Here is a 207,001-nt window from a genome sequence, read left to right as displayed (position 1 = left end):
TCCACATTCTTTTTTATTTTGAATGTCCGCAAAATCCGTCCTACATCTGACGGACGCCACGGAACATCCAAATGATGCAGGGCAACCAGACGGTCCTGCACATTGGTTCCGGCTCCCATCTTCTGCGTGGAACCAATCAAAAAACGAACCTGTCCGCTTCTTACCTTGCCAAACAGCTCCGTCTTTCTTAACTCCGTATTCGCTTCATGAATAAAGGCAATCTCTTCTTCCGGTACACCCCGGTTCACGAGTTTTCGCTTGATGTCATGGTAGACATCGTCAAACACCTCTGCTTCTAACATATCATTTCCATCACCTGCAGTCGTTTTCCCAACGATCTTCGGTGTCGAAAGGTCACAAAAGATAAGCTGTGCGGATTTGTCTGCCTTTGTCCTGTCCCATATTTCATACGCCTTTTGCACAAGGGCGTTGACTTTGGAATGTTCTTCATCTGGCAGTAACCGATTGATCAGTCTCTGATCCAGCGCCAGCTTCCTTCCATCATTTGTTATCTTTAACATGTTATCTTCATGCGGTTCCACTCTCCGGTCACGGACTGCCTCCGCCCGCTCCGCTAACGATGCGACCATCTCCTTTTGATGTTCGCTCGGCTGTAATACTACATTTTCATACTTTGCTTTCGGAATCGGTAAGTTTAACATATCCGGTGTTTGTATATCCGCACACTCCTTAAACAGGGCGATTAACTCCGGCAGATTGTAAAACTTGGCAAATCTCGTCTTTGCACGGTATCCGGTTCCCTCCGGTGCAAGTTCGATCGCTGTCTGCGTCTCTCCAAAGGAAGATGCCCAGGAATCAAAATGCCCCAGTCCCATCCGCTGCAGCGTATCATACTGCAGATAACGCATGTTGGTGTATAATTCCGTCATACTGTTGGAAATCGGGGTTCCCGTTGCAAAGGTAATGCCCTTTCCGCCGGTCAGCTCGTCCAGATACTGGCATTTGGCAAACATATCGGAAGATTTCTGTGCTTCCGACTGCGCAATACCCGCTACATTACGCATTTTTGTATGTAAGAAAAGATTTTTGTAATAATGGCTTTCATCTACAAAGAGCCTGTCCACGCCTAACTGTTCAAAGGTCACAACATCATCTTTTCTGGAAGTATCATTGAGTTTGTCCAATCGTGTCTGAAGGGTTTTCCTCATTTTCTCCATCTGCTTAATGGTATAGCGTTCTCCCTGCTCCGCTTTAATTTCTTCAATCGACTGCGTGATCTCAGCAATCTGCCGCTCAATAATGGCAGTCTGTCGTTCAGCAGATAGCGGTATTTTTTCAAATTGACTATGCCCGATGATCACCGCATCATAATCGCCGGTAGCAATCCGTGAGCAGAACTTTTTACGATTTGCCGGCTGAAAATCTTTCTTGGTAGCCGCTAAAATATTGGCTCCCGGATACAATCGTAAAAAGTCACTGGCCCACTGCTCCGTCAAATGATTTGGTACGACAAACAAACTTTTCTGACATAAGCCAAGACGCTTGCTTTCCATTGCAGCCGCAACCATTTCAAATGTTTTTCCGGCACCGACACAGTGTGCAAGCAATGTATTATTTCCATACAAAACATGAGCCACAGCATTTTTCTGATAACCCTTTAACTCAATATCCGGTGTCATTCCCGGAAACTTCAAATGAGAACCGTCATACTCTCGTGGTCTGGTGGAATTAAACAATACATTATACTTACTCACGAGTTCATTACGCCTGTCCATGTCACGGAATACCCAGTCCCGGAAAGCTTCCCTCATGGCATCCTGCTTCTGTGCGGCAATCGTTGTTTCTTTTTTATTGAGAACTCGCTTTTCTTTGCCATCCTCGATCACTGTGTCATACACACGGCTGTCCTTCAGATTCAGAGAGTCTTCCAAAATCTGATACGCATTTCTCCGGCTGGTTCCGTATGTCATGTTTACAAGTGCGTTTCCTAAGTCTGCATTTTTTCCCTTCACATTCCACTGCCCGGTCACATCGGAATACTGAATCTTTATTACATCACGATTTAATAAATGCTCCGGTGTCTCAAACACTTCCCGCATAAAATCCTCGATAAATCTCGGTTCAATCCATGTTGCTCCAATCCTGACTTCAATCTCACTGGCATCCAGTTCTCTCGGCTGTACCCGTTTCAATGCTTCCACATTGACCGCATACATGGGTTCATTCTTTGCAAAAGTTTCGGCTACTTCCAGTTTGTTTCGCACATTTCCGCTTAAATAAGCATCTGCCGTTTCCCATTCCTCGCTAAGCGGATTTTTGAAGATAATGCCGATCAACTCGTCGGTCAGCGTATTTTCATCTTTTCCACTCAGTTCCGACATGTATTCAAAATCAATCGCTGCTTTTTCTGCCAATGAAACCGCCAATGCTTCACTTGCCGTATCCACACTGGTCACAACTTCTGCTTTTTTTATGGTGCGCTTCGTAAACATATCCGCTTTTCCAAGAAAGTTGCCTTCCTCGTCCTGTTTCTCCAGCGAACAGAGCAGACAATAGCTGCTGTCCTGATGAAACGCCCGCTTATTGGTTTGGGAATAAATTCTTCCATAGTCTTTTACAAAGGAATCATACAAATCATTTAACTGTTTCTGCCGGAAATGAATCTGCTCATCCGGATAATCTTCTAACTGTAACCGGATCAACTCCCGTGTGCAGTCCCTTATGGCAACCATGCCCTTGATCCTCTCAAGCATTCCCTCAGAGGCTTCTACCGGACGCATCAAAGAGTTTTCCCGATAATACAGCCGTTCATCAATCAGCGCATAGCTAAAGTTCTTTACTTCCGGCACGGCAGGGATAACCTCTGCCGTCAACTCCTCATTCAGTTCTTCCAGTTCAATTTCCTCATAAGAACCCTCGATAAAAGACAGACTCTTTTGTAACTGCTCCTCGAAAGGAAGTGAATCATCCGGCACACAGGTACTTTCCATTCCATACGGTCCGCTGACCATTTCCATCGAACCAACAACCATCTCCGGATGTTCCACAAAATAGCTGTTCATGGCAATGCCATTCTCATCCTGTGACAAATGCACCCAGTCCGGTTCTATGTCTACAATGCGGTCACGCTTCTGTAAGAAAAGGATATCCGATGTCACTTCCGTTCCAGCATTGGCTTTGAATGCGGTATTGGGAAGTCGTACCGCCCCCAATAGTTCTGCTCTCTGTGCAATGTACTTTCGCACCTTTGGATTTTCCTTATCCATCGTTCCCTTACTGGTGACAAAAGCAATTACACCGCCCGGACGCACCTGATCTAACGTTTTTCCAAAGAAGTAATCATGGATCAGGAAATTGAATTTATCGTATTTCTTATCTGCCACCTTGTACTGACCAAATGGAACATTACCAACAGCGGCATCAAAGAAGTCATTCGGAAATGTCGTTTTCTCATATCCATCCACGGTAATATTGGCTTTCGGATATAGCAGTCTGGCTATCCTTCCTGTCAGACTATCCAGCTCAACACCATACAGATGACTCTCCCGCATCGTCTCCGGCAGCATACCAAAGAAGTTGCCGATTCCCATCGAAGGCTCTAAAAGATTTCCTTTTGTAAATCCCATTCTTTGCAATGTCCGGTAAATCCCCTGGATAATCACAGGACTGGTGTAATGAGCGTTTAAGGTACTTTCCCTTGCAGAAATATACTCTTCCTCTGACAACAGGGTTTTCAGTTCAGCGTACTCCTTTGCCCAGGCACCCTTGGTTTCATCAAAAGCATCCGCAAGACCGCCCCAGCCGACATACTTTGATAAGACCTCCTGCTCCTCATTCGTTGCCGGTCTTTTCTCCGATTCAATCGTTTCCAGTGTACGAATGGCTTCCACATTTCGCTGAAACTTTTCTTTCGCTGTACCGACACCTAATTCCATATCGGAGATTACATAGTTTTGTGCTGAAATGTCCGACGGACTTTGTATTGGTGACTGGCTTTCTATTTCCTGTAAAATATCGTTCTCTCTGACCGGAACAGATTCTTCCAGTGGTGAAATATCTTTCTCTGACAGAGTCTCCATCTCTTCTGAAACGATTTCTGTTTCATCATCTACAGTTCCCAGTTCTTCCTTTGCCTGCTGCAGTGCTTTTTCTTCCTGCTTCTGCTTATACGTAGCATACTTTACCTTGTCTTCTGCCGAAAGATAACGATCCTCTTTCATCAGCTTTTCAATCCGTTTTGCCACGATATTCCATGAAAGAAGAACTTCCGCATCCGGTGTCATAATGCTGCCCTTGCGTAATTTAATTCCTTTCGCATCATAATCCTTAAAGCTGCGATCTGAACCTGCCAGTGCATGACTGGTACCTCCGGTTCCATACTCGTTTTTCAGAAAATCAGCAGCTTCTTTTAATGTATGCTCCTGATGATAGAAGTCATAAATGCGAAAACTGCCATGCTCAAAGCCGGAACCTCTCGTAAGAGTGTAGTCAATCTCATCCGCTGTGATAAAATCTTCAACAGCCACTTTTACTTCTTCCAGCAGTGGATAAGAAACCTTTTCTTTTAAAAGATCAGCAAGGTCATCCCGCAGCTCTTTTGGATCTTTGATCAGACGAAAACGGTACTGTATTTCTCCGGCATCTACCTGTTGCAGTGTCTGGTCCATCTGCTCTACAATCCTTTGAACATCCTCCCCATTGGACAACATATCCGTAATGCGTTCATGCTGTACCGGATAATCATATCCATCGAACCCCAGTTTCTCTGGAAACGCTCCAACAGAGTCCCGGTAATAAAAGAAAAGCATATCGGCAAACTCTTTTCTTACAAACTGTTCAGCCAGATATGCTTCGTTGCTGTCAATGTAACTACCTGCTTCGATCTGTCCACGGATTACAGACTCCACAGCACTCCAGGAAAGATGTAACTCCGTGTGCTCAAAAGCAGAAGTGCCATGTGCCGCATACATTCCATCCTCATTAAACCAGACCGAGATCTGTTCCCCTCCAAGTTGAAATCCTTTGCCGGTTTCTCCGTATTCTTTCTGAAGAAAAGCCGCCATTTCTTCCGGTGTTTTTCCGGTCTGATACTTATGATAAATTCGTTTCCGGCTGTTTTCCTTTCCTCCGCCGGTGCGAAGAATTTCCTCGATCTGCCCCGCAGTTATCGTGCCGAAAAGGAATCTGGCCGATGGCATTTCTGCCTGTGCCATCGCAATATTTCCCACCTGCTCCGACATAAGAGAAAATAAATCCATCTGTCGATAGGGACTGTCTGCAGGCGGTTCATACTGCTCTAACTCTGCTACTGATAAACCAGTTCCTTCAGAACGATCTCCTCCGCCTGCTGATAGATCCGGTTCATCTCTTTCGTCCACTGCAGCGGATCGTTCTGTTTCAGTTCCTCCGTCATGGTCTGGTTCTTCGACAACTTCTGTGTCAGCACCTCGAACCTCTCCTCCGCCTGTTCCTGTATCTCCAGGCAGTGTGTCAGCAGTTCTCCGCTCAGAAGAAGTCCCGTGTAAATCCCCTTCCTGTGGTTTTTCAGATAATTCTTCCGCAACACTCCGTATTTCGTCAGCATCGTTCCTTCCTGCTCCGAAGGTATCAGATTCGGAATCCGATAGTCTCCGTTCCTTTCGTATGTCAGATTCATGCCCTGCCACCGCCCTTTCTGTATGATTATGATTTCCTATATATCTTCTATTTTGCAATAACGCCCTGTCATACCTTGCAATCGTTCTTCCAATCCGGATCAGCACCGGTTCACATAACTCCGAAGTGGTACTGCCAAGCACCGATAAGGTTCTGAGTGTATTAAACTCATGGATGTAATCAAAGGTGAAATCATCGGCAAACTCCGTCATATCACATCCACATCGCTTCAAGATGGTATAGCTTACACTTTGCACCAGCATTTCCCGAAACCGGACAGCAACTGCATCCCCATCCAGATCTTCCAGGAAACTGTTTGCCGCTTCCTCAATCACCTCATCGACCGCTTCCTCATAAAAATCTTCCGCTATTCTTTCGGCAATCTCATAAATGCGGTTTTCAAAAGGAAGGGCATCATTGGTACTGCCATAAATGTGCTCCAGTTCGGCAAGAACCACTTCTTTATGTTCTTCCCTCAAATGCCAGATAAACGGATCTTTACCAATCCGTCTTGCCTTATGAACATCGGACACATCAAAGACATAGCGAAGTTTTGGTCTTTCACTTTCCCCATCAATAAGGGCAATTCCTTTTGCTCCACGGTTTACCCAGCAAAACATCCTCTCATTCCACATTTCAAGCGAGGCACAGGCAGTTGCGTCCGGTCGCTGTGCATAGATGAGTAGCTGGTCCTCAAAGGGATATTTATATAACCTTGACGCAACATCAAGGTATCGAATCCACTGCTCTCTGCCACGACAGACTTTCTTTGCGGTCTCTCGTGCTAATACAGAGATTTTTACATATTTCGTCATTCCTTTTTCCTCCTGCACCTGCTTTGGTTTGGACATAATGTCCAAACGCTGCTGTTACTGATCCCGGCTTTCTGCAATGGCGGTTATGTACCCCATCAGCCTTTTTTCACTGTCTGTATTCCTTTCAATATCAATCCTCATCTTCTCATCATTTCTTTCTTCGTTTTTTTCTGCTTCCATTTGTCTGTACCTCCAATTCCTTTCACTGATTTCTTGTTTCATAGACATAGGGCTTTTGGAACATGAGCTTTATACTCCTTCTCACAAGCTGAGCCAATGTCAATCCGTTTTTATGATAAAATCCACAAAGTCCGATGATACCGATCACCGGCATACACAATGTAATAGCTGTATTGAGCCCTGCACCAAAGTAAAAATGCAGAAGCAGGATTCCTCCCACTCCTGTAAGCAGTGCACTTGCTCCGAATACGCACTCCCTGAAAGATAATCCCTTGAAGAAATCATCCTTAAAGGCAGCCACATCCGGATTGATTGTTTTAGTCATTGATTTCCTCCATTTCTATAGATTAAATGCTTTCTGCATGACACTGTCCGACATCTTTACCGAGGATGAAATGACACCCATCTTCAAGCAATACTCCAACAGCCGTATGATTGCATTATCCGTGTCGATTGCAACGGTATTGATAAAACTGGCACTGATAACAATCACTACCGCAATGAGCAGCGCAGAAAACACATATCCGAAAAAGGTGCGTATATAGGAATAACCCACATTTGCCGTCTGACCGCCGGCTGCAAGGGTAGACAATGCCACACCTGCAAACGGAGCGATCATGTAAATCTTCAGAATACGATTTAACACCGTCAGCACCACGATAAATCCACACACCACGGTAAATAAAAAAAACAGGATACTCGTCAAAAAAGCGGTCATCGTTCCAAAGTCGGCACTGGATATATTTTCATACACCTTTACACCATCAAAGTCATAAATCATTGACAGTTTGTTTTCTCCCAAAATTGCGGAGGTCAGGTTCTTGCCCCATGCAAAAAACTTCGGCATATAACTTAACGCCATGCTCATCACATTTGAGGTTATGATCAACCGAATGAACATTTTTATTGTTCGTTCAAATGTCAGATCTGCATGTAAATCACAGCTGTCCCTGCAAAATCCATACAAGAAAAAAATGCAGAGCAAGGAAACTGCAACTACATTTAAGGTGGTATAGATCGTTGATATATTTTCCCAGACATCTTTATAGGTGCCGGAAGATGGATTTTTCGTCAAAACATCGGCTGCCAGTTTCATCATGTCATTCCATGCGTACCCAGCAGCTTCAAAAAAGTCTTTACCGCTAAAGAAGTCTCCTAAATCGGAAAAAAATCCTGTTACAGAATCCCACAATCCCACCGTCATCACCTCCTTTCAGGATTCCAAGTCTTCATTACGATACGCCCAGTAGTTTTAGAATTGCCGGAACTGCAATCATAACCAGACCACCAATTACTTTTTTGATTGCCTGACTCTGCTGTGTTGTATCATGTGCCGAATACCCGGTACCAAAGTCTAATAAACCCCAGGCAAGAAAAATCACACCAACTCCACCAACACAGCCAAGAACCAAGTCCTTGATTACATTGATGCCGTCCGTAACTTCCGTCACTCCGGTATCTGTTGCATCACTTTTTCCTTTTTCACTTTTCGCCAGTGCTGCAACCGGCACATTTGTCAGTATCCAAAAATAGATCAATGCTACCGTTCCTGCACCCCGTTTCCATAATCCATTGCAGCGTGGTTTCATAACCTCTAATTCCTTATGCATTGTTATCCTCCTTGCTTTCTGTTATCGTTTCCTGCAGCCGATTACCATAAGCCGCTTATCTTTCCCATCTATCGTTCGGCAAGTAGAAAGCGTTACAAACTTATATTTCCGAAAGAATGCCTCCGCATCACTTTCATCCATTTCTTTTTTCATCTTCTTTGCCGCTTCACTCTGAAACTTGCTGTAACATAGGATTTTCTCTACCATCCCGTAATAGTCCTTCTCATTTCCGTAATCCGTAAAAGAATAGTAATCTGCATATTTGTCCGTTTCCAATACCGAAACGATATGATAGTCCTGCTCCTTTCCCTCTACCGGAGTAAACGAAAACACGGGATGTTCCTTAAAAAATGTTTCCTCTCGGAAATTTTGCAGATAGCCAAAGTACCGTCTCCCATTGATGTTGTGACCGTAAATGATAAGATTGTCACTGTCTGTCTTACAGCGGACATCTAAAAACGGTGTCCCATAAAAGTTGTAATCACCATGCACATCCCGGTGAAGATAATACTGCCAATCACCTTCGTGATGACCTTTGATGCCTGTCTGCATAACCGGATAAGAAAAGCCGGTGCCTTTGATTTCTAGCCACCCGATCATATCTTTGTACTTTTTGTGGAGGTTCCGTACACCGCCTTTTTCTTTCTCCGTGGTAATCTCTTTTTCTATGTTGTCCTGCTTAATCTCCTGATCCATGGTCCTTTTTAACCAAAGTCCAAGAGCCAAAGCAATGACTGCTAAAATAAAAAAAGGGAAGAAAAGTATTCTTCTTGAAAATACCTTTCTTCCCTTTGGGGTTGAAATGTTATTTAGTTGGTTCATAATTGCGCCTTTTACTCTACCTTTGATTCTATGAATCGGACCTTATTATTTCTATTTTATAATTTTTGTTCCAAAATTTTTCTTCATTCTCCCCAACACCTTCAGGCATTTGTTCCAAACACTGTCCCTTTTTTTGGTACTTAACTATTTCACTAATTTCTGCTAGGGCAAGTCTATGAGCTGCCCTTGAGAAAGAGGTGTCTGTATAGTCGACTGGAGTAATCTTTATTTCGATTTTATATCCAGCTTTTATATATTTATTAATTATGCGGGGAACTAATTTTGAGAGATTATTATTTAAATACATATAAATATGACCTCGTCCTGAACCTAGCAATCTATTTGCAATATTAGTTGATTTCCCGATATACAGACATTTGCGTCTTCCATTCTTTTTTCCAAAAATTTTATATATTCCAACAATATTTTGATTATCAGCCAAATCAGATGGAATAAAAATATTATTTTTTTTCGCTACAATAATTTTTTCTTTAAATGTCATAACACGTCACCTCCACAGTTTTCGATTCATCTAAATTTTTTCTCGTACACTTTTACATATAACATAATAATATATTTTAATAATCTATTTCTACGATTATTCCAAACACTTTGAACTATGTCATTAAGAAGCACTTCCACTTTTTCTCTCAAATTAATACCTACTTTTTCTTTTCTGCATTTATCAATTTCCACCAAGCACATAAACAGTTTACAAGTCGTTACTCCACTATTCATACTCGCAGAATCATATTGATATGACGCTTCTTTTAAGTGAGTCATTGCCACTTCATATTGATTATCAAATAACATGCCTAAAATTCCCAAGTAGCGCATTGCAGTATATTGCTGTCTTACATCTTTGACAACATCATTTCCCATGTTTATAATAATGTCATTACAATTCATAATCGTTTTAGCATCCTCCATATGTTTTTCTAAGTAATATTTGTATCGCAATGGAAAACAAAACAGAGACATTATAAACCAATCCGCATATCTATTTAGAGGTGTTGATATATCCCAATCAATTATATTTTTCTCCGTTTGTTTGTTTAATTTTATATATTCTAATTCATCTAATATAGTTTGGGGAGATTTTCTCATTGCTTTCGCAGCAAAATTCCAAAGCCCAAATTTAGACAAAATATCCGATAATGCCAATAAATCTTTGTTAGGCTTCATTCTGGAAATATACTTTATTACATTTATCCCATCAGCATTTCGGAACAAATGATAATTAATATACCAGTTACGCTTAAAAAATTGATTATCAGATTTTTTAAAATGTTCCTTATTTACAATTGTACCATCAGCAATATCTAAGACCTGACATATTCCAATTGCAAGATATTTTTGAGATTTTTCACTATTTCCCTTTAAAGCATATTTGAAAAATTCATTTTTCCAATCATATGTATTAAAATTTTTATGCTTTAGCTTATTTGTAATAGCAATATCACAAAACACTTGATCAGTAACCGCATGCAATACATAATTTTTTTCAAATGGTGCAAATATTTCATTGAATTCTCTTCTATTAAAATCAGTTTGTTGAACTTTCTCTTGTGAAACTTCATTGACATGATTTAATATAATAGCGCTTGAATTACTTCCCTTATCAATTTTTCTAAATACAGGATTCACATCAAAATTATCAGAACAACTATATCCTGCAAATATAAAGCAATAACCTTCGTATATCCATTCTGCAATTTCATTACAAAATTCATCAGAAAGTGAATTTTTTATCTCATTGAGAGATATTCCTATGTTATCTAAATGATAGGCATCGCCATGAGGGTAATAAATGTTTCCCTCTGACTGCTTGTTCGACCAAATATACATATTGAATTTCTCACTAAACTCAGGCATATCACTTAATTGTGTACTATATAAAGAATTATATGCTTTTTGAATTTGGTTTCCATAGTTCATGGAAACAATATTAGCTCCACTTCTTAAATATTCAGCCAACACAAAATGACAATAGTTAGGTGGTGCGTCTAAAAACGCCGAAAATCCTTGCAGTATATTTGTCGGTCGTTTTAATTCGCCTTCAAACAACTTGATTTCAGAAATAATTGTTTCCATCCTTGGGATTCCATTTTGAAAATTTCTTTCAATATGCTGTTTTAAATCCTCATAATAACTTCCACAAGAATACTGCAAAAGGCTTTCCATTAAAGATTTAGCTAATGGTAATCCTGTTGGATAATTGTAATCTACACCTGCTCCTAACCAAAACACTATTTTCTGTGGATCCATTGTTTTAATTGTTTTTATCAAACTGTCTTTTGTCTGTAGCACATATATCCTCCCCTTTGTTACCACCCGAATACTATTACAAAATCTACATAAATAATAACACTGGCATCTTTAATTGTTACCTTCACAAATCTTATATCACTACCCTTATTTTTTTAATTAAAATAGGATTTAATAATTTATTAACCTCTATGGACAATAATATCTTTTTGTAAGCGACCAATTACATCATCAAGGTACTCTACCAGTGCCTTTCTTGCCAGTTCTTTATTTATTCCATCATAAGACGCTTTACTTACTCGGTCCTTAAAATCTTCTATTTTTTCTAAATCGTTCGCAAAAAACTCATTTATATTAGATATATGATATACACCATCAAACATATCTCTAATCGACCATAATTCCTTGACCGTAGCGTCTTCCATTTTTTTATATAACTTATCCAAATCCAGCAAATCAATAAAACTGTATCTAAGGAAAAATTCATTGTAATGTTTATCACAATATTTTAATAACTTATCACTCCAATCATTCCCCTCTAAACACTGTGTCAATTCACCTAATTGAATACTATTATTTTTATTATCAACTTTCAATTTTAGTTTATTGACATACTTATCATATTCTTGTTGCGATTCCGTTCCTCGCTCAAACGAAAAACTCTGGCGATCAATATCCACTGGCTCATCAGATTTGCTTATATTCTGATTCATCGTTTCAACTAACTTATCCATATCTCCCACATTATACCCGTAGTTTTTCAATTGGATCAATCGACCAATAATTCCCTGATAACTTTCATACGAATATTTATCTTCGCCAATTTCTCTTCTAAGAAGATGTATTAACTCTTTAACTTCTTCATCCTCCTTTTCCCACCAGGCACTTAACTTTTCATATGCCTCCGCCATACCTAATCTAGCTTTTTTCCTTCTTTTCTCTTCCTCATCGTATTCTTTACGCAACGACACAACAGTTCGAGTGAATTCATCCTTTGAAAAATTTAATGAAACGCAATACTTCTCTAAAAATTTAAACGCTCTTGTCTGACTATAAATACTTTGTCCTAATGGTACATAACCAATTTCTGTAGTCAGACACAGATCTTTTATATTTCCACCCCTTTTATAATATATAGTAAATAATGCAATATATTTAACAAACTCGTTCATTATCCGCTCAAAGTACGAATCTGTATTATAACTATTTTTAATCATTTCTTCATAAACTTTTCTTATACTCCTTAATACACTAATAAGAGTTCGCAAATTATTGCAATTTTCATCCTTAAAATAATCCAAGATTTTCGATTTATTTTTCTTTAAATATTCGTTAAAATTATGGGGATTCTTAAAATCTAAAATGATAGAATCATAAACTTCTCCCATCTGTGGCTCATAATTAATCTTTATTCCAATCACCTTTTCTTTTATTGAGCCATACAATATATCTTCATTAAAAAGATTTTCCGTTTCCTTTTTTAATTTTTTTATATCAATTCCTTCATTTTGATCATCTGTTTTTTTACAATCTTTTTTTCCAAAATTGTATTTTCTACCAGACAATATAACCTGATATTTATTTTCTAAATTACTGCTTAATGTTATTTTTCCAATCTCATTTTCATTAGCTAACACAATAACTTTGCACTTGTTATGTTCGACCAATCGATTCATGTATCCAAGCATTTCATTTATCGAAAAACAACACCTTTCTAAATCATCAAAGCAAATTATCCAATTACTTATATTTATTTGTGGTAAAATTTTCTTCATCTTAGATAAATCAATATTAACTGCCCCTAATGATGCAGTAAGAATATTACTTGCCGTTCCAATTACAGCGTTAGCAGCTTTAAGTTTACCGGAATGCTTATTTCCTAGACATTGAAACATTATTTCCTTAGATACCTCGCTAATAGATTTCACCCCATATAAAGAAACATATGCATACTTTCTTGGTTTACTTTTTCCATTATCAATATTTTGAATTATATCCATCAAAGAATGTGTCAAAAAGTATGTTTTTCCTGAACCCCAGTCTCCATCTATCATCACCGCATATTCTGCCCTAGAATCCCTCAAATACTCTTCAATTACACCTTTTAATTCCTCTCCATACATTTTATCTACACTCCTCTCTTGCCATATCAACAAAAACATCTATTTCTATTTTTGTATCTATTTTTATTTCTGTAAACAACTGATTGTATAATGCAGGGAACAAATTCTCGTTCCCTACATTAAAATTATACCAAATCAACTGCCACACTTCTACAAAAATCTTATTTCTTTACCACTGCTCTTTTCTTCCAGATTATCACCACTGCACCAACTACCGTAAGCAATCCTGCAGCAATCGGAATAACCGGCATGTTTCCACCCGTCTGTGGGGTATCCGGCACTTCCGGAATCGGTGCATCCTTAACCGTCACTGTCTGCACTTTCCCAGTGTCTTTGATCGTCAACTGCACCGGCTTTGCCAACTGATAACCAGATGGAGCGGAAACCTCTGTAAAAGTGTAAGTCTCTCCAACAACCAGTTTGCCGGTGATGTCGTAAGCATCATCTTTTGTAACGAATTTCATTACTTTGTTTCCTTTGGAATCTGTTACAACAAACTTTGCACCGCCAAGAGCCTGTCCTGTCTCCTTGTCCAGTTTCAAAAGCTGGATATGCGTCTGCTCATCCACCATAATGATCTTATCATCGGTATGATCAGCAAAAGTTCCGTCTTTCTGTTTCATGGCAACTACAGATGTATAAGAAATTCCAGTTTCGCCGGATACTGCACTTCCACTGACTGGTTTTACCGTAACTGCACTTCCACTTGCCACTGTATCTGTTGGATTTTCTGCCACAGAAGATGCCATCACAGACTTTATCTGATAGGTGATCGCATCTGCAGTAACATATCCGTCTGCAGGTCTTGTTTCTGTCAATGTATACTCTTTATCGTGGAACAGTCCTCCTACAAGAAGATTTCCCTTATTATCAAAAGAATACTTAAAATTCTGGTAGCCATCCTTCTCTGTTACATATACTTTGACTGAATCCTTATCCCCGGATGTCCAACTGATAACCTTTTTGCCGGATGCATCTGTGATCTCCAGTTTACAGCCATCAACCTCTTTCGAGCCTGTTACATCAACCTTGCTGACCACATTGGTTGTCTGTGTGTTTTCTTTTACTGCTTTTGCTGTGATCATCCTTGTCTCTGCATCCTGATACTCCAAATGAATGTTGATCGGCGTTGTATCCATATAGTAACTATCAGACACGGACAGTTCCTGCAGATAATAATCTCCGGAATTTAACTTCAGACCAGCAACATCGTTTGTTGGCATCGGAGAAGCTGTTTCTGCAGAAGCAGTCTTTGTATAAAGCTCACTCATAAGCGGCAGTTTCTTATCTGATACAACACTTCCATCCGCACCTGTAGTTAATGTTGCAAGCTGCGTTCCTGCATCTACGATCTTTTCTCCGGCATAGTTGTAAATATCATGCTTGGAATACAAGCCAAACTGTGCTCCTTCAATGGATTCCTTCGTCTTTGCGTCCTGCTTAATCAATTCCAGCTTCGTGCCGGCGAAGTCGTTTTTGATATGGAGCAGACCCTTGTCATCGGTTGCATCGGTACTGTTAAGGACATATTCGTCCTCCCCATCCTGCCACTTAAATTCCAAAGACCACTCTTTGGCCTCCGGATACACATATCCGTATGGTGTATTTGTCTCTTTCATCTTATATTTTCCTAATGGCAGCAACACATGAATGGTTCCGTCTTCATCCATTGTATAACCGGTAATGCCACCGCATTCCGATGTAAATTCCACACCTTTTCCGGTTGTAAGAACAGCCACCTTATCGCCATCTTTGAACCATGTGTCACGGGCATCGTCGGTACTCTGTCCGTCCTGTGTCACAATGTCTCCATCCGCATAAAGGGTAAATTCTACACCATCCAGTTTCACATCCTCAAAAATAAACTCCTGTTTCTCTTTATCCCAGCCTTTTAATACCTCACCTGTTTTTAAGAGATTCAGGCGTCCTTTGGTTTCCTCATTCAGATACTCCAGCGTGATCGTTACATGATGATATCCATCCTCGTCAATGTAACTTTCATAATTATCTGCCTTGCTGTTTACCACAACCTCCACATACTGATGGTTAATGTGCATGCCATCTGCAGCAGCCACTTCATAAATATGATAGGTTCCGGAACGAAGAGAATCCACAGTTACTACTTCACCGGATTCATCACAGATAAAGGTGTCTACCGTCTTTTTCTCGCCATCCTCCATGTATTCCTGTGTTACCAGTTCTTCTTTTCCATCTACTACCTGATAGATCTGATAACTGGTTCCCGGCTTCAGTACCGTTTTCTCCGTGTTCTTGTCTTTCTTGATTATCTTGAAATACGCCTTAAATAACTCATTGACCTTTTCAAACTCATACACCTTACCATTTTCTGTCACGTTTGCTTCAAAGTCATCGACATAATAGGCATCCACATCACCGGAATCCACCTGATGCACTACATAAGTTCCATAGACCAGATCGCCGGTTACAGCATAACCGTCTGCATCTGTTTTGATCGTTGCTCTCTCGTCATCGGCACAATTATCATAACTGCCCTTCGACTTCAAATACACCTGAAAAGTTGTGTTATTCTCCGGGTAATACTCTTTCTTCGTCGGATCATAAGACTTCTTTTTCACAGCAATCTTTCCTTTGATCGGTGTATCTGCGAAATTAGTCTGAAACAGAATCGGTGTAAATTCATCTGTTTTAGCGGAAGCATCAATCTTTAACTCTTTGACTTCATCACTAAGTAAAAAACCTGTCGGGGCTTGTATCTCTTTCAGGTAATACGTATTACCACTTCTGAGATAATCGGTTGTTAATTTTCCTCCACTAATTCGATAGACACCTGCGGTTTTGGCATTGCCTGCAGCATCAAATACCTTTGCTTTCTGTGTGCATGCCTTATCGGAATACAACTGAAATACCGCACCATCCAGTGTTGCATCTCCATGAGCCGAACCGTCAGCAGAGCCGCCAGACTTCTTCGTCACCTCGATTGTTGCCTTTTTATACTTATTGGTGATCGTTGTCATATATGCCTTGCTGTACTGCGTTGGATGTTCCACCAACTTGTCCGGCCAGTCTCCATTACTGTTTTTCTGCCAGCTATTTGCTTCTTTCAGGGTAATCTTTACCCCTTTGACCATTGCCGGATCTAAGAAAATGTTCTTATTGTTTCCAATACTGTCCTCTGTCAAAGTATAAGTATTGGAAATATCTTTTATCTGCGAATTCAGGTCTTTTTTGATCAGATCCTCTGCTTCTGCTTTGGTCATGTTCTTTCCGAAGTGAATCCCCTGCTTGTATCCATCATCTTCCAGAACTTCTTTGGCAGCTTTCTTCTGGTCAGCATTCATATTAGCCAATGCAGCATCCGTATAATACGCCATTTCGTCTGCTTCCAGACGATAAGTCATTCTCCAGGCAACGGTCCCACCGTCTGTCGTAAGTCCGCTTACCTCAAACTCCGTATTATCATCTTCATCTGCATTGCTTGTTGTATCTCCATTGCGGTCAAACACATTAAACGAATACAGGTCATCCAGGTTATCTGCAGATAAGGTAAACTTAATACCGCCTAATCCTTTCCCATCTTCGTCCTGCTTATGCAACGTGATTCTCTGACGGTAATAGGTATGATCTGTTATCGTTTTATAATTTGGATTCTGTAAAATATCTGCATCAACCGTGATCAATTTCTGATAGCCTTTGGTTGCTCCGGTCTTTTCCCACATGGTTGCTTTCGCCTCCCATGTACCACTCGGCTGAAAGATCTGCTTATACAGATCTGCCACGGTTTTATTCGGAAAATAGCCGGTATTTGCTTTTACCTGCTTGATCACATTTTTAAGATTGGCTTCTGAAGTATTCCCCTCCGAAACCGCCCATATGAGTGCCTGTCCTAGTACAAAGGCTTTCTTTGCACGGTTGCAGTCATTCACATAAAAACGGATGATCTTTGCATAATAACCGTGTTTTTCTCCACCGGTATTCTGATTCCATGTATGGGTATCCGTCACCTGATAGGTATTTCCGGTATGACAGGTCTTACCCAGACTGAGGCAGAATGCCGTCTTGCTGCCGACATTGATCTTCCACCATGTCCCGGATTTCGTTTTGGAACCGACATCCACCGTTCCTAATCTTCCATAAGAAGATACCGTTGTTTTTGCTGTTGTTGCAGCACTGACATTCACTGTATTCTGCGGCAACAAGCCACACAGCATAGATAATGCCAGCAATCCCGTAAGCATCTGCTTACATCTTTTCTTCACTTTTGATTTCATGATAAACCTCATTTCTACGCATATTTCTTTTTTTCCGCATCCACTGCGTCAGAATGCAGACTGATTCGCTTATTTGTCCGGACTTTCTTTCTGCACTGTCCGGTGGTGGGCGGATGAGAAATGGCATCTTTTTTCCTCCAATCAAAAAAAGCAGGAAATGTATTGTCTTTCTTACATACATTTCCTGCTTCGTTATCAGTTACTCTATGAAATTTTAATTATCTGAGAGAATGATTTCCCTTGGCATATCTTTTGTTACTGTTATAGTTACTTTTTTCGCTTTATCATATCCATCCGGTGTTGTCTTTTCATAAAACACATAGGTTTTACCAATTTCTAGGACAATCCGTCTTCCAGACTCTCCTACCGTGATCCGTTTGCTTGTGTTCCATCGGTCATTTTCCTCATAATAACCGATGGTGGCACCACCAATATACTTTCCACTTGCCTTGTCCCGACGCTTAATAGTAACAACTATGTCTGCGACATCCTGCTTCTTTTTGGAAAGATTCTCCGGAGAACCATCATAAAAGACCGCACACCAGGTATCCTTGTAGCGGGCAATCGCACCACATTGATAGTCTTTATTCAACAGATTCCGGTAATGCCCAGGACTATGCTTCCACGAAAGCATTACTTCTTTAGCACTTGTCTGTCCGCTTGCCATATTTTCTCCAAAAGATATGTTATTGATCACCAGTATATCACCAAAAAAGTTCTCCATGTCAGTCGGAAGATTTTTATGCCCATCATAACCACTGTGTTTTAAGCGGTACAGAGCAAACCGATATAACTTATCCGACCATGTCAATGCCTTTGCACCTTTCTCTGCCCGGTACCTGTTCTGGATGGTAAATGCTTTCTTTGCCTGTGCCTTATAACCATCCTGTCCTTTTCCGATCACCTTGATGCTGTAATGGTACACTTGCACCTTTTTATGACCTTTATATAATCGGATCATCATAGTGGTTCTTCCGCCGGCTTTGCCTTTCAGGTAAATATACTTTCTTCCGTTTGCCTTCGCCTTCAACACCTTTTTGTTTTTCACACGGACTTTCACTTTGGAATACTTCTTCAGCTTTGTCGGTGCAAAACGGATTCCTGCCGAATCCTTGTTTAAGTCGATGGTCATCGTCTTGTTCAACACTTTTTCTTTTGCATCTGCCGTAACATGCTGCGTCAAAAGCACCATCATCGCCATAAAAAATACCATGCCTGTTTTCATCATCTTTCTCATATCGTTCACGCTCCTTGCTGTACGCTGGTCATTCCCAGCAATGTAAATTATACTGTATTTTTCTGTCGATTAAAATATATTTTTCAGTTTGTCATAGTCAATCAAATCTTTACTTCCGATCCTCTTGTCGAGCTCGGCTAAAAGCTGTTGATTGCATTCCTGTACCACCAACCGGATGTGATCCATAACATCATCTTCCTCCGGGGATATGCCTTTATTCCTGTGATAATAGATCACCGCTTCCCGGATGTAAGCACTTTTATTGTCTGCGCTTTCCAGAATGTTATAGACCAGTCTGTGCTTTGGATTATCCAGCCGGAGTAGCACCGGAATTCTGGCAGACTTGTCCTTATTATCCACTGCCACCACCTCCTGTATCACCGGCTTTACTGCCTGCTCCATAAAAATCATACATGACCTGATTGCTGATATCCAGTTCTCCCTGCGACTTCGCTTGGTAAAGTACCGTGAGCATATAGGCTTTGTGATTATGTACCTTTGTCACCTGCTTTTGATACTGCTCGATCGCATAATCAATATCCAATCGGTCCAGTTTCAAAAGCCTTGATTTTACAACAGCCGCCGGTTTGTCCTCTCCCATAACCCGGATAATCGGCTTCCTGGTGTTTAAAACATCATAAAGTACATCCTTTACCGTATTGAACTGCTTCTCCTTTCCGTGAGGAATATACCTTGCTTCCAGCTCATAGTGCTGCACAATGAACTGCATCGAATAATCTTCTCGGATCACCTCCTGATCCTGATATGGATTAAGATTAGGATTTAATATACCAGTCTTTATATCAGGATTTATATTATAGTCTTTATTATTGTTACCCCCATTTGCGTTGCTACCGTAAGCGTTATTACCGTTTGCGTTGTTACCGTTTGCGTTGTTACCGTTACCGTTGCTACCGAAAAGGGGGTAACGGTCATCTTTACCGTTAGTACCAAAAGGGGGGTAACGGTCATTTGTCTCTTTTTCTGCAGCCGGATCACTGTTATTTTCAGAAGAAGCCTGTTCATTCTCTTCTGCACATAAATCTGCCTGCTGTTTCCTTTCTGCCCGTGTCAGATTGTTACTGGAAATTTCTCCATTGCTGTTATGATATAGTGTATGCGGTCCCAGATCCGGCTCATCGAGCAGCTCATACTCCGCCTGCCACTTACCGTTATCCGGCATAAAGTGTACCTTTAAATATCCAAAATCTTTTAACTCCTTCCATGCACTGTCAAATGCTTTTTTTCCTTCTTTGGTCAGATTCCGGAAATCTTCTTTTGTCCATTTCTTATCCGGCATGGAGATATATGCCTGTATGACAAGATACAATCCTTTTGCTTTCAAAGAAATATTCACATCTCTGGTTATCTCATTTTGAACGACTGTAAATCCTTTTTTGCTTCGGAAGAAACCTTCTGCCATGTTATCACCTACCTGCCATCGACCGGTTGCTCCTCATCCGAAACGGATGAAAAATCACTGTCTTTATTTGCCGGTTTCTCCGCACTTTTCTTCTGTGCAAATTCAACCTCTTCTGTAATGATGCTGAAACCATAGACCTTGCTTCCCTCTTTGGTCGTATAGTTGTTATTCTGCACCCGTCCAATGACTAATACACGGGAGCCGCTGTGAAAATATCGCTCGACAAATTCCGCCTGCCTTCCAAAGGAAGTGCAGTGAAAGAAATCGGCATCGGCTTCTCCGTCACGCTTTGCCCGCCGATTTACCGCAAGGTCAAATTTGGTAATGACAACTTCACTTCCATCCTCTGCTGTCTTTCTCGTTGTTTTGGGATTTCTTGTCATATTTCCAAGTAAAATAATCTTATTCATTCTGTGCACTTCCTTTCTTTCGTTTCCATGTTTCTAACAGTTCAAAAATGATATTCATCATTTCCTCTTCTGTGGTTTCTTCCTCAAAATACTCTGACAGCCGTTCATTTTTCAGAGTAATTTCCTTTTTTCTCTTCTGCTTCTGTGCAGAAATAAGATAGCGTTCCAGCATCTCTGCATCCAATTTTCCATCCACACTGAGCTGCTTGATCGTATTTGCCTGTACCGCCGACAGTTTCTTTGGATACCGGCAGAGTGCTTCATAAACCATTCGCTGCTCTTCAGCCGTCAAAACTGATAAACTGACGCCCTGACCAAGTCCAAGCCGCTTATGATCGACTAATGCCAAAAGATCATCATTCAGCCTGGCAAGCCAGATGTATCTTTGAATCGACTTGTAATTCTCACCGCTTTCCTCCGACATCATCTTCAGGCTGTTTCCTGCTTTCCCCTGATTCTTCATGGCATCATACTTGATCTTATACGCCTTTGCTTTTTCACTTGGTCGGATATTTTCCCGCTGAATGTTAGAATCCACCATCACCATACTGGCTTCATCGTCGTTCAGCTCCTTTACAAAGACCGGCATGGTTTCCAAGCCAAGCACTTCACACACATGCTTCCTTGTATGTCCTGCAATGATCTCGTAACCGCCCTGTTCCCGTTTCCGTACAATTCCCGGCACCAGCACTCCATGCTCTCTGACACTCTCAATCATCTCTTCCAATTCTTCATCTGAACGGATCTGAAACGGGTGGTTATGAAACTCATGCAGCTCAGAAAGCGGTATCTCTTTCACATCGCCCGTTTCTGCAGTTTCCTCCACAACCTTGCCTCCAAAGAGGTCATCAAAACTCGTCAATTTCACATTTTTTAAAGCCTTTGTTCTACTCATGAGCGATTACCTCCTTCGTCAGTTCTTCATAAGCTTTTGCTACCGGATGCTTTTTATCCAGCGAAAAAATACTTACTCCAGCCGCTGATGTTTCAGAGGCTTTTACGGAAAACGGGATTTTGCTCTCGAAGATAGGAATGGAATCTCCGTAATACTCGTTTATCAGTTCCATAATGTCCTTCGCATAATTGGTCCTTGCATTCAGCATGGAGATCAATATCCCCTCAAACCGAATCGACGGATTCAGATGTTTCTTCACCCTGCAGATCGTTGTGATCAACTGCTCCAATCCTTTTACCGGCAGATAGGCTGCCTGTACCGGGATCAACACACTGTCCGCTGCAGTAAGGGAATTTACAGTTATCATTCCAAGACTCGGCATACAGTCGATAAGAATGTAGTCATAGAACTCCCTCATACTTTCCACATAAGTTTTCAAAACAAACTCCCTACTCATGGCATTCACAAGCGATACATCCACACCGGACAGATTGATGTTGCATGGCATAAGGTCAAGTCCCTCTTCGTGTTGAACAATCCCCTCTATCACATCCACATCCTTATCCATAATGATCTGCTCCATAATGTCAGGCAGTGCCACGTCCAGCTCATCCGGATTCATAATGCCAAGACTCTGTGACAGATTTCCCTGTGGATCTGCATCGATCACAAGCACCTTCTTTCCTTCTCTGACTAAACCTGCTCCAAGATTCACTGTTGTGGTGGTTTTGGACACGCCACCTTTTTGATTGCATATAGCGATTACTTTACACATAATTCTGACCCTCCGTATTTTTTTAATTTGTTACTACTGTTTTTTAACGATCCGCCGATACTGAACACACGCATGACAGTACTTTGGATTTTTTTGATTCGACTTAATATCAGACACCTCAATAATCTCATATTGCTTGTCCTTTTCTAATCTCTTGATCATGTGTCGAACTTCTTTTCTCGTATCTGAGATATTCAAAAATCCTATCTTCATCACCTCCAGATTTGCATATTGTATAAAATAAAAAATGGGAACAAATCCTAACCGTTTTTAACAATTAAGACTTATTCCCAAATTTTGCTTTCTCTTATTGCAAAACAAGGGAAAGCATTTCATAATACTTTCCCTTGCTGATAGTATGCATATTAGATATATACTTTAATGGTAATATCTTTAAATCTGTTGGCTTTCGTGTACTCATCACGCTGTGCCATAAAGGCTTTCACATCGTCACGAGTAACCGTTATATCACAACAGTGAACATACTGCTTATTATTTACTCTTTTCGGCGATTGCTGCCTGAGCTGCTGCCAAACGAGCGATCGGTACACGGAATGGTGAGCAAGATACATAGTCCAAACCAATCTTATGGCAGAACTCTACGGATGAAGGATCTCCACCGTGCTCTCCACAGATACCAACATGAAGCTTGTTGTTTACCGGCTTACCTAACTTGATAGCTGTCTCCATCAACTTACCAACACCAGTCTGGTCAAGCTTAGCAAATGGATCGTTCTCGAAGATCTTAGCATCATAGTAAGCATCTAAGAACTTACCAGCATCATCACGAGAGAATCCGTATGTCATCTGTGTCAAATCGTTAGTACCGAAGCAGAAGAAGTCTGCCTCTGCAGCGATCTCATCTGCAGTAAGTGCTGCACGAGGGATCTCGATCATTGTACCAACTTCATAGTCAAGCTTAACGCCTGCAGCAGCGATCTCAGCATCAGCTGTCTCTACTACTACCTTCTTAACATATTTCAACTCTTTTACTTCACATACAAGAGGAATCATGATCTCCGGCTTAACTGCCCAGTCAGCATGTGCTTTCTGAACTTCGATTGCTGCACGGATAACAGCCTTTGTCTGCATCTTAGCAATCTCAGGATATGTGACTGCAAGACGGCATCCACGATGACCCATCATTGGGTTGAACTCATGCAGGCTGTCGATGATAGCCTTGATCTCTTCTACGCTCTTGCCCTGTGCATCAGCAAGTTTCTTGATGTCAGCTTCCTCTGTAGGAACGAACTCATGCAAAGGTGGATCCAAGAAACGGATTGTTACAGGGTTACCCTCAAGTGCCTCATAAAGAGCCTTGAAGTCAGACTGCTGATATGGAAGAATCTTCTCCAATGCAGCTTCTCTCTCTTCTACAGTATCAGAGCAGATCATCTCACGGAATGCAGCAATTCTGTCTTCCTCGAAGAACATATGCTCTGTACGGCAAAGACCAATACCCTCAGCACCAAGCTCACGAGCTTTCTTAGCATCTGCAGGTGTATCAGCGTTTGTACGAACCTTCAATGTTCTGAACTTGTCAGCCCACTCCATAACGCGGCCAAACTCACCAGCGATCTGAGCATCTACAGTAGGAATCAAGCCTGCATAGATGTTACCTGTTGTACCATCGATAGAGATTTCAGATCCCTCTGTGAATGTCTGTCCAGCCAATGTGAACTTCTTGTTCTCCTCATCCATGTTGATATCGCCACAACCGGATACACAGCATGTACCCATACCACGAGCAACTACAGCTGCATGAGATGTCATACCACCACGAACTGTCAGGATACCCTGGGATGCCTTCATACCTGTAATATCTTCTGGAGAAGTCTCAAGACGAACTAATACGACTTTCTCTCCACGAGCGTTCCACTCTTCAGCATCTTCTGCTGTAAATACAACCTTACCGCAAGCAGCTCCAGGAGAAGCTCCTAAACCTTTTCCGATTGGTGTAGCAGACTTAAGTGCTGCAGCATCGAACTGTGGATGAAGCAGTGTATCCAAGTTACGAGGATCGATCATTGCTACTGCCTCTTCCTCTGTCTTATGTCCTTCATCTACTAAATCGCAAGCGATCTTCAAAGCAGCTGGAGCTGTTCTCTTACCATTACGGCACTGAAGCATGTAAAGCTTCTTGTTCTCGATCGTAAACTCCATATCCTGCATATCATGGTAGTGATTCTCAAGTGTCTCACATACCTCTAAGAATTTCTTATAAGCCTCTGGGAACTCCTGCTCCATCTGAGCGATTGGCATTGGAGTACGAACACCGGCTACTACATCTTCACCCTGTGCGTTCTTCAAGAACTCACCCATCAACTTGTTCTCACCTGTTGCAGGGTCACGAGTAAATGCAACACCTGTACCAGACTCATCGTTCAAGTTACCGAATACCATAGGCATTACGTTAACTGCTGTACCCCAAGAATAAGGGATATCGTTATCACGACGATATACATTTGCACGAGGGTTGTCCCATGAACGGAATACTGCCTCTACTGCTAATTTCATCTGCTCTACCGGATCAGATGGGAAATCTGTTCCTAACTGGTTCTTGTACTCAGCTTTGAACTGCTCAGCCAGCGTCTTAAGATCTGCTGCTGTCAACTCAACGTCGTACTGAACACCTTTCTCTTCTTTCATCTTGTCAATGAGCTGCTCGAAATATTTCTTACCAACTTCCATTACGACATCAGAGAACATCTGGATGAAACGTCTGTATGAATCATATACAAAACGCTCGAATGTTGGATCTGGGTTACCAGCGATCATGGATGCTACTACATCATCATTCAAACCAAGGTTAAGGATTGTATCCATCATACCAGGCATAGAAGCACGAGCACCGGAACGAACCGATACTAACAACGGATTCTGAGCGTCACCGAATTTCTTTCCGTTGATCTCTTCCATCTTCTTAACACCGTCCATGATCTGTGCCATGATCTCATCGTTGATCTTACGGCCATCCTCATAGTACTGTGTACATGCCTCAGTTGTAACAGTGAATCCCTGAGGGATTACGTCTGCACCAAGAATGCTTGTCATCTCAGCAAGGTTAGCACCCTTACCACCAAGCAAGTTACGCATAGTCATGTCGCCTTCGCTAAACATATAGACCCATTTGTTTGCCATTGTCAAGTTACCTCCTAATATAATATTTGTTGCGAATGGGCAGAATTTGCCCATAGTTCACTTTATCGCTACTGCTTAGTATAACATACTTGCTGTCATTATGAAAAGACCTTTTTTGATAAAATCCGTCTTTTTTTGTCTTTTTTCATAAAATTCTTATGATCTGTTGTTGTTTCACGTTTGCTCCCGTCTAATTTACGTTGGCTCCCGTCTAATTTATGTTTGCTCCCGTCTAATTCACGTTGGCTTCCGTCTAATTTATGTTTGCTCCCGTCTAATTCACGTTGGCTTCCGATTATTGCTCATCATCGTCTTCGAGATCGTCATGCATATATTCACGGTTCGTAACACGTTTTTTGTCACGGTTTTCTTCGATCAATTTAGAAAGCTGTTCCTTAACCTGTACCGGATTTTTGACGTTGACCAGATTAAAATTACCCATAGTCTTATCCGCTGATGATATTGCAATCGTTCCCATCCCAAAAATTTTCTGCAGCAGCGTGCGAGATAACGATATATCCAAAATACGATATAAACGCACCTCGTCCTCCACTGTTTTCAATAATCCTGTTGTCACAAACAAACGATCTTCTGTAAATGCATACTTTGTGAATGTCCAAGGCAGACCTAATGCATTGCGCTTACGCGCACTCCATAAATAGTTCATTCCTGTTTCTTCCATATTTTTTTTACTCCTCCTACTACTTAAAATAGTCATTCCCTTTTATGGTTTCCGGCTGTAAAACCACGCTGCGAATTGCGACGTCACCGGATACCTGCAACGTTAATTCGCATGTTTTATGCAGATCAACAGGAAGCTTCACTCCCTTGGTATACGCAGTATAAGGAACACATTTTCCATTTAAGTGTCTTGCCATTTCTGCTGCCTGCTCCGCTGAAGCACACTCTTCGCCAAGCTTTCCTGCTGCCTGCTCCGCTGAAACACACTCTTCGCCAAGCTTTCCTGCTGCCTGCTCCGCTGAAACACACTCTTCGCCAAGCTTTCCTGCTGCCTGCTCCGCTGAAACACACTCTTCGCCAAGCTTTCCTGCTGCCTGCTCCGCTGTTCCGAGTTCTTCCCCGGTATTTCGCCGCGTCAAGTGCGTTCCACTTTGGAATACTGCTATTTCCTGTCCATCAACTAATGCACGAACCACCCAAGGTGCTTTACGTTCCGGCCATTCCTGCACCGTCACACAAATTTCATTATTTTTTCCCGTTGGCAGCTCTGTGTCAGCAAACGTCAATGTCATTTCGCGATCTCGGCGATCCGGTGTGGCAAGGCTGACATCTCCTGCCGGAATCCATACATCTGTCCTTGACGCAATCGGATTTCCTTCAATCAGTTCCACATTTGACGATGTGTCGAAATACTCTGCATAAATCGGTTCTCCAGCGTGGCGAACACCACGGGTGACTCCCCGCAAAGAAATCTCCTGCCGCAGCGGCAGATTTGCGCTGGATGCCCCGGCATAGATTTCGTACATTCCGTCTTCCAATACCATTTCACGGCTGATGACATCGAAATATTTCATGCGATCCTGTGGGATATGGAACGTTACTGTACGCTTTTCTCCCGGTCTGATCTGCTTAACGCGCCTAAAATCAATAAGTTGTCTGTGCGGACGTTTGACAGCCGACTGCACTTTGTGTCCGTAAATCTGTACAACTTCGTCCGTAGTATGTCTTCCATTATTACTAATTGTTACATTGACAAACAATTCTGCCATGTCACGACTGACAGTCATCTTTTCATAGCGGATCTCTCCGTATGTTAAACCGTGCCCAAATGCGTAAACCGGCTTGCCGTTGTAGTACTGATAGGTACGTTCCCCTTGTATAATGTCATAATCATCAATATCCGGCAATTCTGCTTTTTCAGAATACCACGTCATTGGCAGACGTCCTGCCGGGCTTTCTTGACCAAACAATATATCTGCAAGTGCGTTGCCAATCTCCATGCTTCCGGTTGCACTGATCAGAATAGCCGGAACATTCTTTGCTGCCCAGTCCAAGGCAAATGGCACACTGCTTATCAGCACCAGCACAACATTTGGATTGACATCCGTGATCTCTTTGAGAAGGCGGCTCTGATATGGCGGTAAATTAAGATCTTTACGGTCAATCTCCTCTTTCCCGTTGATCATTGGATTTGCTCCCAGAACCAATACCACCTTGCCGGAACATGCCGCAAGCTTTTTGGCTTCCTGAAGCCCACTGCGTACCCGTTCGATCACGATCGGCAGTCCGGCGGTCTGCTCCACACTATGCTGATCCGTTGTACCGGCTACGCCGATGCGGTCATCTAGCACTTGATCCTTTCTCTTTGCTACGCTCAAACGCCCAAGTTCATCAAAGCAAAGTGCCGCTCCATTCCATGCACTAATGCTGACATCCGCACAAATACCATGCTGTTCTGTAATAGCAGCTTCTGCCGTCTGGACATTCGTAAGATGGAAAATTTCTTTAACAAACCACCCAAACGGCTCATCTTTGCTGGCTGTGACAAGTCCTTCCTGTCCTTTTGCAAAATCATCTTCCACAGTAAGCAACTTACCGTTCTCCACAAAACGGATCGTCACCTGCTCATCGTCCCAGCATTCCAATTCAAAGAGTGCCGCATGCTCGAAATCTGCACGACAAACTACACCGCCATTGTCTACGCCAAGATAGCTGCCATCTGCCATACCAATATGTGCCTGTAATGCCGCACGTTCAAATGCCACATTGCTCTGACTTCTTATTCCATCTAGCGGTGTGACGAAATACGGCGGTATTCCGGAATACCAGTCTTTGTACCATACGTCTGCCAATGGTCCGATCACTGCGATATCTTCTTCCGGGTCGAGTGGCAGCATTTGTTTATTTTGAAGAAGCACCATTCCCTCTGTCGCCATCTTTCGGCTGACTGCCTGATTTGCTTTGGTGCCAACATCTTTCATCCCTACGGATGCATAAGGATTCTCCCCTTTGGCATCAAAAAATCCCAAGCGGATCAGCGTTCCATAATGGCAGCGAAGTGCCGGCGTCAGATCATCTGGCGTGATCTTGCCATCTTCCAATGCCTCACGCACTGCATTCCAAACCATTTCTTCGCTGTCTGTGAAACAATCAATACCGGCAGCTAAGCCTCCTACGATCGTATCTGCATGTGTTGCATAGTAGTGATGGAAATCCACCGTCTGTGAAACATCTGCACCATCACATACGACATGATGCAGTCCCCACTGATCTTTTAGGATTCTTTGCACTTCCGGATTGAGCATTCCCGGCACGCCGTTAATCTCATTATATGCAGTCATCAACGCCTCTGCCCCATGCTCTTTGATCACCTGACGAAACGGTTCCAAATAATACTCCCATTTATTTCTTGGAGAAACGGTCGAAGACTTCCAAACACGCCCTTCCTCCACATTATTGGCATAAAAATGTTTCAAGGTTGCCGCCGTAAGCAGATATTGATCATCCTCTCCCTGCAACCCCTCGACATAGGCTCCTGCCATTTTTCCGGTCAGCAACGGATCCTCTCCATATGCTTCTTCCGTACGACCCCAACGTGGGTCGCGCTCCATATCGATCGTAGGTGCCCACACACTAAGAATGCCTTCGTGTTCTCTGGAATACAGTCCTCTCACCTCTGTTCCGACAACTTTTCCTGCTTTCCGGATCAACTCTTCATCAAACGAAGCACTCATGCCAATAGGATTTTGAAAAATCGTTGTGAGATCCGGCTCATGAACATCAAATTCTTGATCATGACGCGCCTGCACGCCATGTGCAGCTTCTCCACCTACTTGAAAGGCCGGAATGCCCAGCCGTTCGATCTCGGGATTGCCGGTTCCCATACTCTGTATCTTTTCCTCCAAGGTCATCTCTGACAACAAATAATCCAAGCGCTCCTCTATGGACAGTGAACTGTCCCACAGCGGCGTATCATAATACGTTTTACTCATAGCAAACCTCCGTTTCTTCTGTATCATACTTCGATATTTTCAAAAAAGGGCAGCGATACTTACGCTGCCCTTATATTTATCAGGACTTCGATCCATTCACCAAAACATCTTTAACGATAGTAGTCCTTAAAACTCAAATTTGTCTGCAAAATATGCCGGAAGATCTGCAATCTTCACGCGCTCCTGCTCCATCGTGTCACGGTCACGAACAGTAACTGCTCCATCTTCCTCTGAATCAAAATCATAAGTAATGCAGAATGGTGTTCCGATCTCATCCTGACGGCGATATCTCTTACCAATGTTTCCACGATCATCAAATTCGCAGTTATAAGTCTTAGAAAGCTCTTCATAAATCTTTGTCGCAGACTCGCTAAGCTTCTTAGAAAGCGGAAGTACACCGATCTTAACCGGTGCCAAAGCCGGATGGAAATGAAGTACTGTACGCACATCCGGTTTCTCCTCTGTACCGATATTTTCTTCATCGTATGCACCACACAAGAATGCCAGTACCACACGATCAGCACCCAATGATGGCTCAATAACATATGGAATATATTTCTCGCCCTTCGCATCATCAAAGTAAGACATATCCTCTTTGGATACATTCTGATGCTGTGTCAAGTCGTAATCCGTACGATCTGCGATACCCCAAAGCTCGCCCCATCCAAATGGGAACAGGAACTCAATATCGGTCGTTGCCTTACTATAGAAAGAAAGCTCCTCTTTCTCGTGATCTCTTACACGCATCTCTTCTTCTTTCATGCCAAGAGATTTCAGCCAGTTAATACAGAACTCTTTCCAATATGCAAACCACTCCAGATCCGTATCCGGCTCACAGAAGAACTCAAGCTCCATCTGCTCAAACTCACGTGTACGGAATGTAAAGTTACCCGGTGTGATCTCGTTACGGAAAGACTTTCCGATCTGTCCGATACCAAATGGGATCTTCTTGCGAGATGTACGCTGTACATTCTTAAAGTTTACGAAAATACCCTGTGCTGTCTCCGGGCGAAGATATACGGTATTCTTCGCATCCTCAGTAACGCCCTGGAATGTCTTAAACATCAAGTTGAACTGACGGATCTCCGTAAAGTTCTTCTTGCCACAGCTTGGGCAGCAAATTTCTTTCTCTTTGATGTAATTTTCCATCTGCTCATTGGACCATGCATCTACACTGCCTTCGATTGCAATGCCGTTATCTGCCATATAGTCCTCGATAACCTTATCTGCACGGAAACGCTCATGACACTCTTTACAATCCATCAACGGATCGGAGAAGCTTCCCAAATGACCGGATGCTACCCATGTCTGAGGATTCATCAGAATCGCGCAGTCAATACCTACATTGTAAGGATTTTCACGAATAAATTTCTTCCACCAAGCCTGCTTTACATTATTCTTAAGCTCAACGCCTAAGTTACCGTAATCCCATGTATTCGCAAGTCCGCCGTATATTTCTGAACCCGGATAAATAAATCCTCTTGCTTTTGCCAATGCCACAATCTTGTCCATAGTCTTTTCCATAATGAAACCTCTTTCCTGTATATTGCGTCATGCTCCCTCATGAATTCTGCCATCCGGCTTAATACACGGCAAGCACATTCTAATACAAAAATATACCATCTCAAGACAATTATTGCAAGTAAGAATCCATAGATCCTGCCCTCCTCCATCGTCAGATTGGCGTCTGACAGGATCATTTTCCCCTTAATCTGTAACGTCACATTCTGTTTAAGATTTATTTAAGAAATGCTTCTGATTTGAATTGATGTGGCAGATATCTGCCAAGATAACGTTTCATAAAATGTGTGAGTTCGCGCAAAACCTCCTCGGACACACCGAACGCATAAAGTTTGCTCCATTCACTGGTCAATATGTATTGCAGAGTATAGAGTGCATCGGAGCTTAACTGTATCGGATAGGCATCTTTTGTCGTCTTATCCTTGGCAGCGCATGCCGGACAAAGCAATCCCCCCGCTTGCAAATAAACGGTGTTGACTTCTTTCGTGCCGCAATGCAGACATTGAAATAATTCCACCATCTCGCCCTCGATCATCATAAGACGCAGCTCGTAGATAACGCGAACGAGTGGAAGTGTCATTTTGCCATGCATGACAGCGCGCAGTGTAACGTATAATAACATAAGCTCCCTAGAAGCTTCCACACCTTCTCTGGTGAAATATCGCGCCATTTCTCCAAAATAGGAACAATAACATAATGCATCGTAATCCTGTGCCAATTCTCCAAACTGCGTCTGAATGGAGCCACTCTGCAGGCGGTAAGAATCTCTGCCGGGATAGAGCGTAAAGGTACCAAAGGTAAAAAGAATCGTACAGGCAGACAGGGCGCTGTTTGGTCTTCTCGCGCCCTGTGCAAATGCCGATATTCTTCCTCGTTCTCTGGTGAGTATCTCTACCCGCCTATCGTACTCTTTCAGCGGTGATGTCTGTAAGATCATCCCCGTCACCGTTATCGTCTCCCGCATGTTTTGCTACCTCCTGTGGTGTCCCATTGTCGCCACGATCCCAGTCTCCTTCACCGGCGTTTCTCACACTGCCACTCCACATGACATTTTCGGCCACTGCCATCCCTAATGCACTGCCATCCATTATATTTCCGGCACTCATCTGTCCTGCTTGTCTGCAATATGCCAAATAATCTGCTACTTTTCCTGTTTCTTCAAATTGCTCCCATTGATCTTGGTACTTCATCTTCTCACCATGCCTTTCTTAAGTCTTTCTATTAGCATGGTGATTTCATGGGCTCTCTATTCTGGAAACTATTGCCGTCCCAAGAGATTTCGACTTGCTAATAAGTCGAAAAAAATCTCGTAATCACTCTTACATCGATCGAACTTTCTGCCTAAAGATCTTCGTAATCTGTCTTTCGATAGCCAAAATTTTTAATCAGGAAATCACTGTCTCGCCAATCTTTTTTGACTTTAACCCACAATTTTAGGTTCACTTTGCAGTCCAGCAAAGCTTCCATATCGGCACGCGCCTGTGATCCAATCTTTTTGAGCATGGCACCCTGTTTACCAATAATGATTCCCTTATGTGAATTGCGCTCGCATACGATCGTCGCATCGATATCAATAATACTGCCATTCGGACGCTCGTGCATCCGATCTATTGCAACGGCAATGCCATGTGGAATCTCATCGCTCAAATTGCGCAGTGCTTTCTCTCGGATCATTTCCGCAACAATCTGTCGCTCCGGCTGATCCGTAATCGTGTCCTCATCATAATATTGCGGCCCTGTGGGCAGATATTTCATCATTGCCTGCAACAGATCATCCGTATTTTCTCCTTTGAGCGCGGATACCGGAATAATTTCCGCAAAATCCACAATATCTTTGTATGCCGCAATGAATTTAAGAATTTCCGCTTTCTCAACGGTATCGATCTTATTAATGACCAAAAATACCGGCGTCTTTACGCTGCGCAACTGCTCGGCAATATGCTGCTCACCGGCACCAATAAACGTACTCGGCTCAACCAGCCACAGAATCACATCTACTTCTTTCAAAGTGCGTTCGGCAACGGACACCATGTATTCGCCCAGTTTATTTTTTGCCTTATGAATACCCGGTGTGTCCAAAAATATGATCTGCCCCTCATCGCACGTATAGACAGTCTGGATCCGATTGCGCGTTGTCTGTGGTTTGTTGGAGGTGATCGCGATTTTCTGTCCGATCAACCGATTCATCAATGTTGATTTTCCAACATTTGGTCTTCCGATCAAAGTAACAAACCCTGATTTATAATTGTTCATCTTGTCCTCTCTTTCTATGGTATGTACTTTCGGCAGCCTCTCAAAACGAGTCATTTCGGCTGTATTTCCGAACAGTTTCGCCTTTCAGCACACTGCTCCTGCTCTCTTAAGTTTCCCACTGCAACGACTCTATGCTCTCAAGCAAAGTTCTCTTATGCAATGGCTCTATGCTCTCAAGCAAAGCTCTCTTACTGCAATGGCTCTATGCTCTCAAACAGCTTCTCTTCCTCGGCAATTTTCTTCTCATTACCGATTACACAGATCACGCCATCACGGATCACTTCTCGCACAACGTCTGCTGTCTGTCGAATATCCTCTATATCGCAGTTAAGCACCTGATCGCGCTGTTTCTGCATCATTTCTTCGGTCACATTGGTCAAATATGCAGACAAAGAACGTTTTCCCTTCATATATGGTGTGAGCGGTGTATCAATACCACTGATCGTACCGATGATCGTTTTGGTTACTTCACGCTCTTTCGCATCATACTGTTCCAAATACTCTGCTGCATGGCGATACACCTCTAACGTTGCTGACAGATTTGGATCGCGGTATGATGTGAAATATCCCTCCCGCTCCCTGTTAAAGCGGCATCCTACACCGTAAGCGCCACCTTTCACCCGGACTTGATTCCAGAGATAATCGTAATTTAGCAAGTGACGCACTACCTGTAAAGCGCCGTTATTGACTTCTTTGACATTATCAAACTTGCCGGCGATCGCAACATACTGAATCTCTGCCGGTGTGGAAAACGCCTCCGAAACACGTTTTCGCTCACCACCAAATACAGACAAGACAGCGTTAGATGCTTTGCTATCCGCAGCTTGGAACGCATCAATGCGCTCTAAGAATGAACCGATCTCTTGCTCCAAAGCACGATACTCTTCTTCTCCACCCGTGATGGAGATCAACATATTATCTTTGCGAAGAAGCATATGCAGCAACTGTCTGCAGCCTGTGATCAATCGCTCCTTTTCTTCTTCAAAATGCTCATCTAACTGTACCAGATATTGATAATATCCCATACCAACCGCACGGTCGTTGACATAAGAACTCTCAGACACTGCTGCCATCGCTCTTCCCGCTGCCGCCTGATGTCCGCTCGCCATCAACTGCACTTTCAAACGGGAGCGGCTTTCTGCAACTACCTCACGAAGATGCTTTTCATCATCAAAAGAGGTATCAAATAACATCTCTTCGATCAGCCGCAGTGCATTCGCTAACTTGTCAGTAAGCACTTTTGTCGTTACTGAGAACTTCACACTATATACGTCACTCTTACCTGCCTCGCAGTATACTCCCACATCCGTGGAAATACCACCGGTATAAAAGTTGGTTTCCGTATCAAACTCGCGGTAATTGTGCTCTTTCGTATCCATATAACCTAACAATGTTGTCAAAAAGCTCATCTGCGGCATATAATCTTTGCACGCATCTGCATCAAACAACATTTGCAGATATACAATATTGTTGGTATGGATCTCATGATGCAAGGTCTGCACATCATGCAATTCTTTCATCGTATTATGCAGTGGCTGAATCGTCTTTTTGATGTCCTCTCTGGACAACATTGGGATCATTTCAAGCACTTCCTTTGGAGATGGCTCTTCCTGATAACGTTTCAGCGCTTTCGTCTGCTCGATCAACTGTGTGATCTGCTCCTCATTTAGAGAATCTTTATATTCCTGCAGTTTTTGAGCTGTTTCCTGCTCTAAGCGAATGGAAAGTCCCGGTTCCGGAATCATCTCCACCCACACTGCATGCTCATTGTCTAACAGATACTTCTGGATCAGTTGCTCATAATATCCGGTTCCGATCTGCTCTCTCAAAAAGGTATAGCAGCCCTCATACTGCAAAGCATCATACGGCATCTCATCGTCATAGAGCCATGTACGAAGCAGCTTCATTCCATACAGCAATCCCTTTGGATAAGAACCAAAATCCGCTTCTTTGTCTTTAAACTCCATACCGTTGATCGCCGCTTCCAAATCTTTGCGGTTGATCCCCTGATCTACCTGCTGCTGCAATGTTGCCCGTAGCACCTCTGCAAATTTATCACGCAGACCCGGTTTTGCGTTTTTGGTATAAACCGAAAAGGTACTTTGACGCATAATGTCGCAGAAATCCACGTCTACGTCTGTACCGATACCTGCATCCAATAATGCCTGCTTGAGCGGTGCGCCCGGCTGTTGTGCTAACACATAAGACAATACGTCGAACGCTTTGCACGTATTGACATCCAATGTAATGTCAAGCGCCGCACCATAAGCATAATAATGTTTCTCACTGCGATCTGCGTCCTGAGCCACTGCATATTTCTTTTCTAACACTTTGTGCTCAGCAAATGGCTTTTGCAGCGGGATCTGCGAATCGATCGTGATCGCCGGGAAATTGCTTAAGTAATTAGCGTCCATCCACTCTAAGTGCTCTGTGACATCCATATCTCCATAGAGATAGATATAGCTGTTGACCGGATGATAATACTGTCTATGAAAGTCCAGATAATCTTCATACGTCAGATTCGGAATGTCGCGCGGATCACCACCGGACTCATTGCCATACGTATTATCCGGGAATAAACTATTCATTACATAACGCTCTAACACGCTTTCTTCCGATGAAAATGCACCTTTCATCTCATTATATACAACACCATTATACGTAATGTCATCCTCCGGAGACTCTAATTCATAATGCCAGCCTTCCTGCTTAAAAATTTCCTCATGCTCGTATATATTTGGATAAAATACGGCGTCCATATATACATGCATCAGATTCTGAAAATCTTTGTCGTTGCAGCTTGCAATCGGATATAATGTCTTGTCCGGATAGGTCACGGCATTTAGGAATGTATTGAGCGAGCCCTTTACCAACTCTACAAAAGGGTCTTTGGCCGGGAAATGCTTGGATCCGCACAATACCGTATGCTCAATGATATGTGGAACGCCGGTCGAATCCTTTGGCGGTGTACGAAAACCAATACTGAATACTTTATTGTCATCCTCATTGCTGAATACCAAAATTCGCGCGCCACTCAAATTATGTTTTAACACCAACGCAAAACTGTCAAGCTCTTTCACATACTCTGCCTTCTGTAAAGTATACGCTTTCGGAATCTTAAAATCTTCTACTGTCTTTAATCTTGTCTCCATTCTAGTCCTCCATTAATTGTTCAAATTTGCCATATGCTTCCTGCCAAGCTTCCTGCTCCTGTGGCAAATACGTTTTCGTATCAAACGACGCTGCCAGTATATCACATTTTTGCTGTGCCGTGTCATAACAGCCGAGTGCCTTAAACTGTGCCATGACATTGCCAACGGCTGTGGCTTCGCTCGCCCCGGTAATTACCGGAATGCCAAGTGCATTTGCTGTATATTGATTTAACAACTCGTTCTGCACGCCACCGCCTACAATATATAACTTTTCTTCCCACGTAATATATGGTTTCAGGGACAAATACGTCTGCTTGTATTTAAGTGCCAGGCTCTCCAAAATGCAGCGAACCAAGGCACCATCTGTCTGCGGTACCGGCTGTCCGGTCTGCTTACAGTATTCCCGAATCTTAGTCGGATAGTCTCCCGGCTGCATAAAATCATCCGGTCTTATAAAGCTTTGCAACGGCTTCTCCTTGGCCGCAAGTTCTGCCAGCTGCGGAAATGTATACTCTCTGCCTTCTGCCGCGAAATTACGTCTGATCTCCTGCTGCATCCACAAGCCGATAATATTTACCGTTGGACGATAACCGCCATCGCTCGTTCCCTCATTGGAGATCTTGTCGCGTATAATGTTATCCCCTGTAAGCATCGTCTTCGAGGAAATACCCATCAAAGACCATGTGCCGCTGGACAAAAATGTATACTGTTCTTCCTCTGCCGGAACCGCCGCCACCGCACACGCAGTATCGTGTCCCGGTGCGGATATAATGTGCAGATCCTGCTGTTTTGTCTCTTTCGCAACATCTGTACGCAGAGTTCCCAGATCCCGCCCTGCAAGATCCACCTCTGTAAACCAGCCCGGATCAAACTGCAGTTTGTCGAGCAATGGCTTTGCCCAGCATTTTTGCTCCATATTATAGAGCTGTGATGTCGAGGCAATTGAATATTCCGTATGTTTCACACCGGAAAATAAATATTCGATCAGGTTCGGCATCATTAGGATCGTGTCCGTCTGTTCTAAGATGGAAGGCATGTGCTTCTTCATATAATATAATTTATAAATCGTATTATATGCCAAACTGGCAATTCCGGTCTGTCCAAATGCATATTTTTCGCCATCCAAAACAGCCGCTTCCAGTGCACCGATCGTTGACTCTCCGGTCTGTCCATTTGGATGCAGTGCGATCAGTGCCTCCCTCATATTGGCGTCATCCAGTCCCGGATCGCGGTAACTGCCCGGCATAGCAAGCAGATCTCCTTCCCGCGACAAAAAGCCACAATCCACGCCCCAAGTGTCAAAGCCGACACCGGACAGATCTTTGCCGCTTTTACGCAGTCCATTCTTCATCTCATCCATTAAATGCAGTAAATTCCAGTAGGCATGACCGTTTAACATGCTGAAATTATGCGGAAAACGGTGGACCTCCTCCAAGGTGATCTTCTCACCGTCAAACCGTGCCAGCATACCACGCCCGCTACTTGCCCCAAGATCAAACGCCAATACATTTTTTGTCATATTTTCTGTCCTCCATGATCATAACTCTTCATCCATAGGATAACACTATCAAAGTTCTATCTGCATCAACCGTCTATACATGATTAAACTCACGTACATACTTTACAAATTCATGCTCCGGTAACGGTTTTGAATAATAATATCCCTGTAGATAATCCCCCTGCAGCCGCCTAAATATTTCAATATGTTCTTCCGTCTCAATTCCCTCTGCAATAACTTTCTTACCCTCATTTTTGATAACCGGCATCAGATCATCCAAAAACTGATTGCCGCCTTCGCCATAAGACCATACCAGACTTTTATCAATCTTTACATAGTCGATTGGCAGCTCCAAAATACTCAAAAGAGTAGAACAGCCTGTTCCGAAATCGTCTAATGCCACCTGCATGCCAAACTTTCGAAGCCTGTCTAACGTACGCTCTACCGCCTGAGGAGCCTGAAATTCACTCTCTGTAATCTCCAAATGGATCCGTTCCACCGGAATATCGTATTCCGCGGCAATCTTAACAAAATCCTCTGTCAACCGCTCGTACTGACATTGTCCCGGTGAAATATTAACATTCATATATTCGATCCCATAATCAAAAATATGATTTTGACTGGCAAAAATACAGGCACGTCGGAAGATCAGCTCACCCAATTTCAAAATACAGTGATTCTCTTCCGCAACATGAATGAAATATTCCGGATTGATAAAGTTGCCTTCCTGATCTTTCATTCTGCTAAGCACCTCTAGCGAAGTGATCTTATCCTGTTCCAATGAATATACCGGCTGCATATGAATTTCCATTCTTTGATCTAAGATAGCTTCTTCAATATAACGCAGCACTTCTCTCTGTCGTTCGGTTTCTGTCATAATATCATAACGCAGAGTGATCAACTCTCCCTGTTTATGATGCGACTTGTGATCAGACCTTGCATAGTGGATCCATTGCACTAATTTTTCAAAAGACGTATCATCGCCTTCATATGCCAACAAATAGTAGCAATAGTTCGTTTTGATCACTTCATCCTCAATCTCCCACCGTTTTGGCAGATAGGATAAAAAGAGTTCATGCAGACGCTTGATCTGCTCTTTGTCTCGACAATGGACTGCAAAGGTCGAGGCACCAATGCGATACACCGTTGCCTCCCGCTTTGTCCCTGTATCACGCAGTATTTCAGATATATTACTTCTTACCTGAGCCAGATTCTCATACTGATGTATACGCAGCAAAGAATTGTATTCGTTAATACGAACCAGCAAAAAATTGGCCGGCTCCCGGTATTGTACGCATTCCCGCAATATGTCAAAAAAGGCTGTCTGGTTAAATGCCCAAGTTAAACGATCCATGTAGTAATCCGGACTCTGGAACAACAAAAAATACGCGAAGATGATAGCTGCCAAGATGGGATACACAAAGCGACAGCTAAAGATTCCCATGTGCTGTACCCCAATTGCTCCAACAAACACTATATTACAGAGCAAAAAGAAACCTTTCTTCTGCTTGCCCATCTTTTTTTCATGCAAGAGCAGATAGATCATGGCACTCACCACATACACTACCGTGATTCCTTCGGTGATACCGGAAACCGAAATCCCATGAAAAACATACTTTCCATTGCTCCAAGAATTATTCTGTAAAAATGGAAGTACAAAGCAAACCGCAGCAAGCACCACCATCAAAATGCTCATTGAAAATATTTGCTTATTATGATAGTTCGTCAGATACGCCAAACTCAAGAAATACAGTACGTATACTGCGATCAACAGATAATAAATACTGCCATCTAACGCATTGCATAAACGTTGTGTATGTACACTGCATGTTATCATTCCGCTATTGATCATACCACAGAGCCCATCAATAAGATTTCCGACGATCAACAGACATACATTACATAAAAACAGATTGTTGGAACGCGTGCGCAGTCTCTTTTTGCCGACAATACAGCACAAAAGCAAGATCATTAACAACGAAGCTCCGATCTCATAATGCACATTATAAGGTATCATTTTCATAATGTACATCCCCTCCTCTCCGTCTGAGCCAGTCAATCAACTCATCTTCTTGCATATACGGAGTCATCGACTCACCCTGCACGCCTGTCACGCCCATCTCCCGAAACGTACCAAGCGGCATACTGTAATCTACGCCATCCAGAAAAATCTGCCAATTCTGTCTACGCAGCATATGTACCAGATGCTTTAGCTCCATCTGACGATCCTGCATAAAACGTTTTGTCATGTTTTGATGAAACTTTGCCATGTCAAACGGCAGCGCTAACATATCTTTAAGGTTGCACACATTCATACCGAATTGATCCAACAATACAACAAATCCCTTATCGCGCAAATACTGAATATTTTCCTTCAGAATATTTTCCGGCAACGCCTGATCGACATTAATCTCAATAACTAACTGCTCCGGACGTATCTGATGAAACAGCAATATATCGCAATACTGTTCGATCATTTCCTGTGAACTGATCTGCATCGTTGTCATACTAATATGAAGATGCCTGATACCCTGTTCAAAAATATAATGTTTCACAGCAAATCCTATCACCCGCTCCAAGCAGTACAATGTAATTCGATTGCCATTGCCATTTTTCTCGGCAAGTCTCCATATATCACTTTCTTCCAAATAGACTCCGTCCGGCATAGCAAGCATAACCTTGATTGCCAGTCCGGCAACTTCTCCTGCCTCCGTGTCATAGATCGGCTGAAAGCGGAATAAAAACTCATCTCCGTTTGTCATCTCGTTCAATCTGCTGACAGCTGACAATTCTCTCTGTAATAAAATCTTAATATCACCCTCGTAACAAAGTACCTCCTCTGAAATAGACCGTTCTAATATCACACGCCGCAGTCCTTCCATGATCCGGTAAAAATCACCGGCATTATACTCCGCATCGATGAACTGTATCATATAAAGCCCGTAGCTGACAGGAATATTTTGTCCGTTGATCCGAAGTACCTTCGGCATACTCTGCAGCAAAGAACGACCTGCTTCCCACGCCTTACTATACGTTTTGAATACTACAACATACTCGGAATTATGGAATTTATACACACCACGTGCTTTCGTTGTGCTTTGCAAATAGGAAGCAATACGATTATGAACTATCGACAACTCTTGCTCTGAACACATATTCATCATACTGGACAGATTACGGATATTAACCGATACACAAGCAAAATTATCCTGATATCTTTCGTACTCTTCAACAACTTTCCGAAAGCCGATACGGGAAAAACAGCGCATATTCTGTTCCAAATGCTGATCCGACATATGCATTGTAACATAGTACACAATAACGAGCAGTGACAAAATAAAGTAAGTAAGTCTCCAGCGCGTAGGTGTCATATATTGAAAATACATCGTTACCATAATGATCGGAACAGTCCATGTAAGAATAAGAAACTGATCTTTTGCAATCTTATGACGATATCGATAGAGGAAATATGCATCAGCCAGCATAAGTATTTCTGCACAGATCAATAACACTACCATGCCATAATGAATCTGGTATTGTCCTTTATGTAGCCCATTATATTCAAAAAAGAAATGTGTCCATGGATTAGACAATAACGCAATATCAACCAACAGGTCAAGCACTAAAAACACTACACTGATGCCTTGATAAAATACATTGGCACATCCGAGCGTATTTAGTGTGTATTTATAAAACACCAGGCAAACCTGATATAGGCTGAGATTTACCACAGTGGCAACTACAGTTGCCATAAATAGAGCATTGCTGCCTACAACATATACACACGAACGTCCTATAAGATCCACGATCACCGTACAGATCGTCATGATCACCAGTAAATTAAACGTTCGGTTTCTCTTGATATCCAGCCATTTGTGACACGTATAGGACACCAAAATAAGTGCCAGTATCACGATCGACATCACCTCATAAGAAATTACATAATCCATCTTATTCTCCCATGCCCCTCATCGTCCGGAAACTCCGGACAATGAGTCGCTACATTTCCATCATCTCTATCCTCGTATATTAATTATCATCCTTCGGCGAATAGATATGATACTGATCTTTTCCGTTCGCTTTGGAATAATACAGAGCACAATCGGCTTGTGTATATAACTCCGTAAAGCTATCTCCCATATCCGGTGCGTACGCTACTCCAATACTGCTCGTGATCGATACACTGGATGCATTGTCCGTATAAGTACGACGGTTGCCGGCACAAATTTCCTGTGCTTTCTTGCCGATAAACTCTAATAGTCCCTGCTCATCAAATGCCTGATAGGATACGCATACTGCAAACTCATCGCCGCCGAGTCTGCCAATGCAATCCTGATTCGCAAATACTTTATTAAGACATTGCGCTGTCTCTACGATTGCCTGATCTCCATAAATATGACCAAGCGTATCGTTAACATTCTTGAAATTATCCAAGTCGACCATATAGAAAATAACGTATTTATCGCCACGGTTTTTGAGCATCAAAGAAACACGTTTTTCCATTGTCTTCTTGTTGAGAACACCTGTCAACATGTCATTCTCAGCCCGCTGAACAAGTTCTTTCTCTTCGCTTAATTCCTCATCAACATTGACGATTTTACCGACGAACGATTCATTAGCGCCAAACTCATTACGTTCCAGTATACCGACAATACGATACCATCTGTAATTTCCTTTGATGTTACGGATACGTACTTCTGTATTAAATTTCGTATCCTCTCCCTCCCAAAAGCTGCTCATGCGACCTCTCAGAGAATAATCATCCTCATGGATCCAATCATATATATCATACACGGCTTCTCCGGAAAGTTTGCCGATCTCTGTTCCAATGATGCTCTTAACATCACCATAAAACTCCATTTTGTGTGGACGAAATGTCACCTGGAACGATACACTCTGATCACACTGCTCTAAAATGTTATGTCGCTCGTTTTCTGTGCGAAGCTTAATATTGCGTACCATTATGTATGCAGACATAGCAAGAAATATCAAGATAAAGATCACAGATACGACGGTTAACACTATTGTACCCGTGCTAACCACATCGACCGTTGAGCCAAAGCTTTTCGTCGGCATCGTCGTAACAGCGTACCAATTGTTAACACTAAGCGGTACGTACTGCGCCGAATATTTGACTCCGGCATGCTGATAGTCTACTGATGCGATCAACTGATTTCCCATACGTTCCTCTAGTTCATCCACTGAACTGACACCATCCAACATCTGACAGCTGTTCAAGTATGAGAAATGATTGCCGCCACGATTTTTCAACATGGATTCATAGTCGTTATCTCCAAGCACATAATCGCCTAATTCGTTGACAATACAGAGTGCACCGTCTCCTTTGTAATCTGCTTCATTCAAGACAGTCTTAATTTCCTGTGTCAAAATTCCTGCTGCGATCGTCATAATTGTCTTACCGTTCTTTTGAACCGGTGCATAAAAGCGCAATACTTCCTTATCGTCCGTATCGATCTCTATCGACGGCGCTACGACATTTTTTCCTTGCATCAGCGTATCATAAAAAGGCTTGTCCTTAAGATTGTCTACCTCATAATTTGCTCCACAGATTTTCTTTCCTTCGTTGTTTAACAGGCATATTCTGCTAAATTCATTCTGTCCTACCAGAACCGTATGCAGATCATCCGGATCTGTGCTGCCAAGTTCTGCGATACAGTCTGCCATTGTATTGAGCAGTTCCACTCTATTCGTTAAATAAGAGTCAATATATTTGCCATAGACAAATGCGTTCATGCCCATGTTCTGCTCTGATAAGTTATGTCGCACATTAACCACTTCACCGGCGATCTGAACGCCTGTAACAATTGACAAAATTAATGAGATAACCAGCACAGCAATGTAAACCCATTCCAATTTAATATGCTTTTTCATATGCTATCATATAGCTCCTCTCGTGTTTTGCCACCCAAGTATATACATCCCCACATATATACACATTCTTTGTTACAGCTTCGACTTTACAAAGCTGCACATAATTACTTATAGTATACTCTTTTTCTGCGGTTTTGCCAATATGCATTGCGAGCCCCGCCAAAGGAAAAGGTTTCACGACACCCGCCACATTGCAAATCCACTCAAAAAAAGGTTTCACAACGCTTACCGCATCGTGAAACCTTTGTATCACACTATATGTAGTTATGTCTCGCATCTCAGTCATTGTCTGCCCCCGACCTTTTCCATTCATCATAATAAATATCTATATACGGACTATGGTTTGGTTTATCTTCATTCCACAATTCCTGAAATATCTGCACCCTGTCGTTTTTCCAGGAAACTTCGTAATCCGCTGGTCCAAATTTGTATTTCCTGACCTGCTTCAAAGTATTGTATCCTGTTTGGACATAAATAATGTTATGTTGCTTGCTTTCCTCTGGATTTGAACCAGAAACATACACTTCCTGTATACATAATACCCAATTCCCACCGGGCTCTTGCTGTTCATAACGGTAGAAATCACCAAAGCCATCATATGTTCCATCATTGTCCATGCTTTCCAGCCAGATTACAAAAGAAGTCCCTACAGCCACATGCAGGACAAACAACAATGAAAATAAAACAACGGTTCGTATTTTCTTTTTCCAAAAAATAAAGAAAACAACAGGCATAAGGATAAAAAATATATACGCCCATAAATATACGCCAGACAAGTAGGTAACATGTTTGCCATAAAAACACTCTGTAAGTTTATTATAATGAACAACCTGCCGTTTCTGACTGACCCAAAAATAAAGACAGTCAAAAGCAAATAGAAACAGGACAAAACTATATGCACCCAAACAGCCTATTTTCTTAATCTTTCCATTTTTTTCCAAATCTTTTTATCCTCCTTACCGCGCATATCAATGACATATTCCACAAAAAAATCCCTGGCTGCTTTGGATTCCTTTTTTGAATATGTATGACCCTTAAATAAAGGCCATTTAATTACATTCAAATACTTTAACCTCGTATATTTATAGGTCAAATCATGTATCTGATTTTCAGACCAGGAATTCGTAAGCTATCGTAACTCGATCAGACACGATTACTCTGCCAGACCTCCGACCATTTCCGATACATATTCGTAAATCTTTGGTCCTGCCTGCTCTCCGTATTGTGCCACAATGCGAACAATCGCACTGCCGACAATGGCTCCATCTGCAATCTGTGTATACTGATGAACCTGCTCCGGCTTATTAATGCCAAAACCTACTGCTGTCGGCACATCGGTTACCTGACGGATCATATCAACGATCTGTCCTACATCGGTCGTGATCGTGTCACGCACACCGGTTACTCCGAGCGAAGAGACGACATAGATGAATCCTTCTGCCTCTTTGGCGATCATCTGAATACGCTCCTGTGAAGTCGGTGCGATCAGAGAGATCAACTTCAAGTCATATTTTTCGGTAAATTCCTGCAGTTCGCCTTTTTCTTCAAAAGGCATATCCGGAATGATCAAGCCATCGATTCCTACTTCTGCACATCTCTTGCAAAAACGGTCATATCCATATTTATACAGCGAATTTGCATATGCCATAAATGCTAACGGGATCTGTGTCTTTTTCCGAAGTTTTGCTACCATATCAAAGATCTTATCTGTCGTGCATCCTGCGCTCAACGCGCGAAGATTGGCTTCCTGTATAACCGGGCCCTCTGCGATCGGGTCCGAAAATGGAATTCCGATCTCTACAAGTGCTGCACCCGCTTTTTCCATTTCCAAAATAAACTCCTCGGTCTTGTCCAGACTGGGATCTCCTGCTGTAATAAATCCAATAAATGCTTTTTTGTTATCAAATACGTTTTGTATTCTATTCATGTAAATCAATCCCCCTATATCTGGCAATTGCTGCTACGTCTTTGTCTCCGCGGCCGGACAGGCAGCAGATAATGATCTGATCTTTGCTCATCGTCGGTGCGATCTTCATCAGGTGTGCTACCGCATGCGAACTCTCGATTGCTGCGATAATGCCCTCTTCTTTGGCAATGTACTCAAAGGCATTCACGGCTTCTTCATCAGTTACCGGAACATATTCCGCTCTTCCAATGTCTTTGAGATATGCATGTTCCGGCCCCACACCCGGATAATCAAGACCGGCTGAGATTGAATATACCGGCGCGATCTGTCCAAATTCATCCTGGCAGAAGTAGGATTTCATACCATGGAAGATTCCCTCGGTTCCGGTTGCCATCGTCGCAGCGGTCCGATCCGTATCAACACCGAGCCCGGCAGCTTCACAACCGATCAAACGTACCGATTCATCACCGATAAATTCATAGAACATACCCATGGAATTACTTCCACCACCAACGCATGCCATAACGACATCCGGCAGTTTTCCTTCTTTTTCCAATATCTGCGCTCTCGCTTCCTTACTGATCACGCTCTGGAAATCACGCACGATCGTTGGAAACGGATGCGGTCCCATAACCGAGCCAAGCACATACAGGGTATCATCCACACGGCTGACCCACTCTCTCATACATTCATTAACGGCATCCTTAAGCGTCATCGTGCCACTCTCTACCGGATGCACTTTGGCACCCAACAGTTCCATACGATATACATTCAATGCCTGACGGATCGTATCTTCTTTACCCATAAAGATCTCACAATCCAGATCTAACAGTGCTGCCGCCGTTGCTGTTGCCACGCCATGCTGCCCGGCCCCCGTCTCTGCAATAATACGTGTCTTGCCCATCTTCTTAGCAAGCAGCGCCTGGCCGAGCACGTTGTTGATCTTATGAGATCCTGTATGATTCAAATCTTCACGCTTAAAATATATTTTGGCACCGCCCAGATCTCTCGTCATCTTTTCTGCATAATAAAGAAGTGACGGTCTGCCTGCATATTCCCGAAGGAGCGTATCCAACTCTTCGACAAACTCCGGATCGTTTTTGTAATGCTCATATGCCTCTTCCAAATGGTGAATCTCATTCATCAGCGTCTCGGGAATATACTGCCCGCCATGCTGTCCAAATCTTCCTTTACTCATTGTAATCCTCCTAAATCGTAACTAATTATGCGTTTCGGTCACTCGTACTGCCTAAATCGTAACTAATTGTTCGTTTCGGTCACTCGTACCGCCTGCGCAAATGCTTTCATTTTATTAAGGTCTTTGCAGTCCTCTGTCTCCATGCAGCTGCTGGCATCAATACCATACGGCGAAGTCATTCTGACCGCCTGCTGCACATTATCCACTGTGAGCCCCCCTGCCAAGAAAAATGGTTTCTCAAGCGCTTTGATCAGCGACCAGTCAAACGTGCGTCCATTGCCGCCCGCTGCTTCGCCTTCCTTAGACCACGCATCTAACAACAAATACTCACAGTCTATCTCGGAGATATTCTCCAAATCTGCAGTGGATCCAACTTTCACCGTCTTTATGATCCTTGCCGTTTTGCCAAGCAGCGCAGTGCGTTTTCTAAGTGCTTCAATATACGCCGCATCTTCGCTGCCATGCAGCTGTGCATATTCGATCACCCCTGCCGCCAAAAGCTCTGCAATAAAGTCCACCGGCTGATCGACGAACACGCCTACTGTATGAATGCGTGGATCCAGTTGTTCGACAAGCTCTGCCGCTTCCTCTCGGGTCACCTGCCGTTTACTCGATGCAAACACAAACCCGGCAAAATCCGGCTGCACTTCATTGGCATAAGCAACATCTTCCGGTCTGCGCAGACCGCATATTTTCAAGTGAATCTTGAGCTGCTGCAATGCCTGAACACGGTCTTTAGCACGCATCAGCGTCTCTCCGATCAGCACACCATCTACCGCGTTGCGCTCCAATTTTTTAATATCCTGTGCCGTCTTGATACCACTTTCTGAAATAAATATAATATCCTTCGGCACCTGTGCGCGAAGCCGCACGCTGTTATTAATATCAACTGTGAAATTGCGAAGATCGCGGTTATTTACTCCGATCACACGTGCCCCCGCCTTGATCGCACGATGAACTTCTTCCTCATCATGCGCTTCCACGATAGATGTCAGCCCTAGCAAATCCGCAACCTCCCGAAAATGTAAGAGTTCTTCATCCGAAAGGATCGCACAGATCAAAAGCACCGCATCGGCACCGATCACCTTAGCCTCATAGATCATATACTCATCAACCGTGAAATCCTTGCGCAGTATCGGAATACTGACAGTTTGACGCACCGCCTTCAAATACTCATTGCTCCCCTGAAAATAATAGGGTTCGGTCAGCACGGAAATCGCTGCTGCACCACCTTCTTCATAATCTGCCGCAATCTCCCGGTACGGAAAATCTTCTGCGATAAGACCCTTGGATGGGGATGCTTTCTTCACCTCACAGATAAAGGATATCCCCTCAGCCTTAAGTGCCTGTTCCATCGGAAATCCGGTATCAGCGTTAAGTGCCTGCGCCTGCTCTTTCATCTGCGCAAGCGTTATTTTCTGTTGATTTTCTGCCACTCTTACTCTTGTCTTAGCAGCAATCTCTTCTAATATATTCACGCAAGTCCTCCTATTTCTGTCCGCTCACGATTTTACACGCAGTATCGTATCTATGCAACTCCTATCGCAACATTTCACACAAAAAACATTGTCGACAGATTATTTGGCGGTAAGTTTCTGTAACCGCTCTAATGCTGCGCCGCTCTCAAGCACCTCTTTGGCTTTGGCAATGCCCTCTTCAAAGGTGATTCCCGCCGTTGCTGTATAAATCGCTGCACCTGCATTTAACAATACAACATCTGTCTTCGGCCCTTTGGCTCCGCCAAGAATATCACGCACGATCTGTGCATTTTCCTGTGGTTCTCCACCAACGAGATCGCTCTTTTCGCAACGTGTGAAGCCAAACTGCTCCGGCGTGATCTCATAAGTTTTGTACTCGCCATCTCGATATTCGCACACTTTCGTCGGTGCACTAAGGGATATCTCATCAATACAATCCGTTCCATAGACAACCATCGTACGTTTCACACCGAGATTAACTAATACATGCGCCAATGGTTCTACCAAGTTCTCATCGTATACACCCATCAGCTGCATATTGGCTTTTGCCGGATTTGCAAGCGGTCCCAAAATATTAAACATTGTGCGGATACCGATCTCGCGGCGAACTGCACCAACAAAACGCATTGCCGGATGATATTTCTGCGCAAATAAGAAACAGAAATTGTTGTCACGAAGAGACTGTAAGCTCTCCTCTGCTTCTCCATCAATCTTTACGCCAAGCGCCTCGAGGCAATCTGCTGTTCCACATTTGCCGGAGGCTGCACGGTTACCATGTTTGGTTGTCTTGATGCCTGCTGCGCTCGTGATCAATGCTGCCAGTGTAGAAATATTGATCGTGTTGGATCTGTCTCCACCGGTACCAACAATTTCTAACGTATCTATATCATTGTCAAACGGAGCACAATGACTTCTCATAACTTTGGCTGCCTCTGTAATCTCTTCAATTGTCTCACCCTTGATGGCGAGTGCTGTTAGGAATGATGCTTTCTGTGCATCGGTTGCTTCACCTGTCATGATCTCTTCCATTACCTGCTTCATTGTCTCCGGTGTAAGATCCTCACCTGCTACTAATGTGCTAATTGCCTCTTTAATCATAGTGATCACTCATTCCTTTCTCGTTATTTACAAACTTTGCTGTATTGTTTCCTGTTACTGTTTCAAAAAATTCTTTAACATATCAATTCCTTTGGGTGTCAAGATCGACTCCGGATGAAACTGCAGTCCGTACGTTGGTGCCTCTTTATGTTTCACGCCCATGACTTCTCCATCGTCCGTCGTAGCAATGACCTGCAAGCATTCCGGTATCGTCTCTTTCTGAGCGATCAGCGAATGATATCTTGCGACCTCTGCCGTCTCTCCAATCCCCGCAAAAACCGGGCATTCGGTGTCAAGCGCTGCCACCGACATTTTGCCATGCATCAATTTCTTGGCATATGTTATGGTCGCTCCGTACACCTCACAGATTGCCTGATGTCCCAGACATACGCCAAGGATCGGTACTTTGCCGTTAAAATATTTGATAACCTCTTCACAGACACCTGCCTTAAAAGGACGTCCCGGTCCCGGCGACACTATGATGTGTGTCGGTGCCAATTGTTCGATCTGCTCTACCGTCATCTCATCGTTACGGATCACACGGATATCCGGGGCGATCGTTCCAACCAGCTGCACAAGGTTATAAGAAAAACTATCGTAATTATCAATCAATAAAATCATATGGCTCCTCCTTACTGCACTGCCATTATGCTAAGCCCTGTGCTTTATCTACTGCATCCATTACTGCTTTCGCTTTGTTGATGCACTCATGATACTCATTTTCCGGTACACTGTCTGCCACGATACCGGCTCCGGATCTGACAAAGATCTTGTCGTTTTTCTTAAACACGGTACGGATTGCAATACAAGTGTCAAGATTGCCGGTAAAATCAACATAACCAATGGCTCCGCCATAAATGCCACGCTTATTGTTCTCTAATTCATTAATGATCTCCATCGCACGGATCTTTGGTGCACCCGATAAGGTTCCTGCCGGTAACACTGCATCCACTGCATCTAAGCTGTCTTTGTCATCTCTGATCTCACCCCGCACGGTCGATCCTATATGCATAACATGTGAATATTGCAGCACCGCCATATAATCTTCCACTTCTACGCTGCCATACTTACTTACTTTGCCAAGATCATTTCTGCCAAGATCTACCAGCATATTGTGCTCTGCGCGCTCTTTTTCATCACCAAGCAGCTCTGTTTTAAGTCGCTCATCTTCTGCGGCATCTTTGCCGCGGGGTCTTGTTCCGGCAAGCGGAAATGTATGCAGCACGCCATCTTCCAGTTTCACTAACGTCTCTGGCGAAGCACCCGCCACTTCAATGTCATCGCTGCTAAAATAAAACATATATGGGGATGGATTGATCGTGCGCAGCATACGATACGCATTGAACAAACTTCCCTCATAATCAGCTTCCAAACGATTGGAAAGCACTACCTGAAAAATATCTCCCTCGTAAATATAATGCTTCGCTTTCTCAACCATCGCGCAATATTCCTGCTCCGAAAAGAGCGGGCGAAACTCTGATGTGATCTTACCCGGCGTGATCTGTGCCGGTGTGCCATGCTCTATAAGATCCACGATCTCTTCAATTTCTGCGAGACATCTGTCATATTCCTGTTCCAGATTCTCTGTCCTTGCATTGGCGATGATGTATATCTTTTGACGAAGATTATCAAAAGCGATCACCTTGTCAAACAACATAAGGTCGACATCCTTAAACCCTTCCTGATCGTCGGCGTCCAAATTAAGCTTTGGTTCGCTGTACTTAACATAATCATAAGAAAAGTATCCGACCAATCCTCCGGTAAAGCTTGGAAGATCTTTTACTTTTGGACTGGTGTATTCTTTCAAGATCTCTTTGATCTTTGCTCCCGGATGAGCTACCGGCTCTTTTGCTCCTTCTTCGCTCCCACTTTCACGTATACACATTTCACTGTTCATACAGGTGATCTCTAATTTCGGATCATATCCCAAAAATGTGTATCTTCCCCATACTTCCTGATTTTCTACGCTTTCTAACATGTAGCAATGTTTGCTCACGCCTTTTAGGATGCGTAACACTTCCATCGGTGTCACGGTATCCGAAAGGATCTCCCGGCTGATCGGCACAACTTTGTAGCCGTCTGCCATCTGTTTTGCCTGTTCCAGTGTTGTCATGAAACCCTCCATTCCGCAGACGCTTTGGCGTCGAAGGAACCGCGAGCCAAATGTCAGATTTGGCTCTGCGAACAGGGCTACTTTGTGACGCCTGCGGCACAAATAGCCGTGTGATAAAATACTGCATCAGCAGTATTTTTCACACTAACCTCCTTCGTTTCAAGCAAAGAGTTTCTTAATAGCGGAGCATTTTTTGCATATATAAAACAAAAAAAGTCCTTGTTTAGCATATAAATGCTAAACAAGGACGGTTAATCTTTTACCCGCGGTGCCACCTTGTTTCGTGAAACCTCACGCTCTTTGCGAAATACCAACATATTCCCGGCAACTGACGCATGCCTTACGTCATGGAATACTCAGCCGGATCACCAGCTTTTGACCATGCCCTCTGCGGTCCATTTAATGAACAGCTCTCTGTGGTTTCTCAGCATCCCCACTCTCTGTAAGCGCCTCTTTCATTTTTATCTCCGCTTCAACGGTTTATTATTATGAAATTAACAATAGTATACTCCTTGTGTAGGATTTGTCAACTATCTTCTTTTCTGATTGATAAAATTTCTTTTTCAGAAGATCAAACTCCTTCTTCATCAAAAAACAGAATTACAGATTGTCGTACAGATCCTCTGTGAATGTCAGGCTGCCCCGATAACCTGCATACGTACGATTAAACACCAAACGTTCATTCATCGGAAAGGCTGCCAGAATAAACTGAATATCCTTTTCCAATGCCACCTCGCGTTCATTGCTGCTGCCGATCAACAGCGTGATCTCTTCTTCCTCTTCCCGCAGTGCCTGATTGATCTCATACTGATCGGATGCAAAGATCACCTTTGGCGGTTTCGCATATTCCAAATCCTCAATCTGTGCCACAATGCGATCCTTATCCTCTTGACGGAACAGTGGTTCTGACACGATGACAAGCACCGGCGTAAAACTAAAATCATTTGCCAGATATCTGGTGATACCCACAGCGTTGTTAGCATCTGCCACAACCGCAAAACGCTTCCAGCTAACCACTCCGACAGACTGCGCTAAATAATCATAAACATATTCTTCTTCCGCAGCGATCACTTTATCCACGATCTCTTGATCCAAGTGCATTGCCTCTGCTACCTGTCTGACAAATTTTGTCGTGTCGGTTGCCCCGACAAATAAGCCCGGAACGCGGATGCTTGGAATACCAAATTTTTGTTCCATCTTTTTGGCCGGGCCCTTAAACAGCCATGGATTGATGATGATATTCAGTGCTGCACCGGAACATTTGCGGATCGTTTCAATACCCTGATGCTTTGTAAAGAACGTATTTACCTTAAGACCTAGCGCAGATAAAATACGATCGATCTCCTCAAGCGCACCGCTCCAAAACGGATCATGATACGGGATGATCCCGAAAATATTAACCAATTTATCATCTTTCGGCACATCTTCTTCTATCACCTGATTGATCATCGTCGTCCAAACCGTTTCATAGCCGAGATTGCTGTCTCCGACAAAGCCCGGCGTCTCGATCGGATATACGGAATACCCCTTGTCCTGAAATTCTTCTGTAACGCTGACAATGTCATCACCGATAATTCCTGCGGTACATCCCGTCAATACAAAATATGCATCCGCATCAATAATATCAATAGCCCCCTGAACAGTTGTGCGCAGTTTTTCAGTACCGCCAAAAACAACTTCTTTTTCCAACATATTGGTAGAAGGCAGTGATACAAATGACACAAAACGAGAAGATTTGTGTCCGGACTGCCCTTGATCTGCTGCTGTAGTCTGCATACAGCAGCCCGGTCCTGAATGATAGATCGGACACACACGGTCGATCGCTCCTAATACAGAATTAATGCCTGCTAAAACACAGCCGCCCTTTGGATTTTCTGTAACCTGTGACATATCTTTTCCTGCCTTTCTTTATTTCTTGATATACTTAAATGCATCCTGCTCATACCACGAATCCTTATATGGTAATTTACTATGTTGTGCTAACTTTACATTAAATCCCGGATTTTGCAGCTGATCTGCAATTTTGTTGCCAAGATAGATCAGACCGTCATATCCCATCGTCGGACGCTTACCGTCCAATACATGTGTAGTCGGAATGCCAAGCTTAGCCGCCCAGTCCGGAACACCAATAAAAGCATCCGGTTTTAATTTATTCACAAGATTGACCTGCTCGAATGGCTGCATATTGGCAATATCAACGACGAAGTCTTTATGAATGCCATTGAGATATTCGATATCTGTCTGTGCATCTTCATCATAGGTTGGTGTCTCTAATCCCACCAATTCCATGCCAAAATCATCGATCAAAGCTGCTGCCGCAAAAGATCGCCCGGTACCGCCACAGATAAATACCCGCTTACCGTGCAGTCTGTCACGAAGTTTCTGAACAAGCGGCATGATACGCTCTCGCTCTTTCGCAATGATCTCTTCGACTTCCTCTTCCTTGCCCAGCACTTTTGCAATACCGCGGTACCATTTTTCGGTATTACGGATACCGATCGGCATCACCGTATGCGAATATGGGATCTCATAATCTTCCCATAATGTTTTCATAAATTCATCTGCAAATACTTTACAGATCGAAGTAGATGCCTCGGCTGCCGGAATGCGCTTGATCTTCTCCAGAGAACTATAAAATGGTATGTAATTTACCTCCACACCAATATTGTGCAGCATACGCTCCATCTCTTTCTGATCAGCGTAACTAACCGTTGTCGGTGCAAATAGATTTACCAGTCCTTTTTCTTTCGGTACACTCTCTTTCTTGAGGATATACTTATTGATCGCTAAAAATGCTGCGTCAAAACCGGAAGCACAGATTTTGGACTTAAAGCCCTCACAATGGATCGGCACCAAAACGGTGTCCGGATACTCTTCCTGCAAATCATATGCGATCGCATCGATATCATCTCCAATAATACCGGAGGCACAGGAAGCATAGATAAAGGCAAGCTTCGGATGATAACGTTCCACTGCCTTTTTCACTGCCTCGCGAAGTTTCTGTTCGCCGCCAAACACGACGCTTTTCTGATCCACATTTGATACGATAATGCGTGGATTGCGGATATTTTTAATGCCGCGGTGCGCCTGACCGACACGGAACATATCCACTGCCATGATCGAACAGCCAACACATCCCTGCGGGGAGTGCGAAATAAATACAGAGTCTTCCAAAGACATCAATGCCGCCATACTGTTGATCTGCTGGCACTGCAATCCCTGTGCAAACGTTCGGTCTGCTTTTTTCAAACAGCCTTTTCGAAACTGCTCCTCGACTTCTTTTCCCGTCGTTCCTAAATCATTAATTCTGCCCGGTTTACTTTCTCTCACACCGGAATACTGCTTTTTCGCCATAACAATCTTTCATTCCTTTCTCGCAATGCGTCAATGATTTACAATTTTGCTGCTAGATCACATATTGATCTGTCCATAGATTTTGCTGCCATTCCACCAAATCTTCCAGAGTCATACCCTCTAACACACCATTGATCGCCTCGTCTAATTTCTGCCAAATGATCAAGCTGACACAGGTTGCCTTATTTTCACAAGGCCAACCATTGGCACCAACACAGTCTGTCGGGGATAGATTTCCCTCCATAGTACGCAGAATGCGTCCCACAGTATAATTTCTCGGCGGCTCACTCAACATATACCCACCGTGAGAACCGCGAATGCTTTTCACAAGGGCAGCTTTATTGAGCGTCGCCACGATCTGCTCCAGATATTTTTCGGAAATCCCCTGTCTTTTTGCGATTTCCTTGATCTTTACCGGCTGCCCCTTGCTGTAAAGCGCCAGATCGAGCATTAGCTTGATCGCATATCGTCCTTTTGTGGATATTTTCATATTCGTCACCAAGCCTTTCTTTGTCTTGCTAAATAACACCCTATTTTGTGAAGAGCTTCATCAATAGTGCACTCCACGTCAAACGCAGTTACAGCATGCTTTGCAAGCAGCTTCTGCATATGAAAACCAATCTTGCTGCATACGACAAAGGTACAGTCCGTGACACACTCTACACGGTCATTACTGCCTTCACAGAAATGACCACCGGCATCACATCCGCAATGCTCTGTGTCATTGGCCTGTGATCGCAGATCTGCGTCCTGTCCGTCTTTTAGGACACCTTCATCATGCTGCACTACCGTTCTCTCTTCCAGTTTGCAATATGCATCCTTTGTAATTTCATATACTTCAAAACGCTCTGCTTCTCCAAAAGGTGTGTCGACATGCACCCCATCTGAAGTAGCAACTGCGATCAAATATTTTCCCATGCTGTTCCTCCAGCCTTATGATCTGCCAATTTGCGTTGTTGCTTGGTTTCCTGTCTATACCTCAAAATCCTCATTAAACAAATTCGTAGACAGATAACGAAGTCCTGTATCCGGCAGGATAACGACAATATTTTTGCCGGCATTTTCCGGTCGTTTGGCTATCTCCGTTGCCGCAAAGATTGCTGCACCGGATGATGTTCCAACCAGAATTCCATCTGTTTTGGCAACTTCGCGTGTCACACGGTACGCATCCGGCGTCTCCACATCATAGCGTTCATCATAAATGTCCATATCCATGATCTCCGGTACCATTTCTCTCGGCACTCCGGCAAATGGGTGCACACCCATAATCTCTTCCGGCGCCGGGTTTTCAGGGCTTGGCAATGAATTTTTACCTGGCTGCAATGCCACTACATACAAGTCCGGATTTTTAGACTTCAGATACTTACCGGTTCCTGAAACGGTTCCGCCGGTACCTACACTTGCCACCAGAATATCAACGTTACCATTGGTATCTTCCCAGATTTCCGGACCGGTCGTTGATTCATGGACTGCCGGATTGGCCGGGTTAGAAAGCTGATCAACGAAAAAGATGCCTTCCTCTTTCGCCAATACTTGATCTCTCAGTGCCGCTACAGCAGCAATAAAATCCCCACCCGTCTTTTCCATTGTTTCCACGATAACCGGTTCTTCCGACAATTTGATAACTTCCGCGCCAAACGCCTTGATCACCTGAAAACGTTCCGCACTAACCTGATCCTGTATGTATACACGGAATTTATATCCTTTGGTTGCTGCGATCGCTGCCAGACCGATTCCGGTATTTCCACTCGTTGTCTCTACCAAAGTATCTCCCGGCTTGATCAAGCCTTTTTTCTCCGCTTCCTCGATCATGTTTAATGCAGTGCGGTCCTTAATGCTCTGATTCGGGTTGAAATACTCCAATTTTACAAGAAGCTTTGCCGGAAGATCATGTTTCTTTTCATAATTTGCCAGCTCCAACAACGGTGTTTTTCCAACTAATTCTGTAATTGATCTATAAATCTTTCCCATGCAATGTCCATCCTTTCTCTATTGCTCTGATCAAATATGATAATCGTCCGCAGAATCCATCAAACCAAATTCCAGTAGAATTTCCTCTAAGCGTTCCTGCGTCATCGGCGTTGGAATGTCAAATTTTGTATTATTAATGACAGCTTCTGCTAAATTGCGGTACTCCTGCGCCTGATTGGAATCCGGCTTATATTCGATCACCGTCTTTTTGTTGATCTCAGCTCGCTGTACGATATTGTCACGTGGCACGAAATACAACAACTGCGTTCCCAATTCCTTTGCAAAAGCACGTAAAAGATCCAGCTCGCGATCTACATTTCTGCTGTTGCAGATAATACCGCCCAGTCTGACGCCACCGGTACGCGCATAACGTTTGATACCCTTGGCAATGTTGTTAGCTGCATACAGCGCCATCATCTCGCCACTTGCCACAATATATATTTCCTTTGCTTTGCCCTCGCGGATCGGCATTGCAAATCCACCGCAGACAACGTCTCCCAAAACATCATAAAATACATAATCCAGATCATCCGTATAGGCTCCGAGATTTTCCAACATGTTGATCGACGTGATAATACCTCGTCCTGCACAGCCTACACCCGGTTCCGGTCCACCGGACTCAACGCATCGCGTGCCGCCGTAGCCCTCACGCACGATCTTATCTAATTCGACATCTTCTCCCTCATCACGGATCGTATCCAAAACCGTCTTTTGCGCCAGACCGCCCAGTAGTAATCTTGTAGAATCAGCCTTCGGATCACAGCCAACAACCATTACTTTCTTACCGTGTTCTACAAGTCCTGCAGTCAGGTTCTGTGTTGTTGTAGACTTTCCAATTCCACCTTTGCCATAAATTGCAATCTGTCTCAATTCTGCCATTGTCTCCTCCATTCCTATCCTATCCAGGATCCTACCTTGTTGTCATTAATCCTTGTATTTGGTCATATACCACAATGCGATGCAGGGAATCTTCAATCTCCCCCGGCAATTCCATTGCAGCTATTCCATACTCATTCATAACCCGCAGTGCACCCATACCAATACGGCTCACTGCTACATAATCACAGTCCGATAAACGTTTTACATTATCCTGTAATCTTCCCTCATCATGATTACCGGCCTCACAGATCGGTACGAGCTCACGCTTTTCCAAAAGTACGGTGTCCTCATTTTCGGACACCTCGTAGATATAAAAATCACGTGCTCTTCCAAAATGACTGTTAACCACAATGCCATCCGAAGATGCCACTGCCACGCGGATCTTCCTATCATTTTGCATCGACATCATCCTTTCCTAACCATGTGAAAATGTTTCCCGCACACGCAGTTTTCTTTGATAAATCTGATCTCCATATTCTGATCTGCCCGGAACTCCAACTGCATCCGCCCGGCAGTGCTGGCAATGTCTAAATACGTCAATATATTGGGAAGCCGTTGTTCTCGCCCCATCGATCTGACTACAGGTCGGTGCTGTCTGATCCACCAATTCATACTGTGGAATCAACGGTATGATATTATATATTTTTGCGCCGGCCTCTTTTACTGTCTTAGCGATCTTTGCAATATGATCTCCGTTGATGTCCGGCACCAACACCGTATTGACCTTTATGGTAATCCCGGCAGACGCAACTTTTCGTATGCCCGCCAACTGATTTTTAATGAGGATTTCTGCGCCCTCTACACCATCATAACGTTTACCATGATAAATAATGTATTTATTCAGCTTAGCTTCGATCTCCGGATCCACTGCATTAACAGTTACTGTCAGGGAATCAATTCCTATTTCGATCACTTCTTCTGCTTTCTCTTCCAAAAGCAATCCATTGGTGCTCATACATTTAATAAGCTGTGGGAATCGTTCTTTGACACCGCGAAACGTCTTCAGCGCATAGTCAGAGGCTAATGTATCTCCCGGTCCCGCAATACCAGCCACGGTAATCTCCGGACAAAGCCTCAATGCCTTATCCAGGATCTCTAAACTTTCTGTCGGCGTGATCACTTTCGATGTGACACCAGGTCTTTCCTCTACATCGTTTATAACACGATCACAGAAACGACAAGCAATGTTACACCCCGGACTCACCGGCAAATGAATGCGTCCCACATTATTTTTATGCCCCCCAAAGCAGGGATGGGATTGTTGCAGATCATGATATGTATTACTCACGTTGCTCCCCCTTTCCATTGCGCTCTTTGTATTCCTAGTTTTTCGATAGGTTTTATCAATTTATGATATTTGTAATTATATTCACCTTTTCCTATATTGTCAATAGGAATTATCAACAATTTATCAAAATTTTGTCAGTGACATTCTGTATCGTCATATTTCACAGAATATGTCACGCAGCTTTTTTCATTTTCGTGAGGAATTAGGAATAAACATTTCTTATTTTCGTGAATATTCAAAGCAAAACATTTCTCATTTTCGTGAATATTCATACAAAAACTTTTCTTATTTTCGTGAATACAGGTTGTTATTTGTGGAAAACTATATTACAATAAAGCTTATAAAACGGTGATTTAAGCGACTAATGCACTGTAGAAAGGAACCCATCATGTTATTTAAACGAAAATTATACCAAAAGCTTTTAAAATGGAAAGAAATATCGGCCGGTTCATCCGCTCTGTTGATCGAAGGTGCAAGACGAATCGGAAAAAGTACCATTGTAGAAGAATTTGCGAAAGCAGAATATGATGATTATATGTTATTGGACTTTGCACGCGAAAGTACAGACATAAAAGACAACTTTATAAATAATATCAATGACCTTGATACCTTTTTCCGCAATTTATTTCTGCTTAAAGGGCGATCACTCCATGGCAAAAACTGCGTCATTATCTTTGACGAAGTGCAGTTGTTTCCATGGGCAAGACAGGCCATAAAATATTTAGTACAGGATGGAAGGTATGAATATATCGAAACCGGCTCTTTGATCTCTATTCATAAAAATGTCCAAAACATTCTGATTCCATCCGAAGAATACAAACTTAAAATGTATCCTATGGATTTCGAAGAATTTTTGTGGGCAACCGATGATACCGTTTCCTATGAAGCAATCAAGGACGCTTTCATAAAACGCAAACCACTCGGTGACAGCATCCATCGACAGCTCATGAACAAATTCCGCACTTATATGGTAGTTGGCGGAATGCCTCAGGCTGTAGATGCCTATATTGCCGGCAAAGATTTCACACAGATTGATTTCGTAAAACGTAATATTTTGAGTTTGTACGAAGAGGATCTATACAAATACGATTCCGAAAACAATCAGCGAGCTTCCATCATTTTTCGTACGATTCCAGAGCAACTGGAAAACAAAAATTCGCATTTTAAATTTTCATTGATTGACAAAAATGCGCGTTATCAGAATTATATCAATGCTGTAAATTTTGTGGCAGAATCCATGATCGGCAATGAATGTATCCATGTTACAAAACCCGAAATCGCCTTGGAACTCTTTGCTGATCGAAGCAATTTTAAGCTTTATATGGGCGATACCGGACTGTTAGTAACGCAGATTATGAAAAGCCAGGATAACGTAGATGAAAATATCTACAAATCTCTGATTTTTGGGAAACTTGGTATCAATCAGGGAATGATCATTGAAAATATGGTAGCACAAATGCTGAAAGCATCTGGACACGACCTATATTTTCATGAATATCGCTATACACCTTCTGATGAGAGTAATGAGAAAAAATACGAGATCGATTTTTTGACCGTTAAGAATAAAAAAATCTGTCCCATCGAGGTGAAGTCTTCCTCCTACACCTCGCACAAATCATTTGATTACTTCGTAAAAAAGTATCAATTGAAAATGCAGGACAGATATATTATTTATACGAAAGATCTTATGCAAAAAGATAACATATTGTATATTCCTATATACATGACAATGCTTGTGTAAGATACCAATTTAATAGGGATCATCTATGAGACGCAGTGCTTGATACAAGCCATTACTGCGCCTCACTCTCCTGCAGTGCCGTCTTAATACGGTCAAGTGCCTCTTGTAACGTTGCACGTGGACATGCCACATTGATACGCTGGAACCCTTTGCCGCAATCGCCAAAGATGCTGCCACTGTCGAGCCATAATTTTGCCCGGTGTACGATCAGATCCTCCAGCTCATCCACACTCAATCCGGTTTCGCGGAAATCCAGCCAGACCAGATAAGTACCCTCATGGTCTACCATAGACACGCCCGGAAGCTGCGTTTCAACATATTCCTTTGTAAAGGCAATATTGTCGGCAACATATGAGTGCATTGCCTCATACCACTCTTCTCCGTGTGCATATGCCGCCTCGCACGCAACCAACCCCAGTACATTAAGCTGACTAATTCCTGCCGCATCAAGCTGCGCCCGGAACTTTGCCTTTAACTCTCTATTTGGGATAAAGATATTCGAAATCATCATGCTGGCAATATTAAACGTTTTGCTCGGCGCCGTGCAGGTCACGCTGATCTGCGCAAATTCTTCCTTGATCGCCGCAAACACCTGATGCTTTCCTCGAAATACAAAGTCCTCATGAATCTCATCACTCACAACCGTAACATGATGTTTTACCAAAATATCCCCCATCGCAGTGAGCTCTTCTTTCGTCCACACACGCCCAACCGGATTATGCGGATTGCAAAGCAGGAACAGCTTAACGTCGTTATCTACAATCTTACGTTCAAAATCCTCCAGATCTATGTGATAACGGTTGTCATCACCTTTGTACAGGTCGTTGCTGACCACCTTTCTACCATTGTCGGCGATCACCTCCGAAAACGGATAATACACCGGCTGCTGCAGCATCACGGCATCTCCCGGCTCAGAATACGCCTTTACCGCCATTGCCAGCGCAAAAACAACGCCCGGCGTTTTGATAAGCCATTTTTCCTGAACGTCCCAGTCGTGATGTTTTTTCATCCAAGCCTGCACCGTCTCAAAATAAGGGGTCTGCACTTCACTGTAGCCAAATATACCATGCTTCGTACGTTCTATCACAGCGTCCTCAATATAAGAAGACGTCTTGAAATCCATGTCTGCCACCCACAACGGGAGCACATCTTCCGGCATACCTCTTCGTTTTGCAAAATCATATTTTAAGCAATCGGTATTTTTACGATTGACTATCGCGTCAAAATCCAAATTTCTTTCTGCCATTGCTATCAATCCTTTCTATCACCATGCTGCATTTGCTAGCAATCTATTCTATGATCATCCTGCATTTTCAGCCGAATATACCACCAGTAAATAAACACGCTATTTTATAAAGAAGCAAACACGCTTTCCAGTTCTGCCAACAGGTCTTTGACATTCTCAATCCCCACCGACAGGCGAAGTGTCGCATCTGTAATTCCATTCTTTTCTCGAATTTCCTGTGGAACATCTGCATGCGTTTGTGTCGCCGGATAGGTGATCAACGTCTCCACTCCACCAAGGCTCTCTGCAAAACGGATCATGCGAACCTTTTCTAATACAGACAGCGCACTTTCTTTATCCTTCAATTGAAATGTCAACATTGCACCAAAACCACGCGCCTGTTTTTTCATGATCTCATAGCCCGGGTGATCCGGCAGTCCCGGATAAATCACTTTCGTAACAACATCCTGCGCCGTCAGCCATTTGGCAATTTCCAAAGCATTATCAGCGGCACGGTCCATGCGAATCCCCAATGTTTTAATACCTCGCAGGATCAACCAGCTATCAAAAGGTGCTAGTCCCGCTCCCGTTGTCTTGATCAAAAAGCGAAGTTTTTCGCTGATGTCCTCTCGACCGGTTACCAAAAATCCCGCAAGCGTGTCATTGTGTCCTCCCAAATACTTCGTACCACTATGTACTACAACATCTGCACCAAGTTTCAGCGGATTCTGGAAATATGGCGATAAAAATGTATTATCCACAATCAACAACAAACCGTGCTTGTGTGCGATTTCTGCTGTTTCCGCTATATCCGTTACATTCATCATTGGGTTAGTCGGTGTTTCAATATAGATTGCTTTCGTCTGTTCTGTAATATACGATTCAATATCTTCTCTGCAGCAATCAATATTTGAAAATTGTATGCCGTTCTTATCCGAGACGTTTTGAAACAAACGAATGCATCCTCCATACAGATCCGAATCAGCGATAATATGATCTCCCGGCTTGAACAGCTCCATCAGTAATGATATTGCCGCCATTCCACTCGAAAGTGCCAGCGCATCAATTCCACCTTCCAAAGAAGCCACCATTTTCTCTAAATGTTCTCTGGTTGGATTCTGCAAACGACTGTAATCGTACCCGGTGCTTTGTCCTACTCCCGGATGTGCATACGTCGCTGTCTGATAAATAGGGTAACTGATCGCACCAAAATGATCTGTTTTACCTTCATCTTCCTCTAAATGCAAACATTTTGTCTCAATTTCTCTTTCCATATAGCATAATCCTTTCTCCACACAAAGTCTTGGCTGTCAGGCGCCGTTTAATTCCTAGTAAACCTGTAGGCATTATTATAAGGATTCCCTCTTACACTGTCAATTGCTATTTCCTATTTTACCTATTGGAATTATTTTTTATGTGTTATAGTTTTTTCCTATTGCTAAAATAGGGGTTGACTTGGAGTCTACTCCAAGTGTTACACTAAGAAGCAGGAGGTGACTACCGTGACCATCAAAGAAGTGAGTCAAAAATACAACATTTCACAGGATACTCTGCGTTACTATGAACGTGTCGGCATGATTCCGAAAGTAACGCGAACAGCAAGTGGCATCCGCGATTATCAGGAATCTGATCTAAGCTGGGTCGAACTTGTCATCTGTATGCGCAGCGCCGGGCTGCCGGTAGAAGCATTGATTGAATACGTTGAACTGTACCAACAGGGCGACCAGACTTTCGGTGCGCGTCTCGAACTGCTGCAGGAACAGAGACGCAATTTAGAAGAACAACAGAAACAATTACAAGCTGCAATAAGTAAACTGGATTATAAAATTTCCCGCTACGAAGTTGCAGTCAAAACAGGAAAATTATCATGGGAGGAAAATTCATGTACTTAGAACAGATTAATGGACCACAAGATGTAAAGAAATTATCCGTAGAACAGTTACATACTTTGGCAGACGAAATGCGTGCTGCATTATTAAACCGTTTGAGCAAACACGGCGGTCATTTCGGGCCGAACTTCGGTATGGTGGAGGCAACGATCGCACTCCATTACGTTTTCGAATCACCAAAAGATAAGATCGTATACGATGTATCACATCAGTCTTATCCGCACAAAATGTTGACGGGACGTAAAGATGCTTATTTATACGAAGAACATTTTGAGGACGTGTCCGGATACAGCAATCCAAACGAAAGTGAACACGACTTCTTTACCGTCGGTCACACGTCTACCTCTGTCAGCCTCGCCTGTGGACTTGCCAAAGCAAGAGATCTAAGTGGCGAAGACGGCAACGTGATCGCTGTCATCGGTGATGGTTCTTTGAGCGGTGGCGAAGCTTTAGAGGGATTAGATTATGCTGCAGAATTAGACGGCAACTTCATTATTGTCGTAAACGATAACGATATGTCCATCGCCGAGAATCATGGCGGTCTTTACGGCAATCTCAAGCTGCTTCGCGACACGAAAGGTCAGGCTGAATGCAACTTATTCCGTGCAATGGGATTAGACTATGTTTATGTTGATCAGGGCAATGACACAGCCTCTTTGATCGATGCCTTCTCCCAAGTAAAAGACAGCAATAAACCGGTTGTTGTCCATATCAACACACTGAAAGGTAAAGGATACGCACCAGCCGAGGAGCATAAAGAGAACTGGCATTACTGCGCGCCGTTTGATATCAAAACCGGTGAGGCACTGTTCCAAGATGCGGAAGAAGATTATTCTTCTGTTACAGCAGAATACCTGTTAGACAAGATGAAAAAAGATCCTGCCGTTGTAGCGATCACTTCCGGAACTCCTACTATTCTTGGTTTTACAGAAGATAAACGAAAAGAAGCCGGAAAGCAATTCGTCGATGTCGGCATTGCCGAAGAAACCGCAGTAGCTCTTGCCTCCGGTATTGCTGCAAATGGCGGCAAACCTGTCTATGGTGTTTACAGCACCTTTGTACAGAGAACCTACGACCAGATTTCTCAGGATTTATGTATCAATAACAGTCCTGCAACGATCGTTACTTTCTGCGGTACGGTTTATGGCATGAATGACGTTACACATTTAGGTTTGTATGACATTCCAATGATGGCAAACATTCCAAACCTTGTTTATTTGGCAGCAACCTCCAAAGAGGATTATATTGCCATGCTGGATTGGAGCCTAGAACAGACCGAACTTCCTGTTGCTATCAAGCTTCCGGGCGGTGCTATGGTATCCACCGGCACACCGGTTACCAAAGATTTTAGTAAGCTCAACAAATATGAGGTAACCAAAAAAGGGTCCAAAATTGCCATTCTTGGTCTTGGTACCTTTTACGGACTTGCCTGCGAAGCTGCTTCTCAGTTAGAAGCAGAAACCGGCATTCAGGCAACCGTGATCAATCCATACTACATCACCGGACTCGATACCGAATTGTTGGATAAGCTCAAAGAAGATCATGATCTCGTTCTGACCATCGAAGATGGCATTTTGGATGGCGGTTTTGGCGAGAAAATTGCCAGATACTACGGTACTTCGAACATCAAAGTACGGAACTATGGACTGAAAAAGGAATTTTTGGATCGCTACGACCCTAACGAGGTTGTCAAAGAGAATCATTTGACCGTAGAACAAATTGTTGCAGATATCAAAGCACTTGAAGCATAAAAAAGCAAAGCCTGCGCTTTGCTTTGCAAGAATTGCTAAAGCAATTCTTGGTGGCATAACGTAACATTACGAGCAATTTCCTATTAAATAAAAGGAACTGCAGAACGGAGAAAGAGCAGATGTCCGAAGATATGGACACCTGCTCTTTTGAAACATGTAAGATTTTTTATTAGAATCTCTACTACAACAACGTAAGCTCGATAGCATTTCCAGATATTCCCCTCAAATCCATCTCAGAAATCTACATGCCACTTACAAGATTAAGGATACCGATTTTTTCATTAAGATTCAAGGTGGTTTTTCATTAAGATTTGTTTAAGATTTGTCGTTTCCGCATCCATACACCAAACAAAATCCAACCGATCACACCAAATATTGAAACTATCATCCCCGGCCAAAAATATGGATACTTCAACGTAATCTTTGTTTCTCCACTGTTTACTTCCAACAAATTATGAACCGAGTGAATCTTTTCGCTGCTATCAAAAATATCTTGATACGCAATTGTCGTATTAACCTGATCCTGCGGACTAATGATGATAATTTGATCTCCGGCATGCGCAATATCTAATGGAACCAATGCCCGATCCGGAAGTTCAGCCAAGGCATCATCCATTAAGCTGCCTAAAAACTTCCCAACTGACTCATCTCTAGTCAGGAAATAATGATACGTTAAGTTAATTCCCAAGAATACAATATTATCATTCTCGACGTTTCCCGCAAAATCAATTTTTACTCCCGTATCATATAAATATCCCATTGTATTATCCAGACCATTCAAATAAACTGTTTTCCAATTTCTTTTATCTACGTCAAATAATGACGTATCCAGTTCCCCCTCCTTTGTATAAAGCACAGGGTATCCATTCTGAAAATAAATATCCTGACATTCCACACCCATAAATTCTTTGATGTTAGTTTGTGGATTATCAGGTATTCCATCTCCATTTACAATAATCCTAACCCCCGCCTCACTTAGCTTCAAAAGCATCTTTTCAGCCTTATCTTTATCATCATACGTAAAACCTGACAAGTAAATCACTTTATATTTTGATAATTTATCATACGAATAATCATTTACATTATTCGAGTCCCCCGGTTCTATATTCGGATAACCATATGCTAAGAAATCGGAAGACGAACCGATAGCTAACCCCTCATATTGACAAGTCGTACCAAACTGCTCATAAGTTTTTATATGGTAAAGCAAATAACTATCATTCGATGCCGCCAGTATGTATCCTAATTTTTGGGCACATTCGGTCACTTCAATCAGATCTTTATCCGGATCTCGAAGCTCACTTTTCTTGATCAACACAGTATCATCACCTAATTCGAGGCATCGATCAAATAAAAACAAATAAAATCCTTCCTCAACAGCATCATTCAAACGAGCAATATTGTTCGATGTTGTTGCTGCCCGCCATCCGGTTCCAAATGATTCCGGAACTTTCGCTCCATTATAGTCTGTCAACAAATATGGTGCCATCGCTCCAAGCGTACTTCCGTCAATCAATGCTGCGCGCTGCTTGGTGATTTTACGAGCCTTTGCAATCAATGTTCCCTGTGCACTCTGCTCCATATTTTCGCTTGCCGTTAGTGTTCCTTTTCCGTGATAGATCAACGTATAAGACGGAACAATGTCGACAACTAATATAATGCAGCAAATAACAACAAATCCACGTTTCAACGTATCCCAGGTCACAAAACTATATAATATAAAACACAGGGCAATCGAAATAAACTGCAGCATCCATATATAACGTCCTCCCGGTATTTTTGCAAGAATAGCACACATAGACGTTGTCGTGCATGCAAAAAAGATCAATCCTGCCCAGAAACCGTGCAATGACCTTTTCTTGCCACAAACTGCGCCGAAAACAGCCAGCAAAAACACAGACAGGCCAAAATAATAATCAACATTGCCTCGCGTAAGTCTTCTTACCGGATCCAGAGAAATAACTGCGTCTTGAAAATATCCTTTCATCATACGCAACGCATCGTCCGCTAATTTCCCACCACGCAGCGATGGCACAAGCCATATTCCTATCAACGCAAAGCCCAAGAGCATTGCACACATAATTGGAATACAACGACCTTTTTGATGGTTGATGATACGATAGATCAAAAGATAACTCAACATGATCATCGCAAACACAGCCGCATATTCTAAATCACACAACAACATGCACGCATAAACCGGAACTATTTTACATACCGTCTGCCATCTTCCCTTTATTAAACTGATTTCTATGAAGTACAATATTAATGGCAGAAAAACCATTAGCAAAGCACGACCTAAATGTCCTACTACAAACAACGTATAAAGATTATTTGGCAGGAAAAACCATAAAACACCCACAAAAGTGCCTAGCATAATTCGTTGTTGGCGAATCCCTATATATAGCCAGACCAATGCCCCACCATAAAACACTAAGGATATATATATCAAATATCCGTTAATATCACTTCCACCTGCTAGGAATTGACAAAACGCTGAAAAATACACCGGAAGTGGTGCCCAGTAACGCAACATCTGAACTCCGTTGTACCACAAATTATCATAAAGCGGATACCAATTTCCCCGGCTGATATTATGATATAATACATTTCCCTTATATACATGGCTCATCGCATCTGCTCCCACCGGATACGTCCCACCTATATATATTACAAACACAATCCCTATTGCCAGAAATGCATATAATATCATAGCCAATACAATGCCTGCATTTTTCTTCACTGCACTCTCTCCTCGCTACTCAATCACTCGATCCAACACCTCATCAATAATCTCACTCATCTGATGATCGGAATGCCTGCGCACACTTTCCAAATAATCCTCATTGTGTTCAAAATTGATCACATAACTTCTCGTCGGTGTCTCACTACTCTCCATTCGGACAAGTTCTCCATCCAGATTTTGTACGATCTTTTTGATCGCACGCACAAAATAATCAGACATATTTTCCAATGTTGGAATAATATGGTCAAACGGCTCAATCTCATTGATCAAATGATTCTGATATTGATTGAAATACTCATCAATGGCTTTTTCATATGCATCAAACTGCACAAATTTCTGACCGTTCATTCGAATGTGAACCATAAATTCCCACGTATGCGGATGCTGTTCTCCCTCTTTACCATCAATAATAATATAATGATTGGCATTCAGGTAAAACTTAAATTTATATTCTCGATTGATCGCTCCACTATGCATGTTTCTTCTCCTTTCGTTCGCGCAATGCCTTCTGAAACTGAACATACACGGCCTGCAGCGATAGTTCCTCATCTTCTTTCGCCATCGTCTCCTCGACGTTAAACATCTCCTCACTTCCCGGAAGTCTGTGCAGTGCCTGTACCGCTTCCTCCATACGATATTGGATAAAGATCAATACAACGCCTAAATCTTCTGCATCAAAACGGATGATCTTTTCATCCAACAGCACCTGTGCCCGTTCTAAAAACTGTTTTTTCGCAGCTTCCGAAGCAAATGAAAGCCGTACAAGTGTAATTGGCGTCACTTTTCTCTGTCCTAATTTTTGGACAAACACATCCATCAGCCGGATATGGTACACATTCCACCGGGTATGATAATAATCCATCGCCTTGATCGTTTCGGTTTGCCGTTCAACAATACGGTTAAGCTCCTCTGTATGTGCTTTCATCTTAGCGAGCTTATTTTTGCGAATATCTGATAAAATACTAAACACCATTGTAGAAAGCAGCAATATGATCAAAATTCCATTAATGAATACCGACAACCCGATCTTGGAGGCCATAAAGGAATTATTATCCAAAATAACCGTGTCATTCGTCAATAAGCATATTGTATAACGTGCTCCGTTATAGCCAAAGATCACACCGGATGCCACATAACGGTCATCCCCCATCTGAATGATCTTATGAGATACTTTATTCACCGCCAGACTTTGTAAAAATTTGGTCGCACTGTCTCCGGAAAAAAAAGTATTAGATGTAAGTCCCTTATATCGGTTGGTCTCTGTGACATCTTTTACAAACAAAAGGGCTTTATTCTTCGTCAATGTCCAATATTTACGACTGGATGCATCCAACGAGCCTAATATCTTCGTCACAATCTCTTCATCACTGCGGTCGTCCAACACATTGATCTGGTCAAGAACAAGCTGAACATACGCATCCTGCTGCTCTGCATAGATTGACAAAATGCTGTCCTCATAAGACTTCATCTGCTGATTGCCCACCCATGCCAGCACACCTACAATAATAATGATCGTGAATGAAATCGTCTTGCTGTTGATCAATAGCTCTTTCAGTTTATTACTTTTCACTTCAGCCCCTCGCCTTTCTATACGTGTTCCTCTGGTTTATTGACAATTGCCCTGATCTTGCGGATAAAACGCATTACAACCGCAAAATCATCGGTTATTGTTTTGCACAGACTATCCTTTTCCTGCGTAAAATTCTTTGTTTTCCACGCGCTATTGGTATTAATACTATTTACCACGCCTGCAAAGCGAATAAAGAACACTGCCAGATTGAATAGTGGCAGCAATGGCAATACATACCACTGCTTTGCATAATATTTCCGAATCTCCTTAAAGTTCTTTAAGAAGCCAACCGTCGATATATAGTAAAAAAAACCAATCAACACGTATAATAAATACAAAAATAACGTGGAATATCCCACCTGCGCAAAGGAATAATTCAAGCACATCAAGCAGAGCAGCGCTAAATACCAGATCAAGCGTGGAAACGCAAAGGTGTGGTCATACACTAATGTCCTAACGCCTACATTCGTAAACATATTTCTGATTTTTAACTTGTTTTTCAAAAACAAATGTGATACTTCCAAACTTCCGCGCTGCCAACGCTGTCTCTGTGTATACAATTTATTGAGATCCTCGATCGGGTCTACAAAGAAAATCGCATCTTCGCAGATCCCAACTTTCGTCTTTAATAAATATTTCATCTGGAACGTAATCTGCGTATCTTCGCAAATAGTATCCGTATTATACAACTGTGACTTCAGCACAACTGATTTGCGAAACGCCGAAAACGCACCCGATAACGTATACACCGCATTGATCTCTGCCGAATAGTTACGTCCTGCCAAAAACGCCTGCGCATATTCCATAAATTCCATCTTACGCAAAATTCGTGGGAAGACTAACGGATACGCCTGTACCTGCTTCGGCTCTGTCAAAATAACCCCGGTCATGCACTCGATCGACTGATCATTTTCAAAACGGTACACCATATTGCGCAAGGCGGATCGTTCCAATAAACCATCGCTGTCAATATGGATGATGTACTTTCCCTCACTATTAAATAAGGCAAGATTCAATGCTTTCGATTTGCCTTGTTTTGCATTGAGCCACTGCATATGCAGCCCCGGAAACTTCCGCTGGCACTCGCAAAATACTTGAAAGCTGTTATCCTGCCCTTGATTATTAACAAGGAAAATCCGGATCTTGGAATCCGGATAATCACTGTCTTCAATCGATTGAATACACTGTTCCAATGTGTCCATTGAATTGTAGATTGGAATTATTAAAGAAATCTCCGGATCAATTGCCGGCTTTAATATTTTTTCCTTAAATAGATGCTTTTTAAGCAATACAAGCACACTTCCAACCGATGGTACAATCTCCATCATAACCGGTATTATGATCCATGCAGCCCAAAATAAAAATGAGTTGCAAAATTTATTTATTAGTTCCATACGTAAATCCGCCCACTTTCTGTCGAACAATCTGTGCTTTTGTAAATACAATAAAGTACAGCATGATCGACAAGCCATAAAATACGATTCTTCCAACAAAAGTATGTGCCATATAATAAGCTGACATTCCCTTGTAATAAATGATGACTCCGATCACTGTGATGCGTATCGCATTGGCAAGAATAATATAAACTGTTCCAATAACTCCTACCGCAATACGTTCATAGCGACTATACGCTTGAAAAAAGGCAAGTAATGACAAATATGCCATAATTTCCAAAATGCCGGAACACTCGAAATCGATCAACAACGAAATCGCACCTGCACGAGAATCTACAAACACTACACCATACTTAAAGTAAGCACTAAACATTCCCGTGATCTTGCCAAAAGCTCCTGCGATCGCTGCAACGACTTGTGCGAGCGGTTGTGTGCAATAGGGTCTGACAAATATCATCATCAAAACAAACAGTCCGCAACTTCCCCATATAAAGCGCCACGCCGGAAGATCACTCCGTCGCAGCGCCCATAATATATACAACCATACGATCAGAAATATGATTCCTGCAATTATCGTCATTCCTTCACCTTGCCTTATATCTGCACCACCGTCTGCCTGTCACAAATCATTCCAAATCGCTGAGCCGGTACACCCTCTCTGTTTATGCCGTCTTCGCCTTGGATCTGCGCTTGCGATAGAGCATCACTGCTCCTACAGATAATACGCAAAGCGAAATTCCCATTGCAGCACCTGTCGAAGTACCTGCGATCGTAACCCACTCCTGTCCGATATTAATATACTGTGCCTGTATCATCTTCATATCAGAAGCATCCATATCAAAATGCTCAGCCAACTTCTCCAGATTCACTTTGTATTCCATCTCGTCAGAAATCGAAACTCCATCTGCAGTCTGGCGTACGGTCAATTTCATCTGTCCATAAATCGGTGCATCCTTGTCATTGATACTAGATGCTGTCGATCCGGAATCCCGATCCCACAGATAGAACTCATAGGTTCCTGCATCCAGCCCCTCTAACTTAGGATTCATATTGATCTTACCATCTTTATCAACTGCAACCAAGCGGAAGTTAATGGAAGTCTTCTCTTTCTCATTAACGCGGATCGTAAACGGCTGGAACTCGCGCTCATTTTTATGTAAAGTAGAGAGTACATGTCCATACAATGTTGTACCGTCTAAATACAACGCTGCCTCTGCATCCTCGCCAACACCGCCACTCGTAGAATACTGTACTAACTGATGCGGATAATAATCCCAGTCTGTATAATTCCCGTCATATTTAATGCCATGAAAAGACTTATCCTTACTGTCATTCTCTTTGAGGTTAGCGATATCTTTGACAAACATATCCTCTGACATATAATAGCCAAACGAGATTGTATCCTTATACTGCTTGATGGCTGATGCCGGGATTGCAATCTCGTACTGTTTGTTCGAGTAAGAAACCTTGGCACCTTCAATACCATCAATAGAATTTTTATTCAATTTAAATGTTGTATTACGACCTAAATCTGTATAGATCGTATATTTACCATTACGCTTATCACCGGCTGATGTAGCTGAACCAACGCTTTTCTCCTTGATGTAGATATAGAAATAATCTCCATCAAATACGGTCGCCACCTCTTCCAAAGAAGCATCATTTACATCTGTACGTGCAACCGCATCCCAGTCAGTAAACGTTCCATCGATCGTAATACCCTGATACACTGCTTCCGTCGGCTCCGGCGTTGCGACTTCCTTAAGATTCTTAATATCACTGCTCTTTACCGTTGCCCCGCAATATTTGATCGTATAATCATCATCTACGAAAAATGTCTGCGGAATTGCAAATTCAATCTCATATTTATTCGCTTCCTTGCTTGGCTCATAAGCTCCTATCGCTCCGTCAATATCACCATACCAGGCATCCTTAAATTCCTTCAACATATTAACAAAGCGAATCTGGGTATTACGCCCTCCTTGACCGCTTGCATAGGAAATGTCTACGTAAGTATTTGTGATCGGAAGCCCCCATTCGTTGCCTCCGTTCTGCTGTACATAAAAATATACATACTTATCATCCTGCATTACTGCCCATTTTTCAATATTAGTGTTGGTCGATGTCTGCATTTCAACACCTTTCCACTCTGACACCTTGCCATCGATGGTAACTTCTGCTGCTGATGCGATCTGAAATGACGTCAATGCACTTACCGCCAATGCCATCGCACTGATCACTGCCAAAATCTTCTTCATCGTTACCACATCCTCTCTATCATTTTTATCTTAAAAGTTAATATTTCAGGGAAAAAGACAGGAAAATACCATCATCTTCCTGTCTCCCTGTTCCCTACTACTTAATATATCGACTTTTTTCGTAGTATCATTATAACAATTTGTCAAAATTCGTCAACCCCTTATTTTTAGGCATTTTATATACTTTTTTAAGTAGTTTTATACACTTTTTAAGCAGTTGACATTTCGAAAACATTTGCGTATTATTTTGTTCCAAAAATACGATCTCCGGCATCGCCAAGACCCGGACAAATATATGCATTTTCATTGAGCTGTCTGTCTACATGACCTACATAGATCTGAATATCCGGATGCTCTTTGTGCAATCGCTCCAGTCCCTCCGGGGCAGCAATAATGCACATAAACTTGATGTTCTTGCCACCATGTTTCTTGATCTGATTGATCGCATCCACTGCAGAACCACCTGTTGCCAGCATCGGGTCACAGACCACAATAGTACGCTCCTCGATCGGATTCGGCAGTTTGCAATAATATTCCTGTGGCTCATGTGTTTCCTCATCACGATACATTCCAATATGACCTACTTTCGCAGATGGCACCAATGCCAGAATGCCGGATACCATGCCAAGACCGGCACGAAGGATCGGAACAACGGCAAGTTTACGGCCTGCGATCATTGGTGTCATACACTTCTCGATCGGAGTCTCGATCTCAACATCTTCCACCGGAAGATCTGACAGCGCTTCAAATCCTTCCAACATTGCGATCTCGTCAACCAACTGACGAAACTCATTGGTTCCTGTGTTTTTATCGCGCAGCAAGGATATCTTGTGCTGAATCAACGGGTGCTCAAATACTACTACATTATCCATAATATACCTCCAAAATCAGTTGGAATTAACAACTTTATATTTCTTAAATCTTCGATACCATAACTATCATTTTCTATTTGTCATCGTGGTTCATAACATAACCCCCACGGCTCTGATTCTATTTGTCATCGTGGTTCATAACATATACCCCGCGGCTCTGATCTCCATCCGGATTCTTGCCAAACGTATAATCATTGCCCGGTAAAATGGCATTCAACAGGATTCCGGCGATCGCGGCTACTGCCAATGCAGTCAACGTGATCGTCGCACCACCGATTTTGAATGTCAGACCATCCGAAAAACCTAATCCACATACAAAAATGACACCGGCAATGATCAGATTTCTGGACTTTGTAAGATCCACTCTGTTCTCAACCACATTACGAACACCGATTGCAGAAATCATACCATATAGCATAAATGATACTCCACCGATAATGGATGCCGGCATTGTTGAGATCACTGCTGAGAACTTTGGTACAAAGGATAGTAACGCTGCGAATACCGCTGCAATACGAATTACTCTCGGATCATACACTCGAGACAGTTCCAATACACCGGTATTTTCGCCGTATGTTGTGTTCGCCGGTCCTCCGATAAATCCTGCGAAAGCGGTTGCAAGACCATCGCCTAACAGAGTTCGATGCAACCCCGGATCTTCGATATAGTTTTTACCAACTGTTGCAGAAATTGCTGACATATCACCAACATGTTCCATCATTGTTGCAATAGCAATTGGTGCCATAACAAGGATGGATGTAATATCAAATTTGCACATCTGGAACGGTGGAAGTCCGATCCACTTAGCTCCGGAAATAGAAGTGAAGTCAAGAATCGCCTTACCATTTGGATTCGTAATACCACAGGCTGTCAAAATCAGCGCAAAAGCATATGCAATTACAACACCCATAAGGATCGGAATGATCTTAAACATTCCCTTTCCCCAAATATTAAAGATGATGATCACCGCCAATGCTACAAAGGCGATCAGCCAATTGGTCGATGCATTTTGGATCGCCGATGGTGCAAGAGATAAACCAATGCAGATGATGATCGGTCCTGTTACTACCGGCGGCAGAAAACGCATGACGCGGTTTACACCGACCATCTTAAAGATCAATGCAACGACCAGATATAACAGGCCTGCTACTACAATACCGCCGCATGCATATGCTACTTTATCATTAGCACTCATTGTTGCGTACATCCCGTGTTTCAAATTGGCCACGGTATAAAATCCACCTAAAAATGCAAAGGAAGATCCTAAAAACGCCGGAACCTTAAATTTGGAACACACATGAAATATCAGTGTACCAACACCTGCACAAAACAACGTAACCGCAACCGTAAGCCCCTGTGTGAGCGGTTCGCCGCATGCCTCCTTAAAGTAGCCGCCTACCAATATCGGCACCAAAATAGTCGCACCAAACATTGCAAACATATGCTGTATTCCAAGGATCAGCATTTTTGCTTTGCCAAGCTGACGTGCATCATAAATACCTTCTTTTGTCTCTTTCATTTTTTCCTCCAATATAATAATATTTTCAACTAAGGCCGTAAAATTTTGCAGCCCAAATCTACCAAATATCATAGCACGGAATGAAGATTGTAGCAATATTGTACTGTTATTTATAAAGCAAGATCCAACTGTGCTGCCACTTTTGACAATTGCTCTGCAGAAGCACTTAATGCACTTTCCTCCTGTTCGTTAAGCTGGATCGGCACACGAGTTTCCACTCCTTCTCTACCAACAACCGTAGGCATACTCAAGCAAATATCACTGATCCCATACTCTCCATGCATCATAGAGGAGATTGGCAGGATTGACTTTTCGTCACGCATAATGCACTCACAGATACGCTTAACCGACATTGCGATGCCATAATACGTCGCACCCTTCTTTTCGATAATATCATACGCACTGTTCTTAACATCATCTGCGATCCTGTGCATTGCTTCTTCATGGTTAAAATGTCCACGTAATTCGCAAAAATCATTGACCGGGATTCCCGATACGTTAGTACTGCTCCAAGCAACGATCTCGCTGTCCCCATGCTCTCCAATAATAAAGGAATGAACGCTTCGGGAATCAACTTCCAAATGTTCTCCTAACGCATATTTTAATCTTGCAGTATCAAGTACTGTTCCGGATCCTATGACACGATTTTCCGGAAGACCGCTCAGCTTAACTGCAGTATATGTTAAAATATCAACCGGATTTGCCACGATCAGAAGGATTCCTTTATAGTTTCTCTTCGCAATCTCAGGGATAATGCTTTTGAAAATATTAACATTTTTGTTGACTAGATCGAGTCTTGTCTCTCCTGGTTTCTGGGCTGCACCGGCTGTCACTATGATCACTGCTGCATCCACAATATCATCATAATCGCCAGCGTATATTTTCATCTGTCCCGCAAATGGCAGACCATGCGCAATGTCCATCGCTTCGCCCTCTGCCTTATCGTGATTTGCATCAATCAATACTAATTCCGAAAATAATCCGCTCTGCATTAATGCAAATGCCGATGCTGAACCAACAAATCCACATCCTATCATCGCCGCTTTTCTTGTGTCTACCTGTTTGCTCATAGACTACCTCCATTTCACTTCTGTCAATTGTTACCTACTCAAGCTTCGCACATCCGGAGCCGCCATCGGGTCACATATTGCTTATTATGTCTGCAATAAATGTGATATTTTGCAGACGACAAGTTAACTTGCTCTGTCGGCAGCGAGCTAAGATAATTGCCGCAGAACGCAGAGTTTTTGCGTGATTTCTTATTTTGTTAAGTCTCTGATGAATACATGCCCGAAGGATTGTCTGAGATGTCCCGGTTTAGCAAGGTATCATCCATTTTTGGACGGGACGCTTTCGCTACGATGCGCTACGTCACGTTACTTAATGTCTCTGAAATACGAGACATAAGTAACGACGAGCGCAAAGTCCCTTCAAAAATGATGAATACCTTGCTTCCGGGACTTCGAGTTTCCAAAGGGCATGTAAATCATACATCAGAGACAACAAAATCTAGAAATCACCAAAAGCGAAAATGCGGCAAGGCAATTACTATAGTTCTCTGCCGACAGAAATCGCTACGTTATGGCTGCAAAATGCTTCATATTCTTTGACATAATAAGCAATATGTGACGACATGGTGATTTCGGATGTGCGAAGTTTGAGTTATCTATATTATGTACGACCTTATTATAATATATGTGTCAAATTTTTGAAGCCATTCATTATATCTTTTTACACATTTATTATCGATTAGTGTTATTTTTTGAGAGATATTCATGTGATTTTTACACGAATCATATTTATAAAATATAATGGCTCAGTTGTCTATTAATTCTTTTAATCCACGCTCTACGCTTATCATTTTTTGAACATCTCTAATGTCAGATGGATTTCCTTCAGCCTGTGGGGTAGATACACCGTTTTTCGTTTTTCTAAGCAATTCGTATGCTTCTTCAATTAGATGCATAGGCTATTTTATATTTTTTTCTTCTTCCAGCTCCCGGACAAGATATTCGTCACTCATACAATGCATATCGGATACACCCTCGCTCATGAGCTTATACAATTCGGAATGATAAAAAATATCTAAAGCTTTCTCCAGCGAGATATTATTCTCTTTTGCAAAAAGTTCTACCACTCGTGCATACTTCTTCTGTAAGAGAATTGGATTGGCATTCATAGCTTTTCACTCCCTTCAAACAACAAATAAGACAGTGCCTTTTCCGTTCGAAAAGCCATTTGCAGGTTCGGCTTTTCATATTGCAATCTGCGAATGGCTTCTGCCTTATCAATTAATCCATCAAAGAACAGTTCTACTGTATTGAACACCTTATCATTTGCTACACCGCCAACCACAAGATCATAGTCTGTACCATCCTGCTCTCTTCTGCAGTTCAGGATGAAATCCAGCCAATCCTCTGAATAGGTATCAAATGTCAGCACCTTTAAATCTCTATACACACCTTCGTCAAACACATACCGTGATACAATACCATCCTTACCACGACGCTTAAATCTGTTGCACCATTTCTCAGCCTGCTCATAAATGGGTGTGACATAAAAGCCTTTTCCAAAATCAACATTCGGTCTGGAGTGCAACAAATCCGGCTGAGCAACCACTACAAATGAACCATGATATAAGATCATAATTTCACGCCTCTTTCTTTCATAATATCAATAATATCATTCACGATATACTCCTTGCTTTGCGTGTGCAGAACCTCATATTCCGGAATGATATATTCATTCAAAATATCTGTCTGTTCTGTCAAGGCGGCATAGACCTTGGTAGCATCCACATTTAACTTTGATGCAACATTTTCAATACAGAAAATTGCAAATTCTAATTCTCTGCTTCCATGCATAGTCTTATCTATTTCCATAACTTGCATGACCTCCTGTTCATAGTTGATTCATCTATCGTTATAACAAATTATTCAGATATGTCCGTATTCTAGGCCTCATTCTTCCGCTTTGAGCCTAATTATATCAAAATTCACAAAGCATGTACAGTAGTCTATTTCGGATATCTTTTTACACATTTATTATCGTTTAGTGTTATTTTTTGAGAGATATTCATGTGATTTAGTGTTGTTTTTTTCTCTTTTTTCACTGATTTTTACACGAATCACATAATGTGTTCCTTCTGTTATCGGTACCTGGCAAAAGGTCTGACAGGAATCATTTTACCATTTTCAACTTGATAATAATGGTCAGTTTCTTCATCATATACCAGTAACAATAATTTTCCACCCTTATAGACCGATCCGTCAATATAGTAATCACAAATCGCAAACACCTTATCTGCCAAGGTTCTGTCGATGTCCTGAACTTTCATAGTAAATGGGTGCAAATCATACTCATCTACAATATCTTCATTCTCTTTCATCAAATACTGATACTCATAACTCTCAACAGATAGTTCCACTGTAGGAAAAGACAATGAGGCAAGTGACACCTCCATCTTAACGCCATGAATGAGCCTTCCTTCCGACACATACCCCTCTATCGGGTCATAAGAGAAAGTATATGCATTATAATCTCTTCTGCTTCTTGCGTTCTCCCAATCAATAATCGGCAGCAGAAACAATTACTTCCTGAAATAATTCCTTGTCATTATGCAAAAACATTATACAACCTCATTTCATAAATATATTTATAAACCCGATCTGGAAACAATGTAATATACTTATCTACATCTGAGCGTTTCATTCCGATTTTTTTGATATATGAACTAATAATATATGTTGCTGCAACCATATCCTCATCCACATACTGCTCAAAATCTTTCAATAAATCTAACAGTTGTAAGACATCGACATTTTCTTTATTTATTTGTGTCCGAGGTCTTCTAAGCATTATTTTTTGGTTCTTTACACTAACCTCTCTGCATTTCGCACTTGCACCATTGCAGAAATCTTAGATGCCGCACTTCTGTATTTTTCAATTGCCTTAAACTCACTGATAAGTTTCCAGAGATAACTAAAAAAGACCAAAGGCAACATCCGAAAATGCGACCATTGGTCTGCAAAGCCTTTATTTATGGCATTTCTACTATTTTTCTATTTAGTTTTTGACATCAACACGACCGTCTCCACATGATAGCTGTGACCGAACATATCACACGGGCAGATTCGTTTCAGGGCATACCCATTCTCTCCAAAATACTTCAAGTCTCTTGCCAGCGTTGCCGGATCGCAACTGACATACACAATGCGTTTTGGCTCCATCTGAATGACCGTTTGTAATAATTTTTCGTCACATCCCTTTCGCGGTGGATCGAGCACGACCACATCACTGCGTAATGTCCCTCCGCTCTCACGATATTTCGCCGGTACGACCTCTTCTGCTGCCCCGGCAAAAAACTCTACGTTGGATATCTCATTCAATGCTGCATTTTCACGTGCATTTTTTACAGCCTGTTCTACGATTTCAACACCATATACCTTGTCCGCCTTTTGGGACAAGAACAAGGAGATTGTTCCAATGCCGCAGTACAGATCCCAAACCGTTTCATCCCCATGCAGATCAGCATACTCTAATGCCTTATCATAAAGTTTTTTCGTCTGAATAGGATTTACCTGATAAAACGACTGCGCAGAAATACGATAGCGTAAGCTGCCGATACAATCTTCTATATAATCCTGTCCATAAATCGCTTTCGTTTCCCGGCCGAGAATAACATTTGTATTTTTATCGTTGATATTTATGCAAATGCTGACAATCTGTGGATTCGCTTCTCGCAGTACTTCGATCAATTCTTCCTTATGCGGAAGTCTGGTTCCATTAATAACCAGACAAACCATGATCTGCCCGGTGCTTTTGCCGGAACGGATCAATATATGCCGCACAATTCCCTTCCCGGTCGTTTCATCATAAGCACGAATGCCATATTGCTTCATAAAGTCAAGCACGGTGTCTATGATCAGTTGGCTTGCCGGATCAGCAATCGCACAATTGCGGCAGGAAATGATCTGATGCGTACGACCGGCATAAAAACCTGCGACGAGATTTCCGTCTTTGTCATAACCAACCGGGTATTGCGATTTGTTGCGATAATAGTATGGGACTTCCATTCCCATGATCGGTTCCATAACAACCTCATTTTTGTCTATATCAATCCCGCCGATGCGCCGGAGACAATTCGCCACTTTTTCCTGCTTCCACTGCAACTGCTTTTCATAGCTGCAATGCTGCAACTGACATCCACCGCACGGTCTTGCCACCGGACATTTCGGTTCCACGCGGAACGGCGACGGCTGTATAATTTCTAACAAACGCGCATATCCAAAATGCTTTCTCGTTTTCATTACCCGTACTCGGGCAATATCTCCAACCAATGCGTCCTTGACAAAAAGGGCGTACCCATTTGCACGCCCAATTCCTTCACCTTCTGTTCCCATATCAATTATTTCCAGGGTCAGCTCGTCATTTTTGTGACAAACCGCCTCTGAAAATTCTTTTTTTGTTTTTTTTCCCATGCTACTATCTATTCCTTCCTCAGCCCATATCTTCTTAAGACCTTTCACAACTTTCTCTATTTGCGTTTCTGCAAATATCCCGAGCTCTGACGTACATTGGAATCTACAATTCGATTAAATCCAAGCCATTCCATCGTTGGATCTGCTTTATCAAATAATTCCGTCATTGTCTCCATGCGCGCATCAATGTTGTCCGCAAAATTAAGTGCCATCGCCTCTGCCAACGCCGGTTTTTTAGGAGATCCATATTCTAACTCACCATGGTGTGCCAAAATGCAATGACGAAGCTCCGTTGCCAATACCGGTGGGAATCCCGGAATCTGGCTGCTCCATTTGCCGATCAGCTCAGCACCCAAGAAAATGTGTCCCAAAAGCTGACCTTCATCTGTGTATTCATTCGTCGGAAAGTCAGACAATTCATATAACTTTCCAATATCATGAAACATCGCTGCAGTGATCAGAAGATCGTGGTCTAAGATTTCATAATTCTGCGCAAAATACTCGCACATTTTTGTTACACCGAGCGTATGCTGTAACAGTCCGCCAATAAAACCGTGATGCACCGATTTGGCAGCAGAATGCTGCTGAAACTCCTTAGCGATCTCTGTATCATCCACGAACACCATCTCTGCAAGTCTATGTAAATGTGGCTCTTTAATCCCTTCAATATGCTGTTTCAGCTGCTCATACATCTGAGGAATGTCGTATTTCGATGCCGGAATATACTCTTTCGGATCATATTCTCCCTCCTGCGCTTGGCGAATACGATTAATGTTTACCTGTCTGCTCCCCTGAAAAGTCGTAACCATACCATCTACCATAATAAAATCCATGCTGTCAAAATCGTTGATCGCATTGGTGAGTTCCCAAACTTTTCCGTCAATAATCCCCGTTTTATCTTGCAAGAGCAAAGAATAATAAGTCTTACCAGCCTTTGTTTTTAATACCTGCTTGGATTTGCACAAATAAATGCCAAAAAACTTATTTCCCTCTTGATATTCTTTGATGTATGTCATATCTTTTTCATTTCCTTTCTGTCCTTGATCTTATCATATAGAGAAAATGTTAGCATATTTGACCGTCCGCGTCCAGTCCAAATCTATCAAAAAGAGGCTGTATATGAACCATCTGCAATTCATATAACAGCCCCTTTTGGCTTTTTTATTCGTCTTCGTAACGATCTCTCAATTTCTTTAGTGCCTTTTTTTCAATACGTGATACATAAGATCTGGAAATTTGATAAATTTCTGCGATCTCCCTCTGCGTTTTCTGCTCCTTTGCCTGTATGCCGTAACGCAGGCAAAGTATCTCTTTTTCTCGTGGTGTCAGGGTTTGTTCCATATATTGTTCCAACTTACCAATATGCTCTTTTCTCGTCAAACGATCTGCAATATCCTCTTCCTCATATTCCAATACATCAAACAGATTGATTTCATTTCCTTCCTTATCCGAACCTATGGTATCAAACAAATATACATCACGCGCTGTCTTTTTTACGGAACGAAGATACATCAGTATTTCATTTTCTACACATCTCGCACAATACGTTGCAAGCCGAATCTTTTTGTCTTCCCTAAAACTGTCCACTCCCTTGATCAGTCCAATCGTTCCAATCGAAATAAGATCCTCCATTTCTACCCCTGACTGCTGGTACTTCTTGGCAATATAGGCAACCAGGCGCATATTCCGCTCAATCAATTGATTACGCGCCTGCCAGTCGCCTTCCTTGCATTTTTTCAGGTACTCTTTTTCTTCTTTGGCGCTGGGAGGTTGTGGAAATGATTGCATTGTCGCACTTCCCCTTTCACGCTATCCATATATCTTATGCAGCGCACCAAAAGGAAGTGCCTTTCCACATTTTACAAAAATGCTATTTACCTAAACTTCGCACATCCAAAGCTACTGTCAGGTCACATATTACTTATTATGTAATAACACGATAATCTTGGATGTGCGAAGTTTGAGTTATCTATTCAAAATAAATGTCGTTTGGATACAAAAATTTGTTCATTTTCTGCCAGAATTTGCGTTTTTTCTCCGGATCCGGCACTTCAACGATATACCGGTCATACGCATTAATGATCGTTGTATCTAAGTAGCTGCTGACACGTGGCTGATTACGGTTATAGTTCATGTGAACATGTCCATGAAAAAAATACTCCGGTTTGTAATGTTTCATGATCCAACGAAAGCACCGAAATCCTCTGTGTGGCTGATCTTCGGCATCTCCCAGATCCTTAGCCGGCGCATGTGTCACTAAAATATCTAACCCGCCCCGAATACGGATACGCCACTTTAAGCGAGCCAGTCGTTTATACATCTGCTTCTCGGTGTACTGGTATTTCTTCATGGAGTAGCACATCGAACCACCAAGTCCCGCAATACGCAGCCCATTGTGCACAAAGACACGGTCATCAATACATACACATCCATCCGGAGCTTTATAATCATATTTCACGTCATGATTACCATGTACATAAAGCACAGGAGCTGTCGTAAATGTTGCCAAAAAAGACAAATACTCCGCTTTCAGATCTCCGCAGGAAATGATCAGATCAATGCCATCAAGCTTTTCTTTTTCAAAATAGTCCCATAAATATTTTGATTCTACATCCGCTAATAACAATATCTTCATCCGTTCTCACCATGCCTTTCCTACAAAATCTTGCCTTCTCCCTCCGGAAGTACCTGCTTCAATCCACGGAGACTGACAAGCTCTTTCGCATGGTCTATCAACTGATGGATCGTAGGAATATCACCTACAATACCATCGATCAGCCAATCCATCATCATTATATCTTCAGACTGCAGCGCCTCGTCTGCATTGCAGCGCTTATTATGATCTTTATCATATAATTCTCCGGAAAACATCCAGTAATTTCCCTCAGCGATCGCATTTTTCATAAAATCAACCAGTTTGCGCGTGCTGGTCGGAACACTGCTACCCAAAATAACATCCAGCACATTTGCGGACAATCCCCACCAGTAATTCAGCGCCTTTGGCTCCTTGGTCGTGTCTGTTTTCCAAGATCCGCGCATGATACTGTTGATCAATTCCTCATAAAAAGCACCCCACTGGTACACCGTAGTAGCTATATTTTTGGCACCATTCTCGGTCAAATGATACAATCCCAAGGCACGGTCCTCTTTCGTCGGCGAGATCATATTCTGCGAAGAAATATATGAAATGCCATGGCTTAAAAAGTACTCATCCGTATGCGCATCTTTCATCGTCGACCACTGCAAATGAATACGGGCACGTGGGTTGATCGCGCGCGCTCCCAGCGTAAATGCATTGATTCCCGGAATCACACCGTAAATCGGATAATCCGCCAGATATCCAATGTCATCCTGCTCACTCATCGCTGCTGCCACCATCCCCAGCAAAAACTTGCCTTCATAAATACGAATACCATAGGTTCGAATGGATGCATGCGGTGAATTTAACGAGCAATTCAATATTTTTGTATTTGGATACAACGGTGCCACTTTGATGCAGGCTCGAATAAACATTGGTGCGATTGCAAAAATAATATCATATCCCTCTTCGCAAAGCTCCGTAAATAACTCCTCATCTTCCTCATAAGGCTTGGCGATAAACTTCTCCGCCTCAATCTCCCCGTGAAATACATCCAGAATATGCTCGCGCCCTAATTCCTGTGCATAGATCCAATCCGATTTTGATGGTGGTACATCATAAACAAATGCCACCTTGTGCACTTTTTTGGACTGGATCTTCTTGATCATAGACGTTTCCGTCGTTGGTGTGATCAATAATTCTACCGGTTCCTCTACGGTCAGCGTTTTGATTTCCGGCCAGATCTTTTCCAAATCTTTTTTTATCTCACCGGTTAATTTCTCCATGGACTCATTGTACGGATACAGGGACAGATACAATAACAGCGCATCATCCTCTGTAATATCCTTTAACTCCAGTCCCCCCAATGCTTTGTATGCATTATAAAATGCCAAATGGAACGATGAAAAGTTCATGCGGTCATCATCCGTCCACTCTTCATTGTTCCCTCGTCCCACATATTCGCATAACTTCTGATATCCTCCGGTTTTGGTAAAGATGACATAACTAATCTTTGTTTTACGATAAAAATCCATATATTCATAATAGACTTGAATCTCCGGATCATCCGTTAAACGAGGCACCTTACGAATCACTTCCGCAGCGATAGTTGGAGAATCTACATATTTGAGTACACTGGTTCTCTTATTTCCTTCGATCACATAATATTTATTTAAAAATTCATAGGCCTTGATCGGAGTATGAATCCCCTCTTCAATCTGCGCATCATAGAGTGTTGACCACTTTGTAGCAAACTCACTGCCATAATCCAACAAAGGCATAAAATTAGATGCAAATGCCTGCGTACGCCCTGCAGAGGATGTTCCCACCACTTGTTTTAATGGAATATTTACCGTCCCCAGAATTTCCTCTCTCTCAATCCGGACATGAGAAAGAATCTCATCCAATACCGGAAGATACGGATATGCACCTCTCACTGTTTTATTTTTATATGCTTTTAAAGCTAATTTTTGTGCCTTCAAATAATCGTCGTATGCCATAGCTCCTCCAATCTATTGCCTATCAATACTCATTACCGCTCATTGTCACGTTGCATCGAACACAACATGCCCGGAACGGTTTCTACTATATTAGTATAGCAACCAATTGGGGCGAATGCAATCATTTAGGCGTCAATTTGCCATGCTCCATTTCATACACACGGTCACACAAAACTGCAATATCCTCCGATGAATGTGAGCAAACCATAATCGCCTTTCCCGCATCTTTTAATTGCAACAGATATTGCCGCATCTCCACAACCCCCTCCTTATCCAACCCATTAAAGGGCTCGTCAAGAACTAATACACTTGGATCTTCCATAATTGCCTGTGCTAACCCCAATCTTTGACGCATTCCTAAGGAATATTTTTTTACACTACGTTTCATATCCGGATCCAATCCTACCATCTGCATAACTTCACGAATCCTTGTCTTATCAATTCTATTTTGAATAGATGCTAACAACTGCAGATTTTTATAGCCTGAATAATTAGGAATAAACCCCGGTGTTTCAATAATGATTCCAGCATTCGGAATAAAATCTATATCTTTTCCAATCACTTGACCATCTACCTGTATTTCTCCAGAAGTCGGTTTCACAAAACCGCAGATACACTTCATCAACATCGTCTTACCGCTTCCATTTCTACCCACGACACCACAAATCTGCCCCTTTTGACAGGTGAAATCAACATTCTCTAATATCTTTGCTTTTTTTATCTGCAATGATACCTTTTGAACTTCTATCATGCTCTAGTCCTCCCTTACAATCTAATACATCAGCGCATTCCAACTTCGCATCTCCAAAATCATCACATCGTCACATATTGCTTATTATTTCAAAGATTACTATGTATTTTGCAGCTACAACATGACGATTTCTGCTGGCAGAGAACTATAGTAATTGCCTTGCCGCATTTACGTTTTAGGTGATTTCTAAATTTTGTTGTCTCTGATGATTGATTTACATGCCCTTCGGAGAACTCGAAATCCCGGAAGCAAGGTAATCATCATTTTTGAAAGGGACTTTGCGCTCGTCGTTACTTATGTCTCGTATTTCAGAGACATTAAGTAACGTGACGTAGCGCATCGTAGCGAAAGCGTCCCGTCCAAAAATGGATGATACCTTGCTAGACCGGGATATCTCAGACAATCCCTCGGGCATGTATTCATCAGAGACTTAACAAAATAAGAAATCACACAAAAGCTCTGCGTTCTGCGGCAATTATCTTAGTTCGCTGCCGGCAGAACAAGTTAGTTTGCCGGCTGCAAAATATCATATTTTTTACTGACATAATAAGCAATATGTGACCCGACAGCATCTTTTGATGTGCGAAGTTTAAATCAGTGTACTAATAAAACATCTTTTTCTTCAACTGCTTTATAGATAATCCAATCATTATTATTTCCAACAGCACCAAATATGCATAGGAATACCCAAGCGATACAGAAAACTCTGTATAAACATACCTATTATGAAGTGCGAGCACGGCGTGACAAAACGGAGACAACCACATAGCCCCTATGCGATAATTATTAAAAATAAGTACAAATAAAATCGAAATCACATTCAACAGAATTGCCACTAATTTTTTATTCATAATCGAAAAATAGAGCGTCACCGTTCCCATTAACACCATGCAAAGCAAAAGTAATACTACGCCATGAATTACCGCTTGGTAAGGGGAATAATACTTAAAAACCTGTTGGTCAATAAATCGATTATTATCAGACAGCAATTTTTCATAACTGCTCTTATAATAGATGGTAAAATTACTCCATATATTTCCTATATAACTATACTTTGCAGCACAAACCATGCAGCCAGCCATAAGTAACAAAATATATGCCAAAGAATACAGGGTGATCTGCAAAAGTTCTCCAAAAAACCACCCTTTTTTACCGGCACGGTATATCAATAACAACTGATCACTATCCAACCTTGGAATCGTAGTGAGGATCAACACATAGCCCACCAAAAAAACAACCAGATAATACCAGTGGTTTAAGCACATAATAAATGTTTCAAATACTCCAAGCGGCTGTCCAACTTGTTTTGCATGATCAACCATCACTCTGACACCGTTATCCAAAATAAAACCAATGATCAACAACAAAATAATATTCTTTTTATCTGCAAATGATTCTTGCAAACCGGGTCGAAGTATCAATAAAACTTTTTTCATCGTAGCCCTCCGTTTCTATGATCTTTTGTTTTCCTTAGCGTTCCGTAATATCAAACTGCCTTTGCGACACATAAACCATCAACCAATAATTAAACGCTATGATAATCACCGCAATAAGCAAAGCCAGCCATGTTCTATTTTGATAAAACCCCTCTACCGAGGAACCTGCATAATGCAAAAAACATGGATTGATCAGATCTGCCACTCTGCCTGCGAGAATTTTTCCATCTCTAAGATATTTGGTGGATAATTCTCCATATATTCTACACTGCAAATAAATTACTGCAATCGTGCTGCCTAATACCAAATATTTATCCTGTAGCAATACTCCCATCAAAAAACAGAAAGAACTATTTATCACGGAATACAGACAAAAGAATAATATTCCTTTCATCAGTTGCATATAAATCAGAGTCATCGAAATCTTTTGTGCACTATCAGCTCCCTCTATCATCTTACCGGAAAACGTAAAGTATATAACTGAAAACGATTCATCAGACACTGGAATATAATCATATCCCACCAAAAGTGTAGCATAAAATAATACGATCGCCGTGATAGAAACACCTACTGCAGTAATCGCATTTGCAATGATTTTAGCAGTATAATATTCCTTAAAACTGCATCTTGTAATTATCATCCTCTTATTTTTCGTTGAAATTTCCTCTAAGTAATTAATCACACTTGGGAAACCACAAATTACAGGCATCACAACCGGCAAATATGCATTATCCTGCCACATATTGTTCATAGGGGTCAAATAGGATGAACTAAACCCTTTGGTCCAATTTCCATGAAATTTGTTCCAAATTGCCTGAAGGATTGTTGTTGATGTTTCATCTCCTAATACCTGTCCACTGTCCCCAAGCATAAACATAATATAAAGAAGTGCAACTGCAATCAAAAAATATCTGCTTTTTATGCTCTTTTTGATCTCTAACCTTATCATAGGATCAGTACCCCCCTGTTTCCTCATAATAATATAATGTCCCATCCAGTGCATCAACAATAACGCTAGCGCCATGTATATCATCTGTGCTTGTATTAAATGCAGATCCTGAAGCTCCTGTCATAAACACCCATACCGGACGCAAACAAGTCGTATCGTCTACGCACTGATACACCCCCTGAACATTATCCTTTGCCTCATGGTTCTTTTGTACAAGCAGATATACCAATCCACAATTTTGAAACGACATACCTCCAATATGAGCAATCTCTTTCTTAATTTTACGTACCGCCCAAAGTGGCGAGATGATTTTTTTATGCGCTTTCGTGCTTGCAATATCAAAGCATTCGAAACCTGTATTAACATAATCTAATGTCTTCTTATGACACATAGTCGCCATAATGTGATTTCCGCAATGCGTATATGGATAACTTTTTCCATCAGCTAATAAAAAATCGGAGCTTGTATCCACTACCATTCCATTATATAGCCGTCCGATCACCATGCTGTAGCTATAATACTCTTGATCAGGTACTTTCATGACATACAAATGTTGTACTTTATAAGTAAACTTTTCCTTCTCAAACGACCGCATATGTTTATTAAAGAGACCTTCTGTATATGTAACTGCATCTAATACCGAAAGTTCACCGTCTTGTAGAGCATATTTGTCCTGCTTTGATGCGACCTCTCCCCATTCAAAATTATATTTTTTCACACAGTTATCAATTGATGGCTCAGGTTCATCTCCCAATGAATTTCCACAGAAAAATCCCATAGAACTATAAGAATATGTTTTTCCGGTTTTCTTATCACTTTTTTCCTTCCCATAATAATTCGGAATATTGTCGTTTGGAAAATCCTGTTCTTGAATTTTCTCCCAATCCACAGTATCATAATCACTCCATAACGACTGGATCACTTTTTTTAGATCATTATCATTTTGGGTATACCAAGGGGTGAGTTTTATCTCCGAGATCTCTTGCACGTCTGGAAACATAATCATTTTAGGAAATTGCAGCCCATCCATATTAATCCCCTGCAACTTCAAAGTCTGTCGCTTTGCTTCTTGTACAGGCACTAACTTGTCCGAAGATAAATCAACTTTATCCGTTGTATCTTTGTCTCGCTTCGGCGCTTTTTGACATCCTGTAATGCATAATGTAAGAATTAATAATATACAATATAGTAAATAGTTTTTGTGAAATACTCTCATAATCTTTATTATCCTTTCACCTGTGCTTTAATTGTAAAAGCAGTGTAGTTTGATACAGTTCCTCTAAATTTCAATTTCTGACCTGAAAGTGGTATGGCATTTTTATATTTCATTGCCTTTCCATTTGAAGTCCCTGTAAATGACACTGATGTAGTCGGAAACGAATTGGTCACCGATTTCACAGTTAAAACTGCATTGATATGCTAAACAAGCTCACCCTCATGGCATCTGTCTTTATTTTACATACTCTGAGGAATATATCTATAACTATTGCAGAATTCAAAAATAAAATGCAGAATTTAAAAGTCACAATAATAATTTATCCTCTGTGCTATATATCGTAATATTTCGCATACTCCTCTTGTACCTTATTATATTTACTTTGTGAAACACTGAGTTCTTCTTGAATGCTAATTTCATCCGTCAATCTCGCCGAATATCGCTGAATACTCTCGACATATCTCATGTTGACAAGAAAACTTTTATGAATGCGACAAAATCCATACATGCACAATATTTCTTCAATTCTATCTAATTTCTGATACATAGAGTATGTTTTCGATACATTTTTAATGTGAAATATCACTCTATGTAAACAACTCTCAATATATACTATATCGCTAGGATATATCTTCTTATTTCCTTCCACAAAAGCAAATTGTAATTTTGAAGTTTTCTCAATAAATCTCTGCATAAAATCGTCCATACATCTAACTATCCGCTTATCCCACATAGCATCACCTTTTATGATATTCTGCATCGCGTTTATTTTAGTTTCATCAACATGCACTCCCTGACATGCTGTCACGAAAATAATGCGGTAAGCATCTCCGATAATCATTAAATCCACCTCAGATGCAGGAGATTCTATACAGTATTGATAACCATGTACCCGCATATATTGATCTACAAGTCTTTTCTCCTTTCTTAAATAATTTTCATCAGTATCACACACTGCAACCTTCACCATTTCTATACCCCCTCGTATTATTCGACAAATGATTTGAACCCTGCCAAAATATTCCCTTTTATATATTAGACTATTTAAAAGCCCAAAAGGTTCATTTTATTTTAATAAATTAAAATGATTTGAAAAAAATTCTAAAAATACTTTACTGTCTCATCTCCACTAATGATACTCTTATTCTTTGACAGCATAGCACTTTTCGAGTAATCAATTCAACTGCTTCAATAATATATAACGAATCGCGCGGCAAAATCCTGACAAAATAATTTATTTTTTTACGTCATTATCCCTCACTTCTTTTGTCCTCAAATCTTACATGATATTCCCATTACATTATGATCCAGTTCCAGATTGTCTTCACCCAATAACTCAAATCCGTTGTAGCATTCACATATAAGAGTTCTTGATATAATTTTGTTATTGCATTCATATCTATCGCATATCCGTTTGTTGCATCAACATCCTGAAATGCACTTTTCTCGTACTTTTTCACCCCTCCATGACATCGCCATTCGGAAATAGCACTCTGATAAAAGCTTCCGCGATCCAAATAGTTTACCCCACCTTTCACATAAAAACTACCGACATCAGCGCAAGCAAAGGCCGAGATTCCAATTCTCTCAAGACTCCCCTTCACTTCAATCGCCCCAAACTCACTATTACGATAAAAGGCACCATCCGCAATCTCCGTCACACAGGATGGAATTGTCAATTGAGAATCTGCATTGTCATTTTTGAGTGCTTGGCAAAGAATGTGACCATCCCTCGTATATAAAATTTCGTTTTGCAACTGATATGACGTATTCTCCTTATCAATCTGGATCAATCTGATCGGTGCATAATACAAAAACAGCGTATCCGGATCTCCTTCTTCGCCATAATTGATCTTTCCGCGAAATGCTTTGCCAATGTAAAATGTTTTCAACTGCTCACAATTTCTAAATGTCTCCGGTGCAATATATTGTAAGTTTGACGGCATACGAAAACTCGTAATTCCTGTCCCTGCAAAAGTTCCATATCTCTTCAAATAGCCATCGAATTGTCCCTCATCATGATCTAACGCAAAATAGTCCACGCCATTCACATAGCGATCATATGGGTCTTCATTCTCCGAATCATAATAATGTATCACTCGCACATCAGACTTGTTGTAATAATCTGAAATTCGCTCCAGATGATTAAGTGTCTCCAAATTCACATCCTTAAGTAAAATACAATCAAAGAAACTTCCCTCTCCTAATTTGTGTAAGTTCTTCGGTAAGACAATTTTTTTCAAATAATAATTTCCCTTAAATGATAGTGGTGCTGTCTGACGAACAGTATCAGGAACAACGAAGGTTCGACCTTCCTTTCCCATCGGATAACAGATAAGTGTTGTCATTTTCTTATTATATAAAACACCATTTTGCGATCTGTACTTTGAGTTGTTAAAAGAGACTCGAATACTTGTAAGATAAATCTGTGCCCCAAATGCCCCTTCTTCAATTTTTGTCACACTTGCCGGAATATAGATTTCCCTTACCTGTATATCACCAAACATGTTGGCTGTAATCGTGGTGAATCCTTCCGGTAATTCCACATATAATTTTTCAGTTGCATCACCCAGACCTCTCCACACATCAAAACCCCAGCCGGGCTCATAATCATCCGATATTCCTCTTTCTTCTTCGGACGCATATTGAAGAACCGAAGAATCTTTGATTGCTGTAATCCCCTGTCGTATCACTAATTTTTTCACCTGAAAGTATCTGTTTTTACGGCTAAGTTGTTCATCTACACGAATGGTTTGCGACACAACTCCCCGTCCATAAAGTTCCAGCTTCTTCGACTTGCTGTCATAGCGGTATTTTGTCTCACCACCACAGCTTCCAGAGACTACTTTTGCCTGTACACTTTGTGCAAAAAACAATCCCCCTGCTACCATCCAAAATGCGATCATTAGTGTAATAATATAACCTGCTCTTTTCATAATCCCCCCTCCTTGCAATCACTATTTTAACTGTACTTGATAAATTGCTGCTTTGTAATCTGAAACTTTGCTCTCCCTTTTATCTACTGCTACATATAGACCTGTGCTTGTAACCAATATGCCTTATATTTTAATATATCACCTTGTATACTGTCTGTCAAATAATCTGCATCCAATGATAGCCGCACCGCCGCAAATAAGAAACAAAATAACAAATCCCATATATTTTGAAGATTTTTGTCTATAGGGTAATGCATTCCCGGAAGTATCGGGATCTGCATTCATCAACAATTGTTCATCAAACATGGTGTTCATAAGACTCATAAATTCTTTTGTTGTATATACTTTTCCATTAACAAGCCCCTTTTTCCCAGCTTTAGCATTAAACACATCCGGTGCATCTGCAAAAGGTATCATATAACTTTCTTTTGCACATTTTACATATATCATATTTAAATAATACAAATCATTTCTTAACAAACGAATATCTTTTATCGTATTCTTTGCGCTGATTACTTTAGTAGCCACCGAAGCAACTTTGTCTTTATCTAAAACGGTTTGACCAATCTCCCCATCGTCTGACTCTGACATCCATTGATATTTGCCGTTCACTTTCTGCAACATTGTAATTCCTGCACGCCCTGATTTCGTTGTGTAGGGAACATACCATTCGTAAGTATCACCAAATAGTTTGTCGATATTTTTCCCCTTTTTCTTATATGCTGTAATCATCAGATCATCTACTAACTGTACCCGAAACGCTTTACTGTAATCGTACTGTTCTTTTCCCAAAGCACTTTCTTGTTCTTCAACCGTCTCTCCTTCTGTATCATTTTTCTGATACGATTTTGAGTGATTCGTAAGTTCTTTTTTTATTTGTTGTAACTCCTGTTTTTGTTCCTTTTCCTGCTTTGTCAATATATGCACTGTCTTTTGTTGCAAGTTGCTGTCCGCTTTTACTCCTGCAGCTGCCACCAAAAGAATACACATGGAAAATATTGCTGTCATTGTATCTTTTATATTTTTACTCATAATAATCCCCTTTTCTGTACGCAAATCCTTCATATATTGACCACCACGAATGCCACGGATCTCTCCGTTGCCATCATCTCTTGCATTATAATACGTTATTACCACCAAACAATAAAAAACCGCCTGTTAGAGAAATTTAGTTCTTTTGCTCCATTTTAGAAATTATAGGAAACGAGAAGTTTTATTAATTTATTGCCTTTAACCATGTGTCTACTTTATAGGATTTGATTCCTTTTTCACATGTCCACTTAATCGGGTACATTATAGTTCTTATACCTTACAGTTTCAATTTAGATATTACACGCTTAACCTCTTCTTCATTCAACTCTACAATGTCCGCAATAGATGCAATACTTTCGCCCCGTTCATGTAGCTTTTGAATCGTTCTTTCTCGGCCTTCCGCACGACCTTCTTCTCGCCCTTCTTCCTTTCCCTCTAGGTAGCGCTGACGGTATTCATATTCTAATGTCATATAATCCAACCTCCATCTCTCATTTTGGCGGGCCGAACGCACTGCTTCTTCCAACTCCTCTGTAAATTTGTCCGACGCACCTTTTCCATCAATATAATCCAAAATCCGTTTCATTGCGGGACTCACATCGTCCATTGTTCCCTTTGTACTTAAGATTATCTTAACTGCGTCATCGTCTAATGTCAATGCTATATTTTCATTGCCATATAGTAATCTACTCTTCCCTAAAATATGCTGTGTTTATCATTTCGTATGTGGCATTATATCATTTTCAATCAAAAATTACTATTGGCACATTTCATATTTTTGTACGTCGAAATTGTACACATCTCACAATATTTGTTCGTTTTTATTTACTATATTTTGATCAATCAGTTCAAAAAAAAGCAAAGCCAGCGCTTTGCTTTGCAAGAATTGCTAAAGCAATTCTTGGTGATGTCGCGCTACACAACAGCAGTTTCCTATTAATTAAAAAAGAGTTTGTTACATTGTCTTTCCAGCGACATATAACAAACTCTCTTTCATTAACCTATTTAAGCTTCCCATACCTCATTATCTCACACAACCACATATTGCTTATTATGTCAGTAAAACAATAGCTATTTTGCAACCGATAAAGTAAATTATCCTGTCATCAAAAAAACTAAGACAATTGCCGAAGAACGCAGAGTTTTTACGTGATTTCTTATTTTGTTAAGTCTCTGATGAATACATGCCTGAAGGAATGTCTGAGATGTCCCGGTCTAGCAAGGTATCATCCATTTTTGGACGGGAGGCTTTCGCTACGATGCACTACGTTACTTAATGTCTCTGAGATACGAGACATAAGTAACGACGAGCGCAAAGTCCCTTTCAAAAATGATGATTACCTTGCTTCCGGGACTTCGAGTTTCCGAAAGGCATGTAAACCATACATCAGAGACAACAAAATTTAGAAATCACTGTGAAAACTAATTGCGGCAAAGCAATTGCTATTGTTTTTTGATGGCAGTATTCACTATATATCAGTTGCAAAATATAATTAAACCATCGACATAATAAGCAATATGTGGTTTGGACAATAACTTCCGGTATGGGAAGTTTTAGTAACCTATAAGTTTTCCATCACGTAATCCAAAGTCTCTAGTAATCGCTTGGCTAACTCCTTACGCCTCTGCTGATTTCTTAGCAGTGAAGAGCTTCTTCAAGCAGCTAAATGCTACTAATACACCAAGTACCATCAACAGGATCGCTACGATCAACTGCAAACCATCTACTAAGAATGTAGCCTGACCAGCAGATACATTCTGTACTAATGCGATAAACTTCTGAACCAATGCAGTAAATGTTACTGCTAACATAGCAAACATTGGGATATACAAAGTCCATCCGGTACGACCTGTTGTTTTTAAGAATACTGCAAGTGCGATCAATACCAAGGCAGCAAGCAACTGGTTTGCTGAACCAAAGAGTGGCCATACATTGTTGTATCCACCAAGTGTTAATAAGTAACCAAAGAACAATGTAATTACTGTTGCAAAATATTTATTTGTAAGTACACGCTGTACCGGTGTCATCTTCTCCGGATCTGTCGTATCTCCTAAGAATAATTCTTGGAAAGACATTCTACCGATTCGAGCAACGGAATCCAATGAAGTCAATGCCAATGCAGATACACACATTGTCATAAATACTGTTGCGATCTGTACCGGAATACCAAATTTCTCAAGGAATCCTGCAACACCGGTTGAGAAGATTGCAAACGGGGTACCTTCCGGCTTCATTCCGTTAACTGCTACCGCACCAACGACAACCAAAGCAACAACACCGAGTAATGATTCTACTACCATGGCGCCATAACCGATCATCGGCATATCTTTTTCATTACTTACTGTCTTAGAAGATGTTTCGGACGATACCAAACTATGGAATCCGGATACCGCTCCACAGGCAATCGTAACAAACAAAGTTGGGAATAAATAGCTCTTTGCCGGTCCCTGTCCTACAACAAAGCCGTTATACGCATTTAATTTCATGGCAGGATGTGCTACAACGACACCAACAACTGCGCCAATGATCATGCCAAGCAGCATAAATGTTGTCATATAATCTCTAGGCTGCATCAAAAGCCACATTGGCATGATGGAAGCTAAGAACAAATATGCCATGATGATGTAGATCCAAGTGGATTTAGTTGCATACATTGGAAGTTTCATACCAATCGCAAACATTACTACGAGCATTGCAATTGCTACCACTGCTCTTGACCACTCCGGCATATCTCCTACTTTTTTCTGAAGCAGACCAAATAAAATTGCCGCTAAAATGAATAGCATGGAAATGGATGCTGCGGAAGAATGTGCGTAAGCAGATGCTTTCGTAAGATCTGCTGCTCCTTTTCCAACAAATGTGCCGGCAACCATGTCTGTAAATGCTGCAATAACCAACAAGGTGAACAGCCAGCAAAACAACATAAATAATTTTCTTCCTGCTTTACCGATGTATTTCTCGATGATCATACCCATCGATTTACCTTCATTCTTAACAGATGCATACAAAGCACCGAAATCCTGTACTGCGCCGAAAAAGAGACCGCCGACGATCAGCCACAAGAGCACCGGAACCCATCCGAATACAGATGCTAAGATTGGTCCTGTTACAGGGCCGGCACCTGCGATAGATGAAAACTGATGCGAAAATACAGTAAACTTTGAAGATGGGACAAAGTCCTGACCATCCTCAAACTTTTTAGCGGGTGTCTGTGCATTCTCATCAATTCCCCATTTGCGTGCAAGCCATCTTCCGTACAGCAGATAACCGGCGCCTAATGCAACAATGCTGATTAAAACAATAACTAATCCATTCATTTCTTTCCTCCATTTCTAAAGCGTAAAACAAAGTATTACAGATCCATGACGCTTTCACATGGATTTGACGATGTAACCCATAAAGTGAAAAAAAGCTTTCGTCTTCATATAAAGATCTCTATGTATCTTTACACAAAGACGAAAGCTTATATACTTCCGCGGTACCACTTCATTTGTCACATCAAAATGACCTCTTACTCTTATCACGATATGTGTCCCATAAATCGACCACATATTTTCAATAAGCTTCTCTATAACGGGAGAACCCGGTGACACTTACCGTATCTGACTAAGCCAGAAATTTCAGTGCACATCTCGCAGAGGATAGCTTTCCGTTCGGTATACTGTCTCGCACCAACCGACAGCTCTCTGCAATACGAGGGATCCGAAAAACCTTGTTCTGTTCAACGATTTTGTTTTTGTTGAAACAAAGATTAGCACTTTAAAATCGATTTGTCAACACTTAAAATTAATTTTTTTCATATATGACATTAATTTTATTCACTTACCATTTGAAACGTCTGTTGTTCATAGTGGATCACCCTATTCTGCGCTTACCGGTGCTTCCACTGTCGCAGATGCTGCACCCTCCCCTGTACTTGTCGTTGTCGCTGCTGCAGTAGTAGAGTACGTTATCGTTCCCGTCTGCTCATCTGCAAACATCAGATCAGAAGTGGCATTAATCGTTCCAAATCCTTCGTTTTTCAGTAAACGTATCATTTTCTGCAAATATTCCATGTCGGCACTCATTAAATTCTGTCCCTCGTGCCTTCGATGTGAATATTTTTCCTGCTCCCTGCGCGTTTTCATCTGCTTTTTCAGAAGTTGTAATTCCTGCAGTGCATCTTCTTTTTCATCTGCCTTTTTGCGACGTCGCACTATCTTCTGTCCGGTTTCGTTTTGCTTCCGATGCACTGTTCCTTTATCATCACTTTCCATCTGCGATTCACGCCGTATATTCTGCACTTTTTTGCGGGCAACGCGTACCATCTTTTTGGCATGGTTTATGGCAATCTGCAATTCGTCGTCATTATATTGACCGGAAGCAGATTTGCGTCGCAATGCGGATAGCGCAGAATTGGCAGAGGTAAGCGCATTGCTCGCCTGATTCACGTTTTTGGCTCGTGCAATCGCTGCTGACACTTTGCGAAAGCTATAATTAACCGGCTGCTTTGTTGTTTTTGTATTTGTAGACTTACTGTTTTGACGGCTCTCTTTCAAGCGTTCTAACAATTGCATGGAATACTCAATCGCACTTTGATTATAATCTTCCATCGCATTCCATCCCTCTTCTGAAATTTCCACACTTGCCGCCTGTTTCTCTGTCGATGTCCTCTTTGCCGTAGCAGACATCTGTCCCGCATCTTGTGCATAACCCATCTCCGCAGCACTCTGCGTCATCGTATCAGATGCTGCGACTGCTTCTGACGATTCACCATCTGTACTCTGCGCACCTACAGAATGCACTGCCACCTGTGTCCTTGTTGGAACTCCGTTTCTAAAACTAACTTGATTCATTGCACTCCCTCCTTGATCTGCAATCTAATCAGCACTACAAATCAGAACTGATGATTCACTATATTGGTTATATCGGCTCAATGTGGCAATTAGCATAGTGCAAGAGGCCGGAGTAGATTCCCCAGCCTCTCATCTTGCTTATAAAGATATGATACAGTGCCCTGCAGCGTTTCTCTTCTCTTATTCGTAACGCAGTGCTTCGATCGGATCCAGCTTTGCTGCTTTCCCTGCCGGATAATAGCCGAAGAAAATACCGATCACCATCGAAAAAGCAACAGATATGATCATTGCCGCTACCGGCGCTGTGGCAGAATATCCTAAAATAGCTGCCGCTGCCGCACCGAGTATCAGACCGACGACAATTCCCAAGATTCCTCCAACCAAGCACAAGAGCACAGATTCAATGATAAACTGCAATCGAATGGAGCTGTTTTTGGCCCCCAATGCTTTTCGTGTGCCGATTTCTCTGGTTCGTTCCGTGACAGACACGAGCATAATATTCATCACTCCAATTCCTCCAACCAAAAGAGAAATTCCGGCAATAAATGCAATTGCGATCGATACTGTCTGCACCATTTCTGTCATTGACTCTGTCATAGACTCCATCGTCGAAGTCGACACTTCGTAGTCTTCATTTGCTGCATAATATGGCTTAAAATACTGTTCGATCTGCTCTGCAAAAGCAGACACACTATCCACTTTGGTCGATGTAACCACTGTAAACTGCGAATATCCTTCATCCGCATGTGTCTGTTCCTTTGCCGTCGTTAGCGGAATGTACGCTGCCGTTGTCACATCCTCATCCGAAGATTCACTGACATTGCTGCCACTCTCATATTTATACACACCGACAATATAATATTTTTCATAACTGCCATCAAGATTTAGGCTTATGCTCTGTGCCAGTGCTGCAGAATTATCTCCATCAAACAGATTTTCCACTACTTTATCGGTGACCATGATCACCTTTTTCTTACCGGTCAGATCTTTTTTCTTAATCTTGCGGCCGGCTAATAATGTAATTTTACTGCTGGCAAAGTATTGCTCATTTATTCCTGTAATAGTGATGTTCGCAGATTCACTCTCCCGCTCTGCTGTGCCACTTCCAACCGATTCACTTAGTGCAATCGCATCAATTTGATCGGAATACTGCTTCTGCAAACCTTCGATCATTTCATCCGTAATACGATCGTCCTCTTCCAGATCCGCACTTTTGCCAGAAGTGCCAAATCGCATTCCATTCGCAGAAACCTGCTCCTGTTCACTGGACTGCTTTACACCAACAGTAATATTATTGGCTCCCATTTCCTGAAAAGAATCCGCAATGGATGTCGTCAATGAAGAGCTGACTGTCATGATCGCTATAACAGAACCAATACCAATAATGATTCCAAGCATTGTTAAAAGTGCGCGCATTTTGCCGGCTCGAAGTGACCCCACTGCCATCCGAATATTCTCTATGATCAGCATACGCCACCTCTCTTTCCGGTCTCATCCACAGCTTTTCCACCATGTCCGACTGCTCTGGTTTTTCCGGTATCATCCACAATTACGCCATCACGCAATGTAATAATTCTCTCCGTTTCTTCTGCCAATTCTCTGGAATGTGTGATCAGGACGATCGTTTTTCCCTGCTCGCGGTGTAATTTGTGAAATAAATCCATGATATGATGACCCGTCGCCGAATCCAGTGCTCCCGTCGGCTCATCCGCCAGAATTAACGCCGGATCATTTGCCATAGCACGCGCGATTGCGGTTCGCTGCTTTTGTCCACCGGATAATTCATCCGGCTTATGATGCATACGATCTTTCATACCAACCAGCTCCAAAAGTTCCTTTGCACGCTCTGTCCGTTCCTTGCGAGTCACCCCTGCATAAAGCATTGGCAGCTCTACATTGGCAAGTGCAGATGTCCGCGGAATCAGATTATACGTTTGAAATACAAACCCAATCTTTTGGTTGCGAATCTCAGACAACTGTTTATCTTTCAAATTGCCAACACATTCGCCATCAAGCAGGTATTGACCACCTGTCGGCTGATCCAAAGCACCAATAATATTCATTAATGTCGATTTGCCGGAACCGGACTCTCCGACAATAGATACGAACTGTCCTTCCTGTACCTGAAGATCAATACCATGTAATATTTCAAGTTCATTTGGTTTACCAATATAAAAACGTTTTACGATTTCCTGCAGATCAATAATGGCTGGACTTGCTGTCAACTGCTGCTTTGCTTTCTTTGTTATCTCCATAGCTAATCCTCCATTCTATTTGGATGGTGCCTGACCGCCTCCCGGTCCACCCATTCCGCCGGATCCACCCTTGGATCCATTCATGCCACCACGGTCGCCTTTGTTCCCTGTACTGCCGTCAGGTGTGCCTCCCATTCCGCCGAAACCACCAAAGGTGCTATTCTGCTTATTAGAATCCGAAGAGGAATCTGTTTTATCTGTTGGAATAACTACTTGCAATCCTTCCTGCAGATCATCGCCCTGCACTTCAATATAATAATCTGTCTCCATTCCGGTTGTTACGGTCACTTTTGAGGTGGAATCCCCATCTTTGACCAAAATATAACTTTCTCCATTTTCCTTGTGTACCGCATCGTATGGTACTGCGTAAACATCCGACGCTTCTTTTTTGACAATACTGCATTTAGCTGTCATTCCAAGCTTAATACGGTCGTCACTTGATGTCACCTTGATTTTTACTTCGTATCCGTCACTAGAACTGGCAGTTGTACCTGATGACTGACCCTGTGCTTCTGTTGACGTACTGCCACTGCTATCTGTAGATGGTGCCACAAATGTCACTTTACCCTCCAGTTCGTCATTATCTGTCGCATCTGTCAAAATAACTACTCGTTGCCCCACCTTAACATCGCTGATGTCATATTCATCTACACTTGTCGTAATAACAAAGGATTGTGTATCCTGAATCTGTAATAAAGTTCCTCCCGAATACGTATCGCCTTCCTCTACCGAAAGTGAGGTTACGGTACCGGACACGGGTGCCGTAACAGCACAATTGTCCAAATTCTCTTTTGCTTCCTTTACCTGCTTCTGTGCTTCTTTGATCTGCTTGGTTCGATTTGTCTCAGCCTGTTCTACTGCAGTCTTGGCAGAATCCACAGAAGACTGATTTTGACGATTACCGGAGGTCTGGTTGCTGACAGCCTGTTCATATTTTTCCTGTGCCTGCGTCAACTGCTCCCGCGCCTGTGACAATTCCTGCTGTAGCGCTGTTTTGCTACCTTGATTTTATCTTTCAACGAACGTATTGTCTTTTTGAGCGTTTGCAGGGATGCCTTCGTTTTCTTTACTGACGCTGCACTTGATGTCTTACTGTCTGAATAAGTTGTCTGTGCATTACTGAGCTGTTTCTTTGCATTTGTCACCTCGGCATTCGCACTGGTTGTCGTGTTGGACAAGTTGTCTTTTGCATCTGCATAAGCATCTTCCAGATCGCTTTGATCAAATTTAACGAGAGAATCTCCCTTTTGTACTGTATCTCCTACTGCCACAAGAACTTTTTTAACTGTTAGATTGGTTGCTGTCGACGTTACACTCTTGTTCGTTGCGCTCTCAAAAGCTCCGGTTGCGCTGATAGACTCTACCAAATCCTGCTTTAAGAGTTGAACTGTCGATTGCTGTCCAGAGCCTGCATTTACGGTGTCTTTGCTTCCTTTCGCTTTCACAAAAAGTGCGATTCCAACGGCTGCTGCCACGATCACAATTCCCCCTGCAATCCACCTCTTTTTGATTCGTTTTGCTGTAATTTTCATAGTAACCTCCAGTCTACAAATGATGTCGTCTCAAATTTCATTCGCTAATTTTAAGACTTCATCAACTTGCTTAAGTTATGTTGTAACCTAAAAATTTGATGTTTGGTTGGAAATTACTTTATTAAAAAATCATGAAAATTACGTGTGCAATCATTGAAGAAGATGTGAAACATCTCGACAGCCGTTTCTTAAATCTTGGCTGTCAACATTTCACTTCCTATTGCACACCATATTGAATATGCAGATAATGCTTCTTGATCGCATAAACATTGTCTGCGTAATCTCTGCTATCTTCTCCCACAGATGCAGACAAGATTCCTTCTAATATCACTTTGGTGATATCCTGTTCGCTCTGCTGATAGACTGACTGGTAATAATCATCTTTTTTCTCGCATATGCCCTCCAATGATTCACCCCGACAAAGCACGCTCTGCCGGGGCTGATACTATTATGACTATTTTCCGGTACACACATTAAGCAGCTTTGACAGCTTTTGCTTTTAATCCGCTCTTCTTCAACTGCTTACGCATTTTCTTTAATGCGCTCTTTGGCACCTTCACAACCAGTTTCTTGGATGTTTTCTTCCAGATGCTCTTGCCGCTGAATGTGCATTTCTTTGTCTGGATCTTGACAGTCTTTAACTTCTTACATCCGTAGAATGCCTTTGCTCCAATGTTTCTTACATTCTTTCCGATCGTAACCGTGGTGAGTTTCTTTAATCCCTTGAATGCATTTTTGTTTACTCCAACAACACGGTATGTCTTTCCTGCCAAAGCTACCGTATTCGGGATCACTACCTTTTTGACTTTATTTTTGTCGCTGTTCTTGGCATAACTTAAATTCATTGCGACAACTTCGCGCTCCGTATCCGTTTTCTTGACAACCTTATAACGGATGTTATTGGCAGACCAGTATCTTCCCACCTGCGGATAGTTGATCCTGTATGGATTGATCACAAGCTTCTCACCGGCCTTATACGTAGGACCGACACGGAACTGAAGTTCCTGCTGATACATCTCATCAACCACGCTCTGTGCAATGCCGGATTCCATCAACACCAGAAGATTTGGACAGCGGTTAAATGCTTTCTTACCCACTTTGGTTACTGACTTTGGAATAAATACCAATCCCAAGTTGGTGCATCCATCAAATGCATTTGCTCCAATCTCTGTTACGCCACTCTCGATCACGACAACACGAAGATCTTTTCTTCCTGCATATGCCTTATCTGCCACCTTTGTCGTTCCCTTAATGATCAACGGCTCCTGTGTACTGTTTGGTGATGCCGTCTGCGTTGGCGAAGCCGACGGCTGTGCTGACTGCACAGGCTGTGATACATCCGCATCCGCTGCGCTCCCTACTGCTGCTCCCATTGCTAACAGGGTCACCCCTGCTAACAGTCCAATAATTTGTTTTCTCATGATAGTCCTCCTTCTGCACCTTTGGTGCGTTATATTTTTATTGATTGATGCAGTTAAAAATTTTAATCTGCAGTCCATCCTTTTTTCTCATTGTTTTCTTGTCTGCGATCTCCTTATCCAAGGTTTTCTCAAAATCGGAAGTGATCCAAAGGCTTTCTACTCTGTCTTTATCTATGTTATAGCCAAACACATAGACTTGAGTTGACTTAGTCTGCACAAAATATTTAAGTGAGGCACCCATTTGAGGCACATCCTTATCATATACATATATAGCCTTACATTTTATAATGTCAGCTTCTTGTTCCAAACCAGTTAACATATTCTGAATCATCTCAATATGCTTAGTTTGCATTTGCTGCAAACGACTTAACTGCTTGACCGGATTCATATAGCAATCACTATCTTCATCTATTTGGCGTAATTCTCCAGTTTGAGCATCTATCAATAATTGATATCCACTTTGCCAAGATTCGTCAGATAGAGATACGCAATATTCGTCATCCTCGCTGTCTTCATAGGTCGTCACATCTACAGCAGTCCTCGCCCGATTTGTATCAATTCCATATATTTTGCTGACATACTGCTTGGCAGCCTCAATTGCCTGATCCTCTGTCAGCTTATTTGACGTTTCGTCGACCGGCCTTTGTGCAGCCCTCGCTCTGTCTGCCTGATTCTGCTTTGCCAGCGCATAATCACGCCGCTCATTAAAATCAATGATCTGTAATAACTGCTCATCGGTCAATTCGCCCTTCGGCAGATAAAAGGTACTATTTGCACGACAGTATACGACTTCTTTCCCGCCATTCGCTTTCACTTCTTTCTGAGAATCTACTTCCTTCAGCTTCGTCTCCGGCAATGTTCCCTTTTTATATTCCTTCTGCAGCAGTTCCTTGCGCTTCTGCTCCTGAGAAGATAACTTGCGTGAATAGTGATCTGCATCTTCGCGTTGTGCCTGTGTCATATGGTTTAACTGCTTCTGTTCCTCTTGAGACATTGATTGTAAATGTTCATGATATTTATCCACAGCAGCATATGTACCCGTCGTCAACATAATGGCTGCGCCAACCGCTGCGACTGCCGTTCGATATGAGAATGCACGCACCACTTTGCCGTCATCCTGCACATCCTCCGCACGCACCCGGCATAACAGTTGATCTATTCTACTGTTTTTCACCGTTGGTTCAGTTGGAACTTCCTGCAGCAGTCGTCGGCTGATTTCTCGATCCAATCTACTTCTCATTGTATTTACTTCCTTCCATAGTCCATTATTTACCTGCAATTTTTTAATTTTTGTCGCACTGTATAGAGTCTTGATTTTACCGTACCTGTTGGTATGTTTAAGATTGCGCTTATCTCTTTTTGCGAAAAGCCATATATGTAATACAAATATACCAATGTACGATCCTGCTCTGCAAGACTTTCTATCTCATGCCAAATTCCGCTATGCGGATAACCAGGCTCCGCTGTCGTCGGATAGTCGTCCATAGATTCCACCAATTCTACCCGTTTTCTTTTTTGAATCATAGATAACGCTGTATTGACTGTAATCTTTGCTACCCACGACCGCATTTTATCCGGTGATCGAAGCTGTTCCCTGCGTTCCCACGCTTTGCATAACGCTTCTGCCACCGCATCATCTGCATCCTCCGGATGATGCAGTATATTCATTGCGAGCCGTACCAGCATGCCTCTTTCTGTTGCAACAAATTGTTCAAATTGCCTAGAAGTCAAACTACGCCTCAATTTTTTCCTTCCTTTCTGCGCACACTTCCAGTGCATTACCTCCCTGTGCCAGAGGTGCACCATAGGCACAAGGTTTCACCATCTCCAGTGGCCACCTTTTGATCGGTTCTACTTATATGACTATTTAGAAGCCCAAAAGGTTCATTTTATTTTGCAATATTTTATTTTTTAATATTATTAAGTTTTTCCATGTATCCTCCTAATAATATTAATAGCTTGTGGAGTTTATTTTGATTTTGTAAAGTATTTAGATCCAAAAACGCAAACTTCGCACATCAAACTTGAACTTACCATACCAAAAATTAATATCAGAACATATCTGTGAATGATTCTCCCACCCGGCATCATACACTGTCACTATTGCAACGCCTGCTTAATACTTTGATAATGTAAAAAAATCCCCTGCTTATCGTATTCTGATAACTGTGCTGCATCCGCTATCTGAAATGCATTCGTCTCTTCCGTCTGCAATTTGATATCTTCCTCTGTAAAATCCATATGATATTTATAGACATCTACAAAATAGTTATCACCTTCTCCCGGATTCTCACGGTGATACGAAAACAGGAAGCCGCCTTCTGCATTCGTTACATCCAGTCCGGTTTCTTCTAAGATTTCACGTTTCACGGCCTCTTCCGATGTCTCCCCGGCAATAGCCGCTCCACCGGATACTTCCCACCAGCCGGGTGCCCAAGCTTTGTCAGCCGCACGCTTTGTGATCAAATATTTTCCATCCGGTCTCTGAATAACACCAAGTACCGACAAATGATACTCCCCTTCTTTCAAGCACCAATCATTTCTTTTCATGGTTCGCCCGGTTGGCTTCTTGTCCTTATCGTAAATATCCCATAATTCCATCGTAATCTGTCATTCCTTTCTCTGACGGTAGTTTTAATAAACAACTTCAAAATGTATGAAGTGAGTATGTTTGATTTAATCGTTATCTCTTCTTCCAAACAGTAACACCAGTCGAAGCAGCTGTAATAAGGTGGATACCGTTGCCGTTATATAGGTCATTGCTGCCGCTGAAAGTACACGTCTCGCCCCTCTCACCTCATCTTCATATAACATTCCGCTATCATTTAAAATACGAAGTGCTCTGCCCGACGCATTAAACTCTACCGGAAGGGTGACAATCTGAAACAACAATGTCAACGCAAACAATATAATACCAAGATAGATCAAATTGGTATGCCCGATCAGCAATCCAACAATGATCACCGGCCACGACAATTTAGAACCAATATTGACCACCGGAACAATGGCACTGCGTATCTGTATCGGAACATAACCAACATGATGTTGAATGACATGTCCACATTCGTGCGCTGCCACTCCAACGGCGGCAATCGATGATGCACCATATACACTATCTGACAATCGCACCACCTTCGCACGTGGATCATAATGATCAGTCAACTGTCCGCTGATATGTTCGATTCGTACATCGGTAATCCCTGCACTTCGCAGGATCATTTCTGCTGTCTGCGCCCCTGTCAGACCGCGTTTGCTATGATATCGACTGTACTTATTAAATGTCCGGCTGACGTTGGCAGATGCCAGCATACATATTACCGCACCAATAATAACAAGAACATATGTCGGATCCATATAGTAATACATCCCCGGAAAATAACTTAAAAGTGCTGTCTGCATACACTAATCCTCCTTACTCCAATTGTTTTTACATTAATCCTAACTATAGCATTTCCCATCTCGTTTATCAACTATACCTTACTTTAACTTCCCATATTGGTTGTGGAGAAATATGCATCGATTTCCTATAGATCAATGATATAAAAATGATTGCTTTTCATAGAAACACGCTATATAATTATATTTGGCTTTACGCGGATTTTACGTAAAATGCTACTGTTTATCTCATTATTTGCCTAGATTTTACAAAGCTTTTCGTCGATATGTGCTGTGATTTTTATGCAAATAACACCATTTAGTGACTGATAAGGAGAAAACGAATGACTTCAGAACACGTGATCAATCTTCTTGGAGGGCTTGCGCTCTTCATCTTTGGAATGACTTTCATGAGCGACGGTTTGAAGAAACTTGCCGGCGATTATATGAAAACTATTTTGGAAAAATTAACGGAAAAACGTATTATGGCTGTGTTGCTGGGTGCCGGTCTGACCGCACTGATCCAAAGCTCCAATGCCATGTGTGTCATGACTGTCGGATTTGTAAATGCCGGAATGATGCAGTTAGAGCGCTCTGTTGGGATCATCATGGGTGCTAAGCTAGGTACAACGATCACCGGACAGCTTCTTGCAACCAATTATATTTCAAAATATGCTCCGGTTATTGCCTTTGTGGGTGTTGCTTTCTTGATGTTTGCTAAATCCAACAACATCAAAAGCTTCGGACAGGTTGTCGCAAGTCTTGGTATCCTCTTTGTCGGATTGTCCACCATGAGCACCGCAATGAGACCAATGGCACAGGAAGAATGGTTTATTAATATTGTGGCAAATCTTTCCAATCCTCTGCTCGGTGTACTGGTCGGCGTGATTTTCACCGTAATTATCCAAAGTGCCTCTGCCTCCGTCGGTGTGCTGCAGATCATGGCGGTAAGCGGTGTCATTGGATTCCGCCCGGCCTTTTATGTAATGCTTGGTATGAATATCGGTGCAAGTATCGCTCCGATCTTAGCTTCTATTGGTGGCAAAAAGGATGCCAAACGCGTTGCTGCCATCGTTGCTATTTTTGAGACCTGTGGTATGCTGATCTTTATGTTAGCCACTACATTCCTTCCGGTTCTCGACTGGTTGTCGATGACTTCCGGAGATCCGAGCCGCCGTATTGCAAATGCGAACACGATCTTTAACTTAGTATCACTGATCGTGTTGTTCCCATTCTCAAATCTCATCGCCGCTTTGTCTAAGAAGATCATTCGCGGCTCCGACGAAGAGCCAAATATGGCAAAATTAGAGTTTATCAGCGAAACAACGCATACGACTTCTACTGCAATGATCGGTCAGATCGATGCGGAGACCAATCGTATGGAAGAACTGGTACAAACCAACCTTCGTCTCGCTACCGAGAATTATTTTGATAATCGTTTGAAAGACGAGGAGGATTTCAACCAGACGGAAGAAACGATCGATTTCTTAAATAAGAAAATTACCGATGCACTGATCCGCATGAGTTCTTTTGCAGATCTGACACCAGAGCAGGCTAAGCACGTTGGTAATCTATTCCATGTGATCAATGATTTAGAGCGAATCGGTGACCATGCAGAAAATATGGCACAATATAGTATTCGTATGCACAAGAATAAGGAGCGTTTCAGTAAAACCGCCATGGAAGAACTCCGTGGGTTGGTGGATATTATTGAACGTATTTACAAAGAAGCTTACGCCCAAATGGTATCACCGGATCAGGATAAATACGCACATGTATATGCCTTGAAACGAGATGTAAACCGCATGATCGAGGACATGAAGGAAAAGCATATTGTCCGTATGAATAAGGGAAAATGTAATTCACAACAGGGTATGATGTTCGTAGAACTTTTGATGGATCTGGAACGTGTTGCAGCGCACGCTATGAATATTGCACAGGCAGCAAATTAAAAGCAATTCTTGCTTGGCGATGTCACGCTACATAGCAGCAATTTCCTATTCAAAATAATGGATCAACACAAATTAAATCCCCCTTGAGCAGACTTTTGGTTATCTACCTTATCTGCCTAAGGGGGATTCATTACTTCTTACAACATTTTTTTGTGTTTGAAATAGATAAATTCAAGAAGAATGATGATACCACACACGATTGCCACAACAGGATAACCGTAATGACTTTTAAGCTCCGGCATTCCAACAAAATTCATACCATACCACCCTGCCACAAGTGTCAACGGCGAAAAAATAGCCGTGACGATCGTCAGGATACGCATGATCCTATTTTGTTCTTCATCCAAGCGCTGCTGCTGTAATTCTCGTATTTGCAGCATATATTCCCGAAGCATTTTAGAGCGATTGTATAACCGCTCTACCTTTTGTCCATATGTCTGAAAACAGATCACCTCTTTCTCATCAAAGAAATCATTGACATTTTCGACAAGTGTATCGCTCATATCCATCATCTGTTGATATTGAAAGCTCTTGTTGAGTAATATTTTGCGATATTTGGCCATTAATCCGGTCGGATCCGTCTTCTCCCCGGACTGGATCTCCTCTTCCATCTGGAAGCAGCCTGCTTCGATCCTCTGCAAATGTTTGATATCATCTTTTAATAATTCATCCAAAAGGCGGATAAAAAAACGTACAGGCGACAGATCATCTTCATCACTGATCAGCGAGCGAAGCTGTTTTTCCCAGTGATCATGTCTCGTCTTTTGTCCGATCAAAACCAGTTCGCTGCGGTCAAGATAGTAAATAATACTGACCGCTCTGCCGTCATATGCTTCTTCCGGATGCCACATAATTTCGCCCACCACAGCGTCCGCAAGAACTACAGCTTTCGAAAAATGCATACGGTTAGACTGCAGCATATATTCCATTTCATTCCAAAAGCTGGCACTCTCCCAGCGTTCCTTCGCTTCCGCTGCATCAAGCACCAGCACTCGCCCCTGTTTCAATGCAAATTCCACAGCGATCCCCCCTCACATCATACTATTGACCATAGTATGCATTTTCTCCATGTTTTCTAAAAAAATGCTTGTCACGAATACTATCCGGTGCCGGCTGTACCTGAGGGTTGAGTAATTCTGTTCGGATCGCCATGCGCGCAACCTCCTCCAGCACAACCGCATTATGCACTGCTTCAGCAGCATCCTTGCCCCAGGTAAACGGTCCGTGGTTTGTGCAGAGTACGCCCGGCGTATGCATTGGATTCAGTCCTCTCTGCTCAAATGTCTCAATAATAACAAGTCCGGTATTACGCTCATACTCTCCACCAATCTCTTCCGGTGTCAGACTTCGCGCACAAGGAATCGGACCATAAAAATAGTCGGCATGTGTTGTTCCATATAATGGAATGTCACGTCCTGCCTGCGCCCACGAAGTTGCCTCCGGCGAATGTGTATGCACAACGCCTCCGATTTCCGGATATTTTTTGTACAATTCCAAATGTGTTGGCGTGTCCGATGATGGGTTAAGCGTTCCCTCGATACGGTTTCCTTCCAGATCCATGACCACCATATCTTCCGGACGCAGCTTATCATAATCTACGCCACTGGGTTTGATCACAAAATATCCGGTATCTCTATCAATCCCGCTTACATTTCCCCAAGTATACGTGATCAATCCTCTGCGCGGCAGTTCCATATTTGCTTCATATACCTTTTTCTTTAACTCTTCTAACATAGTGTCCTCCATTCGAAAATATCTGCTTACCAATGTAACGAAGTTTCTTCAATCTGCAAGCCCCCACGATATGATTCCATAAATTGTTCAAATCCCTGCACGATCTCCGGATCAGGGGCTATTGTTGTCCCTTCATTGCCGGCAAATACATGATCTTCCAAATACTGTGCCAGCGACTGTCCCTCCTGCTTATGAACCATAAAATCTGCAAGCAGCGCAATACCCCAGGCACCGCCCTCACCGGCTGTCTCCATCACAGAAACCGGTGCATTCATTGCTGCCGCAGTAATCCGCTGTCCGACGCCCTTGGTCGTAAAGAAGCCGCCATGTCCATACATTTTGTCAACTTGCACCTGCTCCTGCTGCAAAATATCCAATCCGATCTTCAAGGTTGCCAGCGCACTATATAAATGTGTACGCATAAAATTAGCAAGGTTAAATGCCGCATCCGGCTTACGCACAAAGAGTGGTCTTCCGGCATCTAATGCAGTCACACCTTCTCCGGAAAAATAATTATACGAAAGAAGACCGCCGCAATCGGCCGCTCCCTCCTCTGCTTTTTGGAACAATTTTGTAAACAGTGTTCCTGTGTCTACCGAAAAGCCCATGTAATCCGCAAATTCACCGAACAAGTTGACCCATGCATTGATGTCCGAGGTGCAATTGTTACAATGTACCATCGCCACCGGCTCACCGGAAGGTGTTGTAACCATATCAATTTCCGTATGCACCTGTTTTAATGCCTGTTCAAGTACAACCATCGCAAAAATTGATGTTCCGGCAGATACATTTCCGGTGCGGACACCTACACTATCTGTTGCGACCATCCCGGTTCCGGCATCTCCTTCCGGCGGGCATAACGGAATCCCCGCCTGTAAAGAACCGGTTGGATCCAATAACGCTGCTCCCCTCTCGGTCAGCACTCCGGCTCCCTCTCCTGCCGACAAGACCTTTGGCAAAATATCCTTTATATTCCACGAGTATCCACGATCGGCAATCATCTCATCAAACTGTGCCAGCATCTTGCTATCGTAGTCTCCCGTCTCGCTGTCGATTGGGAACATTCCCGATGCATCGCCCACGCCGAGTACTTTTTCGTCTGTGAGCTTCCAATGTACATAGCCCGCCAATGTCGTAAAATAAGAAAGCTTCGATAAATGTGGTTCCTCGTTCAAAATTGCCTGATATAAATGCGCAATACTCCATCTCTGCGGAATATTAAACGCAAACCGTTCCGTCAACTGCTCTGCCGCCTCTTCTGTCATTGTATTGCGCCAAGTACGGAATGGAACCAAGAAGTCTCCTTTCGCATCGAACGCCAAATATCCATGCATCATCGCCGAAAAACCAATTGCTGCAAGCTTGGTGATTGTTACCTGATATTTTTGCTGCACCTGTTCTGCCAAGGAACGATAACAGTCTGCCAAACCATTCCAGATATCCTCCTCGTGGTATGTCCACACACCATCCTCTAAGCGATTCTCCCAGTTGTGGCTGCCGGAAGCAAGTGGTTCTCCTTGTTCTCCGATCAGCACAGCCTTGATACGCGTCGAACCAAACTCAATGCCAAGTACTGCTTTTCCTTCTTGTATATATTGTGCGATCTCCATATTTTCTTCCTTTCTCTTAATCTTCTAGTGAATCATTTTCTCTACATCTCATGCGCTAAACGCCTGCCCGTCTTGCTGTGCCATTATACGGACACCTATTTATACTGCATCACAATAACCGTATCTTTTTTATTAGGTACTTTCTTCGTCACCTTTAAGGTCACCTTCGTCTTTCCTTTTTTATTGCCTTTGCAGGATATCTTTTTACCGGATTCCAGCAAATAGACTTTTTTGAGCTTTTTATTTTTGTACTTGCGTACTGTCAGCTTTTTATTTTTAGGCCATTTCGTCACATGTACATAGACATTTTTACCTTTCTTGGTATATGTTCCCCAAGATGGGACCTTACCAAACGGATTACCGGAGGTAGCATAAATACTGCTGCCGTTTTTCTTCATCCAGTTACCAATGCCACGCAGTGCTTTCTTACTTCCCGCTGTCATAGTACCGTCACCCTTCGGTCCGATATTTAACAGATAATTACCACTCTTAGAAGCAACATCGACCAATTCCCGGATTAAATATTTATAGCTTCGATAGGAATTCTCCAAATCCTTTTTATAGCCCCACGCATCGTTCATGGACTGACAAGTCTCCCATGGTCTTGATGGTGCTTTCTCCGGAATACTTCTCTCCGGGCACTCAAAATCACCCAGCTTAAATCCACGGCAGACACGCTCGTTTACTAATATAGAAGATTTCAAAGATTTTACATATTTATACAGATCTTTTCCATCTGCTTTCGTCCACCATTTTGCCAGTGTCGGCGCCTTTCTGCTATAAGTCCAGTCTCCGTCAAACCACATAATTGCCGGATCATAACGGTCTACTAACTCTTTTAACTGAGCCTTCATGTCGCGGATGTATGCTGTGCGCGCAGCCATTGACTTCATCTTCGTAAAATCACCGTTGATCGTCTGCGACGAATGGTTCCAATCTATGATCGAGTAATACAAGCCAAACTTGATCCCTGCCTTATCACAGGCTGTTTTTAACTCCATCAGCACATCACGGCCGGTTTTGCCAAATGGTGTATACTGCTGCAGACTAAACATCGTCTTACCGGTATAATCCTTAAAGCTGGCAACATTCGTATCCCACATTGCCATTCCCTCATGATGTTTGGCTGTGATCACGATGTATTTCATACCGGCAAGCTTTGCATATTTCACAATTTCATTGGCATTAAACTTGGTTGGATTGAACTTTGCGGCTACCGTCTGCTGGTATTTCTGCTTCGAAATCCCCTCGATCTGCATCGCCCATTCCCCGTGTCCATAATAGGAATACGCTCCAAAGTGAATAAACATACCGAAACGATCTTTCGTCCACCACTTCATGTTCGATGGAACGCTATATGCCTGCGATTGCACACCTCCTGCCACCATGCCAATCACCAGACTCAATACCAGTAACAAGCTCCATACTTTTTTGCTTTTTTTCATTGTCATTACCTTTCCCTTTCTGTTTTGTCAGTGCGTGTATCTTTCGTTGCCAGTCCACTTCCGCTGATCGGAATCTTATCTCCTAAATAAGTCGGCTTTGGCTGTATCCACAGATTGACCACTTCCTTATCTCTCGCAGCCACTTCGCGCAATTTGCAGATCCAGATATTACGGTATTTCATCCGTTTATTCGGTGCGGCATAAGCATCCAGTCCCAATTTACGTGCAGCGTACACCGCGCGATATGCGTGATACTTTTGCGTGACAACAACCGGATTATGTACCTCAAAAATATCTCTGGCACGATACATGGATTCATACGTTGAAAAGCCTGCATGATCCATAAAGATCTTATCCTCCGGGACATCCAGATTCGCCATAATATAGTCTTTCATTCCCTGTACTTCATTATAGCCTTTCCTGCCATGATCCCCGGTCAACAGGAAACGATCCGATACCCCCGCACGGTATAATTCGATCGCACGATTTAAACGATCACGAAGCATTAAGCTTGGCTCCCCATTGGGCTTCATGCCTGCCCCTAATACCAATATGCAGTCGGCTTTCGGCATACTGTTTTCCTGCCCCGTCTCATATACATAACCTTTGGCGTAATGCACCACATACGCATCCATGCCAAATATAACGGTTGCTCCTAGCGCAGCAACAATTCCACATCCGATCAACATTCGTTTGATCCCTTTCTTATGTTTTGTAATAAAAGTTTTCATGTCCCCTCCGATCAAAACAAAAAATGTACGTATTTTCCTGATAAACAAAGAAAAATCCCGGAGAATGCTTTCCTGTCCACAAAAACGTACACTCCGGGATCCGTATCAACATTGGGTTATGCTCTATTACTCAATGGATGTCACTTCGTAATCTTTCGCTTCTACTGTCTGCTTCAATACATCATCTGCGATGTCTGCAGATAACGTAACAACTGCTGTCCCTGCCTCGTGGCTTACCACAGCCTCTGTTACCTGATCCAAACTCTCCAATGCTTTCTTCACTGTTGCCTCGCAGTGTCCACACATCATTCCGTTAATTTTCATTGTTTTCGTCATCGTTGTTTCCTCCTCATTATATACTATTTTGGGCTGAATTTGTGAATTTCCAGCTCTTTTTTTATCTTTATGGGCATCATATATTTTGCAGAGATTCAATCTCAATGCATTGGATACCACGCAAAAACTGGACAGACTCATTGCTGCAGCACCAAACATAGGATTTAACTCCCAGCCAAACAACGGGATCCATACTCCCGCCGCCAGCGGAATACCGATCACATTATAGAAAAATGCCCAAAACAGATTTTCGTGAATATTGCGCAGCGTTGCTCTACTCAAGCGAATTGCCGCAGGCACATCGCGAAGTCTGCTCTGCATCAAAACCACATCTGCTGCATCAATGGCAACGTCTGTTCCGGCGCCGATCGCAATACCCATATCAGCTCTGGTCAGAGCCGGTGCATCGTTAATGCCATCTCCAACCATGGCAACCTTACCATATTGCTGCAGGCGTCTGACAACCGCTTCTTTGCCATCCGGAAGCACTCCGGCGATCACCTCATCTACGCCGACCTGATCACCAATTGCTTTCGCAGTGCGTTCATTATCACCGGTCAACATAACGACCCGCAGTCCCATACCCTGCATCTCTTTAATAGCAGAAAGACTGTCTTCCTTGATCACATCTGCAACTGCGATAATACCAAGCAATTTGCCATCTTTTGCAAAAAAGAGTGGTGTCTTACCCTGACCCGCCAAGCGGTCAGATACCAGTGTGATCAGTTCTTTCTGCTCTGTCGAACGACCAGAGGCTGGCGCAATTGACTTTTCCTGCTCTGTCGAACGACCAGAAGCTGGCACAATTGACTTTTCCTGCTCTGTCGGCCGATCGAATTTCTTATTCTGTGAATCGATTCGATCGCTATACACTTTCTCGAGTGAAATCGTCTGCTCAATAAACTTTCGACTGCCTCCCATTATCTTTGCGCCATCGCACATTGCTGACAATCCATTTCCCGGCAATACCATGAATTCTTTTGGTTCTATCGCATTTACCGCATGCTCCTGTCCGTATTTTAGGACTGCCTTAGCAAGCGGATGCTCACTCTTCTGCTCCAGAGAATATGCATACAACAACAGTTCTTCTGCTGTAACACCATCCACCGGAATCATATCTGTAACCTGCGGTTCGCCTTTCGTGATCGTACCTGTCTTATCCAGACATACAACATCCATCTTACCGGTCTCTTCCAGCGAAACGGCTGTCTTAAACAATATTCCATGCTTCGCACCGACACCGTTTCCCACCATGATTGCGACCGGCGTAGCCAGTCCCAACGCACACGGGCAGCTGATAACCAGTACGGAAATGCCTCTGGCTAATGCAAAGCCGATGCTCGCGCCGGTAAGCAGCCAAACAACCATCGTCACTGCTGCAATAACGATCACGGTTGGCACAAATACTCCGGATACTTTATCAGCGACCTTGGCAATCGGCGCTTTCGTTGCTGCTGCATCGCTAACCATTTGAATGATCTGTGACAACGTCGTATCCTCGCCGACACGTGTTGCCCTGCATTTCAAGAAACCAGACTGGTTGATGGTTGCTGCTGATACCGGGTCATCCTTTTGCTTGTCCACCGGAACGCTCTCTCCTGTAAGTGCCGATTCATCCACCGCACTATTGCCATTCAGCACGATGCCATCCACCGGTATCGTTTCTCCGGGTCTGACCACAAAGATATCGTCTTTTTGTACACTGGCAATATCCACTGTCACTTCGGCGCCATCTCGTACAACGACGGCAGTCTTTGGTGCAAGTCCAAGCAAACCCTTGAGCGCATCCGTTGTCTTTCCCTTCGAGCGCGCCTCTAACATTTTGCCGACTGTGATCAATGTCAAGATCATCGCCGCAGACTCAAAATAAAAGTCGTGCATATACGCCATAACCTGCTTGTCCGCGCCACGCATCACAGCATCCGTCATGGCAAACAATGCATATGTGCTATATCCAAATGCCGCTGTCGCACCTAATGCTACGAGCGTATCCATATTAGGTGCCCGATGCCACAAACTCTTAAACCCACTAATGAAGAAATGCTGATTGATCACCATAATAATGATCGTGAGAAGCATTTGTGTCAATCCCATCGCCACATGATTCCCTGCCATCCATTTCGGCACCGGCCAATTCCACATCATATGCCCCATAGAAAAATACATAAGTACTAGCAAAAAGCAGACCGACCACAGCAAGCGCTTTCGCAAAAGCGGCGTGGTGTGATCGACAAGTTCCTCTTCGAGTGCTCCCTGATTCTGCGCATTCCCGGATTGCACGTCTGCACCCTTTATTTTGGCTCCATATCCTGCATTTTGTACCGCCTCAATGATGGCATCACCAGATGCACTTCCTTCTACCCCCATCGAATTGGTAAGCAGACTAACGGAGCACGAGGTAACACCCGGAACTGCGTTGACTGCTTTTTCCACCCTGGCACTACACGCCGCACAGCTCATTCCTGTTACAATATACTGCTGCATTTGAACCTTCCTTTCTGTGAATTTTATAACTCAGCTTTCGTTGACGGTTACCTGTCATAAATAGATCAGCTTTCGTTGACAGTTACCTGTCATGAATAAATCAGCTTTCGTTGACAGTTACCTGTCATGAATAGATTGTCCTGCGGCTACTTCATTAATTTTTGCAGGACTTTTACTAATTCATCCACCGTTTCCTCTTTCCCATCCTTAATATCCGTTGTAACACAGGTTTTTATGTGATTTGCCAATAAAACTTTATTAAAACTATTTAATGCGGCATTTGCTGCAGCTACCTGTATCAATATATCCGGGCAATACGCATCCCGTTCTACCATGCCTTTAATGCCGCGAATCTGTCCTTCGATACGATTCAAACGATTGAGCAGATCTTTATACTCCTTATCATCTCGCACCTTCGTCTTGTGACATGGACAAAGTTTTTCTTCTGCCATATTATTTATTCTCCATTCCGCAAACGCTTTCGTGTCAGAGAAATCGCAAGCTACCTGTCTATGCGGATTTTATTCGCATATGTTCGTCTCTGCGATCAAGGCTGCTTTGTGACGTCTGCAGCACAAATAGCCGATATCAAGCTACACTATAGGAAACCAAAAATTTCCCGCAAAAGAAATACCCTACAGGGGTATCTCCGCTCAGGATATACCCCTGTAGGGTATTTGTCAAGAATTAAATTTCTCATTTAGACAGCATGCCGCTGCATGTAACGGTGCAGGACTTAGCTTATTTTTTCTCAACAACTTTTATTTTCCATTTCTTCGCCAGTTTCTTGATCCATTTCTTGTCTGCTTTGCGAAGTTTTTTGTTAATCACAAGCTTTTTAGGTACACCATTTCCCTTATGTATGTTTTAATCTTTTTCTCTTAGGTTTTTTATTTACAATTATTCATCTTTAGGTTTTATTATTAATTGTCTGCTATCTTTTATTAAGGTCGGCAAAGCAACCGGCGTAACCTACATCTCATTGCCAACACTTTGCCGCCTCTCATTCAAAATTATATTAAAAATTACCAACTGTAAGAAGTTTAACTTGCTTCAAATCTCTGATTAGTCTGCAAAAAGTGCAGTTGACAAATATCTGTCACCTGTATCCGGTAATAATACGACAATGTTCTTGCCTGCATTTTCCGGACGATTGGCTAAAATAGTTGCTGCATGCAATGCTGCACCGGAAGAAATTCCTACCAATACACCTTCCGCCTTAGCAAATGCTCTTCCTGCTGCAAATGCATCTTCATTCTCAATCGGAAGCACTTCATCGTAAATCTTAGTATTCAATGTATCCGGCACGAAACCTGCACCGATTCCCTGAATCTTATGAGGTCCTGCTTCTCCCTTAGAAAGAACCGGAGACGTTGCCGGCTCTACTGCTACAACCTTGATATCCGGATTCTGCTCTTTTAAGTACTCGCCGATACCTGTAACTGTTCCACCGGTACCTACACCGGCAACGAAGATATCAACTTTTCCGTCAGTGTCTTTCCAAATCTCCGGTCCTGTTGTTGCACGATGTGCAGCCGGATTAGCTGGATTTTCAAACTGACTTGGGATGAATGCGCCTTCGATTTCTTTTGCCAGCTCTTCTGCTTTGGCAATAGCACCCTTCATACCCTTAGCGCCTTCTGTTAAGACAAGCTCAGCACCATATGCTTTTAACAAATTACGACGCTCTACACTCATTGTCTCAGGCATTGTCAAAATAATACGGTAGCCTTTCGCTGCTGCTATAGATGCCAAACCGATTCCTGTATTTCCGCTGGTTGGCTCGATAATAACAGAACCTTCTTTTAATTTGCCGCTTTTCTCTGCTTCATCGATCATCGCTTTAGCGATACGATCCTTAACACTTCCTGCCGGATTAAAATACTCTAATTTTGCCAAAAGAGTTGCATTAGCTCCTGCCTGTTTTGCAAAATTCTTTGCATTCAAGATCGGTGTTCCTCCGATCAATTCTGTAACGCTTTCATAAATCTTTGCCATGTTAGTGTCCTCCTTATATTAAAAATGTTATTAGTGATCATTATTTTTTAATTGCTTACTCAAACTTCCCATACCCATTTATGTTACGATGTCCCATAATACTTATTATGCGGTATATTTACTATCATTTTACAGCCTTAAACGCCTCATCCAAATCCTGAATGATATCATCAATATGCTCGGTACCGATAGAAAGACGAATCGTATTTTTATAAATACCTACTTCCTCCAACTCCTCTACCGTCATCTGTGAATGTGTAGTACTTGCCGGATGAATTACTAAGGACTTCACGTCTGCTACATTTGCCAGCAAAGAGAAAATCTCCAAGTTATCAATAAAGTCTTTCGCTGTGCGATCATCACCCTTAATCTCGAAGGTGAAAATGGAACCGCCACCATTCGGGAAGTACTTCTTGTATAATCTCTGCTGCTCCGGATCATCCGTTACAGATGGATGATGTACGCGCTCTACCTGTGGATGATTGTTCAAATATTCCACAACTTTCAATGCATTTTCCACGTGACGCTCAACACGAAGAGATAATGTCTCTAATCCCTGTAGGAAAATGAATGCATGAAATGGGGAAAGTGTTGCGCCTGTATCACGAAGCAAGATAGCACGGATTTTTGTAACAAATGCTGCCGAGCCAACTGCTTTTGTAAAGCTGATTCCATGGTAACTTGGGTTTGGCTCTGTCAAAGATGCAAATTTGCCGGATGCTTCCCAGTCAAACTTACCGCTATCAACAATGACACCACCAATCGTAGTTCCATGTCCACCAATAAATTTTGTTGCAGAATGTACAACAATGTCTGCACCATACTCAATCGGACGGATCAGATATGGTGTTCCAAATGTATTATCAATGACAAGTGGAATCTTGTGTGCATGTGCAATCTTTGCAATGCCCTCAATATCAACAACATCTGAATTTGGATTTCCTAATGTCTCAATGAAAACCGCTTTGGTGTTGTCCTGAATTGCTGCCTCAACCTCATCAAAATTTGCAATATCTACAAATGTAGTCTGCACGCCATCCTGAGGAAGTGTATGTTCCAGATAATTGTATGTACCACCATAAATATTACTTGCTGATACAATGTGGTCACCATTCTGCGCCAATGTCTTCAATGTATAAGAAATTGCTGCTGCACCGGATGCTACTGCAAGTGCTGCGACACCACCTTCCAGTGCTGCAATTCTCTGCTCAAAAATATCTGCTGTCGGATTTGTTAAACGTCCATAAATGTTACCTGCATCACTCAGGCCAAAACGAGCCTCTGCATGATCACTATTGTGAAATACATAGGAAGATGTCTGATAAATCGGTACGGCTCTTGCATCCGTAACCGGGTCAGCCTGCTCCTGACCAACATGCAACTGTAATGTCTCAAACTTCAAATTTCTGTCTTCTCTCTTTAACTTTGCCATATTTCAAACTCCTTTTCTGTACTAATTTCACATGTTCTCTGACACCGCATAATATGAGGCGTCTTGCACTGTCTGTTTCAAGTGATGAACTGAGTATACTACTATATTCCTAGTATGTCAATAGGGTTTATATACTTTTTTTATTTTTTCAAAGATTAGGGCGCAATATCTCCATACTGCTACCGCAGTTATCATCCATTTATTCTCCCACTCGCAAACTTTGTGCCTACGGCACAAAGTTGCCATATCTCCATACTGCTACCGCAGTTATCATTCATTTATTCTCCCACTCGCAAACTTTGTGCCTACGGCACAAAGTTGCCATATCTCCATACTGCTACCGCAGTATGGAGATATTATCGCCCCGCGCAACGACTGTATGATACCCAACGCTTTCTACACGCCGCTCCAAACAATTACGGCATTCGGCTGCCTCGTCTCCGGTGCATACTTTTCCATCATATAAGGAATACTTTGCACGCACTGCCACCGGAGACAAATTTGGCATAAGAACATTAGCTCCTGCCAAAATACCAAGTTCACGTCCCCGTGGATGAATGGTCGCCAACGCTGTTGTCGCTGGAAGCAATACATCTGGCTGCATAATACGCAGCAAACTGAGCAAATATAATGTCTGTTCCAAAGTTCCCTGTGTTTCATTCGCAAACGGCGTGTCTTGATGCGGTATAAACGGGCCGATCCCTATCATCTCCGGATGTAGTTCATGGATAAACAAGAAATCTTCTGCCAGATCTGCCGCTGTCTGTCCGGGACTGCCTACCATAAATCCGCACCCCGTCTGATAGCCAATTTCCTTTAGATCACGAAGACACTGTTTTCGATGCGATAACGACATGCTCTCCGGATGCAATTTACGATAATGCGTATCATTGGCAGTTTCATGACGCAATAGATAACGGTCTGCTCCCGCCGCAAAAAAACGCTCATAGCTTTCCCGTTCCCGCTCTCCAATCGACAAAGTGACCGCATGCTCCGGGTAGCGCCGTTTAATTTCCCGGACAATATCCACAATCTTGTCATCTGTGTAATATGGATCTTCTCCGCCTTGCAGCACAAACGTCCGAAAGCCCAGGCGATCTCCCTCTGCGCAGCACGCTAAAATATCTTCCTCAGATAAACGATAGCGATTCGCCTTTTTGTTGCTGCATCGAATGCCGCAATAATAACAATCGTTTTTACAATAATTTGTAAATTCGATCAAACCACGTACAAATATTTCTTTCCCATAATATCGGTCTGCGAGTGTCCGCGCCTTATGCGCCGCATATTCACGGTTTTCTTCACTTGCACTCTCAACCAGAGTGATCCACTCCTCTTTTTGCAAGGACTTTTCCTGCTCCAAACGATCGATCAATTCTATTGTATTCATATGAATCCTTTCTTCTATATAAATAACCCAAACTTTGCACATCAAAAATTGTCATGCTGTCACATATTGCTTATTATGTCAAAGAATACTAAGTATTTTGCAGCCACTACATAGTGATTTCTGCCGTCAGAGAACTATAGTAATTGCCTTGCCGCATTTTCGTTTTTAGTGATTTCTAGATTTTGTTGTCTCTGATGATTGATTTACATGCCTTACGTAAACTTAACCGTCCCGGAAGCAAGGTATTCATCATTTTTGAAAGGGACTTTGCGCTCGTCGTTACTTATGTCTCGTACTTCAGAGACATTAAGTAACGTGACGTAGCGCATCGTAGCGAAAGCGTCCCGTCAAAAATGGATGATACCTTGCTAAACCGGGACATCTCAGACACTCCTTCAGGCATGTATTCATCAGAGACTTAACAAAATAAGAAATCACGTAAAAACTCAGCGTTCTGCGGCAATTATCTTAGTTCTCTGACGGCAGAATAAGTTAGTTTGTCGGCTGCAAAATATCATAGTTATTGCTGACATAATAAGCAATATGTGACCCGACAGCAGCTTTTGATGTGCAAAGTTTGAATATATAATTATAAAGCAAACATGGAACACTGCAGCCCCGCCGCACTGTTCCATCCTATCACAAAGTTCTATTCTGCTTTTATTCTGCAGATCACATCACTGCGTACTGCAATGCTCACTCTGTCTCCGGTCTGCAGATCGTACCGCCACCGGCTACAATACCATCCCGATAAAGGACAAGTGCCTGTCCCGGCGTTACTCCACGCTGCGGCTCCTCAAAAATACATTCGTAAAGATCATCAGCCCTACGCACAATATGGCATGCTGCTCCGGCATGGTTATAGCGAATCTTTCCCTGATACACTGCATTTTCGTCAAACATTTCCTCGCCCATAAAATTCATTTCACGTGCGTATACGTGATGCGACAAATTATGTTCCAAGCTGCCGATCACAACTTCATTTGTCTCTGGACGAATCTGCACTACAAAGGCAGGATATCCGAGTGCGAGTCCCAACCCCTTGCGTTGTCCTACTGTATAATGAATAATTCCTTTATGCTGTCCCAAAATATGTCCACCTACATCCACAAAGTTACCGGGAACCGATGGTTTCCCTGTTGCCTGCTCGATATAGGAAGCATAATCACCATCCGGTACAAAACATATTTCCATGCTATCCGGCTTGTGAGCTACTGGCAGCCCCACTTCCTCTGCGATCTGACGCACCCGTTCTTTTTCATATTCACCGACCGGCATCAGTGTTCTGCGAAGCTGTTCCTGCGTCAGGTTGTATAACGCATAGGTCTGATCTTTGCGCGCTGTCACCGAATTAGCGATCGCATAGCGTCCATTCGGTAACTGCTTGATACGTGCGTAATGTCCTGTCGCGATATAATCTGCTCCGATCTCTATACTTCGCTGCAATAACGACTCCCACTTCACATAGCGGTTACATGCAATACAGGGGTTCGGTGTACGTCCTGCCTGATATTCACGCACAAAATAATCGATCACGTTGGTTTGAAATTCCTGCTTAAAGTTCATGACATAATAAGGAATCTCCAGCACATCTGCAACGCGTCTGGCATCATCAACCGCACTCAATCCGCAGCATCCGCCCTCATGTTCTAATGTACAGACATCCTCATCCTGCCATATCTGCATTGTCACACCAATCACGTTGTAACCCTGTTCTTTTAATAAATAGGCGGCTACCGACGAATCGACCCCGCCTGACATTCCTACTACAACTGTCTCTTTCAACTTAATTCCTCACTTAACGCTTATTCCTGCTGCGTTATACTATTTAGCAAGTTCCAACATTTTGACAAGTGGTGCATTCGCTTTTACACGAAGTTCCTCATCCATAGTCACTTCCGGTTCCATCTCTTCCATTGCACGAACCACTTTCTCTAATGTGATTTTCTTCATATTTGGACAAAACTGGCGATGTCCGACAGAATAAAAACGTTTATCCGGGTTTTTCTGCTCTAACTCAAAGAAAATTCCCATCTCCGTACAAATAATAAATTCTTTGGCATCTGATTTCGTCGCATAGTCTAATATCTCAGAGGTACTACCGATAAAGTCTGAGATTTCCAGCACATCTGCCGTACACTCCGGATGTGTCAGAACCGGTGCATTTGGATGCAGTTTTTTGGCTTCTTCCACATTTTCACGATGGATACTCGTATGCACATGGCAAAAACCATCGTTAAAAATAAATTCTTTTTCCGGCACTAATGTCGAAATGTAACGGCCCAAATTGTTATCCGGGATAAAGAATATATGTTTATTAGGAAGAGACTGCACTACGCGAAGTGCATTAGAGGATGTTACACATACGTCCGAATATGCCTTGATCTCTGCCGTCGAATTGACATAACAGACAACTGCCACATCCGGATACTGTTCACGCACCTGCTGGATTTTGGCAATGTCCACCATATGCGCCATTGGACAATCTGCAAACTCATCCGCCATAATGACACGCTTACCCGGATTTAAGATCTTAGCACTCTCTCCCATAAAAGAGACACCGCAAAATAAAATGTTTTGCTGGCTCACTTCTGTGGCTTTCTTAGCTAGAAAGTAGGAATCACCGACTAAGTCTGCAATCTCCTGAACCTCTCCATCTACATAATAATGTGCCAAAATCACAATATCTTTTTCTTTCTTCAGTTGCTCAATGCGTTCTCTCATCGTAATTACCATACCTTCCTTTCAAATGTACAATATACGCTGATTAGTCTAGCATACTTGCGAAATATTCTCAATGTGTTTTTATGAAATTGCCATCAGTTCTTAATGGCATACTCGCTGCCGTAAAGTGCTCGCAGCTCTTCCTTCGTATTATACTGCTCGCCTAAGCAAAATTCTTTGGACCAAGTCATATAATACGCCCACGGTACATGTGATCTTGCCAGCAAAGCAACATCCGGATCGTATCCCACTTCTGTCAGCGCGGCCACTTTATGTGTTGTCGTGTTCGCGCGAAGTTCTTCATAATAAGAGGAGTAATCCGTTGCTTTTTTCTCCGGCAGATAAATATCCCATCCTATCACATCTACATACTCATCTCCCGGATACGCCTCTTTCGTCGGTGCACTCCACACCCACAAAAGGTTGTTCAAAGCGAGTTCATCCACAAAATAATGATACATTTTGCGATATAACTTTGCTGCTACTTCGCCGCCTTTGGATCCCCACCAGAACCAAGTGCCTTCTACTTCATGAAACGGACGCCACAAGATCGGGATTCCTGCCTCCGCAAACTTCCGCAGTTCTTCACCAATGCTCTTTAGGTCACGATAAAACGCTGCCTCCTCGGCAGAGCCTTCCTGCAAAATCTTCGTCGGATCAAAGTCCGTATGCTCTGTATAAAACGCTTTGTCTCTGCCTCCCATCGGTGAAAACCAGTGAAAGCAGATCGTGAGGATCACGTCTTTTTGTGTGGCAAGCGCAAGTGCCGTCTCCATCGTATGCTGATTCTCCCGAACCTCCGTCAGGCATGCTTCCGAAGCATCTTCCCAATTAATATTTCCCGAATACGACAACATCTCAAACCCAACGACTTTAGGATAATGCCCTGTAACCTCATGGATATACTGATATTCCTCCATCGGATTGGTTTGTGTATGCTGCCCGGTCAAAATGCTTGTCCCACTGCAGCGAGCAAGATATTGTAATAATTCACGTGCCTCCGGTGTTGCATTCGAATTCACCGGAATGGTATCTAATAATGCTGTTTCCATAGTTCACACCGACCTTTCTTACATTTGCTTGCGGACAACTTGATATTCATCTCCATTGCGGTAATAGGGGCATTTCGCACGCTTGTCCGACAAAAAACGTACCAGATCATCTTCATCCATATTAACATCGCATATATATTCTTCCAACTCCTCGTCGTACATAAAGTTAGCGCAAGTATCACATTCCATGTTCTACGTCCCTTCTTTCTATTTGCGCATAAGTATAACATAAAATCGGCATTAGGACAAAAAGAACAATTCTTGGTGATGTCACGCTACACAACAGCAATTTTCTGTTATCCAAAAAGTGCAAAACCAGCATTTTGCTCTGCAAGAATTGCTACAGCAAAATGCGAGTAAGTACGATACTTGCTGCCATCCCGGCAACCGTGCAAAGCAGTGCTCCTGCCAATGTCCACCGCATTCCGGTGACCGGTTTATGGTCTTTATCCCCGGTTGCCATAAAATATACCGATATTGTATAAAAAATCGTTTCCGAGCAGCACATAAATAATGATGCCATAAAACCCTCGGTCGAGTCCGTTCCAAATTCTTTATAAATGTCTAGCAAAAGTCCGGTTGCTGCGGAGGACGAGATCATTTTGATCAGCGAAAGCGGCAATAATGCTGCCGGTAAAAACACTTTTTCCGTCCATGGTGCTGCAACCGATGCAATCCCCTCTAAGATTCCCGATGCGCGCAGTATTCCAATAGCGATCATCAACCCGATCAACGTAGGCAGTACCCCGGCCACAACACGGAAACCATCTTTGACACCATCGACAAAGGCATCGAAAATATCCACCTTGCAAAACAACCCATATCCCAATACATAAAATAGTAATAGCGGTATCGTCAAATTGGAAATATATTGAATGATCACTCTTCTCCTCCATCTGAATTTGCCAATCAACACAAAATTCAGTATAATACAAGAGATCCTGTTTTCATTTTATATTATGAAAACACTTATATAGATAGAACAGCAGTTAGAAATAGCTGCCTATAGTATACGGAAATGGGGATTTGTGAAGTATGTATACCACTTTTATTGCAGATGACGAATTAATTATCCGTCAAGGTTTACGTTGTATATTGGATTGGGAAGAACTAGGATTTCAAATTATTGGCGAAGCCGCAAATGGCGCCGATGCTTTGGATTTTATTATAAAAAATAATCCGGATTTGGTCTTGTTAGACATTCGAATGCCACAGATTCTTGGCACTGAAATCGTGCGGCGTGCGAAAGAACAGGGTTTTACCGGTAAATTCATCATTTTAAGCGGATTTACGGATTTTGAATATACGCAGGCAGCTATTCACTATGGCGTAGATTATTATTTAACAAAACCGATTGATGAAGATGCTTTATTGGAAACCGTCAAAAATATTGCACTGCAGCTTGATACAAGTAAACATCAGCAAGAAATGTTCTTGGAATACAAACGCAAGGCACACGATATGATCTTGCATGATATTTTGACCGGTCAGGATATCCCGACTGCACCTGATGACTTTGATTACTATCCAAAAGCAGATTGCTATCAGGTGATCATATATGAAAAATACAGCCACAATGCAGAGCGGATCACCTATCGTTTTTCAGATCTGCTTATGGTTACGAATGAAGATAACAATTCCTATGAAGCGATCACGATTGATGGCAATGAAGTCCTGTTATTAAAGGGAACTTTCATATTACAAAAGTTCCAAGATTTTTTGGAGCGTTATGAACGCGAGCAGAAGCCACAGACTAACTCGCCACTCGACTCCCTTTTTATCACCTATGGACGCACTGTCACTTCTCCAAAGGACATTCACACTTCCTATGAAGAAGCACTTCGATTACTACAGCGCCGCTTTTTCTGCGAACATAAGCAGCACACGATCGGCTACAAACAATTGCCACAGTTGGAATCTCGTAAACCTTTTGAGATCAACCAAGATGTTTTGCAAAATTACTGTAAGCAATTGATCGGATATATTCAGGCCGCAAAGCGTAATCAGGTTGCTGAAACGCTGCACGATCTCGAAAATAATTTATACAACTCTGCTGAAGATATTCAAGAGATTAAATTATTTTTGACCGATCTGTATCTGACGATCAAGGAAAAGCTGTCGCATCTCTATCACAATGCAGATATTCCATTTCCTGGCAATGGCGACATTATCGCCTTTGTCGGAAGTCGGTATTATTTGTATGAGATTATTTTGTATTTTACGGAACAATTTGAATTGATCATGCGTGCTATTGGCAATCCGTCAAGTGATAGTGTAATGGATGATATTATTCATTACATCGAGCATAATTATATGGACAATATTAAACTGGAAAATATCGCTCCATTGTTTGGGTACAATAGTTCTTATCTCGGCAAGATTTTCAACAAAAAGGTCGGCGAAGGGTTTAATGTATTTATCGACAAAGTACGCATAAATCATTCCAAAGATCTCTTGATCAACACCGAACTTAAAGTGTATGAGATTGCTGAGAAAGTCGGATATCGCAACGTGGATTATTTCCATACAAAATTTAAGAAGTATGTAAAAGAAAGTCCGGCAGAATTCCGCAAGAAGAATAAATAAACAAAAGCAAAGCCAGCACTTTGCGATGATATCACACTACATAACAGCAATTTCCTATCAACAAAAAAAGCAAAGCCAGCACTTTGCGATGATGTTACACTACATAACAACAATTTCCTATCAACCAAAAAAGCAAAGCCAGCGCTTTGCGATGATGTCACACTACATAACAGCAATTTCCCATTCCATAAACAAAGAACGCCTGAACCAGCATTGCCGGAACAGGCGTTTCTTCTGTTTATTCTTCTTATCCTCGAAAACTCAAGTGTTCTGGTTATTTTGAACGAAGTAGTTTGGCTTCCTCTAATACCAAACGATAATTTCTTCGCCAAACAGAAGGGAACTGACTGCTTGGTAACGGACAGCCACGCACTCCAATTTCTAATGTAATCGAAGGTATTTTCTTCTTATACACCACATATTCCCGAAAGTTTCCTATACTCGGCTTGCCGGTATTATATCCTGCTGAAGAACCGTATCGCGTCAATGCGACAGCGCGACGATACATCGCAGTGGTCACCTTTCTGACGTTCCCCCGTTTTGAACAGCCGCCAAATGCGATCGAACCCATTGCATGATAATTTACCACACCCTTTAACTTCGATGTCTTCCTGATTTTACGAAGCAAAGATAGGATTGCCTTTGTCTCTGGTTCACTTGCTGCATGAGTGCCGGTGTATCCCTCACTTCCACGTTTCTGATATCTTGCACGATAGGATACCGGATAGTTACGATTCAAATCAACGCCTCTGGCATTTGCTTTCCATAACCGATGACGGTTTGCCCCCGGCATTTTTCGCAGGGTTTTACGCAAGGATGCCTTATGTATCGCTCTAATTCCATATTGTGATATCGTTACACCATCTGGATTTGCCATTGGTACATAATGAACGGCAATTTTTTCAAAAACATTGACGGGTACTGTTCCCGAAATAGAACGGTAATAATTTTTAAGATAATATTCAATCTGTGCCATGCAAAGCTGTGCCGTCATATATTCTCGTGCATGAAGATTCGATACAACAAGCAAGGTTTTCTTGGCATTCGGATTGCCGATGATCACATCATATAAATTCCTTCCGTCGACCGATTTTCCAATCACTTGATAATGTACACGATCACCATAGGCGGCTTTGAGCTGATGAATATCCCGACTCATCTCGCTATAGCTGTAGCGCTGATGTTTTGTGTTGACAATCGTTTTGGTAGAAAACCACCTGCTGAGCTTACTATTTTCTTTATTGATCGCTTCTGACTGATAAGAAACAATTTTATATCTGTATTTCTTATTTGCTTTAATTCGCTTGTCGTCAAAACGGCAATTCTTCGTCGTACCTACATACCGGAACGCCTTGTTGTTCATCTGACGATATATCAAATACTTTTCTACATTTTTCGCTTCATTCCAAGTGATCACGAGACGGCTATTGTTTTTCCCGTAACAGATCTTAATGTTGCTGACCTTTCCCGGCCGTTCTATCGGAACTGCAGGAGTTTCTGTCGGTTCTGGCTCCAGTGTTGGTATTGGCGTCTCTGTTGGTTCCGGCTCCACGGTTGGTATTGGCGTCTCTATCGGCTCCACGGTTGGTATTGACGTCTCTACCGGCTCCGAAGATGGCTCTCTTGTTGCCGCCGGTGTCTCTGTCGAATCAGCAGATGGTTCTTCGGTGTCCGCTGATGCCTTGACAAATGCTTTCGTTGGCACTGTACATTGTGAGTTTTTACTCACCGCCGCCTGTCCGGTAACCCCCTCACTACATACCAATGTGGCACACAGGAGTATACATAGTGCTTTATTCCATCTGATTCTTTTTATTGTTGCGTTCCTTTCCTCATATGCTGTCTTTTCTTTCCTAATTGTTGCTCAGATTATATTGTAGCACAAATGTATTAAAATGTAATGACCGACTAACACTTAATTTCTCTATCCTGATGCGATTTTTCTAGCTGGCAGGGTAGAGATTTCGGCTGGCCAGATCCTGATTTCTCTGCCCCGGCTCTACGTTTTTGGCTGGCAGGGTAGAGATTTCGGCTGGCCAGATCCTGATTTCTCTGCTCTGGCTTCACGTTTTCGGCTGGCAGGGTAGAGATTTAACTACTCCCAGCCTGATCAACATCCACTTTAGTTTAATTCTCTCACCTGTCCGTACATTTTCCCTTCGGATTTCTTGATTTCCACAAGAACTGTGAAATTCATTGTTCCACGTCCACCAAGAGCATTTTCACATTCTACAGAAGATTGCACTTTATAGCACTCATCAAATTCATCATCCCCGTCCATCTTCGTTACATACGAACTCTCAAATGTTGGGAAAATTGCCGTAGATGGTGCATCCAATTGTTCCTTTACCAACTTGGTCGCAAAATTGTATACTTCTCCCTGTGTTGACGTATACGAAGCCGCCCCATTGATCGCATTATTCACATCCGGATTGCTACATCCTGTCCCAAATAATGCACGCATGCAAATTGATAATGCTACTCCCATTGACATAATTTTTCTTTTCATTGTTATCCTCCATTTCTAAACAAAAATTATAAGTACAGTTCTAGTGTAACAAGCCCCTGTCATTCTTCTTTTCAAAATCTGCTGTTATAGTAACAAATATCAACCATGGATCACTCAGCGTATAAATTGCTAAAACTTCCCATATCGGAAGTTACTGTAAGAACCACATATTGCTTATTATGTCGATGGTCTAATTATATTTTGCAGCCGCTATATAGTGAATCCTGCCATCAAGAAACTATAGCAATTGCTTTGCCGCAATTAGTTTTCAGTTGATAGGAAATTGCTGTTATGTAGCGTGACATCGCCAAGAATTGCTTTAGCAATTCTTGTAGAGCAAAACGCTGGTTTTGCTCTTTTTCACGGTGATTTCTAAATTTTGTTGTCTCTGATCGTTGATTTACATGCCTTTCGGAAACTCGAAGTCCCGGAAGCAAGGTATTCATCATTTTTGAAAGGGACTTTGCGCTCGTCGTTACTTATGTCTCGTATTTCAGAGACATTAAGTAACGTGACGTAGCGCATCGTAGCGAAAGCGTCCCGTCCAAAAATGGATGATACCTTGCTAAACCGGGACATCTCAGACAATCCTTCAGGCATGTATTCATCAGAGACTTAACAAAATAGGAAATCACATGAAAACTCTGCGTTCTGCAGTAATTGCTTTAGTTTTTTTGATGGCAGGATAATTTACCTTGTTGGCTGCAAAATAGCTATTAGTTTTTTGACATAATAAGCAATATGTGGTCGTGTGAGATAATGAGGTATGGGAGGTTTGAATAAATTAATTTTGATTTGAAATACTATTCTTGAGATTATGGGAATCTTGAAAAATACCGGTTTTGGAAATTCCGTTTTGTTTGCGCTATTCTTATGCAAAATAAAGAAGCTCATAATTTCGACAAAACATTGATTATGTAAGGAGTTTATTATTGTTTGTAACTTAATTAACCATTGTACAGATGGCTAAAATAAAGGCTTTTTTGTGCAAAATATATAAGAAAGTGATAGAGAGGCAAATTATGTTAGATATAGTAATTATTGGCAGTGGTCCGGCGGGGCTATCTGCAGCCATATACGGTTCGCGGTCCGGTTTAGACATTCTTGTTATCGAAAAAATTTCTCACGGAGTTGGACAGATTGCAGAAGCTGACTGCATTAATAATTATTTAGGATTTTCGTCCATACGCGGTTTCGAACTGGGAATGCAATTTCGTACACACGCAGAAGCATGCGGCGTAAGATTTCAGGAAAGCGAAGCAATAAAGTTAGAACGAACTGATGCATGCTGGAAAATATATTCCAAAGATGGATCCTGCATCCAAAGTAAAACCGTGATCTATGCGGCAGGTGCCTCCCATCGCCATTTAAATGTTTTTGGCGAGGAAGCTCTTATCGGAAAAGGCGTTTCGTACTGTGCCACCTGTGATGGCACTTTTTATAAAGGAAAAGATGTGGCGGTAATTGGTGGTGGCAACACAGCAGTCGGCGACGCATTATATTTATCCGATCTCTGTCACAAAGTCTATTTAATTCATCGCCAAAACTCATTCCGTGCAAATACAGAATCGCTGACCAACTTGAAAAGCAAAAAAAATGTCCACATTATCACCCCTGCAAAAGTAACAAAGATCATCGGTGAAGAGGCAATGGGGGTATTCGCTGTGCAGGTCGAAACAAATAATTCTATTATTCCAAACGAGACACTTCACAAAACATCTGATATTCCGAACGAGACACTTTCTAAAACATCTGATATTCCGGTATCTGGCGTTTTTGTTGCCGTTGGCAGACAGCCCGCAACAGATATACTGCAAGGCATTGTACCATTAAACGAACAGGGATATATTGTTGCTGACGAAAACGGACGCACATCCCTGGACAATTTTTTTGCAGCAGGCGATGTACGCAGCAAAGAAAATCGACAGATTATAACAGCCGCGGCAGATGGCGCCAATGCAGCAATCAGTGCCGAAAAATATCTTACTGCAAGGATCTAAAATGTTATACATCTACCCTGCTCCGACATTTCGGGCCCGCAGGGTAGATTTCTCAACTATCTTTGTCTTGATTTCTCTACCCTGCCCCAGCGTTTCGGGCTCGCAGGGTAGATTTTTATATCAAATGAGGTAAACAGTCTTCTAGAATATAAAAAACAAGTCTCATGGAATCATTCTTCCATGAAACTTGTTTTAGTAATGCGGATAACAGGGTGCTAGACGTCCTGCGGACGTCTGTTAAGCACCGACCGGAGCGGAGCGGAGATGGAACCTCTGGTTCCACTCTCCGTCTGCGCGACGAAAAAGAGCCCTTGGGACTGTATGTCCCAAGAGCTCTTTTTATATCGTGCGGATAACAGGAGTTGAACCTGCACGTCTGTTGACACTAGAACCTAAATCTAGCGCGTCTGCCAATTCCGCCATATCCGCATATTAATTTTGCTCTGTTTCCTAACAATAACACATTGCAAAACAGACCTGCGCCCGCTTTTTCACAGCGCAAGTCTGATAATATCACATTTGAAATAAAATTGCAACTGGTACAGTCCCACAATTCACATTTCCATCTACGACTCATCGAATCACGACGAATCATAATTCAATTGGTGACTCGTCTTGTCCCAATCTATCACGGCGTATCTAATCCAACAACTCGCATCTGTTATACAATTACAGCATTTTCGCACGTAATTCTTCCCCACTCATACTGCTTAAGTATGCCGGTGGAATATCAAATACTGTCTTGCAGCCAAACTGTCCCTGCTCTGCCATGCGATAAGCAGCTCTAGCATAAGCAACAAGTACACTAGATGTAAATTCCGGATTGGAATCTAATTTTAAGCTATACTCAATGAGATGCTTATTTTCTTTATTCCAGCCGGTCACACCACTGCGCAATACAAAACCGCCATGAGGAATACCACTATGATTTTTCTTTAATTCTTCCTCGCTAATAAAGTGCACTGTTGTATCATAATCTGCGAAATAGTTCGGCATTGTCTTAATCTCCTGCTCAACTTTCGCAGCATCTGCACCATCTTCTAATACTACAAAACACTCTCGGGTATGTTTCTGTCTCGTTGTAAGCTCAGGATTTTCCCCGGCACGAACTGCCTCTAATGCACTTTCTACCGGGATCGTATACTGCTTTGCATCTTTAACGCCATCAATACGGCGAATCGCATCAGAATGTCCCTGGCTGACACCCTTGCCCCAAAACGTATAGTCTTTACCCTCTGTAAGAATTGCATTTCCATACAAGCGATTCAGCGAAAACATTCCCGGATCCCAGCCAACTGAAATCACAGCAACATGTTTGCTATCCGCTGCTGTCTTGTCCACGTCAGCGAAATGCTCTGGAATACGCGCATGTGTATCAAAGCTGTCAATCACATTAAAATACTGTGCATACTTCGGCGTCTGCTCCGGCAGATCAGTAGCACTTCCACCACACAAAATCATCACGTCAATTTTGTCTTTCCAATCCGTTATCTCATCAACCTTACAAACAGTTGCGCTATCGGTCAAAATAGATACCTGCGATGGGTCTCTTCGTGTAAAAACAGCAACCAGCTCCATGTCATCATTCTGACGGATTGCACACTCTACACCACGTCCCAGATTACCATAGCCTAAAATTCCAATTCGAATACTCATATTAATCTCCATTTCTATATAATTTTATGTTGCGAAGTATGCACTATCGCACACATTTCCAGTGTAATACATCTCTCCCAAATTTTCAACGTATCTCCTCTGCGGAATCTCCCACGTCTGCTGAAAACCGAGCAGAAATCCGATCATCACAGCTGCCATGCCTGAATCATTTCAGCCTGTCCCAAAAATCGTACCGTTGCATCTTTCTCCGGAAAAAAGATACGGCTGGTCATCACAATCTCACCATCATTGATATAAATCTCTAAAATAGAAACATCCATTAAAATCTGGATTTTATGAACTGCCTCGCACCTCGCCACGCGTTTACCACGCCCGGCACCACTATCATCAGTAAACTGTAATGTAACAAGCCCTTTCTCATAGGATAACGAGCATCCGGTGCCGATCTGCACACAAATAGCAGCCGATGATGAAGCGGCGATTCCGTCAAAGATCAGCTCTCCGCAACCATTATCCAGTACATATGATTCCTTTTCCGGCAAAATTTCTTTTTTCCTTAGCTGTCCCAATTCACGGATAGGTAATTGATAAATTTTCCCATTATGATAGCGAAGCTCGCGCGGCACTGTCAGACTATGCTGCCACCCTTCATTCGTAGGATTGCTGCTATATTCTGCATCTGGGACGCCCGCCCAGCCAATCAATATTCTTCTTCCAGCTGGTGTTTCGAATGTCTGTGGCGCATAAAAATCAAATCCCATGTCCCACTCTATAAATGACGCGTCCACAGTCCGGGTCTCTTTTGTTCCCTTAAATGACGCGTCCACAGTCCGGGTCTCTTCTGTTTCGATAAAATACCCGGACTGATAAATATTCTGATATTGCTCCGCCTCGGAAGGAACCCCCTGTGGGCACACTGCAAGAATGCGATGCCCATCCAACGCAAAGATATCCGGGCACTCCCACATATATCCGAAAGCTTTTTCTGTTGTGTAGAGCTGCTCAAAGTTAAAATGCTCCAAATCTGTTGACGAATAAAGCAACACCGCTCCCTTATCATCCTGCAGCCATGCCCCTAACACCATTCGAAATGTACCGTCAGTCATCTGAAACAACTTTGGATCGCGAACCTGATTCGTACATTCTGCCGGATAATCCGCATTCGTCAAAATACATTGTTTGGCAGAGAAGTGTTCCCCATCCTCAGATATCACGCGGATCACATTCGCTCCACGGCCGGAATGGATATAATCATGATCTCCCTCTTCCTCCACATTTCCGGTATAAAACAAATACATCTTGTCCTTCCATACAATGGCTGAACCGGAAAATACACCATCTTTATCATAGGTTTCATCCGGCAAAAATGGTGCTCCCTCATATTTATACTGCACTAAATCCTTGCTTGTATAATGTCCCCACAGTTTCATTCCGCCATTCACGGCAAACGGAGAATATTGAAAAAACACATGATACCTGTCCCCAAAATAGGACAGACCATTAGGATCGTTTAACCATCCTACCGGTGCCATAAGATGGAAATGGCAGCGATACTTCTCTGCTGCCACTTTCTGCATATTTTCCTGTTCAAAACGTCGCAATATCTCCGGCAAATCGTCTTTTCTCTGCTGTAATGACATTCCCTGTGCTCTTTTTTCCATAGTCAACCTCTTTATATTCTAATAATTGCGCACTGAGGCTCATTATATCATTTCGGTCGTGTACACATATGATACATTGCCAATATCTTTTAACTTCTTCAGTTCCTTACCGATATCTTCCACGTAATATCCATAAATATGCAAACCATCTTTCTGAATACTATCAATCACTGAAGCATAATCCGTTTTCCCAGTGCCCTGATCGTTCTCGATCATTTTCACAATGTCATCGTTATCTTGCAAATATTGTAACATACTTGTCATGTGTTTGGTAACATCTTTTTCCTCCAAAACATTTTTCTTGGCGGATTCCTGCTCAGCAAGTGAAAATGCCGTCAGCAGCGGATATTTTTTTTGGTCAAAAGCAAGACTGCTGCAACTGGTGTACATACGAAATCCTATATTCCCTATATTGTACGTTGTATATTTGCTTTCCGTTTGGTCTTTATTTTTTACACTGATCGCGCACCAGGTCGGCTCAAGATCATTCTTTTCCGCCAATGCTTTGAATTCAGAAAATGAATATACTTTATCCAAGCTGACATAGGCATGGTACATTTTTTCATCCTCCAACTTAGACAGCTCATCAAATACTTCTTTCTTCGTTCCGGCAATCCCTTCCGGCGTCGCCGCACTGGCTGTCGTCATCTCGCTTGGTGGATAAAAAACATTTGAGAATGGTTTTTGTACAATATTGGGATTATACAAAACCATATCATTTTTCGTGATCCTTCCTCCCACGTACTCAAAAATACCATTGTGAGAACTCGTCTGGTTGATCACGATGTCATAATTGCCATAGCCGCTTCCTGTTGCGGCCGCAGAATCGCGATAGTTCTCCGGCAAAAACAACTCTGAATACACGGATATGTCCAAGGACAATTGATTGGTTTTATTTCCCTCTTCTGTGCCGACAATTTTATTTGGATCATAATACATGGCATCCTGGATCTTTGGAAGTGCAAACACCAAGAAACATACAATTCCTATAACGATCACTCCGGTAATAACACCATACTTAATAAATGTACGGCGTATTGCCCGCCTGATCAACTTCGTAAACTCTGCCTCCTGTCCGCCTTTTGGCACTGCAGCACCCACAATATTGACGTTTTGTCCGTCTTTCGGCACACTTCCATCTGTACTTTCGGTAGTTTGACCCCCGTCCTGTTCTACCTGTTCCTCAAACTCCATCTCCTCATTATCAAACAAATACTCGCTGATCGCATCCTGTTTCTCAATGTCTTGGCGTACCTGTTTGCGCTGTTCTTCCGGCAATTCCCCTGCCTTATATTTTTGCAATAATTCCCTATAGTTCATAACCCTGTCCCTCCATATAATTTTTCATCTGCTTCTTAGCACGATGTGCCGACACCCTTACATTTTCCGGTGTCATGTGAAGCACCTTAGCAATTTCTTTTTGTCCCAAGCCTCCAAAATACTGCATCATAACAATCTCTCGCTGCCGCTCCGGCAAATGCTCAATCGCATGATACAACAAGCGATTTCTTTCTTTCGACAGAATATTTTCTAATGGTATATTTGCCCTATCTTCCGTTTCGTTCTCATACTCGTCCACATACATGACTCGTCTGTTTTTGGACACCTCATTATAATACAGGTTGCGCGCCACCGTATATAACCATGCCCGCATGTTGGTATGACTTTGATCCAGCGAAAGCAGTGCTTTCAGAAATGTTTCCTGCGTCAGATCCGCTGCCCACTCATGATTTTTGCACAATGCATATACATACAAATATATTTCCTGATAATATGCATCGTACAACTTTTCTAAAAGCTGTTTATCCACTTTGTCAAGCTCCCCCTCCTTTCCTCATCTCGCACGTTGCTGCAGATGGCGATTTTTCGTGCTATCTACCAATATAACAGATGAGTCATCGAAATGTTACACCATTTTCTAATTTTATTTTTAAAAGATTAGGGTGTTCATCATTTATGAAAGGGACTTTGCCATCTTTCCTTTTGACAGTATAATCCTATAGAGGTTATACTGCTATCTAGATGCTAATACAACAAATAAGAAATCACCGGTCATATGACTTGTCAGATTTATGATACATTTTAGATACATATGGTCGGTATAGTAAACGTGTGTTGAAGTTATGAGAATTTTCACACACAACTGTGTAAACACGAGAGGACTTCCGGTCATAATACGCCTGATAGGGGACAGGCCGTATATAATAACCGTGACAGATATTGGACAAAGCTATGAGTAAAATATTGATTGTAGAAGATGAAGAGGCTATTTCGAATCTGATTCGTATGAGTCTCTGCAAAACCGGTTACATATGTGAACAGGCATTTGATGGCGAAACTGCTGCAGACCTGATTGCAGAAAACAGTTACGACCTCATTTTGCTGGATATCATGCTGCCGGGCATTGACGGCTATGAATTGCTTGACTATATCAAGACGGCAGAAATGCCGGTCATTTTTATTACGGCGATGGGCACGTTAGATGACAAAGTGAAAGGTTTGAGGGCAGGAGCGGATGACTACATTACAAAACCATTTGAAATGATGGAATTGTTAGCACGTGTAGAAACCGTTCTGAGACGTTATCACAAAAGTGAGGAGAGGATCACGATTTTTGATACTGTCATCGACGTTCCATCACGTACCGTAACCAAACAAGGGAAGCAGATCATGCTGACACTCAAGGAGTTTGAGCTGCTTCTCTTCTTAGTGCGCAATAAAAATATCGCATTATATCGTGAAACTATTTATGAGAACATTTGGCAGAATGAATATATGGGTGACGGTCGCACTGTAGATCTCCATATACAGCGGCTGCGCAAAAAACTACACTGGGAAGATAAAATAAAAACCGTATATAAAGTAGGGTATCGACTTGAAGTTGACATTGCGGAAGTGTAAAACGATCATCAAAATGACAGATAGCGGTTTAATGTCAACATGGAGGGAGCATAAAACAATATGAAATTTTATTGGAAAATTTTTATCAGTTTTTTTATCTTGATCGCAACTGCTTTTAGTATTTGCGGAACCTGGATGATTTCTGCGTCCTTTCGAGCTTCCTATCATCGAGAGATTGAGTCCGGCAACAGCAAAAACGAAATGGTCCGCATGTCTCTAGGCAATATTGTCGGCTCTATGCCTGCGGATTATTTTACTAAACACAAAAATGCCATGAAAGAGATCTGTTCATCCTTTGCGGTAAGTTTTGGAGGGGATTCCGATTTTTTCACAATATATGATGACCGGCGAAACGTTGTTTACTCCTCCGGAAAACCGCAGAACAACGATGTTCTCTTTACTAAAGCAGGGAAAAACAAGTCCGCACGCAAAATATATAAAAGTAAAGATACGTATTATTTACGTATCGTAAGCTATACGATATTACCAAGCGATCTGAAAGGTTATTACGTAGAAACTGTTACAAATATCAATAACATTTATTTGCAGCGTCAGGAAATGACTCGCATGTACCACTATATCATGTTTATCATATTGGTGTCCTGCATGATCCTTTCTCTGGCTTTGTCATATTTTTTGACATATCGCGTGCGTGTCCTTTCGGCTTCCACGCGCAGTTTCGCAGATGGCGATCTGAATAGTCGTGTCCAAGTTCATGGACAGGATGAAATTGCTACTCTGGCGGCTGATTTTAATCGCATGGCTGATAGTCTGCAGGAAAAAATTGATGAGATATCCATGCACGCCAAAAATCAAGAAGCATTTACGGCAGCGTTTGCACACGAATTAAAAACGCCGCTCACTTCCATTATCGGCTATGCCGAGTTATTACGCACGATGGATCTGTCGCAGGAAGAAAAGTGGCAGGCGGCAGACTATATCTTTTCACAGGGAAAACGCTTGGAATCCTTGTCATACAAACTGTTAGATCTATTTGTTTTGCAACAGCAGGAGCTTACCTTTGCACCGGTTTCATCGTCAGAACTTACCGATGCAATCGTTCCAATGATGAAACAAAATCTTGCAGCCAAAGACGTGATGTTATCAATGCATCTCGCTCCTGCAACGCTATATGGCGACAAAGATCTACTCTTATCACTGCTTATCAATCTGATCGACAACGCCAGAAAGGCTTCCTCGTCTGGCGATACGATCACTGTGCTTGGTTATTCCGACAATGACTATTACTGCATCAGCGTACAGGATACCGGCAAGGGAATTCCCGCAGATGAAATCGACAATATTACAAAACCTTTTTATATGGTAGATAAATCCCGCTCCCGCAAAGAGGGTGGAGCCGGGCTTGGTATGTCGCTTTGTTATGAGATTCTGCGCCTTCATCATGCGCAGTGGCATATCGAAAGTGAACTTCATATCGGTACAACGATCACTATTACCATCCCGCAAACCGGAAAGGAGTAGCATATGAAAAAACAGTTACGAATTGTATTAACCTTTTTACTGGTGGCTGCATTTTTTATTACTGCAGAAATCATTCCTGAGATCACGAATCACCTGACTGACCAAAAAACGACCAATGCCATTACGGTTTCACACGATTCCACTCAGACTACACCCACTAAAGTCAATCTGTCTTACAAAGAGCGTCTCGCTATTTTTTCATCCGAAACGATCGCTGCCTCGGAAATTTTGACAACGGCAAAGGCAGAAACTTTGACAGAATATGATGAGTCATTTTTTGAGAAACTGCAAAAACAACTTCATAAACTTTACTCCTTTCACCTTATTCCCGACGATCTAACGGTGAAAGATCTGGAAAATATGTTTCAATCCGCCACTTATTTATCCATCCGTAATTATTTAGAAACGGACAGTTTCTGTGTTTGGGAACTTTCTTTCTTGAAAGAATCTAACAAGCAATCTTATTCTTTGCGTTTTGATGTAGAGCAGGAAAAAATCTACTATGTATCAATGGGAAACATACCTATAAAAGAGATTTTGACAAAGTCCGATTCGACACAGTATAATGCAGTCCCATTAACGGGACACGTGACCGCCTCCCACATTTTGCAAGGAAACGACAGTCCAATGCGGTATCAAGCAACACCTATGGGAGAAAGCAAAAAATCTCTTTTGTCCGAAAAAATTGACCGCTACGCTAAGCGTCTTCTAAAATACTATGGTGCTTCGATAAATCGTGATGTTTCCGCACAGTATTCCAGTGAAGATGACTATAAGGAAGCCCACTACTATTTTACAATAAAATCTTACAAATACAATATCCCGGTTACCATCATAACCTCTCAAAACTATGCGGGTATTGAGAATTATCTCACATTCTCTTTCGGTAACTTTTATTCTGATTTTATGACTTCTAATGGTACATCACAGATGGTCGATGGTTAATGGGATGGGATGATAACTCCCTTGCGTTGCGAATTTGTGATGATACAACTTAGATACCTTTTCTTGCAAAATCGGATGCAATCTTTTGTTTTAATAAGAATATAAAACAGGATCAGGCAAGGAGGAATTTATAAGATGAGGTATAAAAGAAGTCATTTGATCGGATTATTTGCAGCACTATTAGTGCTGGTTACTATTTTAGGGGGAGGAATATTGTTGGTGATCAAGGAAGATCACGCATCTGCCGGATCTACGGAAGGCGCTGCTTATCATTTTCAGGGAACAGATCAACCGCAGGCCACGCGCAGCCATAAATACCACACAAATCTCAACCACAAGCAAACTCTGATCTTAGTGAACAAAGATCATGCATTATCAAAGGACTACTCGGTCCAACTCAAAACATTAAAAAATGGCATTCAGGTTGCCAAAGTGATATATCCGCATCTTCGTGATATGTGGTTTGACTGTGAAGCCGCTAATCCTAATTATTCTATCAATGTAGTAAGCGGTTATCGTACCCGTCAAAAACAAACAATACTCCTTTCCGAGGAAATCCGCAAAAATGAGCGTGCCGGAATGAGTTATCGTTCCGCTAAAAAAGATGCTTTGCGAAGTGTTGCACCTGCCGATTATAGCGAACACGAAACCGGACTGTGCGTGGATATCACCGCTTCCGATCATCTGCAGCTTGACAATGGGCAGGCACAAACCCCGGAAAATCAATGGCTGCGCAAACACTGTGCCGATTACGGCTTTATTCTCCGTTATCCAAAGCATAAAGAAAAAGTTACCGGCTATATGTACGAGTCTTGGCATTTTCGCTATGTTGGCAAAAAAGCCGCCAAAAAGATCATGCGTGAAAAAATTACGTTAGAAGAATATCTTCAGGAATAGACAAAATGCTCCCATCTTTTGGGAGCATTTTGTCTAAATCTTTGCCATCCTCTTGAGACAATACTAAAATACCACTACTAACAACATCTTAAACTGCTCTTTGCCGTATACCGCATGTGGATGTTTTGCGGGCATTACGATCGACTCTCCTTCGTGCAGCTCATATTCCACACCATCAATCGTAATTTCTCCAACTCCATCCAAACAGGTTACAAACGCATCTCCACCGGATTCATGGGTACTAATCTCTTCGTCCTTATCAAAGGCAAACAATGTTACACTAAGCGCATCGTTCTGTGCAAGCGTCTTGCTGACTACCTGTCCTGTCTGATAGGACACCTGTTCTTTCAGTACCATTACCTGTGCCTTGTCCATGTTTTTGATCATACTCATCGCTTTTTCCTCCATTCTTTTTTCTTTATTACGTTATTATAACCACATTTTTAATAAAACACTACTTGGAGGCATCTACAATTTTTTACACCTCCTCTTCTGAAATAACTAATTTCTCCGCGATCTCCGCTACAGTCATATGAAGTTCCTCATATAAAATCTCAACTTTTCCTTCAATCTTTCCTTCCCGGAAGGGAAGCCATACAAATATGCTTATTCGGTGCATATACCATATGTTCATACACTTCATCCGTCACAACAAATGATTGTCATCATGGCACACATCATAGCTTCCGTTCCATAAAATGTGTTCCTTCCGTTATGCACCGTACTTTTTCTTGTGCACTTTTTCTCTCTAATAAATATCCTTCGTCTCAACAGAAGCTTTTAATTCATTGGCAAGCTCATATATATTGTTGAGTATTATTTTACAATCATTCATGCCCTCTACCGTGGAATCTGATACCTTGATGCCCTCCGCAGATGCAGCCGCAACCTCTTCTCCTGTTGCCGACAGATGTGATATATTATCCGATATCACTGACGTTGAATCAAGTATTTTATTGATGCTCTGCTCTGCAACATGTATGCTTGACATCAGCACATCCATTGTATTGCCTACTTCAACAAATGTTTTTTCTGTTTCATCAATAAGTGCGTTCTGTTTATCAACGGATAACACAGATTCATTGATACTCTCGTTCGCTTTTTGGGTATCTTCGTTCAGCTTCTGTATGATATTTGTAATACTTTCAGAAGCCTTCTTGGTCTGTTCCGAAAGCTGACGGATTTCCTCCGCAACGACCGCAAACCCCTTTCCCGCTTCTCCTGCGCGGGCTGCCTCAATCGACGCATTCAGTGCAAGAAGATTTGTCCTTGCGGATATATTAACGATATCACCAACAAAATTCTGTACATCATTAACCTTCTCTGTAAGACCACTTATTACATCAACAATGATATTACTTGCGTCCTGTACATTCTGTGCCTGTTCTTTTAATTGACCAACAACCACCTTGCTGTTATTTACCGATTCATCTGTCTTGTCAGATGCACTTATCATCTGATTAATTTCTTTTTCCGCCATATCCGTGTTTTCCTGAATCTCAGAACACATAACCGCCTGTCTCTGGATTGCCTCTGCCGTACTTTCCGTGCTGTCTGCGATATCCCCCATAGAGCTGTGGCTGATATCTATACTTTTCTCAAGTTCATTCAGCATAGTCATCGCTTTTTCAAACTCGTCAGAAATATTATCCGCAATAGCAACCATTTTCGTATTGCTTTCATTCTGTTTTGCAGCCGCCTCCTCAATCTGGGATACCTTCTCGCCAAAATACTGAATCAATAGATTCGCTATATTGATCGATATGATCGTCACAAGAATGATTACAAGGATAGCTAATATCCTGCTTGATAACAGTTCCGAATTGCTACTGTCAAAATCCCTTATTAATCGCACAACATTTGCTAATATAACTAAACCATTGGCACAATACATCAATCTTTTATTAAGATAAACCATAACGGAAATAATCATCGGAATTCCATATGTCCACACGGTATCCGTAGAATTCAGTAATACAACAACAACATATCCAATCGCTATATTTACTGATAATAGAACCTCACATATATGTGTTTTCTTTTTCATTATGTATGCTGCGATTGATGCAGTCATAACAACCAACGCTGTGATAAACTGTATTATAATCCTGCCTGCCCGTTCTCCCTTTGAAACTCCTAATGCCGCTAAGACTGTTACTGCAATAAACCCAAATACTATCAGAATCGTGATCAGTACCATCCTGTTTGCTCTCTGATATTGATTTTCTGTCATATTTTTCCTCCTCGTTCTCCTTATAAATTTTCCTATACCTTCATAACCTTGCATACAACAAATAATTATTTCTGTTTACAGTACCATACCAGTTTTATTATATCGCAGATTATGTTGATTTCAAGATTTTTTTATCGGCACCGGTCACTTTTTCTATGTGAAGACAAGAGAATACCCCATTTATATGCAATCCATTTGACGCACTTTTCATTTTGTAAACCCATTTTTAGTCCTATTTCTTTCCGGCTTATACTCCGACAGAAATAATCCTATCAAAGTAAGTACCGTTCCTATTTCGGCTAATAAGGTCAGTTTCTCATGTAAAATTAGTACAGAAGTAATGACCGTTATCACCGGAACCATATAGATATAAACGTATCTCCTTTAGAATATCTTTTCTCAGTTTTTAAACAATGAGAATAGCAGTTAACATGCCACTATTCCCATTTTATCTAGTGTTTTTTATCATTTACGATAAAAAGTATAACGGATCTTTTTTCTTTATTACGTTATTATAACCACATTTTATTAGATATGTTATAATCTGTTACGGAATAATGGCCACACATATTTAGATCCCAGCATTGCAATTGTCCCGCCGATCAACACACCCAACGTATTTAGTATGACATCGTCGATATCCGTTCCTCTTTGTATAAAGATTTGTTCCATCTCTATAATTATAGAAAGCAAAACGCCACTACCGGTAATACGTTTGAGTGATTTCTGATACCAAGGAAAAAACCACGCTATTACTCCATATGGGACAAATAATCCGATATTGGCAAGCAGATTTAAGTCTGAAACATCCTTCCAATGAGATACATTGGCATTTTCTGATTGAAACAAAAATGTACCTATTGTTTTGAAGGGTATGAAATTGATCCTTCCATTTCCCCACCTATCACAAATAAAATAAAATTTCCCACTGGATTCTATTCCCATATGTATGTTTGGCAGCATAGTATAGCCCAACAAAGTAACCATATAAGTCAATGTAACACAATACAATATTTCTTTGCCGACATACACTTCCTTTTTCATCATTGCCAAATAAATTCCTTTTAATACGATATAAACAACCGCAACAAGAAACGCTCTTTGAACAGCCTCCTGTAAATATAATTTAATCAGCATAACCTTCTCTCCTCCCCTTAATACACCTGTCATTGACACATTCTTCTCTCATCCAGATGCAGCAGATCATCCGTCTACTTCTTATGATATAAGCAGATCATTGATATTTTTTCTTAGCTCTTCTATATAATACAAAAAATACCGGAATAAGGAAAGCATCTGCAAAAATCCATGCGAGATCATTTGCCAGACAAACACCCATAAACCCGATCATACTTACTACAAGCGTACCTGCCAAGGTTCTTGCCGCCATTTCAAACACCCCGGCCAATATAGCGATCGCCGAATACCCCATTCCCTGTATCGTAAAACGAACTGTATTCACTAAAGTAAGCAAAGAATATCCGGCTGTTGTTACGATCATATACTGATACGCATATTTTACGGCTTTCACTTCCTTTGCACTAAGAAATAATAACGTCATCGGCTTGCCAAACAATAAAACAATGACAAGCAGCACTGCAGACACGCCAAAACCCATGAGAGACGCTGCCAAAAGTCCCTTGCCAATACGCTTCGGTTTGCCGGCTCCCATATTTTGTCCAACGTATGGTGCCATTGTCTGTCCCAGTGCCTCGATCGGACAGGATACAAAATTACCAAGCTTATTCGCTGCCGTCACTCCGGCTACCACTGTAGATCCAAAACCGTTCACTGCTGCCTGGATCACAAGTGTTCCTATCGCTGTGATCGAATACTGCATTCCCATCGGGATTCCAACCGCACATAAACGCATCATATACTTTGACAACGGTTTCCACTCTTCTTTCGTTCCCCGCAGGATTGGAAAATGCTTTCCAATATACCACAGACAACACAACCCGGAGATTCCCTGTGCCAGCACAGTCGCCAGTGCAGCTCCTTTGACGCCCATACGAAATACAATGATAAATACGAGATCCAGTCCAATATTGAGGACAGATGCCAATGCCAAAAAGATCACCGGCGTTTTGCTGTCTCCCAAAGAGCGGATCAGTGCCGCCAATATATTATACAGAAAAGTGCATGGTATTCCTAAAAAAATGATCAACATATACCAATATGTATAGGAAAAAATATCCTCCGGCGTTTTCATAAAGCGCAAGATATCTCCGCACAAAATTGACACGATCACTGTCATAACAACAGAAAATGCAAGACAAAGCCATGTAGCATTCGCCACAAAACGACGAAGTGCAGAATAATCCTTGGCACCAAGTTTCTGTGCTACCGGAATGGCAAATCCATTGCATACACCAATACAAAATCCAATCACCATAAAGTTTAACGACCCTGTCGCACCAACTCCGGCCAATGGTTTCATTCCTAAAAATTTACCAACGATCATTGTGTCTACCATGCTGTAAAACTGCTGAAACAATAATCCTAAAAACATTGGAACCGCAAATTCCAAGATCAATCTTGCCGGTGATCCTTCGGTCAGATTTTTTGTCTGTTTCTGTGTCCTTTCCATCATTTCAATTCCTCCCAATGAAATAATTGTATATGTCAATAATGATCCACTCAAATTTCCCCATTCCACAGTGGGCAAAAAAAAAGGACTGCAGCGTACACAGTCCTTAAAGGAGAAGGTATGAAAAAAAAATCTAAGCTACCAGTGAGTCGACATTTACTCTCTGATATGGTTATTATTATAGGGTGGAATTATGAACGTGAAATGTTATAGTTATTAATATTTTGTAAACATTATTTTTTGTATGAAATCATTGCTTTTGTACACACTAAATAGAGCACTTCCGCCGTCTAAAATTGCGTTTGCAGAAAGGAGGATCCGTTATGAATGCACATCCTTTGCTTCGACAACTGCTTATTATTACATTTATATCGGGTGCTGTTCTTTTGTCCTTCAAATACGTTTTACCCCTTATTTTCCCGTTTTTATTCGCATATACACTGATGCGGAGCTTAATGCCGATCGTCCTATTTTTACAAAAAAAATGTCATCTTCCAAAGTGGCTGGCGGCAAATGGCACCTTACTCTTGATCTCTCTTGCCTTTTTGGGTGTTTTTTTGCTGATCGGATGGCTTTTATTTCAGCAATGTAAACTACTTCTCACAAATTTGTCCATTTATCATCAAATTTATACAAAATCCATAGAATCCTATTGTCATAATATTTTGCGACATTTGGATTATTATTTAGGTCTGCAAAAAGGTAGTTGCCTAATATTTGCTAAGGAACAGTTTCACAATCTGGATCCGTCATCATTTACAAACCTCTATCAAAATATTGGCAGGATAGCGCTGCAATGTATGGGAAGCTCGATGCGAGTATGCGCATTTTTGCTGATCGTTATCGTCAGTTTCATCGTTTTGTGCAAAGACTATGATCATTTGCATACCATGATCCACAAAAATCGTTATTTTTCGGTTTTGTCAGAGCTTGGGCATACCATGTGGAATACCGGATTTGCCTATATGCGAAGTCAGCTCATCATTATTGGCTGTAATTGGGCTATTTGCACAATTGCTTTTCTGCTCATCCGCAATCCATATTGTATCGTGATCGGTCTGTTTATTTCCATTTTTGATGCATTTCCTATTTTGGGGAGTGGGATGATATTGATTCCATGGGGACTTGTAAAATTATTTCATGGTTCTTTTTTCGCGGCCGCAGTTCTGCTTACTGCATATTTATTAACAGTATTTACGCGTGAATTATTAGAAGCAAGGTTAATTGGAAGTAACTTAAATACACTTCCTTTTTTTACCCTTGCTTCCATTTACATCGGTATTTCATTGTACGGTGTGTGCGGCATCTTTCTCGGCCCATTTGCGGTCGTGTTGATCCGCTCCATCTATCAGATCTGGATGCGCAGTGCCTAAGAGTTTTCGACATATTCGAGCTGTTAAGCTACAACTTGCGTATATGCAGATCCTCTATAAACTGCTGCCTCACTTAATTGAAATAAACAAGCTCCTCTTTTGGCTTTTCTGCCGCTTCCACCTGCTCTGCATAAAAGACAGGACCTTCCTCGCCATATTCCTTCATGAATTTGTATTCAAATCGGGCCGTCACGGTAACATACTGCTTTGTCTTAAACTCTGACCAATCATCTGCTTTGCACAGAAATCCCATATACTGTACATCGTCTGCACAGCAGGTCATCGCAAAACGTCCAAATACTGCAAAGCCTGCCGGGATTCCCTTTGGCTTCTGGATCAAACCTGTTACCTTCAACGTCTTATTCTGATATGTTTCCGGATGGTCGATCATGTCAATATACCAAAGTCCAAAATCATCGTCACTAATTTCAATGACATCTGCATTGACATCAAACGGCATCTGATCTTTCATCTCATAAAACTCATCCTGTGCGGATTCATAGACGATCTGTGCCCGCGGATTGACCGCTTTTATGCTTCCACGGATCGAGTTCTTATTTGTTTTCTCAACAGTACAGCGGTTAATGATGATCATTTCTGCCACGCGGAACTGATCTACCATCATAGATGGCATATTTTTCATATATAAAGCAAATGTTTCATCATTAACTACATCTATCGTCTGAAAGATCACTTCACGATCAAAACAAATTTCTTCCATATCATCATACAATTCCGGAATATGCTTTGTCGGCCACATACCGTTGTATTCAATGATGATGCGGTCCGGACGGTGTTTTTTCAAAAATTTCTGAATGATCTTTCCATTAAATGCTTCTTCGTCTTCGATGTATTCCACAACGCAGTTGGCCTTCTCTAACACGTCCGGTTCATATTCTAACTCGCCCTCTTCGCATGCCAAAATCATCGTTTTGATCTTGTCATCAAACATATCATCCACGACAAGGTCACGGATCAGATTCGTCTTACCGGCTTCCAAAAAGCCCATAATGACGTATACCATCATCTCCTCTTTCTTCTTACCAAACATTCAAAACCTCCATCAACTCTATGTTTAGCTTCCATTTAAAATGGAAGCCGTAAATCGTAGTCCTCTTTACGCAACGTGGAATAATTCTTTGATCGCATCTTCCTTCAAGTCAGCACCGATAACACAAATACGTCCTGTAAAGTCGGCTGCTCCGCGGCGAACTTCCGTCTCTTCCGGTACCAGATCAAAGTGGAACCACTCTCCTTCTGCTGCCGCTACAATACCCTTTGCACGTAAAACGTCACCATAGTCTTTCGTCTCAGCTAACTTGTGCAAAATCTCGGTAAGTTCTTCCTCCGTAAACTTGTGCGCTGTCTCAACGCCCCAGCTTGTAAATACATCATCTGCATGATGATGGTGATGGTCATGATGATGTCCGCATCCACACTCACCGTCGTGATCATGCTCGTGATCATGATGGTCGTGATCATGATGATGTCCGCATCCACACTCGCCGTCGTGATCATGCTCGTGGTCGTGATGGTCGTGATCATGATGATGTCCGCATCCACACTCACCGTCGTGATCATGCTCGTGGTCGTGATGGTCGTGATCATGATGATGTCCACATCCACACTCGCCATCGTGATGATGATGTTCATGCTCCTCTAACAGCTCTTTTTCCAAGGAATTAACTTTTTCCATAGCCTCTACGATATTTTTACCCTGAATATCATCCCATGGTGTTGTAATAATAGATGCTTCCTCGTTTTTCTCACGAATCATCTTCAGACAAGCATCCAGCTTGTCGGCTGACACATTCTGTGTACGGCTCAAGATTACTGTTCCTGCGTATTCGATCTGGTTGTTGTAGAACTCACCATAATTCTTCATATACATCTTGCATTTCGATGCATCTACAACCGTTGCCGTACTGTTGATCTGTACTTCATCACCAATATTTTTTACTGCTTTGATCACATCAGACAACTTGCCAACTCCGGATGGTTCAATAATAACACGATCCGGACTATATTTTGTAAGCACCTCTTTGAGTGCCTCTCCAAAGTCACCAACCAAAGAACAACAAATGCAACCGGAATTCATCTCTGTAATCTGGATTCCTGCCTCTTTCAAAAATCCACCATCGATACCGATCTCACCGAACTCGTTCTCGATCAAGACTAACTTCTCACCTTCAAATGCTTCTGCGATCAGCTTTTTGATCAACGTCGTTTTACCTGCTCCTAAAAATCCTGAAATAATATCAATCTTTGCCATTGTCTCATCAATCCTTTCTATCGTCATTTGCATTTGCCTCTAACTATCATTATAACAAACCTGTCAACTCTCAAATTGCTGTTTCGTTGTCTCATACATCGCAATACTCGCCGCGATCGGCAGATTCAGACTGTCGATGCGATTGGAATGCGGAATGATCACACTTGTCCCGATCTGTGCAAAGCGATCCGGCAGTCCGGTCGCTTCGTTGCCAAAAAGCAAAGAAAACGTCCCCTGTGGTCTGATCTCATGCAGACTTTTCTTGGCGTCCAACATAAATGGATATAATTCCCGTTCACCAAACTGTGCCTGATATTCATCAAAATCCTCAAAGTAAACAAAGTTTGTCGAAAAAATCGCCCCCATGGACGCTCTTACCACTTTGGGGTCAAAGGCATCCACTGCCGGACGTATGATCGCCATCTGATTCAAACCAAATCCTAAGGCGCTCCGCATGATCGTTCCCATATTGCCGGCATTAGAAGGATTTACCAAAACTATGTGGGATGTTGTTTTCTCCAGCTGCCCTTCATATTTCGTAAATTCTCCGATCACGTAACAATTTTCTTTTTGAGACAATACATGAAATATTTTGTCTGTCTGAACCATTTCTATACCGGCATCCCTGCACAAACTACGCAGTTTGTCTAATGTTTCCCCCTCTTTCATGCCGGAGTGAATATATACCCTCGTCACCTTGTCCGGCTGAAAGCGTAACAGTTCAAATGTCAGCGTTATACCTAATGCATAGGAAACCGGGGAATCCTTGCGGTATCTCTTATATCCTGCCATCTTTTATCCTTCCTGTTCAATGCGCACATCGATCGTCATATCTCCAATTTCTGTTGAAAAAGGAATTGTAAACATTTCCGTTGCCGCACCATCATAACTTGCACCAACACAATAATCCGGTGGTGTAATATCAATCATAATATTATTATTTGCAAATACCGTCGCCGCATTGCCCGCCACCATATTTCCTAATTCCGAAATTGCACTCTGTCCGATCGCATCAATGGCATTGACCGGCATCATCATCATTTTAGATACGACCCCAAGTGCTGTCTGTGGTTCAAAATTAAGCAATACTTCTCCCGAAAGCTGACCTACCAGCCCGAGACGGATCAAAGAATTTTCTTCCGGGAAACTCTGTTGTCTAAGAGATGGTGTCCCTATTTTTAAATCCAACATACACATATCTTTCATCACTTTGCACACAGATATGATAAATGGATTGACATGCTCTGCTTTCAAACTTTCTCCCTCCCCCTACAACTGGAAATAATCCCAAAAATCTTCACTGATATTAACATCGCACTTATTGAGCCAGATGTTATATTTCTTTTGGAACAGGCGATTCTGGCGTTTTGCAATGATAACTTCCTTGCGAGCCTGTGTCGCATCCTCTTCCTTGTCATTGACGCAATATATAATATAATATCCCTGCGTTCCCTCTACAACACTGCTGACTTCACCCTTTTCGAGGGCTAACGCCGCATCCAATGCCGCTTTCTCCAATTTGGTGGAACTTTTGCCAACCACCAGTTCCTGCGTTGTTGCATCGGTATTATCTTTGGCCAATGTCAAAAAGTCTTTCGTCTTAACTGCACGAAGCTGCAGCTGTTCTGCCCACTTAAGAGCCTGTGCCTTGGCTTTCTCATCCATATCGATCTTCTGTCCGGAACTTCCGATCCCTTTCGTCATGATCTCAATATACTGGATCGCAGCCTGCCTTGCTTCCTCATCTGACACATCGGTGTTTGCCTTGTCAGTAGCCACATAAAACATTTTATTGGCAAGCACGTTTTCTTCATACAATTTACTAAGTCCCTGAACGGATAAATAATATTTCTTTTTATCACTGTCAGACACCTTTTCCATGATCTTTTCTGCCTTTTGCATTGCCTCGTCTTTCTCATCATTGGTAAGTGAAACTTCATTACGATCCGCTGCCTGCGCAATCACTTTAAGCTGTGTTACCATATTGACGATTTCCTGCTTTGCCTGAGCACCCACTGTTTTATTGCCGCCCAGCGAATAGTTCCATAGCTCACTTCCAAAATTGCCCTCATACTGTCTTTTTAATAGGTAGGCATAGTTCATCATCTCGCTATATTCTACACCGTCACTGCCCACTGACATAACGATCGAATCCTTATTCGGTGTTCCTGCCGCAAGCTTTACCTTTTTTGTGCCGATCTTGGAATTGCCACAGCCCGTGCATACTCCTGCCACGGCAATGCATATACTTAAACCAACTGCCATCCATTTACTTTTCTTTATCATAGTCACCATGCCTTTCCGTTACTCCACGACTTTTCCGATCTCACGGATCAACTGATTCACTGTCTGGAATAATTTTTCTGCTGTCTCCTGCTTACTTACTGTTTTGGAAACAGACGGTACCTTCACCGCAGCAGGGATCCTTCCGTATCCGCTGCGATAACTTTTGCCTGCCGGCTGTGGTTGTGGTTTCATCGTGTAAATAAAAAAGGATTGTTCTTCCTTTTTGGCCGCCTGTACCACCTTAAAAGCGCCCTCATACGATTCTACCATTTTTACAAGGTTTACGGAAGAGATTTTTGCATTTGGTTTCAGATAAAATCGAATTTGGTTCGTTTTTTGCACAATTTGTGTGATTCCGGCACGGTGTGCTTCCGCTTTAAGCAGTGCCACACGCAATAAATTCTCAGCCGCATTAGGCAATTCTCCAAATCGATCGATCATTTCTTCCTGCATATCTGCATATTCTTCCGCATTTTCAATCCCGGCGATACGTTTGTACATATCCAGCTTTTGAAATTCACTACGAATATAAGTTGCCGGAATAAACGCATCCACTTGCAGCTCCAAACTGGTCTCAAACGGTTCCTCTTCCGGCTGTTCGCCTTTCAGTGTAAGTACCGCCTCATTGAGCATTTTACAGTACAGATCATATCCAACCGCTTCCATATGCCCGGACTGCGCTTCACCAAGCAGATTCCCGGCTCCGCGGATCTCCAGATCCCGCATCGCCACTTTGATCCCGGAACCCAGTTCCGTGTATTCACGGATAGCGGCCAATCTCTTCTCCGCTACCTCTTTGAGCATACGTCCCCGCTGATACATCAAAAACGCGTATGCTGTACGATTTGATCTTCCGACACGACCGCGAAGCTGATAAAGCTGTGACAGCCCCATCTTATCGGCATGATCAATGATGATCGTATTTACATTCGAAATGTCTAATCCGGTCTCAATAATCGTCGTTGCTACCAAAACATCTATTTCGCCGTTGATAAATGCCATCATGATCTTTTCAAGTTCTCGCTCACTCATCTGCCCATGCGCAAAAACAACATTGGCATCCGGCACCATTTTTGCTACTTCTGCCGCCACCTCTGCAATACGGGCAACGCGGTTATACACATAATACACCTGTCCGCCTCTTCCCAATTCGCGATTGATCGCCTCACGAATGATCTCATCATTATGCTCCATCACAAATGTCTGTATTGGCAGACGGTCTACCGGTGGCTCCTCTAACACGCTCATGTCCCGAATGCCGGTCAAACTCATATGCAGCGTTCGTGGGATCGGTGTTGCACTAAGCGTAAGGACATCAACATTTCCTTTCATCTGCTTGATCTTTTCCTTGTGTGTCACACCAAATCGCTGTTCCTCATCAACGATCAATAACCCCAAATTCTTAAATTCCACGTCCTTAGACAGCAGACGGTGTGTGCCGACAATAATATCAACCTGTCCCTTTCGCAGTAGATCTATCGACTTTTTTTGCTGTGCCGGAGTACGAAAACGTGATAACATCTCAACTTTGACCGGAAAGTCTCCGAGTCGTTCGCACAATGTGTTGTAATGCTGCTGCGCTAAGATCGTAGTTGGAACAAGCATCGCTACCTGCTTTCCATCATTTACCGCCTTAAATGCCGCACGCAATGCGATCTCTGTTTTGCCATAGCCAACATCCCCGCAGATCAGCCGATCCATGATCTTGTCACTTTCCATGTCCTTTTTAACGGCGGCAATGGCTGTCAACTGATCTTTGGTCTCCTCAAATGGGAAAACCTCCTCAAATTCCTGCTGCCACACAGTATCCGGACTATAAGCATATCCTTTTTGTTCTTGTCGCTTGGCATATAACAAAACCAATTCTTTTGCCACTTCCTGCACAGCCTTGCGCACGCGTGTCTTGGTCTTTTTCCATTCCGGTGATGACAAGCGGTTTAGTTTCGGCTGCTTCGCCTCACGCCCGGCGTATTTCTGCAACAGATCCAGTCCCGATGCAGGAACATATAGATTTCCGCCGTCTCCATACTCAATCTTAATATAGTCCTTCGACACATGGTCGACTGTAATCTTTTCGATACCTTTGTAAATACCAACTCCATGATTCTCATGGATCACATAATCGCCAACGCTTAATTCATTAAAGCTCTGTATCGCTTTTCCATCGTATTTTTTCTTCTTGACATTACGCCGTTTCTGCTTTGTGCCAAAAATATCACCTTCCGTCACAACAGCAAACTTCGTCATCGAATAAACAAATCCATGACGCATAAACCCATACGATACCATAACCTGTCCGGCTTCCAACGGCATATCCGGCTTCTCATGATAAAATGCCGGAATTTCATATTCTCCCAAGTCTTTACTTAATCGCTGCGCACGCGTCCGAGATCCACAAAGGAGCAGTACACGGTATCCATTCTTTCTCCAGCGAAGCATATCGTCTACAAGTAGTTCAAAATGCTTATTATAGGACCCCACCGGCTGTACCTGTACATTCACCTGCGCCCTGCTCGCAAGCTGCTTTGGCAGTCCATCCAGCAAAGACAAAATAACAAGCTGCTTGTTCTGCAGCAATCCAAATAAAGGATCCATTCCCTGCAAGATCTCCGGCTGCTTTGGCAAAAGATAGCCTTTCTCCAATCTGCTTTCCATACTGTCACGAAACTCTGTTTCCACCGCCTGAGCTTTCTCATAACAGCGGGATGGCTCATCTAAGAAAAAGATTGTCTCCTCCTCTGGCATAATATCAAAAAAGGACAATGTTTCCACCGGAAAATAGGGCAGGTAGGCTTCCAACCCAATACGGCTCTGATATTGTTCGTAATCATTTTTTATTTCCTGTAAATGATCATTTAACCGATTCACTTCTTCGAATTTCTTCGCCTTTTTTAATTTTGTGCTGATCTTTGCTGCGTCTTTCGCCATTTTTGTAAAACCATCGGCAATTTGCTCAGTAGTCAAAATTAATTCCGATGCCGGAAAGATGGTAAACTCTGCAATGCGTTCAATTGAGCGCTGACTCTCCACGTCAAACGAACGGATCGTGTCAATCTCATCATCCCAAAACTCAATACGATATGGGCAGTCCTCCGTTACCGGAAATACATCCAAAATTCCTCCGCGCACAGAAAAATCTCCAGGCATCTCAACCTGTGCCTGTCTCACATAACCCATATTGACTAGATTTTTGCAAAGAGTCTCAAGATCATATGTCTCCCCTTCCGCTACCTGCTGCTTCGCCTGCTCATAGATCTTTTGCGATAGTACGAACTCCATGCCGGCATCGATCGAGGTGACAATGGTTCCCCCTTTGCGATCCAGTAATGCCTCTCTGACTTTAAGTCTCTGTGTGCTAAGTGCATTACCATGTACATCAGCACTAAAAAAAATCACATCTTTCGCCGGATAATACATAACTTCCCGGTCAAACATGCGATAGTCTTCTGCGATTTCCCGTGCCCTCAACTCATTCGCCGCAATGATCACTTTCCATTTCAGAGACTCACCGGTAAGTCCATAGATCCATTGGCACTTTTGTGATTCGATGCATCCCGATATCTGCAATGGGAATTGCTGCTTTTGTATTGCCTCTTCGGCATTGCGGTACGCCGTAATCTCCGCCAAAGGCGCCAATAATGTTTCCATCACTGCCCCAACCTCTTACTTTCCGTTAAATTGATTCATCGCCGCTTCAACGCTGTCTGTCAAAATAGTCTCACATGCCTTTACCGTCTGCTCCAGCGCAGTACGGATCGTCGGCTCTTCCTCTGCCGGGAATCTCCCCAACACATAGTCCGCCAGATCCCAGCCTGCCGGTTTCTCTCCCACGCCGATCCGGATCCGCGAAAACTGCTGCGACCCCAAATGCGCAATGATATTCTTGATTCCATTATGTCCACCGGCACTTCCTTTGGCACGTACCCGAAGCTTTCCCGGAGCCAATGCGATATCATCATAAATGATGATCAATTCCTCCTCGGGATCGATCTTATAAAAATCCACCAGTTCGCGTACACTCTCACCGCTAAGATTCATATATGTCTGCGGCATCGCCAACAGCACTTTATTCCCTGCGATCATTCCCTTACCGCATACCGCCTTGTGTTTCTTGATGTCCATCGAAATGCTGTAGGCATCGCTGATCGCCGTAATCGCCGAAAATCCAATATTGTGTCGTGTTCCGGCATATTTACGCTCCGGATTTCCTAATCCTACTATAATATACATTGTTAACCTCGTTTCTATGCTGTCTGTTATTACAATCGCACAATCTCCTAAGCCGGGTTCAGCGATACTGCCTTTTTCTCGCTGCCCCCGGCTCTTATATTGCTATTTGTTTGTTGTGTCGGCTATTGCTAGTACGTCTTATTATCACGGTACTCCCCAATATGTACCGCCTCACCACTGTACTGCTTTAACATATCCATTCCCATTACATGACGATTATCCATCGTGCGCATAATGTCTTTGATCTGCAATTGTGCAGCGACATGCGGTGTACTCAGATTATAAACCTGATTATCCCTGAATGAAAGTACATATGGCTGCAGCACATTGTACATGCCAGGAATAATGACTAATCCCTTATCACCGTTAGTCAGCTCGACACATACACCCGGTTCCAAAATATTAATACTGTGAATCAGCGCCTGTACCGCAACACGATCGTATCCATTTCCGGCATCTAATAGAAAGCGAATCGCCTGCACATCTGATGTTGGCTCTTCTTGTATGTTCATTGCCGTCAACTGGTCATAAATATACGCTGTACGCAATATTTCAACCTCCGGGATCTTCTTCTTTTCCATTTCATCATCTTTGCCGCCGACATGAAAGATTCTTCGCAATGCTACTGACAATATCATCTTGACACCGGCATCAAGCGAATAATCTCTGCTAAACATCTGATAAGCCGCCACATAATACGTATTGATCTTTTTGAGATCTTCTTCTGTCAATTCCAACTGCGATTTGCGTCGCAATCCGATCGGGATCAATAAGGTACCTATATCATGCAGTACTGCTGCTGTCACCAGATCTGTCTGGTTTTTCTCGGACAAATTCATCCGCTTTGCCATCATCGCACAGAGCAGCGCTGTGTTCAGTGAATGTTTATACACATAATCTTCCACGCTGCGAAGATTTTGGATGAAATTTATCTTGTGGTCCAAAGAACCATACTTCTGAACAAGCTGCGTCACAAACGTATTCAACTTCGCAGACGGTTTCTGTTTGCTGACTGCATCCAAGATCTCTTTGATTGCAAATACTGCCATCGTCTGATAGCGTTCAAACTCAATATCTTCTGCTGACATAGGTGGTACCGGCTCCGCCGGCTCTAATACATAAATACCGATCAGTCCAAAGTTCTGAATACTAATGATTCCCTGCTCTGTCAGTCTGGAATCTCTTTCGTACAACATAACTCCATTTTTGTTGTATATTGGTTTTGCCAAACGCATCCCTTTTTTTAATTCATCTGCTTTTACAAAAATCATGACAGCCCTCCTATCTACGCATTAGATCTGCGCTTTATTTATTTTTTTCTGCTAGATTGTTCGTTACTCGGTTATACAGCTCCCAAGCTGCGTTATAACCCATCTTTTTCTGTCTGTGGTTAACTGCTGCCGACTCACAGATGATCGCAATATTACGACCGGGGCGGATCGGAATAGAGTGGCACACAACCTTGTTGCCAAGAAATTCCGTATACTGCTCCTCCAGGCCAAGACGATCATAATCCTGTTCTTTATTAAATTCCTCAAGCTTAATGACCAGATCAATATTCTGATCATCCTTAACGCTCTCTACACCAAACAGTGATTTTGCGTCAATAATACCGATACCACGCAATTCGATAAAATGTCTCGTAATGTCCGGTGCGCTGCCGAGCAATGTGCTCTCATTGATTCGTTTGATCTCTACCACATCATCCGAAACAAGACGGTGTCCTCTATGAATCAACTCCAATGCGACTTCCGACTTACCGATACCGCTTTCTCCCATGATCAAAATGCCTTCTCCGTAAATATCTACCAGCACGCCGTGAACCGTACAGCGCGGTGCCATATTATAGTTAAGGCACTGGATCAGATCCGCCATAAATTCATTCGTAGCACGCTTGGTACGTAAGATCGGCACCTGATATTTCGTTGCCAATTCGATCAGACGGTCATCCACCGGAAGGTTACGGCAAAAAACGATACATGGTGGTTTGGGTGACTTCTCATTGCCACACAAAATCTCTTCTAACATTTGGACACTGTATTCTACACCTTTTTGCTCCATATAAGTATATTCCACCTGCCCAATGATCTGAATCCGGTTAGAATCAAAATAGTCAAAGAACCCTGCCAATTGCAAAGCCGGTCGATTAACATCCGATTGCGTCACTTTCACGTCCTCAATAGGTACATTCGGTGTACAGTTTTCTAATTTTAATTTGTCTACTAAATGTGTCAATGCGACACTGTACTCTGCATTCTGCATATTCTACCAACCTTTCTAACCATAGTGCATATTCCCTGCATCCCGCAAATTCCTGCCACCCTGCTGCAAATTTCTATACAGCTTGCTGGCAATCCCTATACAGATTGCTGCAAATTCCTATACAGCTTGCTGACAATCCCTGTCAACTGACAGAAAATCATCTATTTTGTTATGAGTCTTTCTTATGAAAAAACTCATATACATTTTGTGCTGCCTGTTCATTCATGGACTCAACTTCAGCCAATTGCTCTACGGAAGCTGCCTTGATCGCATCAAGTGAAACAAACCGCTTCATCAACTGTTTGCGACGCTTCGCCCCAATCCCCGCAATGTCATCCAATATGGATCTGACTTGCACTTTACTACGTAAAGAGCGGTGATACTCAATGGCAAAACGATGCACTTCATCTTGAATGCGTGTCATTAAATGAAATCCTTCACTGCATGTATTGACCGGTATCTCACTCCCCTGAAAATACAATCCACGGGTGCGATGCCTGTCATCTTTCACCATGCCGCAGACCGGTATCACTATTCCTAGCTCCCTCAAAACAGACTCTGCAACATTCACTTGGCCTTTCCCGCCATCCATCATGATCAAATCCGGGAACACCGTAAAGCCTCCCGTTACTTTTTCCCCTTGATCTATCTGTTGTCGTTCCTCCAGACCGTGACGAAATCTTCTTCCAAGCACCTCTTCCATGCTGGCATAATCATCCGGGCCTTGCACCGTCTTAATGCGGAACTTACGGTAATCGCTGCGCTTCGGCTTTCCGTTTTCAAAAACAACCATAGAGCCAACCGACTGAAATCCACTGATATTCGATATATCATATGATTCCACCCGCTTTACTTCAGACATGCCTAACAGATCTGCGATCTCCTGCATTGCCCCTAATGTACGTTCTTCTTCTCTCCGCAGCTTTTCTGCATCTTGCGTCAAAACCAGCGCTGCATTCTTATGCGCCAGCTCGACTAAACGCTCTTTCTGTCCCTTTTTGGGTGCAAGAATAGATACCTTTCCACCACGACGTTCCGACAGCCAATCCGAGATCAGGTCTTTTTCTTCTAATTCATATTCTACCATGAGTTCTCGCGGAATAAAAGGTGTTCCTGCATAAAACTGTTTGATAAACGACTGCACTAACTCTTCCGGTGCATCACCGTCTATCCCTTTTAAATGATAATGATCCCGACCGATCAATTTGCCCTCGCGAATAAAAAACACTTGAATGACCGCTTCCAGATCAGTCTGCGCCATAGCGATCACATCGCGGTCAACCCCGCCAAAATCTGTAACTTTCTGATGCACTGCAACTTTTTTGACACTGGCGATCAGATCGCGGCAGGAAGCCGCTTCTTCAAAGGCGAGTTCCTCGACTGCTTTCGCCATCTTTGCTTCCAGCATTTCTAAAACCTCTGAGAAATCTCCTTCCAAAAGTTTCAGTGCCTTGCTGAAATTTTGCTGATACTGTTCCGGAGTCACATATCCCTGACATGGTGCCTGGCACTGCTTAATATGATAATTCAAGCACGGTCGTTCTTTACCGGTATCTCTTGGCAGCACACGATTGCATGTTCGTATCTGATAGATTTTATGAACCAGATCCAACATATCTCTTGCAGACCCTGCACTGGTAAACGGGCCAAAATATTTACATTTATCCCGCCTCTGCTCCCGCGAATAAATCAACCGCGGATACTCTTCATATACGGTTGCTTTGATAAACGGATATGTTTTATCATCTTTTAACATCGTATTATACTTTGGACGATGCTCCTTGATCAGGTTGTTTTCGAGTACCAGCGCCTCCACCTCGGAATCCGTAATGATATACTCAAAATGATCAATCTGCGAAATCATTTTTTCAATCTTGGGCGATACTTTTCTGCTCGCCTGAAAATACTGTCGCACACGATTTTTCAAACTAACCGCTTTGCCCACATAAATAATAGCATCTTTTTTGTCGTGCATTAAATAGACGCCCGGTTTGGCGGGCAGTTTTTTTAACTCTTCCTGCAAATCAAACATGGGCGTCTCCTTAAAATTCTAATTCAAATTACAATTTAATCTTCTTTACACTCTGGTCTAACTGATAAGCGATCTCCTTCAAACCTGCTGCACTATCAGATATGTTCGCCAATGTGTTGCTGACTTCCACAACTGATGCAGATGTCTCCTGACTGCTGGCTGCATTCTGCTCAGCAATGGCAGAAAGATTCTGCACGACATCAACGACCTTACTTCTGGAATCATCCAAGCTTTCTGTTCGTCCGGAAATCGTAACAACACCTCCGATCGCCTTCTCAACACCTTCGTAGACATCCGCAAAGCGTTTCTCTGTCTGCTGCATCTTATCGCTCTGAACAGCCATGATCTGTTGTACTCCCTGCATAGTATCCACGGCATGCGTCGAGTCTTGTATCAAAACATTTGTAATATCATCAATCTGTTTGGCTGAATCATTTGACTGCTCTGCCAGCTTCTGAATCTGAGAAGCAACCACAGCGAAACCACGTCCCTGCTCGCCGGCACGTGCTGCTTCAATAGATGCATTCAGTGACAACAAATTGGTCTCTTCTGCAATTGATGCGATAATATCTGTCGCTGCCTTGATCTTCTGCGCGGAAGCATTCGTAATATTGGTCTGCTCATAAATCTCATCGATGGAAAGCTTGGTCTGGTCATTCACTTCCATCAACTCTTTCAAAATGGACATTGCCTGATTACTGGACTCTTGCATCTGCTTTGAATTCTTATGTAATGCTTCTGCAACGGAATTCGTTTCTTCGATCATATTGCCCATCGTAATGACATTTTCTGTCGCACTCTGTGTCTCATCAGCCTGATTTGTCGCACCACTGGCGATATCACCCACAGCACTTTCTACCTGCTCGATCGCACGTGCTGTATGGGCGGCATCTTTATCCAAGCTTTCAGACGCATTGAACAGACTATTACTTTGTGCCTGAATGTCCTGTATCATCAGAACCATTTCTTTACGAAGCGATGCAACTGAACGGCTCATCATGCCGGTTTCATCCTTTCGCTTTAGCAAACGTTCTGCAGCCTTGTTTTCTGTAAAGTCCATTCTGGACATCTTTTCCACAATTTTTGAGATCATGATCAGCGGTCTTGTCATTCTGCCCGTGATAAATGCTGCCAAAAATGCGAATATAACAACAACAATAACAAATGCTACCGTTCCGGTCTTTATCATATGGTTGATCGGTGCTAAAATGTCATCCTTATCCGCTGTAATGACAAGAACCGTCGGCTCTTTTTTGGTGACATAATATGCTGCCATCTTTGCTGTTCCTTTATATTTATACTCAACAACACTTGTCTCAGGTCTGGATCCCATCTGAATATCTTCTACGACCTTTTTGATCACTGCATTCTCTACCGGTTGTCCAACCTTTTCCCCTTCCGGGTGGCAAAGCATCATGCCGTCGCTTCCGGATACAATATATGCATAACTGGAATCAACGCCCTGCAAAGCTACATTACCAAATGTATTCTTCATAGAAATTTTATTGTTCAGGTTACCTGCCGCAATAAATTGATCCAAAGAAATACCGTTCGCAGTTACCATATCGTGCATGTAATGCTCCGTCTCGACTTGAATTGCCGATTCTGCTTCAGGCACTACGATCAACAGCATGATCGCACCGGTCAGCACAACTGCCAGAATTACAAGTATAGACACTCTAAACTTCAATGAAGATACAAAGCCAACCTGCTGCGCTCTCGTCTTCTCCTGCTCAGCGACTTCCTTTGCTCTTTCTCCGAGCTCCTTTGCCTTTTCTGCAGATTTCTCCGCAGACTTCTTCACCTTCTCCGCAGACTCTTCCGCTGTTGCTTTCACCTTGTCTGCAGCTTTCTTAGCTTTCTCTATCTTAGCGGCTTCTTTCGCCTGCCTCTTCTCATTCTTCTTGCGCTGTTTTGCTAAACGCTTCTCTTCTTTTCTTTTCTGTTTATCAGTCTTCACTTCATCTATCGCTGGTTCATCCACCGCATCTGTAGTCTCCACTTCATCTATTGCCGGTTCATCCACCGCATCTGTAGTCTCCACTTCATCTGCTGCCGGTTCTTCCACCGCATCTGTAGTCTCCACTTCATCTGCCGCCGGTTCTTCCACCGCATCTGTAGTCTCCACTTCATCTGCTACCGGTTCTTCCACCGCATCTGTAGTCTCCACTTCATCTGCTACCGGTTCTTCCACCGCATCTGTAGCCTTCGCTTCATCTGCCGCAGGTTCTTCCACCGCATCTGTAATCTTCTCTTTGTCTACCATTGGTTCTTCCACCTCGTCTGTAGTATTCACTTCGTCTACCATTGGTTCTTCCACCACATCTGTAGTCTTCACTTCATCTACCGTTTTTTTATCTGCACGATCCATACGCTTCCTCCTTATTTCGGAATGTATTTCCCTCTGAAAAAAAATTCCTCACCAAAACACATGATATGCTCTGATGAGGAGAGGGGTTTGAGGGGTATATCTAGTCGCTATCTTAACGACTGACTATAGTATATCAGCATTCCTTACAAATTGCAACTAAAATTGTAAGAAAATTGTAAAAAATTTCATTCAAACTTCAAGCAACGAAAATTGTCACTTCATCACATATTGCTTATTCTGTCTGCAATAAACAGATATTTTGCAGTTTTAAATAAACGTTCCGTGTTGCAATATCGTCTTATACCGAATATTCTGCTATTTACGCACTACCATATACTTTTCCAATAAAATATCAGGAACATAAGACATTTTTGCTTTGCGCAGCCCTTCTGCTCCGGCATCATCTTCTCGATTAATATAGCGGTACTGCTGGCATTCATGCTTTACAAACTGCTGGTTGATCATCGGATATGCTCCTTGGATCTCCGGAAATGCTTTTTCAAAATGGACCGCCAACGTATCTCCACCAAGCGATTCTCCCATCGTAAAGGCCACAACTTCTCTATCTGCCCAAAGCACACCTCCAACCATTCCCAATTTGTCATAATGCTGCAATGCCTGATTCACAACTTGAAATTCTTCTTCCATATCAGGATCCCATTTATCAGCACGCTTGCGCTTCCAAATTTGATTCATCTGCAGACAAGCCTGCCAATTATCCGGTCCCAACGACTCATATCGCCAGTCATGATTTTCCTCAAAACGGTGAATGTGGCCACGCTTTCCATGCAGTTTTTTACCTGCTAACGTCGTCAAACGTTCTGTCTCATAAATATAATCGTAAATATCCCGTTCCGGCGTAATGATAAATTCCCCCGGATGCCATTTTTCTAACAATTCAACCTCATCCCGCAACAAACCGTAAAACCGCAATGCATCCTGTCTTTTAGTCCATTCCAAAATACGTTCCAAAGCCTGTTTCTTATCTCCCGGTCCGGACGGAAAATCATAATACAGATCGGCGCCATCATAAAACCGCACACTGATGCAGCCATCAAATTCTGCCATTTCTGCCGGATATACACTTTGCCACAAATAATTATTAGCAAAACAATGTTCACAAGTTCTTCGTGGATCCTGTGCATACATGGTCATCATAAGCTCTCTATCTTCCAAATTAATTTTATGATATCGTATTCTTTCCTGCATAACTCATAACGGTTTCCCGTTGTTTCACCTCGTTTTCTACTCTTATCTTACTCTTAATTCTCCTCATGTTACCATGAAAAATTCAAAACATCAACAATACTTATGTTTTCTGTCTCCCTTGCCGATATAATATACAAAGTCCCAAAGAAAAACAAGCAGCTGCGAAGCAGACATTTGTTTTTCCGGGCTCATTAACGAACACACAGTCTGGCAGCAAAGAGCTGCGGACTCGGAAAGGAATGTAGATATTATGGTCGCTACAACTTATTCGTATGACTTTTATTTGCGGGGGATATACTCCTCAAACCGTGGTGCACGCAAAGCAGAGCGTCGTTCATCCATGCAGAATAGTGAACTTACCAAGGCGGATTCCTCAGCTATGAAAAAGATCATTGAGCAATTGCGTCAGTTGGAGTGGAGTGAACCAACCGTAATGGAAGATAAAGATTCCAATTCGATGAATACGGTCAGCGATTCCACCAATTATAAATTTACAAAACTATTTGCAGATACTTATAATAATTTACTGGAAAGTGCAGGCAACTCGACTTCCGGCCAGGCAAAACGTCTTATCTCACGGATGAAGCACTTGACCAGAGAGCAAAAAGACGCTTTAGAAAGCGTTGGCATCTCGATCAGTTCCAACGGCAAACTCAGTGTTAAGAAAGGCACTGTAAATCAGGCCGCAACTTATAAGTTCAAGCAATTATTCGGCAGTGACAGTGATTACCTGACAGAAATGTCTTCCATTGCAAAAAAGATAAAAAGACATGCAAGTCAGATCGTGATCCCGCCTAAAAAAGCCAAAGCGAGCACAAAACAGGATAGTACCAGTAATGCTGCTGATACTTCCTCTGTAGCGGCCATTGCAGAAATCGCGGGCAGTGTTCACACTGCAGATCTCGCCGGCATTACTACAGATACCGCAAATACTTCCGGCTCTGCATCCAATTCTCTCATTGGCAATACCGTGGATGTGATTCTTTAATCGCTGCATATTGGCATTACCGTGGATGTGATTCTTTAATCGCTGCATATTGGCATTACCGTGGATGTGATTCTTTCATTCCATGTGATACCACAAAAGGCACCGCATAAACTTCCATTTATGCAGTGCCTTTTTATTGGTTAAAACCGTATTACAATCCGTTAAAAATTATACGTATTTAGCAGTGTTAAGCTTTACTCCTGGTCCCATTGTTGCGGACAAGGATACGCTTCTATAATACTGACCCTTAGCTGCTGCCGGTTTAGCCTTTGTGATAGCACCCATCAATGTCTCGACGTTCTCTACCAACTGCTCCTCAGAGAAGGAAACTTTTCCTACCGGTACATGTACGATATTAGCTTTATCCAAACGATACTCAATCTTACCAGCCTTGATATCCTGAACAGCCTTAGTCACGTCCATCGTTACAGTTCCAGCCTTAGGGTTTGGCATCAGACCCTTAGGTCCGAGTACACGACCCAAACGACCAACAACGCCCATCATGTCCGGTGTAGCTACAACTACATCAAACTCGAACCATCCATCGTTCTGGATCTTAGGGATCAACTCCTCGCCACCAGCGTAATCAGCGCCAGCTGCAAGAGCCTCATCTACCTTGTCACCCTTAGCAAATACCAGCACGCGAACAGTCTTACCTGTTCCGTGAGGAAGTACAACAGCACCACGGATCTGCTGATCTGCGTGACGTCCGTCTACACCCAATCTGATATGTGCTTCTACAGTCTCATCAAACTTTGCAACAGCTGTCTCTTTGATCAACTTTACAGCATCAGCAACTTCGTACTGTGCAGCTCTGTCAATCTTCTTAGCAGCCTCAACGTATTTCTTTCCTCTTTTCATATTATATAACCTCCTAGTGGTAGTAACGGCGGGTCCATGACACATCCCTTGTGTCGCCTCCCACATCGTTCAATCAACAACAATCTTTTTTATGCGATAATTCCGGCGTTCACTTAATTATTCCTCTACAGTAACACCCATGCTGCGAGCTGTTCCTGCGATCATGCTCATTGCTGCCTCAAGAGAAGCTGCGTTCAGATCCGGCATCTTTGTCTCGGCAATCTCCTGAATTTTTGCTTTAGAGATTGTAGCAACTTTATTCTTGTTTGGCTCACCTGATGCATGCTCAATACCACATGCCTTCTTGATCAGCACTGCTGCTGGAGGAGTCTTTGTGATAAAGCTGAAGCTCTTATCCTGATATACAGTGATAACTACAGGAATCAACATACCTTCCTGTCCAGCTGTTCTTGCATTAAACTCCTTTGTAAATGCTACAATGTTTACTCCGTGCTGACCAAGTGCAGGACCAACCGGTGGTGCCGGTGTTGCCTTTGCAGCAGGAATCTGTAATTTAATATATCCTTCGACTTTCTTAGCCATTGTCTCTTACCTCCTGTGAAAATACCGCTTACGCGGTTACTATCTAACATTGCGGATGCCACATCTATATGGCGTCCAGCTCGGAATGACTTCTTCATCCCTTCAAAACGAAATCATTATAAAACCTCAACATCGTTAAAGCTGATTTCAACCGGTGTTTCACGTCCGAACATATCGATATTGATCGTAACCATACGGTTCTGATGATCGATCTGACGAACAATTCCGGTGGTGTCTTCCCAGACACCAGACTTAACAATCACAGAATCGCCAATGCTGAATGGTGCATTCGGTGCATCCACCTTCAATCCCATGCTTGCCATCTCTTCATCTGTTAATGGTACCGGCTTGGATCCCGGTCCTACGAACCCTGTCACACCACGTGTATTGCGTACCACGTACCATGTGTCATCGTTCATAATCATCTTGATCAAGACGTATGCAGGGAACATCTTCTGCTGAGTAATCTTCTCTTCGTCATCCTTTTCCTTTACTACATTGAGCATCGGAACGGAAACTTCCAAAATCTGATCCTGCAAACCACGATTTTCAATGGTCTTCTCGATATCCATTTTTACCTTGTTCTCATAGCCTGAATAGGTATGAGCCACATACCAACGCGCTTCTGCATCTGCCATAGTCAATCACCTTATCCTATCTGAAAAACCTTGTCAAGGCCTGTCTTGATCAGCAAATCAAGCAGGGCAATGATAATACCCAAAATAACCGTACTAACTACAACTGCTGTAGTCTCTTTCGTGATCGTTTCCTTATCCGGCCAGATAATTCTGCGAAACTCTGCTTTCAGTCCTTGCAGACGGCTCTTTTTCTTAGAAGCCGTGGCGGTCTTTGCGGTCTTTTTTGGTTCGTCCTGCATTACTTCTTCTTTATTCTCAGAATTTGCCATCGTTCAACCTCATTCCTTTCCATTCACGCGGGAAACGATTATTTCGTCTCTTTGTGTAATGTGTGTCTTCTACAGAATCTGCAATACTTCTTCGTTTCCATACGATCCGGATGATTTCTCTTCTCCTTCGTCGTATCGTAATTACGCTGTTTGCACTCTGTGCATTCCAAAGTAATCTTTACTCTCACGGCTTTCACCTCCATTAAATTATTGGCGCCCGAATTTTGGGCATAAAAAAAAGACTGTTACATCGCCCATCTACTATAGCACAGAACAGGTTGTCCGTCAAGAAAAATTCTACATAAATTCAGAAATTTAGGGAGGATACGGGATTTTTCTTTCTCGTATCCTCCTATTCTGTCTATATACACGCATGCTCCCCGACGCTTATGCTTTTATACTGCCTCTTCAAACTGTGAGTTATACAGATTTGCATAAAAACCATTCGCCGCTAACAAGGTATCATGGTCACCCTGCTCAATAATATCGCCATCTTTCATCACTAAGATAAGATCTGCATTGCGAATTGTTGATAAACGATGCGCGATCACAAAACTTGTGCGCCCCTTCATCAGATTGTCCATCGCCTTTTGGATCTCGATCTCCGTACGCGTATCAACCGAAGAGGTTGCCTCATCCAAAATAAGGATCTTATTATCCGCCAAGATTGCACGTGCAATCGTGAGAAGCTGCTTTTGTCCTTGTGACACATTGCTTGCATCTTCGTTGAGCTCCATCTGATATCCGCCCGGCAGTGTCTGAATGAAGTGATGTGCCCGCGCCGCTTTTGCCGCTGCAATGACCTCTTCATCAGTAGCATCCAAACGGCCATAGCGAATATTTTCCATGATCGTACCCTTAAACAGCCATGTATCCTGCAGCACCATTCCGAACGCATCTCGCAGATCACGACGATTGAAATCGCGGATATCTCGGTCATTCAGCCGTATACTTCCCCGATCTACATCATAAAATCGCATTAGTAATTTCACCATCGTCGTCTTACCGGCTCCGGTCGGACCAACGATCGCAATCTTCTGTCCCGGTTCTACATGTGCACTAAAATCATGAATGATCGGCTGCTCCGGCTGATACCCGAATCCTACGTGGTCAAAGGTAACCTCACCGGTTACTTTAGAAATATCTGCCGGCTGTTCTGCAAGCTGTATCTCCTCTTCTTCCTCCAAAAATTCAAATACACGTTCCGATGCCGCAGACATCGACTGCACCATATTGATAACCTGTGCAATCTGCTGAATCGGCTGCGTAAAGTTCTTGACATATTGGATAAATGCCTGAATATCGCCAATGGTGATCACGTTTTTGATGGCAAGCAGTCCACCGGTCAATGCAACGCACGCATAGCCCAGATTGCCGACAAACATCATGATCGGCTGCATCATACCTGACAAAAACTGTGATTTCCATGCCGAATTATACAAAATACGGTTTGTGCGTTCAAATTCCTCTATTGTTTCTTTTTCGTGGTTAAATGCTTTGACAACCAAATGCCCACCATATACTTCTTCTACCTGACCATTAATATGTCCCAGATATTCCTGCTGTGCGTGGAAATATTTTTGAGATTTTCTGGTTACCAATGCGATCAATCCCATCGAGATCGGCAGTATGATCAAGGCGATCAATGTCATCAACGGTGAAATGCTCAACATCATGACCAGCACACCTATCAGCGTTGCAACGGACGTAATGATCGTTGTAATACTTTGATTTAATCCCTGTCCAAGTGTATCCACATCATTTGTAATGCGCGACAGCACCTCGCCGTAAGTACGACTCTCAAAATACTTCATTGGCATACGATTAATCTTTTCGGAAATTTCCCGGCGCAGTCTGTAACAGACTTTCTGGGTGATCCCGGTCATGATCCATCCCTGCACAAAACTAAACAATGCACTTGCCAAATACAGTGCCAACACGATGAGCAGGATCAATCCGATTTTATGAAAATCTATGCTTCCGGTGCCTTGGATCTTTTTCATCAGCCCTTCCGAAAGTGCTGTCGTTGCTTTACCAAGTATTTTAGGACCTGCCACATTGAATATAGTAGAAAACGCTGCAAAGAGCATCACTATAAAAATGCCGATCTTATATTTTGCAATGTACTGCATCAACTTTTTGACGGATTTCTTCAGATCTTTTGGCTTTTCGCCCGGCTGCATACCGCGTCCCATCGGGCCTCTCCGCTGTGGTCTTTGTGTTAATTTTCGATTCTCACTCATTCATTGTCACCTCGCTTTCTTCCATTCCAAGTTCGCTGGCAGACAACTGAGATTCTGCAATCTGTCGATACACCTCACAGTGTTCCAGCAATTCTTCATGTGTTCCCTTCCCTACAATTCGTCCTTCATCCAATACCAAAATCTGCTCTGCATGCAGAATCGTACTGATTCTCTGTGCTACAATAATTATGGTACTGTCTGTTACATTCTCGCTAAGTGCCCCACGAAGCGCAGCATCCGTCTTGAGATCCAATGCCGAAAAACTATCATCAAAAATACAGATCTTCGGATTCTTGGCGATTGCTCTTGCAATTGCCAATCTCTGTTTTTGTCCACCGGAAACATTCGAACCGCCCTGTGCGATCGCACTGTCATAGCGTTCTTCCTTGACATCAATAAACTCTGTTGCCTGCGCTATATCCGCTGCACGTTCGATTTCTTCCTCGGTGGCATCACCTTTACCAAAGCGCAAATTGGAGGCAATGGTTCCCGAAAATAAAATTCCTTTCTGTGGCACATAACCAATCTCCTCACGCAGATCCGACATCGCGATTCGACGGATATCTTTGCCATCCAACGTGATCTTTCCATCGGTAACATCATACAAACGTGGGATCAGATTCACTAATGTCGATTTTCCACAACCGGTGCTTCCGATAATTGCGGTTGTTTTGCCCGGTTCTGCGACAAAATCTATGTCATGAAGTACATCCTCTGTTGCGCCCGGATAACGGAAACATACGTGTTCAAAAGCAATGCGTCCGTTATGCGTTGTAAGTGTTTCCGGCTCATCGATATCAACAATTGAAGATTCTGTCTGAATGACCTCATCAATACGCTCTGCTGCAACGGCGGCACGCGGCAGCATGATCGACATCATTGTCAGCATCAGGAATGACATCACGATCATCATCGCATACGTGATGAAAGCAGTCATTGCTCCTACCTGCATACTTCCCGCATCAATCTTTTTGGCACCAAACCAAACAATGCCAACCGTCAAAACGTTCATGATCATCATCATACCCGGCATCATAAACGTCATCACACGATTCGTAAACAACGTCGTTTTGGTGAGGTCTTTGTTAGCTGCATCGAAACGCTCTTCCTCTGTGTCCTCCCGACCAAATGCACGAATAACGGAAAGTCCTGTAAGGATCTCTCGAGAGACCAGATTGATTCGATCCACTAATTTTTGCATCAACTTAAATTTTGGCATGGCCGACGACATGAGTAACAGCACATAGCTGATAATAACGATAATCGCAAGAACAATGATCCATCCCATTCCGGCACCTGTCTGTACCACTTTCAGAACACCGCCAATGCCTAGTATCGGCGCATACGCAACCATCCTAAGAAGCATTACCGATACCATTTGAATCTGTTGAATATCATTCGTACTTCTCGTAATAAGGGAAGCCGTTGAGAAACGATCCATTTCTGCATTGGAAAATCCAACGACTTTTTTGAACACATTTTCTCGCAGCGTCATACCAATTCCGGCAGCTACTTTGGAGGCAAAGAAACCAACTAGTACGGTAACAACTCCCATCAGCAATGCCATTCCAACCATTTTCAGGCCGGCATATACTAAGTATGTTTTTTGTATTTTATCCACATCGACGCCTGCCGCTTTGTCACAGGCAATCGCATAGGCAATGCCTGTTGTCTTGACCAACGAACTGCCCATTGTGTCGATCGTGTTTTTCATGCTGTCTCTCGTAGAAAACAGCGTCTTTTCGTCGAGCATTCCGTTTTTTTGCATAGCGATAAATACCGGACGCACATCGACACATTGTACCATTTTGGAATTTCCATCAGAGTCTTCTTTCTTTTGGCGGAAACGATGCAGTTTCACACCCATAAATTTCTCGATCTGATCTACGCTAAGTCCGGACTGATTCTTTGATGATCGTCCTACTTTTGCACTATTGCCATTCTGGCTGCCGACATCTTTGCCGCCTTGACTCGCTGCGTCATTCTGGCTGCCGTTATTTTTGCTTCCGGATGCCATCTGGCTCGCCACCATTTTTTCGAAGGTTTTCTCCTCCATGGCACTCATTTGATAATTCATGATCAGCGGCAGCGCAAGCTGTTCGTCTAACTCCTCTAATCTGTCCTGCGACAAATTTTTCAACACCTTTGTGTCGCCTTTCTTCACATAAATATCATTCCAAATGCGCTTTTCCTGATCCGTCATGATAAACTGCGCAGTTTGAAATTCCTCTTCCTGAATCTTCTCCGGCATCACATGCTCGACGCCATGATTTTGGATTCCCACATCGATAATGTCCGACGTGTACGATGGAAGAGATAGGTCGCACCATGCCTGCACAACCAACAGACCAATGATTGCGATCACGATCTTCCAATACGGAATCATGTTTTTAAATATTTTACTCATCGTCGTTTTCCTTTCTGTTCTTCCATTTTCTACAGGAAATTTCTTCCTGTGCTGCAATATAAACATCATTCAGATAGCAAAGAAGACGTTCTCCTTCTTCTTGGTCAACCCGTTTGCCAACAGCATCCGAAAAATCCTTCATGATCTTTTCCGCCTGCTGCATTATCGCAATGCCCTCCTCTGTCATGACAACATAGGTATTGCGACGATCCTCCGGATTCACAACACGTTCCACATATCCTTTCTGCTCCAGTCCCCGCAGCGTCCGCGATATCGCCGAGGGCTTCACGCACGCTCTCTTGATCAATTCCGACACGGAAATCCGACGATCATCTTCTGCTTTCATTGCAATCAGCATCGTAAGATACTCCATTCGGCTGATTCCAGGCAGCATATCACTAATATTCAGCTTACGAAACTGATTCATAATGCGGAACATTTTCTCATGATACTTTGTCATATGCTCCAGTCTCCTCCAATTCATTAACATTGTTAATTATTATGCGCGTTAAATAATAACACCCCATTCTTTCACTGTCAACCAAATGTTCTTCAACTTTAGAAAGATTTTAGAAACCAAACTTCCCATACCGCCTTATCTCAGACAACCACATACTACTTATTATGTCACAAAACTAATAGCTATTTTGCAGCCAACAAAGTAAATTATCCTGTCATCAAAAAAACAATAGCAATTGCTGCAGAGCGCGGAGTTTTCGCGTGATTTCTTATTTTGTCAAGTCTCTGATGAATACATGCCCAGAGGATTGTCTGAGATGTCCCGGTTTAGCAAGGTATCATCAATTTTTGGACGGGACGCTTTCGCTACGATGCTCTACGTCACGTTACTTAATGTCTCTGAAATACGAGACATAAGTAACGACGAGCGCAAAGTCCCTTTCAAAAATGATGAATACCTTGCTTCCGGGACTTCGAGTTTCCGAAGGGCATGTAAATCAATCATCAGAGACAACAAAATCTAGAAATCACTGTGAAAACTAATTGCGGCAAAGCAATTGCTATCGTTTCTTGATGGCAGGACTCACTATCTAGCGGCTGCAAAATACTTAGTATTCTTTGACATAATAAGTAATATGTGGTTTGATAATAACCTCCGGTATGGGAAGTTAGAGTTAGAAACAAAAAGGACTTCGCAAAATTGCGAAGTCCTTGTAAGTGCTATTGGGCAACACCATCCAGATCTCCTGTTTCGGAAGATTGAATTGTTACTATTAGTTTATGCGGCAGACAAATAATCGTTTCTCCATTGCTCCGGATCCCTTTATGATGTACACAGATCTTGTCCGGACAATCTGCCTTTTTCATGAAAACTTTCCCATCTTTTATCTGCACTGTATTCGTGTGGCCCCCATCCGACGGCACATCCACCGTCGCATCTTCCTTCAGCGAAAGTGTCTTATATACATTACCATCAACGGTAATCTCCACAATCGCTGCTCTTCCTGTCGATGCAAAATAGAGCCGATACACGCCAAAACTCACCAACGCAAGCATTAGCGCAATACCTACTATCATATAATCTGCTTTCTTCACACTACTTCTCCATGAGCTCGCCATACTAGCAATAATAGTTAAACAGCATACCGCTGTAGAGGGATGTTGTATAGGCATATCCCACTGCCGGCTTGCTCGTATTAGGATAGCTCACTAATGTTTTGTCAACATATTCCATAGGATCCAGCTTAACATAATTCATCTTTGCAAGCATTCTGCTGCTCAATCGGGATCCTGCTCCAAACAATTCTTGAAAGGAATCGTCCATAGCCGACTGTTCTGCCAGATAATCATCCATTTCCAAATATCCCTGATCATTAAAGGTCAGACCACAGGATTCCAAGTCTGACTGGAAAGGCATCAATACACTTTGCATTTCACGCACAAGTTTCGGTGTATGTCCGCTCTTCTCTGCATAATTCCAAGAGCTGTCAATCATCTGGTTATAATGATCCAAAACGTTTCTCACACCATTGATAATCTTATCACTATCCGGTGTGTATGTGATCTGTGCCGGTTGTTCCGAAATACGTTTCATCTGTATCTGTAAACTTCCCGCAAGCTTAAATTGATTGGACATGGAATGTTTCTCCACACCATTGATCTCAAATGATGCATTTTCCGGATTCTGAACAATCCGATTTAACCCATAGTATGAAGTAATTCCCTCGGAATGCTGTCCGTCAGGTCGATCTTCAAACGATAATATCGGCTTCCCATCCGGGCTTCCTGTCATATCCGTTGAAATCCTCATTGCGATCTTACCGGCTTCTCTCGAAACCGGCTGTGCCTGAATGCCTATTCTCGCTTTCGTAATGAAATCCGCCAGTCCACCGATCACCTCTCCGTGTCTGGCATCTTTCTTAATATTATATTGAAAATCATAGGAATCATCATTCACTCGGATCCGAAAGCGGTACAATCCCTCTTCCAGGCTCCTGCTGGAATCATAAAACTCTTTGCTCACATTGACCTGCTGCTTCGCTAAACCGTGCACTTCCATCGAAAACGGTGACGGCAGCTTCTCATAATCTTCCGTATCAATATTCACCGATACATCCCCAGCCTGCGAAGAGACTGCCTTCCGTCCACCAAAGACTGAACTTTCATCTTCTGTCATCAAATCCTCAAATGCATCATGCAAAGCAATGGAGGACTCTTTCACATTCAAGGCATATGCCTGTTTGTCATCAGAAAGTTTTACGAGATAGATTGGTGAGGACTTTGTACGTTTCGCAATGTCGCGCACAATGGAACGAAGTTCTGATGTCTTATGCGCACCATACTTCGAAGCTGCCGGTTTCGTGTTATATCCGGTCATGAGATAATTATATACATTTAAATCCATCGCCATACCGCATCTCTCCTTTCCCTGGAATCTTACAATGAGACATCCTTGCCTCTGCATCGGTCAAACATCTTACTCCGCAGTACTCCTGAAAGTCTGCCACTATTTATTTTATTATACGTAGCAACCCAAAGGACTGTCAATTGGTAAACCTGCACAAATAAATACTACAATTGGATCCGCTTAATTTTCATATGCAATCTTTTCCTGATGCTGCATCGGATAACGAATCAGTTGATCCCGTTCTAACATATCCGGTCTCATACGAACTGCTGTAATCTGCCGATTTTCATATGTTGTGTAATAAAAGATTCCCTGAGATGCATTACAGCAGGACGTATAGATGGTATACTCATATTCACCATCCCTCACCTCACAGCATCCTTTTTGCTGCGAAATTGTTTCCATTATGTGAAAATATTGACCCACCTGTGATTCCTCTGTCTCACCACTGATCGCATTTAATTTTGTAAATGCTACTCTGACAAAACGGGATGTCGACGATAGATCTCCCGGCAGACCGAGTGCTCCCATTCCTCGGCTGTAGGTGTCAAGAACGCCGGGTGCCAAATGATTTTCAGGCTGTTTTGGGGATAATTGCATATAATTGTTCAGGAAAAACATCTGCTTGTCAAAAGGCGGATTGTTGGTAAGTACCCCAACCGGGTTGTCATAAATACGCAGACCTTCTTCCACCATCTCCACGGTGATCGACTGCTTTTCATCCGCAATAAGCCAATGCAGGGAGGATGCGGGATATTTGCCGGCAAATGTCTCCCCAATCAGATTAAGACCGATCAGATAGTCTCTCACCTGTTCCACACTCTCACAAGCCCCCAATACCCACGGAATAAACTCATATGTCGCGACATTTTTGGCATTTTCCTCATATTCTCCATAGCAGGCATTCCCAACAAAATTCAATCCTGCCATTCCCAGACCTTTTTCATTTACTGCTTCATAATATAATGGATATTCCTCTGCGACGTGTGCCATTCCTATCATGGCATAATGCGTTGTGCATTCTCCCATATATGCATACGAAAACTGATAATGCCGCGGTGTGATAACCACCTCTTCACCATATGAACTCTCATAATCTAATGTTCTTCCAAAATAGAAATCCTTTGCTTTATACGATATTGCAGTACACATACAACCACTCCTCTCTATGACATATAATTTACTGAAACTTCCCACACCTCATTATCTCACACAACCACATATTGCTTATTATGTCAAAGCATGCTAAGTGTTTTGCAGCCACAATATAGCGGCTTCTGCCGACAGAATGCATTTCCAACCGGATACTGCCCCCGGCACAAAACGTTATCGTTGTATAATGATACTTCTTCTGCGCAAAAGTTTTAGTTATATGATACGTGGGATTGGCACATTTTGCAAGATTATTCATACAGTAAGGTAAGACACATGAAACCATCTTTTTACAATTATCGATTATGCCGCTGCAACAAGCGGCAGAACGGAGGTTACTATGGCACGTTTTACAAATCAGGCACAGCTACGCTACGGTAATGCTGTGACCAATTCCAACGTTGCAGTTGGTGAAATTTTGGAAGTTTTATCTGCTACCAAGACCGCTGTAAAAACCACTTACGGACAAAATGACACTGTCACCTATATTATCAGCATTGTCAATTCCGGTGCAACAGCATTCAACGGACTTACTTTAACGGATGATCTTGGTGCTTACACATTTGGTACCGGTACAGTTACACCTCTTACCTATATTCCGGGAACCATAAATTATTATATCAATGGAACGCTTCAGACTGCTCCTACAGTTGAAGCCGGGCCGCCACTGACTGTATCCGGTATTAGCGTCCCTGCAAACGGCAATGCAACGATTATTTACGAAACAGCCGTAAATGAATTTGCGCCGTTTGCAACCGGTTCGGATGTTGTAAACACCGCAAGAATTACCGGTGGCGGCATTACGCCGATCACAATCTCCGAAACAATCGCTGCGGAAAGCACGCCTATCCTTAACATTACCAAATCTGTCAGCCCGGTCCCTGTTACCGAAAACGGCATTTTAACTTACACTTTCCTGATTCAGAATATGGGAAGTGCACCTGGTACCGTCACAACAGGTGCCACGATCACGGATACGTTCAATCCGATCTTATCCGGTCTGACCGTAACCTTCAACGGAACCGCATGGACTGCGCCGACTAATTACACGTACAACGAAACAACCGGTTTGTTTGCCACTGCCGCTGGTCAGATCACGGTGCCTGCTGCCACCTTTACGCAGGATCCGGAAACGGGGGCTTGGATTACAACACCCGGTGTTAGCACATTAGTTGTCACAGGCACGATCTAGCGATAGCCTTCAAGCTTTTGATGTGCTTCCGGCACGATCTAACAATAGTATTCAAACCCTTGATGTGCTTCCTTCTTTCGAACACTACTTTCACTAAAAAGAGCAAAACCAGCGTTTTGCTTTTATCACGCTACATAACACCCTAATCCTATCAATTAAAAAGGGGCTGCGCACTAATTGCTTAGTGCGACAGCCCCTTTGTCTTATCCTATATTACCGTTTGCAATACTTACGTATTGCGATCATTGCCGGCAAACTATTATTTTGCACGGCCACAGCAATATTTGTATTTCTTCCCGGATCCGCATGGACATGGCTCATTACGCCCAACCTTGCGCTCCTTAACAATTGTACCGGACTTTTTCTGCTCACGATAAAGCTCCTTGCGTCGCTCCGGTGTCAACAGCTCATCCCACTCCGGCAGTTCATATAACCAATCAGCACCCGCTTCTACCATATGATAATATAAGCTTTCCAAATCAATCGGCAATTTTACAACCGTGTCAGCTTCCATTTCCTCGATTGGGTTCGGTTCTTTCAAGCTTTCATTGATTCCATCTAAGAAACCTACCATATAATTCAATTCCATGCCGTATTTATCTGCTAATTCCTGAACAGTACCGGATACCACTTCCTCCGGAGCCGCAAGTAACTGCTGATAAATGGCTTTTTCCTGCTCGAAATACTTATCCCAAATTGCTTTTCCCTCTTTGGAGTTCAATTCTACGCCATATGCGTACTCTCTCCATTCCTGTAATAATCCCATAATTTCCTCCGATTTCTACTGCTGCCTGCTCTGGTTTCCACCGAAAAGACAGCGAATTTTCTTCTTGTGCGATTACTCGTCCACGCAGCTACACGCCTGACAACGTTTCATCCCTGTAGCATTATACCTGTTTTCTCGGCAGAAGTCCACACTTTTTGATATTCCACTGCATAGACTGCATAGATACTCGCAAACCATGACATCGCGCTCATTGACGAACAAATCCTAAAACAGCTCTCTACTTCTGTTCCGGCCGTATCCAAGTCCCGCTCGCTTTCTTATGTTTCCACGAGTCTTTGGATGCCTGATATCCTGTCACCGTCATTACCTGATAATCACTCTCCGTCTTCAGCGAGCGATAAATCTTTTTGAGTGCAACCCACTGGCGATTATGCTTAGGATCACCGGAATCTCCCAAAAATACTGCATCTTTCTGTTTGTCATATAAAAAGACGGTAACATAATGCCCCGGTGTATTTTTCCAATAGCAAGCTGAGTTACTGCTGCTGACAAGTACAATCGCTGAGTCATTGGACGCGATCATCTTTTGAAATTGGCGATACGATGTCGGTTTGCGTCGCAGGGATACCTCAAAGCCAAGACTCTGCATAGCACTTTCCATATACTCCCAGGCAACTGCACCGCCACCACCGTAAATCGTATTCCTCTTGGTATACTTATAAATATCTACTGGAGAAGCCTCATAGGTTGTCTGCGTTGAATAGATATTGGCCATACAACAAAATCCACAGCCGAACGCACCAAATTTGCCACCGTCATAATAAGTCTCTGCCCATTTCCCGGACCAAGTCAAACGTTTACCCCAAGACTTCGGCCCCTGCAAAAACGTATACACTGCATCCTCCGGTTTTACCACGTTGTTCTGTCCTGCTGTTTGGATAGATTTTCCTGCTGTTTGCGGCATATCTCCCGTGCTGTTTTTATCCCCGACATTTTTAACAGCCCCGGTCTGCTTCCCGCCACTTGCCGTTATTTTCTGTGCGGACTTTCCTTTATCTGTCTGAGAAGCTGTCACACGCAGAGCAAGTCCCACGACCACAACTACCGCCAGCAATACAACGAAGACACTTTCTTTCCAATAGTTCATACGTCCGCATTTCAGTTCATCCCACTTGTTTCTTAATAACCTCATCTTTCACCTTCCTACCGTTATCTGCTTCCGGATTTTTCACTTTCTAACTGTCACTTACCGTGCAAAGCTCCTGCTTTATCACCGTCTACTCGTTACTCGGCTTTTCACTTTCTAACTGTCACTTACCGTGCAAAGCTCTTACCTTATCACCGTCTACTCGCTACTCGGCTTTTCACTTTCCAACTGTGACTTACCGTGCAAAGCTCCTGCCTTATCACCGTCTACTCGTCACTCAAATATCTCGTCTTTCACCTTCCATACAGATACATCATCTTTTTGCCAGACTACATCTGCCACTTCATACAATCCATTCACGTCAACATTATACGTGCCATACTCTTGATTGCTCAAATAAATATAATTGACATCATACTTACGGAACAACTCCTTAGCACTCGCCGGACTCGTATACATCGTTTCGACGTCCTGTTCATTTTGCTGATAGTTCAAACCATGATAATACAAAAACGAAGAGGAACCACACACGATACTGCGTCCTGTCAACGCCGGGACCGGACTGTTATGAGCCGTTGATGTCAAGATCACATCCCACGGCGTAGTTTCGTCCTCAATATATCGACACGCTTTTACCGCTGGTGCGGTATATAATTCATAATCAGATACCCATTCCCGGCCCATCGTCAAAAAGCCGGATATTGCACTAACAAATAACAGGCAGGCACCCAAAAGCACTACACCAGCCTTTCCGATAGCACTGCACCAATACACAGCGCCGTACCGTTCATAAATCTGAACTAACGCATCTGCCGCGATTCCGCATATAAAGACCGCTCCAACAAACAACAATTTATTGTTATCATAGTCATTCGGCTGGAAAGCCGCAAGCTCAGCCACAAACCAAATCAACAAGTATGGTGCACCTATCTTTAGGTTTCTCGCACTGACCACAAAGGAGGACAGCAAAAGCAGCACAAATGGCAATCCAAGATTTTTAAGATAAAATACGATATACTGATCACCATTATTGGACCAATTGAAATGACTGCGCACAAAATTATCGCCGGAGGCCTGTGAAAATGTCCACATAAATAACTGTGGAAGTGCAAATATCAATACTAAGATCAAAAAAATGCCCCACGTAAATGCCAAACGTTTCCACAATCTATTTTGCAGATAACGCACCAACTTGTATCCCAAAAACAGGACAAACAGTGCAACCCCAATGATCATTATCGCTAATCCATGTTTGTCTGCAAACTCATTCGAGCGGTTGATCATCTGCATCACGCTAAAGAACGCCAGTCCAATATAAAGAGCATATCGAATCCAGCTGTCTGATACCGTTGCCGCTGCATCAGCACTTGAGCTTCCCATGCGATTTCTGGTTGACGCAGACACGTTTGCACTTCTTCGACCAGAAGATGTTACTTTGCCATTTCTGCGTCCAGAAGATGTCGCTTTGCTATTTCTACGTCCAGAAGATGTCGCTTTGCCATTTCTTCGGCCAGATTCCCTGCTCGCTGACGCTTTTCGCCCAAGTGCAATTCTTTCTGATTCAAAAAGACTATTTTCTGTCAAATCCAACAGCAGCCATACCGCACATATCATCCCCAGCGCCAAAAACGAATGTGTATGGATCATTGGAAGCGCACCAGCCGCCACGCCCGCCATAACAAACAATTTCTTTTTGCGCTCCGCTATCGCCCGGAACAAAAACGCCAACAGTGGAAACAATATAGACCAGCCAAATAATGTCGCACGCTGCGGGATCAGCATGTCAACCATAACCTGTACCCAGCGCAGATTTTTATCCAAATAATTCGTTGGTGTCATATAAAATTCCGTAAAGATTTTATGTATCTTTTCTGCATTGTCAAAATACACAAAGCCTAGTCCACCATTCCAAAAGAATAGTATCCAAGCGATCAACGCTGTCGCTGATCTGCCAAGCCAATATTTGATCAAGCAGTAAAATCCCACAAACACCTGCAAAATTGCTCCGAGCATCGGCAAAACGTACGCCAGCCGTAGACTTGCGCCCATCAGATACAAACTGGAACTAACACTGTCGCACAGAAACGGATAGGATAATTTATGCCCCGGCAGCAAAGAATACTCCGGCGGAAACGTCTGCTGATTTGCAATACTGGTAATAAAGCTAAAATGCATATTCATATCGCCGTAGGTGGACTGCCCCGTGTGCATACTGCCATCAGCATTTCCTACGATTGTATGTGTATACAGACAATAGCAAAAAAAGACAAATGTAACTGCCATCAGGATCCAAACCGGATTTTCCCGGAACAAACGTTTCCATTCGTTCACCTTCCGATATGGATGCTGCTGTAGTGAAGATTCTGAACAATGGCATCTCCAACCAACCAGCACACATAGAACTATCTGTAATAGCAGAGCCAATACATGTGCTGTCATCGAAAAATCAAACGCAAAGGCAAAAAGCAAAGGAAACCATTGTAATGCCAAGACACCGGCGACACTTCCCACCAGATACTGCATCACAATACTATATCGTTCTTTGCACAAAAGTTTTCTGCCAATATACATTCCACTGCCCAGAAACAACGCATAATAACCTACCGCTAAAACTGCCCCTGTCACTCCATTTCCATCAAACATACTTTATACTCATCCTCACTTTAATCACTATTCATCACTCTGCGCCAAGACAGCCAAAAAGCAAGGCAATCCCGTTATCTCCATGCACAGAGAGAAACTCCGTTTCATATAAACATCAGAATACCGTAGTTTCATTTCTTTGTCAAACAGCTTGCCAGACCGGCTCTTTCCATTCTTTGGCACACAGCTTGCCAGACCGGCTCTTTCCATTCTTTGGCACAGAGCTTGCCAGACCGGCTCTTTCCATTCTTTGGCATAATAAAAAACCCTTAAGCGAGACCGGGATATTTGCCCTGTCCGCTTAAGGGGAAACACTTTAATATGCTCTTTTGTTATTACAGAGTAATGTCAACACTTGTTGTACCTGCTGCTGCCTCAACAGTCTTGCCTGCTACAGTAATCTTAAAGCTCTTGTCTGTTGCAGTGTAAGAAACAGTAACCTTATCACCATATCTTGTTGCTGCGATATCAGTAAGCTTGTTGGATTCCTGATCGTAAATAGTTGCTGTTGCAGTCTTACCATCTTCTAATCCATATACTACTGCCTCTGCATCCTGCAGATAATCATACAATACATTCATTTTGCCCTCTGCATCGAAATTACCATAAGTAACAATGCTGTTTGGACGAGCAAGAATTGGTGTCTGGAAGTAATCACATTTTCTTGTGTAATACTTACCACCTTCATATGTCTCTCCACTCTGGATGTCTGTCCATGTTCCGCAATCCGGTACATAGAACTCTGCAACGCCTTCTTCGTTCATAACCGGAACGATGCACAAGTTGTCGCCGAGCATGTACTGCTGATCCAGATACTTACAAGCAGTATCGTCAGAGAATGCGATGATCATAGAACGCATCATTGGAACACCAACCTGATGAGTCTTGTTAGCCTGTGCCCAAAGATAAGGCATCATCTTACCCTTTAATACAGTGTAGTGACGAAGTACATCACATGCCTCTGTATCGCCATCCTTATCATAAGCCCAAGGCACACGGTAAGAAGTAGATCCATGCAGACGGCTGTGTGTAGACAACAGTCCGAATGCACACCATCTCTTATATACATCAGCAGGAGCTGTAGCCTCGAATCCGCCCATATCATGGGAGAAGAAACCGAAACCGGATGAGCAGAGAGAAAGTCCACCACGAAGTGTCTCTGACATTGCAGAATACTCTGCGTAGCAGTCACCACCCCAGTGTACCGGGAACTTCTGTCCACCAACAGTCGCACTACGAGCAAAGAGACAAGCCTTGTCCTTACCATAATACTCCTCTAATGCTTCAAATACACACTTGTTATAAAGGTATGTGTAGTAGTTGTGCATCTTGATCGGATCAGATCCATCGTAATATTTTACCTTAGTAGGGATTCTCTCACCAAAGTCTGTCTTGATGTTATTAACACCCATGTCAAACAGCTTCTTCAAAAGACCCTTGAACCAAGCACAAGCCTCTGGGTTTGTGAAATCGACAATTGCCATACCAGGCTGCCACATATCACACTGGAATACGCTTCCGTCCAGATTCTTGATGAAATAGCCTTTTTCTTTACCAATATCAAACAACTTGGACTGCTGTGCAATGTATGAGTTGATCCATACACAGATCTCTAAGCCCTTGTCGTGTAGTCTCTTTAACATTCCCTCAGGATCCGGGAACATCTCATCATCCCACTCAAAGTTACACCACTCGTAACCCTTCATCCAGAAACAGTCAAAGTGGAATACCTGCAATGGGATCTTGCGCTCTGCCATACCATCGATAAAGCTGTTTACTGTCTTCTCATCATAGCTTGTTGTGAAAGAAGTAGACAACCACAGACCGAAGGAATATGCCGGTGGCAATGCAGGCTTACCTGTCAATGTTGTGTAGTTCTCTAATACATGCTCTAAGTTCTCACCACCGATAATGAAGTACTCTAACTCTTCACCCGGTACCGTAAATGTTACCTTGGAAACTGTATCGCTCATTACCTCGAAAGACACTTTGTCAGAGCTGTTGACCAATACACCATAGCTCTTAGATGAGATATAGAAAGGTACTGTCTTGTAACTCTGATCAGAACATGTACCACCATCACAGTTCCATGTCTCTACTGTCTGACCATTCTTTACGAATGGAGTGAATTTCTCACCGAAACCATAAATGCACTCACCGATGTCTGTCTTTAACTGCTCACGCAAATATGTTGTGTGAGGATCCTGTGGGTAGTTGAAGAACTGATCGTCCTCCTGTGTGTTCATGCGCGCATTTGCTGTATACTGGCTCTCGTTGATGATGGATGTAGATCTCCATGCACCGCCTGTCAAAAGCTTATCTTTGTAGTAATACTGTACTTCCCAATCATCTGCGATCTTGATCTCTACACGAGTATCGCCAGACTTCAATGTTACCTTGTCCTCTGTGCGAGTGATCTCAGGAGTATATCCTGTATCCTCGTTCAACTCATAACGAGGAATGTTGTCCAATCCTCCTCTGTAATGATCAATGTGTACCTTGATGATATTCTCTGATGTAGAAGAATATGTAATCTCAAGGTTTGGTCCGCCCAATGTCATACCACGATTCAAAACCGTATATGGTGTAGCTAATACTTTGATGGAATTCTCTGTTGTCTCCACCTTGTAAGCTTGAGAAGCGTAGTTCACATTGTAACCCTGTTTGCTTAACCAAAATCCGTCTGCTACTTTCATGTTTCGTCTCCTTTCAAAATACCTTTTCTCTAATTTTGATGATTTTATCCTCACCTGTCAGATCAGTAAGATGAGATCATCTGCTTGCGCATATCTTGCGACTTGATAGTTCTATTATACTTGCATGTATTTGTTTCGTCTATAATTATTAGGGCAATTTATAACATTATTTTGATATTTCATGCTAATTTCGGTGAGAAGTTCGCTCATGACATAAAAAAGAGCAAAGCCAGTGCTTTGCTATGCAAGAATTACTAAAGCAATTCTTGGTGATGTCACGCTGCATAACAGCATTTTCCTACTCCATAAAAAGACCGTGATCCGATCTATGATCGAATCACGGTCTCCCTTAAAACCAATGTTTTGTGTTCAAGAATTTGTTTGACTCAATTCCTTCTAATTTTCTATCGAAAATTATTTGAATTTCTTGTATCCACTCTTTTTAAGTTTCTTAATCTGAGCTTTCTTTGCCTTCTTAGACTTAGATGCAGCAGTAACTTTGATTGTCTTCTTGCATCCCTTGAATGCGCCTTTCTTTACAGAAACTTTAGCTTTCAATGTAAGTTTAGAAAGCTTCTTGCAGTTCTTGAACGCACCTGCCGGGATAGACTTGATCGTCTTACCAAGAGTAACTTTCTTAGCCTTAGCACCCTTGAATGCATTCTTGCCAAGCTTGTTGATCTTGTAAGTAGCCTTAACCTTGCTTACAGTCTTAGATACACTAGTACCTACGCTAAGTTTAGAAGCTTTCTTACCCTTCTTGGACAAGCCAACTACTGTTACAACACCCTTTGTCTTCTTAGAGCTTGTAGCTGTTGCAACCTTTGTTACCTGATATTTGAAGTTACCAGACTCGAACTTAGCACCCTTCTTGTAGCCAATTGTCTTAGCTGCTTCGAAGTTAGCGCCCTTGAGCTGGAATGAAATCTCTACGCTGCTTGTAGGAAGAGTTGTTAAAGTACTCAGTGCAGAACTTGCATCTTTTCCCTTAGGATAAGCTACATTCTTGATTCCATCATCCTCAGAATATCCATCAGCTACCATGAACTGATAATACTCATCAGCGTCCGGCTTATTAGGAAGTGAGAAACCACTCTTAACAACCTTACCATCAATCTTTAATGTTGCATTAACAGCAGTTACACCCTTCTGTGTCAAAGGAATCTGAGTTGTAACATAGAGCATGTTGAAGCCCTTAGCTGTCTTAGCATCTTTCTCAGCGCCCTTGATCGTCTTAAAGTTCACACCGGAGATAGATACTGTATAGTTCGTTCCATTTGCTTTCATTGTAGCATTAGCAATCTTAGCAGGATAAGCTTTGTACTTATCACCTGTGCTAAGTGATACCTGAGAATTATACTTAATATCCTTGCTCTTCAGACCAAGTGTGCTGTCATTCCAAGCGTTACGGAAGATGTAGTTATCCGTCTGGAATCCAAGGTATGCATCATATGTCTTCAATGCCGGTCCCTGTGTAGGAGCAGCGGTTGGCTTTGGAGTAGGTGTTACTACAGGTGCCTCAGCAGATACTTCAAATGTAACTGCGAATGTATCACCTGCGACAACCTCAACCGGATCGCCTGCGTTTGTCCATGTACCATTAGCATTTGTCATAAATGGGTTTGCTTTCTGGAACTCGTCTGCCTTACTTGCGGATGTGCTGCAGTAGTTATTAACAATACCAGCACGAAGCTTTCCTGTCACTTTATTACCATCGTTATAAACGCTTGCCTTAGACCAATCAAGTGTCTGCTTTACTTTACCGTCAGCACCAGTGATCGTGATAGTCTTAGGCTTTACAGAAAATGTGCTAGGTACAACATAATTCTTCTTGCCGGATACATCCTTTGCACCCAAAGTACCAAACTCAATTCCAAGATATTTTGCCTCTGTCAAAAGGTCATCTGCGTCATCCTCTGCTACTGCAGATACTGTATATGTGCCTGTCGTAGAGATGGCTCCTGAAGATGCTACAAAACCACCATTAACCTCTTCTGTCTCGCCTGTTGCAAGCTTGTAAGTATCATCAACCTGCTTAAGAGCACCTGTGCTGTCCTTTACAACTCTGTCTGTTGTGTTGAAAATCTTACTGTTATTCTGCACAAGATATGCAGTAAATTCTGGTGCGATCTTAGTTGCATCTGCAGCTTTAGACTTCTCACCAGTCACACCAGCACCTAAAGAAACAACCATAGCTGCTGTGAGAATCATAGAGAGTATACTCTTTGACTGTTTTCTCATGAATATTTTCCTCCTTTTCATTTTGCAATGTTTTGGTCAAACATTGACAAGTTCTTGAACATTCTGGTCAGGATATCATACTTGAATGCTGATGTCCCCCAAATCATGTACTATTATACAAAATTTTCTTTGAAAATTCCAGCCCTTTTTCCTTTAAAAAAAAGGCTTATTTTACCTACAAAAATAGAGAATCCTCTTGATGCAGAAGCTTCTGCAATTCAAAACCACTTTATGAAAGGCAATATCAGCGCTTTGCTTTGCAAGAATTGCTAAAGCAATTCTTGATAGCATTACTCCACACAACAGCAATTTTCGATAAAATATTTCCGATAATTAAAAAACAGCCGCACCTTTCGGCACGACTGTTTTCCGGTTTTCACCATATTTTAAATGACTCAATAATTATCAAAATTTAATGCTAATTTCTTTAATTATTTGAATTTCTTGTAACCGCTCTTCTTTAACTTCTTAACATTAGCCTTAGTTACTTTCTTAGAAGCGCCCTTAACCTTGATTGTCTTCTTGCATCCCTTGAATGCTTTCTTAGCAACCTTTGTTAATTTAGCTTTTACCTTCAAAGTAGATAACTTCTTGCAGTTAGCAAATGCTCCTGCAGGAATGGACTTAATGTTCTTGCCAAGAGAGATTGTCTTAGCATTAGCGCCCTTGAATGCGTTCTTGCCAATACTTGTTACTTTGTAGCTGTAGCCATTGATCTTAGCTGTAGCTGGTGCAGAGAGGCTGGATGCCTTCTTACCTGCCTTAGAAAGACCAACGATTGATAATGTACCAGCTTTCTTAGCTGTAGCAGCCTTTGTTACCTTGTAAACAACCTTGCCGCTCTCAACCTTCTTTCCCTTCTTAGGAGCCTGTGGCGCCTTAGTAGGTTTGTCTTTCAGTGGCGCAGATGTTACATTTGGCTTCTCGCTTGGTTTAACAGTTGGTTTAACAGTTGGCTTTTCACTCGGTGTAGGAAGAACACCCTCAGACGCATCAATATCGTCCTTTGTAATAGTATCGTTCTTTACATTCTCACCTGTCTCAGGATCTTTATAAGTACCTTCCTTAAGGTCATTCAATGCAGCCTTAAGTCCTGTAACCTTAAATGTAATCTCAATGCTGTTCTCTGGAATTGCTAACTCTTCAGCATCTGTCTTGTCAAACAAAGGTCCCTTATCATCAGCATTCCACTTGTTGATCAGTGGATAGTAGTAATACAACTCATCTGCTTTCTGAACAAGGCTCAGATCTTTAGCAACTTCAGCACCATCAACCTTCATAGATGTAACAGATAACTTAACATCTGCATATGCACCATCTGGGTTTTCTTCTGTCTTAGCAGAAAGATCTGTTGCGATAGACAACAAGTTGTACTTCGTAGCTGCTGTTAAATCGATACCGCTAATAGCTACTGTATACTCACCATCTCTTGTAAGTAATACGTCAGTAGCCTTAAAGTTTGCAGCGTCACCGCTTGCTTTGATGTAATCGTAAGTATCCTGTTTTCCAAGATCATTTGGCTTGTAACCATTACGATAATCCCAAGTTCCATCCATCTGATATGCGATGTAAGCATGGATACCCTTTGTAGCCCAAAGAGCCTCGTCATAAGCCTTAGGAGCCTCTGTTGCTTCTGGAGTAGGTGTTACTTCCGGTCCTTCTGTATCGTCTGTGAATTTCAATTCTGTTGTCTTCATGGTTACATCAGAAATTGTTAAACCAGCTGTTACGTTCTTGTCATCATCCTTCTCTAATGCAGAATCGATGTCAGCGAACATTACACCTAACTGATTTCCAAGAGTAATTTCTCCTGCTGCAGTATAAGATACTGTATATGTTCCGTCTTTTTCGATTTCAACAACACCAGCTGATGGTACTGTGTTACCTAATGTATTTACAGACCAGTCACTTGAGTTCACACCGATGAATGCCTTGATAGACTTAGCGCCTGTCTTTGCTAATACATCTGCAACGCCTGCTGCCTTGAAAGAAATAGAGATGTCTCTAAGTGTCTGACCCTCCATTGTATTTGGATCAAACTTGCCCCAGTTGTTGAATACAAGAAGTCTTGCTTCTCCACTGTCGCCACCTACGAATTTGCTTTCTGTAGCACCATCGAATTTTGCAACGCTCTTAACTTCCTTTGCCACCTCAACTTTGAGAGATGCATCAGATACTGTTAAACCAGCTGTTACATTCTTGTCATCATCTTTCTCTAATGCAGAATCGATATCAGCGAACATTACACCCATCTGGTTTCCTAATTTAACCGTAGAAGAACCAGTATATGTTACAGTATAAGTTCCATCTTTCTCAATTTCTGTTACTCCGTCTGCAGGAACTGTGTTTCCAAGAGTATTTACAGACCAGTCACTTGAATTTAACCCAAGAAATGCTTTAATAGACTTAGCACCGGTCTTTGCCAATACATCAGCAACACCTGCAACCTTGAAAGTAATAGATGCATTCTTTACATCAATACCTTCAAGCTCACTCGGGTCATACTTGCCCCAGTTGTTAAATACTAACAAACGAGCTTCTCCGGAATCTCCGCCTACTAACTTAGATTCTACCGCTTTATCGAAAGATGTAACATCTTTCATTAAAGCAGGAGCTTTAATCTGAAGCTTTGTATCAGAAACTTTCAAACCTGCTGTTACATTCTTGTCATCATCTTTCTCTAAAGCAGAGTCGATGTCAGTAAACATTACACCCATCTGATTTCCAAGTGTAATTGTTGAGGAACCAGTATATGTTACTGTATAGGTTCCATCTTTCTCAATTTCTGTTACTCCATCTGCAGGTGCAGTGTTACCAAGAGTATTCACTGACCAATCACTTGAATTCAATCCAAGGAATGCTTTAATAGACTTAGCACCTGTCTTCGCCAACACATCAGCTACACCTTCAACATTAAAAGTAATAGATGCATCTTTCATGCTGATTCCTTCAAGTGCATTTGGATCATACTTGCCCCAGTTGTTAAATACTAACAAACGAGCTTCTCCAGAATCTCCGCCTACTAACTTAGATTCAACTGCCTTATCAAATACAACCTTGTCCACAGTAGATACCGCAGCATCTGCTTTTTCAGACACAAGGCCGACGCTAGGAATAAGACTTAACGCCATTGCTCCGGCAAGAATCCATGACAAAACTTTTTTTGTCTGTTTTCTCATTATTTCTCCTCCTCTTTTTATTATTGAGTCATCGTACATAATTGAAATGCTGTACGTAAGTTTTGAACTTAAGAGCCATGAAACAAAAACTCATATTCCAGTCAAAACGCACCATAGCCTTTCATTTATATACATAAAAATTTACAAAACATATTCTAACACGATACAGTAAAAAAATCAATCATTTTTACCTGTTTTTTGGAAAATCTGTTGCTGATTTTGTTAAATATATACAAAATTATATCTTGATCCTGTCTATATCGATGATTTTTACCGTAAATATACACAATACGACAGAACTGCCATGCAGGCTTTACTCAGAACATTCCTGCCACGAATACGTGTTTCGTATTCCCATTATGGCAAAAAAACAGAAAGAATAAATTTATTTATATCTTGTTATAATACCTTTCAAAAACTTGAAAGTGAGGCTTTTTATGACAAAGCAAAAATGCAATTCTAATAACACAAATGGCAATTTAGCCAAAAGCAGCCTAACGCTAAACGAATGGTATTCTTTTGGGATACAGAATTATAAAACCGGCGTTGTCAAACCATCGACAATCCAAAATTATTGCTGCATCTACAATAATCATGTCAAAAAATTTTTAGGTTATATGCCGCTTTGTGAAATTCGCACAATGCATATCCAACAAATGCACAGACCCTATTGTTTTGGCATAATACGATTTTTCACTTCTTTGACTTGCCTATTGGCTTCTTTCGGGTGACTGCTTTGAGGTTTTCGCTGATTCCAGCTTGTTTCTCCCTCTCTACATATAGAATCCGTATTTGCCGTTACCTATAATCAACAGCTCAATCCAACAAATTCCATTCACCCGGTACTCTCTTGTCAACGACCTATACCTGCCGGCGCTTTGCTTTGCAAGAATTGCTAAAGCAATTCTTGGCGATGTCACGCTACATAACAGCATTTTCCTATTCCATAGCATAAACTTTGACGCCGCATTTACAATATAAATGCACCAATGGTCCTTTTTATTTACGCAGTATAAACATAAAAAACCTCCGCGGAGTATCTATAAGATACCTCACGGAGGTCGTTCTTGTTCTGATTACTTATCTTAAAACAATTACTGTCAATCACGAATCATCGTTTGCACTACCATCAATCAATAATTAAACGGTAATTATTCGCCTAACTCGTAGATCTGGATGCCTGTGATCGTTGGACGTCCACTAAATGTCAATGACAGATAATGTCTATCCTTTGTCAAGCTTAATCCTGCTTCATCTAATACGATGAGCTTACCTGCGAAATCAGCATAATCAATATCTACATCATCCTTGAACGTCGCTGTATCAGATACACCCAACTGGATATGTCCAACGTTATCCTCGTCATCTGATTTCCAGTTTGCCTTGTCCAATGTCTCAGGAGCAAACTGTACTGCGATGGCTGGCTTCTTGTACTTGCTGACATCAATGTTGAGGAATGACTGATATCCGGTACCATCAAAGGTGATTGTTGTAGTATCGCCTGCAATCGTAGGAGATACTGTGCTGGATGGGATCATCTTCTTAGCTACATCCGGATCTTCTCCGTTAGTCTTATCAGCCTTATCGTTGTAACGGTTCTCACCATATGCATAGTCACCACCGTTCTTGTACCAAACACCAGTCCAGTTCCATACAGACTTCTTATCGCCAACTTCCTTAATGAAAGAAACATCTGTAGATTTACCCGTTGTCTTAGTCATACTTGTGTCGCCGTTAGCACCATTAATCTCGTTAAAGTATACGGCAACATCCTTAAATTTTAAAGTTGCTGCAGTTCTATCAAAATACTGACCAGTCTCCCAAAGTACCGGCACAGCATGATATTTAGCTGCTTCCTTGAATGTGTCATTAAACCAAGCAGTTACACTACCTGTGACTGTCTGAGGACTGCAGACACCACACTCACCGATGATATATGCATATCCTTCATCAGAAAATCTCTTAAGGAGCTCAAAATTCTCTACTGTTTTCTGGCGATCTCCATACGTATATGAACCGGCACCGCCATCACCACAAAAATCCCATGGAGTGTAGTAATGTACAGATACGAAAAGCTTTGTCTTGCCATTCTCAGCAGTATCTTTCGGCATTACAAACCTAGCGTTTACTGTCTTTTCAATGTCAGTGTTGTAACCTGGGATCAACAGATGACGGTTTGCATTGTTACCACCTGTAGCACGGATAACATCAACAAATTTCTGATTGATCTCGTTTGCCATTTTATACTTATCAGCTGTCTTTAAGTTGCCACCAATTGCAACATCACCCTGTTTATCCGTTGTAGAATAACCGTTGGAGTAAATGCTGTCGTTCAAACGATCTCCGAGTTCCTCATTAGCCCCCTCAAAGATCAGATGATCGGAATACTTGTTAAAACGCTCTGCAATCTGAGTCCAATATTTCTCATAACGAACCCATGCCTGTGCACGAACTTCTTCGTTTGCAACTTTCTTGCCATTCTCATCACGCTTGCAAGCGCCGAACTGACCCCACCACTGGTTGTCCCAATGATCGTTGATGATAACATACATACCATTATTCAAAGCGTAGATCACTGCTTTCTCTACAGCATCTAACATCTTGGCATTGATCGTATATGATCCATCATCGTTATCACCATTTGTCCAAGCTACCGGAATACGTACGGTATTAATGCCGTATGAATGTAATGCATCTAAATACTCCTGCGTGATCTCAACATTGCCCCACGCAGATACAAACCACGATGGATCTGCTGTCGCATAATCAGTAGCAGCCATGCTCTTCTTGGCAGAGATTCCCTGGACTGCTTCCAACGTGTTACCAATGTTTACACCCATACCCATCTTAGAGTCTGCTAAATCCTGAGAAGAAAGTTCTTTACGAACTGTTCCATTATCTTTGGATGTTACTGTAGAACCATCTGTAAATGTTACTGTCTTCTCATCACCGATATTGGATTTGTCATCAATCGTATATTTAATAACATCATTACCGGATGGTCTTCCATAGATTACTGCCTCCGGATCTGGAGTTGGTGTAACCTTAGGGGTTGGTGCGGGTGTTGTCGTTGCAGGTTTCTTAGTAGCAACATTTGCCGGTGCAGGTGCAGGTGTTGCTTTCTTCTTAACCGTAACAGTACATTTCAAAGTCTTTGTCTTTACTTTCTTAGATCCCTTTGCAATGTATTTAACCTTTACCTTGATAGTTGCCTTACCAGCCTTCTTAGCGGTAACCTTTCCCTTCTTGGATACGGTAGCCACGCTCTTCTTGCTGGTTGTCCACTTCTGGGACTTAATCTTCTTCACATTTTTCTTTTTGATCTTTAATGTGACTTTCTTGCCTGCTGTAATTGAAACTTTTTTCTTCAGTTTCAGGGTTGCTTTCTTAGAAGCTGCGCTCGCGCTGGCGGTATTAAATACAGTAGAAAATGCTCCTCCTGTAAGTACCATTGCAAGTGCAAGTGCAAAAGCAACGATTCTTTTTGTGTAACGTTGTTTCATTGTAATAATCCTCCTCCTTTATGGTTTATTGTAATTTTACGCAAAAACGTACTTTACTCCGTAATTATAACATGAGACGCACTTTTTTTCACTGGAATTATTTGTGATGAATCACATGATTTTTTCTATATCGTATTCGAAACTGCCATTTATCTGACATATTATCTTGTTGCATTGCAACGCCTTATGCAGGACAATATGGGCTCACTATATTTTATCGCCTTATGCATGACATATATCATCATATTCCGACGCCTTATATGCCTCATATTTCCATTGTAACGCATCCGTATCAGCGCTTCATAATTTCACGATATCGATTGAGGCATCCGGCTATCTCTGCTCGTCTTGGCATAGCCAGATCACTGCCATTGCCATTTGATAGCACATTCAATCCATCTCGCTCCAGTGCGTCCACAAGTTCTGACACCGCCTGCGATACCTGAATCTTTTGTCCGGCATACTGCTCCATGATCACTACCAAAGAACGTGCAATTGCCGCCATCTGCTCACTGTCAATGATCTGCTCAAGATAACGAAGATCTACATTCGTCTTGTTGATCGCAAATCCATCCGTACCCATCACCTTGATCTTCGCACCGCGATCAGATTTCCCGGCACTCTTTGCACTTGCAGGATCCCCGCTATATTTGCCGACCGCTCGTCTATGCTCACGACCGCCAGCTTCAAGCGACTGCTTTGGAATGAAAATTTTCTGCTCTACGCTGTCCGGATATTCAGCTGCCATCGATGTGTCATTCAACGGGTACGCTTTCGCTGTCTCTTTTGCAAATTGTGTGATTTCTTTCGGTCGATAACTTTCCATTTGCAATATTGTATCTGCAATATGAAAAAAAGCACCACAGCTCCCTGCAACTAAAATGGTGGAAACCTGTTTCTGCTCATATAGCCCTTTTACCCGTTTAATAAACGGTATGATCGGCTCTTCTCCTGCTGCCACAACCTTTTCCATTAATTCATCTCGAATCATAAAATTAGTCGCACTGGTGTCTTCATCGATCAACAATACACCTGCTCCATTCTCGACAGCTTCTACAACATTGGCCGCCTGCGATGTGGAACCGCTGGCATCCTCGCTGCTAAAATCCGTCGTATCCCGTCCGGTCGGCAGATTGCGAATAAACGGACTAATATCTTTATGATAAATGCTCCTACCGTCCTCAGAACGGATCTTAACCGCACTCTGTTCCATGGCAACGTACTCTCGACCATCTCCGGCAATATGCGGATATACTGCTCTTTCTAACGTCTGCAAAAGTGTGGATTTACCATGATAACCGCCTCCAACGATAAGCGTCACACCTTTTTTGATTCCCATACCCTTGATCATGCCTTTATGTGGAAGGTCCCACGTAACCTCCATGGATTCCGGCGAGGCAAATGGCACCGCCTTCTTCATTGGACGTTGGGATACTCCATTCTCGCGCGGCAGCACTGATCCATTGGCAATAAAAGCAATATACCCTTCTTCCGCCATCTGCTCTCTGATGTAGCGCTGATCGTCTGCGAGGTCTGCAGCTCTCTGTAGCTTTTGGGCGTCAATATTCGCATAACAGCAGGCGTGATGCACGATCTCCGGTATAAATTGAAAAAATATTTTGCCCAGTTCTCTTGCATTAATACTTCTCCCATTTGCCGGAAAACCAACTGACATACGAACGGTTAGCTCCCCATTTTTCGCATTGATATGACAGGCACTTCGCTCCACGATTTCCTGTCCCGGACGGCTAACTGCAATCAAGCCGCTTTTGCCGGATCCTTTTGCCTTAAAATTAAATGGTTCGCTTTCCCTGCAAACCAAACGGAGTAAATGATCTTCCACTGCGATCCTGCGATGCTTTTGCTCGTAAAACTCTTTTGGGATCGCATGTGTGCTCTGCGGCACCACCAGAGAAATCCGAGAGGGCGAAGCAAAAGGATCACCCTGCACTTTGTCAATACCAAGCCGATAATCGCCGAAATCGTAACTGCCCTTAAGGCCTTTATATGCTGGGTATCCCTTGTGATCTATCGAATTTAACATTGTTTTTAATCTCTGCATGATCATTCTCCTTCATTTACAATCCAAACATATCATGAAAGTTTCCAACTCCGTCAATCACCATAGCATCTTCCAACAATGATGCTGATTTTTGACGCTGGTTCTGTAATATGTTATGATTTTCGTTGGCTGTTCTAATAACCCTATTATAGGATACATGGGACAAAAGGTCTATATTTACCTGCGGGAACGAAAGAAACATTTTGTCTGCGAAAAAGTCAGAAATATTTTTCCGATGAAAACGGCAGAAGCATTTTGCCTATAACATAGTATGAAATACCTCTAAACCCGTGGGCAGAGAAAGGAATGCAAAATTACTATGAATGAAAAAGAGACTATTACCACAACTTTTCAAATGCCGGTGCTAGATAAACATTGGTGGAAAACCTTTGCGCTAATGCTTATTTCTGTGATCATGATGGGACTCGGCGTGTCGCTGCTCGTTCTGACGGAAATGGGGACAGATCCCTGCTCGGCAATGAATTATGGAATAGCCCGGACACTGGGACTTAGTTTTGGCAATTATCAACTATTATTTAATACGATACTTCTGATCTTGGTCATCTTACTTGATTGGCGGCTGATCGGTACCGGAACGATCGGAAATATGGTTGTGGTGGGCTACTCGGCTGATTTCTTCGGCTGGGTCTGGACAAACGTATGCCATGTGCCTGCACATCTTCCACTTGCAGCCCGCATTGGCATTCTGGTCCCGGCGCTTCTGCTTTTTGTGGTTGCTGCAGCCTGCTATATGCACAGCGGACACGGCATGGCACCTTATGATGCCGTACCTTTTGCCGTTACCGAAAAAATACGGCAAAAAACCGGTCGAAATTGTTTCAAGCCGGTTCGTCTTTCTATTGATCTGATCGCTACGATACTTGGATTTCTCACGGGTGGAGAAGTTGGTGTTATGACTGTCCTGATGGTGCTTTTACTGGCACCGATCGTTGAATTTGTTGGTAAACTGTTTGAAAAATGGGGTGTCGCATAACGACACCCCATTTGAGCTATTTCAGTTATTTCTATTACAACATTTCCCTTGGATTCAAGTTTCTCATGTCTCTATTGCAACATCTCTCTTGAATTCAAGTTCTTCGTCTCACCACTTCAACATTTTCCTTAGATTCAAGTTCTTCGTCTCACCACTTCAACATTTCCCTTAGACTCAAGTTTCTCAAATCATCACCATTGCAGCATTTCCTTAGCAGCATCTGCAATTAAACGGGCACACTTACGGTTCGTCTTCTCCGTCGGATGCCAATAAGTTCCTAAGCCATCTGCCTCATCCTGCAATGGAAGCTGTACATAACGAATCGTACAATCTGGCGTAACTTTGGCAAAACATGCTGTCGCAGCATCAATCACCGTATTCAGTCTTTGATCCATCGCTCCGATCGTTGTTATAATAGCTGCATTCGGATTATGCTCGTGCACCTGATGCAACAATTTTACATAAGCATCTTCAAACTGTTTTTGTCTGTCTGGAATATCTCTTGTATAGCTCGCATCATTCGTACCTAAATAAATGACAACAAGCTGCGGTTTATATTCCTCAAAATTCCAAGTTTCCCAGTCTGACTGCTCATTGGCAAAATAATCTCGTTCCAATCCTGCATCCGTGTATTCATATAACATTGGCATCAGCCAGGAATCATCAATCTGTGCATCCTCTTCTTCCCCTATATATGCCGTGATAACACCTTTTCCGTTCCACGATACCAAGTTAGGTTCTGCATCAAGCAATTCTGCGGTAAGTAATGAATACGATTTGGTCGGATTTTCATCTGCGGTGTCAAATATTTCATCACTCACATCACCTTCCACGCCGTAACCGCAAGTGATCGAATCGCCAAAAAACTCGATCTGTCTTTTCTTATGTACCGGCGGCGATAATAGTATTTCTTCCCCCGGGTTTACTTCATCGGTAATTTCTATAGAAACAATACCACACGCTGCATATTCTGCTTCAGAATATTTAACGATAGTAATCTGCTGTTCCGTAGTTTGTTGCGTTTCAAACAGCACGATTGTCTGCCTGTCCTGCTCTAAGCGCAGACGCTTAGCAGGATCTCTATCCTGTCCATAATAAATAGCGATCCAAGCCCTCTCCTTCTCAGTATGCTTTGATGCGTCACTGACAATCTCTGCGGTTGCTTTTGTTCCTACGAATTTGAAAGAAATAGATGTCGCAGAATATCCCAGATAACGAATACCCTCTCGATAAATAGTTCTACCCGTTACACTAACATGCTTCTTATCTGCCTGAAATTTCATTCTTTCGCCTCCATAAATACACATTTTTTAGTCATGACTGGCAATATACAATATTGCTTTCATAATTTCATTTTTACCGGATCACTCTACGGTAACTACTTTTGCTAAGTTTCTTGGTTTATCAACATCCAATCCACGATCCATCGATACGTAATATGCCAGCAACTGCAATGCCGCTGCTGCCGGGAATACCATAAACTCATCCGCCATATCCGGTAATAATAATACATCTGCATATTCTGCATCTGCCATGGAAATACTTTCGCGTACAAACAATACAACACTTGCACCACGAGACTGCACTTCACGAATGTTAGATAATTCTTTATCTTTTAGCTTTTCCTGTGTGACAACAGCAACGACCGGTGTATCTTCTGTGATCAGAGCGATCGTACCATGTTTCAATTCACCAGACGCATATGCCTCTGTATGAATATAGGAAATTTCCTTTAATTTTAAAGCTCCCTCCAGCAAGATAGAATAATCCAATCCACGGCCAAGCATAAATGCATCTTTTGCCTCTAACAGCTTTCTGGCAATTTTATGGATGTCGTGTTTCTTATTCAATACTTCCTTTAACTTGGCAGGAATCTGAAGCATATTGTCAACATACTCTTTCTCCGCTGCATCGTCGAAAATACCTCTTACCTTTGCCATGCGCCCAATTAAGAGCATTAATGTTTCTACCTGTGTCGTATATGCTTTCGTACTTGCAACCGCGATTTCCGGACCGGCTACCGTATACATGACATAATCACTCTCTCTGGCGATAGAGGAACCCTTAACATTAATAACCGCAACACTCTTGGCACCTTTTTTGCGCGCATACTTCAGTGCTTCCAAAGTATCGATCGTCTCACCGGACTGTGAAATTGCTAATACCAGTGTTTTCTCATCAATGACCGGATTGGAGTACATAAACTCAGATGCATACTCTACATCCATCAGCATTTGTAATTTTGACTGAACGATCGCTTTGGCGATCAATCCGGCATGCATAGCTGTGCCACAAGCAACAACACAAATTCGCTCACAATTCTGCAAAACATCATCCGGCACACCATCAAAGGACAAATCAATATGTCCGTCAACAATACGATGATCTAATGTTGCCTGCAATGCCTCCGGCTGCTCCATAATTTCCTTTTCCATATAAAATGGATATTTACCTTTACCATCACGGCTGGTATCCCAATCAATCTCCAAAAACTCTGTCTTCTGCTCTTTGCCCTTCAGGTCAAACACTTTAATATCGTCTTTGTGCAGCTCAACGATCTGATACTCCGGCACAACCATATATTCCGTAGCATGAGAGCCAAGTGCTGCAACATCAGATGCTAACATTGTGCCGTCCTCGGTACGTGCAGCCACGATCGGACTTACGTTACGGATTGCATAGATTACATCCGGTATATCATCAAAAATAATAACTAATGCAAATGTTCCCTTTAAATGCTTTACCGTTTGTGCGATTGCTTTATGTGGATCTCCATCGTAGTAACGGTTTAAAACACCGGCAACTACTTCTGTATCTGTCTCTGACTTCAGATCTTTGCTCAACATAAAATGATCACGAAGCTCTTCATAATTTTCAACAATTCCATTATGAACTAAAAGCACATTACCCTGACGATGTGGGTGCGCATTCTCGTCACTGACACCACCATGTGTTGCCCAGCGTGTATGACCAATTCCACAAGTAGCCTGCTTCTTGTCATTCTCACATACTTTGCGCAGATCAGCAACGCGTCCGGCACATTTACGCAACTTCGTCCGTCCTGTCTCAGCATTGATCGTTGCAAGACCGGCACTATCGTAACCACGATATTCCAACAATTCGAGAGCATCCAACAAAAAGTCCGTCACCGGACGTGCTCCATTATAACCAACAATTCCGCACATAATTTCCTCCGTTCTACTGCCAAATCGGCAGATTCCATCTGTTACTGTGACGCCTCCCGCACTGCCCACAATATCCTGCAGCATCACCGGTGTATTTCCACACTCTTCACTGTTATCTGCAGCATTACCGGTGCATTTTCAGACTTCATCCTGTGCCCATGCGGTTCTGCGTCGATTGCCTTCTAAGAACAATCATCGCAAACGAAGGATCTGTAATCTCCACTGTATTGAATTTGTTTTGCAGTCACCTGCATATTTGCCAATACATAACGCACTGGAGCGTACGAAGAGACATCCGCCGAAATTTCGATAATCTCTTTCCTCGTCAGCCTGATTCGTGCAAATTTATACTTTTGTGCACAAAACTAGGCTCTGGCGCTTAAAATTTGTGTATTTTTGTTACAGAACTCTACATTTTACGATTTAGTCCCTTCGTACAATATAAGGTCTAAAAGCCTTTTTGTCAAGGTAAACTTGCATCTGTGGCACTTTCACATTATAATATATGCTATTATTTCGGCAATGATCTGTTCAGAGGGTATTTCAAATGAATACTGAAAATACCTTTGCAAATAACACAGATATATTGTTGCCGTCACTTGAACTAAAACAATATTTTATACAGAAACGGAGATAATTATGGCAAAAAATACAGAATACGAATTTGAAGAAACTATGGTTACGTTAACCGATGAGGATGGGATTGATAAAGACTTTTATGTGGATGAAATCTATGAGGTGGACGGTCAACTCTATGCCGCTCTGATTCCGGGTTTTGTAGAAAACATTACAGAATATTATGTGTTCCGCATCAAAGATTTAGGAAATGATGATTTTGAATTAGAAGATATTAATGATGAAGAAGAGTACGATGCCGCAGCAGATGCCTACGAGGAACGTCTGGATGCGAGGGCTTGGAGCGAAAGCATGAAATAACATAAAACTGCCTTAGAAATCACAGGATTTTCTGTAATTTCTAAGGCAGTCTTTTTTGTTCTTCTACCGAGACTATCTCTCATTCTTTGTATTGTGTATTACACAATGCAACCTCGGCTTAGTATTCTTTCATAAGGATTAATCCTCATATTGATCGTTGTAGATGATAGCTGTTTTAACATGCTCTGCTGTTTCCGCATCTTTTAACGCCGTAATGATTTCTGCTGCAAACTCAATACACGTTCCCATTCCGCGACTTGTGATAACCTTGCCATCACGAACAACCGGCTTCTTAACATACTGACCACAGATCAACTGATCTGCAAAACTTGGATAACAAGTTGCCTGATGATCTTTCAAAATCCCCAGTTCACCAAGCACAGTAGGTGCTGCACACACCGCTGCAACCCATTTTTCTTCTTTTGCAAATTGCTGCAATTGCTGGCACAGTGTATCGCAGGCACGTAAATTCGGTGTTCCCGGAATACCACCCGGCAAAATCAGCATCTGTGCCTCTGCGAAATCTGCCTCATCTAATAATCTGTCGGCGGTGATGCATACTCCATGTGAGCTCTTTACCACTCTCTGATCCCCGATCGCCACCATGTCAATATCAATCTTTGCACGGCGAACCATATCTACTACCGTCAACATTTCAACTTCTTCATATCCTTCTGCTAAAAAAATAAGTGCTTTTGCCATATTCCCCGTCCTTTCCACTCTGCATAACAGCATTTTTCTATTTCACAAAAAAAAGCAAAACCAGCGTTTTGCTCTGCAAGAATTGCTAACGCAATTCTTGGTGGCTTCCCTCTAGGTTACGAGCATTTTCCTATATTGTAAAAAAAGTGAGAATTTCACAGAAATCCTCACTTCCTCAACAGAGCTGCTAACGGGAATTGAACCCGTGACCTCCGCCTTACCAAGGCGACGCTCTACCGACTGAGCCATAGCAGCACTCAACAATCCATATTATATAATAGCGCCTCTAAATTTGCAAGCAAATTTTTCATTTTCTCTGTTTTTCATTTTCTCTGTTTTATAAGCCCCATTTATACGTTTTCTATCGTGTCCCCGAACACTGAAGTGAAAAGCTTATTTCCACCTTAAAGAGCAAAACAGATTAATTTCCTTCTCTTTTATCTTCAGCAGCCCTATTGCAGTATTTAATGCAGCTTTTGGATGAGAAGAAGGCGTCATCACCTTAGTATCGTCCGTAATTTAGTCTTGATCCGCTGCAATGCGTTGTCTATTGCTTTCGGTTGCTTTTGCATATATCTGGCAATCTCCTGATAAGTCATACCACGCAAAAACAACGATAGAACTTCTCGTTCCATTCCACTCAAAACACTAAATAAGCGTTCCTCTATATCACCAGCTTCTTCTCTGTCAATAATAATGTCCTCTGGATTTTGATGCAGACCTGCCGACACACGATCCAACAGCTTGACGCTGTCCGGTCCCTGTTCATTATCGCTATCACTGGCTGAATCGATTGAAATATAAGTATTAAGAGGCCCGTTTTTTTTACGATTGGACTTTTTGACAGCAGAATACATCTGCCGATTAATGCAATGACTGGCAAATGTCTCAAATGCAGCGCCTCTACATTCATCGTAGCTTACGACTGCCTTGTACAGGCCAATCATCCCTTCCTGTATTAAATCGTCCTCATCGCCATCCAATAAAAACAATGTTCGCGAAAGCCCTCTAACGAGTCCTTTATATTTAGCCAATACATACTCCATAGCCTCATCATTACCATGTTTTGCACTGGCAACCACTTCCTCTATTGTCTGCTGTTCATACTCTCTCATACTACACCCCGTACTTACCTCACATTCACCCATTACGATTTGCTTCTGCAAATGTGCCTACTTTATACCCTTAACATACCCCTGGCTATAACACACTGACTTCTATATCCTTAGCGTTCCTCTGGCTATAACACGCTTATTTTATACCCTTTGTGATCCGCTGGCGCACGATTTCATATGATAAAATTCCCATCGCTACCGAAGCGTTTAATGAATCAATATCACCCTGCATCGGAATGGATGCCGTAAAGTCGCAGTTTTCTTTCACTAATCTACTGACACCATCGCCTTCGTTACCGATCACAACACCGATCGGCCCGGTCAGATCAAGCGAATACATCGTCTCTCCTGACATATCTCCACAAACAAACCACATCCCCTGTTTCTTGAGTTCTTCCATGGTTTTGACCAGATTCGTTACCTTTGCCACCGGAGTATAATGAATCGCTCCTGCAGATGCCTTTGCCACAGTGGCAGTTAAACCAACAGCTCGTCGCTTAGGAATGATGACACCATGTGCACCTGCCTGGTTAGCAGTACGAATAATAGACCCCAAATTGTGTGGGTCTTCTATTCCATCCAATAAAATAACGAACGGTGCTTCCCCCTTCTGTGCCGCACGATCCATAATTTCTTCTACTGTGCTATACTCATAAGCCGCCAAATGTGCAATAACTCCTTGATGCTTACCTGTCTCTGATAATTGATCCAAGCGTTCTTTCTTGACGAAATTGACAATGGTACTCTGCTTTTTCGCTTCACGCAAAACTGTTTGAATAGGGCCATCCTTGCAGCCTTCTAAAACAAATATCTTATCAACGGTTTTCCCTGCACGAAATGCCTCAATTACTGCATTACGCCCTTCTATTGTTAATTCTTCGTATGCCATATGTGTCTTCCTTCCTATATAATTTAACAATTTACACTACCGTACCAAAACAATTTAATTCACTTCGATCATGCGAGTACATTATTTGTGGGGCATCTGATCTGCTTCGATCATGCGAGTTCATTATTTGTGAGGCATCTGATCTGCTTCGATCAGACCATCGTGCAACAATTTCATAGCTCGCTCCATCTGGTGCGTCAAATACCAATACCCAACCAACGCTTCAAACCCGGTCGCTACACGATAATCCACAATAGACGCATTCTTTGCAGAAGTTGCTGACTTGGCGTTGCGTCCCCGACGATAATATGCCACTTCCTCCTCAGTAAGCTTGTCCTCTAAAATTTTCATGAGCTTAGCTTGGGCCTCTGCTTTTACAACAGAACTAGTCATTCTATGAAAATTTTTGACATGACCAGCACCCAGATCAATGACTATCGTCCGAATGATCAAATCATATACTGCATCCCCAATATATGCAAGTGCTAATGCGGAATACTGGCTTGGCTGCAGTTTACTTTTTCCAAAGGTGTCCTGAATCTCGTTAAAAATATCCTGATATTCCTTCTCCAATCTTAGTCTCCTTTTTTATATAGCGTAAACTAAAACGACCCCCATTTACATAGTGCAAATGAGGGTTGCTAGAGGCGACTACCGGATTTGAACCGATGATCAGGGAGTTGCAGTCCCATGCCTTACCACTTGGCTAAGTCGCCATATATGACTCCAACGGGATTTGAACCCGTGTTACCGCCGTGAAAGGGCGATGTCTTAACCGCTTGACCATGGAGCCATCTTGCTAGACAATTTTTGTCTGACAACGAATAATATACTATCATATAATTTACAAGAATGCAAGTGTTTTTTTTTATTTTTTTTAATGAACCAAAAATGAAATTTCAAATTTCTACGATTTCTACATTAAGGTTCCTACATTATTCCTACATTAATTATGTTATTCCATTGCATACACAGACCTAATATGCTATAATTATCGTATCGTGTGTTGTTTTGATCTGCGGTACAGAGGGTCTGTTCTCAAGTACTGGAGATTTTTGTAGAGAAACTCTACAAGGTGCCAACATAAAGATGTTTACTTCATTGTAACATCTTTATGTTGCAATGACTGTGGTCTTACTGGCTGATGTAGGATGCCTAAGCATGTAGGTCAACTCTCACTATCCATAATCAATTTTTTCTTCGCTTTTTTTCTACTGTTCTTAAAATTAATTCCTTTGTCTTTTTTATTCCCTTGTTCCTTTTTTCATATGTCCCCTAATTAACCGCTTTGTATCAAATATGCAATAATACAAAGTCTTTAATAAATGTGCCTGTAACACATTAAATGTAATAAAAAAATCTCTTCGTAAACCCATTTGGCAGAATTGGACACTTTTTTCCATAATTGGACACTTTAATTCTATATAGGAAGCTTCCAAAGATCATCTATTACCAGAAATGGGATTATAAAGAGTACAATCCTTATCTTTAATGGCGATATGGCAAAAAGATCAAAAAAAGTCCTGTAAACGAAATCGTTTACAGGACTTTTTTGTCGCTCCCCGAGTAGGACTCGAACCTACGACAGCGCGGTTAAC

General features: G+C 42.4%; 166 protein-coding genes, 4 tRNA genes and 1 other annotated feature. Of the genes, 16 read left to right on the top strand and 154 right to left on the bottom strand.

Annotated features, from left to right (window positions below):
* Together DXB73_RS15155 and DXB73_RS14835 are read right to left on the bottom strand one after the other, a co-directional pair.
* The coding region (locus tag DXB73_RS15155) for an SNF2-related protein (RefSeq protein ID WP_347560013.1) at positions 1–5,024 on the bottom strand (5,024 nt) is incomplete at its 3' end.
* 242 nt (positions 5,025–5,266) lie between these two features.
* Positions 5,267–5,617 (bottom strand): TnpV protein, encoded by a 351-nt coding sequence (locus DXB73_RS14835; RefSeq protein WP_243103980.1) that lies wholly within the window; start codon positions 5,615–5,617, stop codon positions 5,267–5,269.
* A gap of 169 nt (positions 5,618–5,786) precedes the next feature.
* Between DXB73_RS14835 and DXB73_RS14830 the strand changes: the two genes are divergently transcribed.
* Positions 5,787–6,302 carry a hypothetical protein gene (locus DXB73_RS14830; protein ID WP_243103981.1) on the top strand — a complete coding sequence of 172 codons (516 nt, stop codon included), beginning with the start codon at positions 5,787–5,789 and terminating at the stop codon, positions 6,300–6,302.
* Positions 6,303–6,485: 183 nt separating this feature from the next.
* Here the strand turns inward: DXB73_RS14830 and DXB73_RS15075 are convergent, their stop codons facing one another.
* From DXB73_RS15075 to DXB73_RS06845, 43 genes are all read right to left on the bottom strand, one after another.
* On the bottom strand, positions 6,486–6,611 hold the full coding sequence (locus tag DXB73_RS15075) for a hypothetical protein (RefSeq protein WP_279221295.1): 126 nt from the start codon (positions 6,609–6,611) through the stop codon (positions 6,486–6,488).
* A 22-nt stretch (positions 6,612–6,633) separates the two neighbouring features.
* Complete coding sequence (locus DXB73_RS07065) at positions 6,634–6,936, bottom strand: PrgI family protein (RefSeq protein WP_118690601.1); 303 nt, start codon at positions 6,934–6,936, stop codon at positions 6,634–6,636.
* A 15-nt stretch (positions 6,937–6,951) separates the two neighbouring features.
* Positions 6,952–7,809 (bottom strand): hypothetical protein, encoded by an 858-nt coding sequence (locus tag DXB73_RS07060; RefSeq protein WP_147354455.1) that lies wholly within the window; start codon positions 7,807–7,809, stop codon positions 6,952–6,954.
* A 34-nt stretch (positions 7,810–7,843) separates the two neighbouring features.
* Positions 7,844–8,221, bottom strand: coding sequence for a hypothetical protein (locus tag DXB73_RS07055; RefSeq protein ID WP_118690599.1), 378 nt, complete (start codon positions 8,219–8,221; stop codon positions 7,844–7,846).
* Positions 8,222–8,242: 21 nt separating this feature from the next.
* Positions 8,243–9,043 (bottom strand): class B sortase, encoded by an 801-nt coding sequence (locus DXB73_RS07050; RefSeq protein WP_118690598.1) that lies wholly within the window; start codon positions 9,041–9,043, stop codon positions 8,243–8,245.
* A 28-nt stretch (positions 9,044–9,071) separates the two neighbouring features.
* Positions 9,072–9,545 carry a hypothetical protein gene (locus DXB73_RS07045; RefSeq protein ID WP_118690597.1) on the bottom strand — a complete coding sequence of 158 codons (474 nt, stop codon included), beginning with the start codon at positions 9,543–9,545 and terminating at the stop codon, positions 9,072–9,074.
* A 26-nt stretch (positions 9,546–9,571) separates the two neighbouring features.
* Positions 9,572–11,353 carry an SIR2 family protein gene (locus DXB73_RS07040; RefSeq protein WP_118690596.1) on the bottom strand — a complete coding sequence of 594 codons (1,782 nt, stop codon included), beginning with the start codon at positions 11,351–11,353 and terminating at the stop codon, positions 9,572–9,574.
* 140 nt (positions 11,354–11,493) lie between these two features.
* Positions 11,494–13,434: a P-loop NTPase fold protein gene (locus DXB73_RS07035; protein ID WP_118690595.1), complete on the bottom strand. Its 1,941-nt coding sequence runs from the start codon at positions 13,432–13,434 to the stop codon at positions 11,494–11,496.
* 161 nt (positions 13,435–13,595) lie between these two features.
* Positions 13,596–17,684, bottom strand: coding sequence for a SpaA isopeptide-forming pilin-related protein (locus tag DXB73_RS07030; protein ID WP_182448197.1), 4,089 nt, complete (start codon positions 17,682–17,684; stop codon positions 13,596–13,598).
* A gap of 214 nt (positions 17,685–17,898) precedes the next feature.
* Complete coding sequence (locus tag DXB73_RS07020; protein WP_118690592.1) at positions 17,899–18,921, bottom strand: CAP domain-containing protein; 1,023 nt, start codon at positions 18,919–18,921, stop codon at positions 17,899–17,901.
* Between the two features lie 69 nt (positions 18,922–18,990).
* Positions 18,991–19,281, bottom strand: a complete 291-nt coding sequence (locus DXB73_RS07015) for a hypothetical protein (protein WP_118690591.1) — start codon at positions 19,279–19,281, stop codon at positions 18,991–18,993.
* On the bottom strand, positions 19,274–20,344 hold the full coding sequence (locus tag DXB73_RS07010) for a DUF6017 domain-containing protein (RefSeq protein ID WP_118690590.1): 1,071 nt from the start codon (positions 20,342–20,344) through the stop codon (positions 19,274–19,276). Before DXB73_RS07010 ends, DXB73_RS07015 begins: the two co-directional genes overlap by 8 nt.
* An 8-nt stretch (positions 20,345–20,352) precedes the next feature.
* Positions 20,353–20,754 (bottom strand): single-stranded DNA-binding protein, encoded by a 402-nt coding sequence (locus tag DXB73_RS07005; protein ID WP_118443038.1) that lies wholly within the window; start codon positions 20,752–20,754, stop codon positions 20,353–20,355.
* On the bottom strand, positions 20,747–21,649 hold the full coding sequence (locus DXB73_RS07000) for a ParB/RepB/Spo0J family partition protein (RefSeq protein ID WP_118443037.1): 903 nt from the start codon (positions 21,647–21,649) through the stop codon (positions 20,747–20,749). Before DXB73_RS07000 ends, DXB73_RS07005 begins: the two co-directional genes overlap by 8 nt.
* Positions 21,642–22,424 carry an AAA family ATPase gene (locus tag DXB73_RS06995; RefSeq protein WP_118690589.1) on the bottom strand — a complete coding sequence of 261 codons (783 nt, stop codon included), beginning with the start codon at positions 22,422–22,424 and terminating at the stop codon, positions 21,642–21,644. The genes DXB73_RS07000 and DXB73_RS06995 overlap by 8 nt, the downstream gene beginning before the upstream one ends.
* A 33-nt stretch (positions 22,425–22,457) precedes the next feature.
* Positions 22,458–22,637: a hypothetical protein gene (locus DXB73_RS06990; RefSeq protein WP_118443035.1), complete on the bottom strand. Its 180-nt coding sequence runs from the start codon at positions 22,635–22,637 to the stop codon at positions 22,458–22,460.
* Positions 22,638–22,916: 279 nt separating this feature from the next.
* Positions 22,917–25,565 carry a pyruvate, phosphate dikinase gene (gene ppdK, locus DXB73_RS06980; protein WP_118690587.1) on the bottom strand — a complete coding sequence of 883 codons (2,649 nt, stop codon included), beginning with the start codon at positions 25,563–25,565 and terminating at the stop codon, positions 22,917–22,919.
* Positions 25,566–25,860: 295 nt separating this feature from the next.
* Positions 25,861–26,247, bottom strand: a complete 387-nt coding sequence (locus tag DXB73_RS06975) for a PH domain-containing protein (protein WP_022025309.1) — start codon at positions 26,245–26,247, stop codon at positions 25,861–25,863.
* 19 nt (positions 26,248–26,266) lie between these two features.
* Positions 26,267–29,518 carry a glycoside hydrolase family 3 C-terminal domain-containing protein gene (locus DXB73_RS06970; protein WP_182448505.1) on the bottom strand — a complete coding sequence of 1,084 codons (3,252 nt, stop codon included), beginning with the start codon at positions 29,516–29,518 and terminating at the stop codon, positions 26,267–26,269.
* Between the two features lie 126 nt (positions 29,519–29,644).
* Positions 29,645–31,042 carry a glycine--tRNA ligase gene (locus DXB73_RS06965; RefSeq protein ID WP_118507838.1) on the bottom strand — a complete coding sequence of 466 codons (1,398 nt, stop codon included), beginning with the start codon at positions 31,040–31,042 and terminating at the stop codon, positions 29,645–29,647.
* A 214-nt stretch (positions 31,043–31,256) separates the two neighbouring features.
* Complete coding sequence (gene recO / locus DXB73_RS06960; RefSeq protein WP_118690585.1) at positions 31,257–32,003, bottom strand: DNA repair protein RecO; 747 nt, start codon at positions 32,001–32,003, stop codon at positions 31,257–31,259.
* Positions 31,939–32,229, bottom strand: coding sequence for a hypothetical protein (locus DXB73_RS06955; RefSeq protein WP_118690584.1), 291 nt, complete (start codon positions 32,227–32,229; stop codon positions 31,939–31,941). The genes recO and DXB73_RS06955 overlap by 65 nt, the downstream gene beginning before the upstream one ends.
* Before the next feature lie 151 nt (positions 32,230–32,380).
* Positions 32,381–33,292, bottom strand: a complete 912-nt coding sequence (era, locus tag DXB73_RS06950; protein WP_118690583.1) for a GTPase Era — start codon at positions 33,290–33,292, stop codon at positions 32,381–32,383.
* A 188-nt stretch (positions 33,293–33,480) separates the two neighbouring features.
* Positions 33,481–36,444: an insulinase family protein gene (locus DXB73_RS06945; RefSeq protein WP_118690582.1), complete on the bottom strand. Its 2,964-nt coding sequence runs from the start codon at positions 36,442–36,444 to the stop codon at positions 33,481–33,483.
* Between the two features lies 1 nt (position 36,445).
* Complete coding sequence (locus tag DXB73_RS06940; RefSeq protein ID WP_118690581.1) at positions 36,446–37,963, bottom strand: rhamnulokinase family protein; 1,518 nt, start codon at positions 37,961–37,963, stop codon at positions 36,446–36,448.
* Positions 37,964–38,036: 73 nt separating this feature from the next.
* Positions 38,037–39,965 carry an EAL domain-containing protein gene (locus DXB73_RS06935; protein WP_182448199.1) on the bottom strand — a complete coding sequence of 643 codons (1,929 nt, stop codon included), beginning with the start codon at positions 39,963–39,965 and terminating at the stop codon, positions 38,037–38,039.
* Entirely contained in the window at positions 39,946–41,892 is a 1,947-nt protein-coding gene (locus DXB73_RS06930) for an EAL domain-containing protein (protein ID WP_118690579.1), read from the bottom strand. Before DXB73_RS06930 ends, DXB73_RS06935 begins: the two co-directional genes overlap by 20 nt.
* Positions 41,893–41,971: 79 nt before the next feature.
* Positions 41,972–43,834, bottom strand: coding sequence for a sensor domain-containing diguanylate cyclase (locus DXB73_RS06925; RefSeq protein ID WP_118690578.1), 1,863 nt, complete (start codon positions 43,832–43,834; stop codon positions 41,972–41,974).
* Between the two features lie 278 nt (positions 43,835–44,112).
* The gene (locus tag DXB73_RS06915; protein WP_118690576.1) at positions 44,113–44,775 is read right to left on the bottom strand and encodes a hypothetical protein; all 663 of its coding nucleotides are present in this window, start codon (positions 44,773–44,775) and stop codon (positions 44,113–44,115) included.
* A gap of 212 nt (positions 44,776–44,987) precedes the next feature.
* Positions 44,988–45,761 carry a tryptophan synthase subunit alpha gene (trpA, locus tag DXB73_RS06910; protein WP_118690575.1) on the bottom strand — a complete coding sequence of 258 codons (774 nt, stop codon included), beginning with the start codon at positions 45,759–45,761 and terminating at the stop codon, positions 44,988–44,990.
* Positions 45,754–46,938, bottom strand: coding sequence for a tryptophan synthase subunit beta (gene trpB / locus DXB73_RS06905; protein WP_118690574.1), 1,185 nt, complete (start codon positions 46,936–46,938; stop codon positions 45,754–45,756). Before trpB ends, trpA begins: the two co-directional genes overlap by 8 nt.
* 62 nt (positions 46,939–47,000) lie before the next feature.
* Positions 47,001–48,416: a bifunctional indole-3-glycerol-phosphate synthase TrpC/phosphoribosylanthranilate isomerase TrpF gene (gene trpCF, locus DXB73_RS06900; protein WP_207665547.1), complete on the bottom strand. Its 1,416-nt coding sequence runs from the start codon at positions 48,414–48,416 to the stop codon at positions 47,001–47,003.
* 99 nt (positions 48,417–48,515) lie between these two features.
* Positions 48,516–49,514, bottom strand: coding sequence for an anthranilate phosphoribosyltransferase (gene trpD, locus DXB73_RS06895; RefSeq protein WP_118690573.1), 999 nt, complete (start codon positions 49,512–49,514; stop codon positions 48,516–48,518).
* Between the two features lie 54 nt (positions 49,515–49,568).
* Entirely contained in the window at positions 49,569–50,135 is a 567-nt protein-coding gene (locus tag DXB73_RS06890; RefSeq protein ID WP_118690572.1) for an aminodeoxychorismate/anthranilate synthase component II, read from the bottom strand.
* A gap of 25 nt (positions 50,136–50,160) precedes the next feature.
* Entirely contained in the window at positions 50,161–51,627 is a 1,467-nt protein-coding gene (gene trpE, locus DXB73_RS06885; RefSeq protein WP_118690571.1) for an anthranilate synthase component I, read from the bottom strand.
* A gap of 600 nt (positions 51,628–52,227) precedes the next feature.
* Entirely contained in the window at positions 52,228–53,517 is a 1,290-nt protein-coding gene (locus DXB73_RS06880; protein WP_118507875.1) for a nitrogenase component 1, read from the bottom strand.
* Between the two features lie 18 nt (positions 53,518–53,535).
* Positions 53,536–54,981, bottom strand: a complete 1,446-nt coding sequence (locus DXB73_RS06875; RefSeq protein WP_118690570.1) for a nitrogenase component 1 — start codon at positions 54,979–54,981, stop codon at positions 53,536–53,538.
* A gap of 52 nt (positions 54,982–55,033) precedes the next feature.
* The gene (locus DXB73_RS06870; protein WP_022024784.1) at positions 55,034–55,471 is read right to left on the bottom strand and encodes an Rrf2 family transcriptional regulator; all 438 of its coding nucleotides are present in this window, start codon (positions 55,469–55,471) and stop codon (positions 55,034–55,036) included.
* 5 nt (positions 55,472–55,476) lie between these two features.
* Positions 55,477–55,899 carry a NifB/NifX family molybdenum-iron cluster-binding protein gene (locus DXB73_RS06865; protein WP_118690569.1) on the bottom strand — a complete coding sequence of 141 codons (423 nt, stop codon included), beginning with the start codon at positions 55,897–55,899 and terminating at the stop codon, positions 55,477–55,479.
* Positions 55,900–55,953: 54 nt separating this feature from the next.
* Positions 55,954–56,952, bottom strand: coding sequence for a pyridoxal-phosphate dependent enzyme (locus DXB73_RS06860; RefSeq protein WP_022024782.1), 999 nt, complete (start codon positions 56,950–56,952; stop codon positions 55,954–55,956).
* A gap of 30 nt (positions 56,953–56,982) precedes the next feature.
* The gene (gene nifH / locus DXB73_RS06855; RefSeq protein WP_022024781.1) at positions 56,983–57,831 is read right to left on the bottom strand and encodes a nitrogenase iron protein; all 849 of its coding nucleotides are present in this window, start codon (positions 57,829–57,831) and stop codon (positions 56,983–56,985) included.
* Positions 57,832–57,862: 31 nt separating this feature from the next.
* Positions 57,863–58,231 carry a NifB/NifX family molybdenum-iron cluster-binding protein gene (locus DXB73_RS06850; protein WP_182434264.1) on the bottom strand — a complete coding sequence of 123 codons (369 nt, stop codon included), beginning with the start codon at positions 58,229–58,231 and terminating at the stop codon, positions 57,863–57,865.
* A gap of 15 nt (positions 58,232–58,246) precedes the next feature.
* On the bottom strand, positions 58,247–59,119 hold the full coding sequence (locus DXB73_RS06845) for a radical SAM protein (RefSeq protein WP_118690568.1): 873 nt from the start codon (positions 59,117–59,119) through the stop codon (positions 58,247–58,249).
* A 388-nt stretch (positions 59,120–59,507) separates the two neighbouring features.
* Between DXB73_RS06845 and DXB73_RS06840 the strand changes: the two genes are divergently transcribed.
* Entirely contained in the window at positions 59,508–60,860 is a 1,353-nt protein-coding gene (locus DXB73_RS06840) for an AAA family ATPase (protein WP_118690567.1), read from the top strand.
* 52 nt (positions 60,861–60,912) lie between these two features.
* Here DXB73_RS06840 and DXB73_RS06835 read toward each other — a convergent pair whose 3' ends face one another.
* Positions 60,913–62,106: a MalY/PatB family protein gene (locus DXB73_RS06835; RefSeq protein ID WP_118690566.1), complete on the bottom strand. Its 1,194-nt coding sequence runs from the start codon at positions 62,104–62,106 to the stop codon at positions 60,913–60,915.
* Between the two features lie 104 nt (positions 62,107–62,210).
* Positions 62,211–63,359: a PLP-dependent aspartate aminotransferase family protein gene (locus tag DXB73_RS06830; protein WP_118690565.1), complete on the bottom strand. Its 1,149-nt coding sequence runs from the start codon at positions 63,357–63,359 to the stop codon at positions 62,211–62,213.
* Positions 63,360–63,587: 228 nt separating this feature from the next.
* Between DXB73_RS06830 and DXB73_RS06825 the strand changes: the two genes are divergently transcribed.
* Positions 63,588–63,977 carry a MerR family transcriptional regulator gene (locus DXB73_RS06825; RefSeq protein WP_118690564.1) on the top strand — a complete coding sequence of 130 codons (390 nt, stop codon included), beginning with the start codon at positions 63,588–63,590 and terminating at the stop codon, positions 63,975–63,977.
* Positions 63,968–65,725: a 1-deoxy-D-xylulose-5-phosphate synthase gene (locus DXB73_RS06820; protein ID WP_118690563.1), complete on the top strand. Its 1,758-nt coding sequence runs from the start codon at positions 63,968–63,970 to the stop codon at positions 65,723–65,725. Before DXB73_RS06825 ends, DXB73_RS06820 begins: the two co-directional genes overlap by 10 nt.
* A gap of 304 nt (positions 65,726–66,029) precedes the next feature.
* Here the strand turns inward: DXB73_RS06820 and DXB73_RS06815 are convergent, their stop codons facing one another.
* The 39 genes from DXB73_RS06815 to DXB73_RS06620 all read right to left on the bottom strand — a co-directional run bounded on the left by DXB73_RS06815 (position 66,030) and on the right by DXB73_RS06620 (position 107,905).
* On the bottom strand, positions 66,030–68,468 hold the full coding sequence (locus DXB73_RS06815; protein ID WP_118690562.1) for a 6-pyruvoyl-tetrahydropterin synthase-related protein: 2,439 nt from the start codon (positions 68,466–68,468) through the stop codon (positions 66,030–66,032).
* A 15-nt stretch (positions 68,469–68,483) separates the two neighbouring features.
* Complete coding sequence (locus tag DXB73_RS06810) at positions 68,484–68,948, bottom strand: 6-carboxytetrahydropterin synthase (RefSeq protein WP_182448200.1); 465 nt, start codon at positions 68,946–68,948, stop codon at positions 68,484–68,486.
* A complete protein-coding gene (locus tag DXB73_RS06805; RefSeq protein ID WP_118690560.1) occupies positions 68,941–70,041 on the bottom strand; it encodes a hypothetical protein in 1,101 nt (366 codons plus the stop codon). Before DXB73_RS06805 ends, DXB73_RS06810 begins: the two co-directional genes overlap by 8 nt.
* 17 nt (positions 70,042–70,058) lie before the next feature.
* A complete protein-coding gene (locus tag DXB73_RS06800) occupies positions 70,059–71,435 on the bottom strand; it encodes a TIGR03111 family XrtG-associated glycosyltransferase (protein WP_118690559.1) in 1,377 nt (458 codons plus the stop codon).
* The gene (xrtG, locus tag DXB73_RS06795; RefSeq protein WP_022026047.1) at positions 71,419–72,015 is read right to left on the bottom strand and encodes an exosortase family protein XrtG; all 597 of its coding nucleotides are present in this window, start codon (positions 72,013–72,015) and stop codon (positions 71,419–71,421) included. Before xrtG ends, DXB73_RS06800 begins: the two co-directional genes overlap by 17 nt.
* Positions 72,016–72,097: 82 nt before the next feature.
* Positions 72,098–73,693, bottom strand: a complete 1,596-nt coding sequence (locus tag DXB73_RS06790) for a Firmicu-CTERM sorting domain-containing protein (RefSeq protein WP_118690558.1) — start codon at positions 73,691–73,693, stop codon at positions 72,098–72,100.
* 242 nt (positions 73,694–73,935) lie between these two features.
* Positions 73,936–74,565 carry a uracil phosphoribosyltransferase gene (gene upp / locus DXB73_RS06785; RefSeq protein WP_118690557.1) on the bottom strand — a complete coding sequence of 210 codons (630 nt, stop codon included), beginning with the start codon at positions 74,563–74,565 and terminating at the stop codon, positions 73,936–73,938.
* Positions 74,566–74,683: 118 nt separating this feature from the next.
* Complete coding sequence (locus DXB73_RS06780; RefSeq protein WP_182448201.1) at positions 74,684–76,084, bottom strand: uracil-xanthine permease family protein; 1,401 nt, start codon at positions 76,082–76,084, stop codon at positions 74,684–74,686.
* A 110-nt stretch (positions 76,085–76,194) separates the two neighbouring features.
* Positions 76,195–77,154 carry an L-lactate dehydrogenase gene (locus tag DXB73_RS06775; RefSeq protein WP_118690556.1) on the bottom strand — a complete coding sequence of 320 codons (960 nt, stop codon included), beginning with the start codon at positions 77,152–77,154 and terminating at the stop codon, positions 76,195–76,197.
* An 899-nt stretch (positions 77,155–78,053) separates the two neighbouring features.
* The gene (locus DXB73_RS06765) at positions 78,054–78,263 is read right to left on the bottom strand and encodes a DUF3791 domain-containing protein (RefSeq protein WP_118690554.1); all 210 of its coding nucleotides are present in this window, start codon (positions 78,261–78,263) and stop codon (positions 78,054–78,056) included.
* The gene (locus DXB73_RS06760) at positions 78,260–78,730 is read right to left on the bottom strand and encodes a DUF3990 domain-containing protein (protein ID WP_118690553.1); all 471 of its coding nucleotides are present in this window, start codon (positions 78,728–78,730) and stop codon (positions 78,260–78,262) included. Before DXB73_RS06760 ends, DXB73_RS06765 begins: the two co-directional genes overlap by 4 nt.
* Positions 78,727–78,966, bottom strand: a complete 240-nt coding sequence (locus DXB73_RS06755; RefSeq protein ID WP_118690552.1) for a DUF3791 domain-containing protein — start codon at positions 78,964–78,966, stop codon at positions 78,727–78,729. The genes DXB73_RS06760 and DXB73_RS06755 overlap by 4 nt, the downstream gene beginning before the upstream one ends.
* 266 nt (positions 78,967–79,232) lie before the next feature.
* Positions 79,233–79,580, bottom strand: coding sequence for a hypothetical protein (locus DXB73_RS06750; protein WP_243103982.1), 348 nt, complete (start codon positions 79,578–79,580; stop codon positions 79,233–79,235).
* A 119-nt stretch (positions 79,581–79,699) separates the two neighbouring features.
* A complete protein-coding gene (locus tag DXB73_RS06745) occupies positions 79,700–79,942 on the bottom strand; it encodes a hypothetical protein (protein WP_118690550.1) in 243 nt (80 codons plus the stop codon).
* Positions 79,943–80,145: 203 nt separating this feature from the next.
* Positions 80,146–81,564: a 23S rRNA (uracil(1939)-C(5))-methyltransferase RlmD gene (gene rlmD, locus DXB73_RS06740; protein WP_118690549.1), complete on the bottom strand. Its 1,419-nt coding sequence runs from the start codon at positions 81,562–81,564 to the stop codon at positions 80,146–80,148.
* Between the two features lie 56 nt (positions 81,565–81,620).
* Positions 81,621–82,580, bottom strand: a complete 960-nt coding sequence (locus DXB73_RS06735) for an HD domain-containing protein (protein ID WP_118690548.1) — start codon at positions 82,578–82,580, stop codon at positions 81,621–81,623.
* Between the two features lie 145 nt (positions 82,581–82,725).
* Positions 82,726–83,352 (bottom strand): RNA polymerase sporulation sigma factor SigK, encoded by a 627-nt coding sequence (gene sigK / locus DXB73_RS06730; RefSeq protein WP_022024416.1) that lies wholly within the window; start codon positions 83,350–83,352, stop codon positions 82,726–82,728.
* 181 nt (positions 83,353–83,533) lie between these two features.
* Complete coding sequence (locus tag DXB73_RS06725; protein ID WP_022024307.1) at positions 83,534–84,199, bottom strand: metallophosphoesterase; 666 nt, start codon at positions 84,197–84,199, stop codon at positions 83,534–83,536.
* A gap of 20 nt (positions 84,200–84,219) precedes the next feature.
* Positions 84,220–86,142, bottom strand: a complete 1,923-nt coding sequence (locus DXB73_RS06720) for a BMP family ABC transporter substrate-binding protein (RefSeq protein ID WP_118690547.1) — start codon at positions 86,140–86,142, stop codon at positions 84,220–84,222.
* Between the two features lie 121 nt (positions 86,143–86,263).
* Entirely contained in the window at positions 86,264–86,893 is a 630-nt protein-coding gene (locus DXB73_RS06715) for an ABC transporter ATP-binding protein (RefSeq protein WP_022024309.1), read from the bottom strand.
* A 602-nt stretch (positions 86,894–87,495) separates the two neighbouring features.
* Positions 87,496–88,329 (bottom strand): hypothetical protein, encoded by an 834-nt coding sequence (locus DXB73_RS06710; protein ID WP_118690546.1) that lies wholly within the window; start codon positions 88,327–88,329, stop codon positions 87,496–87,498.
* Between the two features lie 34 nt (positions 88,330–88,363).
* Positions 88,364–89,278 (bottom strand): hypothetical protein, encoded by a 915-nt coding sequence (locus DXB73_RS06705; protein ID WP_118690545.1) that lies wholly within the window; start codon positions 89,276–89,278, stop codon positions 88,364–88,366.
* A 4-nt stretch (positions 89,279–89,282) separates the two neighbouring features.
* Positions 89,283–90,494 carry a hypothetical protein gene (locus tag DXB73_RS06700; protein ID WP_118507514.1) on the bottom strand — a complete coding sequence of 404 codons (1,212 nt, stop codon included), beginning with the start codon at positions 90,492–90,494 and terminating at the stop codon, positions 89,283–89,285.
* Positions 90,495–90,825: 331 nt separating this feature from the next.
* Positions 90,826–91,464 carry a LytTR family DNA-binding domain-containing protein gene (locus DXB73_RS06695; RefSeq protein WP_118690544.1) on the bottom strand — a complete coding sequence of 213 codons (639 nt, stop codon included), beginning with the start codon at positions 91,462–91,464 and terminating at the stop codon, positions 90,826–90,828.
* Between the two features lie 325 nt (positions 91,465–91,789).
* On the bottom strand, positions 91,790–93,430 hold the full coding sequence (locus tag DXB73_RS06690) for a leucine-rich repeat domain-containing protein (RefSeq protein WP_022024118.1): 1,641 nt from the start codon (positions 93,428–93,430) through the stop codon (positions 91,790–91,792).
* Positions 93,431–93,568: 138 nt separating this feature from the next.
* Positions 93,569–94,570 (bottom strand): hypothetical protein, encoded by a 1,002-nt coding sequence (locus tag DXB73_RS06685; protein ID WP_118690543.1) that lies wholly within the window; start codon positions 94,568–94,570, stop codon positions 93,569–93,571.
* Positions 94,571–94,739: 169 nt separating this feature from the next.
* Positions 94,740–95,120 (bottom strand): hypothetical protein, encoded by a 381-nt coding sequence (locus DXB73_RS06680; RefSeq protein WP_182448504.1) that lies wholly within the window; start codon positions 95,118–95,120, stop codon positions 94,740–94,742.
* Between the two features lie 959 nt (positions 95,121–96,079).
* Positions 96,080–97,780 (bottom strand): carbon starvation CstA family protein, encoded by a 1,701-nt coding sequence (locus tag DXB73_RS06675; RefSeq protein WP_118690541.1) that lies wholly within the window; start codon positions 97,778–97,780, stop codon positions 96,080–96,082.
* A gap of 131 nt (positions 97,781–97,911) precedes the next feature.
* Positions 97,912–98,197, bottom strand: a binding site (T-box leader).
* Between the two features lie 126 nt (positions 98,198–98,323).
* Complete coding sequence (locus tag DXB73_RS06670; protein ID WP_118690540.1) at positions 98,324–99,298, bottom strand: hypothetical protein; 975 nt, start codon at positions 99,296–99,298, stop codon at positions 98,324–98,326.
* A gap of 180 nt (positions 99,299–99,478) precedes the next feature.
* Positions 99,479–100,768, bottom strand: a complete 1,290-nt coding sequence (locus tag DXB73_RS06665) for an ABC transporter permease (RefSeq protein WP_118690539.1) — start codon at positions 100,766–100,768, stop codon at positions 99,479–99,481.
* Entirely contained in the window at positions 100,762–101,553 is a 792-nt protein-coding gene (locus DXB73_RS06660; protein ID WP_118690538.1) for an ABC transporter ATP-binding protein, read from the bottom strand. The genes DXB73_RS06665 and DXB73_RS06660 overlap by 7 nt, the downstream gene beginning before the upstream one ends.
* Before the next feature lie 15 nt (positions 101,554–101,568).
* Positions 101,569–102,528 carry an efflux RND transporter periplasmic adaptor subunit gene (locus DXB73_RS06655; protein WP_118690537.1) on the bottom strand — a complete coding sequence of 320 codons (960 nt, stop codon included), beginning with the start codon at positions 102,526–102,528 and terminating at the stop codon, positions 101,569–101,571.
* Positions 102,504–103,085, bottom strand: coding sequence for a biotin/lipoyl-binding protein (locus DXB73_RS06650; RefSeq protein WP_118690536.1), 582 nt, complete (start codon positions 103,083–103,085; stop codon positions 102,504–102,506). Before DXB73_RS06650 ends, DXB73_RS06655 begins: the two co-directional genes overlap by 25 nt.
* Positions 103,086–103,302: 217 nt before the next feature.
* Entirely contained in the window at positions 103,303–103,491 is a 189-nt protein-coding gene (locus DXB73_RS06645) for a hypothetical protein (RefSeq protein ID WP_118690535.1), read from the bottom strand.
* A 67-nt stretch (positions 103,492–103,558) separates the two neighbouring features.
* The gene (locus tag DXB73_RS06640; protein ID WP_182448202.1) at positions 103,559–104,506 is read right to left on the bottom strand and encodes a leucine-rich repeat domain-containing protein; all 948 of its coding nucleotides are present in this window, start codon (positions 104,504–104,506) and stop codon (positions 103,559–103,561) included.
* A gap of 37 nt (positions 104,507–104,543) precedes the next feature.
* The gene (locus tag DXB73_RS06635) at positions 104,544–105,746 is read right to left on the bottom strand and encodes a hypothetical protein (protein ID WP_118690533.1); all 1,203 of its coding nucleotides are present in this window, start codon (positions 105,744–105,746) and stop codon (positions 104,544–104,546) included.
* A 29-nt stretch (positions 105,747–105,775) separates the two neighbouring features.
* Positions 105,776–106,237 (bottom strand): RNA polymerase sigma factor, encoded by a 462-nt coding sequence (locus DXB73_RS06630; protein ID WP_182448203.1) that lies wholly within the window; start codon positions 106,235–106,237, stop codon positions 105,776–105,778.
* 369 nt (positions 106,238–106,606) lie between these two features.
* On the bottom strand, positions 106,607–107,107 hold the full coding sequence (locus DXB73_RS06625; protein WP_118507734.1) for an NUDIX domain-containing protein: 501 nt from the start codon (positions 107,105–107,107) through the stop codon (positions 106,607–106,609).
* Positions 107,108–107,182: 75 nt separating this feature from the next.
* On the bottom strand, positions 107,183–107,905 hold the full coding sequence (locus DXB73_RS06620; RefSeq protein ID WP_022025866.1) for a zinc metallopeptidase: 723 nt from the start codon (positions 107,903–107,905) through the stop codon (positions 107,183–107,185).
* Between the two features lie 320 nt (positions 107,906–108,225).
* Here DXB73_RS06620 and DXB73_RS06615 point away from each other — a divergent pair, with 320 nt between their 5' ends.
* Positions 108,226–109,833 carry a Na/Pi cotransporter family protein gene (locus DXB73_RS06615; RefSeq protein ID WP_118690531.1) on the top strand — a complete coding sequence of 536 codons (1,608 nt, stop codon included), beginning with the start codon at positions 108,226–108,228 and terminating at the stop codon, positions 109,831–109,833.
* 137 nt (positions 109,834–109,970) lie between these two features.
* Here the strand turns inward: DXB73_RS06615 and DXB73_RS06610 are convergent, their stop codons facing one another.
* The 15 genes from DXB73_RS06610 to DXB73_RS06545 form a co-directional block, all read right to left on the bottom strand.
* The gene (locus DXB73_RS06610) at positions 109,971–110,852 is read right to left on the bottom strand and encodes a CorA family divalent cation transporter (protein WP_022025864.1); all 882 of its coding nucleotides are present in this window, start codon (positions 110,850–110,852) and stop codon (positions 109,971–109,973) included.
* A 22-nt stretch (positions 110,853–110,874) separates the two neighbouring features.
* Positions 110,875–111,567 (bottom strand): L-ribulose-5-phosphate 4-epimerase, encoded by a 693-nt coding sequence (locus DXB73_RS06605; RefSeq protein ID WP_118507737.1) that lies wholly within the window; start codon positions 111,565–111,567, stop codon positions 110,875–110,877.
* Between the two features lie 26 nt (positions 111,568–111,593).
* Positions 111,594–113,177, bottom strand: a complete 1,584-nt coding sequence (locus DXB73_RS06600) for an FGGY-family carbohydrate kinase (protein WP_118690530.1) — start codon at positions 113,175–113,177, stop codon at positions 111,594–111,596.
* 95 nt (positions 113,178–113,272) lie between these two features.
* The gene (locus tag DXB73_RS06595; protein WP_182448204.1) at positions 113,273–114,622 is read right to left on the bottom strand and encodes an alpha-L-fucosidase; all 1,350 of its coding nucleotides are present in this window, start codon (positions 114,620–114,622) and stop codon (positions 113,273–113,275) included.
* Between the two features lie 5 nt (positions 114,623–114,627).
* Positions 114,628–115,353, bottom strand: a complete 726-nt coding sequence (locus tag DXB73_RS06590) for an ElyC/SanA/YdcF family protein (RefSeq protein ID WP_118690528.1) — start codon at positions 115,351–115,353, stop codon at positions 114,628–114,630.
* Between the two features lie 126 nt (positions 115,354–115,479).
* A complete protein-coding gene (locus DXB73_RS06585) occupies positions 115,480–118,173 on the bottom strand; it encodes a heavy metal translocating P-type ATPase (RefSeq protein WP_118690527.1) in 2,694 nt (897 codons plus the stop codon).
* Positions 118,174–118,319: 146 nt separating this feature from the next.
* On the bottom strand, positions 118,320–118,625 hold the full coding sequence (locus DXB73_RS06580) for a metal-sensing transcriptional repressor (RefSeq protein WP_118507742.1): 306 nt from the start codon (positions 118,623–118,625) through the stop codon (positions 118,320–118,322).
* Positions 118,626–119,238: 613 nt separating this feature from the next.
* Complete coding sequence (gene cysK / locus DXB73_RS06575) at positions 119,239–120,171, bottom strand: cysteine synthase A (RefSeq protein ID WP_022025613.1); 933 nt, start codon at positions 120,169–120,171, stop codon at positions 119,239–119,241.
* A gap of 124 nt (positions 120,172–120,295) precedes the next feature.
* A complete protein-coding gene (locus DXB73_RS06570) occupies positions 120,296–121,603 on the bottom strand; it encodes an O-acetylhomoserine aminocarboxypropyltransferase/cysteine synthase family protein (RefSeq protein ID WP_118690526.1) in 1,308 nt (435 codons plus the stop codon).
* A 337-nt stretch (positions 121,604–121,940) separates the two neighbouring features.
* Positions 121,941–122,993, bottom strand: coding sequence for a [FeFe] hydrogenase H-cluster radical SAM maturase HydE (hydE, locus tag DXB73_RS06565; RefSeq protein ID WP_118690525.1), 1,053 nt, complete (start codon positions 122,991–122,993; stop codon positions 121,941–121,943).
* 696 nt (positions 122,994–123,689) lie between these two features.
* Positions 123,690–124,778 carry a tRNA 2-thiouridine(34) synthase MnmA gene (gene mnmA / locus DXB73_RS06560; protein WP_118690524.1) on the bottom strand — a complete coding sequence of 363 codons (1,089 nt, stop codon included), beginning with the start codon at positions 124,776–124,778 and terminating at the stop codon, positions 123,690–123,692.
* 39 nt (positions 124,779–124,817) lie between these two features.
* The gene (nadA, locus tag DXB73_RS06555) at positions 124,818–125,729 is read right to left on the bottom strand and encodes a quinolinate synthase NadA (RefSeq protein ID WP_118507744.1); all 912 of its coding nucleotides are present in this window, start codon (positions 125,727–125,729) and stop codon (positions 124,818–124,820) included.
* Positions 125,730–125,812: 83 nt separating this feature from the next.
* Positions 125,813–126,769: a glycosyl hydrolase gene (locus DXB73_RS06550; RefSeq protein WP_118690523.1), complete on the bottom strand. Its 957-nt coding sequence runs from the start codon at positions 126,767–126,769 to the stop codon at positions 125,813–125,815.
* Positions 126,770–126,787: 18 nt separating this feature from the next.
* Positions 126,788–126,958, bottom strand: coding sequence for a DUF6472 family protein (locus DXB73_RS14510; protein WP_022025938.1), 171 nt, complete (start codon positions 126,956–126,958; stop codon positions 126,788–126,790).
* A 151-nt stretch (positions 126,959–127,109) separates the two neighbouring features.
* Positions 127,110–127,652 (bottom strand): nucleoside recognition domain-containing protein, encoded by a 543-nt coding sequence (locus DXB73_RS06545; protein ID WP_118690522.1) that lies wholly within the window; start codon positions 127,650–127,652, stop codon positions 127,110–127,112.
* A gap of 152 nt (positions 127,653–127,804) precedes the next feature.
* Between DXB73_RS06545 and DXB73_RS06540 the strand changes: the two genes are divergently transcribed.
* The gene (locus DXB73_RS06540; protein ID WP_118690521.1) at positions 127,805–129,355 is read left to right on the top strand and encodes a response regulator; all 1,551 of its coding nucleotides are present in this window, start codon (positions 127,805–127,807) and stop codon (positions 129,353–129,355) included.
* 274 nt (positions 129,356–129,629) lie between these two features.
* Here DXB73_RS06540 and DXB73_RS06535 read toward each other — a convergent pair whose 3' ends face one another.
* Positions 129,630–131,084 (bottom strand): M14 family zinc carboxypeptidase, encoded by a 1,455-nt coding sequence (locus DXB73_RS06535; protein WP_118690520.1) that lies wholly within the window; start codon positions 131,082–131,084, stop codon positions 129,630–129,632.
* Positions 131,085–131,477: 393 nt separating this feature from the next.
* Complete coding sequence (locus tag DXB73_RS06530) at positions 131,478–131,864, bottom strand: hypothetical protein (protein ID WP_118690519.1); 387 nt, start codon at positions 131,862–131,864, stop codon at positions 131,478–131,480.
* A gap of 1,022 nt (positions 131,865–132,886) precedes the next feature.
* On the opposite strand from DXB73_RS06530, the gene DXB73_RS06520 reads away from it, so the two are divergent.
* Complete coding sequence (locus DXB73_RS06520) at positions 132,887–133,864, top strand: FAD-dependent oxidoreductase (RefSeq protein ID WP_182448205.1); 978 nt, start codon at positions 132,887–132,889, stop codon at positions 133,862–133,864.
* Between the two features lie 347 nt (positions 133,865–134,211).
* On the opposite strand, the gene DXB73_RS06515 is transcribed toward DXB73_RS06520, so the two are convergent.
* The 5 genes from DXB73_RS06515 to DXB73_RS06495 form a co-directional block, all read right to left on the bottom strand.
* Positions 134,212–134,293, bottom strand: a tRNA-Leu gene (locus DXB73_RS06515).
* Between the two features lie 240 nt (positions 134,294–134,533).
* A complete protein-coding gene (locus tag DXB73_RS06510) occupies positions 134,534–135,520 on the bottom strand; it encodes a diaminopimelate dehydrogenase (protein WP_118690517.1) in 987 nt (328 codons plus the stop codon).
* 146 nt (positions 135,521–135,666) lie between these two features.
* Positions 135,667–137,142 carry a glycoside hydrolase family 32 protein gene (locus DXB73_RS06505; protein WP_118690516.1) on the bottom strand — a complete coding sequence of 492 codons (1,476 nt, stop codon included), beginning with the start codon at positions 137,140–137,142 and terminating at the stop codon, positions 135,667–135,669.
* Between the two features lie 42 nt (positions 137,143–137,184).
* The gene (locus tag DXB73_RS06500) at positions 137,185–138,462 is read right to left on the bottom strand and encodes an anti-sigma factor C-terminal domain-containing protein (RefSeq protein ID WP_118690515.1); all 1,278 of its coding nucleotides are present in this window, start codon (positions 138,460–138,462) and stop codon (positions 137,185–137,187) included.
* Positions 138,452–138,952: an RNA polymerase sigma factor gene (locus DXB73_RS06495; RefSeq protein WP_118690514.1), complete on the bottom strand. Its 501-nt coding sequence runs from the start codon at positions 138,950–138,952 to the stop codon at positions 138,452–138,454. The genes DXB73_RS06500 and DXB73_RS06495 overlap by 11 nt, the downstream gene beginning before the upstream one ends.
* A gap of 422 nt (positions 138,953–139,374) precedes the next feature.
* Between DXB73_RS06495 and DXB73_RS06490 the strand changes: the two genes are divergently transcribed.
* From DXB73_RS06490 to DXB73_RS06475, 4 genes are all read left to right on the top strand, one after another.
* On the top strand, positions 139,375–140,043 hold the full coding sequence (locus DXB73_RS06490; protein ID WP_118690513.1) for a response regulator transcription factor: 669 nt from the start codon (positions 139,375–139,377) through the stop codon (positions 140,041–140,043).
* Between the two features lie 60 nt (positions 140,044–140,103).
* The gene (locus DXB73_RS06485) at positions 140,104–141,525 is read left to right on the top strand and encodes a HAMP domain-containing sensor histidine kinase (RefSeq protein ID WP_118690512.1); all 1,422 of its coding nucleotides are present in this window, start codon (positions 140,104–140,106) and stop codon (positions 141,523–141,525) included.
* A gap of 3 nt (positions 141,526–141,528) precedes the next feature.
* Positions 141,529–142,470, top strand: a complete 942-nt coding sequence (locus DXB73_RS06480; protein WP_118690511.1) for a hypothetical protein — start codon at positions 141,529–141,531, stop codon at positions 142,468–142,470.
* Between the two features lie 135 nt (positions 142,471–142,605).
* Positions 142,606–143,367: a M15 family metallopeptidase gene (locus DXB73_RS06475; RefSeq protein WP_118690510.1), complete on the top strand. Its 762-nt coding sequence runs from the start codon at positions 142,606–142,608 to the stop codon at positions 143,365–143,367.
* A gap of 63 nt (positions 143,368–143,430) precedes the next feature.
* Here the strand turns inward: DXB73_RS06475 and DXB73_RS06470 are convergent, their stop codons facing one another.
* From DXB73_RS06470 to DXB73_RS06450, 6 genes are all read right to left on the bottom strand, one after another.
* Positions 143,431–143,760 (bottom strand): cupin domain-containing protein, encoded by a 330-nt coding sequence (locus DXB73_RS06470; protein WP_182448206.1) that lies wholly within the window; start codon positions 143,758–143,760, stop codon positions 143,431–143,433.
* An 85-nt stretch (positions 143,761–143,845) separates the two neighbouring features.
* Positions 143,846–144,001, bottom strand: coding sequence for a hypothetical protein (locus DXB73_RS14505; RefSeq protein ID WP_182448207.1), 156 nt, complete (start codon positions 143,999–144,001; stop codon positions 143,846–143,848).
* 114 nt (positions 144,002–144,115) lie between these two features.
* Positions 144,116–145,600, bottom strand: coding sequence for a methyl-accepting chemotaxis protein (locus DXB73_RS06465; RefSeq protein WP_118690509.1), 1,485 nt, complete (start codon positions 145,598–145,600; stop codon positions 144,116–144,118).
* A gap of 207 nt (positions 145,601–145,807) precedes the next feature.
* Positions 145,808–145,963 (bottom strand): EamA family transporter, encoded by a 156-nt coding sequence (locus DXB73_RS06460; protein WP_118690508.1) that lies wholly within the window; start codon positions 145,961–145,963, stop codon positions 145,808–145,810.
* 174 nt (positions 145,964–146,137) lie between these two features.
* Positions 146,138–146,737 (bottom strand): VanZ family protein, encoded by a 600-nt coding sequence (locus DXB73_RS06455; RefSeq protein ID WP_182448208.1) that lies wholly within the window; start codon positions 146,735–146,737, stop codon positions 146,138–146,140.
* A gap of 97 nt (positions 146,738–146,834) precedes the next feature.
* Positions 146,835–148,193: an MATE family efflux transporter gene (locus DXB73_RS06450; protein ID WP_243103983.1), complete on the bottom strand. Its 1,359-nt coding sequence runs from the start codon at positions 148,191–148,193 to the stop codon at positions 146,835–146,837.
* 320 nt (positions 148,194–148,513) lie between these two features.
* Between DXB73_RS06450 and DXB73_RS06445 the strand changes: the two genes are divergently transcribed.
* Entirely contained in the window at positions 148,514–149,563 is a 1,050-nt protein-coding gene (locus DXB73_RS06445) for an AI-2E family transporter (protein ID WP_118690506.1), read from the top strand.
* Positions 149,564–149,636: 73 nt separating this feature from the next.
* On the opposite strand, the gene DXB73_RS06440 is transcribed toward DXB73_RS06445, so the two are convergent.
* From DXB73_RS06440 to DXB73_RS06385, 12 genes are all read right to left on the bottom strand, one after another.
* Positions 149,637–150,614: a GTP-binding protein gene (locus DXB73_RS06440; protein WP_118690505.1), complete on the bottom strand. Its 978-nt coding sequence runs from the start codon at positions 150,612–150,614 to the stop codon at positions 149,637–149,639.
* Positions 150,615–150,680: 66 nt separating this feature from the next.
* Positions 150,681–151,835 carry a CobW family GTP-binding protein gene (locus tag DXB73_RS06435; protein ID WP_118690604.1) on the bottom strand — a complete coding sequence of 385 codons (1,155 nt, stop codon included), beginning with the start codon at positions 151,833–151,835 and terminating at the stop codon, positions 150,681–150,683.
* Between the two features lie 63 nt (positions 151,836–151,898).
* Positions 151,899–152,627 carry a TrmH family RNA methyltransferase gene (locus DXB73_RS06430; RefSeq protein ID WP_118690504.1) on the bottom strand — a complete coding sequence of 243 codons (729 nt, stop codon included), beginning with the start codon at positions 152,625–152,627 and terminating at the stop codon, positions 151,899–151,901.
* 3 nt (positions 152,628–152,630) lie between these two features.
* Positions 152,631–153,089: a chemotaxis protein CheX gene (locus tag DXB73_RS06425; protein WP_118507575.1), complete on the bottom strand. Its 459-nt coding sequence runs from the start codon at positions 153,087–153,089 to the stop codon at positions 152,631–152,633.
* A 15-nt stretch (positions 153,090–153,104) separates the two neighbouring features.
* Positions 153,105–154,130 carry a peptidyl-prolyl cis-trans isomerase gene (locus DXB73_RS06420; RefSeq protein WP_118690503.1) on the bottom strand — a complete coding sequence of 342 codons (1,026 nt, stop codon included), beginning with the start codon at positions 154,128–154,130 and terminating at the stop codon, positions 153,105–153,107.
* 9 nt (positions 154,131–154,139) lie between these two features.
* A complete protein-coding gene (gene mfd / locus DXB73_RS06415; RefSeq protein ID WP_118690502.1) occupies positions 154,140–157,769 on the bottom strand; it encodes a transcription-repair coupling factor in 3,630 nt (1,209 codons plus the stop codon).
* A 15-nt stretch (positions 157,770–157,784) separates the two neighbouring features.
* Positions 157,785–158,351, bottom strand: a complete 567-nt coding sequence (pth, locus tag DXB73_RS06410; RefSeq protein WP_118690501.1) for an aminoacyl-tRNA hydrolase — start codon at positions 158,349–158,351, stop codon at positions 157,785–157,787.
* A 128-nt stretch (positions 158,352–158,479) separates the two neighbouring features.
* Positions 158,480–159,622 (bottom strand): HD domain-containing phosphohydrolase, encoded by a 1,143-nt coding sequence (locus DXB73_RS06405; protein WP_118507571.1) that lies wholly within the window; start codon positions 159,620–159,622, stop codon positions 158,480–158,482.
* Between the two features lie 34 nt (positions 159,623–159,656).
* Positions 159,657–160,613 (bottom strand): HPr(Ser) kinase/phosphatase, encoded by a 957-nt coding sequence (gene hprK / locus DXB73_RS06400; RefSeq protein ID WP_118690500.1) that lies wholly within the window; start codon positions 160,611–160,613, stop codon positions 159,657–159,659.
* 169 nt (positions 160,614–160,782) lie between these two features.
* Entirely contained in the window at positions 160,783–162,645 is a 1,863-nt protein-coding gene (uvrC, locus tag DXB73_RS06395; RefSeq protein ID WP_118507570.1) for an excinuclease ABC subunit UvrC, read from the bottom strand.
* 28 nt (positions 162,646–162,673) lie between these two features.
* Positions 162,674–165,016, bottom strand: a complete 2,343-nt coding sequence (locus DXB73_RS06390; RefSeq protein ID WP_118690499.1) for a methyl-accepting chemotaxis protein — start codon at positions 165,014–165,016, stop codon at positions 162,674–162,676.
* 315 nt (positions 165,017–165,331) lie between these two features.
* A complete protein-coding gene (locus DXB73_RS06385) occupies positions 165,332–166,225 on the bottom strand; it encodes a phosphatidylglycerol lysyltransferase domain-containing protein (protein WP_118690498.1) in 894 nt (297 codons plus the stop codon).
* Between the two features lie 250 nt (positions 166,226–166,475).
* On the opposite strand from DXB73_RS06385, the gene DXB73_RS06380 reads away from it, so the two are divergent.
* Positions 166,476–167,213, top strand: a complete 738-nt coding sequence (locus tag DXB73_RS06380) for a hypothetical protein (protein ID WP_118690497.1) — start codon at positions 166,476–166,478, stop codon at positions 167,211–167,213.
* Between the two features lie 168 nt (positions 167,214–167,381).
* On the opposite strand, the gene rplA is transcribed toward DXB73_RS06380, so the two are convergent.
* The 11 genes from rplA to bsh all read right to left on the bottom strand — a co-directional run bounded on the left by rplA (position 167,382) and on the right by bsh (position 178,192).
* Positions 167,382–168,074, bottom strand: a complete 693-nt coding sequence (gene rplA / locus DXB73_RS06375) for a 50S ribosomal protein L1 (protein ID WP_022025624.1) — start codon at positions 168,072–168,074, stop codon at positions 167,382–167,384.
* Positions 168,075–168,191: 117 nt separating this feature from the next.
* The gene (gene rplK, locus DXB73_RS06370; RefSeq protein ID WP_022025623.1) at positions 168,192–168,617 is read right to left on the bottom strand and encodes a 50S ribosomal protein L11; all 426 of its coding nucleotides are present in this window, start codon (positions 168,615–168,617) and stop codon (positions 168,192–168,194) included.
* A 116-nt stretch (positions 168,618–168,733) separates the two neighbouring features.
* On the bottom strand, positions 168,734–169,255 hold the full coding sequence (nusG, locus tag DXB73_RS06365) for a transcription termination/antitermination protein NusG (RefSeq protein ID WP_022025622.1): 522 nt from the start codon (positions 169,253–169,255) through the stop codon (positions 168,734–168,736).
* An 11-nt stretch (positions 169,256–169,266) separates the two neighbouring features.
* Positions 169,267–169,524 carry a preprotein translocase subunit SecE gene (gene secE, locus DXB73_RS06360; RefSeq protein WP_022025621.1) on the bottom strand — a complete coding sequence of 86 codons (258 nt, stop codon included), beginning with the start codon at positions 169,522–169,524 and terminating at the stop codon, positions 169,267–169,269.
* A gap of 38 nt (positions 169,525–169,562) precedes the next feature.
* Complete coding sequence (gene rpmG / locus DXB73_RS06355; RefSeq protein WP_279220188.1) at positions 169,563–169,727, bottom strand: 50S ribosomal protein L33; 165 nt, start codon at positions 169,725–169,727, stop codon at positions 169,563–169,565.
* A 192-nt stretch (positions 169,728–169,919) separates the two neighbouring features.
* Complete coding sequence (locus tag DXB73_RS06350; RefSeq protein ID WP_118690496.1) at positions 169,920–171,767, bottom strand: ABC transporter ATP-binding protein; 1,848 nt, start codon at positions 171,765–171,767, stop codon at positions 169,920–169,922.
* Positions 171,760–174,174 carry an ABC transporter ATP-binding protein gene (locus tag DXB73_RS06345; RefSeq protein ID WP_118690495.1) on the bottom strand — a complete coding sequence of 805 codons (2,415 nt, stop codon included), beginning with the start codon at positions 174,172–174,174 and terminating at the stop codon, positions 171,760–171,762. Before DXB73_RS06345 ends, DXB73_RS06350 begins: the two co-directional genes overlap by 8 nt.
* On the bottom strand, positions 174,167–174,634 hold the full coding sequence (locus tag DXB73_RS06340; RefSeq protein ID WP_022025618.1) for a MarR family transcriptional regulator: 468 nt from the start codon (positions 174,632–174,634) through the stop codon (positions 174,167–174,169). The genes DXB73_RS06345 and DXB73_RS06340 overlap by 8 nt, the downstream gene beginning before the upstream one ends.
* A 719-nt stretch (positions 174,635–175,353) precedes the next feature.
* A complete protein-coding gene (locus tag DXB73_RS06330; protein WP_182448209.1) occupies positions 175,354–175,728 on the bottom strand; it encodes a NusG domain II-containing protein in 375 nt (124 codons plus the stop codon).
* Positions 175,729–175,753: 25 nt separating this feature from the next.
* Entirely contained in the window at positions 175,754–177,043 is a 1,290-nt protein-coding gene (locus DXB73_RS06325) for a hypothetical protein (protein ID WP_118690491.1), read from the bottom strand.
* A 177-nt stretch (positions 177,044–177,220) separates the two neighbouring features.
* Positions 177,221–178,192, bottom strand: coding sequence for a choloylglycine hydrolase (gene bsh, locus DXB73_RS06320; RefSeq protein ID WP_118690490.1), 972 nt, complete (start codon positions 178,190–178,192; stop codon positions 177,221–177,223).
* Between the two features lie 340 nt (positions 178,193–178,532).
* On the opposite strand from bsh, the gene DXB73_RS06315 reads away from it, so the two are divergent.
* Positions 178,533–179,384: a hypothetical protein gene (locus tag DXB73_RS06315; protein ID WP_118690489.1), complete on the top strand. Its 852-nt coding sequence runs from the start codon at positions 178,533–178,535 to the stop codon at positions 179,382–179,384.
* Positions 179,385–179,643: 259 nt separating this feature from the next.
* On the opposite strand, the gene DXB73_RS06310 is transcribed toward DXB73_RS06315, so the two are convergent.
* From DXB73_RS06310 to DXB73_RS06270, 8 genes are all read right to left on the bottom strand, one after another.
* Positions 179,644–180,150, bottom strand: coding sequence for an SEC-C metal-binding domain-containing protein (locus DXB73_RS06310; protein WP_118690488.1), 507 nt, complete (start codon positions 180,148–180,150; stop codon positions 179,644–179,646).
* Positions 180,151–180,388: 238 nt separating this feature from the next.
* Positions 180,389–181,303, bottom strand: a complete 915-nt coding sequence (locus DXB73_RS06305; RefSeq protein ID WP_118690487.1) for a chaperonin — start codon at positions 181,301–181,303, stop codon at positions 180,389–180,391.
* Between the two features lie 228 nt (positions 181,304–181,531).
* Positions 181,532–183,901: a hypothetical protein gene (locus DXB73_RS06300; protein WP_118690486.1), complete on the bottom strand. Its 2,370-nt coding sequence runs from the start codon at positions 183,899–183,901 to the stop codon at positions 181,532–181,534.
* Between the two features lie 335 nt (positions 183,902–184,236).
* Positions 184,237–186,597 (bottom strand): alpha-xylosidase, encoded by a 2,361-nt coding sequence (gene yicI, locus DXB73_RS06295; protein WP_118690485.1) that lies wholly within the window; start codon positions 186,595–186,597, stop codon positions 184,237–184,239.
* Between the two features lie 414 nt (positions 186,598–187,011).
* Positions 187,012–188,838, bottom strand: coding sequence for a leucine-rich repeat protein (locus tag DXB73_RS06290; RefSeq protein ID WP_182448210.1), 1,827 nt, complete (start codon positions 188,836–188,838; stop codon positions 187,012–187,014).
* A 431-nt stretch (positions 188,839–189,269) separates the two neighbouring features.
* Entirely contained in the window at positions 189,270–192,017 is a 2,748-nt protein-coding gene (locus tag DXB73_RS06285; RefSeq protein ID WP_182448211.1) for a leucine-rich repeat protein, read from the bottom strand.
* A gap of 1,151 nt (positions 192,018–193,168) precedes the next feature.
* Positions 193,169–195,520 carry a cellulase family glycosylhydrolase gene (locus DXB73_RS06275; protein ID WP_118690481.1) on the bottom strand — a complete coding sequence of 784 codons (2,352 nt, stop codon included), beginning with the start codon at positions 195,518–195,520 and terminating at the stop codon, positions 193,169–193,171.
* Positions 195,521–195,812: 292 nt separating this feature from the next.
* Entirely contained in the window at positions 195,813–197,582 is a 1,770-nt protein-coding gene (locus tag DXB73_RS06270; protein ID WP_118690480.1) for an ABC-ATPase domain-containing protein, read from the bottom strand.
* Positions 197,583–197,901: 319 nt separating this feature from the next.
* On the opposite strand from DXB73_RS06270, the gene DXB73_RS06265 reads away from it, so the two are divergent.
* A complete protein-coding gene (locus DXB73_RS06265; protein WP_118690479.1) occupies positions 197,902–198,576 on the top strand; it encodes a hypothetical protein in 675 nt (224 codons plus the stop codon).
* Positions 198,577–198,767: 191 nt separating this feature from the next.
* Here the strand turns inward: DXB73_RS06265 and DXB73_RS06260 are convergent, their stop codons facing one another.
* Both DXB73_RS06260 and glmS read right to left on the bottom strand, forming a co-directional pair.
* Positions 198,768–199,859 carry an SGNH/GDSL hydrolase family protein gene (locus DXB73_RS06260; RefSeq protein ID WP_182448212.1) on the bottom strand — a complete coding sequence of 364 codons (1,092 nt, stop codon included), beginning with the start codon at positions 199,857–199,859 and terminating at the stop codon, positions 198,768–198,770.
* Between the two features lie 81 nt (positions 199,860–199,940).
* Complete coding sequence (gene glmS, locus DXB73_RS06255) at positions 199,941–201,761, bottom strand: glutamine--fructose-6-phosphate transaminase (isomerizing) (RefSeq protein ID WP_118507449.1); 1,821 nt, start codon at positions 201,759–201,761, stop codon at positions 199,941–199,943.
* A gap of 639 nt (positions 201,762–202,400) precedes the next feature.
* On the opposite strand from glmS, the gene DXB73_RS06250 reads away from it, so the two are divergent.
* Positions 202,401–202,697 carry a DUF1292 domain-containing protein gene (locus DXB73_RS06250; RefSeq protein ID WP_118690477.1) on the top strand — a complete coding sequence of 99 codons (297 nt, stop codon included), beginning with the start codon at positions 202,401–202,403 and terminating at the stop codon, positions 202,695–202,697.
* Positions 202,698–202,835: 138 nt separating this feature from the next.
* Here DXB73_RS06250 and DXB73_RS06245 read toward each other — a convergent pair whose 3' ends face one another.
* From DXB73_RS06245 to DXB73_RS06215, 7 genes are all read right to left on the bottom strand, one after another.
* Positions 202,836–203,399 carry a DJ-1 family glyoxalase III gene (locus tag DXB73_RS06245; RefSeq protein WP_022025410.1) on the bottom strand — a complete coding sequence of 188 codons (564 nt, stop codon included), beginning with the start codon at positions 203,397–203,399 and terminating at the stop codon, positions 202,836–202,838.
* A 182-nt stretch (positions 203,400–203,581) separates the two neighbouring features.
* Positions 203,582–203,654: transfer RNA gene (locus DXB73_RS06240), tRNA-Thr, on the bottom strand.
* A 242-nt stretch (positions 203,655–203,896) separates the two neighbouring features.
* Positions 203,897–204,514: a sigma-70 family RNA polymerase sigma factor gene (locus tag DXB73_RS06235; RefSeq protein ID WP_118690603.1), complete on the bottom strand. Its 618-nt coding sequence runs from the start codon at positions 204,512–204,514 to the stop codon at positions 203,897–203,899.
* A gap of 136 nt (positions 204,515–204,650) precedes the next feature.
* Positions 204,651–205,403 carry a 23S rRNA (guanosine(2251)-2'-O)-methyltransferase RlmB gene (rlmB, locus tag DXB73_RS06230; RefSeq protein WP_182448213.1) on the bottom strand — a complete coding sequence of 251 codons (753 nt, stop codon included), beginning with the start codon at positions 205,401–205,403 and terminating at the stop codon, positions 204,651–204,653.
* A 123-nt stretch (positions 205,404–205,526) separates the two neighbouring features.
* A complete protein-coding gene (locus DXB73_RS06225) occupies positions 205,527–205,976 on the bottom strand; it encodes a ribonuclease III domain-containing protein (protein WP_022025407.1) in 450 nt (149 codons plus the stop codon).
* 72 nt (positions 205,977–206,048) lie between these two features.
* Positions 206,049–206,119 (bottom strand) — tRNA-Cys (locus tag DXB73_RS06220).
* 5 nt (positions 206,120–206,124) lie between these two features.
* Positions 206,125–206,196: transfer RNA gene (locus DXB73_RS06215), tRNA-Glu, on the bottom strand.
* Positions 206,197–207,001 lie beyond the last annotated feature (805 nt).

Source organism: Clostridium sp. OM05-6BH (assembly GCF_003481635.1).
In the GTDB taxonomy this organism is placed as follows: domain Bacteria; phylum Bacillota; class Clostridia; order Lachnospirales; family Lachnospiraceae; genus Butyribacter.
This window is presented reverse-complemented; position numbering and strand designations above follow the sequence as displayed.

Bases quoted from the DNA above. Each gene is read 5' to 3' on its own strand.
- trpB (WP_118690574.1), bottom strand. From the start codon at position 46,938: ATGAGTAAAGGAAGATTTGGACAGCATGGCGGGCAGTATATTCCCGAG.
- DXB73_RS07005 (WP_118443038.1), bottom strand. From the start codon at position 20,754: ATGAATAAGATTATTTTACTTGGAAATATGACAAGAAATCCCAAAACA.
- DXB73_RS06315 (WP_118690489.1), top strand. From the start codon at position 178,533: ATGGCACGTTTTACAAATCAGGCACAGCTACGCTACGGTAATGCTGTG.
- DXB73_RS06990 (WP_118443035.1), bottom strand. From the start codon at position 22,637: ATGAAGATAGGATTTTTGAATATCTCAGATACGAGAAAAGAAGTTCGA.
- rplA (WP_022025624.1), bottom strand. From the start codon at position 168,074: ATGAAAAGAGGAAAGAAATACGTTGAGGCTGCTAAGAAGATTGACAGA.
- DXB73_RS06745 (WP_118690550.1), bottom strand. From the start codon at position 79,942: ATGCTTAGAAGACCTCGGACACAAATAAATAAAGAAAATGTCGATGTC.
- DXB73_RS06270 (WP_118690480.1), bottom strand. From the start codon at position 197,582: ATGCAGAGATTAAAAACAATGTTAAATTCGATAGATCACAAGGGATAC.
- DXB73_RS07035 (WP_118690595.1), bottom strand. From the start codon at position 13,434: ATGTATGGAGAGGAATTAAAAGGTGTAATTGAAGAGTATTTGAGGGAT.
- pth (WP_118690501.1), bottom strand. From the start codon at position 158,351: ATGTATATTATAGTAGGATTAGGAAATCCGGAGCGTAAATATGCCGGA.
- DXB73_RS06760 (WP_118690553.1), bottom strand. From the start codon at position 78,730: ATGATCTTATATCATGGTTCATTTGTAGTGGTTGCTCAGCCGGATTTG.
- DXB73_RS07020 (WP_118690592.1), bottom strand. From the start codon at position 18,921: ATGAGAAAGATGATGAAAACAGGCATGGTATTTTTTATGGCGATGATG.
- DXB73_RS06620 (WP_022025866.1), bottom strand. From the start codon at position 107,905: ATGCAGACAGCACTTTTAAGTTATTTTCCGGGGATGTATTACTATATG.
- DXB73_RS06475 (WP_118690510.1), top strand. From the start codon at position 142,606: ATGAGGTATAAAAGAAGTCATTTGATCGGATTATTTGCAGCACTATTA.
- DXB73_RS06995 (WP_118690589.1), bottom strand. From the start codon at position 22,424: ATGTGTAAAGTAATCGCTATATGCAATCAAAAAGGTGGCGTGTCCAAA.
- DXB73_RS06440 (WP_118690505.1), bottom strand. From the start codon at position 150,614: ATGTTTGGTAAGAAGAAAGAGGAGATGATGGTATACGTCATTATGGGC.
- DXB73_RS06285 (WP_182448211.1), bottom strand. From the start codon at position 192,017: ATGAGAAAACAGACAAAAAAAGTTTTGTCATGGATTCTTGCCGGAGCA.
- DXB73_RS06235 (WP_118690603.1), bottom strand. From the start codon at position 204,514: ATGAGAGAGTATGAACAGCAGACAATAGAGGAAGTGGTTGCCAGTGCA.
- DXB73_RS07010 (WP_118690590.1), bottom strand. From the start codon at position 20,344: ATGGCAGAAGGTTTCTTCCGAAGCAAAAAAGGATTTACAGTCGTTCAA.
- DXB73_RS06945 (WP_118690582.1), bottom strand. From the start codon at position 36,444: ATGGAGACAAGATTAAAGACAGTAGAAGATTTTAAGATTCCGAAAGCG.
- DXB73_RS06500 (WP_118690515.1), bottom strand. From the start codon at position 138,462: ATGAACTATAGGGAATTATTGCAAAAATATAAGGCAGGGGAATTGCCG.
- DXB73_RS06830 (WP_118690565.1), bottom strand. From the start codon at position 63,359: ATGGAAAGAGAAATTGAGACAAAATGTTTGCATTTAGAGGAAGATGAA.
- DXB73_RS06850 (WP_182434264.1), bottom strand. From the start codon at position 58,231: ATGCAAAATGATAGGAAGATCCGCGTGGCAGTGGCATCTTCGGATGGC.
- DXB73_RS06405 (WP_118507571.1), bottom strand. From the start codon at position 159,622: ATGATTTTTGTAAAAGCAGATGAATTAAAAAAAGGGATGCGTTTGGCA.
- DXB73_RS06865 (WP_118690569.1), bottom strand. From the start codon at position 55,899: ATGGGAAAATATTTGATCGCAGTTGCTACTTCAGATGGGGTGCATGTC.
- DXB73_RS07050 (WP_118690598.1), bottom strand. From the start codon at position 9,043: ATGAACCAACTAAATAACATTTCAACCCCAAAGGGAAGAAAGGTATTT.
- xrtG (WP_022026047.1), bottom strand. From the start codon at position 72,015: ATGACGATAATTGCAGGAATCATATTTCTGATCGTATGGTTGTATATA.
- DXB73_RS06530 (WP_118690519.1), bottom strand. From the start codon at position 131,864: ATGAAAAGAAAAATTATGTCAATGGGAGTAGCATTATCAATTTGCATG.
- DXB73_RS06970 (WP_182448505.1), bottom strand. From the start codon at position 29,518: ATGAGTAAAACGTATTATGATACGCCGCTGTGGGACAGTTCACTGTCC.
- DXB73_RS07055 (WP_118690599.1), bottom strand. From the start codon at position 8,221: ATGCATAAGGAATTAGAGGTTATGAAACCACGCTGCAATGGATTATGG.
- DXB73_RS06435 (WP_118690604.1), bottom strand. From the start codon at position 151,835: ATGGCAAAGATTGATATTATTTCAGGATTTTTAGGAGCAGGTAAAACG.
- DXB73_RS06765 (WP_118690554.1), bottom strand. From the start codon at position 78,263: ATGAATGCCAATCCAATTCTCTTACAGAAGAAGTATGCACGAGTGGTA.
- DXB73_RS06455 (WP_182448208.1), bottom strand. From the start codon at position 146,737: ATGCTGATTAAATTATATTTACAGGAGGCTGTTCAAAGAGCGTTTCTT.
- rpmG (WP_279220188.1), bottom strand. From the start codon at position 169,727: ATGGAGGTGAAAGCCGTGAGAGTAAAGATTACTTTGGAATGCACAGAG.
- DXB73_RS06430 (WP_118690504.1), bottom strand. From the start codon at position 152,627: ATGGCAGGATATAAGAGATACCGCAAGGATTCCCCGGTTTCCTATGCA.
- DXB73_RS06245 (WP_022025410.1), bottom strand. From the start codon at position 203,399: ATGGCAAAAGCACTTATTTTTTTAGCAGAAGGATATGAAGAAGTTGAA.
- nusG (WP_022025622.1), bottom strand. From the start codon at position 169,255: ATGGCAGATGCAGAAGCGCGTTGGTATGTGGCTCATACCTATTCAGGC.
- DXB73_RS06380 (WP_118690497.1), top strand. From the start codon at position 166,476: ATGGTCGCTACAACTTATTCGTATGACTTTTATTTGCGGGGGATATAC.
- DXB73_RS06325 (WP_118690491.1), bottom strand. From the start codon at position 177,043: ATGGCGATGGATTTAAATGTATATAATTATCTCATGACCGGATATAAC.
- DXB73_RS06570 (WP_118690526.1), bottom strand. From the start codon at position 121,603: ATGGCAAAGTTAAAGAGAGAAGACAGAAATTTGAAGTTTGAGACATTA.
- DXB73_RS06695 (WP_118690544.1), bottom strand. From the start codon at position 91,464: ATGGTGAAGGTTGCAGTGTGTGATACTGATGAAAATTATTTAAGAAAG.
- DXB73_RS06465 (WP_118690509.1), bottom strand. From the start codon at position 145,600: ATGACAGAAAATCAATATCAGAGAGCAAACAGGATGGTACTGATCACG.
- DXB73_RS06780 (WP_182448201.1), bottom strand. From the start codon at position 76,084: ATGAAAGAGACAAAAGAAGGTATTTATGATGCACGTCAGCTTGGCAAA.
- DXB73_RS06650 (WP_118690536.1), bottom strand. From the start codon at position 103,085: ATGAAAATTACAGCAAAACGAATCAAAAAGAGGTGGATTGCAGGGGGA.
- DXB73_RS06875 (WP_118690570.1), bottom strand. From the start codon at position 54,981: ATGGCGAAAAAGCAGTATTCCGGTGTGAGAGAAAGTAAACCGGGCAGA.
- glmS (WP_118507449.1), bottom strand. From the start codon at position 201,761: ATGTGCGGAATTGTTGGTTATAATGGAGCACGTCCGGTGACGGACTTT.
- hprK (WP_118690500.1), bottom strand. From the start codon at position 160,613: ATGCAGAATGCAGAGTACAGTGTCGCATTGACACATTTAGTAGACAAA.
- DXB73_RS06975 (WP_022025309.1), bottom strand. From the start codon at position 26,247: ATGGAAGAAACAGGAATGAACTATTTATGGAGTGCGCGTAAGCGCAAT.
- DXB73_RS06870 (WP_022024784.1), bottom strand. From the start codon at position 55,471: ATGAAAATATCCACAAAAGGACGATATGCGATCAAGCTAATGCTCGAT.
- DXB73_RS06930 (WP_118690579.1), bottom strand. From the start codon at position 41,892: ATGGATTATGTAATTTCTTATGAGGTGATGTCGATCGTGATACTGGCA.
- DXB73_RS06450 (WP_243103983.1), bottom strand. From the start codon at position 148,193: ATGATGGAAAGGACACAGAAACAGACAAAAAATCTGACCGAAGGATCA.
- DXB73_RS06345 (WP_118690495.1), bottom strand. From the start codon at position 174,174: ATGAGTAAAATATTTAAAAACATGATTCCGTATTGGAAGATCGTGATC.
- DXB73_RS06700 (WP_118507514.1), bottom strand. From the start codon at position 90,494: ATGAGAGTATTTCACAAAAACTATTTACTATATTGTATATTATTAATT.
- DXB73_RS06305 (WP_118690487.1), bottom strand. From the start codon at position 181,303: ATGAGGTTATTAAGAAACAAGTGGGATGAACTGAAATGCGGACGTATG.
- DXB73_RS07000 (WP_118443037.1), bottom strand. From the start codon at position 21,649: ATGAGTAGAACAAAGGCTTTAAAAAATGTGAAATTGACGAGTTTTGAT.
- DXB73_RS06790 (WP_118690558.1), bottom strand. From the start codon at position 73,693: ATGAAGAAGATTTTGGCAGTGATCAGTGCGATGGCATTGGCGGTAAGT.
- era (WP_118690583.1), bottom strand. From the start codon at position 33,292: ATGAACAATTATAAATCAGGGTTTGTTACTTTGATCGGAAGACCAAAT.
- DXB73_RS06550 (WP_118690523.1), bottom strand. From the start codon at position 126,769: ATGGAAACAGCATTATTAGATACCATTCCGGTGAATTCGAATGCAACA.
- DXB73_RS06600 (WP_118690530.1), bottom strand. From the start codon at position 113,177: ATGGAGATCGCACAATATATACAAGAAGGAAAAGCAGTACTTGGCATT.
- DXB73_RS06585 (WP_118690527.1), bottom strand. From the start codon at position 118,173: ATGCAGCAGTATATTGTAACAGGAATGAGCTGTGCGGCGTGTAGTGCC.
- DXB73_RS06265 (WP_118690479.1), top strand. From the start codon at position 197,902: ATGAATGAAAAAGAGACTATTACCACAACTTTTCAAATGCCGGTGCTA.
- trpE (WP_118690571.1), bottom strand. From the start codon at position 51,627: ATGACAACACTGGAACAGGCAAAACAGATGGCAGACGGCTACAAAGTT.
- DXB73_RS06820 (WP_118690563.1), top strand. From the start codon at position 63,968: ATGTACTTAGAACAGATTAATGGACCACAAGATGTAAAGAAATTATCC.
- DXB73_RS07045 (WP_118690597.1), bottom strand. From the start codon at position 9,545: ATGACATTTAAAGAAAAAATTATTGTAGCGAAAAAAAATAATATTTTT.
- DXB73_RS06340 (WP_022025618.1), bottom strand. From the start codon at position 174,634: ATGACAAAGTATCATGAGAAAATGTTCCGCATTATGAATCAGTTTCGT.
- DXB73_RS06310 (WP_118690488.1), bottom strand. From the start codon at position 180,150: ATGGGATTATTACAGGAATGGAGAGAGTACGCATATGGCGTAGAATTG.
- DXB73_RS06640 (WP_182448202.1), bottom strand. From the start codon at position 104,506: ATGAGAAAACAAATTATTGGACTGTTAGCAGGGGTGACCCTGTTAGCA.
- DXB73_RS06715 (WP_022024309.1), bottom strand. From the start codon at position 86,893: ATGATAGAAGTTCAAAAGGTATCATTGCAGATAAAAAAAGCAAAGATA.
- DXB73_RS06420 (WP_118690503.1), bottom strand. From the start codon at position 154,130: ATGGTGACTATGATAAAGAAAAGTAAATGGATGGCAGTTGGTTTAAGT.
- DXB73_RS06860 (WP_022024782.1), bottom strand. From the start codon at position 56,952: ATGGGAAAGATTTATAGATCAATTACAGAATTAGTTGGAAAAACACCG.
- upp (WP_118690557.1), bottom strand. From the start codon at position 74,565: ATGGATAATGTAGTAGTATTTGAGCACCCGTTGATTCAGCACAAGATA.
- DXB73_RS06540 (WP_118690521.1), top strand. From the start codon at position 127,805: ATGTATACCACTTTTATTGCAGATGACGAATTAATTATCCGTCAAGGT.
- DXB73_RS06390 (WP_118690499.1), bottom strand. From the start codon at position 165,016: ATGGATCGTGCAGATAAAAAAACGGTAGATGAAGTGAAGACTACAGAT.
- DXB73_RS06485 (WP_118690512.1), top strand. From the start codon at position 140,104: ATGAAATTTTATTGGAAAATTTTTATCAGTTTTTTTATCTTGATCGCA.
- recO (WP_118690585.1), bottom strand. From the start codon at position 32,003: ATGCGGGAGACGATAACGGTGACGGGGATGATCTTACAGACATCACCG.
- nadA (WP_118507744.1), bottom strand. From the start codon at position 125,729: ATGGTAATTACGATGAGAGAACGCATTGAGCAACTGAAGAAAGAAAAA.
- DXB73_RS06800 (WP_118690559.1), bottom strand. From the start codon at position 71,435: ATGGAACTAATAAATAAATTTTGCAACTCATTTTTATTTTGGGCTGCA.
- DXB73_RS06260 (WP_182448212.1), bottom strand. From the start codon at position 199,859: ATGAAATTTCAGGCAGATAAGAAGCATGTTAGTGTAACGGGTAGAACT.
- DXB73_RS06755 (WP_118690552.1), bottom strand. From the start codon at position 78,966: ATGGAAATAGATAAGACTATGCATGGAAGCAGAGAATTAGAATTTGCA.
- rplK (WP_022025623.1), bottom strand. From the start codon at position 168,617: ATGGCTAAGAAAGTCGAAGGATATATTAAATTACAGATTCCTGCTGCA.
- nifH (WP_022024781.1), bottom strand. From the start codon at position 57,831: ATGGCAGAATTGAGACAGATTGCAATTTATGGCAAAGGTGGAATTGGA.
- DXB73_RS06595 (WP_182448204.1), bottom strand. From the start codon at position 114,622: ATGAAAAAAAGCAAAAAAGTATGGAGCTTGTTACTGGTATTGAGTCTG.
- rlmD (WP_118690549.1), bottom strand. From the start codon at position 81,564: ATGGGAAAAAAAACAAAAAAAGAATTTTCAGAGGCGGTTTGTCACAAA.
- DXB73_RS06710 (WP_118690546.1), bottom strand. From the start codon at position 88,329: ATGAAAAAAGTTTTATTGATACTTCGACCCGGTTTGCAAGAATCATTT.
- DXB73_RS06460 (WP_118690508.1), bottom strand. From the start codon at position 145,963: ATGGTTCCGGTGATAACGGTCATTACTTCTGTACTAATTTTACATGAG.
- DXB73_RS06835 (WP_118690566.1), bottom strand. From the start codon at position 62,106: ATGGCAGAAAGAAATTTGGATTTTGACGCGATAGTCAATCGTAAAAAT.
- DXB73_RS15075 (WP_279221295.1), bottom strand. From the start codon at position 6,611: ATGGAAGCAGAAAAAAACGAAGAAAGAAATGATGAGAAGATGAGGATT.
- DXB73_RS06725 (WP_022024307.1), bottom strand. From the start codon at position 84,199: ATGAAGATATTGTTATTAGCGGATGTAGAATCAAAATATTTATGGGAC.
- cysK (WP_022025613.1), bottom strand. From the start codon at position 120,171: ATGGCAAAGATTTATGAAAGCGTTACAGAATTGATCGGAGGAACACCG.
- DXB73_RS06290 (WP_182448210.1), bottom strand. From the start codon at position 188,838: ATGAGAAAACAGTCAAAGAGTATACTCTCTATGATTCTCACAGCAGCT.
- DXB73_RS14510 (WP_022025938.1), bottom strand. From the start codon at position 126,958: ATGGAATGTGATACTTGCGCTAACTTTATGTACGACGAGGAGTTGGAA.
- ppdK (WP_118690587.1), bottom strand. From the start codon at position 25,565: ATGGCAAACAAATGGGTCTATATGTTTAGCGAAGGCGACATGACTATG.
- mfd (WP_118690502.1), bottom strand. From the start codon at position 157,769: ATGGAAACATTATTGGCGCCTTTGGCGGAGATTACGGCGTACCGCAAT.
- DXB73_RS06890 (WP_118690572.1), bottom strand. From the start codon at position 50,135: ATGATTTTATTGATTGATAATTACGATAGTTTTTCTTATAACCTTGTG.
- DXB73_RS06385 (WP_118690498.1), bottom strand. From the start codon at position 166,225: ATGCAGGAAAGAATACGATATCATAAAATTAATTTGGAAGATAGAGAG.
- DXB73_RS06775 (WP_118690556.1), bottom strand. From the start codon at position 77,154: ATGAGCAAACAGGTAGACACAAGAAAAGCGGCGATGATAGGATGTGGA.
- DXB73_RS14835 (WP_243103980.1), bottom strand. From the start codon at position 5,617: ATGAATCTGACATACGAAAGGAACGGAGACTATCGGATTCCGAATCTG.
- DXB73_RS06580 (WP_118507742.1), bottom strand. From the start codon at position 118,625: ATGGCAGAAGAAAAACTTTGTCCATGTCACAAGACGAAGGTGCGAGAT.
- hydE (WP_118690525.1), bottom strand. From the start codon at position 122,993: ATGAATACAATAGAATTGATCGATCGTTTGGAGCAGGAAAAGTCCTTG.
- DXB73_RS06275 (WP_118690481.1), bottom strand. From the start codon at position 195,520: ATGAAACAACGTTACACAAAAAGAATCGTTGCTTTTGCACTTGCACTT.
- DXB73_RS06965 (WP_118507838.1), bottom strand. From the start codon at position 31,042: ATGGAAAAGACTATGGACAAGATTGTGGCATTGGCAAAAGCAAGAGGA.
- DXB73_RS06735 (WP_118690548.1), bottom strand. From the start codon at position 82,580: ATGACATACATCAAAGAATATCAAGAGGGAAATAAGTTTTTTGGCATT.
- DXB73_RS07065 (WP_118690601.1), bottom strand. From the start codon at position 6,936: ATGACTAAAACAATCAATCCGGATGTGGCTGCCTTTAAGGATGATTTC.
- DXB73_RS06955 (WP_118690584.1), bottom strand. From the start codon at position 32,229: ATGAAGTACCAAGATCAATGGGAGCAATTTGAAGAAACAGGAAAAGTA.
- uvrC (WP_118507570.1), bottom strand. From the start codon at position 162,645: ATGTTTGATTTGCAGGAAGAGTTAAAAAAACTGCCCGCCAAACCGGGC.
- DXB73_RS06470 (WP_182448206.1), bottom strand. From the start codon at position 143,760: ATGAGTATGATCAAAAACATGGACAAGGCACAGGTAATGGTACTGAAA.
- DXB73_RS06350 (WP_118690496.1), bottom strand. From the start codon at position 171,767: ATGAGTGAGAATCGAAAATTAACACAAAGACCACAGCGGAGAGGCCCG.
- DXB73_RS06615 (WP_118690531.1), top strand. From the start codon at position 108,226: ATGACTTCAGAACACGTGATCAATCTTCTTGGAGGGCTTGCGCTCTTC.
- DXB73_RS14505 (WP_182448207.1), bottom strand. From the start codon at position 144,001: ATGAACATATGGTATATGCACCGAATAAGCATATTTGTATGGCTTCCC.
- DXB73_RS06520 (WP_182448205.1), top strand. From the start codon at position 132,887: ATGTTAGATATAGTAATTATTGGCAGTGGTCCGGCGGGGCTATCTGCA.
- DXB73_RS06250 (WP_118690477.1), top strand. From the start codon at position 202,401: ATGGCAAAAAATACAGAATACGAATTTGAAGAAACTATGGTTACGTTA.
- trpD (WP_118690573.1), bottom strand. From the start codon at position 49,514: ATGATTAAAGAGGCAATTAGCACATTAGTAGCAGGTGAGGATCTTACA.
- DXB73_RS06840 (WP_118690567.1), top strand. From the start codon at position 59,508: ATGTTATTTAAACGAAAATTATACCAAAAGCTTTTAAAATGGAAAGAA.
- DXB73_RS14830 (WP_243103981.1), top strand. From the start codon at position 5,787: ATGGATGTAATCAAAGGTGAAATCATCGGCAAACTCCGTCATATCACA.
- trpA (WP_118690575.1), bottom strand. From the start codon at position 45,761: ATGAATAGAATACAAAACGTATTTGATAACAAAAAAGCATTTATTGGA.
- DXB73_RS06665 (WP_118690539.1), bottom strand. From the start codon at position 100,768: ATGCTGATCATAGAGAATATTCGGATGGCAGTGGGGTCACTTCGAGCC.
- DXB73_RS06490 (WP_118690513.1), top strand. From the start codon at position 139,375: ATGAGTAAAATATTGATTGTAGAAGATGAAGAGGCTATTTCGAATCTG.
- DXB73_RS06445 (WP_118690506.1), top strand. From the start codon at position 148,514: ATGAATGCACATCCTTTGCTTCGACAACTGCTTATTATTACATTTATA.
- secE (WP_022025621.1), bottom strand. From the start codon at position 169,524: ATGGCAAATTCTGAGAATAAAGAAGAAGTAATGCAGGACGAACCAAAA.
- DXB73_RS06720 (WP_118690547.1), bottom strand. From the start codon at position 86,142: ATGGCATACGACGATTATTTGAAGGCACAAAAATTAGCTTTAAAAGCA.
- yicI (WP_118690485.1), bottom strand. From the start codon at position 186,597: ATGAAAGTAGCAGACGGATTTTGGTTAAGCAAACAGGGTTACAATGTG.
- DXB73_RS06810 (WP_182448200.1), bottom strand. From the start codon at position 68,948: ATGCATAGTGGAGCGATCAATCGAGAATATAAATTTAAGTTTTACCTG.
- sigK (WP_022024416.1), bottom strand. From the start codon at position 83,352: ATGCAATCATTTCCACAACCTCCCAGCGCCAAAGAAGAAAAAGAGTAC.
- DXB73_RS06625 (WP_118507734.1), bottom strand. From the start codon at position 107,107: ATGGAATTATGGGATATTTACGATAAGGACAAGAAGCCAACCGGGCGA.
- DXB73_RS06480 (WP_118690511.1), top strand. From the start codon at position 141,529: ATGAAAAAACAGTTACGAATTGTATTAACCTTTTTACTGGTGGCTGCA.
- DXB73_RS06925 (WP_118690578.1), bottom strand. From the start codon at position 43,834: ATGAAAAAGCATATTAAATTGGAATGGGTTTACATTGCTGTGCTGGTT.
- bsh (WP_118690490.1), bottom strand. From the start codon at position 178,192: ATGTGTACTGCAATATCGTATAAAGCAAAGGATTTCTATTTTGGAAGA.
- DXB73_RS06605 (WP_118507737.1), bottom strand. From the start codon at position 111,567: ATGTTAGAAGAGTTAAAGAAAAAGGTATATGAAGCAAATATGGAACTG.
- DXB73_RS06660 (WP_118690538.1), bottom strand. From the start codon at position 101,553: ATGGAGATAACAAAGAAAGCAAAGCAGCAGTTGACAGCAAGTCCAGCC.
- DXB73_RS06635 (WP_118690533.1), bottom strand. From the start codon at position 105,746: ATGAGAAGTAGATTGGATCGAGAAATCAGCCGACGACTGCTGCAGGAA.
- rlmB (WP_182448213.1), bottom strand. From the start codon at position 205,403: ATGGCATACGAAGAATTAACAATAGAAGGGCGTAATGCAGTAATTGAG.
- DXB73_RS06705 (WP_118690545.1), bottom strand. From the start codon at position 89,278: ATGATAAGGTTAGAGATCAAAAAGAGCATAAAAAGCAGATATTTTTTG.
- DXB73_RS06935 (WP_182448199.1), bottom strand. From the start codon at position 39,965: ATGAAAATGATACCTTATAATGTGCATTATGAGATCGGAGCTTCGTTG.
- DXB73_RS07030 (WP_182448197.1), bottom strand. From the start codon at position 17,684: ATGAAATCAAAAGTGAAGAAAAGATGTAAGCAGATGCTTACGGGATTG.
- DXB73_RS06880 (WP_118507875.1), bottom strand. From the start codon at position 53,517: ATGTCACAGGTTACAGAAAATCCAAAGGGCGGCTGTGTTTTAGCAGGC.
- DXB73_RS06940 (WP_118690581.1), bottom strand. From the start codon at position 37,963: ATGACAAAAAATGTATTGGCGTTTGATCTTGGGGCAAGTAGCGGGCGT.
- DXB73_RS06510 (WP_118690517.1), bottom strand. From the start codon at position 135,520: ATGAGTATTCGAATTGGAATTTTAGGCTATGGTAATCTGGGACGTGGT.
- DXB73_RS06690 (WP_022024118.1), bottom strand. From the start codon at position 93,430: ATGAAAAGAGCAGGTTATATTATTACACTAATGATCGCATTTTGGATG.
- DXB73_RS06675 (WP_118690541.1), bottom strand. From the start codon at position 97,780: ATGAATGGATTAGTTATTGTTTTAATCAGCATTGTTGCATTAGGCGCC.
- DXB73_RS06590 (WP_118690528.1), bottom strand. From the start codon at position 115,353: ATGAAAACTTTTATTACAAAACATAAGAAAGGGATCAAACGAATGTTG.
- DXB73_RS06505 (WP_118690516.1), bottom strand. From the start codon at position 137,142: ATGGAAAAAAGAGCACAGGGAATGTCATTACAGCAGAGAAAAGACGAT.
- DXB73_RS06670 (WP_118690540.1), bottom strand. From the start codon at position 99,298: ATGAATCAAGTTAGTTTTAGAAACGGAGTTCCAACAAGGACACAGGTG.
- DXB73_RS06300 (WP_118690486.1), bottom strand. From the start codon at position 183,901: ATGTTTGATGGAAATGGAGTGACAGGGGCAGTTTTAGCGGTAGGTTAT.